At 69.4% G+C, this 203,514-nt stretch carries 201 protein-coding genes, 1 tRNA gene and 1 rRNA gene (1 of these 203 only partly in view); 100 read left to right on the top strand and 103 right to left on the bottom strand.

All coding sequences use genetic code 11. The features are described from left to right. Positions 1–287: ribosomal RNA gene (locus LI336_RS16580) — 16S ribosomal RNA — on the bottom strand; the annotation flags it as partial. 1,134 nt (positions 288–1,421) lie between these two features. Next, a complete protein-coding gene (locus LI336_RS16575; RefSeq protein WP_227134254.1) occupies positions 1,422–1,730 on the bottom strand; it encodes a non-histone chromosomal MC1 family protein in 309 nt (102 codons plus the stop codon). A gap of 228 nt (positions 1,731–1,958) precedes the next feature. Here LI336_RS16575 and LI336_RS16570 point away from each other — a divergent pair, with 228 nt between their 5' ends. The 4 genes from LI336_RS16570 to LI336_RS16555 all read left to right on the top strand — a co-directional run bounded on the left by LI336_RS16570 (position 1,959) and on the right by LI336_RS16555 (position 6,946). Next, a complete protein-coding gene (locus LI336_RS16570; protein ID WP_166042207.1) occupies positions 1,959–2,156 on the top strand; it encodes a hypothetical protein in 198 nt (65 codons plus the stop codon). Positions 2,157–2,409: 253 nt separating this feature from the next. Then, positions 2,410–3,465, top strand: coding sequence for a quinone-dependent dihydroorotate dehydrogenase (locus tag LI336_RS16565; protein ID WP_227134253.1), 1,056 nt, complete (start codon positions 2,410–2,412; stop codon positions 3,463–3,465). A 139-nt stretch (positions 3,466–3,604) separates the two neighbouring features. Beyond that, a complete protein-coding gene (locus LI336_RS16560) occupies positions 3,605–5,791 on the top strand; it encodes an ATP-dependent DNA helicase (protein ID WP_227134278.1) in 2,187 nt (728 codons plus the stop codon). Positions 5,792–5,923: 132 nt separating this feature from the next. Further along, positions 5,924–6,946: an alpha/beta hydrolase gene (locus LI336_RS16555; protein ID WP_227134252.1), complete on the top strand. Its 1,023-nt coding sequence runs from the start codon at positions 5,924–5,926 to the stop codon at positions 6,944–6,946. Between the two features lie 48 nt (positions 6,947–6,994). Here LI336_RS16555 and LI336_RS16550 read toward each other — a convergent pair whose 3' ends face one another. Both LI336_RS16550 and LI336_RS16545 read right to left on the bottom strand, forming a co-directional pair. Then, the gene (locus tag LI336_RS16550; RefSeq protein WP_227134251.1) at positions 6,995–7,501 is read right to left on the bottom strand and encodes a 2'-5' RNA ligase family protein; all 507 of its coding nucleotides are present in this window, start codon (positions 7,499–7,501) and stop codon (positions 6,995–6,997) included. A 38-nt stretch (positions 7,502–7,539) separates the two neighbouring features. Further along, entirely contained in the window at positions 7,540–7,734 is a 195-nt protein-coding gene (locus LI336_RS16545; protein ID WP_227134250.1) for a DUF7554 family protein, read from the bottom strand. Positions 7,735–8,047: 313 nt separating this feature from the next. Between LI336_RS16545 and argG the strand changes: the two genes are divergently transcribed. From argG to argF, 9 genes are all read left to right on the top strand, one after another. Continuing rightward, positions 8,048–9,463: an argininosuccinate synthase gene (gene argG, locus LI336_RS16540; protein ID WP_227134249.1), complete on the top strand. Its 1,416-nt coding sequence runs from the start codon at positions 8,048–8,050 to the stop codon at positions 9,461–9,463. Then, positions 9,463–11,010 (top strand): argininosuccinate lyase, encoded by a 1,548-nt coding sequence (argH, locus tag LI336_RS16535; protein ID WP_227134248.1) that lies wholly within the window; start codon positions 9,463–9,465, stop codon positions 11,008–11,010. The genes argG and argH overlap by 1 nt, the downstream gene beginning before the upstream one ends. 244 nt (positions 11,011–11,254) lie before the next feature. Further along, positions 11,255–11,419, top strand: coding sequence for a lysine biosynthesis protein LysW (lysW, locus tag LI336_RS16530; RefSeq protein WP_166042218.1), 165 nt, complete (start codon positions 11,255–11,257; stop codon positions 11,417–11,419). Between the two features lie 106 nt (positions 11,420–11,525). Next, a complete protein-coding gene (gene lysX, locus LI336_RS16525; RefSeq protein WP_227134277.1) occupies positions 11,526–12,443 on the top strand; it encodes a lysine biosynthesis protein LysX in 918 nt (305 codons plus the stop codon). Further along, positions 12,443–13,516: an N-acetyl-gamma-glutamyl-phosphate reductase gene (gene argC / locus LI336_RS16520; protein ID WP_227134247.1), complete on the top strand. Its 1,074-nt coding sequence runs from the start codon at positions 12,443–12,445 to the stop codon at positions 13,514–13,516. The genes lysX and argC overlap by 1 nt, the downstream gene beginning before the upstream one ends. A gap of 2 nt (positions 13,517–13,518) precedes the next feature. Continuing rightward, positions 13,519–14,388 (top strand): acetylglutamate/acetylaminoadipate kinase, encoded by an 870-nt coding sequence (locus LI336_RS16515; protein ID WP_227134246.1) that lies wholly within the window; start codon positions 13,519–13,521, stop codon positions 14,386–14,388. Continuing rightward, complete coding sequence (locus LI336_RS16510) at positions 14,385–15,515, top strand: aspartate aminotransferase family protein (RefSeq protein ID WP_227134245.1); 1,131 nt, start codon at positions 14,385–14,387, stop codon at positions 15,513–15,515. The genes LI336_RS16515 and LI336_RS16510 overlap by 4 nt, the downstream gene beginning before the upstream one ends. After that, entirely contained in the window at positions 15,515–16,717 is a 1,203-nt protein-coding gene (locus LI336_RS16505; protein WP_227134276.1) for a [LysW]-lysine hydrolase, read from the top strand. Before LI336_RS16510 ends, LI336_RS16505 begins: the two co-directional genes overlap by 1 nt. Before the next feature lie 24 nt (positions 16,718–16,741). Further along, a complete protein-coding gene (gene argF, locus LI336_RS16500; RefSeq protein ID WP_227134244.1) occupies positions 16,742–17,680 on the top strand; it encodes an ornithine carbamoyltransferase in 939 nt (312 codons plus the stop codon). A gap of 28 nt (positions 17,681–17,708) precedes the next feature. Here the strand turns inward: argF and LI336_RS16495 are convergent, their stop codons facing one another. Further along, positions 17,709–18,188, bottom strand: a complete 480-nt coding sequence (locus LI336_RS16495) for a hypothetical protein (protein WP_227134243.1) — start codon at positions 18,186–18,188, stop codon at positions 17,709–17,711. 223 nt (positions 18,189–18,411) lie between these two features. On the opposite strand from LI336_RS16495, the gene LI336_RS16490 reads away from it, so the two are divergent. Genes LI336_RS16490 through LI336_RS16480 form a run of 3 tightly spaced genes read left to right on the top strand, consistent with a single transcriptional unit; the run spans position 18,412 to position 21,680 of the window. Next, a complete protein-coding gene (locus tag LI336_RS16490) occupies positions 18,412–19,515 on the top strand; it encodes a Gfo/Idh/MocA family protein (protein WP_227134242.1) in 1,104 nt (367 codons plus the stop codon). A gap of 45 nt (positions 19,516–19,560) precedes the next feature. Next, positions 19,561–20,535 carry a sugar phosphate isomerase/epimerase family protein gene (locus tag LI336_RS16485; protein WP_227134241.1) on the top strand — a complete coding sequence of 325 codons (975 nt, stop codon included), beginning with the start codon at positions 19,561–19,563 and terminating at the stop codon, positions 20,533–20,535. A 2-nt stretch (positions 20,536–20,537) separates the two neighbouring features. Further along, a complete protein-coding gene (locus LI336_RS16480; protein ID WP_227134240.1) occupies positions 20,538–21,680 on the top strand; it encodes a Gfo/Idh/MocA family protein in 1,143 nt (380 codons plus the stop codon). A 273-nt stretch (positions 21,681–21,953) separates the two neighbouring features. Here the strand turns inward: LI336_RS16480 and LI336_RS16475 are convergent, their stop codons facing one another. Further along, on the bottom strand, positions 21,954–22,418 hold the full coding sequence (locus LI336_RS16475; protein ID WP_227134239.1) for a DUF1440 domain-containing protein: 465 nt from the start codon (positions 22,416–22,418) through the stop codon (positions 21,954–21,956). A 170-nt stretch (positions 22,419–22,588) separates the two neighbouring features. On the opposite strand from LI336_RS16475, the gene LI336_RS16470 reads away from it, so the two are divergent. Further along, the gene (locus LI336_RS16470) at positions 22,589–22,843 is read left to right on the top strand and encodes a DUF8001 family protein (RefSeq protein ID WP_227134238.1); all 255 of its coding nucleotides are present in this window, start codon (positions 22,589–22,591) and stop codon (positions 22,841–22,843) included. Between the two features lie 71 nt (positions 22,844–22,914). Next, positions 22,915–23,289, top strand: a complete 375-nt coding sequence (locus LI336_RS16465; RefSeq protein WP_227134237.1) for a helix-turn-helix domain-containing protein — start codon at positions 22,915–22,917, stop codon at positions 23,287–23,289. Positions 23,290–23,395: 106 nt separating this feature from the next. Here LI336_RS16465 and LI336_RS16460 read toward each other — a convergent pair whose 3' ends face one another. Continuing rightward, positions 23,396–24,706 carry an outer membrane protein assembly factor BamB family protein gene (locus LI336_RS16460; protein ID WP_227134236.1) on the bottom strand — a complete coding sequence of 437 codons (1,311 nt, stop codon included), beginning with the start codon at positions 24,704–24,706 and terminating at the stop codon, positions 23,396–23,398. Between the two features lie 135 nt (positions 24,707–24,841). Between LI336_RS16460 and thrC the strand changes: the two genes are divergently transcribed. Further along, positions 24,842–26,101 carry a threonine synthase gene (gene thrC, locus LI336_RS16455; protein WP_227134235.1) on the top strand — a complete coding sequence of 420 codons (1,260 nt, stop codon included), beginning with the start codon at positions 24,842–24,844 and terminating at the stop codon, positions 26,099–26,101. 225 nt (positions 26,102–26,326) lie between these two features. Next, positions 26,327–26,698 carry a hypothetical protein gene (locus tag LI336_RS16450; RefSeq protein WP_227134234.1) on the top strand — a complete coding sequence of 124 codons (372 nt, stop codon included), beginning with the start codon at positions 26,327–26,329 and terminating at the stop codon, positions 26,696–26,698. Positions 26,699–26,760: 62 nt separating this feature from the next. Here the strand turns inward: LI336_RS16450 and serA are convergent, their stop codons facing one another. After that, a complete protein-coding gene (gene serA, locus LI336_RS16445; protein ID WP_227134233.1) occupies positions 26,761–28,350 on the bottom strand; it encodes a phosphoglycerate dehydrogenase in 1,590 nt (529 codons plus the stop codon). A gap of 59 nt (positions 28,351–28,409) precedes the next feature. On the opposite strand from serA, the gene LI336_RS16440 reads away from it, so the two are divergent. Beyond that, positions 28,410–28,655 carry a hypothetical protein gene (locus tag LI336_RS16440; protein ID WP_227134232.1) on the top strand — a complete coding sequence of 82 codons (246 nt, stop codon included), beginning with the start codon at positions 28,410–28,412 and terminating at the stop codon, positions 28,653–28,655. 24 nt (positions 28,656–28,679) lie between these two features. Beyond that, a complete protein-coding gene (locus LI336_RS16435) occupies positions 28,680–29,333 on the top strand; it encodes a DUF7504 family protein (RefSeq protein WP_227134231.1) in 654 nt (217 codons plus the stop codon). A 69-nt stretch (positions 29,334–29,402) separates the two neighbouring features. Here LI336_RS16435 and LI336_RS16430 read toward each other — a convergent pair whose 3' ends face one another. Further along, positions 29,403–29,618 carry a YgaP family membrane protein gene (locus LI336_RS16430; RefSeq protein ID WP_227134230.1) on the bottom strand — a complete coding sequence of 72 codons (216 nt, stop codon included), beginning with the start codon at positions 29,616–29,618 and terminating at the stop codon, positions 29,403–29,405. A gap of 128 nt (positions 29,619–29,746) precedes the next feature. Beyond that, entirely contained in the window at positions 29,747–30,148 is a 402-nt protein-coding gene (locus LI336_RS16425) for a DUF7522 family protein (RefSeq protein WP_227134229.1), read from the bottom strand. A gap of 157 nt (positions 30,149–30,305) precedes the next feature. Between LI336_RS16425 and serB the strand changes: the two genes are divergently transcribed. Further along, positions 30,306–30,941 carry a phosphoserine phosphatase SerB gene (serB, locus tag LI336_RS16420; protein ID WP_227134228.1) on the top strand — a complete coding sequence of 212 codons (636 nt, stop codon included), beginning with the start codon at positions 30,306–30,308 and terminating at the stop codon, positions 30,939–30,941. A gap of 29 nt (positions 30,942–30,970) precedes the next feature. On the opposite strand, the gene LI336_RS16415 is transcribed toward serB, so the two are convergent. From LI336_RS16415 to LI336_RS16400, 4 genes are all read right to left on the bottom strand, one after another. Beyond that, positions 30,971–32,071: a beta propeller repeat protein gene (locus tag LI336_RS16415; protein WP_227134227.1), complete on the bottom strand. Its 1,101-nt coding sequence runs from the start codon at positions 32,069–32,071 to the stop codon at positions 30,971–30,973. A 90-nt stretch (positions 32,072–32,161) separates the two neighbouring features. Then, on the bottom strand, positions 32,162–32,569 hold the full coding sequence (locus LI336_RS16410) for a hypothetical protein (RefSeq protein ID WP_227134226.1): 408 nt from the start codon (positions 32,567–32,569) through the stop codon (positions 32,162–32,164). 42 nt (positions 32,570–32,611) lie between these two features. Further along, complete coding sequence (gene metX, locus LI336_RS16405) at positions 32,612–33,925, bottom strand: homoserine O-acetyltransferase MetX (protein ID WP_227134225.1); 1,314 nt, start codon at positions 33,923–33,925, stop codon at positions 32,612–32,614. Next, entirely contained in the window at positions 33,922–35,373 is a 1,452-nt protein-coding gene (locus LI336_RS16400; RefSeq protein WP_227134224.1) for an O-acetylhomoserine aminocarboxypropyltransferase/cysteine synthase family protein, read from the bottom strand. Before LI336_RS16400 ends, metX begins: the two co-directional genes overlap by 4 nt. A 139-nt stretch (positions 35,374–35,512) precedes the next feature. Here LI336_RS16400 and LI336_RS16395 point away from each other — a divergent pair, with 139 nt between their 5' ends. Beyond that, entirely contained in the window at positions 35,513–35,851 is a 339-nt protein-coding gene (locus LI336_RS16395; protein ID WP_227134223.1) for a hypothetical protein, read from the top strand. Beyond that, positions 35,848–35,994, top strand: coding sequence for a hypothetical protein (locus LI336_RS16390; protein WP_227134222.1), 147 nt, complete (start codon positions 35,848–35,850; stop codon positions 35,992–35,994). Before LI336_RS16395 ends, LI336_RS16390 begins: the two co-directional genes overlap by 4 nt. Before the next feature lie 219 nt (positions 35,995–36,213). Here LI336_RS16390 and LI336_RS16385 read toward each other — a convergent pair whose 3' ends face one another. Further along, positions 36,214–37,665 carry an aldehyde dehydrogenase family protein gene (locus LI336_RS16385; protein WP_227134221.1) on the bottom strand — a complete coding sequence of 484 codons (1,452 nt, stop codon included), beginning with the start codon at positions 37,663–37,665 and terminating at the stop codon, positions 36,214–36,216. Positions 37,666–37,875: 210 nt separating this feature from the next. Between LI336_RS16385 and LI336_RS16380 the strand changes: the two genes are divergently transcribed. Then, positions 37,876–38,574 carry a hypothetical protein gene (locus LI336_RS16380; RefSeq protein ID WP_227134220.1) on the top strand — a complete coding sequence of 233 codons (699 nt, stop codon included), beginning with the start codon at positions 37,876–37,878 and terminating at the stop codon, positions 38,572–38,574. Between the two features lie 112 nt (positions 38,575–38,686). Here LI336_RS16380 and LI336_RS16375 read toward each other — a convergent pair whose 3' ends face one another. Next, entirely contained in the window at positions 38,687–39,547 is an 861-nt protein-coding gene (locus LI336_RS16375) for a sulfurtransferase (RefSeq protein ID WP_227134219.1), read from the bottom strand. 292 nt (positions 39,548–39,839) lie between these two features. Here LI336_RS16375 and LI336_RS16370 point away from each other — a divergent pair, with 292 nt between their 5' ends. The 4 genes from LI336_RS16370 (at position 39,840) to LI336_RS16355 (ending at position 45,222) form a co-directional block, all read left to right on the top strand. Beyond that, positions 39,840–40,742 (top strand): sulfurtransferase, encoded by a 903-nt coding sequence (locus tag LI336_RS16370; RefSeq protein WP_227134218.1) that lies wholly within the window; start codon positions 39,840–39,842, stop codon positions 40,740–40,742. A gap of 171 nt (positions 40,743–40,913) precedes the next feature. Continuing rightward, the gene (locus LI336_RS16365) at positions 40,914–42,089 is read left to right on the top strand and encodes a thiamine ABC transporter substrate-binding protein (protein WP_227134217.1); all 1,176 of its coding nucleotides are present in this window, start codon (positions 40,914–40,916) and stop codon (positions 42,087–42,089) included. Between the two features lie 105 nt (positions 42,090–42,194). Beyond that, complete coding sequence (locus LI336_RS16360) at positions 42,195–44,072, top strand: ABC transporter permease (RefSeq protein ID WP_227134216.1); 1,878 nt, start codon at positions 42,195–42,197, stop codon at positions 44,070–44,072. A 67-nt stretch (positions 44,073–44,139) separates the two neighbouring features. Beyond that, entirely contained in the window at positions 44,140–45,222 is a 1,083-nt protein-coding gene (locus LI336_RS16355) for an ABC transporter ATP-binding protein (protein ID WP_227134215.1), read from the top strand. A 15-nt stretch (positions 45,223–45,237) separates the two neighbouring features. Here the strand turns inward: LI336_RS16355 and LI336_RS16350 are convergent, their stop codons facing one another. Then, entirely contained in the window at positions 45,238–45,897 is a 660-nt protein-coding gene (locus tag LI336_RS16350) for a hypothetical protein (RefSeq protein WP_227134214.1), read from the bottom strand. A 174-nt stretch (positions 45,898–46,071) separates the two neighbouring features. Here LI336_RS16350 and LI336_RS16345 point away from each other — a divergent pair, with 174 nt between their 5' ends. Next, positions 46,072–46,815, top strand: a complete 744-nt coding sequence (locus tag LI336_RS16345; RefSeq protein ID WP_227134213.1) for an SDR family NAD(P)-dependent oxidoreductase — start codon at positions 46,072–46,074, stop codon at positions 46,813–46,815. Positions 46,816–46,856: 41 nt separating this feature from the next. On the opposite strand, the gene LI336_RS16340 is transcribed toward LI336_RS16345, so the two are convergent. Further along, positions 46,857–49,178 (bottom strand): ATP-dependent DNA helicase, encoded by a 2,322-nt coding sequence (locus LI336_RS16340; protein WP_368408396.1) that lies wholly within the window; start codon positions 49,176–49,178, stop codon positions 46,857–46,859. Between the two features lie 329 nt (positions 49,179–49,507). Between LI336_RS16340 and LI336_RS16335 the strand changes: the two genes are divergently transcribed. The 5 genes from LI336_RS16335 to LI336_RS16315 all read left to right on the top strand — a co-directional run bounded on the left by LI336_RS16335 (position 49,508) and on the right by LI336_RS16315 (position 55,168). Continuing rightward, complete coding sequence (locus tag LI336_RS16335; protein WP_227134211.1) at positions 49,508–49,723, top strand: hypothetical protein; 216 nt, start codon at positions 49,508–49,510, stop codon at positions 49,721–49,723. A 71-nt stretch (positions 49,724–49,794) separates the two neighbouring features. Then, positions 49,795–52,242 (top strand): LamG-like jellyroll fold domain-containing protein, encoded by a 2,448-nt coding sequence (locus tag LI336_RS16330; protein ID WP_227134210.1) that lies wholly within the window; start codon positions 49,795–49,797, stop codon positions 52,240–52,242. After that, entirely contained in the window at positions 52,242–53,483 is a 1,242-nt protein-coding gene (locus LI336_RS16325) for a 60S ribosomal export protein NMD3 (RefSeq protein ID WP_227134209.1), read from the top strand. The genes LI336_RS16330 and LI336_RS16325 overlap by 1 nt, the downstream gene beginning before the upstream one ends. Further along, the gene (locus tag LI336_RS16320; RefSeq protein ID WP_227134208.1) at positions 53,480–54,706 is read left to right on the top strand and encodes a class I SAM-dependent methyltransferase; all 1,227 of its coding nucleotides are present in this window, start codon (positions 53,480–53,482) and stop codon (positions 54,704–54,706) included. The genes LI336_RS16325 and LI336_RS16320 overlap by 4 nt, the downstream gene beginning before the upstream one ends. A gap of 165 nt (positions 54,707–54,871) precedes the next feature. Further along, positions 54,872–55,168 (top strand): hypothetical protein, encoded by a 297-nt coding sequence (locus LI336_RS16315; RefSeq protein WP_227134207.1) that lies wholly within the window; start codon positions 54,872–54,874, stop codon positions 55,166–55,168. 243 nt (positions 55,169–55,411) lie between these two features. On the opposite strand, the gene LI336_RS16310 is transcribed toward LI336_RS16315, so the two are convergent. The 3 genes from LI336_RS16310 to LI336_RS16300 all read right to left on the bottom strand — a co-directional run bounded on the left by LI336_RS16310 (position 55,412) and on the right by LI336_RS16300 (position 57,899). Further along, positions 55,412–57,223, bottom strand: coding sequence for a helicase C-terminal domain-containing protein (locus LI336_RS16310; RefSeq protein ID WP_227134206.1), 1,812 nt, complete (start codon positions 57,221–57,223; stop codon positions 55,412–55,414). Positions 57,224–57,315: 92 nt separating this feature from the next. After that, a complete protein-coding gene (locus tag LI336_RS16305) occupies positions 57,316–57,621 on the bottom strand; it encodes a hypothetical protein (RefSeq protein WP_227134205.1) in 306 nt (101 codons plus the stop codon). 32 nt (positions 57,622–57,653) lie between these two features. Continuing rightward, the gene (locus tag LI336_RS16300; RefSeq protein WP_227134204.1) at positions 57,654–57,899 is read right to left on the bottom strand and encodes a DUF7561 family protein; all 246 of its coding nucleotides are present in this window, start codon (positions 57,897–57,899) and stop codon (positions 57,654–57,656) included. Positions 57,900–58,043: 144 nt separating this feature from the next. Here LI336_RS16300 and LI336_RS16295 point away from each other — a divergent pair, with 144 nt between their 5' ends. After that, positions 58,044–58,643, top strand: coding sequence for a DUF5789 family protein (locus LI336_RS16295; protein ID WP_227134203.1), 600 nt, complete (start codon positions 58,044–58,046; stop codon positions 58,641–58,643). 338 nt (positions 58,644–58,981) lie between these two features. On the opposite strand, the gene LI336_RS16290 is transcribed toward LI336_RS16295, so the two are convergent. Then, positions 58,982–59,911: an NAD-dependent epimerase/dehydratase family protein gene (locus tag LI336_RS16290; RefSeq protein WP_368408392.1), complete on the bottom strand. Its 930-nt coding sequence runs from the start codon at positions 59,909–59,911 to the stop codon at positions 58,982–58,984. A gap of 108 nt (positions 59,912–60,019) precedes the next feature. Here LI336_RS16290 and LI336_RS16285 point away from each other — a divergent pair, with 108 nt between their 5' ends. The 4 genes from LI336_RS16285 (at position 60,020) to LI336_RS16270 (ending at position 63,144) form a co-directional block, all read left to right on the top strand. Next, on the top strand, positions 60,020–60,295 hold the full coding sequence (locus LI336_RS16285) for a nuclear transport factor 2 family protein (protein ID WP_227134202.1): 276 nt from the start codon (positions 60,020–60,022) through the stop codon (positions 60,293–60,295). A 99-nt stretch (positions 60,296–60,394) separates the two neighbouring features. After that, positions 60,395–61,312: a YkgJ family cysteine cluster protein gene (locus LI336_RS16280; RefSeq protein ID WP_227134201.1), complete on the top strand. Its 918-nt coding sequence runs from the start codon at positions 60,395–60,397 to the stop codon at positions 61,310–61,312. A gap of 96 nt (positions 61,313–61,408) precedes the next feature. Further along, the gene (locus LI336_RS16275; RefSeq protein WP_227134200.1) at positions 61,409–62,341 is read left to right on the top strand and encodes an NAD(P)H-binding protein; all 933 of its coding nucleotides are present in this window, start codon (positions 61,409–61,411) and stop codon (positions 62,339–62,341) included. A gap of 38 nt (positions 62,342–62,379) precedes the next feature. Continuing rightward, entirely contained in the window at positions 62,380–63,144 is a 765-nt protein-coding gene (locus LI336_RS16270) for a DUF7530 family protein (protein WP_227134274.1), read from the top strand. An 84-nt stretch (positions 63,145–63,228) separates the two neighbouring features. Here the strand turns inward: LI336_RS16270 and LI336_RS16265 are convergent, their stop codons facing one another. Beyond that, the gene (locus LI336_RS16265) at positions 63,229–63,402 is read right to left on the bottom strand and encodes a DUF5786 family protein (protein WP_227134273.1); all 174 of its coding nucleotides are present in this window, start codon (positions 63,400–63,402) and stop codon (positions 63,229–63,231) included. Between the two features lie 219 nt (positions 63,403–63,621). Between LI336_RS16265 and LI336_RS16260 the strand changes: the two genes are divergently transcribed. From LI336_RS16260 to LI336_RS16250, 3 genes are all read left to right on the top strand, one after another. Beyond that, entirely contained in the window at positions 63,622–64,638 is a 1,017-nt protein-coding gene (locus LI336_RS16260) for a DUF5784 family protein (protein WP_227134199.1), read from the top strand. Positions 64,639–64,795: 157 nt separating this feature from the next. Continuing rightward, entirely contained in the window at positions 64,796–65,695 is a 900-nt protein-coding gene (locus LI336_RS16255; protein WP_368408391.1) for a tetratricopeptide repeat protein, read from the top strand. Beyond that, complete coding sequence (locus LI336_RS16250; protein WP_227134272.1) at positions 65,695–65,988, top strand: DUF424 domain-containing protein; 294 nt, start codon at positions 65,695–65,697, stop codon at positions 65,986–65,988. Before LI336_RS16255 ends, LI336_RS16250 begins: the two co-directional genes overlap by 1 nt. A gap of 10 nt (positions 65,989–65,998) precedes the next feature. On the opposite strand, the gene LI336_RS16245 is transcribed toward LI336_RS16250, so the two are convergent. After that, positions 65,999–66,841, bottom strand: coding sequence for a high-potential iron-sulfur protein (locus LI336_RS16245; RefSeq protein ID WP_227134198.1), 843 nt, complete (start codon positions 66,839–66,841; stop codon positions 65,999–66,001). An 83-nt stretch (positions 66,842–66,924) separates the two neighbouring features. On the opposite strand from LI336_RS16245, the gene LI336_RS16240 reads away from it, so the two are divergent. Next, entirely contained in the window at positions 66,925–67,284 is a 360-nt protein-coding gene (locus LI336_RS16240; RefSeq protein ID WP_227134197.1) for a hypothetical protein, read from the top strand. 79 nt (positions 67,285–67,363) lie between these two features. Continuing rightward, a complete protein-coding gene (locus tag LI336_RS16235; RefSeq protein ID WP_227134196.1) occupies positions 67,364–67,960 on the top strand; it encodes a DJ-1/PfpI family protein in 597 nt (198 codons plus the stop codon). Positions 67,961–68,090: 130 nt separating this feature from the next. Here LI336_RS16235 and LI336_RS16230 read toward each other — a convergent pair whose 3' ends face one another. The 4 genes from LI336_RS16230 to LI336_RS16215 form a co-directional block, all read right to left on the bottom strand. Then, positions 68,091–68,408, bottom strand: a complete 318-nt coding sequence (locus tag LI336_RS16230; RefSeq protein ID WP_227134195.1) for a hypothetical protein — start codon at positions 68,406–68,408, stop codon at positions 68,091–68,093. A 2-nt stretch (positions 68,409–68,410) separates the two neighbouring features. Next, positions 68,411–68,932 (bottom strand): ArsR/SmtB family transcription factor, encoded by a 522-nt coding sequence (locus LI336_RS16225; RefSeq protein WP_227134194.1) that lies wholly within the window; start codon positions 68,930–68,932, stop codon positions 68,411–68,413. Then, the gene (locus tag LI336_RS16220; protein ID WP_227134193.1) at positions 68,904–70,145 is read right to left on the bottom strand and encodes a hypothetical protein; all 1,242 of its coding nucleotides are present in this window, start codon (positions 70,143–70,145) and stop codon (positions 68,904–68,906) included. The genes LI336_RS16225 and LI336_RS16220 overlap by 29 nt, the downstream gene beginning before the upstream one ends. Before the next feature lie 157 nt (positions 70,146–70,302). Next, positions 70,303–73,518 (bottom strand): hypothetical protein, encoded by a 3,216-nt coding sequence (locus LI336_RS16215; RefSeq protein ID WP_227134192.1) that lies wholly within the window; start codon positions 73,516–73,518, stop codon positions 70,303–70,305. A gap of 379 nt (positions 73,519–73,897) precedes the next feature. Here LI336_RS16215 and LI336_RS16210 point away from each other — a divergent pair, with 379 nt between their 5' ends. Together LI336_RS16210 and LI336_RS16205 are read left to right on the top strand one after the other, a co-directional pair. Further along, complete coding sequence (locus LI336_RS16210) at positions 73,898–75,145, top strand: cysteine desulfurase (protein WP_227134191.1); 1,248 nt, start codon at positions 73,898–73,900, stop codon at positions 75,143–75,145. Between the two features lie 47 nt (positions 75,146–75,192). After that, on the top strand, positions 75,193–75,873 hold the full coding sequence (locus LI336_RS16205) for an HD domain-containing protein (RefSeq protein WP_227134190.1): 681 nt from the start codon (positions 75,193–75,195) through the stop codon (positions 75,871–75,873). A gap of 31 nt (positions 75,874–75,904) precedes the next feature. Here the strand turns inward: LI336_RS16205 and LI336_RS16200 are convergent, their stop codons facing one another. Together LI336_RS16200 and LI336_RS16195 are read right to left on the bottom strand one after the other, a co-directional pair. Further along, positions 75,905–77,539, bottom strand: coding sequence for an LVIVD repeat-containing protein (locus LI336_RS16200; protein ID WP_227134189.1), 1,635 nt, complete (start codon positions 77,537–77,539; stop codon positions 75,905–75,907). A gap of 134 nt (positions 77,540–77,673) precedes the next feature. After that, on the bottom strand, positions 77,674–79,068 hold the full coding sequence (locus tag LI336_RS16195; RefSeq protein WP_227134188.1) for an LVIVD repeat-containing protein: 1,395 nt from the start codon (positions 79,066–79,068) through the stop codon (positions 77,674–77,676). A gap of 176 nt (positions 79,069–79,244) precedes the next feature. Here LI336_RS16195 and sufU point away from each other — a divergent pair, with 176 nt between their 5' ends. Then, complete coding sequence (gene sufU / locus LI336_RS16190) at positions 79,245–79,694, top strand: Fe-S cluster assembly sulfur transfer protein SufU (protein WP_227134187.1); 450 nt, start codon at positions 79,245–79,247, stop codon at positions 79,692–79,694. A 24-nt stretch (positions 79,695–79,718) separates the two neighbouring features. On the opposite strand, the gene LI336_RS16185 is transcribed toward sufU, so the two are convergent. The 7 genes from LI336_RS16185 to pspAB form a co-directional block, all read right to left on the bottom strand. Further along, a complete protein-coding gene (locus LI336_RS16185; protein ID WP_227134186.1) occupies positions 79,719–80,051 on the bottom strand; it encodes an alpha/beta fold hydrolase in 333 nt (110 codons plus the stop codon). Positions 80,052–80,382: 331 nt separating this feature from the next. Further along, entirely contained in the window at positions 80,383–81,045 is a 663-nt protein-coding gene (locus tag LI336_RS16180) for a helical membrane plugin domain-containing protein (protein WP_227134185.1), read from the bottom strand. 10 nt (positions 81,046–81,055) lie between these two features. Next, positions 81,056–82,195, bottom strand: coding sequence for an NAD(P)/FAD-dependent oxidoreductase (locus LI336_RS16175; protein WP_227134184.1), 1,140 nt, complete (start codon positions 82,193–82,195; stop codon positions 81,056–81,058). Beyond that, positions 82,192–82,431 carry a sulfurtransferase TusA family protein gene (locus LI336_RS16170; protein ID WP_227134183.1) on the bottom strand — a complete coding sequence of 80 codons (240 nt, stop codon included), beginning with the start codon at positions 82,429–82,431 and terminating at the stop codon, positions 82,192–82,194. Before LI336_RS16170 ends, LI336_RS16175 begins: the two co-directional genes overlap by 4 nt. A gap of 55 nt (positions 82,432–82,486) precedes the next feature. After that, a complete protein-coding gene (locus tag LI336_RS16165; RefSeq protein WP_227134182.1) occupies positions 82,487–82,885 on the bottom strand; it encodes a DsrE family protein in 399 nt (132 codons plus the stop codon). Between the two features lie 265 nt (positions 82,886–83,150). Further along, positions 83,151–84,182, bottom strand: coding sequence for a DNA repair and recombination protein RadA (gene radA, locus LI336_RS16160; protein WP_227134181.1), 1,032 nt, complete (start codon positions 84,180–84,182; stop codon positions 83,151–83,153). Between the two features lie 171 nt (positions 84,183–84,353). Further along, the gene (gene pspAB, locus LI336_RS16155; protein WP_227134180.1) at positions 84,354–85,004 is read right to left on the bottom strand and encodes a PspA-associated protein PspAB; all 651 of its coding nucleotides are present in this window, start codon (positions 85,002–85,004) and stop codon (positions 84,354–84,356) included. A gap of 298 nt (positions 85,005–85,302) precedes the next feature. On the opposite strand from pspAB, the gene LI336_RS16150 reads away from it, so the two are divergent. Further along, positions 85,303–86,157 (top strand): DUF8054 domain-containing protein, encoded by an 855-nt coding sequence (locus LI336_RS16150; protein WP_227134179.1) that lies wholly within the window; start codon positions 85,303–85,305, stop codon positions 86,155–86,157. 123 nt (positions 86,158–86,280) lie between these two features. Here the strand turns inward: LI336_RS16150 and LI336_RS16145 are convergent, their stop codons facing one another. Beyond that, positions 86,281–86,778, bottom strand: coding sequence for a YybH family protein (locus LI336_RS16145; protein WP_227134178.1), 498 nt, complete (start codon positions 86,776–86,778; stop codon positions 86,281–86,283). Between the two features lie 265 nt (positions 86,779–87,043). Here LI336_RS16145 and LI336_RS16140 point away from each other — a divergent pair, with 265 nt between their 5' ends. Together LI336_RS16140 and LI336_RS16135 are read left to right on the top strand one after the other, a co-directional pair. Beyond that, entirely contained in the window at positions 87,044–88,207 is a 1,164-nt protein-coding gene (locus LI336_RS16140; RefSeq protein ID WP_227134177.1) for an acyl-CoA dehydrogenase family protein, read from the top strand. A gap of 335 nt (positions 88,208–88,542) precedes the next feature. Then, complete coding sequence (locus LI336_RS16135; RefSeq protein ID WP_227134176.1) at positions 88,543–89,529, top strand: phosphotransferase family protein; 987 nt, start codon at positions 88,543–88,545, stop codon at positions 89,527–89,529. 19 nt (positions 89,530–89,548) lie between these two features. Here the strand turns inward: LI336_RS16135 and LI336_RS16130 are convergent, their stop codons facing one another. Beyond that, positions 89,549–89,920, bottom strand: coding sequence for a thiol-disulfide oxidoreductase DCC family protein (locus LI336_RS16130; RefSeq protein ID WP_227134175.1), 372 nt, complete (start codon positions 89,918–89,920; stop codon positions 89,549–89,551). Between the two features lie 235 nt (positions 89,921–90,155). Between LI336_RS16130 and LI336_RS16125 the strand changes: the two genes are divergently transcribed. Further along, positions 90,156–90,899 carry a DNA polymerase sliding clamp gene (locus LI336_RS16125; RefSeq protein WP_227134174.1) on the top strand — a complete coding sequence of 248 codons (744 nt, stop codon included), beginning with the start codon at positions 90,156–90,158 and terminating at the stop codon, positions 90,897–90,899. A 61-nt stretch (positions 90,900–90,960) separates the two neighbouring features. On the opposite strand, the gene LI336_RS16120 is transcribed toward LI336_RS16125, so the two are convergent. Further along, positions 90,961–91,392, bottom strand: coding sequence for a hypothetical protein (locus tag LI336_RS16120; protein ID WP_227134173.1), 432 nt, complete (start codon positions 91,390–91,392; stop codon positions 90,961–90,963). Positions 91,393–91,486: 94 nt separating this feature from the next. On the opposite strand from LI336_RS16120, the gene LI336_RS16115 reads away from it, so the two are divergent. Beyond that, on the top strand, positions 91,487–91,693 hold the full coding sequence (locus LI336_RS16115; RefSeq protein ID WP_227134172.1) for a hypothetical protein: 207 nt from the start codon (positions 91,487–91,489) through the stop codon (positions 91,691–91,693). A gap of 59 nt (positions 91,694–91,752) precedes the next feature. Next, complete coding sequence (locus LI336_RS16110) at positions 91,753–91,914, top strand: hypothetical protein (protein ID WP_227134171.1); 162 nt, start codon at positions 91,753–91,755, stop codon at positions 91,912–91,914. A 10-nt stretch (positions 91,915–91,924) separates the two neighbouring features. On the opposite strand, the gene LI336_RS16105 is transcribed toward LI336_RS16110, so the two are convergent. From LI336_RS16105 to LI336_RS16065, 9 genes are all read right to left on the bottom strand, one after another. Continuing rightward, complete coding sequence (locus LI336_RS16105; protein WP_227134170.1) at positions 91,925–92,530, bottom strand: DUF7474 family protein; 606 nt, start codon at positions 92,528–92,530, stop codon at positions 91,925–91,927. 87 nt (positions 92,531–92,617) lie between these two features. Beyond that, positions 92,618–94,018 (bottom strand): MFS transporter, encoded by a 1,401-nt coding sequence (locus tag LI336_RS16100; protein ID WP_227134169.1) that lies wholly within the window; start codon positions 94,016–94,018, stop codon positions 92,618–92,620. An 84-nt stretch (positions 94,019–94,102) separates the two neighbouring features. After that, positions 94,103–95,242, bottom strand: a complete 1,140-nt coding sequence (locus LI336_RS16095; protein WP_227134168.1) for a 3-oxoacyl-[acyl-carrier-protein] synthase III C-terminal domain-containing protein — start codon at positions 95,240–95,242, stop codon at positions 94,103–94,105. Beyond that, positions 95,235–96,632 carry a branched-chain amino acid ABC transporter permease gene (locus tag LI336_RS16090; RefSeq protein ID WP_438267293.1) on the bottom strand — a complete coding sequence of 466 codons (1,398 nt, stop codon included), beginning with the start codon at positions 96,630–96,632 and terminating at the stop codon, positions 95,235–95,237. Before LI336_RS16090 ends, LI336_RS16095 begins: the two co-directional genes overlap by 8 nt. 151 nt (positions 96,633–96,783) lie before the next feature. After that, positions 96,784–97,788 (bottom strand): branched-chain amino acid ABC transporter permease, encoded by a 1,005-nt coding sequence (locus tag LI336_RS16085; RefSeq protein ID WP_227134270.1) that lies wholly within the window; start codon positions 97,786–97,788, stop codon positions 96,784–96,786. 62 nt (positions 97,789–97,850) lie between these two features. After that, positions 97,851–98,531: an ABC transporter ATP-binding protein gene (locus LI336_RS16080; protein ID WP_227134269.1), complete on the bottom strand. Its 681-nt coding sequence runs from the start codon at positions 98,529–98,531 to the stop codon at positions 97,851–97,853. Between the two features lie 86 nt (positions 98,532–98,617). Further along, the gene (locus tag LI336_RS16075; RefSeq protein WP_227134167.1) at positions 98,618–99,469 is read right to left on the bottom strand and encodes an ABC transporter ATP-binding protein; all 852 of its coding nucleotides are present in this window, start codon (positions 99,467–99,469) and stop codon (positions 98,618–98,620) included. 4 nt (positions 99,470–99,473) lie between these two features. Further along, positions 99,474–100,898 (bottom strand): ABC transporter substrate-binding protein, encoded by a 1,425-nt coding sequence (locus LI336_RS16070; protein ID WP_438267290.1) that lies wholly within the window; start codon positions 100,896–100,898, stop codon positions 99,474–99,476. A gap of 93 nt (positions 100,899–100,991) precedes the next feature. After that, positions 100,992–101,696 (bottom strand): helix-turn-helix domain-containing protein, encoded by a 705-nt coding sequence (locus LI336_RS16065; protein ID WP_227134165.1) that lies wholly within the window; start codon positions 101,694–101,696, stop codon positions 100,992–100,994. Between the two features lie 185 nt (positions 101,697–101,881). Between LI336_RS16065 and LI336_RS16060 the strand changes: the two genes are divergently transcribed. Then, positions 101,882–102,748 (top strand): DUF429 domain-containing protein, encoded by an 867-nt coding sequence (locus LI336_RS16060; protein ID WP_227134164.1) that lies wholly within the window; start codon positions 101,882–101,884, stop codon positions 102,746–102,748. Between the two features lie 4 nt (positions 102,749–102,752). On the opposite strand, the gene LI336_RS16055 is transcribed toward LI336_RS16060, so the two are convergent. Both LI336_RS16055 and LI336_RS16050 read right to left on the bottom strand, forming a co-directional pair. Next, positions 102,753–104,399, bottom strand: coding sequence for an AMP-binding protein (locus tag LI336_RS16055; RefSeq protein WP_227134163.1), 1,647 nt, complete (start codon positions 104,397–104,399; stop codon positions 102,753–102,755). Then, positions 104,396–105,244, bottom strand: a complete 849-nt coding sequence (locus tag LI336_RS16050) for an alpha/beta fold hydrolase (RefSeq protein WP_227134162.1) — start codon at positions 105,242–105,244, stop codon at positions 104,396–104,398. The genes LI336_RS16055 and LI336_RS16050 overlap by 4 nt, the downstream gene beginning before the upstream one ends. A gap of 88 nt (positions 105,245–105,332) precedes the next feature. Here LI336_RS16050 and LI336_RS16045 point away from each other — a divergent pair, with 88 nt between their 5' ends. Beyond that, on the top strand, positions 105,333–105,797 hold the full coding sequence (locus LI336_RS16045) for a MaoC family dehydratase (protein ID WP_227134161.1): 465 nt from the start codon (positions 105,333–105,335) through the stop codon (positions 105,795–105,797). Between the two features lie 484 nt (positions 105,798–106,281). Here the strand turns inward: LI336_RS16045 and LI336_RS16040 are convergent, their stop codons facing one another. Beyond that, complete coding sequence (locus tag LI336_RS16040) at positions 106,282–106,962, bottom strand: class I SAM-dependent methyltransferase (protein WP_227134160.1); 681 nt, start codon at positions 106,960–106,962, stop codon at positions 106,282–106,284. A gap of 153 nt (positions 106,963–107,115) precedes the next feature. Here LI336_RS16040 and LI336_RS16035 point away from each other — a divergent pair, with 153 nt between their 5' ends. The 3 genes from LI336_RS16035 (at position 107,116) to LI336_RS16025 (ending at position 108,773) form a co-directional block, all read left to right on the top strand. Beyond that, positions 107,116–107,568 carry a DUF2391 family protein gene (locus LI336_RS16035; RefSeq protein WP_227134159.1) on the top strand — a complete coding sequence of 151 codons (453 nt, stop codon included), beginning with the start codon at positions 107,116–107,118 and terminating at the stop codon, positions 107,566–107,568. A gap of 77 nt (positions 107,569–107,645) precedes the next feature. Next, the gene (locus LI336_RS16030) at positions 107,646–108,224 is read left to right on the top strand and encodes a DUF7090 family protein (RefSeq protein WP_227134158.1); all 579 of its coding nucleotides are present in this window, start codon (positions 107,646–107,648) and stop codon (positions 108,222–108,224) included. A 21-nt stretch (positions 108,225–108,245) separates the two neighbouring features. Further along, positions 108,246–108,773 carry a nucleoside triphosphate pyrophosphohydrolase gene (locus LI336_RS16025; RefSeq protein WP_227134157.1) on the top strand — a complete coding sequence of 176 codons (528 nt, stop codon included), beginning with the start codon at positions 108,246–108,248 and terminating at the stop codon, positions 108,771–108,773. Positions 108,774–108,985: 212 nt separating this feature from the next. Here LI336_RS16025 and LI336_RS16020 read toward each other — a convergent pair whose 3' ends face one another. The 6 genes from LI336_RS16020 to LI336_RS16000 form a co-directional block, all read right to left on the bottom strand. Continuing rightward, positions 108,986–109,816 (bottom strand): DUF7089 family protein, encoded by an 831-nt coding sequence (locus LI336_RS16020; RefSeq protein WP_227134156.1) that lies wholly within the window; start codon positions 109,814–109,816, stop codon positions 108,986–108,988. Positions 109,817–109,821: 5 nt separating this feature from the next. Continuing rightward, positions 109,822–109,911, bottom strand: a complete 90-nt coding sequence (locus LI336_RS20520; protein WP_438267289.1) for a hypothetical protein — start codon at positions 109,909–109,911, stop codon at positions 109,822–109,824. Between the two features lie 74 nt (positions 109,912–109,985). After that, complete coding sequence (locus LI336_RS16015) at positions 109,986–111,497, bottom strand: MATE family efflux transporter (RefSeq protein WP_227134155.1); 1,512 nt, start codon at positions 111,495–111,497, stop codon at positions 109,986–109,988. A 354-nt stretch (positions 111,498–111,851) separates the two neighbouring features. Further along, the gene (locus LI336_RS16010; RefSeq protein WP_227134154.1) at positions 111,852–113,033 is read right to left on the bottom strand and encodes an OapC/ArvC family zinc-ribbon domain-containing protein; all 1,182 of its coding nucleotides are present in this window, start codon (positions 113,031–113,033) and stop codon (positions 111,852–111,854) included. Beyond that, the gene (locus LI336_RS16005; protein ID WP_227134153.1) at positions 113,033–113,419 is read right to left on the bottom strand and encodes a DUF2073 domain-containing protein; all 387 of its coding nucleotides are present in this window, start codon (positions 113,417–113,419) and stop codon (positions 113,033–113,035) included. Before LI336_RS16005 ends, LI336_RS16010 begins: the two co-directional genes overlap by 1 nt. 6 nt (positions 113,420–113,425) lie before the next feature. After that, positions 113,426–114,067 (bottom strand): Era-like GTP-binding protein, encoded by a 642-nt coding sequence (locus tag LI336_RS16000; RefSeq protein ID WP_227134152.1) that lies wholly within the window; start codon positions 114,065–114,067, stop codon positions 113,426–113,428. Positions 114,068–116,209: 2,142 nt separating this feature from the next. Here LI336_RS16000 and LI336_RS15995 point away from each other — a divergent pair. After that, entirely contained in the window at positions 116,210–117,703 is a 1,494-nt protein-coding gene (locus tag LI336_RS15995) for a Cdc6/Cdc18 family protein (RefSeq protein WP_227134151.1), read from the top strand. A 395-nt stretch (positions 117,704–118,098) separates the two neighbouring features. Here LI336_RS15995 and LI336_RS15990 read toward each other — a convergent pair whose 3' ends face one another. Then, positions 118,099–119,358, bottom strand: coding sequence for a S26 family signal peptidase (locus LI336_RS15990; protein ID WP_227134150.1), 1,260 nt, complete (start codon positions 119,356–119,358; stop codon positions 118,099–118,101). 133 nt (positions 119,359–119,491) lie between these two features. Between LI336_RS15990 and LI336_RS15985 the strand changes: the two genes are divergently transcribed. Next, positions 119,492–121,069 (top strand): DNA-directed DNA polymerase II small subunit, encoded by a 1,578-nt coding sequence (locus LI336_RS15985; RefSeq protein ID WP_227134149.1) that lies wholly within the window; start codon positions 119,492–119,494, stop codon positions 121,067–121,069. Between the two features lie 93 nt (positions 121,070–121,162). Here LI336_RS15985 and LI336_RS15980 read toward each other — a convergent pair whose 3' ends face one another. After that, positions 121,163–121,594 carry a hypothetical protein gene (locus tag LI336_RS15980; RefSeq protein WP_227134268.1) on the bottom strand — a complete coding sequence of 144 codons (432 nt, stop codon included), beginning with the start codon at positions 121,592–121,594 and terminating at the stop codon, positions 121,163–121,165. 225 nt (positions 121,595–121,819) lie between these two features. Between LI336_RS15980 and LI336_RS15975 the strand changes: the two genes are divergently transcribed. Beyond that, on the top strand, positions 121,820–122,998 hold the full coding sequence (locus LI336_RS15975) for an aspartate kinase (protein ID WP_227134148.1): 1,179 nt from the start codon (positions 121,820–121,822) through the stop codon (positions 122,996–122,998). A 405-nt stretch (positions 122,999–123,403) separates the two neighbouring features. On the opposite strand, the gene LI336_RS15970 is transcribed toward LI336_RS15975, so the two are convergent. Then, on the bottom strand, positions 123,404–124,063 hold the full coding sequence (locus tag LI336_RS15970) for a metallophosphoesterase family protein (protein ID WP_227134147.1): 660 nt from the start codon (positions 124,061–124,063) through the stop codon (positions 123,404–123,406). A gap of 107 nt (positions 124,064–124,170) precedes the next feature. Between LI336_RS15970 and LI336_RS15965 the strand changes: the two genes are divergently transcribed. Further along, a complete protein-coding gene (locus LI336_RS15965; protein WP_227134146.1) occupies positions 124,171–125,055 on the top strand; it encodes an SDR family NAD(P)-dependent oxidoreductase in 885 nt (294 codons plus the stop codon). Next, positions 125,055–126,164: a patatin-like phospholipase family protein gene (locus LI336_RS15960; protein WP_227134145.1), complete on the top strand. Its 1,110-nt coding sequence runs from the start codon at positions 125,055–125,057 to the stop codon at positions 126,162–126,164. The genes LI336_RS15965 and LI336_RS15960 overlap by 1 nt, the downstream gene beginning before the upstream one ends. Before the next feature lie 25 nt (positions 126,165–126,189). Here the strand turns inward: LI336_RS15960 and LI336_RS15955 are convergent, their stop codons facing one another. Together LI336_RS15955 and LI336_RS15950 are read right to left on the bottom strand one after the other, a co-directional pair. Further along, positions 126,190–126,771, bottom strand: a complete 582-nt coding sequence (locus tag LI336_RS15955) for an IMP cyclohydrolase (RefSeq protein WP_227134144.1) — start codon at positions 126,769–126,771, stop codon at positions 126,190–126,192. A 188-nt stretch (positions 126,772–126,959) separates the two neighbouring features. Continuing rightward, the gene (locus LI336_RS15950) at positions 126,960–129,080 is read right to left on the bottom strand and encodes a 5'-nucleotidase C-terminal domain-containing protein (protein ID WP_227134143.1); all 2,121 of its coding nucleotides are present in this window, start codon (positions 129,078–129,080) and stop codon (positions 126,960–126,962) included. A gap of 426 nt (positions 129,081–129,506) precedes the next feature. On the opposite strand from LI336_RS15950, the gene LI336_RS15945 reads away from it, so the two are divergent. Continuing rightward, a tRNA-Gln gene (locus tag LI336_RS15945) sits at positions 129,507–129,579 on the top strand. 82 nt (positions 129,580–129,661) lie between these two features. Here LI336_RS15945 and LI336_RS15940 read toward each other — a convergent pair. From LI336_RS15940 to LI336_RS15920, 5 genes are all read right to left on the bottom strand, one after another. After that, the gene (locus tag LI336_RS15940; RefSeq protein ID WP_227134142.1) at positions 129,662–129,814 is read right to left on the bottom strand and encodes a hypothetical protein; all 153 of its coding nucleotides are present in this window, start codon (positions 129,812–129,814) and stop codon (positions 129,662–129,664) included. Between the two features lie 62 nt (positions 129,815–129,876). Further along, a complete protein-coding gene (locus LI336_RS15935) occupies positions 129,877–131,295 on the bottom strand; it encodes an oxidoreductase (protein ID WP_227134141.1) in 1,419 nt (472 codons plus the stop codon). Between the two features lie 73 nt (positions 131,296–131,368). Beyond that, a complete protein-coding gene (gene cgi121, locus LI336_RS15930) occupies positions 131,369–131,932 on the bottom strand; it encodes a KEOPS complex subunit Cgi121 (RefSeq protein WP_227134140.1) in 564 nt (187 codons plus the stop codon). Beyond that, positions 131,932–134,217 carry an ATP-dependent DNA helicase gene (locus LI336_RS15925; protein WP_227134267.1) on the bottom strand — a complete coding sequence of 762 codons (2,286 nt, stop codon included), beginning with the start codon at positions 134,215–134,217 and terminating at the stop codon, positions 131,932–131,934. The genes cgi121 and LI336_RS15925 overlap by 1 nt, the downstream gene beginning before the upstream one ends. 68 nt (positions 134,218–134,285) lie before the next feature. After that, the gene (locus tag LI336_RS15920) at positions 134,286–134,750 is read right to left on the bottom strand and encodes a hypothetical protein (protein WP_227134139.1); all 465 of its coding nucleotides are present in this window, start codon (positions 134,748–134,750) and stop codon (positions 134,286–134,288) included. A gap of 119 nt (positions 134,751–134,869) precedes the next feature. On the opposite strand from LI336_RS15920, the gene htpX reads away from it, so the two are divergent. Next, the gene (htpX, locus tag LI336_RS15915; protein WP_227134138.1) at positions 134,870–135,748 is read left to right on the top strand and encodes a zinc metalloprotease HtpX; all 879 of its coding nucleotides are present in this window, start codon (positions 134,870–134,872) and stop codon (positions 135,746–135,748) included. Between the two features lie 69 nt (positions 135,749–135,817). On the opposite strand, the gene LI336_RS15910 is transcribed toward htpX, so the two are convergent. From LI336_RS15910 to LI336_RS15900, 3 genes are all read right to left on the bottom strand, one after another. Then, positions 135,818–137,383 (bottom strand): aryl-sulfate sulfotransferase, encoded by a 1,566-nt coding sequence (locus LI336_RS15910; RefSeq protein ID WP_227134137.1) that lies wholly within the window; start codon positions 137,381–137,383, stop codon positions 135,818–135,820. A 105-nt stretch (positions 137,384–137,488) separates the two neighbouring features. Continuing rightward, positions 137,489–138,211, bottom strand: coding sequence for a type 1 glutamine amidotransferase (locus tag LI336_RS15905; RefSeq protein ID WP_227134136.1), 723 nt, complete (start codon positions 138,209–138,211; stop codon positions 137,489–137,491). A gap of 108 nt (positions 138,212–138,319) precedes the next feature. Beyond that, a complete protein-coding gene (locus tag LI336_RS15900) occupies positions 138,320–139,087 on the bottom strand; it encodes an alpha/beta fold hydrolase (RefSeq protein ID WP_227134135.1) in 768 nt (255 codons plus the stop codon). 116 nt (positions 139,088–139,203) lie between these two features. Here LI336_RS15900 and LI336_RS15895 point away from each other — a divergent pair, with 116 nt between their 5' ends. Beyond that, complete coding sequence (locus LI336_RS15895; RefSeq protein WP_227134134.1) at positions 139,204–139,731, top strand: hypothetical protein; 528 nt, start codon at positions 139,204–139,206, stop codon at positions 139,729–139,731. 67 nt (positions 139,732–139,798) lie between these two features. Beyond that, entirely contained in the window at positions 139,799–140,962 is a 1,164-nt protein-coding gene (locus LI336_RS15890) for an HD domain-containing protein (RefSeq protein WP_227134133.1), read from the top strand. A 303-nt stretch (positions 140,963–141,265) separates the two neighbouring features. Here the strand turns inward: LI336_RS15890 and alaS are convergent, their stop codons facing one another. The 3 genes from alaS to LI336_RS15875 form a co-directional block, all read right to left on the bottom strand. After that, positions 141,266–144,055, bottom strand: a complete 2,790-nt coding sequence (gene alaS / locus LI336_RS15885; protein ID WP_227134132.1) for an alanine--tRNA ligase — start codon at positions 144,053–144,055, stop codon at positions 141,266–141,268. A 95-nt stretch (positions 144,056–144,150) separates the two neighbouring features. After that, positions 144,151–144,732 (bottom strand): HalX domain-containing protein, encoded by a 582-nt coding sequence (locus tag LI336_RS15880; RefSeq protein ID WP_227134131.1) that lies wholly within the window; start codon positions 144,730–144,732, stop codon positions 144,151–144,153. A 175-nt stretch (positions 144,733–144,907) separates the two neighbouring features. Beyond that, positions 144,908–147,958, bottom strand: coding sequence for a replication factor C small subunit (locus LI336_RS15875; protein ID WP_368408390.1), 3,051 nt, complete (start codon positions 147,956–147,958; stop codon positions 144,908–144,910). Between the two features lie 165 nt (positions 147,959–148,123). Here LI336_RS15875 and LI336_RS15870 point away from each other — a divergent pair, with 165 nt between their 5' ends. The 4 genes from LI336_RS15870 to LI336_RS15855 all read left to right on the top strand — a co-directional run bounded on the left by LI336_RS15870 (position 148,124) and on the right by LI336_RS15855 (position 150,457). Then, entirely contained in the window at positions 148,124–149,194 is a 1,071-nt protein-coding gene (locus LI336_RS15870; protein WP_227134130.1) for a bactofilin family protein, read from the top strand. A gap of 81 nt (positions 149,195–149,275) precedes the next feature. Beyond that, entirely contained in the window at positions 149,276–149,476 is a 201-nt protein-coding gene (gene samp2, locus LI336_RS15865; RefSeq protein WP_227134129.1) for a ubiquitin-like small modifier protein SAMP2, read from the top strand. A gap of 4 nt (positions 149,477–149,480) precedes the next feature. Continuing rightward, positions 149,481–149,978, top strand: a complete 498-nt coding sequence (locus LI336_RS15860; protein WP_227134128.1) for a redoxin domain-containing protein — start codon at positions 149,481–149,483, stop codon at positions 149,976–149,978. A 2-nt stretch (positions 149,979–149,980) separates the two neighbouring features. Then, positions 149,981–150,457, top strand: a complete 477-nt coding sequence (locus LI336_RS15855) for a GNAT family N-acetyltransferase (protein WP_227134127.1) — start codon at positions 149,981–149,983, stop codon at positions 150,455–150,457. Between the two features lie 145 nt (positions 150,458–150,602). Here LI336_RS15855 and LI336_RS15850 read toward each other — a convergent pair whose 3' ends face one another. Both LI336_RS15850 and LI336_RS15845 read right to left on the bottom strand, forming a co-directional pair. Then, positions 150,603–151,136 carry a hypothetical protein gene (locus LI336_RS15850; protein ID WP_227134126.1) on the bottom strand — a complete coding sequence of 178 codons (534 nt, stop codon included), beginning with the start codon at positions 151,134–151,136 and terminating at the stop codon, positions 150,603–150,605. A gap of 63 nt (positions 151,137–151,199) precedes the next feature. Continuing rightward, positions 151,200–152,600, bottom strand: coding sequence for a phosphoglucomutase/phosphomannomutase family protein (locus tag LI336_RS15845; RefSeq protein WP_227134125.1), 1,401 nt, complete (start codon positions 152,598–152,600; stop codon positions 151,200–151,202). Between the two features lie 278 nt (positions 152,601–152,878). Between LI336_RS15845 and LI336_RS20235 the strand changes: the two genes are divergently transcribed. Next, the gene (locus tag LI336_RS20235; RefSeq protein WP_264475492.1) at positions 152,879–153,010 is read left to right on the top strand and encodes a hypothetical protein; all 132 of its coding nucleotides are present in this window, start codon (positions 152,879–152,881) and stop codon (positions 153,008–153,010) included. A gap of 140 nt (positions 153,011–153,150) precedes the next feature. On the opposite strand, the gene LI336_RS15840 is transcribed toward LI336_RS20235, so the two are convergent. After that, on the bottom strand, positions 153,151–153,645 hold the full coding sequence (locus LI336_RS15840; RefSeq protein ID WP_227134124.1) for an ester cyclase: 495 nt from the start codon (positions 153,643–153,645) through the stop codon (positions 153,151–153,153). 169 nt (positions 153,646–153,814) lie between these two features. Between LI336_RS15840 and LI336_RS15835 the strand changes: the two genes are divergently transcribed. Both LI336_RS15835 and LI336_RS15830 read left to right on the top strand, forming a co-directional pair. Further along, positions 153,815–154,405, top strand: coding sequence for an NADPH-dependent FMN reductase (locus LI336_RS15835; RefSeq protein ID WP_227134123.1), 591 nt, complete (start codon positions 153,815–153,817; stop codon positions 154,403–154,405). Positions 154,406–154,470: 65 nt separating this feature from the next. Next, the gene (locus LI336_RS15830) at positions 154,471–154,959 is read left to right on the top strand and encodes a hypothetical protein (protein WP_227134122.1); all 489 of its coding nucleotides are present in this window, start codon (positions 154,471–154,473) and stop codon (positions 154,957–154,959) included. A gap of 20 nt (positions 154,960–154,979) precedes the next feature. Here the strand turns inward: LI336_RS15830 and LI336_RS15825 are convergent, their stop codons facing one another. Both LI336_RS15825 and LI336_RS15820 read right to left on the bottom strand, forming a co-directional pair. Further along, positions 154,980–155,291 carry a DUF7344 domain-containing protein gene (locus LI336_RS15825; protein ID WP_227134121.1) on the bottom strand — a complete coding sequence of 104 codons (312 nt, stop codon included), beginning with the start codon at positions 155,289–155,291 and terminating at the stop codon, positions 154,980–154,982. A 99-nt stretch (positions 155,292–155,390) separates the two neighbouring features. Then, the gene (locus tag LI336_RS15820; protein ID WP_227134120.1) at positions 155,391–155,669 is read right to left on the bottom strand and encodes a hypothetical protein; all 279 of its coding nucleotides are present in this window, start codon (positions 155,667–155,669) and stop codon (positions 155,391–155,393) included. Positions 155,670–155,778: 109 nt separating this feature from the next. On the opposite strand from LI336_RS15820, the gene LI336_RS15815 reads away from it, so the two are divergent. Beyond that, on the top strand, positions 155,779–156,336 hold the full coding sequence (locus LI336_RS15815) for a hypothetical protein (protein WP_227134119.1): 558 nt from the start codon (positions 155,779–155,781) through the stop codon (positions 156,334–156,336). 75 nt (positions 156,337–156,411) lie between these two features. Here LI336_RS15815 and LI336_RS15810 read toward each other — a convergent pair whose 3' ends face one another. From LI336_RS15810 to LI336_RS15795, 4 genes are all read right to left on the bottom strand, one after another. Beyond that, positions 156,412–156,864 (bottom strand): hypothetical protein, encoded by a 453-nt coding sequence (locus LI336_RS15810; RefSeq protein ID WP_227134118.1) that lies wholly within the window; start codon positions 156,862–156,864, stop codon positions 156,412–156,414. A 2-nt stretch (positions 156,865–156,866) separates the two neighbouring features. Further along, positions 156,867–159,212 carry a DEAD/DEAH box helicase gene (locus LI336_RS15805; protein ID WP_227134117.1) on the bottom strand — a complete coding sequence of 782 codons (2,346 nt, stop codon included), beginning with the start codon at positions 159,210–159,212 and terminating at the stop codon, positions 156,867–156,869. 74 nt (positions 159,213–159,286) lie between these two features. After that, on the bottom strand, positions 159,287–159,724 hold the full coding sequence (locus LI336_RS15800; protein ID WP_227134116.1) for a hypothetical protein: 438 nt from the start codon (positions 159,722–159,724) through the stop codon (positions 159,287–159,289). 79 nt (positions 159,725–159,803) lie between these two features. After that, positions 159,804–161,222 carry an MATE family efflux transporter gene (locus LI336_RS15795; protein WP_227134115.1) on the bottom strand — a complete coding sequence of 473 codons (1,419 nt, stop codon included), beginning with the start codon at positions 161,220–161,222 and terminating at the stop codon, positions 159,804–159,806. 189 nt (positions 161,223–161,411) lie between these two features. Here LI336_RS15795 and LI336_RS15790 point away from each other — a divergent pair, with 189 nt between their 5' ends. Both LI336_RS15790 and lipA read left to right on the top strand, forming a co-directional pair. After that, positions 161,412–162,623 (top strand): alpha/beta fold hydrolase, encoded by a 1,212-nt coding sequence (locus tag LI336_RS15790; RefSeq protein WP_227134114.1) that lies wholly within the window; start codon positions 161,412–161,414, stop codon positions 162,621–162,623. Positions 162,624–162,648: 25 nt separating this feature from the next. Beyond that, positions 162,649–163,593, top strand: a complete 945-nt coding sequence (gene lipA / locus LI336_RS15785; RefSeq protein ID WP_227134113.1) for a lipoyl synthase — start codon at positions 162,649–162,651, stop codon at positions 163,591–163,593. Between the two features lie 72 nt (positions 163,594–163,665). On the opposite strand, the gene LI336_RS15780 is transcribed toward lipA, so the two are convergent. The 3 genes from LI336_RS15780 to LI336_RS15770 all read right to left on the bottom strand — a co-directional run bounded on the left by LI336_RS15780 (position 163,666) and on the right by LI336_RS15770 (position 165,251). Next, positions 163,666–163,998 (bottom strand): hypothetical protein, encoded by a 333-nt coding sequence (locus tag LI336_RS15780; RefSeq protein ID WP_227134112.1) that lies wholly within the window; start codon positions 163,996–163,998, stop codon positions 163,666–163,668. A gap of 106 nt (positions 163,999–164,104) precedes the next feature. Then, positions 164,105–164,971, bottom strand: a complete 867-nt coding sequence (locus LI336_RS15775) for a hypothetical protein (protein WP_227134111.1) — start codon at positions 164,969–164,971, stop codon at positions 164,105–164,107. Between the two features lie 13 nt (positions 164,972–164,984). Beyond that, positions 164,985–165,251, bottom strand: a complete 267-nt coding sequence (locus LI336_RS15770) for a hypothetical protein (RefSeq protein ID WP_227134110.1) — start codon at positions 165,249–165,251, stop codon at positions 164,985–164,987. Between the two features lie 572 nt (positions 165,252–165,823). Between LI336_RS15770 and pdhA the strand changes: the two genes are divergently transcribed. The 6 genes from pdhA to LI336_RS15740 all read left to right on the top strand — a co-directional run bounded on the left by pdhA (position 165,824) and on the right by LI336_RS15740 (position 173,040). Beyond that, a complete protein-coding gene (pdhA, locus tag LI336_RS15765) occupies positions 165,824–166,930 on the top strand; it encodes a pyruvate dehydrogenase (acetyl-transferring) E1 component subunit alpha (protein ID WP_227134109.1) in 1,107 nt (368 codons plus the stop codon). A gap of 5 nt (positions 166,931–166,935) precedes the next feature. Next, positions 166,936–167,949, top strand: a complete 1,014-nt coding sequence (locus LI336_RS15760) for an alpha-ketoacid dehydrogenase subunit beta (RefSeq protein WP_227134108.1) — start codon at positions 166,936–166,938, stop codon at positions 167,947–167,949. A 1-nt stretch (position 167,950) separates the two neighbouring features. Then, on the top strand, positions 167,951–169,558 hold the full coding sequence (locus LI336_RS15755; protein WP_227134107.1) for a dihydrolipoamide acetyltransferase family protein: 1,608 nt from the start codon (positions 167,951–167,953) through the stop codon (positions 169,556–169,558). A 160-nt stretch (positions 169,559–169,718) separates the two neighbouring features. Continuing rightward, positions 169,719–170,507 (top strand): DUF3179 domain-containing (seleno)protein, encoded by a 789-nt coding sequence (locus LI336_RS15750; RefSeq protein WP_227134106.1) that lies wholly within the window; start codon positions 169,719–169,721, stop codon positions 170,505–170,507. A gap of 121 nt (positions 170,508–170,628) precedes the next feature. After that, complete coding sequence (lpdA, locus tag LI336_RS15745) at positions 170,629–172,089, top strand: dihydrolipoyl dehydrogenase (protein ID WP_227134105.1); 1,461 nt, start codon at positions 170,629–170,631, stop codon at positions 172,087–172,089. Positions 172,090–172,293: 204 nt separating this feature from the next. Beyond that, on the top strand, positions 172,294–173,040 hold the full coding sequence (locus tag LI336_RS15740; protein WP_227134104.1) for an HU family DNA-binding protein: 747 nt from the start codon (positions 172,294–172,296) through the stop codon (positions 173,038–173,040). 307 nt (positions 173,041–173,347) lie between these two features. Here the strand turns inward: LI336_RS15740 and LI336_RS15735 are convergent, their stop codons facing one another. Then, positions 173,348–173,686: a cupin domain-containing protein gene (locus LI336_RS15735; RefSeq protein ID WP_227134103.1), complete on the bottom strand. Its 339-nt coding sequence runs from the start codon at positions 173,684–173,686 to the stop codon at positions 173,348–173,350. Between the two features lie 116 nt (positions 173,687–173,802). Here LI336_RS15735 and LI336_RS15730 point away from each other — a divergent pair, with 116 nt between their 5' ends. From LI336_RS15730 to LI336_RS15715, 4 genes are all read left to right on the top strand, one after another. Then, the gene (locus tag LI336_RS15730) at positions 173,803–174,003 is read left to right on the top strand and encodes a hypothetical protein (protein WP_227134102.1); all 201 of its coding nucleotides are present in this window, start codon (positions 173,803–173,805) and stop codon (positions 174,001–174,003) included. A gap of 185 nt (positions 174,004–174,188) precedes the next feature. After that, complete coding sequence (gene pheA, locus LI336_RS15725; protein WP_227134101.1) at positions 174,189–175,013, top strand: prephenate dehydratase; 825 nt, start codon at positions 174,189–174,191, stop codon at positions 175,011–175,013. 68 nt (positions 175,014–175,081) lie between these two features. Beyond that, positions 175,082–175,555 carry a redoxin domain-containing protein gene (locus LI336_RS15720; RefSeq protein WP_227134100.1) on the top strand — a complete coding sequence of 158 codons (474 nt, stop codon included), beginning with the start codon at positions 175,082–175,084 and terminating at the stop codon, positions 175,553–175,555. A gap of 92 nt (positions 175,556–175,647) precedes the next feature. Then, entirely contained in the window at positions 175,648–176,061 is a 414-nt protein-coding gene (locus tag LI336_RS15715; RefSeq protein ID WP_227134099.1) for an Hsp20/alpha crystallin family protein, read from the top strand. Here LI336_RS15715 and LI336_RS15710 read toward each other — a convergent pair. After that, positions 176,058–176,576: a hypothetical protein gene (locus LI336_RS15710; RefSeq protein ID WP_227134098.1), complete on the bottom strand. Its 519-nt coding sequence runs from the start codon at positions 176,574–176,576 to the stop codon at positions 176,058–176,060. The genes LI336_RS15715 and LI336_RS15710 overlap by 4 nt on opposite strands. 206 nt (positions 176,577–176,782) lie before the next feature. Between LI336_RS15710 and leuS the strand changes: the two genes are divergently transcribed. Then, a complete protein-coding gene (gene leuS, locus LI336_RS15705) occupies positions 176,783–179,644 on the top strand; it encodes a leucine--tRNA ligase (protein ID WP_227134097.1) in 2,862 nt (953 codons plus the stop codon). Positions 179,645–179,737: 93 nt separating this feature from the next. Here leuS and LI336_RS15700 read toward each other — a convergent pair whose 3' ends face one another. The 5 genes from LI336_RS15700 to LI336_RS15680 form a co-directional block, all read right to left on the bottom strand. After that, positions 179,738–180,724 (bottom strand): ornithine cyclodeaminase family protein, encoded by a 987-nt coding sequence (locus LI336_RS15700; RefSeq protein WP_227134096.1) that lies wholly within the window; start codon positions 180,722–180,724, stop codon positions 179,738–179,740. 196 nt (positions 180,725–180,920) lie between these two features. Next, the gene (locus tag LI336_RS15695; RefSeq protein ID WP_227134095.1) at positions 180,921–181,400 is read right to left on the bottom strand and encodes a CBS domain-containing protein; all 480 of its coding nucleotides are present in this window, start codon (positions 181,398–181,400) and stop codon (positions 180,921–180,923) included. A gap of 203 nt (positions 181,401–181,603) precedes the next feature. Next, on the bottom strand, positions 181,604–183,292 hold the full coding sequence (thsA, locus tag LI336_RS15690; protein WP_227134094.1) for a thermosome subunit alpha: 1,689 nt from the start codon (positions 183,290–183,292) through the stop codon (positions 181,604–181,606). Between the two features lie 287 nt (positions 183,293–183,579). Continuing rightward, entirely contained in the window at positions 183,580–184,134 is a 555-nt protein-coding gene (locus LI336_RS15685) for a KH domain-containing protein (RefSeq protein WP_227134093.1), read from the bottom strand. A gap of 205 nt (positions 184,135–184,339) precedes the next feature. Next, on the bottom strand, positions 184,340–185,569 hold the full coding sequence (locus LI336_RS15680; protein WP_227134092.1) for a tryptophan--tRNA ligase: 1,230 nt from the start codon (positions 185,567–185,569) through the stop codon (positions 184,340–184,342). A gap of 300 nt (positions 185,570–185,869) precedes the next feature. On the opposite strand from LI336_RS15680, the gene LI336_RS15675 reads away from it, so the two are divergent. Then, positions 185,870–187,966, top strand: coding sequence for a hypothetical protein (locus tag LI336_RS15675; protein WP_227134091.1), 2,097 nt, complete (start codon positions 185,870–185,872; stop codon positions 187,964–187,966). Between the two features lie 24 nt (positions 187,967–187,990). Here the strand turns inward: LI336_RS15675 and rio1 are convergent, their stop codons facing one another. From rio1 to LI336_RS15655, 4 genes are all read right to left on the bottom strand, one after another. Then, the gene (rio1, locus tag LI336_RS15670) at positions 187,991–188,908 is read right to left on the bottom strand and encodes a serine/threonine-protein kinase Rio1 (protein WP_227134090.1); all 918 of its coding nucleotides are present in this window, start codon (positions 188,906–188,908) and stop codon (positions 187,991–187,993) included. A 121-nt stretch (positions 188,909–189,029) separates the two neighbouring features. Beyond that, positions 189,030–189,539, bottom strand: a complete 510-nt coding sequence (locus LI336_RS15665) for a cupin domain-containing protein (RefSeq protein ID WP_227134089.1) — start codon at positions 189,537–189,539, stop codon at positions 189,030–189,032. Between the two features lie 191 nt (positions 189,540–189,730). Beyond that, positions 189,731–189,892 carry a DUF6757 family protein gene (locus LI336_RS15660; RefSeq protein WP_227134088.1) on the bottom strand — a complete coding sequence of 54 codons (162 nt, stop codon included), beginning with the start codon at positions 189,890–189,892 and terminating at the stop codon, positions 189,731–189,733. A 76-nt stretch (positions 189,893–189,968) separates the two neighbouring features. Beyond that, positions 189,969–190,769: a PHP domain-containing protein gene (locus LI336_RS15655; protein WP_227134087.1), complete on the bottom strand. Its 801-nt coding sequence runs from the start codon at positions 190,767–190,769 to the stop codon at positions 189,969–189,971. Between the two features lie 127 nt (positions 190,770–190,896). Between LI336_RS15655 and LI336_RS15650 the strand changes: the two genes are divergently transcribed. Together LI336_RS15650 and LI336_RS15645 are read left to right on the top strand one after the other, a co-directional pair. Further along, a complete protein-coding gene (locus LI336_RS15650) occupies positions 190,897–191,184 on the top strand; it encodes a DUF5789 family protein (RefSeq protein WP_227134086.1) in 288 nt (95 codons plus the stop codon). Between the two features lie 84 nt (positions 191,185–191,268). Then, positions 191,269–191,520: a hypothetical protein gene (locus LI336_RS15645; RefSeq protein ID WP_227134085.1), complete on the top strand. Its 252-nt coding sequence runs from the start codon at positions 191,269–191,271 to the stop codon at positions 191,518–191,520. Between the two features lie 4 nt (positions 191,521–191,524). On the opposite strand, the gene LI336_RS15640 is transcribed toward LI336_RS15645, so the two are convergent. The 4 genes from LI336_RS15640 to LI336_RS15625 form a co-directional block, all read right to left on the bottom strand. After that, a complete protein-coding gene (locus LI336_RS15640; RefSeq protein ID WP_227134084.1) occupies positions 191,525–192,094 on the bottom strand; it encodes a DUF1684 domain-containing protein in 570 nt (189 codons plus the stop codon). A gap of 82 nt (positions 192,095–192,176) precedes the next feature. Continuing rightward, complete coding sequence (locus LI336_RS15635) at positions 192,177–193,307, bottom strand: ORC1-type DNA replication protein (RefSeq protein ID WP_227134083.1); 1,131 nt, start codon at positions 193,305–193,307, stop codon at positions 192,177–192,179. Between the two features lie 124 nt (positions 193,308–193,431). Continuing rightward, the gene (locus LI336_RS15630) at positions 193,432–193,590 is read right to left on the bottom strand and encodes a DUF1059 domain-containing protein (protein WP_227134082.1); all 159 of its coding nucleotides are present in this window, start codon (positions 193,588–193,590) and stop codon (positions 193,432–193,434) included. A 168-nt stretch (positions 193,591–193,758) separates the two neighbouring features. Next, positions 193,759–195,762, bottom strand: coding sequence for a MutS-related protein (locus tag LI336_RS15625; protein WP_227134081.1), 2,004 nt, complete (start codon positions 195,760–195,762; stop codon positions 193,759–193,761). Positions 195,763–195,840: 78 nt separating this feature from the next. Here LI336_RS15625 and LI336_RS15620 point away from each other — a divergent pair, with 78 nt between their 5' ends. Both LI336_RS15620 and LI336_RS15615 read left to right on the top strand, forming a co-directional pair. Next, positions 195,841–196,056 carry a hypothetical protein gene (locus LI336_RS15620; RefSeq protein WP_227134080.1) on the top strand — a complete coding sequence of 72 codons (216 nt, stop codon included), beginning with the start codon at positions 195,841–195,843 and terminating at the stop codon, positions 196,054–196,056. A gap of 257 nt (positions 196,057–196,313) precedes the next feature. Further along, positions 196,314–196,562 (top strand): DUF8015 family protein, encoded by a 249-nt coding sequence (locus LI336_RS15615; protein ID WP_227134079.1) that lies wholly within the window; start codon positions 196,314–196,316, stop codon positions 196,560–196,562. Positions 196,563–196,605: 43 nt separating this feature from the next. On the opposite strand, the gene uvrB is transcribed toward LI336_RS15615, so the two are convergent. Then, positions 196,606–198,705: an excinuclease ABC subunit UvrB gene (gene uvrB, locus LI336_RS15610; RefSeq protein ID WP_227134078.1), complete on the bottom strand. Its 2,100-nt coding sequence runs from the start codon at positions 198,703–198,705 to the stop codon at positions 196,606–196,608. A gap of 16 nt (positions 198,706–198,721) precedes the next feature. Here uvrB and LI336_RS15605 point away from each other — a divergent pair, with 16 nt between their 5' ends. From LI336_RS15605 to LI336_RS15590, 4 genes are all read left to right on the top strand, one after another. Further along, complete coding sequence (locus LI336_RS15605) at positions 198,722–199,762, top strand: hypothetical protein (protein WP_227134077.1); 1,041 nt, start codon at positions 198,722–198,724, stop codon at positions 199,760–199,762. A 2-nt stretch (positions 199,763–199,764) separates the two neighbouring features. Further along, positions 199,765–201,225, top strand: a complete 1,461-nt coding sequence (locus LI336_RS15600; protein ID WP_227134076.1) for a hypothetical protein — start codon at positions 199,765–199,767, stop codon at positions 201,223–201,225. A 60-nt stretch (positions 201,226–201,285) separates the two neighbouring features. Beyond that, the gene (locus LI336_RS15595; RefSeq protein WP_227134075.1) at positions 201,286–201,558 is read left to right on the top strand and encodes a DUF7553 family protein; all 273 of its coding nucleotides are present in this window, start codon (positions 201,286–201,288) and stop codon (positions 201,556–201,558) included. 116 nt (positions 201,559–201,674) lie between these two features. Continuing rightward, positions 201,675–202,046 carry a hypothetical protein gene (locus LI336_RS15590; protein WP_227134074.1) on the top strand — a complete coding sequence of 124 codons (372 nt, stop codon included), beginning with the start codon at positions 201,675–201,677 and terminating at the stop codon, positions 202,044–202,046. A gap of 26 nt (positions 202,047–202,072) precedes the next feature. Here LI336_RS15590 and LI336_RS15585 read toward each other — a convergent pair whose 3' ends face one another. After that, positions 202,073–202,714, bottom strand: coding sequence for a rubrerythrin family protein (locus LI336_RS15585; RefSeq protein ID WP_227134073.1), 642 nt, complete (start codon positions 202,712–202,714; stop codon positions 202,073–202,075). Positions 202,715–202,893: 179 nt separating this feature from the next. Here LI336_RS15585 and LI336_RS15580 point away from each other — a divergent pair, with 179 nt between their 5' ends. After that, positions 202,894–203,514 carry the 5' portion of a 23S rRNA (uridine(2552)-2'-O)-methyltransferase gene (locus LI336_RS15580; RefSeq protein WP_227134072.1) on the top strand. Its footprint extends 156 nt past the window's final position, so the window shows 621 of its 777 coding nt (coding positions 1–621); its start codon is at positions 202,894–202,896; its stop codon lies beyond the right edge, outside the window.

The following is a 203,514-nucleotide window of genomic DNA, read 5'->3' as shown; positions in this document are numbered from 1 at the left end:
GCTCTTGCTCTCACAACCCGTACCGATTATGGGCACGGTGGGCCGTTACCCCACCGTCTACCTAATCGGCCGCAGCCACATCCTATGGCGCCGTAGCATTTCCGGCTCAAGCCATTCCAGGCATAGAGCGTTATTCAGAATTAGCCTCAGTTTCCCGAGGTTGTTCTGATCCATAGGGTAGTTTGGCCACGTGTCACTGAGCTATCTGCCACGAGTATGAACTCGTGCGACTAGCATGGCTAAATCGAACTCCGATAGCAATGGCCTCCGGCAGGATCAACCGGAATGGTCCCGAGCTCAAGGCTCGGGGGGTATGGCGGGACACACTCGATTGAGTGTGTTCCATCTATTGCATTGCGTGGTCCGAGTTCGGTGATCCAGATCGAGTCGGCCGATCGGGCGTCACCGAACTACCAGGGCTAACATCAGATTCCGTCTTGACGGCGGACCGCAGGGGCGGAATCCTCATTTCCTTCCGGACTTGAGCATATTCCGGGAAGGGACATAAGCCCTTCGGAGTTGCTCCGTTCGGCGAGTGGTATTCGCCGAACACGTCCGGGATTGGGGCACGAGTTGAACGTGCCCCGAATCTCGGTGTGTCGTGTGCGTCGTATCCGAATCCCCGTTTCCACTTAAGGGCGTCGGATTCGCCCAACGCCGAAGTTCATTCCGGCGGGGCGTTCACATCACAACGAAATCGCCTGTTTCACTTAAGGGCGTCGTTTCGTTGATGTCCCGTGTGTGGACCGGGGTGTTCCTGCCTCCGTGCCGGGTCGCGGCCGGAGGGGGTGGCGTCGTGCGCCACCTTGTTCGCATCCATACCGATGGGAGTGATACATTTAAGGCCGTCGTTCCGTTCGGCCATTGGCATCGTGTTCACGTGGGGTGGTTTCGCACGGATTTTCGGGGGACGCGCGTACGCGTAGTCTGTTATGTAAGTGGACGTCGGTGGTGTGGAGGAGGGCGCGTTGGGGTGGCCCAGGGAGGGGATCGTCTGGTGGGGCGTGTGTCTGTTGGGTGTTGGGGGTGGAGCGTGTCGTGTGCGTGATGGTGGGTCTGGGTCGGTGTTGGCCCTGGGATGGTTGAGCGTGGGGTGTCTGGGGTGGCGGCTGGGGCTGGGGTGGGGTTGGGCGCGGTACTGTGGTAGGCTGAGACTGGAGGTACTGTGGTGGTGCGGGACCGGAGAGCGTCCGCGTGCGCGAGAAGCGAGGGGTGTGTGACGGTGCGGTGGTCGAGCGGGTCGTTCTGGGTGTTCGTGGTGGGTGTACCGGGTGCTGTTGGTGTGTGTTGTGTTGCGCGGGTGGAGGCCGACGGGTCATTCCACGCGTGGTGCGGTCGGTCGGGTCGGGTGGTGCCCGCGCGATGGCGAGGTTCGCCCGCGAGGGTCGTATGCGTGTCGGTCGAGAAAGGTGGGGGGAGTGTTATTCTTCGAGGTGTTCGATGCGTTTCTTCGAGACGTTTGCTTCGGTGATTTCGTCGGGCATCCAGTCGGGTTTGTCGTCCGGGGCTTGTTCGTTCCAGGCCCAGCCGTCGTAGATGTGGACTTTGTCGGTGCCTTTCTCTCGAAGGCGGAGTTCGGTCTTCTCGGCGTTCTCTTCGCCTTGTGCTGGTTCGAGGCGCCGTGCTGCTTTCAGTGCTGCTTGTCGGGGCGTGTTGCCTGAGAACACGCTGGTTTCGTCGCCACTCTGGTCTCGAAGCGCGAAATTGCGCTTTCCATCTTCACGTACCATGATTTCGCTCCATGCCAATGGAACACACGGCTAACCATAAAGATATCCCCGGAATCGAGGGACGGCGACGGAACCATTGATAAATGGAGGGGGTAACGAGGGGGGCAGGTCGGCCGGATTCGGGGGTGATACGGGCCGTAGATTGCTCGCGCGCGGTCACCCCGACGCCTGCGGTGTAGAAAACACTTAAGTACGTGCTGTAGCGAACAGTCGAACTAGACCTCGGCGATGGTACGGAAAAAGAAGTTGAGCCCGAGTGGCGCGAAAGACGAGAACGGCGAGTACCACAACGTCCATATCAACCTCCACGAGGACGAACTGGCGGTTGCGGGGATGGACATCGGCGACGAGGTGTTCGTGCGCGTACGGGATGGGAAGATAATCATCCAGAAGGCCGATCAGGACGAAGTCGAACACGAGTTCTAACGTACCAGTCGCCGTCGTATCCTCGACACCGTAATCCGGCGAGCGACGCGTTCCTCGGTCTCCGCGGGTTCCGAGAACAGCGACGACGCCGATACCCGATCTCTTCTCGACTGGAGTCATCGACGTCGGGGTCGTCGGCTGCTCTCGTGGTCGGTTCTCGCTTCGTCGCGGGACTGGCGACCCCTGGGTCGCAGGGTGCTCGCACGGTCGGTTCCCGGGACGTTTATGCACGTTCGCCGCCGCGTGACGTGTGATGACGTTCTACGACGCCGTTCGGCCGTTGTTGTTCTCGTTGCCGGCGGAGACGGCGCATGGGGCCGGGAAGTCGGCGCTGCGTGCGGTCGACGGGACGCCTGTCGCGTCGGTCTTGCGGCGGCGGTTCGTGGTGGACGACGACCGGTTGCGGGTGGCGGCGTTCGGTGAGTCGTTCCCGAATCCGGTCGGTGTGGCGGCCGGGTTCGACAAGAACGCGGAGGTCGTCGGCGGGCTGGCTGCGCTGGGGTTCGGGTTCGTCGAGGTCGGTGGGGTGACTGCGGAGGCCCAGCCGGGGAATCCGCGTCCGCGGATGTTCCGCTTGCGGGAGGACGAGGCGATCGTGAATCGGATGGGCCTCAACAACCAGGGGGCGGACGCGGTGGGGCGGCGTCTCCGCGAGGACGTGGCGGCGTCGGTCCCCGTAGGCGTGAACCTCGCGAAGTCGGAGGTTGCGTCGATGGCTGACGCACCCGCGGATTACCGGTACACGTACGAGCGCGTGGCCGACGGCGGGGATTTCTTCGTCGTGAACGTCTCCTGCCCGAACTCGGAGGGGTTCCGCGACCTCCAGAACAAGGACGAGCTGGCGGCGATCTTCCGCGAACTCGTTGACGCGGGCGCGAGTCCACTCCTCGTGAAGCTCTCCCCGGACCTCCCCGAGCCCGCGCTCGAGGACGCGCTCGAACTCGTCGACGAGTTCGACCTCGACGGCGTGGTCGCGGTGAACACGACGACGGACCGCCCCGAGTCCCTCGCGAGCGCGCACGCGAGTGAGACTGGAGGTTTGTCCGGGAAACCGATCGAGGATGCGTCGACGCGACTCGTCCGGTTCGTCGCCGAGCGCACGGACGTCCCCGTGGTCGGCGTCGGCGGGGTCTCGGACGCCGAGGGCGCGTACGCGAAGATCCGCGCAGGCGCATCGCTCGTCCAACTGTACACGGCGCTCGTCTACGAGGGCCCCGGGCTTGCACGCGACATCAACCGCGGCCTCCTCGAGTTACTGGAACGCGACGGCTTCGACACCATCGAGGACGCCGTCGGCGCGGACCTGTAGCAGCCTTTCTGCGAGCGGTCACCACGTTAATGCGACCCGCCGGCCTGGGGGGCCCCGGATGCTCGTGCGGGCAGTCGGGCGAACCCTTTTGCCTGATTGCGCGCAACGCGTTGGTGTGACTGCGGATACGGACGCGTACATGCGGTTCTTCCCGTACGACGAGCCGTACGCGAACCAGCGGGAGGCGATGGACCGCATCTACAACGCGCTTTCGCGCGGCCAGGACGTCCTCTTCGAGGGCGCGTGTGGGACGGGGAAGACGCTGTCCGCGCTCGTGCCGGCGCTCGAGTACGCGCGTGAGGCGGGGAAGACGGTGGTCATCACGACGGACGTCCACCAGCAGATGCGCCAGTTCGTGACGGAGGCGAGCGAGATCACGCGCGAGGAGGCGATCCGCGCGGTCGTGTTCAAGGGGAAGGCGTCGATGTGCCACATCGACGTCGGGTACGAGGAGTGCCAGGCGTTACGGGATACGACGCGGGACCTCGTCGAGAAACGCGAGGACGTCGAGCAGTTGGAGGAACGCCAGGAGGAGCTCCTGGACGAGGTTCGCGAGGGCGACGATGGCTCGCAGAAAGCTCAGGAGGCCCAGGAGGCGCGGGCGGCGGTCGTGAACGAGATCCAGTCCCTCCAGGGCGCGATCGACGACGTGGACGACGCGAACGTCTGCGATCACTACCTGCAGAACCTCACCGCGGACACGGACGGGTTCTACGAGTGGTTGTTCGCGGACGTGCGGACGCCCGACGAGATCTTCGAGCACGCTGGCGCGCAGGGGTTCTGTGGCTACGAGCTCCTGAAGGAGGGCATCGAGGGCGTGGACCTCGTCGTCGCGAACTACCATCACCTCCTGGACCCGATGATCCGCGAGCAGTTCTTCCGGTGGCTCGGCCGCGACCCCGGGGAGGTCATCACGGTGTTCGACGAGGCGCACAACGTCGAGGACGCCGCGAGGGATCACGCGACGCGGACGCTCACGGAGCAGACGCTCGATAGCGCGCTGGAGGAGTGTGCGGACAGCGACGACCCGCGCGCTGACCGGGCAGCGAACGTCCTGGAGGCGTTCCGTGATGCGCTCGTGGAGACCTACGAGGACGCGATGGGGTTCGGGGAGCGCGAGCGCGTCGGCGAGGACTGGGAGGACGTCACGATCGCGAACGAGGACGGTCGGGACGACCTGACGATGGCGTTCCTCCAGGGGTACACGGGCCAGGGCTACCAGCAGGACCTGGAGGCGGCGGTGCAGTTCGGCCAGGAGTTGGACGACGAGTACGAGGAGGCGTACAAGCGCGGGGAGGCGACGACGCGCCAGGAGTGCCAGACCTTGCAGGCGGCGCGGTTCGTGGGGACGTGGATGCAGGAGTCGACGGAGCAGGGGAAGTATCCCGTGTCGGCGGTGCGGCGCGACCAGGGAACCGACGACGTGTACGGGCGCGTGGAGTTGTACACGTGCATCCCGCAGGACGTGACGAGCGAGTTGTTCGGGGAGACGCACGCGAACGTCCTGATGAGTGCGACCCTGCAGCCCTTCGGCGTCGCGGGCGAGGTCCTGGGACTCCAGTCGCCGGTGGAGATGGAGTACGGGTTGTCGTTCCCGCAGGAGCGCCGGCGGACGTTCGCGGTGGGGACGCCGGCGTTGTTCGCGAGCAAGCGCGACAAGGTACCGGTCCAGGAGCGCTACGGGGAGACGCTCGCGGACGTGGTGCGGTTCACGCCGGGGAACACGCTCGCGTTCTTCCCGAACTACGCGGAGGCCGAGCGGTACGCCCAGCGGTTGCGCGAGCACCCGAAGGTCGATTCGACGGTGTACCTCGACGAGGCGGGCGTGAGTGCGGAGGATGCGCGGACGGCGTTCACGAACGACGACGACGCGGTCCTGTTGACGTCGCTGTGGGGGACGCTCGCGGAGGGCGTGAGTTTCGACGGTGACGACGCACGGTCGGTCGTGGTCGTCGGCGTGCCGTACCCGCACCTGGACGACCGCGCGGAGGCGGTCCAGCGCGCGTACGGGGAGGCGTTCGGGAACCGTGACCCGGAGCAGGACGGCTGGCGGTACGCGGTGGAGATCCCGACGGTCCGGAAGACCCGGCAGGCGCTCGGGAGGGTCATCCGGTCGCCCGAGGACTTCGGCGTCCGCGTGCTGCTGGACGAGCGGTATACGGCGAAGAGCGAGCACGAGATGGGGAAGTACAGCGTCCACGACACGTTCCCGAGCCACGAGCGCGAGGAGATGGTCGACATCGGCCCGACGAAACTCAAGTTCGCGATGCTGAACTTCTATCAAGATATGGACGCGTACGGCCCCGACGGGCCGCCCACGCCCTGACCTTCCGCCTGCGACTTTTCGCCCACGTTTTGCGGCCCGTGAGCGAGGCGAGCGGGCGACGCCCGCGAGCCAGGGCGGACCCGGTGACGGGAACCCGAGGTCATTTGTTGCCGGCGTCGGTAGCGTGGAACCATGAGTTCGACGCGCCGTGGCTTGTTGCGTGCGCTCGGTATCGCTGGGGCTGGTGGTGTCGTCGTGCTGGCCGGGTGTACGGACGGCGAGTCGACGGAGCGTTCGTCGGCGTCGGCCGTGAAGTCGACGACGCGGACGACTGCGGTGACGGATTCCGAGACGGCGGCGACGACGACCGAGTCGACGACGTCTTCGGAGTCGGGCGTCCTCGGCGAGCCCGACGCGGAGACGGAGCTGGCGACGGTGTACCGGGACGTCCCCTTCCGCGACACGGAGGATGGTCGACTTCGGTTGGATTACTATCGGCCGCGGGACGCCGAGGGGCGGGTGCCGCTCGTGGTGCACGTTCACGGTGGGGCGTGGGCGTTCGGGTCGAAGGGCGGTGGGCGGTTCAGGCGCGTGCCGCTCTCGGCGGGCGCGGCGTTCGCGTCGGTCGGCTATCGGTTGAGCGGGACGGCGTCGTACCCGAAGCCGGTGCGGGACGTAGTCGCGGCGATGGCGTGGTGTCGCGAGCACGCGGCCGCGCTCGGGGTCGACCCCGAGCGCGTTGGGTTGACGGGCGAGTCGGCGGGCGGGCACCTGTCGACGCTCGTCGCGGCAGCGCCCGACGTCCCGAACCTGCGGCCCGCGGGCGTGAGTGCTCGCGCGGCGCGGGCGTCGTGCGTGGTGTCGGTGAGTGGCGTGTACGACTTCACCGTCGAGGGCGACGGCGGCGTCGGTGGGACGCTCGTCCGGCGGTTCCTCGGGTGCGAGGACCGCGAGTGCGAGCCCCAGCGCACGCAGGCGTCCCCGGTCACGCACCTCGATTCGGGCGACCCGCCGGCGCTCCTGTATCACGGGACGGCGGACCGCGTCGTCGCCTACGAGCAGGCCGAGCGGTACGTCGCGGCCGCCGAGGACGCGGGGATGGCGGTGTCGCTCGTCACGGGCGAGGGCGGCGGGCACGTGACGCCGTACGCGGGCGACTGGGGCGAGCGCTACGAGCGCCGGCAGCGCACGTTCCTCCGCGAGCACCTGTTCTGAGGGCGCTAGCCGGGAGGCGTGATCGCTCGGGTGGGCCGGCGCAGTCGCTCACGCGGGGAGGCGTATCTCGCCGGCTGGTTCTTCGAGGTGGGCGTCGTAGAACTGGAGGCGTTCGACGGACCACTCGATGGGGTCGACGTCGACGGTCGCGGCGCGTTCGGCGGCGTCCGTGGGGCCGTCGCGGGCGAGCGTGACGTGGGGGACGTAGTCGTCGCCGCCGAGGCCGTCGAGGCTCCCGAGTGCGTCGACGAGGCGGTCGTGGACCTCGTGGAGGCCGGGGGAGTCGACGGTGAGGTAGACGACGGGGCCGGTGCCCGACGTCGGGTTCGCGAAGTAGTCGATGCCGTCGACGCGGACGGCGAACGGCGGGAGGCCGCTGAGTGCGTCCCGTACTTGGCGTTGGACGCGGTGGCGGTCGCTGGGCGTCGTGGCGTCGAGGCGTTTCGCGAGGAGCGTGTGGTCGCTGGGGTGGTGTGCGAACGCGACGAGCTGGGGGTGGAGGTCGCTCGCGAGCCGGCGGACCCGTCCCGGGACGGGGACGTTCAGGCTGTACACGTGCGTGTGGTGGCCGTCGAGGCGTGTAAGCCCCTCGCTTAGAGCCGGTCGAGGAGCCAGAGGACGATGAGGATGAGGATGACGACGCCCAGTAGCGGCTGGAGCGGGCCGAGCAGCCAGCCGATGGTGCCGAGTATCATCCCGAGTATCTCGAGGACGATCCAGACGACGACGAGGATGAGGACGATCTTGAGGAGGTCCTCGACCTCGATTCCGGCGCGATTTCCGAGCATATGCGCTCTCACTGGGGCTATCGGCTTAAAGACCCGGCAAAATCGCGCTAGTGTGTGACGGGTTATCGTGCACGTGTGAGGGTCAAGCCTTGCCGACCCGCCAAGCTTTAGTAGTATGTACACGGTATGTATCTCCACGATGGTTCAGCACCGTACGTCTGCGTTCGCGGTCTCCGCGAGCGGTGCTGCCGTGTCCCTTCGAACGCCGCGACCGGCCCGTTAGGGCCACTTACACTACTTTCTCGACTCGCGGCGCATTCCACTTCGACCACTTCGACGACGGCGGTTCCGCCGTCACGCACATCGACACCACATGACACACGACGATACCACATCCGGCGACACGGCAGCCACTGGCGCACAGTACGCGGAAGACAACCTCGACACGACGCACGTCCAGAAGGTAGATGGCGGGAAGGTCGCGCTCGCGTTCTCGGGCGGCCTGGACACGACGGTCTGCGTCCCGCTCCTGGAGGACCTCTACGGGTACGACGAGGTCGTCGGCGTCACGGTCGACGTCGGCCAGCCCCAGGCGGAGTTCGTGGAGGCGGAGGAGACCGCCGAGGCGCTCGACCTCGAGCACTACGTGGTCGACGCGACCGAGGAGTTCGCGGACCTCTGCTTCGAGTCCGTGACGGCGAACGCGACCTACCAGGGGTACCCGCTCGGGACGGCGCTCGCGCGTCCGGTCATCGCGGAGGCCATCGCGGAGGTCGCGGCGGACGTCGGCGCGGACGGCATCGCGCACGGTTGCACGGGGAAGGGCAACGACCAGTTGCGTTTCGAGGCGGTGTGGCGCGACACGGACATGAACGTCGTCGCGCCCGTTCGCGAACTCGGGTTGACGCGCGAGTTCGAGCAGGCGTACGCCGCCGAGCTCGACCTCCCGGTGGAGGGCGGGAACGAGGGCGACTGGAGTATCGACACGAACCTCTGGAGCCGTAGCGTCGAGGGCAAGGACCTCGAGGACCCGGCGTACGTGCCGCCGGAGGACATCTACGACTGGACGACCGAGCCCGGGAAGGTGACGGAGCCGACGCTCGTCCAGATCGGGTTCGCGAACGGCCTCCCGACGGGTATCTCGGTGCTCGAGGGCCCCGAGTCCGTGCAGGAGACGGCCGCGAACGCGGTGACGGAGGCCGCTGACGCGGACGAGGCGACGACGGCGGTCGCGACCGGGGAACCGGTCGCAGTCATCGAGTACCTGAACGCGCTCGCCGGCGCGTACGGCGTCGGCCGCACGGACATGATGGAGGACCGCATGCTCGGCCTGAAGGTCCGCGAGAACTACGAGCACCCCGCCGCGACCGTGTTGCACGCGGCCCACGAGTCCCTCGAAGGGCTGGTGCTGACGAAGGACGAGCGCGACTTCAAGGCGACCGTGGACGACGAGTGGGGACAGAAGGCCTACGAGGGCCTCGTGCACTCGCCGCTCTCGCAGGCGCTCGGCGGGTTCCTCGACGTCGTGAGCGAGAAGACGGAGGGCACGGTGACGGTGAAGCTCGCCGCGGGCCAGGCGCGTGCGGTCGGTCGCGACAGCGAGCACGCGGTGTACTCCGAGTCGGCGGCGTCGTTCGACACGTCGACCGTGGACGGCATCGAGCAGGCGGACGCGACGGGCGTCGCGAAGTACCACGGGTTCCAGGACCGTCTCGCGAACTCGGCGAGCGCGAAGACGACCGAGTCCGAGGAGTCCACCGAGGAGACGACGCTCACAGCCGACGACTGATGACGGAGTTCCGCGACAACCGCACGGCGAAGACGACCGGTGACGCCAGCGACGGCGACGGCGAATTCGTCGAGGGCGACGATGCGAGCGCGACCGACGGCGGGACGGCGGTCCGCGGCGAGCGGTTCAGTGGCGGGCCGGCGCGCGGGTTCCTGTCGTCGATGGCGGCGGACGACCGCATCTTCGAAGCTGATCTGGCGGTCGACCGCGCGCACGTCGTGATGCTCGCGGAACGGGGCATCGTCGACGACGACGAGGCCGGCCAGATCCTCCAGGCGTTGAACGTCGTGGAGGTCGAGGAGCACAAGGGACTTCCCGACGGCGAGGACGTCCACGAGGCGATCGAGTCGAAGGTCATCGCCATCGCGGGCGACGTCGGCGGGAAGATGCACACGGCGCGGTCGCGGAACGACGAGGTCGCGACGTGCATCCGGTATCGGCTCCGCGAGGACGTGCTGGACGCGCTCGATGCGGTGAACGACGCGCGTGCGGCGCTCGTCGAGGTCGCGGACGCGGAGGCAGAGACGCTCATGCCGGGGTACACGCACCTGCAGTCGGCGCAGCCGACGACGGTCGGGCACTGGGCGCTCTCGTACGCTGGTGCGCTCGCCCGCGACGCCGACCGGTTGCTGGACGCGTACGACCGCGTGAACGAGTCCCCGTTGGGTGCGGCGGCGTTCGCGGGGACGCCGTTCGACGTGGACCGGAGTCGGACTGCCGAGTTGCTCGGGTTCTCGGGGGTCGTGGCGAACGCGACGGACGCGGTCGCGGCGCGCGACCACCTCGTCGAGGTGGCGTCGGCGCTCGCGAACGTCGCGACGCACCTGTCGGGGCTCGCCGAGGACCTCGTGATATTCTCGAACCGCGGGTTCGTCGAGCTCGACGACGCGTACTCGTCGACGTCCTCGATCATGCCCCAGAAGAAGAACCCGGACACGCTCGAGCTCGTTCGCGCGACCGCCGGGGACGCGAGCGCGGGATTGAACGGGTTGTTGTCGACGCTGAAGGGCCTGCCGCGGGCGTACAATCGCGACCTGCAGAACGCGACGCCGCACGTGTGGTCGACTATCGATGCAGTCACCGAGGCGACGTCGGTCGCGGCCGGCGCCGTCGCGACCGCGGAGTGGCCTGCGGAGGCGCTCGCAGAGGCTGCTGGCGAGGGCTTCTCGACGGCGACGGCGGTCGCGGACGTGCTCGCGATGGCTGACGTGCCGTTCCGGCAGGCCCACGAGGTCCTGGCGACGGCGAGCGAGGACGCCGAGGGGGACGCGCCGAGCGTGGAGACGATCGCGGCGGTCGTCGAGGACGTGCTCGGCGAGCCCATGACGGCGTACGCGGACGAGGCGACGGTCGCCGAGGCGTTGGACCCCGAGGCGAACGTCGCGATGCGCGATTCGGTCGGTGGCCCGGCGCCGGAGGCGGTGGCGTCGGGGGTCGCGTCGGCGGCGGAGGCGCTGTCGGGCGACGAGGCGGCGGTCGAGGGGAAGCGTGACGCGCTCGCGCTGGCGCACGAGACGCTCCAGGACGAGGTGTCGACGTATGTCTGAGGCGGCGAGTGCGGTCGCGGCGGCGGTTCGCGCGACCGCTGTGGACGCGGGTCGTGAGCGAGGCGTGCGAGGCCGACTGCCACCAGCCCCACCACGGGGCAGCTATTCAAAGTAACCTGATATATGGTTCGGGTTCGATGGCGAATTTTGCTTTCTCAGTACCGTTAGAGTGTTCTCTACGTAGTATAAGTTATTTGGTAAGTTCGGAAGGTTTATGTTCTTCCGGCCGGGAGTACCGGGTACGATGACGACATGCACCGAGTGCGGCGCCGACGTGGCGCTGCACGACGACGCGGAAGCCGGAGAGATCGTCGACTGCACCACCTGCGGCGCAGAGCTCGAAGTGATAGACGTCTCCCCGCCGGTCCTCGAGAAGGCCCCCGAGCTGGAAGAGGACTGGGGGGAGTGAACGTGCAGACGACAGCCACGACACACCCCGAGACCACCACCCAAGACTCGACGATGACCGACGACGAGCCCACGCAGGACGCGACCGCGAACGCGAGGTGGACGAGGTGAACGTCGGCGTCCTCTACTCGCGCATCCGGACGGACGAGAAGCTCCTGCTCTCGGAGCTGCGCGACCGCGGGCACGACGTCACGAAGATCGACGTCCGCAAGCAGACGTTCGACCTCACCGAGGCCCCCGAGGCGTTCGACGGCCTCGACCTCGTCGTCGACCGCTGCATGGCGACCTCGCGGAGCCTGTACGCGACGAAGTTCTGCGAGCAGTACGGCGTCCCCGTCGTGAACTCGGCGGCGACCGCCGAGACGTGCGCGGACAAGGTCGAGAACTCGCTCGCGCTCGCGGCCGCTGGCGTCCCGACGCCGACGACGAAGACCGCGTTCACGACGGACGCGGCGATGGAGATCATCGAGGAGTTCGGCTACCCCTGCGTCCTCAAGCCCGTGATGGGCTCGTGGGGGCGCCTGATGGCGAAGATCGACTCGAAGAGCGCCGCCGAAGCCATCCTCGAGCACAAGGCGACGCTCGGGCACTACGAGCACAAGGTCTTCTACGTCCAGGAGTTCGTCGAGAAGCCCGGCCGCGACGTGCGCGTGCTGGCGGTGGACGGCGAGCCCGTCGCGGCGATGGCGCGCTCGGGCGACCACTGGCTGACGAACGCCGCGAAGGGCGCGGACACCGAGCCGTTCGAGCTCGACGACGAAGCGAAGGAACTCGTCGAGATGGCGAGCGACGCGGTCGGCGGCGGCCTGCTGGGCGTCGACCTCATGGAGACCGACGGCGACCAGACCGACTGGAACTACACCGTCCACGAGGTCAACCACACCGTCGAGTTCAAGGCGCTGAACGAGGCCGTCGACGTCGACGTCCCCGCGAAGGTCGTCGACTGGCTCGAAGCGAAGGCCGACGCGTACGCGACCGAGGACGACGCGGACGCCGAGGAGGCGGTCGCGGAGGTGTCGGACTGATGGCTGCCACACCCACGGGGGACGTGGACGTCGACACCGAGGCGGTGTCGGCGAGCATCGTCGGCGCGAGCGGGTTCGCGGGCGGTGAACTCCTGCGCTTGCTCGCGGGGCACCCCGAGTTCGAGCTCTCGCAGGCCACCTCGCGCGAGTACGCCGGGAAGAGCGTCGGGAGCGTCCATCCGCCGCTGCGCGGCACGGACCTCCGGTTCTCGCAGCCCGGCGACCTCGAGTCCGTGGACGTGCTGTTCACGGCGACCCCGCACGGGGTCACGATGGAGCACATCGACGACTATCAGGACGCCGCGGAGCTCGTCGTCGACCTCTCCGCTGACTTCCGCCTCGATACGGAAGCGCAGTACGACGAGTGGTACGACGGCCACAGTTGCCCGGAGAAGCTCGACGTCGCGCAGTACGCGCTCCCGGAGGTGAACCGCGAGAACCTCGCGGGCGCGGACGTCATCGCGTCCGGTGGCTGTAACGCGACCGCGACCATCCTCGGGCTCTACCCGCTCGCGGAGGCCGGCATCCTCGACGGCGCGGACGTCGTCGTGGACGTGAAGGTCGGCTCCAGCGAGGGCGGCGCCGGCGGCGGCGCAGCGTCCTCGCACGCGGAGCGCTCCGGGGTCGTGCGTCCGTACGCACCCACCGGGCACCGCCACGAGGCCGAGATCGAGCAGTGGTTGGGGCAGTCAGTATCGTTCACGTGCCACGCCGTGGACATGGTCCGCGGCGCGAGCGCGACCTGTCACGTCTTCCCCGACGGCCCGGTGAGCAACGGCGACCTCTGGAAGGCGTACCGCGGCGAGTACGACGACGAACCGTTCGTCCGCATGCAGGCCGGCGGCTCCGGGACGTACCGCTACCCGGAACCGAAGGCGGTCGCGGGCACGAACCACGCCGAGGTCGGGTTCGAGCTCGACGCGTCGAACGAGCGCGTCGTGGTGTTCTCCGCCATCGACAACGTCGTGAAGGGCTCGGCCGGGCAGGCAGTCCACGCGGCGAACGTCGCGCTCGGGTTCGAGGAGACCGCGGGCCTCGAGTTCGCGGGCCTGCACCCCGTGGGGAGTCCCTGACCATGACCACGGTCGTCAAGATCGGTGGCGCTCGCGCGGTCGACCCGGACGGTGCGCTCGCGGACGTGGCCGACCTCGTCGAGTCCGGCGAGGACGTCGTGGTCGTCCACGGCGGGTCGACGGCGGTCGACGAGACGCTCGAGGCACTCGGGGAGGAGCCCGAGTACGTCGAGACCCCTGGTGGCGTCGTCGGGCGGTTCACGGACGAGCGCACGATGGAGGTCTTCGAGATGGTGCTGCCCGGGAAGCTGAACACGGACCTGACCGCGGGCCTCGTCAACGAGGGCGTGGACGCGGTCGGGCTCTCCGGCGTCGACGGCAAGCTCCTGGCGGGCCCGCGGAAGTCCGCGGTGCGCGTCCAGGAGGACGGCAAGAAGAAGATCCGGCGCGGCGACCACTCCGGGACCATCAAGCAGGTGAACGCGGACCTCCTCGAGACCTTGCTCGCGGGCGGGTACACGCCCGTCGCGACCGTCCCGATGGCCGGGAAGGACGGCGACGTCTGGCTGCCGGTGAACGCGGACGCTGACCGTGCGGCGGCCGCCATCGCGGGCGCGCTCGGCGCGGACCTCGTCGTCCTCACGGACGTCGCGGGCGTCTACGCTGACCCCGACGACGCGAGCACGCGCATCGACGCGGTCGCCACGGCCGACGACTGGGCCGCCCTCGAGGACGCTGCCGAGGGGTTCATGACGAAGAAGGTCATGGCCGCTCGCGAAGCGCTGGAGGGCGGTGCGGCGAGCGTCGCGGTCGCGACCGCGAACGCGGACGCGCCCGTGACGAGCGCGCTCGACGGCGACGCCACGACCATCCTGCCGTCGGCGCTCGAGCTCGAAGCCGACGACGCCGACGCGGAGGTGTCGGCGCAATGAGCGGGTTCGTGTTCTCGGAGAAACCAATCAGCATCGAGCGCGGCGAGGACGTCCACCTCTACGCCGATTCGGGCACCGAGTACCTGGACTTCGGCGCGAGCTACGCGTGCACGCCCGCCGGGCACTGTCATCCCGAGGTCGTGGACGCCGTGCAGTCCCAGGCCGGCGAGTTGCTGTACGCGCAGGCGAGCTACGGGAACGGGACGCGCGACGTGCTCTACGAGCGCCTCGCGTCGTTCGCGCCCGGTGGCCTGGACAACGTCTGGCTCTGTAACTCCGGGACGGAGGCGAACGAGGCGGCGTTGAAGTTCGCGCGTTCGGCGACCGGCCGGGAGAAGGTCGTCGCGGCCAAGCGCGCGTTCCACGGGCGGACGATGGGTGCGCTCGCGGCGACCTGGAAGGCGAAGTACAAGGCGCCGTACGAGCCCGTGATGCCCGGCGTCGAGTTCGTCGACTACGGCGATGCGGACGCCCTGGCGGAGGCGGTCGACGAGGAGACCGCGGCGGTCATCCTCGAACCCGTCCAGGGCGAGGGCGGCGTGCATCCCGCACCCGAGGGGTACCTACAGGCGGCCCAGGACGTCACGGACGACACCGGTGCCGCGCTGATACTCGACGAGATACAGACCGGCGTCGGCCGCACCGGCACGCACTGGGCGTGCCAGGCGCGCGACGTGACGCCCGACATCCTCACCGCGGCCAAGGGCCTGGCGAGCGGACTCCCGCTCGGCGCGACCGTCTGCGCGGACTGGATCGCCGAGGGCGCTGCCTCCCACGGGTCGACGTTCTCCGGGAATCCCCTGGTCGCCGCGGCGGCGACCGCGACGCTCGACGTCGTCGAAGGCGAGGCTCTCGCCGAGAACGCCACGACCGTGGGCGCGCACCTCCAGGAGTCGCTGGCCGAACTCCCCGTCCGCGACGTCCGCGGGGAGGGGCTCATGGTCGGCGTCGAGGTGAAACGCGGCGCGAACCGCCTCCTGAAGGGCCTGGCCATCGAGCACCAGGTGCTCGCGCTGCCCGCGGGCCGCACCGTCGTCCGCCTCCTCCCGCCGCTGACGGCGACGGAAGCGCACGCGGACGCGGTCGTCGGCGCGCTCGAAGCGGTGCTCGCGGAGGTGAGTGCATGATGACGAACGCGGACGCGACCGGTGCGACCGCGGACGGTTCGGCCGTGGCCACCAGCGAGGTCTCGACGGCCGAAGCGCGCGAGCTCGTCGCGGACCTCGTCGCCACGCCCTCGCCGTCGGGCGAGGAGGCGGCGGCCGCCGAGCGGCTCGCGGCGTTCTTCGAGTCCCACGACCGCGAGGTCTGGCTCGACGACGTCGGGAACGTTCGCGCACCCGCGGACGACGCCCTGCTCTTCACGAGCCACGTCGACACCGTCCCCGGGGACGTCCCGACGTGCATCACGGACGCGGACGCGAACCTCACGGACGCCGAGACGGTCGTGAACGACGCCGGCGGCGACGACGTGACGCTCCCGACCGACGGGACCGCGCTCGTCGACGACGACGCGACCCTCTGGGGTCGCGGGAGCGTCGACGCGACCGGGCCACTCGCCGCGATGGCCGTGGCGGCGGTCGAGACCGGCGTGTCCTTCGTCGGCGTCGTCAGCGAGGAGACGACGAGCGCGGGCGCCCATCACCTCGTCGCGGACCGCGACGCGCCCGACGTCGTCGTGAACGGCGAACCCTCCGGGTGGTCGGCGCTGACGCTCGGCTACCGCGGGTTCGTCGCCGCGACCTACGAGGTCGCGACCGAGGCCGCGCACTCGTCGCTCCCCGACCTGAACGCCGTCGAGCACGCGACCGCGTGGGTCGAGGACGTCAAGGACGCCTTCGAGAGCCCGCTCGGACCCGGTGCGAACGCGTGCGACGACCCGAGCGTGTTCGACACGGTGACCGTGAAGCCCGTGATGGTCGACGCCGGCACCGAACCCGGTGGGAACGCCGTGACGGCCGAGGTCGACTGCCAGTTCCGCATCCCCCCGGGGACCGACGCCGACGACATCGAGGCGACCGTCGACGCGGTCACGCAGCGTGGCGTCGTCGAGTTCGGGGACGCAATCCCCGCCCACATCGCGAGTCCCCGGACGGAACTCGGTCGCGCGTTCCGAACCGCGATCCGAGCGGCAGGCGGTTCGCCGAGTCTCCTCCGGAAGACCGGGACCGCCGACGCGAACCTCTACGACGCGGCGTGGGACTGCCCGGTGGCCACGTACGGCCCCGGCGACTCCACGCTCGACCATTCGCCCGACGAACACCTCGCGCTCGCCGACTACGACCGCGCCGTCGCGGTCCTCGAGTCGGTCGCCAGCGACCTCCAGTAACCACCAGCCGACGACCACATCACCATGAGCACGCCGACACCAGACGCCCCGACCGGATCGAGTCCAGAGCCACCACAGCACGTCCTCGACGTGGACGACCTCAGCGTGGAGACGTTCCACGACGTCCTCGACGCGGCCGCGAACTACGAGCACATGCTCGCCGCCGGGAACCCCCACCTGGACCTCCCCGAGCACACGCTCGGGATGCTGTTCGAGAAGCCGTCCACGAGAACGCGGATGAGCTTCGAGACGGGGATGACCCAGCTCGGGGGGCACGCGGTGTTCCTCGGGCCGGACGCGACGCACCTCGGGCACGGCGAACCCCTCAAGGATACCGCGCGAGCGCTCTCGGGGTACGCCGACGCGCTCGCCATCCGCACCTTCGACCACGCGGCCCTGGAGACCATCGCCGCGTACGCGGACGTCCCCGTGGTGAACGCGCTCACGGACGACGCGCACCCGTGTCAGGCGCTCGCCGACCTCCTCACCATCCGCCAGGCGTTCGACGGGTTCGACGACGTCAGCGTGGCGTGGGTCGGCGACGGGAACAACGTCGCCGCGTCGTTCACCGTGGCGTGCGCGATGGCGGGCGTCGACTGCACGATAGCCACGCCCGAAGCGCACGCGCTCGACGACGACGTGCTCGACCGCGCGGCCGCGCTCGGTCCCGCACCGACGGTGACGACCGACTTCGACGAAGCAGTCGCGGACGTGGACGTCGTCGAGACGGACGTCTGGGTGAGCATGGGCGAGGCCGACGAGAAGCGCGAGGCCTTCGACGGCTGGACCGTCACCGAGGACGTCCTCGAGGCCGCGGACGCGAAGTTCATGCACTGTCTCCCCGCGAACCGCGGCGAGGAGGTCACCGACGGAGCCATCGAGAGCGAGCGCTCGCTCGTCTGGCAGCAGGCCGAGAACCGCCTGCACGTCCAGAAGGCACTGCTCGTCGAACTCCTCTCCTGAGTCGCCGGACGAACTGACTGCCTGTTTCTCAGCGCGAGAGCGCGATTGCGGTGCCGGCACCCAGGAGAATCCCCCAGACGAGGTGGCCGACGAGCGGCATCACGGCGAGGTTCGGGAGTGGGATGTCGGTCCCGAAGCTGACGGCGTTCAGCCAGAGCGGCCAGACGAGTCCGATGTTGACGACCCAGAGCGCGGCCGCGAACGCGGCACCGAGCCCGATAGCGGGTGCGAGCCGCGTGGCGTGCTCGCGGAGGACGCCGGTGTCGACGACGACGCCGAAGAACGCGCCGAAGAGCGCGGCGTGGAAGACGTGCGCGATCCAGCCGACGGTGAGTGACGGCTCGCCGAGCGTGTACATCGCGCCGATGACGGTCATCCGACCGAGCTGGAACTGGATGAGGACGCCGAACGCGAGGCCGGCGAGCACCCCGACGAGAGCGGTTCGAGCGACGACGGCCGTCGGTCCGTACTCGAGCGTCGAAGCGTCCGTTGTCGTGTGCGTGGACATACCGGTAGGTTACCCTACACGTCAAAAGCGTTGCGTCGGCGATGCGTCGAGCGCGCACTGGCAGCCGCGACGCACGAGCGTCCGCACCGCCGGAGACGGAGTCGAACAACCGACGCGATCGGCGGAGCCGACGAATCGGTGGGACCGAGGGAGTCGAACAACCGACGCGACCGATAGATTGAACGAGCCGACGTTCGGTACACGACGGAGAGACCAACACACGATGCACGAACGAGACACGGTACGTATCGGAATCGTAGGGCTTGGTGGCATCGCGCGCCATCACGCCGACCAGTTCGCGGCGCTCGCCGACGAGGGCGTCCCGGTGACGCTCGCTGGTGGCATGGACATCGACGCTGACGCTCGCGAGGCGTTCGGCGACGACTACGACGTGCGGACGTTCGGGGACGCCGACGCGCTGTACGAGACGGTGGACGCGGTCGTGGTGACGACGCCGAACTGCTTCCACGAGGAGTACGTCGTGAGCGCGCTCGACGCGGGCCTGGACGTCCTCGTGGAGAAACCGCTCGCGCATACCGTCGAGAGCGCGGAGCGCATCGCGGCGAGCGCGCGCACCGCCGACGGGTTCTGCATGGTCGGGTTCCACAACCGGTTCGCGCCGGAGGTCCGCGCGCTGAAGGCGCGCGTCGACGACGGCCGCCTCGGCGACCTCTATCACGTGGACGCGAGCTACGTCCGGCGCCGTGGCGTCCCGGGTCGCGGGTCCTGGTTCACGGACGCGGACGCCGCCGGCGGCGGGGCGCTCATCGACATCGGCGCGCACGCCATCGACCTCGCGCTGCACCTCATGGACTTCCCGGAGGTCGTGGAGGTCGCGGGGACGACGCGGTCGACGTTCGGCGGCCGCGAGGAGTACACGTACCTCGAGATGTGGGGCGAAGACGGCAGCGGCGAGTTCACCGTCGACGACTCCGCGCACGCGCTCCTCCGGTGTGCGGACGGCCAGACGATCGCACTCGAGACGTCGTGGGCCGCGAACCGGCCGCCTGAGACGGCGTACGTCGTCGAGGGAACCGAGGCGGGCGCGGCGCTCGACCGAACCGAGGAGTCCCTCACCATCTACGGCGTCGACGACGTCGGCGGCCCGCAGTTCACGGACACGACGGTGACGACCGACGGCGACCCCGCGCACCGCACCGAAGGCCGGCGGTTCGTGGAGGCGGTCGCGGCGGGCGACCCGCCGGGGACGAACACGGTCGCGGAGGCGCTCGCTGTCCAGCGGGTCGTCGCCGCCATCTACGAGTCCGCGGCGACCGGCGGCGCGGTCGACCTCGCGGACGGCCTCGCGGCCGAGGCCGACGACTGAACGCATCGCAGCGCAGAAACCACGCGACGACGACCTTCAACCAGCATGGACATCGGCGTACTCACGGTTCCGCTCGGTGACGAATCGCTCGACGACGCACTCGACTACCTCGCGGGTATCGGGGTGGACGCGGTCGAACTCGGCTGCGGGGGGTTCCCCGGCGAGGACCACCTCGACCGCGAGGCCGTGCTCGACGACGAACGCGCGCACGCGGCGCTGCGGGAGACGCTGGACGCGCACGACCTCCGGGTGAGCGCGCTCGCGACGCACAACAACCCGCTGCATCCCGACGGCGAGCGCGCGGACCGCGCGGACCGCGAGCTCCGCGAGGCCGTCCGCCTCGCCGACCAGCTCGACGTCGGGACGGTGACGTGCTTCTCGGGGCTACCGGCGGGGAGTCCCGACGGCTCGGTGCCGAACTGGATAACTGCGCCGTGGCCGGAGGAGCACGCCGAGGCGCTCGAGTTCCAGTGGGAGCTCGCGGTCGACTACTGGCGGGACCTCGCGGCGCACGCCGACGACCACGGCGTCGACCTCGCCATCGAGATGCACCCGAACATGCTCGTGTACGAACCGGACGGGATGCTGCGACTGCGCGAGGCGACGAACGACCGCGTCGGCGCGAACTTCGACCCGAGCCACCTCTACTGGCAGGGCATCGACGTCACGCACGCCATCCGCGTCCTCGGTCGCGAGGACGCCATCCATCACGTCCACGCGAAGGACACGAAGGTGTACGACGAGCACGCGCGCCGGAAGGGCGTGCTCGACACGACGAGTTACGCGGACACGAGCGAGCGCTCGTGGCTGTTCCGCTCCATCGGGTACGGGCACGACGAGGCGCACTGGAAGGACGTCGTCTCCGCGCTCCGCATGACGGGGTACGAGGGCGCGCTCAGCATCGAGCACGAGGACGCGCTCACGAGCAGTCGCGAGGGCTTGGAGAAGGCCGTCGACGTGCTCGGCCGCGCCGTCTTCGAGACCACGCCCGGCGACGCCTACTGGGCGGGAGGCGAGTGACGATGGCCGAGGACCCACTCAGCGTCGGCTTCCTCGGCTACCGGTTCATGGGGAAGGCGCACGCGAACGCGCTCGCCAGGCTCCCGATGTTCTTCCCGGACGCCCCCGCGGTCGAACGGGACGTCCTCGTCGGCACCGACGAGGCCGCACTCGCCGACGCGACGGAGCGCCTCGGGTTCGCGCGGTACGCGACCGACTGGCGCGACGTCGTCGACGACGTCGACGTCTTCTACAACCTCGGCCCGAACTTCCTGCACGTCGACCCGACGATAGCGGCCCTCTCGGCGGACACGCACGTGCTCTGCGAGAAGCCGCTCGCGCCGACGCTCGACGGCGCAGGCGAACTACGCGACGCCGCCGCCGAGAGCGACGCCGTCGCGGCGTGCGCGTTCAACTACCGGTTCGTGCCCGCCATCCAGTACGCTCGCGACCTGATCGCCGACGGCGAACTCGGCGATATACGGCAGGTGCGCGGGTCGTACCTCCAGGACTGGCTCGTCGACGAGGACGCCCCCTGGAGCTGGCGGAACGACGCCGAACTCGCCGGGAGCGGCGCGCTCGGCGACCTCGGCGCGCACACCGTCGACCTCGCGGACTACCTGGTCGGCGACCGCGTCGGCGACGTCGAGCGCGTCAGCGGCCACCTGCGGACGTTCGTCGACGAGCGCCCCGTCGAGGGCGGCGACGAGACGAAGCCGGTGACCGTGGACGACGCCTACAGCGCGCAGGTCGAGTACGCGTCGGGCGCGATGGGGACGTTCGAGGCGTCGCGGATGACGGCCGGACACAAGAACGACCACTCCATCGCGGTCCACGGGACCGACGGGAGCCTCCGGTTCTCCCTCGAACGGTTGAACGAGCTCGAGGTCCACACCGGGGATTCCCGGGGGTACGAGACGGTGCTCGTCACCGACGAATCCGACCCGTACGGCGACGTCTGGTGGCCGCCCGGGCACGTCGTCGGCTGGGAGCACACGTTCGTCCACGAGAACGCCGCGTTCCTCTCGCAGGTCGCCGCCAGCGAGCGCGGCGACGCCGCCGAGACGGACGTGCCGTCGTTCGCCGACGCGTACGACGTCCAGCGCGTGCTGGACGCCGTCGTGGCGAGCGACGAGCGCGGCGAGTGGATTCACCTCGACGAGTAGCATCACCGAGCACCCCGGTGACGGGCCGTGATTCCCGATGCGGTGATGGGCCGTGATTCCCGATGACTGGTTCGCCCACGCGTGACCCGGGCGGCCACGAGGGATGCCTGTCACGCCACCTGCCACTTGCCCCGACTGTCACCCGGGGCGGTACGCACGCGGTCTCTGTGAACGCGGCCACCGGCGTCACCTCGGTGGCCGCACTTCTCTCTCCGCCGAGCGCGCTCAGCGAACGCGGCGCATCGGCCGGAAGCCGCCGCCGAGTCGTTCTCGTCAGTCCAGCACCGCGAACGCGCCGCCGAGCACGACGCCGTAGACGACGTGCCCGACGAGGCTCTTGGGGCTGACGTTCGGGACGGCGGGCGCGGGCCCGAACCCGACGGTCTGGAGCCACACCGGCATCACGAGGACCGCGAGCACGACCCAGAGCGCGACGCCGAACGCGAGCCCGACGCCGACGGTCTTCGCCGTCGACCACTCGCCCCCGCCGACCGCGCCGAGGACCGCGGCGAACGCGACGCCGAGGACGGCGCCGTGAGAGACGTGCACCACCCAGCCCGCGAGCCCGCCGGAGAGTCCGTACATCGCCGGGATCGCCGCCTCGATGACGGGCGTCAGCTGTGTCGTCAGCATGACGCCCATGACGACGCCGGCGAGGGTGCCAGCGAGCGTCCCTGCCTGCCAGTCCGCGAGGTCGAAGCCTGTACTCGTCTCCGTCGAGGAAACCGTCTCTGACATGTGCATCCAGAGCGACGGAGCCGGTTGGAAAGACGGTACGCCGGCGCTGTACGCGCGCCGCAGCGCCACGCAAGAGCTAAGTGGACGCCGAGGCCGGTCGTCGAATCCGGTCGCCGACGGCCAGTGCGTATCCGAAACGCCGATACGGGGGGCGCACGCACACGTAGACGATGGAACCCCTCCGCGCGAACGCCGGTGAACTCGACGTCGAAGAGATACTGAGTGCGCTCGCGGACGGGCGCCGCGTCGTCATCGTCACCGAGCTCCTCGGGAGCGAGCACGAGGTGACGCTCCGCCACGACGGGTCGACGTTCTACTGCGACACGCCGACGACGCTCCACAAGCACGGGACCGAAGCGGAGATGCGCGAATGCATCGACAACCAGGGGTACGCGCGCGACACCACCGCCGACGCCGAGGACTGACGGCGCTCTCTCGCCCGACGTCGGCGCACGCCGGAGGTACGTTTTTGACCGACGGCGACGGAATACGGGGTATGACAGACCAGTCACCGGACCTCGGCGACCTCCTGGAGCAACCGGACCCGTCGTTCCAGAACGTCCTGAGTTGCGTGTTCGGCATCCAGGACCACGAGGTCAGGACGTACGTCGCGCTCCTCGACAACCCCGGGAGTACCGTCGAGGAGCTCGCCGGACAGATGGAGCGCGACCGCTCGAACGTCAACCGGTCGCTGTCGACGCTCCTCGAGAACGGGCTCGCCGACCGGAACCGCCGCTTGCTCGACGCCGGCGGCTACGTCTACCAGTACACCGCCACCGAACTCCCCGAAGCGAAGGAACTCCTGCACGACGCGCTCGACGAATGGACCGAGACCGTCCACGGCGTCATCGACGAGTTCGACGGTAACTGACTCACCTAGCGTTCGGCCGCCGCCAGGCGGCCGTTTCTATTCGTTCTTGGTCAGCGTTCGAGTGTGTCCTGGCTACGTGTCGGTGGGGTGTTCGAGTGCGTCGTGGCTAGGTCTCGGTGTTGTGTTCGAACGCGTAGAGGCCGGCGGGGCCCACGGCGAACAGGTTGCCGGACGCGACGACTGGTGTGGCGTAGGTGCCGGTGTGTGGTTGGGTGTAGGTCCAGCGTTTGCGGTCGGGGGCGAGGAGGCCGTCAGCGTCGCGGCGGTAGGCGACGGGGTGGTCGGCGTCGACGACGACGGTGTCGTCGGTGACGACGGGGGCGGCGGTTCCGGTGTCGCCGCGCGAGAGAGGTATCGTCCAGTTGCTCTCGCCTGTCGTGCCGTCGAGTTCGTAGAGGTCGGTCGTGGCGACGTAGACGTCGGTGCCGTCGGTTGCTGGGGCGGCGAGCGACTGGAGGTCGCGTCGCCAGCGGACGTCGCCGAAGCGGTCGACGGCGACGACGCCCTGCCAGCCGGTCTGGACGACGCCGCCGTTGTCGAGGACGGGGGCGGCGTAGGGCGTGGCGGCGTGGACGCGCCAGCGTTCGTCGCCGGTTCCCGGTTCGAGTTTGACGAGCGCGTTCCGGTCGGGGACGTACACGCCGGCGTTCTCGACGGCGGGCGCGACCTGCGTCGCGAACGTGCCGGAGAGGTTGTACTCGTCGTACCTGAGCGGGTCGAGTGGCGTCCGCCAGCGTTCGCTCCCGTCGGGCCCGAGTCGGACGCACGCGCTCGCGCTCCGGACGTAGAGGTCGCCACCGTGGACGGTGACGCCGTACGCGCGGTCGTCGCCGACGCGAACGCGCCACTGCTCGAACCCGGTCTCGTAGTCGTACGCGGTGACGAACGCGGGCGCCGGGTCCGGGCCGTCGCTCCGCGGGACGACTCGCTTGGGGACGTAGAGCAGGCCCTCGTCGGGGTCGAGCGCGGGCGCACCCGAGGCGACGACGCGGTCCTCGCCGGGTCGCTGCCACGCTTCGACGCCGTTCGCCTGGACCGCGAGCACGCGCTCGCCGGTCGCGAGGTACGCGGTATCGTCGTGGACGACCGGCGGCGCGTACGGCCAGTTCGCGTCCGCGAGCACGTCGTGGTCGGTCGGCTCCGGAGCACCGCCAGCGACGCGGTTCTGGTTCCCGGGCGCGTTCCCGAACGAGTGCCAGTCGCCGTCGGCGAACGCCGACGGCGTGGTGCCGCCACCGAGCGCGCTGCAGCCGGCGAGCGCGCCAGCGACGGCGGTGCCGGCGGTCGCGAGGACCGCACGTCGGGAGCGGCCGCTGGCGTCGCGGCCACCGCAGCCACCGCAGCCGTCGCGGCTGTCGCGGCCATCGCGGCCGTCGCGGCCATCGCGGCCGTCGCTCGGCGTGGAGGGCGGGGTCACGGTCGCGTGTGCGACCAACGACGGCAAGTATCTTGTGTGGCCGTCCGCGCCGCGGTCGCTCCTCGGGCGTGTGGGTGCGGCAACGTCTGGGTGTACCCCGCGGACTTTTGCGTGCGCGGGGCTTTCGCCCCGACAATGGATTCGCTTTCACTTGACGCGCCAGCGCCGGACGCGCCGGACGTGGCGGACGACGGCGTGTGGCTCGCGTGCATCGAGTGCGGTGACGTGTACGCGCCGTTCGACGACGTCCGGTACACGTGCGATTGCGATGGACTGCTCGAAGCCAGGTACGCCGACCTGCCGACGTTCGACGACTTCGAGGGGCGTGGCGTGTGGCGGTACGCGGCTGCGTTGCCGTTCGACGTGGGCGTGACGCTCCCGGAGGGCGACACGCCCCTGCATCGCGTCCCGGACCTGGAGGACGAACTCGGCGTCGAGGCGCTCCGCGTCAAACACGAGGGGATGAACCCGACGGGGGCGTTCAAGGACCGCGGGATGACCGTCGGCGTTCGCGTCGCCCAGGAACTCGGCGTCGGGCGGCTGGCGTGCGCGAGCACGGGGAACACGAGCGCGGCGCTGTCGGCGTACGGCGCTCGTGCGAACATGGAGACGCTCGTCCTCCTGCCGGCGGGGAAGGTCGCGGCGGGGAAGGTCGCGCAGGCGAGCCTCCACGGCGCGCGCATCCTCGAAGTTGATGGGAACTTCGACACGTGCCTGGACATCGTCCAGGACCTCGCAATGGCGGGCGACGCCTACTTGCTGAACTCGCTGAATCCCTTCCGGCTCGAGGGCCAGAAGACGATCGGGCTGGAGATACTGGAGCGGTTCATGGAGGATTACGGCGCGTTCCCGGACCGCATCGTGCTCCCGGTGGGGAACGCGGGGAACACGGCGGCGTTGTACAAGTGCTTCCGCGAGCTCGTGCAGTCGGGGGCGCTCGAGAAGAGCGAGGTGCCGACGTTGACGGGCGTGCAAGCTGAGGGGGCGGCACCGATGGTGGAGGCGGTGCAGGAGGGGAACGACGAGGTGCGTCGCTGGGACGACGTGGAGACGCGCGCGACCGCGATCCGTATCGGGAATCCGGTGAACGCGCCGAAGGCGCTCCCCGGTATCCGCGAGACGGGCGGGACGGCGGTCGCCGTCTCGGACGACGAGATCACGCGAGCGCAACGCGACCTCGCCGGCGAGGGCGTGGGCGTCGAGCCCGCGAGCGCGGCGAGTCTCGCGGGGGCGCGAAAGCTCCGCGACGAGGGCGTCATCGAGGCCGGTGAGCGCGTCGCGCTCCTGACGACCGGGCACCTCCTGAAGGACCCCGACGCGGCCGCGGCCGCCGGCGGCGACACCGAGCAGGTCCCGGGGACGACCGAAGGTGTTCGAGAGCATCTCGCGGACTGACCGAGCATACGGCGCCCCCTCGGGCGCCGTTTCGGGTGCGGTTGCGGACTGACCGAGCGTACGGCGACCTCCAGGTCGCCGTTTCGAGTGTGGGTGTCGGTGTTTTGGGTTGGTTCTCGGTTCGTGAGTTGTTGGGGGTGGTGAGGGGTTGTGGGTGGCGTCTGACGCTCGTATTCCGTCGGTCTGACGGGGTTTGACGTGTCCTGCCGAGAAGTATGCTAGTCCATGTCAACCGACCCCGCGTTCACCGTCGAATGGACGGTGCCGACCGAGGACGACGGGTTGGGTGATGGTGCGCCGACTTCGCGCCCCCGACCCCCGAGTAGCGACTCCGATGCTGCCACCATCACTACCTCGACAGAGCCCGACAGCGAGCCGTTGAGTGGCCGGGACCCGGCGAACCTGCCGCCGGCGCCCGTGCTCGCCGCGCGCGTCGACCATCTGCGTTCGGACCGCGACGCCGCGGAGCGACAGGTCGAGGCCGTCCGCGAGCGCTACGAGACGATACTCGCTGACCGGAACGCGACCATCAGGGACCTGCGCGAACGGGAGTCGCTGCTCGAGTCGCTCGTTCGGCGCTTCCGGAACGCGTTCTGACTCGACCCGTCGGTCACACACGTCGCCACGTCGAGAGAAACAGGCCGTGAACGCGGGTGGCGTTACTCGTCGGCGCCGTTGAGTCTGATGACGGTGACGTCCGTGATGCGGTCGTCGGCGACGAGTTCCTCGCGGGCTTCGTCGGAGATCTCGCCGTCGACGTTGTACACGGTCAGCGCTTCCCCGCCGATGGTCTGGCGGGCGTTGAACATCCCGGCGATGTTCACGTCGTACTTCCCCATGACCGAGCCGATGAGGCCGATGACGCCCGGTTCGTCGGCGTTCCGTGCGACGACCATCTTCCCGTGGGGGATGGCGTCGACGCGGAACCCGTCGATGCGGACGATGCGCGGGTCGTCGCCGTGGAAGAGCGTTCCGCACACGGAGAGTTCCTCGTCGCCGTCGCCGACCGTGACGGTGACGAGGCTCTGGAAGTCCTCGCTACTGCGGCTCTTCGATTCGGTGACCTCGACGCCGCGTTCCTCAGCGATACGCGGCGCGTTCACCGAGTTCACCTGCCACTCCAGCGGTTCGAACACGCCCTTCAGGACGCTCGCGGTGACGAGGTCGACGTCCTCCTCGGCGATGTCGCCCTCGTAGCTGACCTCGACGGACTCGATGCGCTTCCCGAACAGTTGCGCGGCGACCTTCCCCGACGTCTCGCCGAGGTCGATGTACGGTTCGACGCGCGGGAACGCCGCCTCGTCCATCGACGGCGCGTTCAGCGCGTTCATCACGGGCTCGCCCGCGAACGCCGCGACTACTTGATTCGCGGTCGAGACCGCGACGTTCTCCTGGGCGGCCTCCGTGCTCGCCCCGAGGTGGGGCGTCACGACGACGTCGTCAACGTCGAGCAGTGGATTGTCGGGACTCACGGGCTCCTCCGCGAACACGTCCACCGCGGCGCCGGCGAGCACGCCGTCCTCGACGGCTTCGGCGAGCGCGTCCTCGTCGACGACGCCGCCGCGAGCGCAGTTCACGACGTACCCGCCTTCGAGCTGCGCGAGCTCCTCGTCGCTGATCATGTTCTCCGTCTCGTCCGTCAGCGGGACGTGGACGGTGAGGAAGTCCGCGCGGTCGAGGCAGTCGTCGAGGTCGACGAGTTCCGCGCCGAGTTGCTCGGCGCGCTCCTCGCTGATGTAGGGGTCGAACGCGACGAGGTTCATCCCGAGCGAGTGGCACTTCTTCGCGACCTCCTGGCCGACGCGACCGAGGCCGACGACGCCGAGGGTCTTCCCGTTGACCTCGGTGCCGAGGAAGTCGCCTTTCGCCCATTCGCCGTCCCGGAGTCGCGTGTGGGCTTGCGGGATGGAGCGTGCGGCGGCGAACGCCATCGCGACCGTGTGCTCGCTGGCGGCGCGAACGTTCCCTTCGGGGGCGTTCGCGACGACGACGCCGTGCTCGGTCGCCGCGTCGATATCGATGTTGTCCACGCCGATGCCGGCGCGGCCGACGATGACGAGTTCCGGCGCGGCCTCGAACACCGCCTCCGTCACCTCGGTTCCCGAGCGAACGATGAGTCCGTTCGCGTCGTCGACCGCGGAGAGGAGCGCGTCCCCTTCGACGTCGTAGGCGGTCTCGACTTCGTGGCCCGCCTCTCTGAGGCGTTCGATACCCGCGTCGGCGATGGGGTCCGTCACCAGGACCTTCATACGCGAGTCCATCAGCCCACGACCCATAACGCTTCCTTTACCATGGAGGGCGGCGAGAATTGCCGTCGGTCGGAACCGCCGGACTGCTGTCCGGCGCTCGCGGTTGCGACGTCGACGCCGCCGCGACCGCGGGACTCGCCGCGCTCGCGTATCGCTGGCCGCCACTGCACGAGCCCGGCGACGTCCGGCGACAGACCGCGACCATCGCGTGCACGTTCTGCGGAGCGGTCAGCGTCGCCACGGGGGCGCTCGCCGCCCGCGTCGAACGAGCGGTCCGCGAGCCCGCCGGACCCGCGCTTTCTTGACGGGCGCGCTCCAACCGGCGGGCAATGACGAACTTGGCGCCGGACCTCGACACGGGGGCGGTCCGGGACGGGTCGAACGTCCTCGTCGTCGGCCCGCCGATGACGGGCAAGCGCGAGTTGCTCTACGAGGTGCTGGCGGCCGACCGTGGGGGCGACCGGGCGACGGCGTTCGTGACGACGCGGAAGAACGCGGAGACCGTCGAGCGCGAGTACCGCGACGTCCACCCCGACGTCGCCACGCTCGCGATCGTCGACTGCGTCACGCGCCAGCGCGGCTTCGGGCGGAACGACGAGTCGCCGAACCGCCGGCTCGTGTCGAGCGCGGGCGACCTCACCGGTATCGGTATCGGCCTCACCGATTTCATGCGTCGGTTCCACGAGGCCGACGACTTGTCGGGGGCGAGCGTCGGGATGCACACGCTCTCGACGCTCCTGATGTACGCGGACATCCGCCGCGTCTACCAGTTCCTGCACGTCCTCACCGGTCGCGTCGAGAGTTCGGGGTTCCTCGGCGGGTTCGTCCTCGACACGCCCGTGCCACAGGACTCGCTGGGCATCATCAAGCAGCCGTTCGACGGCGTCGTCGAGGTGCGCGAGGTCGAGGAGACGGGCGCTCGCGAGTACCGCGTCCGCGGCCTCCCGGGCGACGCCGGGCCGCGAGCGTGGACCGCGTTCTGACCGCTACGGGGCCTGACCGCTGCGACGCCGGGCGCCTCGACCGCGTTCGTCTGCGAGTGCGGGCGGCCGCTACTGCGTGGTGTCGACGCCGAGCAGCGAGTAGAGCGCGCACGTGTTCGTCGCGCCCGTGATGAGGAGTATCAGCGAGAGCGCGCCGAGGACCGGCGAGAGTATCGCGGGTGCACCGGCGATGGCGTCGCCGAGGATGGCGAGCGAGACGATGCCGAGGATGCCTCCGAGTGCGACGCGACCGATGCCGTCCGACCGACCGACGTTCTGCTTCATACCCGACAGTATGGTATCAGGTCACAAGAGTGGTGGGGCGATTCCGAGCGCGTGAGAACGGCGGTCGCGACCGCACGCCGCTGCGGCGAGCACCTGCCGTGGTCGTCTGCCGCTGGGGCTGGGGCGGATCAGTCGTCGACGTCGAGGTAGTGCAGGGTCGTGTCGACGAGCGGCGACTCGTCGCGGTCGAAGACGATGACGATGCCGCTCCATTCCTCGTCGGGGAACACGGCGACGATGACCTCGTCGAAGAACCGCACCGTCGAGTTCAGTTCGCCGAAGTCGTAGAGCGCCTGCTCCTGGGGTGGGTCACCGAGCGCCTTCATCAGGAGCGTCTTCACGCGCTCCTCGAGTTCGGCGTCGGTGTACTGCGCGTCGACGTCGTCGCTGACGTGCACGATGTCGTGCGTCTCGCCCTCGTACCGGAACGCCAGCCGGAGGGAGGCGTCGACGTTCTCGTGGAGTTCCTCGACGAGCCCGCGCAGGTTCGTGTCCTCGACGGCCTCGATGGCCTCGTCCGCTTCGTCCATGCCCGCCGGTTCGAACCACGGCGGCTTAATGGTGTGTGCAGGTTCGGCCGTCGAGGGACGACCGCGGCGAGCGTCCCCCGCCCGCCGAGCGCTTCCGGCGCGGCGAGTTCGACCGGGACCCGGTGCCTACTTGACGCCGCCTCGCAGAGTCGTGGGTATGACGCTGGTCGCGTTCGACTTCGACGGCACCCTCTCTGACTCCGAGATGACCGTCCTGCTCGGCGAGGAGTACGGGGTAGCCGAGAAGATGGCCGACATCACGCATCGCGCGATGAACGACGAGCTCGGGTACGCGGAGAGTTTGCGGCAGCGCGCCGGGCTCCTCGACGGGTTGAGCGAGGAGGCGGCGGAGCGCGCGTGGGGGAACGTCCGCCTGCGCGAGGGCGCCGCCGACGTCATCCAGGCGCTCCGGGACGCTGACGTGACGGTCGCGATCTTCACGGGCGGGTTCGAGAAGGGCGTCGCCGCGGCGCTCGAACGCGAGGGCGTGGACGTGGACGCCATCGTCTCGAACCGCCTACCGGTCGAGGACGGGGCGCTCACGGGTGGCGTCGAGGGGAGCCTCATCGAGGGGACGAAGGACGACGCGCTCCGCGACTACGCGAGCGAGCACGAGGTCGACCTCGCGGACACCGTCGCGGTCGGCGACGGCGCGAACGACCTCCCGATGCTCGAGGTGGCGGGGCTCGCGGTCGGATTCGAGCCGAAACCGAACGTCGAACCGACCTGCGACGTCACGGTCTCCTCGATGGAAGAACTCCGCGACGTCCTCGAAGCCGAAGGCGTGCTCTGAATCGGGGCCGCTTCACCGTCGAACGACCTTCACTCTGCGAGCCACGCCAGCGGCGTGTACGTCCCGCTCCTGGCGTCGGTCGGGAAGGCCCCGACCGTGGTCCACTCGCCGGTGGCGGTCTCCCGGAGGAGCGACCCGCGGTGCGTCCCGGCGAAGCGCACGTCAGCGTCGTCGACATCAGCGGTCTCGTTGGCGTCGTCGGCGTCGTCGGCGTCGACGACGGTGATGCCAGTGACGACCTCGTCGGGAGTGTCGTACTCGAGTTCGCGGAGCCCGTCGTCGGGCGTGTACGCGAAGAACCCGGCGGTGACGTCGGGGTCGTCCCAGTTCCCGCTGCTCGAGGTCGCGGCGGCGGCGTACGTCACCCCGTCGTTGTGGCGGACGGTGCGGAAGTACCCCTGCTCGACGTCCTCGTCGAGTCGCGTCCACGACGCGCCGGCGTCGGTCGTCTCGAACAGCCCGAACCCGGTCGCGGCGACCCACTGGCTGTCGTCGAGCACGGCGAGCTCGTGGACGTCGTCGTGAACGTCTCCCGGTCGCTTGCTCCAGTCGACGGCGTCGCCGGGCGCGTCCTCCGGCCGCGGGTCGGTGATGGGGCCGCGGCGCTCGGTCCACGTCTCGCCGCGGTCGGCGCTCGCGTGCACGCCACCGACCTCGACGGCCGCGACGACGCCGTCGGGGTCGCCGGGGAGCCCTTTCGCGTCGCGGACGTGCGCCAGGTCCTCGTGACGAGGGAGCCGCCAGTGCTCGCGCGACGGGAGCGCCTGGAAGCCCTCGCGTTCGCGCCAGTCGAGCGCGCTCGCGTCGAGGACGCTCGAGTCAGGGACGGTCGCGGTGTAGACCGCAGCGGGGCGCGTGCCCGCGTACAGCCGCCGACCATCGGCGCTCGCGCCGACCGCGTACACCGCCTCGCGAGGTACGCCCAGGTCGACCCACTCGTCGCCGTCGGGCGAGTGATGGAGCCCGGACGCGGTCGCCGCGAACAGTCCGTCGGGTCGTTCCGGGTCGTCGAACGAGCGGAGACGCATCGCGCTCCCGGCGTCGAGAACGCGCGTCGCCGCCGGTCGATGCTCGCGTTCGAGCGCGTCGCCGAATCGGTACACGCCGTCGTCGCTCCCGACGTAGAGCATACGCGAACGCACGACCACCGGGTCCTTGAGCGTTCCCGAGAACGATTTTTTGTAGTCGACGCGGCAGGTGCCGGCGTCGACCGACGACGGTCAGGCGTCGTCGACGACGGCGTCCCGGTAGCGTTCCGCGCGCTCGCTCGGCAGCAACATTCCGTCGGATTCCTCGACGAAGTCGACGACGCGCTCGGCGAGCGCCCCGGGAGACGTGTCGGGTCGTGCAGCGACGAGGTCGGCGACGAGCGCGACCTGGTCGTTCACGCGGTCGACGAGGTACCCGACGTCCTCGACGGTCTCGACGACGTCGACGTACGCGTCCGGGTCGGCCTCGGGGTCGAGCGTCGCCGCGTCGTCCGCGGCGTGGTCGTGGACCGCTTCGACGGCTTCGACGCCGCGTTCGGTCGCCGCCTGGAGGGCCGCGAGCAGGTCGTCGACCGGGGGTGCGTCCGGGTCGCCGTCCGCGACGCGCTGGAAGTCCACGACGAGGTCGCTCTCTGGCATGTCTGGGGGTTCGCGGCCGAGCGACAAGAGGGCGGCGGGTCCCTACGAGAACAGGCTGGTGTGGACGGGCGCGTGCCGGTCGTCGCCGTTGTCGCCGTTCTCGGTGTCGGAGACCGCGCGGCCGTCGACGCCGTCGGCGAGGAAGTCCCGCAGTGGCGGGCCGACGTGCTCGGGTTCGACGAGGAACGCGTCGTGGCCGTGGTCCGAGTCGACGACGTGGTGCGCGACCGGGACGTCCGCGTCGCGCGCGCTCGCCGCGAGCCCCTCGGCCTGCTCGACGGTGAAGTGCCAGTCGCCCGTGAACGACATCGCGAGGAGTTCCCCCTGGAACGCGGCGAGCGCGGCGGTGTCGTGCTCGTAGCCCGCGGCGAGGTCGTAGTCGTCCATCGCCCTGGTGAGGTAGAGGTAGCTGTTCGCGTCGAAGCGCCCGGTGAACGAGTCCGCGTTGTAGTCGAGGTAGGACTCGACCTCGCGGTAGGGGAAGAAGTCGCCGGCGGGGTCGCTCGGGAACCGGTCGCGCGCGTCGTTCCGGCCGGCCGCTCTGCGCCCGAACCGGTCGTCCATCGAGTCCTTCGAGAGGTACTGGAGGTGCCCGAGCTGGCGCGCGAGCGCCAGGCCGTCGTCGGGTTTCTCGTCCGCGTGATAGTAGTCGCCGTCGTTCCACGCCGGGTCGGTCGTGATCGCGCGGCGGGCGACCGCCTCCACGGCGAGTCCCTGCGCGTCCAGTCGCGGGGCGGTGGCGACCGCGCCGACGCGGTCGACGTCGTCCGGGTACCGCTTCGCCCAGTCGAGCGCGTTCATGCCGCCGACGCTCCCGCCGACGACCGCGTGCAGGCGTCCGACGCCGAGTTCGTCCAGGACCGCCCGCTGCGTGCGCGTCCAGTCGCCGACGGTCACCGGCGGGAACTCCGTCCCCCAGCGAGCGTCCGCTCGGTCGTCCTCGTCCTTCGCGACCGCGGGCTTCTCGCTCGCCGGGCCGTCGCTCCCGTAACAGGACCCGGGGACGTTCACGCACACGACGAAGTACTGCTTCGTGTCGATGGCCTTCCCAGGCCCGACGACGTCCCCCCACCAGGCGCGCGCCTGCCCCGCCGTGTTCGGCGCGCTCGCGCTCTCGTCGGCGTTCGCGTCGTCGCCTGCCTCGTCGCCGTCGGCCGCGTCGCTCCCGCCGCGCTGCCAGCCGTCCCGACCGCTTCGTCGTCGAGCGACGTGCGCGCTCCCCGTGAGCGCGTGCGTCACGAGGACCGCGTTCCCGCCGGTGAACTCGCCGTACGTCTCGTACGCGAGCGTCAGCTCGGGGACGGTCTCGCCGCACTGGAACTCGAACTCGTCCAGGGTGACGGTCTCGGTCGTCACGCGTCGTCACCTCCGCGCGCCCCACCGTCGGTGGCAGGGGTCGCGGCCGTGACGTCGTCGCTCGTCGCAGCGGCGATGGCCGCGTCGAGGTCCGCGAGCAGGTCCACGGGGTCCTCGATACCCACCGACAGCCGGACGAGGTCGGGCGTCACGCCCGCGTCCGCTTGCTCGTCGGGCGACAGCTGGGCGTGGGTCGTGCTCGCGGGGTGGATGACGAGCGTCTTCGCGTCCCCGATGTTCGCGAGGAAGGAGGCGAGGTCCACGGCCTCGCAGAAGCGCTTCCCCGCGGCGTATCCCTCGGGGCCGTCGGCGTCGTCGCTGCCCGACAGCCCGAACGCGATCATGCCGCCGTACCCGCCGTCGAGGTACTCGCTGGCGTTGTCGTGCGTCGGGTGGGAGTCGAGGCCGGGGTGGGTGACCCACGCGACGTCGTCGTGTCCCTGGAGGTACTCGGCGACGATGCGCGCGTTCTCGCAGTGCTTGTCCATCCGCAGTTCGAGCGTCTGGAGGCCCTGGAGGGTCTGCCAGGCGTCGAACGGCGACTGCTGGTCGCCGAGCGACCGCACGGACCGGTAGCGGACGGCGGCGGCGAGCGGAGCGTCGGGCGCGTACTCGCTGAAGTCCGTGTCGGGGTACGCGGGGTTCGGGCCCGCGACCTCGGGATAGTCGTGTGCGGCCCAGTCGAACGTGCCGGTGTCGACGACGACGCCGCCGACGGTCGTTCCCGACCCGTGCAGCCACTTCGTCGTGGACTCCCAGACGACGTCGACCCCGTGCTCGCCGGGTTTGCAGAGCGCGGGCGTGGCGAACGTGTTGTCGGCGATGAGCGGGACGCCGTGCTCGTGGGCGACGTCCGCGATGGCGTCGAAGTCGGGCGTGACGAGGCTGGGGTTGCCGACGGTCTCGACGTGCACGAACGCGGTGTCGTCGTCGATGGCGTCGCGGTAGGCGTCGACGTCGAGGGTGTCGACGAACTCGACGTCGATGCCGCGGCGCGAGGCGGTGCTCGCGAAGTACGTGGTCGTGCCGCCGTACGTGTCGTTCGAGCAGACGATTGTGTCGCCGGCTTCGGCGAGGACGAGCGTGAGCGCGTCGAGTGCGGCCATCCCGGAGGCGGTCGCGACCGCGGCCGGGGCGTCGTGGAGCGCGGCGATGGCGTCCTCGAGGCGCTCGACGGTCGGGTTCGAGATGCGCGAGTAGATGTGGCCGCGGTCGGCGAGCGCGTAGCGGTCGGCGGCGACGTCGGCGTCGGGGAACTCGTAGCTCGTGGTCTGGTGGAGGGGTGGGGCGCGCGCGCCGGTGGTGGGGTCGGCGGCCCCGTCGGCGTGGACGGCGCGCGTCCCGAACCGGGTTCCGCGGCGCGGGTCGCCGCCTGGTGTGGGTTCGCGGGCGTCTCCGCCGGCTGTGCCGGTCGCGTCGGCGTCGGCGTCCGCAGCGTCCTCTGTCATGTTTGGAAGTAATATGCCTCTACGAATCTATAACCAGCAGTTACGGCAAGTGTCGCCACGGCGTGCTAGCGCGCCACGCACGACCTCCCGGCGGCGTCCACCCAGAACGTACACCACGCTCGCGGCCCTCCGACGAAGCGTGACGCGCCTCGTCGCCCGCGCCGTCCGCGACTTCGTCACCGGCACCCCCGGCAGCCCGACGTACGCCGCCCTCGTCGCCGGCGTCCTCGTCGAAGCCGCGGCCGTCCCCGGCCTCGCCGCACTCGGGAGCGCCCTCGCCACCGGCCTCGCCGAACCGCCCGCCGTCGGCGCGATGCTCGCCGCCGGCCTCGCACCCCTCCTCGGCGGCCTCACCGTCGGCTACGGCATCGGCGACGGCCGCGCCGTCGACGCCCTCGGTCACCCCGCCACGTACGCCTACGCCATCCTCCCGCTGCTCGCACGCTGGCTCGTCCTCCTCTCCTCCTCGACCGCATGACCCCCGCCGGCAGCGTCCTCCTCGGCGACACCACCTACCTCGCCGGCGTCGTCACCCCCACCGCCATCGTCGGCGCCATCTGCGGCGCCGCCCTCTCCCCCACGCCCTCGACCACCGACCCCGACCGACCCAACCGTCGCTGACCACACCGCCTCCCAGTCGATTCAGCCGTCGCTGACCACACCGCCTCCCAGTCGATTCAGCCGTCGCTGACCACACCGCCTCCCAGTCGATTCAGCCGTCGCTGACCACACCGCCTCCCAGTCGATTCAGCCGTCGCTGACCACACCGCCTCCCAGTCGATTCAGCCGTCGCTGACCGGCGCGAAAACGAGAGAATCGAGGCCGCGACGACCGCCGCCGTCAGTAGAGGTTGACGTTGACGTTCTTGACCTGCGTGTACTCCTCAATCGCCTGCTCGCCCTGCTCGCGGCCGTACCCGGACTCCTTGTACCCGCCGAACGGCGTCTGCGGGAACGTCACCGGGTACTCGTTGATGGAGACCATCCCGTACTCGAGGCCCTCCGCGACGCGGTGCCCGCGCTTGATGTCGTTCGTCCAGATACCCGACATCAGGCCGTACGGCGAATCGTTCGCGACCTCCAGGGCCTCCTCCTCGTCCTCGACCTCGATGACAGAGAGGACCGGCCCGAAGATCTCGTCGCGCGCGATCGTCATGTCGTTCGTGACGTCCGTGAAGATCGTCGGCTCGATGAAGTACCCCGACTCCTTGTCGTCGGGAGCGCCACCGCCGACCGCGACCGTCGCACCCTCGGCCTTCCCGGTCTCGATGTAGTCGAGGACGTCCTCCTGATGGGACTTCGAGACCGCGGGCCCCATGCGGCCGTCGTCGTCGATACCCGAACCCAGGGGGTAGTCCTCGACCATCCCGACGAGCGTGTCGACGAGTTCGTCGTGGACGTCCTCGTGGGCGACGAGACGCGAGCCCGCCCAGCACATCTGCCCGCAGTTCATGAAGATACCGTTCCGGACGCCCTTCGCCGTCGCTTCGAGGTCGGCGTCGGGGAACACGAGGTGCGGGCCCTTCCCGCCGAGTTCGAGCGTGACGCCCGTGACGGTGTCGCTGGCCTCCTCCATGACCTTCTTCCCGATCTCCGTCGAGCCCGTGAACGCGACGTGCTCGACGTCTCCGTGACTCGCGAGATGCCCGCCGGCGCTACTGCCCGGGCCGGGGATGACGTTCATCACGCCGTCGGGGAACCCTGCTGCTTCGGCGGCCTTCCCGTAGTACAGCGCGGACAGCGGCGTGACGCTACTTGGCTTCAGGACGACCGTGTTCCCCGCCGCCAGTGCGGGTGCGAGCGACCGCCCGGCGAGCTGGAACGGGTAGTTCCACGGACTGATGTGCGCGGTGACGCCGAGGGGTTCGCGGCGCGTGTAGTTCAGGCGCGGGCCGTCGACCGGGATGGTACTCCCGGTTATCTTGTCGGTCCACCCGGCGTAGTACCGGAACGTGTCGATGACCATCCCGACGTCGATGCCGGCCTCGAACGGCGTCTTCCCGTTGTCGTGGGATTCGACGAGCGTGATCTCGTCCTTCATCTCCTCGAGGGCGTCCGCGAACGCGCGGAGCTTCTGGCCGCGCTCTGCCGGCCCCATCCGGCGCCACTCGCTGTCGCGTGCCGCTGCCGCGTCGGCGGCCGCGACCGCCGCGTCGACGTCCGCGGGCCCCGCGGACTCGACGGTCGCGTACACGTCCTCGGTCGCCGGGTCGACGGTCTCGATGGTATCGCCGCTCTCGGCTTCGGTCCACTCGCCGTTGACGTACAGCTGCGTGGGGCCTTCGTAGCTCATGTCTGGACGTTGTCGCGGACGCGAGATATGCGTACTGGTCCCGGTCGTCGAGCCACTACTCGGGTTCGAGTACATATCTCCGCGAACGAAGGCGGGTCGTCGTCGCCGTCGACCCACCCAGGTTTACGTCTCACGTAAACCCTTGCGGCGGCGGTGCGTTCCGTCGCGCCGAGCGGCCCGCGCCGAAACGCCTTTGCTCGCCCCGGCCGCGTGCAGTGCCATGACCATCGCGGGGAGTCCACCGTGACCGACCCGGTGTGTCCCGAGTGCGGCGAACCAGTCGGGTTGACGAGCACGTACTGCATGCACTGCGACGCCGAGTTCGACTCGCCGGCGAACGTCGGGACCGACGACGCGTCGACGACGGACGACTCGGTCGGCGCGAGCGAGGACGCGTCGGTCCCCGAGGGGAGCGTCACGCCCGACAGCGTCGGCGACTACGGCACCACCGGCCGCGCCGACGGCGCCGGCGCGACCGAGACCGCGAGCACGGGCACCGCGACCGGGAGCGCGGCCGACGCCGACGACGAGTCGGGGCTCGTCGGCCTGCTCTCCCGCGTCGGCGCCGTCGCGTTGACCGTCGTCGTCGGTCTCGTCGCCACGTTCGTCCTCGTCGTCGCGTTCGGCGAGACGCCCACGCTCTGGCTGCCCGTCGCCCTCGTCGGCCTGTTCGGCGTCCTCGTCGGTATCGTCGTCGTCGTCCGCCAGGACTCCGGTATCGACGCGCTCGCCGACGCGCTCTACGTCACCGCCGCCAGCCTCCTCGTCGTCCCCATCGCGTTCTTCCTCCTCGTCGCCACCGACACCCCGCTACTCACGCGCCTCATCGTCGCCCTCGTCTTCGGCCTCGGCGGCGGCATCTTCGCCATCCCCGTCTTCCTCGTCGGCTGGTGGCTCCAGCCCGACTGAGCGCACCGAGCGGTACTCGGAGTCGACTGCGAGAGGAGAGAGCGGTCGCGTGCTCGCCGCGCGCCGATTCGGTCGTCGCGCTCGCTACGACGCCGACAGCTCGATAGGCAGGTTACTCGCCGCTGCCGGTCTCGACGGGGGCGCCGACGAGGTTCCCCCACTCGGTCCACGAGCCGTCGTAGTTGATGGCGTCGTCGTACCCGAGGAGTTCGTGGAGCGCGAACCACGCGACCGACGAGCGCTCGCCGATGCGGCAGTACGCGACGGTCGTCGAGTCGCCGTCGATGCCCTCCTCGGCGTAGAGGTCGCGGATCTCGTCGTAGCTCTTGAACGTGCCGTCGTCGTTCGTGACCGCGGCCCACGAGATGTTGCGTGCGCCGGGGATGTGGCCGCCGCGCTGCGCGGTCTCCTGGAGGCCCGGCGGGGCGAGGATCTCGCCGGAGAACTCCTCGGGCGAGCGCACGTCGACGAGCGGGATCTCGCGCTCGATGGCGTTCTCGACGTCCTCGCGGTACGCGCGGATGGATTCGCGCGGGCCGCTCGCGGTGTACGTCGTCTCGGAGAACGCGGGCGCCTCCTCGGTGAGCGGGTAGTCGTTCTCGAGCCAGTAGTCGCGGCCGCCGTCGAGGAGGCGGACGTCGTCGTGGCCGTAGTACTTGAACTGCCAGTACGCGTACGCCGCGAACCAGTTCGAGTTGTCGCCGTAGAGGACGACGGTGTCGTCCTCGCTGATGCCGTGACTTCCCAGGAGTTCCTCGAAGTCGTCCTTGCTGAGGATGTCGCGCGTGGTCTGGTCCTGGAGCTGTGTCTCCCAGTTGAACGCGATGGCGCCGGGGGCGTGGCCCTCGTCGTAGGCTTCGGTGTCGACGTCGACCTCCACGAGTCGGTGGTCGGAGTCGTCGGATTGGAACGCGTCGAGGTTGTCCTCGACCCAGTCGGCGGTGACGAGGACGTCGTTTGCGTAATCGGTCATGCAAGTTCTACATAGGTTGCCTTGCATATATCCAGTCGTCCCCCGGCAGTCGTATCCTGTCGTGGAGGGTAGCGGAACATATTGCCGGTTGCGGCGGGGGTCGTGGTGGGTCGTCGCCTCGACCAGGCGGGGCGATTCCGGGGACGACGACGGACCGGAGAGGCGGCGGGCGTCGTGACCGAGTACGTGAACTATAGAGACGAAGTCAGCGAGCGTTGCCGGTATCTGCGAGTGCCCCGCGAACCCGTCGGGACCAGAGGGGCTAACCCGACGCCGCGACAACGTCTCGAGCATGACCGACCACGCTCGCGACCGCGACAGCACCGACGCCACCGGTGACACCGCCACGAGCGACGACGCACCCGACGGCCGGCGCGTCCCCTGGACCGTCGACGCGGACTGGCTCGCCACGCACGCCGACGACGCGGACGTCAGCGTCGTCGACGTCCGCGACGCCTGGGAGTACGACGGCATCGGGCACGTCCCCGGCGCCGTGAACGTCCCCTTCGACTCGTTCCGGAGCGACGGCGACGCCGACGTCGGGATGCTCCCCGGCGCCAGCGCGTGGGCGCAGGTCATGCGCGACGCCGGCGTCGAGCGCGACGACGTCCTCGTCGCGTACGACGACACCCACGGCGTCTTCGCCGCGCGCTTCCTCGTCACCGCCCTCATGTACGGGCACCGCGACGTCGCGCTGCTCGACGGCGACTACGCCGCGTACAACCAGCGACACGAGACGACGACCGACGCCCCCGCCGTCGCGGCGAGCGACTACGAGGCGACGGTCCCCGACGACCGCCCGCTCATCGACGCCGACGCCGTCCAGGCGCTCCTCGACGCCACCGGCGCGGACGGCGCGGCGACCGACGACGACGGCCGCGAGGTCGTCTTCGTCGACACGCGCGACGACCACGAGTACGACGACGGTCACCTCCCCGGTGCGGTGAACCTCGACTGGAAGGCGCTCGTCGACGACGAGACCCGCGGCCTCCTCCCCGAACCCGAACGCCGCGAGGTCCTCGAAGCGCACGGTATCACGCCCGCGAAGCGCGTCGTCCTCTACTGCAACACCGCGCGCCGCATCAGTCACACGTACGTCGTCCTCCGCGCGCTCGGCTACGAGCACGTCGACTTCTTCGAAGGGTCGCTCACCGAGTGGCGCGAGCGCGACGGCGCGCTCGAGACCAGCGCCTGAGACCGGAACGGCACCCCGGGTCTCCGGACGGCCGTCGGTCTCGAGAACGCGACCGGCACACCCACGTCAGCCCGGTTATTCGTCGGTCGGGCGACCCTCGCGATCGTGATTCCGTCCCAGTTCCAACCACACATCACGCCGCTTAAGACCACAGGGTGCAACCACCCAGTTATGAGACGACGTCGTTTCCTGCAGGCCGCCGGGAGCGCGAGCGCGCTCGGGCTCGCCGGCTGCCTCGTCCAGGACGAGGGAAGTACGAGCACGGAGCCGACGACCGACGACGCCACCACGAGCGACGACGGCGCGACGAGCACGACGAGCGAGACGACGACCGAAGCGACCGCGGACCTCGCCGGGACCGTCCGCGTCGCGACCTACGAGTCGTTCCTGAACGCGCCCAGCGAGAGCTACGACGCGCCCGGGAAGTTCGTCAAGGAACGCTTCGAGGAGCAGTACCCCGAAGCGACCGTCGAGTACACCGTCCCGAGCAACGGCCTGAACGAGTACATCCAGCGACGCAAGCGGGGCGCGAGCGTCGACGCCGACGTCTACGTCGGCCTGAACGTCGACGACCTCGTCCGCATCGACGAGAACCTCGGGGACAAGCGCCTCTTCGAGGGCCTCGACCGCGGGCGGATGGAGCGCGCGAGTCACGTCCGCGACGAACTCGAGTTCGGCGACCCGAAGGGGCGAGCGCTCGCGTACGACACGGGCTACATCAGTCTCGTCTACGACGAACGCGACGTCGACGCCCCCGAGACGCTCGACGACCTCACCACGAGCCCGTACAAGAGCAAGCTCCTCGCGCAGACCGCGCAGGGCACGGACACCGGGCAGGCGTTCCTCCTCTGGACGATCGCGGAGAAGGGCGCGGACGGCTACCTCGACTACTGGCGGGACCTGCTCGACAACGACGTGAAGGTCCTCGGGTCGTGGTGGGACTCCTACAGCGCGTACCTCGACGACCAGCGACCGATGGTCGTCTCGTACTCCACGGACCAGGTGTACGCGAACCGCGACGGCCAGAACATGGCCAAGCACCAGGTCGGCTTCCCGAACGACCAGGGGTACGCGAACCCCGAGGGGATGGGCGTCATCCAGGGCAGCGACGAGGTGGACCTGGCGTACGCGTTCATGGACTTCGTCCTGCGGGGCGACGTCCAGCAGACGATCGCGCTCTCGAACGTCCAGTTCCCCGCGGTCACCGACGAGCACGTCGACCTGCCCGCGGCGTTCAGCGACTACGCGTACCGCCCCGAGGACCCCGTCTCCCTCGGGTACGACGAACTGAAGGGGAACCTCTCCGGGTGGGTCGAGGACTGGTCGCGGCTCGTCGCGAGCAACTGACGGCGAGCGCGCCCGCCGACCAGTCGGCGTGTGCGCTCGCGGCTACCTCGTCGTCGAGTTCGGCAGACCGCTGCAGCTAACATCGTCGCTCTCACATCACGACCCGTGTCACAGTCGTCCACTCGGTCGCCGTCTCGCGCGTTCGTCCAGCGGCTCGTGGACGAGCACGCGCTCGCGGTCGGCGTCGGTGGAACCGCGGTCGTCCTCCTCCTCGTCCTGTACGTGCCCGTGGGCGTGGTGTTCTCCGAAGCGTTCGGCGTCGACGGCGCGCCGTCGGTCGCGCGGTTCGCGGCGGTGTTCACGGACGACTTCTACGTCGGCGACCTCGCGGGCGTCCTCGCGTCACCGCTCGCGTTCGACGCGCACGCCGCCGCGATCGCCGGGTTCGTCGGCGGGTTCGGCGTGCGCGTCGCGACCCTCGGCCCGATCCCGTATCCCGCGCCCGTCCTCCCGTCGGTCGACACCGGCCTGTTCGGGTTCACCGCGTGGCAAGCGCTCCTCTCCACCGTCGCGAGCGTCCTCGTCGGCCTCCCGGCGGCGTACGTCCTCGCGACGTTCGAGTTCCGCGGCCGCAAGACCCTGCGCTCGATAACCATCCTGCCCTTCGTCCTCCCCGGCATCCTCGTCGCCGCCGGATTCTTCGCCGCGTTCGGCGAATCAGGCCTCCTGAACGACGTCCTCGGCGTCGTCGGCCTCCACCAGTCGCTGCTCGAGACGAACCCGCTGTTCGTCGTCGTCCTGGCGCACGCGTTCTACAACGCACCCCTCGTCGCTCGCGTCACCACGGGCGCGTGGGAGAGCGTCGACGCCCGCATGGTCGAGACCGCACGGAGCCTCGGGGCGCCGCGACGCCGCGCGTTCCGCGACGTCGTCGTCCCCCAGCTCCTGCCCGCCGTCATGGCGGGCGCGCTCCTCACGTACGTCTTCACGTTCATGACGTTCCCCATCGTGCTCGCGCTCGGCGGCCTCCAGCTCGCCACCGTCGAGGTCTGGGTGTACAACGCCGCCCAGAACCTCGACGTCCCGACGGCCGCGACGCTCGCCGTGATGGAGACCGCGATCTCGCTCGCGCTCACGTACGCGTACCTCCGGTACGAGGCCGGCCGGAGCGGGCTCGGGAGCGCGGGCGTCGACGTCGACCGCGAACGCTTCCTGCCCGACCTGAGCGCACTCGACGCGAAGCGCGTCGCCGTGCTCGCGTACGGCGCGTTCGCCGCCGTCCTCTTCCTCGCGCCGCTCGTCGCGCTCCTCGCCGAATCGGTCACCGACGGCACCGGGTTCACGCTCGACAACTACGCGTTCCTCGTCCAGCGCCAGGCGACGGGCGCGGCGTTCCAGACGAAACCACTGGACGCCATCGCGAACTCGCTCGTGTTCGCGACCGCGACGCTCCTCGTCGCCGTCCCGATGGGCGTCGTCGTCGCCGTCGTCTCCAGCGGCCGCGGCCGCACGCGGACCGTCGTCGACGCGCTCACGATGCTCCCCGTCGCCGTCTCCGGCATCGTGTTCGGCGTCGGCCTCCTCACCGGGCTCGTGTTCGGCATCGACCTCCCAGGCCCGTACACGCTCAAGGTGACGGGCGTCGTCGCGGTCGTCGCCGCACACGCCGTCGCCGCCTACCCCTTCGTCGTCCGGAACGTGAAACCGCAGCTCGCCGCCGTCGACCGCTCGCTCGTCGAATCCGCGCGAGCGCTCGGCGCGACCCGCGTCCGCGCGCTCCTGGACGTCCAGCTCCCGCTCGTCTGGCCGGGCGTCCTCGCCGGCGGCGCGTTCGCGTTCGCCATCAGCATGGGCGAGTTCGACTCCACCGTCATCCTCGCCACCCAGTCCAGCACCGCGACGATGCCGGTCGCGGTCGAACGCTACCTCGGCCGCACGCTCGGCCCAGCGATGGCGATGGGCTCCGTGCTCCTCGTCGTCACCGCGGCGAGCTTCGTCGCGGTCGACCGACTCGGCGGCTACCTCGGAGGGTTCGACCGATGACCGACTGCACTCACGCGACGCGACCGCGACCCACCGCACGCACCACGACGCCCGGAGGCATCCAACGATGACGGCCCTGACGCTCGACGACGTCTCGGTGACGTACGGTTCGACGACCGCGCTCGATTCCGTCTCGCTCTCCGTGCGCGACGGCGAGTTCTTCACGCTCGTCGGCCCCTCGGGCTGTGGGAAGACGACGACGCTCCGCACGATCGCGGGCTTCGAGCGACCGAGCGCCGGCCGCGTCCGCTTCGGCGACCGCGACGTCACCGGCCTCCCGCCGGAGGACCGGGACGTCGGCGTCGTCTTCCAGAACTACGCGCTGTTCCCGCACATGACCGTCGGCGAGAACGTCGCGTACGGGTTGAACTTCGCGGACCCACCTGGTGGCGTCGCCGACCGCGAGCGCGTCGCGGAACTCCTCGACCTCGTCGACCTCTCGGGGTTCGCCGACCGCGACCCCGAGTCGCTCTCGGGCGGCCAACAGCAGCGCGTCGCGCTCGCCAGAGCGCTCGCGCCAGGCCCCGAAGTCCTCCTGCTGGACGAACCGATGAGCGCGCTCGACGCCCGATTGCGCGAGCACCTCCGCCGCCAGGTCAAGCGCGTCCAGCGCGAACTCGACATCACCACCGTCTATGTCACGCACGACCAGGAGGAAGCGCTCGCCGTCAGCGACCGGCTCGCGGTCGTGAACGATGGCCGCATCGAGCAGGTCGGGACGCCCGAGCAGGTGTACCGCGAGCCCGCGACGCGGTTCGTCGCCGGGTTCGTCGGCGAGAACAACCTCCTGGACGGCACCTTCGCCGGCGTCGACGCCGACGGCACCGTCCGCGTCCGCGCGAACGACGTCGAGCTCGCGGTCGCCGGTGGCGTCGCCGGCAGGGAATCGGGGCACGGTGCGCCGACGTCGCTCGCGGTCGGCGACCACGTCACCGTCTCCGTCCGGCCGGCAGCACTCGACCCCGACGAGGGCGCGAACCGGCTCGAACTCGCCGTCACGGACACCGCGTTCCTCGGCGAGCGCGTCCGCGTCGACGGCGACTGGCGCGGGACGCGCGTCGTCGCGCACCTCGCCGACCGCCCGGCCAGCGACACCGTCGAACTCGGGTTCGCACCCGAGAACGCGCGAATCGTCGCCGTCGGCGACTGACCCCGGGCGCGGTCGCTACTGCTGTCGCAGAACGCTGTGCCTGACGTACACGGGCGCGTCCATGCTGTACGCCTCGTCGGCGATGACGTAGGTGGCGTCGACGGACGCGGGCGTCGCCGCGACCAGCCCGTCGAACCCGACCGCCGGCTCGCGGACGACCTCGCCGTCGCGGTCGAGCACGGTCTCGACGACGACGACCGCGGCGAGGTCCTCGCCCGCGACGCCGCTGCTGATCGCGGCCCCGACGTCGCTCGCGCCGAGTGCCGCCCCGGCGTGGTCGGCCGCGGCACGCCCGGCGGCCTCGACGCACTGGATCTCCGCCCAGTCCTCGAACGGCGTCGTCTCGTACTCGGGTTCCCGGGTGGGCTCGCCGTCCTCGCCCCGGCCCTCGTTGCGCCACCTGGCGACGTACCGGACGGCGTGCTCGTCCGCCAGGTACTCGACGTCGGCGTCCGATTCGACGACCCGCGTCTCGACGTCGGCGTCGCTCTCGCCGCGCGTCGGCCCGCGGGACGTCGGCGCAGTCGACTCGTCACCGGCCCCACCTGTCGACTGGACGGAACTGTCGGTGGCGACGGGGTCGGACTCGCGGGGCGCGCCCGGTGCGTCGGACAGACACCCGGCGAGCAGGGAGAGGGCGGTGGCCGTGGTGGTCAGGGCAGCACGACGCTTCATGAACGAGCGAACCGTCGAGACGGGCAAGTGTCTTCGGGTGGACCAGTCCCCCGGTCGACGCGTTCCGGCGAGGGGACGGCGTGGCGACGCCGTCGCGAACCAGCCGCCGGTTCGGTTCCGGGTCGCGTCGCCCCGACGCGTGGTACTAAGACGCCGACACGACTAGGCGGGCGCATGGACGTCGAGACCGCCATCGTCGTCGGCGTCGGCCCCGAACTCGGCGAGCGCGTCGTCCACCGGCTCGCGAGCGAGGGCGTCGCCGTCGCCGCCGTCGCCCGCTCCGCGGACCGCCTCGAATCGCTCGCCGCCGACGCCCCCGAGCCCGGGGTCGTCGACCCCTGCGCGGGGGACGCGACCGACCCCGAGCACGTCGCCACGACCGTCGACGCCGTCCGCGACGCCCACGGGCCCGTGGACGCGCTCGTCCTGAACCTCCCCGGGCCAGACGACGCCGGCCGGGGCGTCGCCGAGACCACGCCCGACGCCGTCGAGACGTGCTGGCGACTGCAGGTCGACGCCGCCGTCCGCTGGACGAACGCCGCGCTCGACGACCTCCGGACGCCCGCGGACGCCGCAGACGAGGACGCCGACGCGACCGGCGCCATCCTCGCGACGAACTCCATGGCCGCCACCACCGCCTCCAGCAGTCCCGCCCGCGGCGCCGCCCGCCACGGCCTCCGCGGTCTCCTGCGCGCGTACGCCGACGACCTCTCCCCGCAGGGCGTGCACGTCGCACACCTCCTCGTCGACGGCTGGCTCGACACGCCCGCGCTCCGCGAGCGCTACCCCGACCACGACACGTGGACCGACCCCGACGCCATCGCCGACACCGTCTGGCACGTCCTCACCCAGCCAGCGAGCGCGTGGACGTTCGAGTTCGACGTCCGCGCCAGCGGCGACGCGGTGCAATCGCTATAACCGCAACCGGTGACGCAGAACGGACGGGACCGACCACCGAGTCAGTCCAGCTTCGCCCGGAACCGGTCCATCGCGAGATTCAGCATGTCGGGACTCACGGGCTGGAACTCCTCGCGCTCGACCGCAGGGATGAAGTCACGCACCGAGTTCCAGGAGTCCCGCGCGTACCGTTCGTCGACGAGCACGCGCACGCCGACCTCGTCGACGCCACGGATGACCCGCCCGACCGCCTGTCTCGCTTTGCGGACCGCGGGCACCGTCAGCGCGTACTCGAAGCCGTTCCCGAACGCGTCGTCGTACGCGCGCTGGACCGCCTTGGTCCGGGGACTCGCCGTATTGACCAGGGGGACGCCGCAGACGACGGCGGCCTGCAGGCGGTCGCCCTCGTAGTCCACGCCTTCCGTGAGCGTCCCGCGCAGGGAGGTGACCAGCACCTTCCCTTCGCCAGCGAAGAAGTCGTCCTTCAGCGCCTCGGTCGCGTCGTCCGCACTGGATTCGTCCAGCAGCACGGGTTTGTCGAGCACCGATTCGAGTGCACTCGCCATCCACGCCGCCTCCGCGTAGTTCGGCATCCCCACGAGCGCGTTCCCCTCGATGCCCGCGACCTCGCTCACGGCGTCGACGTACACCCGTCGGGTCTCGTTACCCTCGGCGGGCTCTATCTGGCCTGGTTCGGGCGTCGGCCCGCGGTTCTGGTACGTGAACTTCGGCGCAGCCACCGCGAAGCTCTCGCGGTTCGCCTCCGGGAAGTGCAGGCCGTACGTCCGGGTCTCCACGGGCCGCCCCTCGCGCTCCAGGGCGTCGAGGCCCGTGACCTCCGCGAACACGTCGATCGGTTCGAGCGTCGCGCTCATGAGGACGCCACCGCCGAACTCGGCGAGGTGCTCGGCGAGGACGTCCGACGGCACGCAGTTCTGGATGCTCAGGTGGGCGTTGTACGCCCGACGCCACGTCTCGGGCGGTTCCGCGTCGTCCCACGTCCGCTCCAGGTCGATCTCGCGGAAGTACCGCGTGTGGTCGCGGGTCTGCCACGCCGACAGCACGCGGCCGGCGGTGGCGCACGCGCGCTGCTTCTCCTCGTCGGCCTGCTCGTTCAGGATGCGCTGGGCGGTCGCACCGACCGACTCCGCGGTCGTCCAGAAGTTCGGGCCGTACCCGGCGCGTTCGGCCCACTCCGTCAGTTCGTCCTCCTGGGGCGTCTCCGGGTCCCGGAGCGGAATCTCCGCATCTGGGAGGTCCGCGAGGTCCGCACGCCACCCCCTGTGCTCGCGGTCGAGGTGCGCCTCGACGCGTCGCGACAGCTCCTCGCGGAGGTCCCGCACGAAGTCGCGGACGGCGCGGACGTCCTCGATGTCGAGGTCCGTCTCGGCGAGCTCCCCGCGAACGAGCTCCGCGTCCGCCTTCGTGTGCTGGGTCGCGTCGCCCGCGCCGTCCTCGTCGAACGCGACCGGCTGAATCACTCTGGTCAGCTCGGCCTCCGCGTCGCGCAGCGTGCGGTCGGCCACGCCGTCGCTCACGAGACCTCTGACCCTGGGTTCGAGCATGTGCGCCTCGTCGCAGACGACGAACGTCGAGTCGTCCAGCAGCGCGCCCGTGAACGCCTCCACGGTCGTCGGGTCGAACGCGTGATAGTAGTTCCCGACGACGACCTCCACCTCGTTCAGGAGCACGCCCATCAGCGAGTGCGGGCACGTCCCGTACTCCATGCCCGCCGCGACGAGGTCGTCGGGACGCATCAGGCCCGCGTCGGTCACGTCGAAGGGGATGCCCTCGGCGGCGTCGCCGTCCTCGGGGAGGTCAGCGAGGTACTGCGCGTAGAACGGACAGTACTCGACGGTCGTCCGGTCGGTCCCGTGCTCGGGGATGTCGCGCGGATACGGCGACGGTTCGCCCGCGCTCTCGAGGTACGTCGCGCCCGCCGAGGCCGACGGCCCCGAGGCGAGGTCGACCTGCTGACTCCGGGCCTGCCCGGCGAGCGAGTCCGCGGACGTCTCCCCGCCCTCGCCGGTGAGGTCGCGGGTCTTCTCCCGCAGGGTCTCGCAGCGGTCGTACACCGACCCCTGCCCGAACCCCGCGGCGCCCTCGCGCTCGTACGGACAGACGCCGGCCTTCCCGACGAGCGTCATCGCGCTCACCGGGTCGTAGTCGCTCGGCAGGTTCGCGTTGATCGTCTCCAGGTCCGCCTCGAACTGCCGCAACTGCTGTTTCACGCTCGTCAACACCATCACGCGCTCGAAGTCGCTGTCGGGGTCGCGCACGAGGTGCAGACCCGCAGTCAGCGCGAGCATCGTCTTCCCCGTCCCACAGGCGCCCTCGAGGACGGTGAACCCGCCGTCGCGAGCGGTGTCGACGGCCGCGTCGATACCGTCCTCCTGCTCGGGATAGGGTTCTGGGTGGCCGAAGACGTCCGCCCACGCGGGCGCGTCCTCGGCCGCGGAACCGTCCGCGTCCTCGCTCGCGGCCGCGTCGCTGTCCGCGTCGTCCTCGGGTGGGTTCGCGTCGTCGCCGGCGTCCGCTGTCACTGGAAGAGGCATGAGGTTCGTGGCCGCAAAGGCCTGTCGAACGTCGCCCCGGCATCGCACTTGAACCCGCGGCTGGCCGGTGCGACGAACCACGGCCAGTGGGCGCGACGAACGCCGGGTCCGTACCGCGGGCGGCCAGAATTATGTGGTCGCGCGTCGTCGTGGCTGGCGTGACCGAGCGTCCCGCGACCGACGCCCTTGCCCGCGCACTCCGTCACCGCGAGCGGAACCTGCTCGCGGTCGCGGTCGTCGTCGGCGCGTTCGCCATCGCCGCGAGCGTCGGCACGCCGACCGCGTACTTCACGGCGAGCCTGGTCGCGTTCTGCGCGTGGATGGCGTGGTTCGTGCATGCCGTCATCGCGTGGATACGGCTCGCCGACTTCTGAACGAGTGGGTCGCGAGCGCCCGCAACCGGCCTGCCCAAAGGGTTTTCGTCGCCGCGTACGGATTCGAATCCATGCACTCCGGGGGGAGTGCCGGGGGTCCCGCGAGGACGGGGTGGGCCATCGGCACGAGCGACCGCAGCGCGGCCGGCAGCGACGCGACCGACCGCGGCGCGACGTCGCCGATCGCCATCCTGCTGCTCGTCGCGTTGAGCATCGTACTCGTCGGCGCCGTCGGCGTGTTCGTGCTCGACCTCGGCGGGAGCGTCACCGACCCGGCGCCGCAGGCGAAGCTCGACGCGTCCTACGACGAGTCCGTCGGCGAGGTCCGGTTCGCGCACGCCGGCGGGGACGGCCTCGACACCACCGGGAGCGGGACGCTCACCGTCCGCGCACGGGACGCGAGCAGCGGCACCGTCAGCGAGTACGCGTGGACGGGTGGCGCGGACGGCGTCGTGCGGAGCGACGGCCGGTTCGTGCTCGACGACGCGACCGGGGCGGCGACGGGGAACGAGACGGTGCCGTGGACGTACGCGCCCGGCGACCGCGTCCAGGTCGTGTTCGAGCGCGGCGACCGGTCGTTCGTCCTCGCGTCCTACACCGTCGGCGGGAGCGCCGCCGGCCTCACGTTCTCGCTCGACCCGACCCGCGAACGGACGCTCTGGTACGCGCTCGACGAGGACGAGGGGACCGGCGGCAGCGGCGACCCGGCGTACGCGAGAGGCGCGACGCTCGCCGACGGGGAACACGGCAACGCGTACGCGTTCGACGGGAACGACCACGCCGCGCTCCGCGCGTCGTACGCGAGCGCCGACGCCTTCCCCGAGCTGACGGCGTGCGCGTGGTTCCAGACGAGCGAGGACTCGACGGGCGAGTTCGACAACTGGGCGCTGCTCGACTTCGACCGCAGCGAGTACTTCAACCTCTACGTGCTCGGGAACGGCTCCGTCGGGTTCTCGACGAGCGCGACCGCGGGCACCGGCAGCGCCGTCCACGACCAGGCGACCGCGAGCACGTACGCCGACGGCGCGTGGCATCACGCCTGCGCGGTCTACGCGGACGACGGCACGAAACGCATCTACGTCGACGGCGCGCTCGAAGCCGAGGTCGCGAACGTTCACGGCGGCGACCCGCTCGGCTCGGGCACCACCCGGTACGGGTTCATCGGCGACGGCTCCGAGGCGTCGTCGTTCGACGGTTCGCGGAACGACCTCCACTACACGGGTCGCGTCGACGACGTCCGTCTGTACGCGACCGCGCTCTCGGCGAGCGAGGTCGGGGACGCGAGCGACCCCGCGACCGCCCCCTCGGCCGACCTCGAGCGCTACTATCCGCTCGACGACCAGCCCTCCGCCTCGGGCGGGTTCCCCGTCGTCGACAGCGAGCCAGCGAACGGCACGCCGTCCGGGACCGCGTACGCGTTCGGCGGGAGGTCCGGCGTCCACGGGACCGCGTTCGAGTTCGCGGACGCCGAGCACGTCGCACTGAACGCCTCCTACGACACCCAGGGCGCGCTCTCGGAGTTCACGGCGTGCGCGTGGTTCCGCACCACGCACAGCAGCGGCGGGCAGATGGACAACTGGGCGCTGCTGGACTTCGACCGCAGCGAGTACTTCAACCTCTACGTGCACGGCGACGGCCGCGTCGGGTTCTCCACGACCTCGCGCTCGGGCACCATCGACGACCTCTACACGACCGACTCGTACAACGACGGCGACTGGCACCTCGCCTGCGGCGTGTACGACGACGGCGAGAAACGCATCGTCGTCGACGGGCAAGAGGACGCGTCCCGGTCGAACGTCTACGGTGGCGCCCCGGTCGGGACGGGCGCGACGCGGTACGCGTTCATCGGCGACGGCTCCGAGGCGTCGTCGTTCGACGGCGACCGGAACGACGTCCACTACACGGGTCGCGTCGACGACGTCCGGGTGTACGAGCGCGCGCTCGACGCGTCGACGACCGCCGGGCTGTACGTCCGCGGCGTCGACCCGGTCAGTGACCGCGTCGTCACCACGGAACTGGAGCGGTTCGACGACCCCGTCGACCCGAGCACGCTCGAACTCGTCGACGTCGTCGCGACCACGCCCGGCGCGAGCGACGTCGAGATCGTCGTCGAGTCCGACCCCGACGGCGACGGCGACTTCGAGCACCGGAGCGCCCGCATCGACGCCGGGAGCGCGCCCGCGTCGCTGGCCGACTTCTCGCCCGACAGCGCGCGCTACCGGCTCGAGGTGATCCTCGACGTCGACGGGAGCGACGTTCCGACGTTCCAGAGCGCGCGACTCCGCCCCGAGAGCACGCCCGCATTCGGCGCGCTCGACGCACCCGCTGCGAGGGACGTCCACGACACCGTTGCAGGCACCTGGAACGCGACCGCGAGCGCTCGCACGCCCAGTTCGCCGGTGGTCGGCGGCGTCGAGTACGCTCCCGCCGACGCCAACCACGCTCCCGACCGCTCCCGGCACGCTCGCGACGCGCGTACCGCGAGCCTTTTCGGCGCGAACGCCGTACGAATCGGGTAATGACCGACGCGGACGCCGACGCCGACGACCCAAGCAGCCCACCCGACACCGACGACCACGCCGACCACGCTGACGATGCCGACAGTCACGTCGGCCCTGCCGACGAGCTCCTCGGGCACGGGGACGGGGACGCGGTGTCGAGCGAGTCGAGCGTGCTCTGTCCGCGCTGCGGGGAGCCGTTGAGCGAGCACGCGGCGCGGGACCCGCTCGGGAAGTCCGAGGTCGGCGTCTGCGACGACTGCTACTTCGACCAGTTCGAGCTCGTGGACGCGCCCGAGCGCCTCCGGGTCGAAGTCTGTGCGCGCTGCGGTGCCGTGCACCGCGGGAATCGCTGGGTGGACGTCGGCGCGAAGGACTACACGGACGTCGCCATCGACGAGGTCGCCGAATCCCTCGCCGTACACGTCGACGCGCACGACGTCACGTGGGAGGTCGACCCCGAGCAGGTCGACCAGAACAACGTGAAGATGCACTGCTCGTTCTCCGGGGTCGTCCGCGGCCAGTTCCGCGAAGCGCACGTGACGGTGCCCGTGAGCATCGCGCGACAGACGTGCCAGCGCTGCGGGCGCATCGCGGGCGACTACTACGCGAGCGTCGTCCAGGTGCGCGCCGTCGACCGTCTCCCCGACACGGACGAGGTCGAGCGCGCGAAGGCCATCGCGAACGAGCTCGTCGCGGACATGGAGGCGACGGGGTCGCGGGACGCGTTCGTCTCCGAGATGGCGGACGATGGCGACGGCTTGAACGTCAAGCTCTCGACGACGAACCTCGGGAAGAAGGTCGCGAGCAAGGTCACCGAGGAGTTCGGCGGCGACTGGGAGGACCACGAGACGCTCGTCACGGAGGACGAGGACGGGAACGAAGTGTATCGGGTCACGTACGCCGTGCGTCTCCCCGAGTTCCGGCCGGGTGACGTCATCGACCCGGAGGACGGCGACGGCCCCATCCTCGTGCGCTCGGTGCAGGGGAACCTCAAGGGCCTCCGGCTGGCGTCCGGCGAGCGCTTCGAGGCGAGCTACGAGGTCGGGGACGCCCCGGACGCCCGCAAACTCGGCACCATCGACGACGGCGTGCCGACGACGCTCGTCGCGTACGAGGACGAGCACGCCGTGCAGGTGCTGGACCCGGAGACGTACCAGTCGACGACCGTCGCCCGGCCGGACTACCTCGACGCCGACCCCGGGACCGAGGTGCCCGTGCTCCGCCATCGGAACGGCCTGCACGTCCTCCCCGACGAATGACCGACGACCCCGAAGACGGTCGGGCGCTCGACGCCGACGACGAGCCAGCGGACAGCCGCGCGCTCGACGCCGACGACGAGCCAGCGGACAGCCGCGCGCTCGACGCCGACGACGAGCCAGCGGACAGCCGCGCGCTCGACGCGGCGAGCGACGACCGGGACGCGCCGCTCGCGGCGGTCGTCGTGAAGCCGCGCGCGGAGGTCGCGACCGCCGGCTTGCGCGCCGAGGGTATCTACGACGACGACCGCGCTGTGCGAGCGTTCGACGCGGACACCGTCGCACTCCCGGTCACGAGCGCGCCCCAGGAGACCCAGGTCCGGCGCGTCGTCCGCCAGCCCGACCCCGAGTACCGGTCGCGGGACCTCGCGGACTACCTCAGAGAGCGCGGGTGGAGCGAGGACGCGATCGCGACCGCGCCGGGGTCGTGGGCGGTCGTCGGCTCCGTGGTGCTCGTCGACGACGGCGACTACCACGACGACGCCGAACTCGGCGACGCCCTCCTCGAACTCCACGGGGACGCGGACACCGTCTGCGTCCGCAGCGGCGTCTCGGGCGTCCACCGGACGCCGGACCTGCGCGTCGTCGCCGGGTCCGGCGACACCGAGACCGTGCACGTCGAGCACGGCACGCGGTACGCGCTCGACTGCGCGAAGGTCATGTTCTCGCCCGGGAATCAGGCCGAACGCGTCCACATGGGCGACGTCGTCGCCGAGGGCGAGCGCGTGCTCGACATGTTCGCCGGCATCGGGTACTTCGCGCTTCCGATGGCGAGAGCGGGCGCCGACGTCACCGCCGTCGAACTGAACCCCGAAGCGTACCGGTACCTCGTCGAGAACGCCCAGCTGAACGACGTCACCGACCGCCTCCACGCCGTCCTCGGCGACTGTCGTGACGTCGACGCGACCGCCGACCGCGTCGTCATGGGGTACTACGGCGTCAGCGAAGCCGACGCCGGCGAGTCGAACGAAGAGGACGAGGACGACGTGAATCGCGCGCTGGAGGCGTTCGAGTACCTCGATGCCGCGCTCGACGCGGTCGAACCCGGCGGCGTCCTCCACGTCCACGCCGCCGTCCACGAGTCCGAGCTCCCCGAGGGGCCCGCCGACCGCCTCCGCGACGCCGTCAGCGAGTACGGTCGCGACGCGACCGTCGACGCCGTCCGAACGGTCAAGTCCCACAGCGCCGGCGTCGCGCACGTCGTCGTCGACGCCACCGTCGACTGAGTTCGGGCACGTGTCGCGATACCGAGCCGCATTTCGGTCGTTCAAAACCACCCGAGAAGTTCCAAGAGCCTCGCTCGCGGCCGTTCGAATCTTCTCGTGAACCGTCGTGAACGGCGCGAACGACCACGACCCCCTTTTATTGGGTAGCGGGAAGCCAGGGGTACGATGCGTCCAGAACGAGACCGGTCCGCCGTCCTCGGCGAGGCCGCCACGGTCGTCGTATTGCTCTTCGGATTCCGGCTCGCTGGCGAGGTCGCGGCGGTCGTCCTCGGGTGGTTCGTCGACCCGCTCGGCGGGACTCCCAGCGAGGTCGCCGCGACGGTGACGAGCGCGTTCGCCGCGTCGCTGACGTGGGCGGGCGTCGTCGTCGCCGCCGCGTACATCTACCTCCGGGTCACGCGCTACCGGCGGACGACGCCCGACCCCGAGGAGCAGGCCGCGCCGTACGGCACCGACGCCTGACGCGGCCGCCCCACGCCGGACGAAAACGGCGAGACGCGGGCGGAGGCGTATCGAGCCCTGACCCGTCCGAACCCTTCAAATCCCTGCGGGCGGAACACGTCCGCATGGACCGACAACAGCTGTTCGCCGTCCTCATGGTCGGCATGATGGTGCTCTCCGGCGTCGCGTACGCCATCAGCTTCATCTGAGCAGTCGCCGCGACCACCGTACGCGCCGTCGTCGGCCGCCACGACCGGCCGACGGTCAGTCGTGGTTCCAGACGTCCGCCATCTCCGAGCCCTGTTTCCGCGAGCGACGGCGCCGCGACCCGTAGCGCTGGCCCTCGTCGTCGCCGTCGTCGCCGTCGTCGTCGTCGCTGCCGCTCGGATGCGACGAGAGCGACGACGACGGGTTCGCTCGCGCGCCGTTCATTCCGGCGAGCGCCTCGCGCGCTGAGATTTCTGGGAGCGTCGGCTCGCTCATGCGGTCGACCTGCGCGGCGAACCACTGGGGCATGTCGGTGCGAGCGCGCTCGAAGAGGTCGAGCAGGCTGGAGTCGGCGACGTACGTGTGCCCCTTGTCGTCGGGCGACCGCACGACGCGCCCGCAGGCCTGGATGACGGTCCTGAGCGCGGCGCGGTAGTACCACGCCCACTGGCCCTGTTCGAGGCGATGGGCGACCCGCGAGTCGCTCGTGTTCAGGTACGGTGCCTTGCACAAGACCTGCCAGCGACAGAGATCGCCTTCGAGGTCCAGGGCCTCCTCCATCTTCACGGAGAGGAAGAGCTCGGGGTCGCGCCGGGCTTTCCAGACGTCCAGTTCGGCGTCCCGGTCGTCCTTGCCGTGCGCGCGGAGGCGGTCGCCGACGCCGAGGTCGCGGAGGTGCTCGCGGAGTCGGTCCTGTATCGCGTAGCTGTGACAGTGCACGAGTCCCTTCTCGTCGGGGTGACGCTGCATGAGCTGGACGATGGTGCGCGCGAGCTTCGGGATGGTCTCGTCGCGGTGCTCGAACGTCATCTTCCCCTGCGTGACGTCGTACAGCGGCCGGTGCTCGACGGGGAACGTGTGCGGGACGTCGACGAGCGTCACCCTCGAGGGGTCGAGGCCGACGCCGCGACAGAACGCGTCCTTGTCGAGCATCGTCGCCGACAGGAGCGCGAACTTGTTCCCGCGCTCCCACACCGTGTGCGAGAGGTACTTCTCGGGGTTCATCGGCTTGACGTTGGCAGGCGAACCCTCGCCGTCGGGCTGGTCGACCACCCACTCCGTCGCCGAGTCGCGGTCCCGGTAGTCCTTCACGAACCACCCGAGCTCGGAGATGAGCTCCTGCAAGCGGTCGCGTTCGGCCGCCTGCTCGGGCGTCAACTCCGTCTCGACGAGGAGGTCGTCCTTCCGTCGGGTCGCGGTCCCCTGGAGGCTGTCCGCGAACCGCGCCGCGCGCTCGACGTCCCCGTCCATCTCGGGTATCTTGAGGTCGTCCCACATCGGCACGGTCTCCGGCGACAGCTCGACGGTCGCGTACATCTCCGCCCACTCCGCGAGCCCGTGGGCCTCGTCGACGACGACCACGTCGCGCTTGCGGAACACCTCCGAGCCCGCGGTCTGCATGAAGTACGCGAGCGTCATCGCGGCGATGGAGCGGTTCGACGCGATGGCGCGATCCGAGAAGTACGGACAGCGGTGCTGTATCGAGCAATCGTAGCCGGATTCGCGCACGCACGGCGCCTGGTCGACGGGCGTCTCCGTCTCCCCGGGGAGGATGCAGTTGTAGTTGTTCTTCCCGCGGATGATGGAGAGGTCCTGGAGGAGGTCGTCGCCCTCGACGTCGTCGAGCTGACTGACCTGCGGCGTCGTGTAGTACGCGCTCGCGGCCTCGCTCGGCGCGACCTCGTCCACCTCGTCCGCACAGCCCGCGATGGCCCTGGCGAGCAGGCTCTTCCCGCTCCCCGTGGGCGCGCGCACCAGCACGACGTCGTTCCCGTCGTCGAACGCCGCCTTGATGTCTCGGAGCGCCTGCTCCTGGGCGCCCCGATACGACGGCGCGGGGAACTCCTCGAAGATCCGGTCCGTATCCACTATCCTATCCCGAGGACGCCGCGCGCAAAAGCCCTTCTTCCCGCGACCGGCACCGCGCAGCAACCGTGGCGTCGCCGTTGGCGCGCGGCGACTCACTCCTCGTCGTCGACGTCGACGCCCGGCGGGTCGCGCCACTCGTTGGCCTCGCGTCGTTCGTCCGCGGGCGTCGGCCCGTCCGGACCACTCGGCCCGCCGGGGCCCGCGAGCGCGTTCGCGACCGCCGCGCCGAGGACGATACCCAGGAGCCCGACGACCGCTGCGAGCACGAGCGGGTCGCCGGCCGCACCGAGGCCGCCCGCCGACCGCTCCAGGACCGTCACGAGGACGCCGCCGAGGACGATCGAGCCGACGACTGCGAGCGCGAGCGCGAGCACGAGCCGGCGGCGAGAGGCGACCATGTTCGCCGGTACGGGTGCGAGCGCAAACTGCGTTACGGGTCCACGCCGTCCTCGGTCGTCTCCTCGCCGCCGTCGTTCGAGGAGTCGACGTCGGGGACGTCGTCCGGCGTCGGGTCGTCGGGGAGCGCCTCGATGCAGTCGAAGCAGAGGAACTCCTCGCTGCCGTCGTCGAACTCGAGGGTCATCCCGCCGGAGGGGCCGGTGGCGGTCCACATGTCGCCGATGCCGCCGGCGACGCGGACGCGCTTCCCGCAGCCGTCGCAGGGGTCGGTCGTCACGTCTCGACGTCGGTGCTGGCGCCGCAAGTGTCTTTCTCCGGGGTGGTTCGGGTGCGCGGTGCGCCGCCGCCGTCGTCGCTGGAAGTGCTCTCGCAGTGACCGCTCGTGCACAGCGTTATGCCCAAGGATGACGTATGGTATCGAATGGCAGACAACAAGAGTGGTCGAGAGAAACAGGCGGACGACGCCGACAGACGCCAGCGCGAGCGCGACATGAAGGCGGCCGTCGCGCGCGCCGACGAGCCCGAACCACCGGTCGATCCGGCCGAGCTCGTCGAACTGGACGCGAAACTCGAGCCCGTCGCGTTCCCGGCGACAGGGCACGAGGTCGTCGCCGCGGTCGGCGACCACGAAGTCGAGTCGGCCGACGGCACGTACGCCGTCAGCGAACTCGTCCCGGACGCGGAGGTGGAGACGTTCGACTCACCCGACGCCGTCCTCAAGCGCGTCCAGCGGCCGACCGTCGCCGGCGCGATGAAGCGCGTCGTGGAGGCAGCGGCGACCCTCTCGAACCCGGAGTTCCCCGAGTCACAGCGCGATGGCTACGAGCAGACGTTCGTCGCACTCGAGGACGTCGACGCCGACGACGACGACGAACCGATCCGCGTCATCGCCGACTGGATCGTCGAGCGAATCCACGAGAAGGAGGCGCTCCCCGGGAGCCGCGACGTGCGTCGGGAAGCGGCGAAGCACTGCCGGCGGAACGGCTACCCCGTCCGCGACGACGAGTGGCTCGGCGTGTAGACCCCGCCGCGCGCGAGCGAGTCGCGTCGCTCGCACGCCGCCAGCGGTGCGTCAGTCGAACGTTGGCCCGTCGACCGCTTCCTCTTCCGCTGTCAGTCGAACGTCGGCCCGTCGACCGCTTCCTCCTCCGCTGTCAGTCGAACGTCGGCCCGTCGACCGCTTCCTCCTCCGCTGTCAGTCGAACGTCGGCCCGTCGACCGCTTCCTCCTCCGCTGTCAGTCGAACGTCGGCCCGTCGACCGCTTCCTCCTCCGCTGTCAGTCGAACGTCGGCCCGTCGACCGCTTCCTCCTCCGCTGTCAGTCGAACGTCGGCCCGTCGACCGCTTCCTCCTCCGCTGTCAGTCGAACGTTGGCCCGTCGACCGATTCGTTCCTGGCCGTTCGCCACGTGTGCGACGGCGACCAGTCGAGTTCGGATTCGGCTTTCGCCATCGAGAACGCGGACTCGTCGTCGTCGAGGTCGCAGGGGTCGGGGACGTCGCCGAGGAGGGCGTCGAAGAGCGCTCGGGTCGGGACGTCCACGAAGTTATCTTTCGCGTGACAGTTGAACGCCTCGTGGCCGTCGCGGTCGGCCTCGAGGGTCCCGACTATCATGTCCGCGACGTCCCGGACGTCGACGTACGACCAGAAGTTCCCCGTGCCGCCGCCGACGGCGCCGACGGGGTCGGCCGCCAGCGCCTCGATGTCGAACTCGTTCTGTACGTCGCAGGCGACGTACGACCCCGGGTACTGGATCCACGACGGCCGGATGGAGGTCACCGAGATGCCGTCCCGTCGCACGACCATGTCCGCGACGGTCTCGCCGAGCACCTTCGACGTCCCGTAGGGGTCCTCGGGCCGCATCGGGTGTGACTCGTCGATAGGGAGGTATTCCGGCGGGCGTATCTCCGTGGCGAACGGGAACCCGTACGCGGACTCGCTCGACGTCCATGCGACGTCCGCGCCGACGCGTCCCGCGATGTCGAGGACGTTGTACGTACTGAGGACGTTGTTCCGGAAGACGCGACTCCCGGCGTGATTCAGGGGGTCGGGGATCGCGGCGAGGTGGACGACCGCGTCCGGTCTCGTCCGGTCGAGGAGGTCGAACGTCTCGCCGCAATCGGTGAGGTCGGCGGCCCTGAAGTCCACGCCCTCGGGCCCCGCTGCCTCGGGGAGTCCCTGGTCGATGGCGAGGATATCGGCGTCCGTGTCGGCGAGTCTGTCGACGACCCACCGACCCGCACCACCCAGTGCACCCGTCACGACGACTGATTCCGGCATCGCGCTCATAGACTCGACAACCGGGTGCCGAGCCATCAAGGTTCGAGTTGCGGCACGACCGCGTGCGGTATTTCCGAGTTAGATACCCGATGAGCGTATACTTAAGTGAGCGTCGTAATGGCTTCGACAGCCGTAACGGCGGAGCGTGACGTTCGAGCGGCTTTCGACCGGTTCTACGGCGCCCTGGAGGCGATGGCGAACGGGGACGCGAGTGCGATGGCGGACGTCTGGTCGCACGACGACGACGTGACGACCATGCACCCCATCGGTGGCCGCGAGGAGGGCTGGGAGGCCGTCGAGGGGTCCTGGGACGGCGTCGCGGCAGCGAGTACGGACGAAACGGGCACCGCGACGGGCACGGGCGACGTACCATGGCTGTACTTGTTCTCGTGAGTCTTCGCGGGTGTGAGCGCTGCTGCGGCGACGCACCGATCCGATCACCGGGGGTGCGTCCGGGTGCTTTTCGTAGGGCGACGCCGTAGTGTGTGAAGTATGCGCGTGAACTGCGAGGGCTGCGCGGGCTGTTGCGTGGACTGGCGAGCGCTCTCGGCGACGCCGGACGACCACGAGCGCGTCGGCCCGGAGCGCCCGCTCGACGACGTCTACAACCTCGTGCCGCTCACTCGCGACGAGGTCCGGGACTTCGTGAACGCCGGGTTCGGGGACGCGCTCACGCCGCGGCTCTGGGAGCGCGACCCGGCGAGCGAGAACGAGTCCGACGATGCCGCATCCGGGCGCACCGTCGACGTCGACGGGTTCGACGTCGCGGCCATCGCGGGCCGCCCCGCGTTCTTCGTCGGCCTCCGCAAGCCCCCCAAGCCCGTGGCACCTGTCGGCACCGACGAGTCGACGTGGCTGCCGACGTGCGCGTTCCTCGACCCCGAATCGCTCCAGTGCCGCATCCACGGCGACGACCTGTACCCCGACGAGTGCGCGACCTACCCGGGCCGGAACCTCCTCATGGACGTGGAGTCGGTCTGCGAGCGCGTCGAGCGCGAGTTCGGCGAACCAGGCGAACGCCTCGTCGAGAAATCGGTACCCGAGGACGCCGCGCCGCTGTTCGGGCCACAGGCGCTCGGCGGGAAGGTGTTCGCGCACCCCGAGCCGGACGCGCTCGACGGACGCGTCGACCGTCTCGCGGCAGGCGAGCCGACCGACGACGACCGCGCGGAGTTCGTCGGCACGGCGGCCGCCGCCAGCCCCGGGATGCTCGACCGGAACGACGACGCCTACGAGCGCTACCGCGCTCGCGCGCTCGACGCCGACTCGTGGGTCGGCGCCGCCATCGACGACTGGCAGGCTCGCGCCGACGGCGCCGACGCGACGAACGCCGAGGACGACGCCGAGCCCGCACTCGGCGAGCGCGTCGAGGAAGCCAGGGGTGCGCCGGAGACGCCCGGCTGGGACTGACCGTCCCCGAGCGCGATATCGGCTGGTGCGCGACCGCGAGTTCGTCTCGACTGCGTTGGAGGCACCCTTAAGACGGCGGCGGCCCGACCCCGTGGTATGCGCGTGCTGGTGACCGGTGCGACGGGGTTCGTCGGCGGCGAGTTGATCCCCGCGCTCATCGCGGGCGACCACGACGTCGTCGCGCTGGTCCGGAACCGCGAGGACTACCCCGGGAACGAGGTCGAGGTCCACGAGGGCGACCTCCTCGACCCCGAGAGCCTCGAGGACGCGTTCGACGACGTCGACGTCGCGTACTACCTCGTGCACTCGATGCGGAGCGGCGAGGACTTCGCCGAGCGCGACGAGCGCGCGGCGCGGAACTTCGTCGCGGCGGCCGACGCCGCGGGCGTCGAACGCGTCGTCTACCTCGGCGGCCTCGGCGAGGAAGGCGAGGACCTCAGCGAGCACCTCGCGTCCCGTCGGAGCGTCGAACGCGTGCTCCGCGAGGGCGAGTTCGAGCTGACGACGCTACGCGCCGCCATCATCGTCGGCGCGGGCTCCGTGAGCTTCGAGATGATAACGCAGCTCGTCGGGCGACTCCCCGTGATGATAACGCCCCGGTGGGTGAACACGCCCTGTCAACCCATCGCCGTGAGCGACGTCGTCGGGTACCTCACGGGCGTCCTCAGTCGCCCGCAGACCGCCGGCGAGACCTACGAGATAGGCGGCCCGGACGTCCTCACGTACCGCGAGATGCTCGAACGTACCGCCGAAGCGATGGGGAAGCGACTGTACGTCGTCCCCGTCCCAGTGTTGACGCCGCGGCTGTCGGCGTACTGGGTGGACCTCGTCTCGAACGTCCCGAAATCGGTCGCTCACCCCCTCATCGAGGGGTTGAAGAACCCGGTCGTGGTCGAAGACGACCGGCTCGCCGACGAGATCGACGTCGCGTTGACGCCGTTCGACTCGGCGGTCCGTCGTGCGCTCTCCCGGTCGGCGAACGGGAGCGGCGGGAGTCCACTCCAGGGCGGGAGCCCCGGCCTGCAGTGACCCGCCGCTCAGACGACGCCGATGACTCGCTTCAGCCGATGGGCGACGACGCCGCGGCCGACGGCTCGCCCCAGGAGGCGTACGCCGACGCGCAGTACGGGGACGCGTGGGTGTACGAGAGCATCGTCGGCGCGCTCCCGGGCGTCGACATCGACTCCTCGACCGCCATCGGCATCCAGGTGCTCGCGTTCGAGGCGGGCGTGCTCGTCGTCGCGGCGCTGTACGGCCTGTGGGCGGGCGCCGTCGTCGGCACGGCCGCGGTCGCGGTCGCCGCCATCGGGAGCGCACTCATGCTGGCGTACGCGAGACGCATCCGCGAGCTCGACGCGCCGGAGTCCTACCGCCGGCTCCTGTTCGGGTCGAACGTCGAGGTCGTCCTGGGCGTGCTCGCGTTCGTCGCGGTCGTCACGCACCTGTTCGTGTACGATCCACGCGTCGCGACCGACCCCCTGGTCGCGACGCTCCTCGGTGACGAACCGCCGGTGCTCGCGACGTACCTGACGCTGCTCGTCCTCTGGGACGTCGTCTACCGCATCGGGACGAGCTGGTGGGCGGCGGTCGCGGCGGTCTGGCGCGCGTACACGTTCGAGTTCGACCCGGCTCGGAGTCGCGCGTTCGCTCGCGCCGACGGGTTGAACCTCGCGTTCGCCGCGGTCCAGCTGGTGTTCGTACCGTTCGTCCTCGACCGGCCGGTGCTGCTCGTCGTGCTGCTCGGGCACGTGCTCGCGGTGGCGGCGGCGACGGCGCTCTCGGTCGGGCTGACGCTCGCCGGCGTCGACGACGGAAGCGCGCTCTCGACGTGAGCCAGTCGCTCGATGCGAGGAGAGTGCTGCGGCTGGCGACGGTGGCGTCGAATCGTCCTCCGCGACGTCCCCTGGGCGTCGCGGTTACTCGTCTTGGAGTTCCTTGAACTGGTCGAGGAGTTCCTCGGTGGATTCGCCCGAGTCGTACTCGACCTGGCCGTGGTATACCGTCCGCTCGTCGTCGAAGTCCGCGTCGACGTGCGTCGACTTCTCCTCGCGGCGTTCGTATTCGTCCTCGTCGTAAGCACCCATCGACATGGTAACCATCAGCATGCTAGGGGAGGTCTTCATTTGAACCTGTCGGCGGTATGGACTCACATGGCATGAAATGGAAAGGTGATGCCGCTCTCCTCGACCGTCTCCGTAGCCCCACTGGCTTCGCGACGCGCTCGAACCGTCGCGACCGTCGACAGGTCCGCGGTCGAAGAGCGCGCGCATGCCGTGGCTCTCATGTGGCAGGGGGGCGTACCGGGGGACGTGGCACGCCCCCTTCGCTTCCGGTACTCGCAGGGCCGCTGGACCGACCAGCAGGTCCACGAGCAGCTGTTCTCCGACCTCGACGACAACCTCGGTGCGACCGAGACCACGCCCCACTACCAGCCACCGAACGGCTGGACGGGCGTGCGGTTCGAGATGGACAACGGCGACGTCGCGCTGTTCTGTTACGACGACAGCCAGGCGTACTGGCTCGGGAACACCGAGACGCCGAGCGCGCTCTGGCGGACCGACAAACGCGACTGGGACGACGTCCCGTACCCGATCTACCGATGGGCGCAGCGCGAACTCCTCGCCGACCTCGAAGTCGAAGCCCCCTGGACGGCGGACTACCCGCACGTCGCGTGGTTCTTCCTCCCCGTCCTCATGAGCAAGGACGGTCGACACACGACCCGGGCGTTCCTCTCGGAGCACGCCTGCGGGTTCCCGGACACCGACCGCGAGGACGCGCTCGCGTTCCTCGAACGCGTGCTCAAGACGGGCGTCCTCGACGACGAACGACACGTGATGGCGGGGAAGCTCGGGACGAGCGAGTACCTCGACCTGACGCGGATGGCGTCGGCGATCGCGGAGTACGTCGCCGCGTGGATACTCACCGAAGCGGGCTACGACGTCGTCCCCGAGATCGACGTCGCGGGCGGGTACAGTCTCGACTACCGCGCGATCTCGCCGGACGGCACGAGCAACCTCGTCGAGGTGACGCGGCCGCTCCCGCCCCAGGAGCGCTCCGCGAACAGTCCCGTCGCGGCCATCCGCGAGACCGCGCAGACGAAGACCACCGGCCAGCTCGAAGCCCACGGCGGCGGCGTGACGCTGTTCGTCGACTGCTCGAGCTACCACGACGACCAGTGGGCGGCCGTCCGCGGCGAACGCCCGGACGTCCACCACAAGCCCGCGCTCGTCTACCGCGTCCGCCACGACGGCAGCGTCGAGGGCTACACCAAGGGCTCGGTACCGCTCGACCTCGACGGCGTCGTCGACGTCGTCGCACGCGACTGACTGGCCCGCTCGACCTCGACGGCGACCGGGAGCTCGTGGCGTGGTAACCGGTTCCGAACCCCCTTCGTTTCGACTGGAGATACGCACGAGGGCGTCGCGTCGACGGCTGACGCCCCGAGCGAAGGGCTTACCCGCGCTCGTCGCCAAACCCACTTCCATGACCGAGGAGAACCCCGACCGCAAGCACGAGTACTCCTCCGGCCAGGGGTTCGACGACCCCTACGCCGAGTTCGACATCGACCCGCCGGAGCTCGACGTCGACCCGAACAAGGTCGACCCCGTCGACAGCCGCGTCGTCACCGACCTCCTCGACCGGGCGAACACGAACGCGGACGCGGTCGACGCCGAGGAACTCCTGGACGTCGGCCTGAACTACGTCGCCATCAACCGCTACGAGCAAGCCGTCGACACGTTCCAGCGCGTCGCCCAGTTCACCGACGACGACGCGCTCGCCCAGGAGGGCTGGGTGAACAAGGGCGCGGCCCACGCCGAACTCGAGGAGTGGGACAAGGCCATCGGCGCGTACCAGGAGGCGCTGAGTATCGACGACGACTCCGAGCACGCGGCGAGCGCGGAGACGAACCTCGCGTACGCGCTCTGGGAGTCCGGGGACGTCTCGCGGGCGCTCGAGCACTCCGAGCGCGCCGTCGAGATCGACGACCGGTTCGGGCAGGCGTGGTACAACCGCGGGTTCTTCCTCGCGGAGCGCGGGCTCTCCGAGGACGCCGTGCAGTGCTTCGACAACGCCATCCGCCTCGGGATGCGGAACTCGCAGATACTCGAGGAGAAGGCGCGGGCGCTCGAGGACATGGGCGAGGACGAGCGCGCCGAGGAGGTCGCCGCGGAGGCCGAGGAGCTCCGCGAGGACATGGAGCAGCAGATGGTCGAGGAGCAGGTCGGACAGGCACCCGGCGGGGCGCCCGAGGGGCTGCGTGGCGAGGACCCGCGTCCCGACCCGAGCGAGGACCCACGGGTCGACGGCGACGACCCGCTCGGTGGTGGCCGGGACGGGCGAGACGACCGTCGGGGTGGTCCCGGCGGCGGTGGTCCGCTGTGATACTCCTCAGCGAACGCGAGACGACCGAGGGGTTGCTCGTCGCGGCGTGCGACGCGGACCTGCTCGGTGAGACGTTCGAGGACGGCGAGATATCGCTGACGGTCACCGAGGAGTTCTACGGCGGCGACGAGGTCGACCCGGCGGCGGCGGTCGCCGCCGTCCGGCGCGCGGACGTCGCGAACCTCGTCGGCATCGAGACCGTCGGGGCCGCGGTCGACGCCGGCGTCGTCGACGAGACGACGGTGCTCGAGGTCGAGGATACCCTGCACGCGCAGGTTCTGCGACTCGGGTAGGCGCGGCCGCTCATCCCTCGCTGACGTGCTCCCAGATGACGCACCAGTCCTCAGTGGCGACGAACCCTTCGACGGCGGCGCACGCCCCCCAGCCGTCGCCGTTCTGGTCGGGGACGAACTCCGCGCAGTTCCCGCAGGACTGCCCGGGTTCGGCGTCGCCGTCCGCTAACGCTTCGACGGACTCCTTGAGTTCGACGTCCGCCTGCGCGCTGAGCTGGTCGGGGTTGCGCGTCTCGTCGCCCTGCGACGTCGCCGTCCGGTACGCCTCGGGGACCTCGGCGGTCGCGAGGTCCGACTTGCTCATGCCCTCGGGGACCGACGGTTCGGGGAGTGACTCGTAGATCGAGCACCAGTCGCCGCCGTCGACGTACCCCTCGACCTCGGCGCACGCGCCGAACCGGTCGCCGTTCTTGTCGGGGATGTAGTCCGCGCAGTTCGCACAGCACCGGCCGGGTTGGTGCGTCGGCTGGTCGAGGGCGTCGTCGTACTCGGAGAACTTCACGTTCGCCTTCGGTTGCAGGTCGTTCGGGTCGCGCGTCTCACCGCCGATGGAGACCGCGGTCCGGTACGCCTCGGGGACGGGTCCGCGCTCGAACGCCTCCTCGGAGACCCCCTCGGGGCGTTCGTCGTCCCCGTCCTCCTCATCGTCATCGTCCTCGTCCGGTGGTTCGTCTGTCTCCGGTTCGGTCTCGGTGTCGGTGTCGCCGTTCCCGCTGAGACACCCAGTCAGTGAGACGAGACCGCCGGTCGTTCCGGCGGCCGCGGCGAGGTATCGCCTGCGAGCGAGGAGGGCGAACACGTCGCTTCGATCGTCACCGTCGCCCCCAGAATCGTGTGTGGTATTATCTTGCATGCGTTTGGATAGACGGTACTATACATCATTATTGTTCGGCATGTTTAGGCGACGGACGCCTTCCCGAGTCGAACGGTCTGGCGATGGACGGGCGGAAGGTCATCGCTGTCGGCGTCGTGGCGGTCTGTGTGAACGCCGTCCTCGGGTTCGTCTCCGAGACGGCGACGCTGCTCGCGGTCACGCCGGTCGGCATCCTGGTCTACCTCGTGGTCGGCGTCGCGCTCCCACAGCTCGCGGTCTACCGGCGAACCGCCTCGGCGGGCGCGCTCGGTGCGAGCGTCCTCGTCGGCGTTCTGAGTGGGGTCGTCCTCGTCGCCGCACTGCTCGATGGTGGCCTCTGGATCGACTGGGGCAGTGGGTTCGCGACCCTGCTGCTTCTCGCCCTGCTGGGCGCCCTCCTCGGTGCGTCCGGGCGCGAGTTCGTCGACGGCTACCGGAACTGAGGACTATCCCTGCCCGTCGAACCGACCGCGACACGCAGTTTTACCTCCCACGACGACGTAGTCTCGCGTGGTGTCACCAATGCCCAAGAAAATACTGATGATCGTCGGCGACTTCGGGGAGGACCTCGAGATCATGGTGCCGTTCCAGGCACTGGACATGCTCGGCCACGACGTCCACGCCGTCTGCCCGGAGAAGGAAGCGGGAGAGAAGATCAAGACAGCGGTCCACGACTTCCGTGGCGACCAGACGTACCTCGAGGAGCGCGGGCACGACTTCGAACTGAACGCCACGATGAGCGACGTCGACCCCGCGGACTACGACGCCCTCGTCGTCCCCGGCGGCCGCGCCCCCGAGTACCTCCGGTCGTACGAGTCGGTGCTCGATACCGTCCGGCACTTCTTCGACGCCGACAAGCCCGTCGCCGCCATCTGTCACGGCCCGCAGATACTCGCCGCCGCCGACGTCCTGGACGGCTACGAGATGACGAGCTACCCGGCCGTCCAGGCCGAGGTCGAGGGCGCAGGCTGCTCGTGGGTCGACGAGGTCACGACCGACAAGAACCTCGTCACCGCGCAAGCGTGGCCCGACCACGCCGAGTGGCTCCGCCAGTTCATGACGCTCCTGGGCGACGAGATCGCACACGACGACGCCGCGGTCGCCGCCGACGACGACTGAACCGCCAGCAATCAGCCATTTTTTACGGTGTCTCGCGCTCGTCGTCCCCGCCGCTGGCGAGTGGTCCGCCTATCACCGCAAGTGACGACGAAGCCGAGGACGGAGACGCAATCGTGACGGCCAGGCACCGTCACTCGTCGATGACGAGCGAGTACGCGATCGCGCACAGCCCCGTGAACTGGAGGGTGCGGACGGCGAGCAGCACGACGTTCTGCTGGAGGAGCGAGATGACGTGGAACCGGACGAGCGCCGACCCGAGGAGCGCGGTGAAGTACGCCGCCCCGAACAGGAGTATCATTCCGCCCGAGAGGAACAGCATCTGTCGGCTGCGGTCCCGGAGCACGCCGCGGAGCGCGAGCATCGCGATGAACAGCCCGACGACGGCGGACCCGGCGGCGAGCGCGAGCGTGGCGAGTTCGACGACCGCGTAGGGGAGAAGTGGTGCCATGGTCAGAACTTCCTCCAGAGACGCTGCAGTTCGTCGGTCATGTCGCGGTCCATCCGCGCGACCTCGTGTTCGAGCGCGCCGTCGCGGAGCCGGACCTCGAAGCTGTCGAGGGTCGCGACGTAGACGGCGTCGTGGTGCCCGTCGCGGCGCGCACGCGTCTCCTCGCGCACCAGGTCGGCGGCGACGAGTTCCTCGACGCGGCGCGATACCGTCTGCAGCGAGGCGTCGCAGCCCTCGGCGAGTTCGCTCTTGGACTTCGGGTCGACGCTCGTCGCCGCGAGGATGCGCTGGACGTGCTCGTCCGCGAGCAGGTCCGCGACGGTCGACAGGTCGGCGTCCTCCGTCGTGCTGCTTGGATCGGTCGACAGGTCAGCGTCCTCCGTCGTGCTGCTTGAATCGGTCGACAGGTCGGCGGGGTCGGTCATGCTACTGGGGAGGGTCGGCGTGGGCGGTTCGCGTCGGTCGGTCGTCCCGTCCCGACGCGTCGGTCGGCGGTCACGTATCGCTGTCGTTTGCTGGCTCATAGCTGAACAGGAGCGATCGGCTGTGTTCGTCCTGACTGTACGTGAACTCGAGGGCGTCGTCGGACAGGTCGGCCGTCGCGAACGCGAGTTCGTCGCCTGGTTCGAGCGTCGACCCCGACGCTGGTGGGTTCCGGAGCGCCTCGGTGGGGCGGAACTCGGCGCGGTCGACCGGGACGGGTTCGCCCGCGTCGTGGCTGACCGTTATCGTATCCGAGCCCTCGTCGACGCCCCACGTGACGAACGGCAACGAGCGGTAGTCGTCGGCGTCGTCGCCGTCCATGTACGCGCTCTCGTCGAGCTGGAGCGCGACGCGAACGAACGGGTCGTCGACGGTGACGTCGACGCGCGACGCCCGTTCGCCGCGCGCGATGCCGCTGATCTGGCGTTTGACCTCGCCGCGCGACGGCGTCTCGCCGTCGGCGAACACGTGGTCGTAGACGAAGTACGCCGAGGTTCCGTCGAACGTGAACCAGAGGCCGCTGGCGAGGTCGCCGTCGACGAGGCCGAACCCGTCGAGGACGGACGGCGGTGCCCCGACGCGGTCGGTGTACGCCGCGAACGTCTCGTCGACCTCGTGGCGGCGGTCGACGCGGCCAGCCCCGGCGTCCGCGAGTCGCTGCGCTTTCGCCCGCCGATGCTCGCCGCTCGCGTGAACGAGTGCGTCGTCGGACACGGCAACGAGCCGGTCGACGTCCGTGCGGTCGTACACGTCGTACTCGCGGTAGCCGTCCGCGCGCTCGTAGTTCGTCTCGGCAAGCGCCCGCTCGACGGTGCCGCGGTCGACGGCGCCCTCGGCGACGGTGCCGATTGGGCCGACGCTGACGACGTCGTCGTACGCCTCGAACGGATACCCGACGTAGTCCATCGACGCGTGTGCGACGTTCCGCCCGATGTCGAACGGCCGACCGAGTTCGGCGGCACCGAGTTCGCCGGGGGTCGCGTACGTCCAGTTCCCGTACGGGTCGTCCTCGTCCGCCGCCTCGAGCGATGGCAGTTCGGCTTCGGCGGGGAACCACCGCCGATAGTCGGGAGTGTCGTCATCGCGTCCGGGGAGGTCGACGTCCCCGTACCGTATCGCCCGGCTCGCCGGTGGCAGGAGGTTCGTGCAGCCGGCGCTCGCAGCGGCGGCGCCCGCGGCGAGGACCCCACCGGTTCGACGCAGCACCTGGCGGCGGGACCGACCACCCGCGCCGTCGTCCACTGTCTGTCGCATCGTGAACGTGGTTCTCGTCACGCGGTCATATAGACGGGGACCGACGCTGACGACCCTGGAACCCGGAGAAAGGATTAAACGATCGGCCCCGGTTGGGGCGGCGACTCGCGTGCGCGGACCCGTGGTCGCGGGCGATGCGACGAACCGGGTGGGTGATTCAGGGGAGGCGGTCGGTGAGCGTCGACAGGACGCCCTCGAGGACGCGCCGGGGGGAGGTGCGGGCGAACCGGGCGTCGTCGGCGTCGGTGTCGTCGCCCGCGTCGTCGGGAGCGTTCGCGGGGGCGTCGCGGACGGCAATCGCTGCGTCGCGGACGCGCTCGGGGCCGTGCGTTCGGCGTTCTTCGAGCGCGTCGGCGTACGCGTCCGCGTCGACGCGACCGACGACGCGCATCGCGGCGACCTGCACGCGCGGGTCGGCGTGCGTGAGGCGTTGCGCGACGGCGTCGAGGCCGCCGGGCGAGATGGCGCCGGGTGCGGCGGTCGCGACCGCGGCGAGTGCGCGACAGACGGGCGCGGTCACGGCCGGGTCGTCGTCGAGCGCGTCCACGAGACGGCCGACGAGCGAGGCGGCCGCGGTCGGGTCGCGTTCGGTGATCGCGGCGACCGCGCGGGCGCTGGCGGCGCGGACGACGACCGCGTCGTCCGCGAGCGCGTCCACGAGATGGCGCGGACACGTCGTCTCGAAGGTCCCGGTGGCGAGCGCGGCGACCGCGCGAACCGCGGGGCGGTCGTCGTCGTTGTTGGCGGCGAGCGTCCTGGCGATTCCCCCGGTGTCGGCGTCGCTGGCGCCGCGAGCGCGCACGTACGCTGCGAGGTCCGCGAACCACGCGTCCGCCTCGTCCACGTCACCGTCTGGCCCCGACAGGGCGACGTCCGCGACGGCCCCAGGGTGGGTTGTCGCGACCGACGCGAGCGCGACCGCGGCGTGAGGGCGCACGTCGTCGGCCGCAGCGTCCACGAGTGCGGCGACGTCACCGGCGACGGCGCGGGCGTCGTCCGGGCGGGCGAGCGCGTGCCGGCCGAGTTCCCGCGCGGCGCGCTCGCGGACGTCCGGGTTCGCCGCGTCGGCGTAGTCGAGCAGGACGCCCGTCGCCGTGGTCGCGTCCTCGCGGTCCCGTGCGACGACGGCGAGCGTGCGCGTCGCCCGACGACGCACCACCGGGTCTGGGCTGACGGTCGCGTCCGTGAGCGCCGACGGGTCCGCGACCAGCGGTTCGAACGACGCCATCGCCGCGACCGCGAGCGTCGCCCGCGGGTCGTCGTCCGCGACGCGCACGAGGAGCCGGTTCAGCGGGGTGCGGTCGGCGACCGCGAGCGACGCCAGCGTTCGCGCCGCCGCAGCGCGGACGATGTCGTCGGTCACGGCCGCGGTGAGTGCACGCGTCGCGACCGCGAGTTCGCCGTCGGAGAGCGTGACGTGCGAGAGCGCACTCGCGGCCCGACGACGCTCGTCGGGCGTCGCGTCCTCGACGCGGTCGAGGAGGAACGCGACGAACGGGCGGACGTCCCTGGGCGCGTCGACGTCGTTCGCGACTGCGACCGCGTCGAGCGCGCTCGCGGCGCAGTCGCTCGTGGCCGTGGTGTCGTCGAGCGCGTCCACGAGTCCCTCGACGACGCGCGGACGGTCGACGGCGCTCGGGGCGTCGGTCGCGATCGACGCGAGCGCGCACGCGGCCCCCTCGCGGACCGCGGCAGCGTCGTCGGCGAGCGCGTCCACGAGTGCGGGGACGGCCGGAACGAGGTCGTAGGGCGTCTCCTCGGCGAGCGCGACGACGTCCGCGGCGGCGGCGGTCCGGATCGCGGTCGCGTCGTCGTCGAGGCGCGCGACCAGTCGCTCCTGGGTCGGCGAGAGCGTCGGCGTCGCGCGCCCGGCGGCCGCGGCGAGTTCGCTCGCCGCGAACCCCGCCGTCCACGCGTCGTCGGCCGCGAGCGAATCCGCGAGCGCGTCCACGTCCACCGCGACGGGCGCGTCACGGGCGACCGACGCGACCGCGTCCGCGAGCGGTTCGCGGACGCCAGCGACGACGAGGTGCGCGGCGACGTCCTGGACGTGGGGCGCGACCGCCGACGGTGCCGCGGTCGCGACCGCGGCGACCGCCTCGGCGAGCGGTTCCCGGACCGCGGGGTCGTCGTCGAGGCCGGCGACGAGGACGTCAACGGCGTCGGCGACCGCGGTCGGTCTCTCGTTCGCGACCGCGGCGAGCGCGTCCGCGACCGCGTCCCGGACGGCAGCGTCCGCGTCCCCGAGTGCGTCCGCGAGGTCGGCGACGAACGGCGCGACCACGGTCGCGTCCTGTGCCGCCAGCACGGCGAGTGCGTTCGCGGTCGCACACCTGACGTCGACGCACTCGTCGCCGAGGTGCGCGGCGAGCGACGGTGGTGCCGCGGCGACGGCGTCGCGGTCGGTCGCCGCGACCGCGGCGAGCGCGTGAGCGGCGTCGACGCGAACCGCGGGGTCGGTCGCGTCGAGGTGCGAGACGAGCGCGTCCGTGCTCGCCGCGACTCGACCGGGTGCGACGTCGGCGACCGCGGCGAGTGCCGACGTGGCGTGCCCGCTGACCGCGCGGTCGTCGTCGTCGAGTGCGGCCTCGACGAGCGACGCGTGGTCGGTGATCGCGTCGGGCTGGGTCGGTGCGACGGTCGCGAGTGCCGCCGTCAGGTCCCGACGCACCACCGGCGGGCCGGCGGCGACGCCGTTGGCGACCGGGGTGGCGACCGCGGCGACCGCTGCCGGGTCGACCGCGGCGACGCTCGCGAGCGCTCGTGCCGCGTCCACGGGGGCGAACGCGAGCGCCCCGGCGAGCGCGTCCGTCGCCGGTGCGACCGCGTCCGGGTCCGCGGTCGCGACGTCGGCGAGCGCGCGCACCGCGACGACGCTCTCCGCCTCGTCGAGGTGTGCTGCGAGTGCGTCCGCGACGCGAGCCACGCTCGCCGGGTCGTGTGCTGCGACGGACGCGAGCGCGTCGACGGCAGCCGCCGAGACGTCCGCGCGGTCGTCGGCGAGTGCGGCCGCGAGCGCGTCCACGTCCTCGACGAACGCGCCGGGGTCGGCCACGGCGAGCGTCGCGACCGCCTCCGCGCACCGCACCCGCACCCGGCCGTGGTCGTCCTCGAACCGCGAGAGCAGGTCGTCGCGGGCGCGCTGCACGTCCCGCGGCGAGTCCGCCGCGAGCGCGCCGAGTTGTCGAGCGGCGTACGCGCGAACGTCCGCGTCGCCCGCCGCGAGGAACGACGTCAACCGGTCGGTGCTGACGACGACGCCGAACGCCTCCCCGGTCCCGACGGGGGCGGGTGACGGCCCGCCGTCCTCTGTCACTCGTTCCTCCCCGACGTCGCCTTCGGTGCCCGAGACCGAGTCCTCAGCGGAGAACACGCCCCCTCACCCTGGTTACCAGTCTGCACCCGGAACGCGTCGAATACTGCATGATTAGATCAGTAGAACACTACCACCCCGTGCACTTAATCATTCGTTCTTTTCAGCCGTTTCAACCCACTGAGATGCTAATATTGTTTACGGTAATTACGGTAGTTTGCTGGTCAGTTACTTACCAGTCTCCGAGGCGACACCGCCACCCGGACCGCCCCATGGACCACGTCACGCAGACCGCGCCCCACGGACCAGCCCCCGCGCCCCACGGACCAGCCCCCGCGCCCCACGGACCAGCCCCCGCGCCCCACGGACCCGTCTCCGAGTGTGGCACGGACTCCCGGGACCGAAGGACAATAGGCCCCTGAGCCGCTAGACGTTCCTAATGAGTACGCAGGACGCCGAAGCCCTCGACGTGGCCGCGATACGCGAGGACTTCCCCATCCTCGAACGCGAGTTCAACGGACACGACCTCGTCTACCTCGACAACGCCGCGACGTCGCACACGCCCGACCAGGTCGTCGACGAGATCGCGCGCTACTACCGCGAGTACAACGCGAACGTCCACCGCGGCCTCCACCAGCTCAGCCAGGAGGCCTCCATCGCGTACGAGGACGCGCACGACCGCGTCGCCGAGTTCATCGGCGCATCCGGTGGTCGAGAGGAAGTGATCTTCACGAAGAACACGACCGAGAGCATGAACGTCGTCGCGTACGCGTGGGGGCTCAGCGAACTCGGCCCCGGCGACGAGGTCGTCCTCACCGAGATGGAGCACCACGCCGCGCTCGTCACCTGGCAGCAGATCTGTAAGCGGACGGGCGCGGAGTGCAAGTACATCGGCCTGACCGATGACGGCCAACTCGACATGGACGACGCCCGAGACACCATCACGGACGACACGAAGATGGTGTCGGCGGTGCACGTCTCGAACACGCTCGGGTGCGTGAACCCCGTGAGCGAACTCGCCGACGTCGCGCACGACCACGACGCGCTGTTCTTCGTCGACGGTGCGCAGGCCGCCCCGAACAGGCCCGTGGACGTCGAAGCCATCGACGCGGACTTCTACGCGTTCAGCGGCCACAAGATGTGCGGCCCCACCGGTATCGGCGTCCTCTACGGGAAAGAGCACCTGCTGGAGTCGATGGACCCCTACCTCTACGGCGGGATGATGATCCGGAAGGTCACGTTCGAGGACTCGACGTGGAACGACCTGCCCTGGAAGTTCGAAGCGGGGACGCCCGTCATCGCACAGGGCATCGCGCTCGCCGCCGCCATCGACTACCTGGAGGACATCGGGATGGAGAGCGTGAAGCGCCACGAGGAGCGCCTCGCCGAGTACGCGTACGACCGCCTCACCGAGATGGACGACGTCGACGTCTACGGCCCGAGCCCAGAGCAGGGCCGCACCGGGCTCGTGTCGTTCAACCTCGGTGACGTCCACGCGCACGACCTCTCCAGCATCCTGAACGACTACGCGGTCGCCATCCGCGCCGGCGACCACTGCACGCAGCCGCTGCACGACCAGCTCGGCGTCGCCGCGAGCGCTCGCGCGAGCTTCTACATCTACAACACCGAGGAAGAGGTCGACAAGCTCGTCGAAGCCATCGAGGGCGCGCGCGACCTGTTCGCCTGACCACGGATTTCCGGTCGACTTTTCGTCGTCGCAGCACTCGACCGCGCATGGACGAGTCAGCCGTCCGCGACCGCGCTCGGTCGTACTTCGAGGGCGTGTCGCCGTGTCACGACTTCGAGCACGTCCGTCGCGTGGTCGCGACCGCGAAACGCCTCGCGGACGAGACCGAAAGCGGCGCGCACGGCCCCCAGCGGGACGTCGACCGCGACGTCCTCGTCGCGGCGGCGTGGCTGCACGACGTCGGTCGCGCGAAGGAGTCCCGCGGCGAGATAGCCTGTCACGCCGAGTGGGGCGCGAGCGAAGCGAGGCGCGTGCTCCGCGACCTCGCGCGCGGCGACGACGATGTGAGCGACGTCGACGACGCGTTCCTCGACGCGGTCGCGCACTGCGTGCACGCGCATCGGTTCTCGAACGACGTCGAGCCCGAGACGCTCGAAGCCGAACTGTTGAGCGACGCGGACAACCTCGACGCCACCGGTGCGGTCGGCGTCGCTCGCGTGTTCGCGTACGCCGGCGAACACGAACGAACACTGTACGACCCCGACCTGCCGCCGAGCGAGGACGACACCGACGCGGGCGCGACGTCGTTCAATCACTTCCACAAGAAGATACTCCGCCTCGACGACCGCATGTACACGGCCGCCGGCGGCGCGCTCGCCGAGGACCGCCACGCGTACGTCGAATCCTTCCTCGACCGGTTCGAGCGCGAGGCCCGCGGCGACGCGTAGTCGTCGACGCCCGACTCGCGACCGACGCCAGCTAGCGGTCGTCGTCGCGGTCAGCAGCGAGGAGCCGCCACGCCCCGAGTCCGCCGCCGGCGAGCGCGGTGAGGACGCCGAACCCGGGGGTCGAACCGGGGTCGTCGTGGACGGTGGTGCTCGCTGTCGTCGACTCCCCGTCGGTGTCGGGCGTGGCGGGTGCCGACGTCGTCTCGCCGTCGTCGTCGGTCGACCCACTTCCGTCGGTCGATGACTCGCCGTCGCCCGACCGTTCATCGTCCGACGACCCGTCGTCGTCCGACGGATCCGGGTCGGGGAACTCGCGGCGCGCCATCGTCGGCGCCGGTTCGGCGTTCGACGCGTCGGGTTCGGGGAACGCGAACACGCGCGCGCCCTCACCGTCGCGCTGGGCCTCGCGCGCGTTCCGCGGGTCGACGTAGCTCGCCGCGACGAACCCCGAACCGGTCGGTTTCGCCGTCCAGAACGCCGTGGTCTCCGGGTCGCGCCACGCGCCGAGCAGCGACGGCTCCGCGAGGTCCGCGACGTCGTAGGCGCGGACGCCACCGCCGTACCAGGACGCGTACAGGCGGTCGCCGTCGACGCCGAAGTTGTGCGACGTCCACTGCGCCGCCGGGTCCTCCCCGGCGTCCGGGTCCGGTTCAGGCGGCTGGAGCACCGACCGGAGTTCGGGTTCGCTCCCCGAGAGGTCCCAGCACTCGATACCGCCCGGGCCGCCGTCGTGCTCGGTCCCCTCGGCGTCCCACGCTTCCTTCCCGACGAACACCGCGGACGCGTCCGCGTTCGGCTGCACGTAGTGGCTGTTCCCCGGGAGCTCGCGGAACTCCGGCGTGATCTGGTCGAGGCTCGCGAGGTACGCGGGGTCGTGTCCGCCGAGGTGCGCGACCGCCGTCGGCTCCGTCGGGTCACTCACGTCGACGAGCCACGTCCCCGCGTCCCAGTACGCGACGTACAGGACGTCGTCCTGCACGTAGACGTCGTGGGCCGACCGGTAGTTCCGCCCGGCGTTCGTCCACGCGTCGTCGGCGTCCGCGGCCTTCCAGCGCGCGACCTCCTCGGGGTCGTCGTCGCTGACGTCGTAGACGACGACGGGCTGCCCGGGTTCGCCGCTCCCGGTGAGGTAGACGTAGTCGCCGTCGACGAACGAGTTGTGCGGCCCGAACGTCGTCTCGTGGACGGCGGCTCGCTCGGGGTTCGCCGGGTCGCTCACGTCGTAGAGGAAGAACCCGGAGAGGCCTTCGCCGAACCCGTTCGGGCCGGAGACGAGCAGTCGGTCGCCGGACACCTTCACGTCCATGATGGACTGCATCGGGTCGCTGCCGTCGTGGGTCAGGTCACGTTCTTCGGCCAGGAGCGTCGGGTTCGCGGGGTCGCTCAGGTCGACGACCGCGAAGCCGTCGACGACCGAACAGTACGCGGTCTCGCCGTCATCGTCGACGACGACCTCGGCGGCACCTCGGAGGTCGAGCGTGCCCGCGGGGTCGAGCGTGCGCTCTACGCCGCGGGGGTCGCGCTCGGCGGTCGCGTCGGCGCGCGCTCGACCGGACGGGGTTCGAGCGGTCGCGGTGGCGGGGGCGACCGCCGTGGTTCCGAGGCCGGCGAGGCCGGCGAGCAGTCGGCGACGGGGAACGCTGCCGTCGGAGGAGGGGAGCGGCATGCGTTCACGTTCGGCGTGCGCCCGCAAAAGGCCGGTCGTGGCTCAAACGCTCGCTTGTGCAACCGCGGCCGCCGCGTCGCCCGTGCCGTCCGAACTCGTCGGTCGAGTGGTCGACTCGCCGACCGGGCGACGGGTCAGTCGTCGCGCTCCTCGGGGACGGGGAACTCGCGGCGCGGCATCGTCGGCGCCGGAACCGCGTCCGCGGTCGACGGCTCCGGGAACACGTACAGGTGTGCGCCCTCGCCGCGGCGTTGTGCGCCCACCGAGTACGCCGGGTCGAGGTAGCTCGTCGCCACGAACCCCGATTCGAGCGGTTTCGCCGTCCAGAACCACGTGCGTTCGGGGTCGCGCCACTCGCCGAGGAGCGACGGTTCGGCGAGGGTCGCGACGTCGTAGGCGCGGACGCCACCGCCGTGCCAGGACGTGTACAGGCGGTCGCCGTCGACGCCGAAGTTGTGCGCCGTCCACCCCGACCCCGTTCGATTCCCCCGGGGCTCGGGCGGCCGGAGTACCGACCGGAGCGACGGCGCCGCGCCGTCGACGTCGAGCGCGCGGAGGTCCCAGCACTCGACGCCGCCCGGGCCGCCGTCCGCGAGCGTCCGCGGGACGTCGACGGCCTCCTTCCCGACGAACGCCGCCGCACCGTCCGCGCTCGGCTGGACGGAGTGACTGTTCCCCGGTAACTCCTCGAACTCAGCGCCCAGCGGGTCGACGGTCGCGAGGAACGCGGGGTCGTGCCCGCCGAGGTGCCCGAGCGCCGTCGGGTCCGCCGGGTCCGAGACGTCGACGACCCACGTCCCCGCGTCCCAGTACGCGGCGTACAGGACGTCGTCCTGGACGTACACGTCGTGGCAGTTCCGGAGGAGCGTCGGTACCTCCGACCAGTCGTCGTCGGCGTCCGTCGGACTCCAGCGCGCGACCCCCTCGGGGTCGTCGCCGGCGACGTCGTAGACGACGACCGGTTCGTCGAACTCGCCGCTCCCGGTGAGGTAGACGTGGTCGCCGTCGACGAACGAGTTGTGCGGGCCGAACTCGAGGTCCTGGAACGCGACGCGCTCCGGACTCGTGGGGTCGCTGACGTCGTACAGGAAGAACCCCGAGAGGAACTCGGGTGGCGCGCTCGGCCCCGGGACGAGCAGGCGGTCGCCGGACACCTTCACGTCCCTGATGGACACCATCCGCGAGTACGTGTCGCCCTCGTGCTCGAGGTCGCGCTCGACGTACCGGACCGTCGGGTCGAAGGGGTTGCTGGCGTCCACGACGGCGAACCCGTCGCCGAGCGCGCAGTACACCGTCTCGCCGTCGTCGTCGACGACCGCCTCCGTGACGCCGTCGAGGGCGAGTCGCCCCGCCGGTTCGACGGTCGGCAGCGTCTCGGGTGTGCCGCGGTCGCCCGTGCCCACGTCGTCGTTCGTCGACGCCCGAACCGTCCCCGTGGCGTCGCCGAGCACGTCGACGACGCCGACGCTCGCGATGCCCGCGAGGACGCGGCGCCGCGACCATCGACCGCCGACATCCAGGTCGCGCATACGCGCTCCTACGGACGCTCCCGACAAATCGCTCCCTGCCACGTGGCGACCGACTGGTTGCGCGCCGAACCGACCCTCCCCGCCGCCACCGCGACGATCCACCGCCAGCGCTCGCGATTCCGGTCTCGGCACCTGCGGAACGCTTTTGCGGCCGACGACCCAACCTCACGACAACGATGGGAATGGGCTCGGACATGTACCGACAGCAGATCCTCGATCACTACAAGAACCCGCGTAACTACGGGGAGATCGAGGAGGCGACGTTCACGCACGTCGGCGAGAACCCGATGTGTGGCGACGAGATAACGATCGATGTCGTCCTCGAGGACGACGACGAGACCATCGAGGCGGTGGCGTTCCGCGGCGACGGCTGCGCCATCTCGCAGGCGAGCGCGAGCATGCTCACGAGCGAGCTCCGCGGGAAGACCCTCGACGAACTCCACGCGATGGACCGCGACGACGTCGTCGACATGCTCGGCGTCGACATCTCGCCGATGCGCGTGAAGTGCGCGGTGCTCGCGGAGAAGGTCGCGCAGGACGGCGCGGACATCTACAAGGGCGACATCGAGGACGTCGACATCACGCGAACCGAGGAGGACGACGCCGACGTCCCCGACGACGCCTGAACGCGCGCTTTCCGAGTCTGGTTTTCAGCGGACGGTGTCGAGGAACGCGCGGATGCTGTCGCTGACGACGGCGGAGTTGTCGACGACGGAGCCGTGGCCGCGCGCGTCGTACGCGACGACGTCGAACGCGTCGCCGAACGCGTCGAGTTGGTGCGCCCACACGGTCGCACTCATGCCCATCGGGTGCACGAACACGACGGGCTGTCCGCTCCCGCGTCGATAGTACGCCGTGTCGAGGCCGTTCGTCCGCGCGGTCCCGCGTTCGAGGTCGTCGAGCGCGTCGAGCGTCTCGAGGAACGACGCCGCGGTCGGGTCGACCGTCGCCGGGTCGCTGGCGTACGTGCTCGCGTGCTGCATGCGAACAGTACGCTCGGCGAGAGCATAACGACGCCGCGCACGACGCGGCGCCCGTCGACGCCGCGTGCAGCGGCCGCGGTTACGACGCGCTCGACGTCGAAGGACTCGACAGGTACCGACAACAGAACGAGGACTGCGTTGCGACGGGAAGGGTCGTCGTGGTCTGGTGCAAGCCGTGGCGGCCGGTCGCCCGGTGGCCCCCCGAGCGACGCCGGGCGGCCGGTCGCCGCCACACGACCCCGGTTGGCTCGGCGTGGACGCCGCCGTCGTCCGATGTCCCCGGGCGACGGCGGTCGCGTCCGGACGCGTCATCGCCGGTCGCGTCGTGGACCTACTCGACCGGTGCTCGGTTCGCGTCGACGCCGGAACCGAGCGCCTTCGCGACCGCGAGCAGGAACCCGAGTCCGGAGCGGACCTCGGGGTCGCGGGTCGCGCGGAGCGCACCGACGACACCGACCGACTCGGGCGGCTCCTCGGTGGCGTCACCGACCGCGTCGAGCATCGCCCCCAGGCCACGGACCGTCTCGGGCTCCGCGGCGGTGTCAGCGAGCTCGCCGAGCGCGGTCCCGCGTGCGGCGAGCGTCTCCACCATCTCGTCGTCGAGCGCGCTCGACGCGAGCGCGACGGCGTCCGCGATGGCGGCGAGGTCGTCGAGCGTCCCCGACCGCTGGAGCGCGACGACCGTCTCCATCGCCTCGGCGAGCTCGCCGCCGTTCGCGCCGACGGCTTCCGCGAGCTGAACGGTCTCCCGCGTCGCGAGCCCGTCCGCGGACTCCGCGAGCGTCCCGCCCGTCTCCGCGAGCGACTCCACCATCTCGTCATCCATCGCCCCCATCCCGAGGTCGAGGACGTCCAGCAGGTCGTTCACGGCGTCGAGTCGCTCGAGGAAGCGCGCCACCTCCTCGGGGTTCTCCTCGATGGCGGCCGCGAGCGTCTCGCGCTCACCGCCAGCGAGGTCGACGGCCTCGAACGCCTGTTGCTCTTGGTCACTCATCGCGACCACCTCATAGCGTCCCCCTGGCGGTCAGCCAGTACGACTGGTTGTACGCGAGCTTCGCCCAGTGCACGGGCCGGGACTCGTCGCGGACGACCGGCGGGCGCTCGTAGTCGAAGTCGACGAACGTCGCCTCGTCCATCCCCGCTTCGAGGAAGCACATCGTCTTCCCGTCGTACGTCGCCGTCGGCACCGCATCGCGGACCGACCCGGCGAGGCGCTCTGCGACCACGCCCGCCTGATAGTGCGCGACGCTCCCGGCCTTCGACGTCGGGACGTCCGCCGCGTCGCCGATGGCGTACACGTCCGGCGCTCGCGCGGCCTCCAGGGTGTGCTTGTCGACCTCGACCCAGCCGTCGTCGCCGAGGCCCGCCTCGGCGATCAGCGGCTGGCCGTCGTGGGGCGGGATGGCGACGAGCAGGTCGTAGTCGAGCTCGGTGCCCTCCATCGATTCGATGACCTTCGCCTCGGGGTCGACCGACTCCGCGTTGAAGAACGTCTCCGCGCGGATGTCGCGTTCCGCGAAGCGCTCGCTCGCCCACTCCGCGATGGGTTCGAGCCCGTGCGTGCGGTTGATCGGGTACGTGTACGTGATGTCGACGTCGTCGCGGAGTCCGCGTTGACGGAACCACTCGTCGGCCATCAGGACGAACTCGACGGGCGCGGCCGGACACATGTGCGGCACGCCGACGACGCTCAGGACGAGGTGGCCGGAGTCGAACGCCGCGAGTTCGTCGCGGAGCGCTTCGGCGCCCTCGGGCCCGTAGAAGTGATGCCCGCCCTCGACGAGACCGGGAACCTCCTCGGGCGTGAGTCGCGCACCGGTCGCGACGGTCGCGTAGTCGTACGCGAGCGTCGACCCGTCCGCGAACCCGACGGTCTTCGCGTCGGTATCCATCTCGGTGACGCGCCCGATGCGGAGGTCGACCCGACGGTCGACGAGTTCGGTGAGCGGCCGCTTGGCGTCCGCGACGGTCTTCTTCCCGAACGGCACGTACAGGAACGTCGGCTTGTAGACGTGGTCGGGGCTCTCGTCGACGAGCGTCACCGCGACGTCGCCCGCGTCGATCTCCGCGTGGAGTTCGTCCGCGAGCTTGTTCGCGAGGACGACGCCGCCGGTGCCGGCCCCGACGATGACGATTCGAGTCATGCTTTCTCCACGTAGAGGCTCCAGTAGTCGTCGTGCTCGACGCTATCCAGGAGGTCGTGGCCGGCTTTCTCGACCCACTCGGGGACGTCCGTCGTGGAACTCGAGTCGCTCGTCTGGAGTTCCACGACGGTCCCGGGGTCGGCCTTCTTGATCTTCCCGATGAGGTCCATGAGGGGGCCGGGGCAGCCGGCGCCGCGTGCGTCGATCGTTACGTCGGGGGTGATGGTTTCGGACATTGTCTTGGGGTTCGTGGGTGGGTGGTCGTGTGGCGGTCCTGGTCGGGGCGACGTCTCAGACGAAGACGACCTGCTTGTCCTCGGCCTTCCCGAGGAAGCCAGAGACGCCGAGTTCGTCGTCGAAGACGTCGACGTAGTCGTCGAGTTCGCGGCCCCACATCTCCATGGCCATCGAGCAGGCATACACGGACAGGGGGCCGATCTCCTTGGCCTGCGCGAACTGTTCGGTGAACAGCGGGACGTCGGTGTCCTCGTGCGTGAGCATCGCTTCGCCGAGCGGGCCCATGTCGAAGTCGTGGATGTCGACGACCTCGCGCTCGAACGCGCGCAGGCCGTTCATCGTGACGAAGATGTCCACGGGAACGTCAGACGCCGCGGCGACGGAGCTGATGATGCTCGACGCGGTTATCTTCTCGAAGTCCTCGGTCGCGATGACGATTGCGTAGCCAGTCATGATTCGGTCACGACTGAACGTACACCACACGAGGATATAGTATTGTGAACTAATTCCAAGACCGTGAGAACCGTTCGATGCTCGTAGCACGCCAAAAACCCACATTCGACGCAAAATACGACCCACGACAGTCATCGAGGCGCATCGGAGACCCACAGGAATTCACCTAGCGTGCAAGAAAAGACTGTCACGGTCGCTGGACGTCCCTCGCAGCACGGGCGAAAACGAAGACGGTTCGCGCGTCAGACCGCGGTCGGCGCGACGCTCACTCGGGCTTCAGGCCGTCGTTCGTCACGCGCATCACGGACTCGCCGTCCGCGAGGTTCGGCGCGTCCACGAGCCGCACGATGCGCTTGTCGTTCTTGGACTTCCGGAGGTACATCCGGAACGTCGACTTGTGCCCGAGGATGTTCCCACCGATCGGCTGCGTCGGGTCGCCGAAGAACGAGTCCGGGTTCGACGCGACCTGATTCGTCACGAGCACCGCACAGTTGAACAGGTTCCCGACGCGGTCGAGGTCGTGCAGGTGCTTGTTCAGCTTCTGCTGGCGTTCCGCGAGCTCGCCACGACCGACGTACTCCGCGCGGAAGTGCGCCGTCAGCGAGTCGACGTTCAGGAGGCGAACCGGCCACTCCGAATCCTCGTGCTCGTCCGCGAGCTCCTGGGCCTTCTCCGCGAGGAGCATCTGGTGGTTCGAGTTGAACGCCTTCGCGACGTGGATCTTGTCGAGGACGTCCTCCATGAGCTCGTCCATCGCCTCCTCGTCGTCCGGACTGCCCTCGATACCGCGGTCGTCCATCGTCGCCTGGATGAGCTCGTCGTCCAGCCCACGCACCATGTCGTCGATGCGCTCCGGGCGGAACGTGTCCTCGCTGTCGATGAAGATGACGCTCCCGCGGAGCCCGCCGTGCTCCTTGGGGAGCTGGACGTTCACGGAGAGCTGGTGCGTGACCTGGGACTTCCCGGCACCGAACTCGCCGTAGACCTCCGTGATGGACTGGGTCTCGACACCGCCGCCGAGCATGTCGTCGACGTCGTCGATGAACCAGGAGAGCTTCCCGATCTCGTTCCGTCGCTCCAGAACCTGCGAGCCCGTCTCGAACCCGCCGATGTCCGCCATCTCGCGAGCGGCCTGCACGATGTCCGACGCCGTGGACTCGCCCACGTCCGCCTGATTCGAGAGTTCACCGCTCGCCGCGACCGCGATGCCCTGGAAGGACGTGTAACCGGCGTCGCGGAGCTTGTCTGCTGTTGCGGGACCCACACCGGGGAGTTCCTCGAGGTTGACGTCTGCCATACACGCTACTGGCGCGGCAAGGGGTATAAAGCCTCGTTAACAGGAGAGTGAAAGTGAAACCGGGGGCGGCGGACCGGACGATAGACGGGTCGACGCGAGGGTTCAAACGGGAAGAACACGTTCGCCGCCGGTCGGCGGATGCGGGGGCGTCGGCCGCGGTGGACGAGCGACCTACTCCCAGGGATGCTGGCCGGCGCGGCGCGGCCAGTAGGGGTACCAGTACTCCTTCTCGGGTTCGAGGTCCAGTTCGGTGCCGAACTTGCTCTCGAGCTTGAACTCGACGCCGTTGTCGCGCTCGCTCGTCCCCTTCGGGACGAACGGATAGTACGCGCCGCGCCGGAACGAGTACACCCAGTACGCGTGCGTGGGCTCGGTCCCGTCGCCGCCACCGCCTCCCGCTCGAGAGTCAGTAACGTCCTCGAACGCGAACAGTGCGGCGAGCAGCCGCGAACCGTAGTCGCGCTCGACGAGGGTGTCCGCGGCGAAGTGCACGCTCGTCACGAGGTCCTCGGGGTCGGAGTCGTCGTGGAGGGCGACCCAGTTGTAGCCGTGGGAGTCCTCGTGGAAGTCCGCGGTCGTTCCGGTCTCCTCGCCGCCCGCGTCGAGGATGGCCTTCACCTCGTCGACGGTGTCCGCGAAGTCGGTGCTGTCGACGTCCGCGAAGCAGAGCGCGGCGTCGCCCGTCGACTCCCACCCGAGTTCCGCACCCATCGTGATGTACGCCGTGCTCATCCCGAAGAGGTCCTCCGGGTCGGCGTCCCGCGACGCGTCCGCCTCCGCGCGCGACCCCAGTACCGCCCGAATCGAATCCAGCAAGCCCATTGCGTACACGTGCGTCGCGCTGGGTCTTTGTCCTGACGGACCACCACCGCGGGCTGTCCGCACCAGCCGCCGCACCATCGGTGCGACGACACCTCTCACAGTTCTTTAAGTCGTTCTGGTCGCAATGGGCCATAGTGAGGCGGTTGGCGCCGGGCGGCGGCGTCGTAGATTCTCAGGTGTCTCGCCCCGACGAGCGATGTGGCCGTCGGCGAAGGGACACTTCCACCGTCGAGACCGGGCGACGTCTCGTGTTCTCGAAACGTTGTCTTTTCATACTCGAATCGCGTTACCGATAGTAATGGCAACGAGTGCGTTAGAGTCGCTCAGGCAGCCCGAGTACACGGGCGAGAACCGATGCATGGCGTGCACAGTCGTCAACAGCGTGCTCGCGGTCGCGTTCGCCGGCGCCGTCGCCGCAGGCACGACCGCCGTCGGCGCGACACCGACCGTCACCGCCGGCGCCGCCGTCGGCTTCCTGGCGCTCGCCGCCGCGAGCATCTGGCTCCGCGGGTACCTCGTCCCCGGCACGCCCGAGTTGACGAAACAGTACATGCCCGAATGGATGCTCGCGTGGTTCGGGAAGGCTCCCGAGGACGCCACCGGCCTCGACGCCGGCGCCGAGAGCGTCGACCCGAGTGAGGTCGACGTCGACCCCGAGCGCGTCCTCCTCGACGCCGGCGCCGTCGAACCCTGCGAGGACGTCGACGACCTCTGCCTCGCCGAGGACTTCGCCGAATCCTGGCAAGCCGAGATGGACGCCATCGACGACATCGCCGTCGACGACGCGCTCGCGACGTTCGGGTTCGACGACGAGGACTACGAACTCAGCCGGCACGACGACGCCGTCCTCCTCAACCGCGGTCCACACCGCATCGGCCAGTGGCCGAGCGAAGCCGCGCTCGTCGCCGACGTCGCCGGCGCACGCGCACTCGCCGACCGTCACCCCGAATGGACCGACCTCCCCGCCGTCGCCAAAGGCCGCGTCCTCAACGGCCTCCGCGTCTTCCTCGAGACGTGCCCCGACGGCTCGCGCGCCGAGTTCCGCGAGGACACCGTCGAATCCTGCTGCTCGAGCTACGACGTCGTCACCGTCGAATGCTCGGAGAGCGGCGAACGCCTCTTCGAGCAGCGCGTCGACGACATCCCCGCCTGACTCTCCAGCGAGTCGCCGCGCACGGAAACGCCCTGGCTCCGAGGAATCGTTCAGCACCCGGAACTGTGCCCCGCTGATTGCGGAGCGGACACGGAATCGCGAGAAAGGGTGATCGTCGGTCGTTCAGGCGCCCATGTTCGCGACCTTCTCGGCGAACTCGGCGTCCAGGTCGGCGTGGTGGTGGATTATCTTCCACTCGCCGTTCTCCTTCCGGTAGACGTTGGTCGCCCGGTTCTCCAGACGCAACGGCTCACCCGCGAAGGTCATCGACGCCGATTCGCCGCAGAGTTCGTACGCACCGTCGCCGACGACGCGGACGACCTGATCCGTTCGAGTGACCGTCCCGTCCGTACTCGCCGACGCAACTCCCGTCCAAGACGCGTTGACGGCGTCCCAACCCACCTCCCGTCCACCGATCGGGTGCATGGTCGTCACGTCGTCCGCATGTGACCAGATGTCCGCCATGGAACTCGCATCCCCGTTCGCCATCGCTTCCAGTGCACTGTAGAACTGGTCGGATGCAGCTCTGACGTCGTCTTCAGCCGCTACGCGTTTTGTGGACATTACATACCTCACGTCTAGAACGACCGCCGAGCATATATACAAACCCTCAACGAACATACATAGTCAGAGTCAGAGAGGTGTCGCCACTTCGTGACACGGCTGTCAGAGACAGATACTATCCAAATCGTCTGGTATGGAGACAGCCCACGAAATACCCGTACGGCCAAGCAACCTGAAACGCCGCCCTCCCGCCCACGGGATGCTCCTACGGCGGACCAACCTGAAACGGCGACCTGGCGGTCGCCGTATGCCAGTGAACCAGTTCCGGCAATCATTGCGCGAAATTAGGAGCGTTTTTCACGCGGTAGGCCGCAGGTTTCGTATGCTCGATTACGTCGGACTGGAGGCCGACCTCGGCGAGGAGGAACGCCTCATCCGCGACACGGCACGGGACTTCGTCGAGGACAAGGTGCGCCCCGACATCGCCGACCACTGGCAGGACGCGACGTTCCCGACGGAGATCATCGAGGAGATGGGCGCGCTCGGGTTCTACGCGCCGAACCTCGACGGGTACGACCTCCCGAACGTCAGCGAGAAAGCGTACGGCCTGCTCATGCAGGAGCTCGAGGCGTGCGACTCCGGCGTCCGGTCGATGGCGAGCGTGCAGGGCGCACTCGTCATGTACCCGATCCACGCGTTCGGGAGCGACGCCCAGAAGGACGAGTGGCTCCCGAAGCTCGGGCACGGCGAAGCCGTCGGTTGCTTCGGGCTCACCGAACCGAACCACGGCTCGAACCCGAGCGCGATGGAGACCCACGCCGAGGCCGACGGCGACGGCTACGTCCTGAACGGCTCGAAGACGTGGATCACGAACTCGCCCATCGCGGACGTCGCCGTCGTGTGGGCGAAGGACCGCAGCGACGACGAGAATCCCGTCCGTGGGTTCCTCGTGGAGACGGACAAGGCTGGAGTGACGACGAACAAGATCGACGACAAGCTCTCGCTCAGAGCGTCGATCACGGGCGAGATCGCGCTCGACGACGTGCACGTCGACGCGGACGACGTCCTCCCGCACGTCCGCGGCATGAAGGGCCCGCTGTCGTGTCTCACGCAGGCGCGCTTCGGTATCGCGTGGGGTGCGGTCGGCGCGGCACAGGATTGCTTCGAGACCGCGCTCGAGTACGCGACGGACCGCGAGCAGTTCGGGCAGCCCATCGGGGGGTTCCAGCTCCAGCAGCGCAAGCTCGCGGAGATGGCGACCCAGATCACGAACGCGCAACTGCTCGCGCACCGCCTTGCGGACCTGAAGGAGCGCGGCGACCTCCGCCCGCAGCACGTGTCGATGGCGAAGCGCAACAACGTCCGGATGGCGCGAGAGACCGCGAAGACGGCGCGCGAGATGCTCGGCGGGAACGGCATCACGGGCGACTACTCGCCGATGCGGCACATGGCGAACATCGAGACCGTGTACACGTACGAAGGCACGCACGACATTCATACGTTGATCCTCGGTGAGGATCTCACCGGAATCGCGGCGTTCGAGTGACGCCGGAGGCGGCAGGAGAACACCGCGATTCCGGTGAGAGAAGACCGGGAATCCCCGCGTTCGAGTAGCACCGCAGGTGCTGCGAGAACAACGGGGATTCAGGTCAGGAACTGGGATCCCCGCGTTCGAGTGACGCCGGAGGCGGCGCGGGAACGGGTCTCCGGTGACAGAACGTTTATTCGCGTCCGGGTGAAAGGGTGAGAAGTCGCGTCGACTTGCCATCTTTCGCGACTTTCTGCGTGCGTGGTTCGTGGTGAGCGACGGCGTCGGCTACCGTGGTGTGTGGTGTGGTGGCCCGGAACGCACTTGGTTCGTGGTGACGTCGGTTGCTAGCGATGAAGGGGGACGTCGAACGGGTGCTCGCGGCGGCGTTCCCGGAGCGCGAGGTCGCGTCGACGACGGCGGCGTCGGGGTCGGACAGCGTGGGGAACGAGACGGTTCGCGTCCGGTTCGCGGACGGTGCCGTGGCGTTCCTGAAGGTCGCGGTCGACGACGGGGCGTGGGTGCGCGAGCGCCTGGCGCGCGACGCGGCGGCGCTCCGGTACGCCCGCCGGCACGCGGACGTTCGCGTCCCGGACGTGCTGGCGGTGGAGACGACTGGCACGCCCGCGTACGTCGCGACGGCGGCGCTGTCGGGGACGGCGATCGCGACGGACTGGCCGGTCGATTCGACGGTCGCGCGAGCGACCGTGCTGCGGGCCGTTGGTCGAGCGCTCGCCGGCGTCCACGCCGCGGACGACTTCGAGCGGCACGCACGCATCCGCGGGTGGAGCGACGAGCGCGACGGGTTCGCGCTCGCGAGCGGGTCGTGGTCGAGCGTCCTCGAGGAGACGCTCGACGCGCGCGTCGACGAAGAGGTCCCGGACCGGTTCCGGGACTGCGTCGCGGACGTCCTCGCAGCCGTCGACGCGGCGAGCGGCGAGCTCGACGTGGCACCGGTGACGCTCGTCCACGACGACCCGCGTCCCGAGAACTGCCTCGTCGACTCCGGCGGCCCGGGCCTCGTCGACTGGGAGACGGCGATGGTCGGTGACCCGGCGCTCGACGTCGCGCGCGCCGAAGCGCAGTACGTCGAGCGCGCCGACCTCGAGGACGCGGACAACGACCGGTTACGGCGCGCGCTCCGCGCCGGCTACCGCGACCACGCCGGCTTGCTCCCCGACGGGTTCTCCGAGCGCTACCCGCTGTATCGCGCCGTGACGTTCATGGAGACGGTGCGGACGTTCGACCGCTGGGCGCCGGACGCACCCGAGCCCGTCGACGACCTCGCGTCGTGGGTGCGTGGCGAGCTCGCCGTGCGACTCGACGCCGTCGGCGACTGACGGGATCCGCGGGCGGCGGTCAGTCGCGCGCCGGTGGTCGCTTCGAGCGGACCTTCCCGAACCAGTCGCGGTGATCCGCGATGAACCGGTACGTCGGGTCGCGGACGTGCCGTCGCGCGCCCTCGGGGAGCGACTGGAAGACGCGCGCAGCGGTGCCTTCGGCGGTGCTGAGTCGCGACGCGACGAACTCCGCCGCTTCGCCACACGAGTACGTGTCGTCGCCGTCGAACACGTGCATGCAGTCCTCGTAGTCGTCCGGGAGTCGTGCGCGTTCCTCGGGCGTGAGCTTCGAGAACCCGAGCAGGTGGAAGTTGCCGTGCGCGTCCGCGTACTCCGCGCTCCACGTACAGAACCCGCAGTCGTCGTCGTACACGATAGTGGGCCGAGTCATACGTGATCGTACGCGTGGTAGCCTCAAGAGCGCCACGACCCGCTCGGTGCGTTCGGACGCCGCGCGGACTATCAACGTGCTGCCGGTGGACGCGCCGACCGTGGCCGTGCTGTTGGTGGACGCGCCCGCCACCTCGCAGGTCCGCGCCAGCCGGGGCGTCGTAAGCGCGTGGAAGGGCCGCACGGAGGCCGGAAAGGGTGTCTTTTTAGGGCCCGCTTTCGTACCACGAGATAATATGTTCAAGGCCATCGTGAGCGCGGATACGCTCAAGACGACGCTCGATTCCGTGAGCGTCCTGGTGGACGAGTGCAAGATCCACCTCGAGGAGGACGGCCTCGAGATCCGCGCTGTCGACCCCGCGAACGTAGGCATGGTCGACCTGTCGCTGTCCGCGGACGCGTTCGAGTCGTACGAGGCCGACGGCGGCCTCATCGGCGTGAACCTCTCGCGGCTCGAAGACATCGCCGGCATGGCGGACGCCGGCCAGCTCGTCAGTCTCGAACTCGACGAGGAGACGCGCAAGCTCCACATCCAGATCGACGGGCTCGAGTACACGCTCACGCTGATCGACCCCGACAGCATCCGACAGGAGCCGGACATCCCGGACCTCGACCTCGCTGCCGAGGTCGTCGTCGAAGGGAAGGACATCAACCGCGCGGTGAAGGCCGCGGACATGGTGAGCGACCACATCGCGCTCGGCGTCGACGGGTCGAACGAGACGTTCTACATCGACGCGGAGGGCGATGCGGACGACGTCCACCTGGAACTCGACCGCGACGACCTCATCGACCTCTCCGCCGCCGACGCCCACTCGCTGTTCTCGCTCGACTACCTGAAGGACATGGACAAGGCCATCCCGAAGGACGCGGAGGTCACGATGGAACTCGGTGAGGAGTTCCCCGTGAAGATGCACTTCGACATCGCCGAGGGCATGGGGCACGTGACGTTCATGCTCGCGCCGCGCATCCAGTCGAACTGACGACGGTCGATTCGGTTCTCGCGGTTCTTCTCTCGACGACGCTGACGTCGGTAGCGTCGGCTCAATCCTCGGCCGCCCAGGTCGCGCGTTCGGCGGCGGTGTAGCCGCCGACGCCGGAGGCGAGCGAGCCGATTGCGCCGAAGGTGACGAGCGCGACGACGAGGTCGTCGATGGGGGCGAGTGCACCCATCGCGGCGCCGGTGGCGAGGAGGATGGCCGCGCTCGCAGCGGCGGCGAGTGCGGCACGGCCGTAGTCCTGGAACATGACGGCGACGCCGGCGAAGTAGCCGACGGCGGCCGCGACGAGGGCGCCGACGACGAACACGACGACCGCGTACTCACCCGTCGAGAGCAGTATGGCGAGTTGGCAGCCGAGGCCGAGCACGACCCACAGCCCGCCCCGCCGGACGGCGAAGCGGGCGACTGCGGCGTACGTCGGCGTGGACGGCCACTCCGGGTTCGACCACGCGCGCAGCGACTGGAGCGCGGACATGGTGCTCGCTATTCGTGGTAGCGACAAGAAACATGTACTTCGTCGCGGTGGCGCGTTCCCAACTACTAAATCACTCGTGCATGTTCGTCGACATATGGACGACGCACTGGGCAGAGCGGGCCTCCTCGCCGCGGTGGTCGGGAACACGCTCGTGCTGCACGACCCGATAGTCGCCGTCCTGGGCGAAGCAGAGCTCTCCCTCGCGAGCGGCCTGCTCGTGCTCGCCGGGACCGCCGCTTTCGCGCTCGCGTGGGTACGGGACGCGAAGTCGGCTGACTCGACCGGAGGCTCGAACGCGTAACCGAGGACGACGTCCCCGGGCCCTACCTGCCGCTCTGGCAGATCTCCGTGCTCATCGTCGTGACGTCGCTACTCACCCTGCTCGCCGTTCTCGCACTCGTCCAGTCCCCGGGGTACGCACTCGGGCTGTTCGGGAACCCGGCGTTCTACCTGTTCTTCGGGTTTTGCATGAGTTTCGCACTGGGTGGGTTCCTCTACGCGAACCGCGCGAACCTTCCCTGACCCCCGGACGTCACACGCGTCGGTCGATGACCGCCTTCGCCGCTTTCGCCTTCTCCTTCCACCCGTAGCCCTGCTCGTGGACGTGCCGCTTCGAGTCCACCAACTCTTCGGGCGACCCTTCCTCGAACCCGCCGCGCTGCCACGTCCCCGACTCGACGAGCCAGTCGACGACCTTCTCCCTCGTCTCCTCCCACGTGAGCCCGATCATCTCGTAGTACGCGACCATCGCGAACACGCTGTTGTCGTGCGCGCCCGGCACCGACCCTTCCTCGTAGATGGTCTTCACGGGGTCGTGGGGCGGGTGCGCGAGGCGCTCGCGGTACTCGTCGGGCGTGACGAGTTCGAGGACCTCGCGACCGCTCTCGTCGGTCGTCTCGTCGACGCGTCGCGTCGCCCGGAGCTCCTGGAACGCCGCCTGATGGAGCGAATCCCAGTCGCCGTGGGCCGCCGCGCGCAGTTCGTCCTCGGCCTTCGCGCCGTCCGCGAGCGCGCCGACGATGTCCGTGTACGCCTTCTCGACGTCGAACCACGGCGTGCCCGTGAACTTGCAGTCGAAGTCGTGGAGGTCGTTCGTGCTCCGACAGCCCGGACACGGGTACTTGAAGTAGCGCGCCACGCCGAACGAGTAGCGGCCGCTCGCTCATGAGCGTACCGCTCCACGACCGGCGTCGCGGGCGCCACGAGCGCGACCGCGGTCGCCCGGCTACGACGACGCGTCCGGCGCGGTGACGCGCCGGCGGGCGACGACGACGAGCGCCGGCACGAGGAGGATGGCGCCGGCGACGAACGGCGACCAGCGCGCGCCGAACTCGTACAGGCCCGCCATCACGGGCGGCCCGACGGTGCGGCCGAGGCTGCCCGCGCCCTGCGTGACTCCGAACGCCGACCCCTGGCGGTCGGCGCTCGCGCTCGTCGACACGAGCGCGCCCAGCGCCGCCGACAGCAGGCCGTTCCCGAGCGGTATCAGTGGCAGAAGGACGACGAGCGCGACGACCGCGGGCGCGAACCCGCCGACGGCGACGCCCGCGAGCCGGCCGACGTCCGGCGTGAACGGCAGGATGGCCGCGCCGACGGTGAGGATGCCGAGGCCGACGACCGCCATCTTCGCGTCGCCGATGCGACGCGAGACGCGCGGCACGAGCCCGCCCTGCACGACGACGCCGAGGACGCCGATGTACGTCAGGAACGCCGCCGCCTGCGGTTCCGCGAACCCGAACACGTCCGCGAGCCACGGGACGAACGCGACCGTCACGCCCGCGAACGCGACGTTCACGAGGAAGAACGCGACGACGAGCCCGCGGAGCGCGTCGTCCGCGAGCGCCTCGCGGAACTGCGAGACGAGCGTCGACGGCGCCGCCGGCGTCGTCGGCGCCGGCGCGTCCGGCGGGCTCGCTTCCGATGCGTCCTCGGCGTCCGGTTCGTCGCCGCCCTCGGGTGCGTCGGGGTCCTCGTAGATGCTCGCCGGGTCGGGGAGGTACCGCCACGCGACCGCGGCGCCCGCGAGGGAGAGGACGGCGGCGGCGAAGCTCGGCATCGAGAACCGCGTCACGGGCACGACCGCGGGGAGGACGTCCCTCGCTATCGCGAGGACCTCGGGGCTGGCGAGGACGCCGCCGAGCGCGGGCCCGATGATGAACCCGACGCTGAACGCCGCACCGAGCACGCCGAGCGCGCCCGCGCGGTCCGCAGGTGGCGTGATGTCCGCGACGTACGCCTGCGCGGTCGCGATGTTCCCGCCGGCCGCACCGGCGACGATGCGCGCGAGGAACACCAGCCAGAGCGCGCCCGCGACGCCGAACACCGTCCACGCGACCGACCCCCCGATCAGGGAGATGACGATGACGGGCCGCCGCCCGTACTGGTCGCTGAGGCGGCCGAGGTACGGCGCGCTCGCGAACTGCGCGAGCGAGTACGACGCCGCCAGCAGCCCGATGAAGAGGTCGTTCGCGACGAACGACCGCACGTAGAACGGCAGGATGGGGATGACGATACCGAACCCCAGGAGGTCGAGGACGACGACGAACACCACGACCGCGAACGCGCGGCGCCGGCGCTTCGGGACCTCGGCGTCCGGCGTGCTCGCCGCCGCCGCAGGCGCGGACATGACCCGAATCGACTCACGGCGACGGCAAGAAGGTACCGCCACCGGCACGCGACGCGTGCGGTGTCCGCGACCCCGACGCGGCCCCTACCCGACCCACTCGAGCACGGTCGCCGCCCACGTGTAGCCGGTGCCAGCGGCGAGGAAGAGCACGACGTCGCCGCCGTCGAGCCGCGGCGGGTCCGCATGCAGGGCTTCCTCGACGGCGAGCGCCTGGTCGACGCTCTGGACGTGCCCGTACTCGTCGAGGTAGTAACTGGCAGTCGAGACGTCGACGCCGAGTTCGGACAGCAGGAGGTCGTGGAACGACCGCTTCATGTGCGTCACCGCGACGAAGTCCAGGTCCTCGCGGTCGTACCCGCTCTTCGCGAGCGCGTCGTCGGCGACGTCGAGGTAGTTCCGGAGGCTCACGTCGCCGAGCCGTTGTTTCATGCCGTCCGGGTCGGGGACGTCGAGCGTGTGCATCGGCTCCTCGGCCGAGACGGTCTCCGCGCTCGGCGGGTGCTTCGAGCCGCCAGCGGGCATCACGACGTCCATCGAGAACGACCCGTCGGTGACGGCGGCCGATTCGCGGACGACCGCGCGAGCGCGCTCGCTCGCCGGCAGTTCCGCACTCGCGGCCGCGGCGTCGCCGCCGTCGGTCGCGGTCCCGTCGCCGGCGTCTCGCGGGCGTTGCCCGCTCGACCGTTCCGCGTCGCTGCGCGACGCGTGTTCCACGACGTACGCGCTCGCGCCGCTCCCGAAGTTGAACATGAAGCTCGACCGCTCGTTCTCGTAGTCCACGAGGTCCTCCTCACGGCTCGCCGCGACCAGGAGCGCGCGGTCGACGTCGCCGGCGCGGATCTGGGCGGCGACCTGCCGGAGCGCGATGGGCGCGCCCGCGCAGAGCGTGTAGCTCTCGGTCGCGTACGCCCCGTCGGCACCGATGCGCTCGGCGATGTTCGCGGCCGCGGACCACACGACGTGGTCCTTGTACTCGCTCCCGTGGTAGAGCACGAGGTCGAGACTGGCGGGGTCGAGGTCGGCGTCGTCGAGCGCGTCGCGAGCGGCCTTCGCGCTCATGTCGGTCGCGTGGTCGTCGTCGCTCGGACACACGCGCTTCTCGCGCACGCCCATCTTCTCCACGACGACGTCCTCCGGGACGCCCGACGCGGTCGCGATCTCCTCGCCCGTGACGACGATGCTCGGCACGTACGTCCCGAAGCCGGTGAGGCAGACCTCAGTCATCGTCACCCTCGGCGTCAGCGCTCCCGGTGGACTTCGACCCGGTCGGGGCAGCGCCGTTCGCCCAGCGCTTGATGCGCGCCGCGGTCTGCCCGGCGACGGTCCCACCCATCCGGACGCGGATGGTGCCGAGCAGGCCGTTCGGGACGTACAGCACGAACAGGACGAACACGAGCCCGACGTAGAGCTCCGCGTGCCCGTTCAGGAACGTGTCGACGCCCTCGCCGACGGTGACGCCGCCGACCGTCTCCGTCGTCATCGTGCCCTCGCCGAGCGTGCGTTCGAGCCACGGCAGCAGGCCGCCGCCGCTCCCGGACTTCGACAGGAACTCCTCGATACTGATGTGGAACAGCCGCCCGAATATCGGGCCCGCCAGGGTGCCGAACCCGCCGATGACGGCGGCGAGCAGGGCGTCCCCGGCGACGAGGAAGTACAGCGAGTTCTCCGGGCTCACCGACCGCCGGAAGCCCGCGAACAGGCCGCCGGCGATGGCGCCGAAGAACGCGCTCATCGCGAACGCCGCGAGCTTCACCTTGTACACGTCGTACCCGATGGCGCGAGCGCGCTCCTCGTTCTCCCGGATCGCGATCATCACGCGACCGAACGGCGAGTGGATGATGCGCTGCATCGCCGCGTACCCGAGGACGGCGACGAGGCCGACCATGTAGTACGACACCTCGGTGCCGCCGAGGTCGACGGTGACGTCGATGAACCCGAGGAAGTCGAACCCGAGCTTCGCCATGTCCAGGCCGTACAGCACCGAGTCGCCCTGGAGCTGGCCGATCTGGAGGTTCAGCGCGTCGACGAACGGCACGCCGATCTCGAACCCTTCCGGATGCGAGAGGACGGCGACGCCGTCCCGTGGGTTCTCGCCGACGAAGTCCCAGGACGCGAACAGCACGTACAGGATCTGACTGAACCCGAGCGTGATCATCGCGAAGTACACGCCGGACAGCCGGAACGAGACGAGCCCCAGGAGGACCGCGAGCACGGCCGCGGCGATCGCCATGACGAGTATCGTCACCATGAACGGGGTCTGACTCCCCAGGAGCGGTATCTTCCCGTTCGCGACGAGGATGACGCCGTACGCGCCGACGCCGTAGAACGCCGCGTGCCCGAACGACAGGTACCCGGTGTACCCGGAGATGAAGTCGAAGCTCGCGGCGAACAGCCCGAAGTAGAAGATGGCGACCATCGTCTCCACCCTGGGAAGGACGGCGACGAACGTCTCCGCCCAGTACTCGGGTGCGCCCGAGAGCACGGGGACGACGTTGAACGTCGCGGGGTTCGTGAAGAACGCGTGCACGAACGGGTAGACCGCGAGGACGGCGAGGACGACCGCGTGCGCGGTCGACGAGCGCGCGTAGCGCGCGAACGCCGAGTCGCCACCCAGCAGGTTCGCGAGCGTCCCACCGAGGAGGCCGTGGCTCGTCGTCGACGGCGCACGCTCCGCGGGCGGTGTCTCGCCGCCGTCGGTCGCCACGGCCTCACTCGACGAGCCGGATTCCGTCGGCTTCGCATCGTCGTCGTCGGGCACAGAGGGGCTAATGGCCGCCCACCTCCTGGACGCCGTAGAGCCCGCGTGGTTTCACGATGAGGACGCCGACGAGGATGGCGAACACGACGACTTCGGGGAGCCAGGACATCGTGACGAGGACGTTCTGGAACCACCACGTCATCGTCGCGTCAGCGAGCCCGACGACGAGCGCCGCGACCACCGTGCCCTTGAACGTCCCGAGACCGCCGACGATGACGACGACGAACGCCGGCAGGAGCGCTTCCGCGCCGACCGTGACGCTCGCCCCCCAGCCGGGGTCCCACATGAGGAGCGCGCCCGCGACGCCGGTGAGGCCGGCGCCGATACCGAACACGACCGTGAACACCCGGCGGACGTCGACGCCGAGCGCTTCAGCCATCTCCGCGTCCTCGCTGCCCGCGCGGATGAACAGCCCGTACCGCGTCCGCGTGAGGAACAGCCAGACCGCGCCGATGACGACCACGCCGAGGAAGATCTCGAAGAGGTCCATCCCCTCGAACGTGAGCCCGAGGAACTCGTGGTTCTCGCGGAACCAGTCCGGTCGCGTGCCGAGGGCCTCCTGCCACGCGCTCCGGGGCTGGAGGCCGTAGAAGTCCACGACCATCCGGACGACCTCGTCGATGACGAGCGTCAACCCGAACGTGAGCAGGATCTGGTAGAGCGGCGGCCGGTCGTACAGCGGCCGGATGAGCTTCGTCTCGATGGCGCCACCAAGGGCGGCGACCGCCGCGAACGCCACGACGACCGCGACGAAGAACAGCGCGATGCGCGTGACGATGCCGTCGCCGCTGCTCGCGACGAGCACCATCGCCAGCCCCGCGACGTACGCGCCGACGATCGTGAACGACCCGTGCGCGAAGTTCAGCACGCCCATCAACCCGAAGATGAGCGTGAGGCCGACCGCGATGAGCGCGAACACCGCCGCCTTCGCGAGGCCGTCGACGAGCACGCCCGCGAGGTTCGACGGCGACAGGAACTCGACGAAGTCCCCGACGACGCTCGCGACCGGCACCGTACCGGCGGCGTCGACCGCCGCGGCGACGAACGCCTGCACGACGAGCGCGAACTCGAGAGTCACGCCAGGTACCTCCGGATGCGTTCGTCGTCGGCAGTCACGCCCTCCGTACTCCCGGACTCGACGACGCGGCCGTTGTCGACGAGGTAGAAGCGGTCCGCGAGGTCCATCGCGAGCGGGAAGTTCTGCTCGACGAGCAACAGGGACGCCTCGTCGCTGACGCGCTCCAGGGCGTCCGCGACCGTCTGCACGATCTGCGGTGCGAGGCCCTCGCTCGGTTCGTCCACGAGCAGGAGGTCGTTCTCGCCGACGAGACCGCGCGCGATGGCGACCATCTGCTGTTGGCCGCCAGAGAGGTCGCCCGCCTTCCGGTTCCGGTGCTCGCGGAGTTCCGGGAACGTCTTGAGCGCGCTCTCGAGCTTCTCGTCCACTCGGTTCGCGTCCTTCACCGCGACGCCGATGTTCTCCGCGACCGTCAGCTCCTCGAACATCCGGCGGTCCTCGGGGATCCACCCGACGCCGCGATGCGCGAGCTCGTGGGTCGGCTCGCCCGTGACGTCCTCGCCGCGGAGCCGCACCGCGCCCTCGCGCGGCGGCGTCAACTGGAGGGCGGCGCGGAGCGTCGTCGTCTTCCCGACGCCGTTCCGTCCGATGAGCGCGACCGTCTCCCCGCGGTCGACCCGCAGCGAGACGCCCTCGAGGACGTGGCTCTCGCCGTAGTACGCGTGCACGTCCTCCATCTCGAGCAGCGGCGCGTCGACGCTCTCCGCCACGTCGGACGCGGTCGCGTCGCCGCCGCTGGTCGCCTCCCCAGCGTCGTCCGCGCTCATGCGACACCTCCGTCCGTCGCCGCTGCGTCCCCGTCGCCGTCGCCGGCGTCCTCGGTCGGCGAGTCGGCCGTCGCGGGGTCGTCGTCGCTCCCGTACCCGCCGAGGTACGCCTCGCGAACGCGCTCGTCCGCCCTGACCGCCTCGGGCTCGCCGTCCGCGATGAGCGCGCCGCGATGCAGGACCGTGATGCGGTCCGCGAGATCCATCACGACGTCCATGTTGTGCTCGACGAGCAGGACCGCGTGGTCCTGCGCGACGTCCCGGATGAGGTCGACGACCTCGTCGACGCTCTCGCTCGACACCCCAGCGGCGGGTTCGTCCAGCAAGAGGAGGTCCGGGTCGCCCGCGAGCGCGATGGCGAGTTCGAGGTGGCGTTTCTCGCCGTGACTCAGCGCCTGCGCGGGCCGGTCCGCGAGGTCGCCGAGCCCGACGCGGTCGAGGATGCGCGTCGTCTCCTCGTGGTATTCCTCGAAGCCGTCCGCGTGCCGCCAGAACCGATGCGTGTCCGACCCGTGCGCTTGCGCCGCGACACGCACGTTCTCCCGGACGGTGCTCGTCGGGAAGATATTCGTCACCTGGTACGACCGGTGGATGCCGGCCTGCGCGGTCTCGTGCGTGTCGAAGCCCGTGACGTCCACCCACTCGCCGTCGTCGCGGAACTCGACCGTCCCCGCGGACGGCGACAGCGACCCCGTCAGGAGGTTGAAGAACGTCGTCTTCCCCGCGCCGTTCGGGCCGATGAGCGCGACCGTCTCGCCAGTCGACAGCGAGTAGTCGACGTCGTCGACCGCCGTCACGCCACCGAAGTGCTTCTCGAGTCCCTGCGTCCGCAGTAATTCCTCGCCCATCGGCCTACAGCGAGCAATCCATGCCGCCACGCGGGATCGTCGTCAGGTCCTTGTCGACGCGGGCGACCGGGTCGCTCGGCTGGATGCTCGCCCCCCAGTACTCCGACCACTCGTCGGTGGTCGGCTCCGGGTACGCGACCGTCATCTCCGAGCGCGCCTGGTTGTTGTACTCCTGGAAGACGTACCCGTCCTCGCCCTTCGGCGTGTCCGTCACCGTCATCCCCGTCATCGCGTCGACGAGGTCCACGCCCTCCGTCGACCCCGACGCGTGCACCGCCTGGTGGAACGACGACGCCGCCGTGAACGTCCCCGACGTGAACAGGTCCGGGACCTTCCCGTACGCCGACGTGTACATGTCGACGAACGACGAGTTGATGTCGTTGTCGTACTGGTTCCAGTGATACCGCGTCGTGAACGGCCCGATCTCGGCGTCACGCATCCCCTGCGCGGAGAAGTCGTCGCCGAGCAGGTTCTCCAGCAGTCCGCCCAGGACCGAGTTCGTGATCTCGGTCGCGAACCCACCGAACACGCGCACGTCGTAGTTCGCCGCCGCCGTCAGGAAGTTCGGGAGCGTCGCGACCGTGAACCCGCCGACGACGCCCTGCGCGCCGGCGTCCACGGCCTGCTGGAACAACCCGTCGAACTCGTCGTAGCCCTGCGGGACGAACCGCTCGCCGACGATCTCGACGCCGTTGGTCTCCAGGACCTCCTTGTAGTTCTGGACGACCGCCCGCCCGAACGAGTAGTCCGCGCCCATCAGGAACACCTTCTCGACGTCCGTCTCCTCCGCGACGTACTTCCCACCGGAACGCGCATCCATCGCGGTGTTCTCGTTCGCGCGGAACACCTGCGGCGAGCACGTCTTCGAACTGGACGTGATGCTCGCGGACGCCGCCGGCCCAGCCATGTAGGGGATGTCGACCTCGTTCGTGTTGATGACCGTGTCGATGACGCGACCCGCCGCCGCCGAGCTCGCACAGCCGAACAGCGCGTCGACCTCGTCGTCCTGCGCGAGGTTCGTCGCGATCGTCTGGGCCTTGTCCGCGGAGAACTCCGTGTCGCGGAACACGAGCTCCCACGTCACGTCGCCGTCCTCGATGGTCTCCGTTCCCTCCGACACCCCGGTCAGCGGGTCGGTGTCGGTCTTGTACGCGAGCCCGGAGAGGAACCCCCAGATCCCCTGCATCCCGTAGTACTGGAGGTCGCCACTCATCGGCTGCATCACGCCGACCTTCACGGTGCCGCTCGCGGAGACGTCCGCCTGCGTCGTCGTCTGACTCGTCGTCGACCCGCCACCGCCGCCGTCGCCACCGTCGCCGTCGGTCTCCGTCTCGGTTCCGTTCCCCGTGGTACACCCGGCGGCGCCCCCGATGCCCGCCGCGGCGATGGCTCCCAGCATCTTCCTTCGTGACACGTGTACGCGACTCATGACACTACTGGCAGATGCTCGCATCCCGCAAGAACTGCCACGTTAATGTGTTAACGTTGACCGCGGAACCCCGCGCTGACGGCAGTCGACCGCTCAGTCGTCGAGCTCGGAGAGCGCGTCGACGACGCGCTCGACCATCTTCCGTTCGCCGCGCCGGAGGTTCTTCGAGACCGCGGGCTTGGAGACGTCGAACTCGTCGGCGAGGTCCCCGAGGTTCGTCTGCCGTGGACTCTCGAAGTACCCGCCGCTGGCTGCGGACTCCAGCGTCTGGCGTTCGACGTCGGAGAGCTCGCGGCAGCCGTCGACGAGCGTCATCGCCGCCGCCGCGTTCTGCACGACGTCGTTCATCTGCGGTAAGGTCACCTCGTCGCGTTCGACGACGTCGAACTCGTTGTCGCGCTCGAGTTCGCTGAGCGTGCCGTCGGCCTTCGACGCCTGATCGAACCCGACGTGCCACGTCTCCGAGCCGTCGGCGATGTAGAACGGGCCCGTGATGTAGCCGTCGTTGTCGCGGATGGTGCCCATCGCGTCGGTCTCCCCCATCACGGTCTTGAGGTGCGCGACGCCCTCCTGTTTCGCGAGGAGGTCGACGTCGTGCATGTTGTCGTGCGACTGGAGCGCCGACAGCCCGTTGTCGAGCGCGCCACGGTCGGGGCTCTCGACGACCATCCGACACTCGAGTTCCTCCGCGACCGGATGGAACTCCCAGTGGGCGGCCGCGAACTCGACGTCGTGGTCGGCGGTCGTGTCGATGAACGGGCAGTCGTACTGCTCCATGTCCATCGCGAGGTCGATCATAGTTCGTGTGGTACCGTTACACAAACATCCACGTGTTCGTTCATAAGCGTTTTCTTCCACCAGGCCGGGAAAACCGGCAACCGACGCGCTCTTGCTTTCGTTTCCATGGTTCGTCGGCCGCGTCCATCTGGTCGCACCCCGACGAGGTCCCCAACCTTATCGCATCACTCTCCCAACCCCCGACCATGTCAGCCGAACACGTCGCCGTCGGCGTCGACGCCACCCCCGACGGCTGGGTCGCCGTCCGCTACCACGACCGCGACTACCACAGCGTCCACCGCTACCCCGACCACCCGGGCGACGAGAACGCCGGCCGCGCGAACGACGAGGAGACCGACGACGCGAACGACGAGGAGACCGACGACCCCGCCGCGTTCGCGCGCCTCTGGCGCGACCACGACGACGCCGACTACCTCCTCGTCGACGTCCCCATCGGCCTCCCCGCCGACGACCCCGCGAGAGCGCCGGAGCGCGAGGCCCGCGACATCCTCGGACAGCGGTCCTCGAGCGTGTTCAACGTCCCCATCCGCGACGTCCTCTACGTCGACGACTACGGGACGGCGAACGACCGACAGCGCGGGGCGACCGGGAAGGGACTGATGCGCCAGACGTTCAACATCACGCCCCGCATCCGCGAGGTCGACCGCGTCCTCGGCGCCGACCACGGCGTCACCGTCGACGCCACCCAGGACGTGATACGCGAAGCGCACCCCGAGGTCTGCTTCTGGGCGCTCGGCGACGGCAACACCCCGATGCTGTACTCCAAGACCGGCCAGCCCGCGGCCGCCCACTGGGAGCGCGTCGGCGTCCTCGCCACCGCCCACGACGACCCCGACGCCTTCCACGACGCGCTCGCCGACGCCGGCCGCGAACTCGTCGACTGGAACGACCCCCAGCTCTCGAACGACGACCTGCTGGACGCGTTCGCGCTCGCCGTCACCGCCAGCCCCCTCACGGGCGACCTGCGGACGCTCCCCGAAGCCCCCGACGTCGACGAGATGGGCTTGCGGATGGAGATGGTGTACGCGCCGCCGACGCGGAACACGGCGTGAGTTCTCACTCGCCGTCGCCGAACCGTGCCTCGACGGCGCCCCGGTCGATCTTCGACGGCCCGCTCGTCGGCATCTCGTCGACGAACGCGAGGTGCTTGGGTATCTTGAAGCGTGCGAGCTTCCCGTCGCAGAACGCCTCGAGGTCCGCGAGCGACAGGGACTCGTCGCCGACGACGACCGCCTTCCCGACCTCGCCCCACGTGTCGTCGCTGACCGGCACGACGACGACGTCGTCGACCTTCGCGTGCTGGCTGAGGACGTCCTCGACCTCGGCAGGGTAGACGTTCTCGCCGCCGGACACGAACATCTCCTTCTTCCGGCCCTCGATGTGGACGTAGCCGGCCTCGTCGACGCGCGCCAGGTCGCCCGTCGACACCCACGCGCGAGCGTCGTCGTCGCCCGCGTCACCGTCGCCGTCGCGTGCACCGAACGTCTCCCGGGACTCCTCGGGTGCGTGCCAGTAGCGGTCGGCGGCGTGCGGGCTCGCGAGTTCGAGCTCGCCGACCTCGCCCTGCTCGCGTTCCTCGCCGTCGTCGTCGACGACGCGGGCGTCGACGTGCATCCCGGGAACGCCGACGCTATCGGCCTTCTCGTGGGACCAGCCGTCGGGCATCGCGAAGTTGTTCGGCCCGCACTCCGTGAGCCCGTAGCCCTGCGAGAGATCGACGCCACGCGACCACCATTCCTCCATCACCGACTGGCGGCACGGGCCGCCGCCGGACTTCGCGAACCGCAGGGTCGAGAGATCCGCCGACGCCCAGCCCTCGGCCTCGGTCATCATCCGCAGCACCGCCGGGACCGCCACGAGGACGGTCGCGTCGTCCTCGTCCACGAGCTCCAGGACCTGCTCGGCGTCGAACTCGCGAGCGATGACGATCTCCGCCCCCAGGTGGAAGAGGGGGAGCGTGAGGACGTTCCACCCGCCCGTGTGGAACATCGGGAACACCATCGGCGTCACGTCCTCCGGGCGGAGCCCCCACGCCGTGATGGTGTTGAACGAGTTCCACGCGATACCGCCGTGGGTGAGGACGGTTTCCTTCGGCGTCCCCGTCGACCCGCCAGTGTGGAGGAACATGTGCGCGTCCCGCATCGACAGGTCGGGGCCGTCGAACGCCGCGGCGTCGTCGGGGACCGCCTCCGCGAACGCGTCGTACCGCGAATCCCCGAGCCCCAGCACCGGGCCGTCGTAGCCACAGGCGTCGTGCGCGAGCGCCCCTGCAATCGCGTCGTCGAACGCCTCCTCCACCACGAGGAGGCTCGGCGCGACGTCGTCGAGCAGCTCCGCGAGCTCGCGCTCCGCGAGCCGATGGCTGAGCGGCGCGAGCACCCCGCCCGTCTTCCCCGTCGCGAAGAACAGGTCCACGAGTTCCGGGCGGTTCCGCGACACGACCGCGACGCGCCCGCCGACCGCGGCCTCGCCCACGTCCCCCCCGGCCGGTGCCGGTTCCGCCGAAGGCGAGTCCTTCGAGACGCCGTGGTCGTCGAGGAGGCGTGCCGTCGCGTTCGCGCGCTCGTCCAGCTCCCGGTACGTGTACGCCTCGCCCGTCGTCGCGTCCTGCAACCCGACCGCGTCCGGCGACAGCTGCCGTCGGCGCGCACTCCAGTCGCCGACCCACTGGTACGGTCGCGACCCGTGCCCGTGCACCGTCATGCGTCCGCGTCCGGTGCTTCGGTCGTCCCGTCGTCCCCTTCGACCGCCGCGACGTGCTCGCGGACGTCCGCCGTCACCGCCTCCGGGTCCTCCACGAAGAACAGGTGCGCGCCGTCCTCGTACAGCTCCAGGCGGCTGTCGGGCAGTCGCTCGTGCAAGCGCTCGGCGTTCGCCACCGGCAGCACGCGGTCGCCGGTCCCATGCAGGACGAGGACCGGCACGTCGACGTCCGCGAGCCACGGCGTCGCGTCGAACGCCGCGACCGCCGCCGCCTGCTGGTTCCGCGCGAACTCGCTCGCGTCCGAATCGAGCCGCCAGTCGACGATGTCCGCGATCACGTCCTGGTTCGCCGCCCAGAAGGACTCGCTCATCGCCGGCTCCATCTTGAACCGGATGGCTTCGCGCTCGTCCGCGTCCTCGGGCACGTCGAACATCCGCTCCTGGGTCGCCTCGGGCGTCGGTACCGCCACCTCGCCGCCCGGACTCGTGCACAGCAGCGAGAGCGATTCCGCACGGTCGTACTCGTGCACGTACCGCTGCGCGGTCATCCCACCCATGCTCGCACCGACGACGTGCACCGACTCGACGCCCTCCGCGTCGAGCACCGCCTCCAGGTCGCTCGCGAACGCCGCGATCGAGTACGCATCGGGTTCCTCGGGCGCCTCGCTCTCGCCCGTCCCACGGTTGTCGAACGCGATCGTCCGATACCCATCGAGGCGCTCGCGCTGGAACCGCCACATCCACCGCCCGTACCCGAGGCCCTCGCAGAACGCCACCACCGGCGCGCCAGGCGGCCCCGCGACGTCGTACGCGATCTCGAACCCGTCGTTCCGTACCCGTGGCATACCTCAGCAATCACCCACGACCACCCTGAATCTCCTGATTCACATGTTAACCCGACACGCTAATGACGCGTCAACGAAAGCGTCGTCCATGCCAGTCGCGTCCGTCGGCGACACCGCCGACGCCACCGAGACCATCACGAGAACCGACATCGAAGCGTACGCCGACCTCGTCGGCGACACCAACCCCATCCACGTCGACGACGACTACGCCCAGGACACGATGTTCGACGGCCGCGTCGCCCACGGCATGCTCTCCGCCGGCGTCCTCTCCGCCGCCCTCGCCGCCCTCGACGGCGACGTCGTCTACCTCTCCCAGGACCTCCAGTTCGAAGCGCCCGTCCGCCCCGACGAGACCGTCACCGCCCACGTCGAAGTCGTCGAAGACCTCGGGAACGACCAGCTCCGCGTCGACACCACCGTCACCACCCACACCGACACCCCCGACGAGACCACCGTCCTCTCCGGCGACGCCATCGTCATGAGCATCCCCCACGAGACGCCCGAATCCGGAGACGCCGACACAGAAGCCGGAACCGCCGCCTGCGACGACTAGTCCCCTTCTTGCTGTCCCCCGGAGAGCGGCGCGCTCGCGGTGAGTGCACTGGTCCGCTACCGCATCGCTATCCCACCACCACCGGTTCGGCGCGCGAGCCGCCTGCCGCGTCGAGCCAGCGGGCGAGACGCGGTGGGGCGACGCGTGCGAGGGACGCCGACCGAACGCAGTGAGGTCGGCGTCGGCTGGGGAGGACGAGGCGCGGTGCGGCGTGGCGCGGTGCGGGAGACATATGCACCGTGCGAGACTCGACCCACCCTGTCACCCACAGCACTCGATTCGAGCGGCGTCGTTCTCCGCACTCGATTCGAGCGGCGTCGTTCTCCGCACTCGATCCGCACGACGTCCTCGCTTGCTGTCGACGAGTTCGAGGAAGGAGTGCCAGTACGAAGCGGCGTCGACGACCTGAACGAGCGCGACCGCTACCGATTCGGGGCGCGGTACCGATTCAGGGCGCGGTACCGATTCAGGGCACGATACCGATTCAGGGCGCGATACCGACGGTCAGGAGCGTTCCGTACTCGCGGTAGCGTTCGACCATGTCCTCGCGCGTCTCCCAGTCGTCGGTCGGGAACGCGTCGGCGTCCGGAATCTCGATGTCGCGGTCCGGGATCGTGTCCTGTTCAGCGACGTACAGGCCCGCGTCGCGGAACGCCGCGCGGTACTCGTCGCGACTCCACCGCGTCATCTCGACGCTGATGTTGTCCTGCCAGCCGTGACTGTGCACGTTCTCCTCGTAGTAGTTCACCGCACAGTAGAACGACCCGCCCGGCTTCAGGACGCGCCGCACCTCCTCGAGGGTCTCGTGGGGGTTGCTCGCGTAGTAGAACGCCTCCATCGACCACACGTGGTCCACCGAGTCGTCCGCGAACGGGAGACTCCCGAAGTCACCGACGACGAACCCGACGTCGTCGTCCTCGGTGTACTCGCGCGCGTTCCGCGTCATCTCCGGCGACCCGTCAAGGCCGTACACGCGCCCCGCGTCGTCGGCTTCCTTCAACGCACGACCCGCGTACCCGCTCCCACAGCCGAGGTCGAGCACGACGTCCCCCGGCTCCACGGGCATCCGTGCCAGCGCGTGCTTCGCCGTATGCCAGTGTCGGTCTTCCATGCCCTTGTCGCGGCCATCCGCCGCCCACGCGTCGAACTCCTCGCGAACACTCATACCAGACGCCACACGACCCCGCATCAAAACCCGTTCGCTCCACGCTCCCCGGCCGGGCCGCGACCACGCGCCACCCACGGCCACGACCACGCGCCAGCGCCCGCGACGACCGAGCCCGCGGGTTTTTTCCCCACGCGAAGCGTCCGCTCGGGCATGGTCGGCCGACGGAAGCGGTACGCGCTCGCCGACACCGCCCAGCAGCTCGTCGGCGGCTTCCTGCTCGCCGGCCCGTTCGTCGTCACCGAAGAGGTCTGGGTGCTCGCCGCGAACATGACTATCTGGCACGCGCTCGTCACGGTCGCCATCGTATTCGGGATCGGCTACGGCGCCCTCTACAAGGCCGACGACGACCGCGACCCCGACCGCGAAGCCGAAGTCGGCGGCATCCCGCTACGCTTCCTCTCGCTCATGCTCGTCGCGTTCGGGTCCGTGAGCATCCTCGCGCTCGCGTTCGACGCCCCCACGACGTTCCTCGTCGGCGCCGACGCCATCCTCGGCGACCCCGACCCGCCGATGGCCGTCGTCGCCGAAGCCACGGGGAAGGCCGTCACCGTCGGCGCGATCTTCAGCGTCGTCGGCGCCGCCACCGCCGACAGCGTCTTCTAACCCCCCGAAATCGCTTGCTAGCGAACCGCAAGCAGGCACCCGAACGCCTAAGTCTGTCCCGCCGGTCCCAAACACCTATGGACTACACGCTCGCCGTAGACGGCACCGAGGACACCATTCCGGGTGGAACAGGCGTCCTCCTCGTCCATCCCTCTACGGGCGAAACCGACCGCATCGACACCGACTTCCTCCGCGACGACACCGACGCGTTCCTCGTCATCTCCACGCGCACCACCGCTCGCGAAGTCCGCCAGAAGCTCGACTACTACGACGTCGACGAGGACAAAGCCGTCATCCTCGACACTCTCAGCGTCGAACGCGGCTACAGTCGACGCTCCAGCGACAACGTCCACTACGTCTCCGCGCCCGACGACCTCGACGGCATCATCGAGCAGACCGAACGCTTCCTCGACAACCACGACGGGAAACTCCGCGTGAGCGTCGACTCCATCACCGAACTCGCGTACTACGCCGGCGAGGAACCCACCGAGGACGCAGTCGGTCGCCTGCTCGACCTGCTCGCCGAGTACGACGCCGTCGGCCTCTTCCATCTCTCCGACGAGGTCCACGACGACGCCATCGTCCAATCCTACCGCGACCGCTTCGACGTCGTCGTCGACCTCGACGTCGACGGGAACGTCGAGCTCACCGACTGACCTCCTACGCCTGCTTCCTCGATGCCCAACGACCCCCAGACCGATGGAACCGACGCCCGCGACGTTCAGACCGATGGAACCGACGCCCGCGACGTTCAGACCGATGGAACCGACGCCCGCAACGTTCAGACCGACGGAACCGACGCCCGCGAGCCCCAGAGCGAGGCGTACGTCGGTGCGTACGACAAGCTCGTCCGCGACGACATCCCCGCGGTCGTCCGCGCGGACGGGAACCACCCCGTGACGCGGCAGGTCGACGGCCGCGAGTACGAGCGCTACCTGGCCGGGAAGCTCCGCGAGGAAGCCGACGAACTCGCCGACGCCGTCACGAGCGAGATGACCGGTGTCGACGGCGACGAGCACGCAGCCATCGACCGCGACGAGCACACGCTCGACGAGCTCGCGGACGTCCACGCCGTCCTCGACGCACTCGTCTCGACCACCGACCACTCGATGCAGGACGTCGTTTCCCGCGCCCGCGAGAAAGCCACCGACCGCGGTGCGTTCGACGACGGCGTCGTCCTCGAACGCATCGACGCCGACGAGTGAGGAACGCGACGCCGGGCGCGGAGCCACGCCGGTCGATCCGCCAGCGCGTCACGCCCCTAGCGATCGCCAGCGCGTCACGCCCCTAGCGATCGCCAGCGCGTCACGCCTCTAGCGGTTCAGTCCGCCAGCGCGTCACGCCTCTAGCGGTTCAGTCCGCCAGCGCGTCACGCCTCTAGCGGTTCAGTCCGCCAGCGCGTCACGCCTCTAGCGGTTCAGTCCGCCAGCGCGTCGAACGTCTTCTCCGCCCACCGTACCGCGAACGGCGCGGCGCGCTCGCGGTACGCGTCCGTCGCGAGTGCTGCGAACGGCGACGGCACGTCGACGTCGTGCTTGAAGCCACTACACGCCAGTTCTGCCGCGTCCGCGAACTCCGTCTCGCCGCGCGCCACCTCCCGCGACAGCCCGTCGAGCCGGGATTCCAGACGCTCGCCCGCGTCCACCCACGCCTCGCCGAGCGTCGCACGCTCGTCCTCGGCGTCCACCCACGACGCGAACACGTCGCGCGTATGCAACCCCAGCCAGCCCTCGTAGAGCGCGTTCGCGAGCTGGTACGTCGCGTTCGGCCCGAGCGTCGTCGCCGCCGCCAGCTCGCGGTACGTCGACCCGAAGAACGGCAGGAAGTGCTCGGGTGCCGGCGTCGCAACGTCGTCGTCCGCACGCGCCCCCGGCGCCGTGACGCTCAGTTCGACGAGCGCCTCCGCGACGAGGAAGTCGACGAACGACGCCGGCGACCCCTCCACGCGCGGCTTCACGATCACGACCGGCGGCGACGTCTGCCGCGACCACACCACGCTCCCATCCCCCGGCATCCCGACCGTGAAATCCCCGCCCGCGAACCGACGGAGGAGCGCCGGCGCGTCGTCCGGCAGCCACTCTCCCGGGCACGATATCGGGTCGAGCGCGTCGACGAGCAATCCGAGGTCCTCCGCCTGCGCCGGCGGCAGCGTCTCGAAGTCACTCCCCGCGGCCACCACGACCGCCTCGGGCGCCCGCTCCTCGCGAACCAGCTCGACGGCCGGTGAGAGCTCGCGCGCAGAGAACATTCCAGTTACGTCGACAGCGTCATCGCCATCAACGAGAGCGCGAGCACGGCCGACACACCGACAGTCACGAGCACGATCTTCGTAGCGTCGCTCATGCACTGACCGTCCGACCGCTCGGGCTTACCGTTTTCGAAGCGCGCCGGTCGCGAAGCACCCGCTCGCGCACCACTCACCCCGGTGCGTCAGCGCCGACGTCCGACTGGCGCGCGACGACGCGCCACGTCCCGGACTTGAAACGAACGGCGTTCACCGCCGCCCGGAAGTACATGTCCAGCAGGATAGCGGCGTACACCGCGACGACGCCAAGCCCGAAACCGGGCGTGAACGTGACGCCGAGGACGCCCACCGACGTCGTCGCCGGAAGCGCCAGGAACGCCACCGGGAGCTTCAGGAGGTACGTGCCCGCGAGCGTCCCGTAGAACGGCCACGTCGTATCGCCAGCGCCACGGAGCCCACCACGCATCGTCCGCGACACCGCGAACGCGCCGACGCCGAGCCCGAACACGCGCACGAACCGCACCGTGTCCGCGACGGTCTCGGACCCGAACGCCAGCGAGATCGGGCGTGCAAGCACCACCAGCACGAGCGCGATACAGAGCTGGGTCGCGAGCGCCACGCGCAACGTCGCCCACCCCGCTTCGGCCGCCCCGTCCTCGTCGCCCTCGCCGACGCGCTGCCCGACGAGCGTGCTCGCCGCCGTCGAGTACCCCCACGCGGGCATCATCGCGAGCAGCATCACGCGCCGCCCGATGGCGTACGCCGCGAGCGTCCCCGTCCCGAACGCCCCCAGGACGAACAGGAACGGGAACCGTCCGAGCGTCCGCGACAACCGCGTCCCCGCCAGTGGGAGGCCGACGCGGACCACCTCCCGCGCGATACCGCCGTCCCAGAGCCGCCCCGTTGCCGAATCATCTCCCGCGGTCGAACGCGCTCGCAGGACCGGGAGCGGGAGTCGAACCGGGAATCGCGTCGTCGACAACAACGCCAAGAAGACCCCGGCGGCGAGCACGTTCGCCGCGACCGTCCCCCACGCCGCACCCGCCACGCCCATCGGCGCTATCGGCCCGAGCCCGAAGATGAGGACCGCGTTCAACCCGATGTTCGTCGGGAGCGTCAGGAGTCGAACGTACATCGGCGTCCGCGTGTCACCGGCACCAGCGAGCGCACGCGCCGCCGTCATGCTCCAGAACCGGAACGCGACCGACAGCATCACGATACGCAGATACGTCGCGCCCATCTCCGTGACCGTCGCGTTCGGCGCGAGCACCGCGACCAGCGGGTCCGCGTACACCCACGCCAGCACCGTCATCGGGATGGAGAACGCGAGCGACAGCCACAGCGACACCGCGAGCGTCGTGTTCGCCCGCCCGGTCTCGTCCGCCCCGACGAACCGCGACACGACACTGATAGTGCCACTCGTCAACGCCAGCGACAACCCGAACGGGATGAAGTAGTACTGGAACCCGAGCTCGAGCGCCGCGACCGCTGACGCACCGATCGCCTGCCCGACCATCAGGAAGTCCGCCGTCCGCAGGAACGTCCGGAGCGCGCCCGTCACCATCACCGGCAACGCCAGGTCGAACGCCTCGTCGCCCCGCTCCCGGTCGACGACGCCGAGTCGCGCGAGCAACGCCGGGAACGCGAACGCGAGCCGACGCGCACCGTCGCGGAGACGACCCATCTGGATTCACGCCCCACTACCGACCACACTCTCTTACCCATTACGTCCGGGGAACTCGCGCGACACGACCGGGCTCGAGGGGTCCCGGTCGACCGACGCTCCAGTGCTGATATAAGAATCTCCAGACGAAATGGAGGGGTCTCGGGTCGTCGGGTGGAAGGACGCGATTCGACGAGAACGAGGCCCACACCGCGCCCAGAGCGCGATTCACGGTCGTAAACGAGTCCGCACGGTCGACAGTCGAGACCGGACCCGCGTACTCGACGGAACGAAACCAACTCGGCCAGAACGAACTGACCGGAACGAACTGACCAGAGCGAACTGACCGGAACGAACTCGACTGGATCGACCCGATCAGTCCGGGCCAGCGTCGCCGCGCCAGGACTCCGGGACCTCGATGACGTACCGGCCGTCCTCCTGGAGCGAGATGATGTACTCCTCCCGGTCGTACAGCTCCATCAGGTTCAACTCGTACTTCCCCGGGTCGAGCACCTTGATGCTCTCGAACTGGCTGTTGAGCTCCTCGCGGAGCTCGTCCAGGTTCGGCGAGTCGTCATCCGGTTCGCTCGCGACGTCACCGGCACTCGGCCGGTCCTTCACGTCCGCCGCCTCGCTCGACGGCGGCCGGTCCGCACGCTCAGACGGCTCACCGGTCGCATCGTCGCGCATCCCGCCAGGAGCGGCCGACTCGCGACTCGGTAACTCGTCGGGCGACACCACGTCAGAGCGAGCCGACCGCTGCGCATCGTCCTCCGTCTCACCCATCTGCGCAGTGATCGACTCGTCATCACTCGCCGACTCGGACGCCTCAGCAGACACGTCCTGCTCCGTCGACTCAGTTGCGGCACCCGCAGTCGACTCGAGATCCGCTGGCGACTCGGACGCACCAGACGCAGACTCCGATGCGCCGACCGACCGCTCGGACGTCGTGGACTCGGTCGTCCCAACCGACTCCTCGTGAGACTCCCGCCGACGGGCCTTCTCCGCCGGCGTATCGTACTCCTCCGTCGCCGACTTCGGCCACTCACCACTCTCCGACGGCGTCACACGGTCGCGGTCCGTATCGGCCCCACCGGAGCGCGACGACCCGCCGGCAGGCGACCCCGAGGACTGCGACTCCGACGCCGCCGCGCTCGACGCGCTCTCCGCACTCGACGCGCTCTCCGCACTCGACGCGCTCTCCGCACTCGCCGATGCACTCTCCGCACTCGACGTCTCGCCAGCGTTCGCCGACCGTCCACGAGCCGGTGACTCGGACGCGGTCGACCCCGTCCCGTCGTCGCCATCACCACGACCCATCAGATCACGGACCGTCGCCTTCGCGCGACTCATCGCACCGCCATCCCCACCGGCGGACGACCCTTCGGCGACGCTACCACCGGCACTACCGCTACCAGCACCACTGCCAGCGCCAACGTCCACCGCATCAGCCGGCTTGAACTGGAACTTGTTCCCACCGCAATCCGGACACCCGGACAGCATCTCCTTCGACCCGTCCGGGAACGTCCGCGCGCACTCAGTGCACTGATGCGGCATTATTTCCGTGAAACCAGCGCACTGATTACCGTCTCGTCCTTGTGCAACGTCTCGATCTGGTTCGCCGGCCCGATGACCGTCAACTTCGACGTCTCCTCCCGACCCATGATGCGACCGAGGATCCCCGAATCGCTCGTCGACGACCGCGGATACGTCTCGATCTCGATCCCGTTGAACTCGTCGGGACTGATCTCCGTCATCGTCACCTCGATGAGCTTCGACTCCTCGTCCGGCGACAACCCATCCTCGAGGATGACGATCTTCCCATCACGAACGCCGTCCAGGATCATCCGGATCTTCTCCATGCTCGCCAGGCCATCCATCCGCTCGGCACTGATGAGGTCGATCTGAACGCCGTCGTTGTCTGATGCTTTGGCTTCAGGCATCCACGATCACCCGAAGTACTCCGCTATCTTGTCGTACACTTCGTCCATGTTGTTACCCTCCAATGCCGACAGCGGCACCGTCTCGTGCTGCGGGAACGCGTTCCGTATCCGCTGCGTGCTCGCATCGTCCAGGTCGATCTTGTTCGCGAAGATGAGCACGGGCAAGTCCCGACTCTCGATGATTCCGATGAGCATCGTGTTCACTTGCGTGAACGGATCCTCGGTCGAATCCAGCACGTAGATGACGCCGTCGACGTCCTCGCGCAACCAGTGCATCGCTTCCGCGACGCCCTCCGTGGCCTCGCGGCTGCGTCGGACGGCATCGTCCTTCTCCATCTCGTAGTCGAGGAACTCCTCGTAGTTCACCTTCGTCGTCACGCCCGGCGTGTCGACGATGTCGATACTCACGGACTTCCCGTTCCGCTCGATCTCCACGTTCTCCTTCCGACGCGCCCGCCGCGTCTCGTGAGGGATGTGGCTCTCCGGACCGATCGCGTCCCCGGTCCAGTCTCGAGCGATTCGGTTCGCCAGTGTCGTCTTGCCTGCGTTCGGCGGTCCGTAGATGCCGATACGTTTCTGTTCGTCCTCCGAGAAGAGGCTGTCCGTAACCCGTTGGAGGCTGTCTTTGAGTCCTGATAGCAGTCCCATCCTGGTCTATCCTCCCGTCCGCGTTCGGTTATGTGTGTGGCACACGGCTCTCGCCTTGCGGTTCGACGGGCGCCGAGCCCGCGTCGACGGGGTGCGTCGGAGACCCTCGTGGGAGCCGAATCGGGGTCGTGTCGACGCCGTCGAAACGCGCGGCATCTCCCCGGTCGTCGGGGAGGACGGCGCGTGCTTGCGCGACGATTTGCGTGCGTCTGGACGTACTACCGCACTGGATTCACTTAAGCCTGTGTCAGACGTGTTAGATTAACGATAATAATGACGGGTGATTCGAGTCGAACTAGGGGTGAGTCGGTAGGAACACATTTGAGGACTGATCGGCAGTCAACGGGCTCTCGAAACCGAGTCTTACCAGACACACCATCGCTTCAAGTGCACCAGTACGGCCCGTTTACTTCACAGCGTCTTCTCCGACATTATCATCGACCGTCGAAGCATGTCAGTGCCACTGGACGAACCGAGACGCCAGTTAGTCGCTCGGCACGTCGAAGAGGTCGAGGGTCGTCGTGGATTTCAGCCGGATTCGTTCCGCCGTTGCGAACGGAGCCGCGCGATCGAGTGCCACCGACCAGGGGACGGACCGGCGTGCAAGAGAGACTCAGGCGAAGTCCCAGCCCCCCCACCCCTTCGTTTCGGGTGGAACGTCGGGTTGTGGTGGGGTGGGTCGTGGGGGACGAGAGGCTCGAGGCCGGCTCGCGACGGGGAGTGGACGAGAAAGCCCGAGACGTGTCGGACGGAATTCTAGTGAAATCTAGATTAATCGGACAACTGTCTAGACAACTAGACTAGAAACAAACAAGTACAGCGTTATTTCTGGTTTACGGATATGGTTGTAGTAGTAGTTACTTAGTCCTTCCCCTGTTAGATGCCTCCCTCCCCCCACCCACCCTCCGACGCGTTCCACCCGAAACGAAGGGGTGGGGGGGTCTCCACCCCTCGCCAGAAACCGACCCTCCTTTCGCGTGGAACCACCACGCGAGAGATCGATCGCCCACTCAGCGTCCCGACGACGGCAGCCTTCACACGGGAGTTCGAGCGCTTCTCGACGCTATTCGACTCGAAATGTCCCTCGTCCAGTTGAGGGACGCCGCTTTACGAGCATCCACTGATTCGAGTCGAACGCTTCACTCACCTCGCGGTTTCACTCGCATCCGTTCGTCGATTGCGTTCCACCACCGATCTCGCCAGTCCACCATCTCGACAGCTCGTGCATCGACGTTCGGAACGACCGCCATCCATCTGCAGAGCGTCGTCCTTCTGGACCAGTCACCGTCCAACCGTTCGACTCGAACCCAGGGGACTCGACCGGGACTCCGAGCGTCCGGCGGTCCGCTCTCCACTCGAAGCGAGCGCCTGGACGCACGAGAACGTCCGTGTCCAGGCACTCATCACCGTGATGCACCCACACCGTCTCGCGAGGGGGTCCCTCCCCTTCGAGTCCACGACGACCTCCCCGCGCCCACCGGTTCAACTCCAGCCAGCATATCACCTACCGATCTCGAGTTCCGACAGCAGCACCGACAGCGGCAGCGACAGCTGTACCGACAGCGGTAGCGACGGGTTCCCGACAGCAATCGCGACGAATTCAGCGACAGCAATCGCGACGAATTCCCCGCAACGTCGAGCGTGACGCACGTCGGCGACCAGAACCTGATGGCCCGACTGCGGCAGGGTCCGGAGGAAGGTCGGTAGCGTAGACCCGCGTTCTACCGAGTTCGACGTGAAACGGTCGCGGCCTGGCCCCTCGTCGTTCCGTTCCGTTGCGTACCGAGGTCACTCGTGGGTCGCGCGTACGCGACGCGAGCGAGTGAACTAGATTACATGAATAGAGGTGCAGTTCGCTCGAACCGACTGACGGGAGAGTCTTCTAGGTGCTGGTCGCTGCAGCCTGGTGGGCACTCGTCGTCCAGCTGTACGGTCGGACGTTCGTCGTGTGGGCCGCGGCGCAGCACCGGAACGTGACGCCCAAGGAGCAACTATTAAGTACCTACCCTTCATCTGGTTCGTGTGCATCAACTGGACGTTCCGCGTACGCCCCACGCTCGTAATCGGTCCGTTCGGGGTTCTCTACCGGCACGCTCTCCCCTCTGGCGGCGGGAACTCCAGTAGAAACGAAGGGGTAAAGAAATGTCCGACGACGACACAGATCCGACGGCCGAGCCGCGACGAGAGGACCGCGACTTCGACGTCGACCTCGACGAGGTCGTCCTCGACGAGGGCGACGACGAGGAGTCGACGGGCCTGTTCGACGACCTCCTGAGCGGCGAACCCATCTTCGAGAACAAGGAAGTCCTTCGCCCGTCGTACACGCCACACGAACTCCCGCATCGGAAGGAACAGATCAACAAGATGGCGACCATCCTGGTCGCCGCACTCCGTGGGGAGACGCCGTCGAACATCCTCATCTACGGGAAGACCGGGACGGGGAAGACGGCGAGCGCGAAGTTCGTCAGTCAGGAACTCGAGTCGACGAGTCAACGCTACGACGTTCCCTGTGAGGTCGAGTACATCAACTGCGAGGTCACGGACACCCAGTATCGGGTGCTCGCACAGCTCGCGAACAAGTTCATCGACGAGAACGAGGCGTACATCGACGGCCGCATCGAGGAACTCGAAGCGCTCCTCGAGGACGTCGAAGAGCAGCGGCCGTCCGAGGTCCTTCCGGAGACGGAGTTCGACTCCACGGACGCGGTCGAGGAGCGTATCGCGCAACTGGAAGCGGACCGCGAGGAGTTCGAGGAGGTCCCGATGACGGGGTGGCCGACCGACCGCGTGTACAGCGTGTTCTTCGACGCGGTGGATTACCACGAGCGCGTGGTCGTCATCATGCTCGACGAGATCGACAAGCTCGTCGAGAAGTCCGGTGACGACACGCTCTACAATCTCTCCCGGATGAACTCCGAACTCCAGAACTCGCGGGTGTCCATCATCGGGATATCGAACGACCTGAAGTTCACGGACTTCCTCGACCCACGGGTGAAGTCGAGTCTCGGCGAGGAGGAGATCGTGTTCCCGCCGTACGACGCGAACCAGCTCCGTGATATCCTCCAGCATCGTGCGGACGTCGCGTTCAAGTCGGAGGCGCTCACGGACGACGTCATCCCGTTGTGTGCGGCGTTCGCTGCGCAAGAGCACGGGGACGCGCGGCGTGCACTCGACCTCCTGCGGACGGCGGGCGAGCTCGCGGAACGCGATCAGGCGGAGAGCGTGGACGAGGCGCACGTCCGGAAGGCTCAGGACAAGATCGAACTCGATCGCGTGGTGGAGGTGGTGCGGACGCTGCCGACGCAGTCGAAGCTCGTGCTGTTCGCGATCATCAGCCTGGAGAAGAACGGCGTGCACAACATCAACACTGGTGAGGTGTACAACATCTACAAGCGGCTCTGCGAGGAGATCGATGCGGACGTCCTCACACAGCGGCGCGTGACGGACCTCATCAGCGAGCTCGACATGCTCGGTATCGTGAACGCCGTCGTCGTCTCGAAGGGACGGTACGGGCGGACGAAGGAGATCTCGTTGTCGGTGCCTATCGACGAGACGGAGGCGGTCCTGCTATCGGATTCGCGACTGGGTGACATCGACGACGTCCAGCCGTTCGTGCAGGCGCGGTTCGATAACTGACGGATAGGGTTCGGTCTGACGGATAGGGTTCGGTCTGACGGATAGGGTTCGGTCTGACGGATAGGGTTCGGTCTGACGGATAGGGTTCGGTCTGACGGATAGGGTTCGGTCTGACGGATAGGGTTCGGACTGGACGGTGCGGTCGGTCGAGCCCGCGTTCGAGTGCGTGACCGCTGGAGGCTCGGCGCGGTCTCGGACTCGTGGACGGGCGTCTTTCGGAACTGTTCTCGGCGTTCGACTCGGGTCTCTAGTCGAAACGAAGGGGGTTGGGTTTCGACCGATGGGCGTCGAATTACGTCTGTTTCGAATGGAGGTAGTATCGGTGTTTGAGAGGTTCGTTCAGCGTCCGGGCTAGGACTCCGTGGTTTGCTCAGGTTGGGGCTCGCGTGGTTTACTCAGGTTCGGGTTGCGACGACGGCGGCGCCTGCTGCGGCACCGAGTGCGCCGAGGCGAGCGAACAACGCTGGCCCGTTCGCTGGGACCGTCGGCGTGACGGAGGTGGCGGTGACGGCGGTGAGTTTCGCGAACTGGAGGCGGATCCACCCGAGGAGGGGAACGCGGACCTGTGCCTTGCCGCGGACCCATTCGGGCTTGACGATGTCGCTCTGCGATTGGACCTGGTCGTAGTTGCTGTTCGCGTCGCCTTTCGTGATGAAGCCGTCGTAGGGAGCGGGGCACTGGTTCCGCGGGACTTCGGTGCAGGTGTCGACGCTACCCAGGTGGTCGGAGTCGGCGTCTTTCACCCAGTTCTCGCCTTCTTCGACGTAGAAGCGGGCACGGTGGATGATGGGCGTGGCTCCGCGGTCGCCGTACGGGCGGTAGACGACGACGTCGCCGTAGTTCCCGAACTTCGAGTAGCCGTTCGCTGCTTGCGCGCTCGTGTGCGTGGAGACGCCGGTGTCCTGGACGGCGCTCTGTGGCGCGTATCGTTGTTCGTCGACGATGAACACGAGGTCGCCTTTGCTCATGTGGGGTTCCATGCTGCCGGATTCGACGGCAACGAGCGGCGGCCAGATGCCGGAGATGGCGAAGAGGACGAGCCCGATGGCGGCGACCGCAGCGATGCTCGAGACGACGTCGCGGACGAACACGACGCTCCCGTTCGGCGAGTTCAGGAACCACGTGAGGAGGCCGTCGTCGGCGATCGTCGGCGGGGCGTCGTCGACGTCGTGCGCCGGCGGTTTCTCCGGGGTCGAGCGCTCGCCGAGCGTCGACTCGCGGTCGCCGGTCGGCACGGGTTCGTCGCCACGTGCCCTGGCGTCGTCGGTGGTCTCAGCGGTGGCGTCGTCGATGGGGTCGGCGGCGTCGATGGCGTCAGTGGTGTCGTGGTCGTCTGCGGTCACGTCCACCGTCGGGTCGGCGTTCTCGTCGCGGTCAGCTGCGCCGTCGTCCGTCGGCGCGTCGTCGCTAGCGGATTCATCGTGCGGTGGTTGCGCGTCGTCGCTAGCGGATTCATCGTGCGGTGGTTGCGCGTCGTCGCTAGCGGATTCATCGTGCGGTGGTTGCGCGTCGTCGCTGGTGGACTCGTCGTGCGGTGGTTGCGGGTCGTCGCTGGCGGTGGTCCAGTCGTCGGGCCAGCCGTCGGGACGCTCCGCTGTGTCGTCGGCCGTCCCGTCGGCGTCGTCGCCCCTGTCGTCGGGGTCGTGCCCGTTCATCTTGGTCGAGGTTGCGGCGGCCTCGAAATGAACCTTCTGTCTCGTGGCGTCGGGGAGCGGCGTGCGTCTCGCGGGCTCGTGGCGCGTCGGTGGTTCCGCTATCCTTTTTGCTGCCCGTCCGCTTTCGAGTGGTGTGCCACAGGAGGCGCCGGCGCGGGTGGTTCGCGAGCTCGCGAGCCGCGGCTACAACGCGGAGCGGGAAGCGGTGACCCTCCTTTCGAGTGCGGACGATTCTGCGGCGGCGATCGCGCGCGTGGTGGACGAGCTCCCGGCGGACGCGTTCAAGGTGACGCGCGCGGACGTCGAGGCGGCCCTTGACGGAGGCCGTGGAACCAGCCGTCCCGGTGGTGGAAGCGACGCGAACACCCCGCCAGCAGACCCCTCTGTTTCGAGTGGAACGAACGCCGCGAACGAGGTCGATGCGACTTCGAACGACGGAAACACCGGTCGGTCTCCAGTCGAAGCGAAGGGGTCTGGTTCGTTCGAGCGGACGGTCGACGAGGCGCTGCGGTCCGTCGAGATAGTCGGGGACGTCACCGGACACTCGACGGGGACCGGCGCGTACGACGACTTCGTGAAGGTGTTCCGCGACCGCTACGACCGCCTCGGGAGCAAGCTCCGCGGGCGCGTCAACCACCGCCCCACGGACAGCATCGAGGACATGGTCGGCGGGAGCGACGTCGGGCTCGTCGGGATGGTGAACGACGTCCGGTCGACGAAGAACGGCCACTGGATCGTGGAACTCGAGGACACGAACGGTGTCTTCCCGTGTCTCGTCACGAAGGACCGCGACCTCGCGGACAGCGTCGACGAACTGCTGTTCGACGAGGTGATCGCGATCGAGGGGACGCTCAGCGACGACGCCGGTATCGTGTTCGTCGACGAACTCTACTTCCCGGACGTTCCCCGCACGTACAAGCCCAGTACGGCGGACCGACACGTGCAGGCGGCGCTCGTCAGCGACGTCCACGTCGGCAGCCAGGAGTTCATGGCCGAGGCGTGGACGCAGTTCACCGAATGGTTGCATACGAAGCAGGCCGAGCACGTCGAGTACCTCCTCATCGCGGGCGACATGGTCGAGGGCGTCGGCGTCTACCCGAACCAGGACGAGGAACTGGACGTCATCGACCTCTACGAGCAGTACGAGCGGTTCAGCGAGTACCTCAAGCAGGTTCCGGGAGACATGGAGATAATCATGATCCCGGGGAACCACGACGCGGTGCGGCTCGCGGAACCACAGCCCGGGTTCGACGAGGAGCTCCGCGACATCATGTCGGCGCACGACGCGCGCATCGTCGGGAACCCGTCGACGGTGACCGTCGAGGGCGTGTCGGTGCTGATGTACCACGGCGTGAGTCTCGACGAGGTCATCGCGGAGTTCCCCGAGGAGAAGGCGAGCTACGACGAACCGCACAAGGCGATGTACCACCTGCTCAAGAAACGTCACGTCGCCCCCCAGTACGGCGGGCACACGCGACTGGCGCCCGAGGAGCAGGACTACCTCGTCATCGACGACGTCCCCGACGTCTTCCACACGGGCCACGTCCACAAGCTCGGGTACGGGAAGTACCACAACGTCCTCGCCATCAACTCCGGGTGCTGGCAGGAACAGACGGACTTCCAGAAGTCCGTGAACATCGACCCCGACTCGGGGTACGCGCCCATCGTCGACCTCGACACGCTCGACGTCACCATCCGGAAGTTCAGCTAACCGCGCGCGACGCCGAGTCGAGCGACTCGACCGAGAGCGAGGTTCGGGCCGCTACGTCGACCGAGAGCGAGGTTCGGGCCGGTGCGGGAGGATTCAGGCGGGTGAGAGCCGGTAGCGGACGGTCCGTTCGCCGTCGAAGCGCGGGCCGGAGCCGTCGTTCCGGAAGCCGACGCGTTCGGCGGCTGCGGCGACGTCGCCGTCCGCGTCGGTGACGAGGAGTTCCACGCGCATGCTCTCGTGTTCGGCGAACCGGATGGGTTCGGCGAGCAGTAACTCGCACGCGTCGGGCGTCCCGTCTATCTGTGTGACGTGGACGACGTCGCCGCGCACGTCGAAGCTCACGAACCCGACGACGTCGTCGGGGTCCGCGTCGTTCGCGTCGGCGTTCTCGTCCCTGGCGTTGGCCTCCCGTTCGACGACGCGGACCGTCCGGTCGTGGACGATGTTCCGCATCACGTCCGCCGGCGCGTCGGCGATGGCCGCCATCGCCTCCGCATCCGCTTCCACCGCGTCACGTACACGCATCATCGATTGCTAACGAACCGCACGACCATAACTCCCCGCGACGACGCGGCGGTCGGCCGGGCGTCTCACCCGACGGAGTGACCGTGATACCGGAGCGGTTCTCGGGGATACGCGCGTGGGTGACCGGCAGTTCTTTCCCCGGAGGACAGGAGTTATCTCGCGGCGCGGGTTAGGTGGGGCCATGACTCTCCGAAGTGCGGACGTCGACGGTCACGAGGTGGCGGGATGCGCGTAGTCGCGAAGTTCGGTGGGACGAGCCTCGGCAGTGGGGACCGCATCAATCGTGCAGCGGACTCGATCGCGGCGGCGGTCCGCGAGGGCCACGAGATCGCGGTGGTCGCGAGCGCGATGGGGAACACGACCGACGAGCTCCTGGACGAGATCCAGTTCGAGGTCGACGAACTCGACCGCGCGGAGATCGTGTCGATGGGCGAGCGGACGTCGGTCCGGATGCTGAAGGCGGCGCTCGCCGCGCGCGGTATCGACGCGAAGTTCTACGAACCGGGCGTCGACGACTGGCCGGTCGTGACGAACGAGGCGGGCGAGGTGGACGTCGAGACGACGACCGAGCGCGCGGCGGCGGTCGCGAGCGACCTCACGGAGACGGTCCCGGTCATCACGGGGTTCCTCGCGGAGGGGCCGGACGGGACCGTGACGACGCTCGGTCGCGGTGGGAGTGACACGACTGCGGTGATGCTCGGGAAGTACATGGACGCGGACGAGGTCGTCATCATCACCGACGTCGAGGGCGTGATGACGGGCGACCCGCACGTCGTCGAGGGTGCGCGGAACGTCGGCCAGATATCGGTGGACGAACTCCGGAACCTCTCGTTCCGCGGCGCCGAGGTCGTCGCGCCGTCCGCGCTCAGTTACAAGGACGACGACCTGAACGTTCGCGTCGTCCACTACCAGCACGGCGACCTGCTCTCGGGCGGGACGCGCGTGACGGGGAAGTTCGAGAACCTCGTGGACATGCGCGAGAGTCCGCTGGCGTGCCTCACGGTCGCGGGCCGCGCCATCCGGAACCAGACGGGCGTGTTCCACACCCTCTCGAAGTCCCTCTCGGAGTCCGGCATCAACGTCGACGCCGTCTCCTCGGGCATGGACTCGGTGACGTTCTACGTGGACGAGACCGAGGCCGAGCGCGCGGAGAACATCCTGCATCGCGAGGTCATCGACGAGGAGCACCTCTCCTCGGTCACGGTCGACGACGACGTCGCCGTCGTCCGCGTCACCGGCGGGGAACTCCCGAACCGACCGGGCGTCATCCGCGACATCGTCGACCCCATCGCGGACGCGAACATCAACATCCACGACGTCATGACGTCGGCGACGAGCGTCGCCATCTTCGTCGACTGGGACGACCGCGAGGAGACGCTCGAACTCGTCCAGGACCGGTACTGACCAGCTTTTCCCGCCTCGGGTTCACTCGCTCACTCCGCTCACTCCGTTCGCTCCGGGAACCACTCGGCGCAAAAACATGGGTGAAAGAGGGCCGGACGGCTCGCGCCCGATGGTCGCTCGCGTCCGGTGACTCGTTCTCCGTGCCCGCCGCGACCGCACCGCAGCCACGGCCTCCCCAGCCGACTCGCTCGCCGACTCCCTCCGGTCGTCGTCTCGCTCCTCCCTCGCACGGTATCGACGCAGCCGCGCTCCTCCGGTCGCGCGACTGCGACAGCGCGCGCCAGCCGGCGGTCTCACGTTCGATTCGACCCGCCGGCCGGGCCGCGAGCAGCGCACGCGGGACCGCGCGCGCTGCGAGCAGGGGGAGGGGAGGCGTGGTGCGGTCGGCGGTGACGGGAGCGTCGACTACTCGCCGCGAGCGAGGCGCGTCCCGATGCGTTTCGGTAACCCGGCTTCCTCGACCGCCTCCTGGACGGCGTCGACGTCGTACTCGACGCGGCGTTCCTCGACGGTCATCCGGTCGAGGTCGAGGAGCGCGTACGCGGCGTCGGGGTCGCCGTCGCGGGGCTGGCCGACGCTCCCGGGGTTCATCACGATACCCTCGCCGTACTTCTCGTGGGCCTGGACGTGCGTGTGGCCCATGACGAGGACGTCCTCGTCGTCCAGGAGGCGCGGCGAGAACTCGTGCGGTCGCGTGTAGTGGTCGGGGTCGTCCGGGTGACCGTGCACGATCTTCACTCGGCCGTCGGCGGCGAGGCGTTCCTCGGGAAGCGAGGCGAGGTACTCGAAGTGGTCGTCGTCGAGGTGCTCGCGAGCGTACGCGACGCCGGCCTGAGCCATGTCGTTGAACCGGAACCCCGAGTCCTGGACGACCGCGCGGTCGTGGTTCCCCATCACGGCGGTCGCGCCCTCGCGACGCACCCGGTCGACGCACTCGGCCGGCCACGGCCCGTAGCCGACGACGTCGCCAGCGCAGAGCACGCCGGCGACGCGAGGCATGTCGTCGAGAACGGCATCGAGCGCCACGCGATTCCCGTGGACGTCGGAGATGACGGCGACACGCATACGCTCGGAATATGCCACTCGACCCTTTCAGTCTCCCGGTGAATATACATGCCCGACGAGATGCCCCGGAGGTAGATTCTTCCCGTCGGCGGGCGCGCATCTAGGCGATGACCGCCGATTCCGATTCCGAGGACTTCGCGCCCGAGCCCGTCACGCACGAGAACGTCATGACCGTCGACGACCCCGCGTTCGAGGCGGGGAACGTCGCCATCGTCACCGGCGCGGCGTCCGGTATCGGTCGTGCGACAGCGGTCGCGCTCGCCGCGAACGGCCTCACCGTCCTCGCCACGGACCTCGACGAGGCCGGGCTCGCGGACGCCGTCGACCGCGCCGACGAGCTCGACGTCGACGGCGCAGTCGAGACGCACGAGGCCGACCTCACCGTCGACGACGACATCGCGAGCATCGTCGACGCCGCCGCCGACCACGGCGACGTGAAGTACGTCGCGAACATCGCGGGTCTCCAGCACATCGCTCCCATCGAGGACTTCCCCGTCGAGAAGTTCGACCTCATGCATCGCGTCATGCTGCGCGCGCCGTTCGTGCTCGCGAAGCACGCGATGCCGCACATCCGCGAGAGCGGTGGCGAGGACGACGAGACGGCGGGGACGGGCGCCATCGGGAACATGGCGAGCATCCACGGGCATACCGCGACCGAGGACAAGGCCGCGTACATCTCCGCGAAGTTCGGCCTGCGGGGGCTCACGCAGTCCATCGCCGCCGAGGGCGACGGGACGCTCCGCGCGTTCTCGGTGTCGACGGGCTACGTGAAGACGCCGCTGGTCACCGAACAGATACCCGACACCGCCGCGGAACGCGGCATCAGCGAGCAGGCGGTGGTCGAGGACGTGATGCTCGGCGACGCGAAGGTCAAGGAGATGATGGAGCCCGTCGAGGTGGCGAACCTCTTCGTCCTCGGGTTCAGCAAGCACGGCCGGCACCTCGACGGCGGCGACCTCACGTGGGACGGCGGCCACCTCTTCACGTACTGATGGTCGACGACCCCGACACCGCGACCGAATCCAGCGCGAGCGACGACGCGGCGACGGATCCCAGCGCGAGCGACGACGCGGCGACCGAGTCCGACGATAGCACGCGCGTCGCCATCGCGTGCCAGGGCGGCGGCAGCCACACCGCGTTCACCGCCGGCGCGCTCGAGGTCCTGCTCGACGACCCGGACTGCGAGATCGTCGGGCTCTCCGGCACGAGCGGCGGTGCGGTGTGCGCGAGCGCCGCGTGGTACGGCCTGCTCGCGGACGACGAGACGCCCGCGAGCGTCCTCGAGGCGGTGTGGCACGACGTCGCGGCGACCACGCCGATGGACCGCGCGCTCAACGGCGTCACCGTCTGGGGGTCGAGCGTCGAAGCGAGCGGGTACCCGACGCCCGGCATCAGTCCCTACCAGAACCCGGGTGCAGCGCTCGGCCAGCGCCGCCTCCGACGCGCACTCACCGCGAACATCGACTTCGACGCCTTCCCCGACCTCGCGACGCCCGAGTGCCCGCGGCTCGCCGTCGGCACCGTGAACGTCGACGCGGGCGCGTTCGAGACGTTCGTCGACGCCGAGGTGACCGCCGACGCCATCCTCGCCTCCAGCGCCATCCCCGACCTCTTCCCCGGCGTCGAGATCGACGGGCACCTCCACTGGGACGGCATGTTCTCGAACAACCCACCGATCCGCGACCTCATGGACGTCGACCGCCACCGGAAACCCGAGGAGCTCTGGGTGGTCCAGATCAACCCGCAGGACACCGACGACCGACCGACGACGCTCCGCGAGATCCGCGACCGCCGGAACGAACTCTCCGGGAACATCTCCCTCAACCAACAACTGCACTTCCTCGAGCGCGTCAACGACTGGATCGACGCCGGCCACCTCCCCGAGAGCGACTTCCAGCAGGTGAAACTCCGCCGCATCGAACTCGACCGCGACCTCTCGTACGCGACGAAACTCGACCGCGACGCCGACTTCATCGGGGACCTCGTCGACCTCGGGCGGGACGCCGCCAGCGAGTTCTGCGAGCGCCGCCGCGCCGGCGACGTCGACGAGCACTTCCACGTCGACGCCACCCGCGCCCACGAGGCCCACGGCGACGATTAACGGCCGGAAACCCGGCTCAGAGCAATTACCCGTTGTGAATCGCGGTCTCGAATCCGTCGCCGTCGCGGGCGACGCCCGCGGCACAGACCGCGTGCTCGAACGCGTGCTCGTAGACCTCGACGGCCGCACCCGCGGCGTCCGTCGCGTCGAGCGCGAACGGCTCGGGTGCGTCCGTCTCGTAGGTCGCGACGATGGTCGGTTCGTCGACCTCGCGGACGAGCAGCGCGTCGCGGTGGACGATACCGACGTACGCGTCGCCGTCGTCGTCGAGGACGCCCGCGACGCGGGGCGTGTCGTAGTCGTCCTTCTCGAAGTCGAGCGCGAGCAGGACGCTCGCGAGGGCGTCCCGCGCCGGATACCCGAGGTCGAGCTTCTCCACGACCGGGTCGACGTGCGAGCCGTTCCCCAGGACCGCCTGCGCGCCGTCGGTCGTCTCCCGCACGCAGTTGTACTCCACGTACGGATTGTCCGTCTCGGGGGCGTCCGGCGTCGGCCCGACCGTCAGCGCGTCCTCGCGCTCGCGGATCTCCCGGTTCGGGAACGACCGCGAGCTCACTCGATACGCTGCCACGTCCGGCCCGACGACCACGAATCGTCCGACGTACATACACGACCGTGCGCAACTCGGCACCTAATAGGCGTCGATGTATGCACGAACGGTGGTCCCCGCGGCGTGCTCGGTCAGCGTCGACCGGTCGCGCGCGACCCAGCACGCCGCGGGCAGGTCACACGCCGCGAGCAGGTCACACGGTCCGGTCAGGTCAGCGAAGAATCGAGGGTGTCCGCGTCGCCCCGTCAGTGGAGGGCGACGGCGCGACCGGCGCCCGCGACGAGGGCGTCGTTCTCGTCATCGTCGTCCTCGTCGTCATCCTTCTTGGCCGAGGGACCGGCGTGTGCCGGCGGCCCGGCGTGTTCGGGCGGGCCAGCGTGCGACGGCGGGCCGCGCTCGCCCTCGGAGGCGTTCCCCGGGCCGCCCGCCTGGTGACCGGGCGGGACGTCGAGGTCGACGTTCAGGATCGCCGCGCGGAAGTAGTTGTCAGCGCCGTACAGGCTGCCGTCGTAGTGCGCGTACAGGTCGAGGTCGTCGCTCGACGCGACCAGGGTCCCGAAGGCGTCGCGGTCGAACGTCGCGACGAGCACGCCGTCGCGAACCGTCGCGCTCGTCGCCGACACCGACCCCGTCGTCGCGTTCTGCACGTCGACCGTCGACCCGTTCACCGACGACACGCCCGCCGGCACGTCGACGCGAACCGTCAGCTCGTCCGACCGCCCCGGCGGAACCGGGACCGTCGCGTCACCGACGTGCAGGTCGACGCGGCGGATGCGGTTCGTGTCAGCCGGCGACACCGGCGTCGTCTCGTTGACGTACTCCGCGACCACGGACCCGTACAGCGACTGGTCGACGCCCGTCGTCGGCAGGTCGCCGAACGACCAGCCGTAGCGCTCCTCGAAGCTCCACCCGGCCATGTACGAGTTGATCGTCACGTTGTACGTCGCGTCCTCGCGGAGCGCCTCGCCGTTCACGCGCACGTCCTGGACGGGCTGGGTCGCGTTCTCGTCCGGGACGAACTCGTAGGCGACGCCGCTCACCTGGAGCTTCGCCTCCGCGCCGTAGTTCGACGTCCGCGGCACGACCTGGCTCGCCAGGAGCTCGCGGAGCTGCTCGCCCGTCATCTCCTTCGTCACCAGGTAGTTCCCGAACGGCAGCGACGTGTACACGTCGCCGTACGTCACCGTCCCGGGCTCCATCACGAAGTTCCCGCGGATGCCGCCCGCGTTCGTCACCGCGACCGCGGCCCCGGTCTCCGCGCGGAACGCGTCCGTCACGAGGTTCCCCCACGCGGTCTCGTCGTGGTAGTTCGACGCGAACGTCGAATCCAGCGCGACCGTCGTCCGGCCGGCGACCCGCTCGAGTTGCTCGCCGCGCGCGTCCTCGACAATGGCCTTCGCCGTCTCGTTCACCGGCGAGTTCTCGTCGACCGCGACGAGGCGCCCGCTCGCCAGCGACACGCCGTCGTCGCTCACGGTCAGGTTCACCTCGCCGACGTACGCGCCGCGGGCCTCGGCCTCGACGATGGTCGTCCCGCTCGTCGTCCGCGGCGCGTACGCGACCTCGTCGTCGCCGGTCACGATGACGTCGATGGCGTCGCTCGCACGCGCGAGCTCCTTCGACTCGGGCACGCCGATGTGGGCCGCGGCGACGACCACGTCGACGTCCTTCTCGGTCTTCAGCGTCATCGCGATGCGGTCGCCGACGCGCGCGAAGTCCGCGACGCGATACCCGCGCTCGTCGAAGTCGACCGCCGTCTTCGACTTGATCGCGTCGTCGACGAGGCCGACGACGCCGACGCGCACGCCGTCGCGCTCCACGATCGTGTAGTTCTTCGTCCCGGGAATCGAGCTGCCGTCCTCGTGGACGACGTTCGCCGCGAGCCACGGGAACGCCGACTCGTCGCTGTAGTTCTCGACCGCGTCGAACCCGTAGTCGAGGTCGTGGTTCCCGACGACCTCCGCGTCCGGCTCCAGGACGTTCAGCACGTCCACCGGGACGCGCCACTGGCTGATCGGCGACAGCGAACTCGGACTCACCTCGTCGCCGCCACCGACCACGACGGTCGGGTTGTCGTGCGCCGCCCGTCGCTCGTTCACGACGCCGACGAGCCGACCCATCCGGCCGGGGTCCGACGCCGCCGTCTGGACGTCGTTGTACGCGAGCACCGTCAGCGTCGTCGCGTTCGTCTCGTTCCCGTCGGGCGCGACGGTCGCCGAGTCCGCCGCGGCGACCGCGTCGCCGGCACCGGGTGCGTCACTCGTCGTGGCTCCGCCCGCCGCAGCCGCCGCTGCCGGCGACGCGGTGACCACGAGAAGCAGTACTGTCAGCGTTCCAGCCACGCGCAGTGCGTTGTCGGATACCACAGCATCTGGCCGTTCAAATCCCTGCCCCAAAAATCGTTATATCATCAGTAACTACCGATACGAATTACTAATGATGTCAACACAGTCTCGGGAGTTCAAGCGACCACGAACCGGGGACTCGCGGAGGTTTCGTCGTCACCCCATGAAGCGTACTGCATTGCCCGCGGGCATCCGGTACGCTCGACGACCCGTTCACTCTCGATGGCGTCGACATCGAGCGAGCCTGAACGACCGAGATGCGGGCGTCGTTCATGCGGACACCGATCGATAGCATCGGAGTCTGGCGTGGTTGGGACGCTCGCGGAGGACGCGCCGGTGACCCGGTACCGGATGGCGTACCTCGTTCGATTCGCAACACTCAAATATCCAAGGCCGGTACTATCTGCTGGATTCCGGCGAGCCGACACCCGGGAGACGTGTCAGATAAGTTCCATGGGGTAGCGGCCAATCCTGTTGCCTTCTGGGGGCAACGACCCAGGTTCGAATCCTGGTGGAACTACTTCTCCGATTTCGCCATCGACCGTTACGCCTTCGTGTGATTCTCCAGTGGAAACGAAGGGGTCTGCGCGTGGTCGGCGCGGTCAGTCCTGGGCGTGTTCCATGAGGCAGGCGACCGAGCAGTAGTAGTGGCGTATCTGCTGGGTCTCGCCCTTGTACTCCATCGGTTTGACGACCTCGATGTGGGTGTCTTCTTTCTCGTCGACGTCGGCCATGCAGACGTTACATTGCGGCATATGTGTGTCACGCCACCCCCTGTTGGACGGTGACAAGTACCTTGGAATTTTGGGGTGGAGGGTTATTGGTCTGTCGGCCCGTCGGCGTCTCGCTTGCCGGTTTCGGGTGGTTTCGGGCTTTCGTCGTCAGGGTCGTACGCGCCGCGTTGCTCAAGGCGGCCGCGTTCGCGGAGGACGCTCGGCGTTCGACAGATGCCGGGTGCGCCGGTGGCCTGGGGGACGGTGCAGTTGTTGCAGGACTCGCAGACGACGCGGGTCGCCGGGGTGACGTGGTCGCGGCCGTGGTCGTCGAGGAGGCGTGCGCCGAGGCGGGGTTCGGCGTAGAACGGGCGTGCGAGGCCGACGGCGTCGGCGGCCGGCGCGCGGTCGCCGCGGGCGGAGGCTGCGTCGTCGACGGCCGCCCCGAGCAGGCGGTCCATCTCAGCGCGTTCGCGGACGCCGCCTTCGCAGAGGACGGGGACGTCCACGCGGTCGCGGACGCGCCGGCAGAACGCGGCGTTCCAGGGCGCGTCGAAGTCCATGCGGCGAGCCTGCAGGCGGTTGAGTGCGCGGACCCCCAGGGCACGCCACCGGCTCCCGAACGCCTCGGCGTACGCGTCCTGGAGCGACTCGTCGGTCCACGCGCGCTTCGGGTACGCGCCACGGACGATGCTCATGTCCCAGAAGACGTTCGTCTGGACGGGGACGACGGCGTCGTAGCCGTACTCCGCGAGGCGGACGGCGAGGTCGACGCCGTCCTCGAGGTCGAGGTGCCGGCGGACGATCCTCGGGGCGGGCGTCTCCGCGGGCACCTTCGTCACGACGGGGACCGACCCGGCGCGGTCGCGTATCTCGTCGAGCACCCGCTCGAAGAACGCGGAGCGGTCGCCGTAGCGGTCGTCCCGGCGGTTGTAGAACGGCGTCGCGAACTGGTGGAGCAGGCCCATGTTCGCGCCGGCGAGGTGGATGCCGTCGTAGCCCGCGCCCACACAGCGCCGGGCGGCCCGCCCGAAGTCCGCGGCGAGCTCGTCGACCTCCGCGGTCGTCATCACGTGCGGGTCGTAGTCGAGGAACCCGACGCGGTCGAGCGCGCGCAACTGCCAAGGCGGCCGCGAGACCGCGAGCTGGGTCTGGTCGGGGTGGTCGCGGCGGTAGCCGGCGTGCCAGGTCTCCATCGACCGGAGGCCGCCGTGCTCCAGTTGCACGAAGATCTTCCCGCCGTGGTCGTGGATGGCGTCGGTGAGCCGCGAGAGCCGGGAGACGAAGTCGTCGTCGTGGACGCGGGTCATCCCGGGCGCGGCACACCCGCCGGATTCGCGGACGATGGTCGCACCCTGGAAGACGAGGCCGACGCCGCTCGCGGCGGCCGGTTCCAGGTCCGCGACGAGCGTGTCGACGGCGTCCGGGCCGTTCCCGGCGCACTCGAGCAGCGGCGCGCGATACAGGCGGTTCGGGACCGTCACCGACCCGATGTCCAGGGAGTCCTCGAGGTGCGCGCCCATACGGGTTCGTTCGGGCGCGAGGGATTGAGCGTTACGCCGGTTCGCACGGACGACCAGTGGGTCGGCCGCGCGGTCAGTGGTCGATGGAGAGCAGGACGACGCGTTCGCGCACCAGGGCCGCGAGCGTGGCGTCGGTCGCCGCCAGTTCGGCGTCGCCGACGTCGAAGAACTCGCGGACGCGACCGGGGTCGGTCGCCGCGAACCCGACGCCGTCGGTCGCGTCGTCGTCCCCGTTCCCGGCGTTGCGGTCGACGACGACGTCGAGCAGGTCGGTCACCGCGCTCGCGCAGTAGCGTTCGGCGTCGCTCTCGGTCGTCGGGTCCTCGGGGAAGTCGCTCGCGACGACGACCGCGACGTCGTGCACGCCCTCGTCGACGCCCATCTCGAGCGCGCGGTCGATCTGGCGGCGGCCGGCGGCGTACAGGAGCGTCTCGACCGCCGGGTCGCGCGCGATGGCGTCCCCGCGTCGGTGCGCGCGGGCGGCGTACCGGAGTGCGGTCGCGAGGTGCTCGCGGTCGGCGACGTACCGCGCGTCGAACGCCTGGACCACGCAGTCGTGCGCGTCGCCGACGTCGCCGAGCGCCGCGACGAACGCGTCGAGGTCGTCGACTGCCGCAGTCCCTTCGAGTACCCGCATCAGAAGTCACCCAGGCTCGCCTGTTGGTCGTCGTCACCGTCGTCCCCGTCGCCGCTCGCGCTCCCACCGCTCCCGCCACTGCTGGCCGCGGCGGCAGCGACCTCCTCGGGCGCGTCGTCGACGCTGACGTCTGCCATCGACGCGTCCTGCCGGCCCGCGTTCTCCAGGATCGTCTCGGCGGTCTTCTCCTTCCCGCCGAGCGCAGCGAGCACCGTCGCCTTCGGCGCCTCCCGCAGGTCCGCGCGCGTCTCGATACCGGCGTCGAACAGCCGGCGAGCGCGCTTCCGACCGACCTCGCGGACGCCCACGAGGTCCAGTAGTTCCTCCTTGACGCCGTCCTGCACGCGCTTCCTGGCCTCGCGGACGCCGACGACGACGTCCCCGCCGAGGTCCAGTTCGGTCGCGAGCGACTCCGCCGCACCCAAGAGCCACTCCGCGGTCTCGGTCTTCCCGCGGACGTCCCCCGGGCCGACGCCGTACCGCGTCGTGATGGTGTCCTCGTCGAGCTCGCTCGCCCAGTCCTCCATGAGGCGCGCGGTCTTCAACGCACTCAGCCAGTCCTCGAAGCGCGCGTCCTCGAACTCGCTGGGCGCCGCGCCGAGGAACTCCTGCTCGCGCTCGTAGAACTCCTCCGTGTACTGCTCGCGGTCCCCCGACTTCAGGTAGAGCTGGTACATGTCCGGGGTGCGAGAGACCAGCTGGTAGAGGCCGAGCGCGGACGGCTTCCCGTCGGCAGCCTTCAGGCCGTCGACGATTGCCGCGGCACTCATCGGGTCGAGGTAGAGCCGACTGACCGTGTGCCCGAGCCCGGTCGCCGCGAGCTCGTCGCCGTCCCGGGTCACGAAGTCGTTCTGCTCTAAGTACCGGATGACGTCGTCGAGCAGCGACTCGAGGCGCTGGGGGTCCTCCTCCTGGACCGCGTACAGGGTCTCCCGGAGGAACTCGACGAGCGCGGTCCGCGAGCGCGCGAACCCGCTCGCGACCGTCGACAGCACGTGCATCCGAAGCGCCGGTTCGGCGACGAGCTTCGAGCGCAACTTCTCGGGGTCGGCGCGGACGTAGTCCTCGAACAGGACGTCGAGGTCCTCGTGGCTCTTCGCGAGCAGCACCGCCTCGCCGTAGGGGTCCAGGCCGGGGCGTCCCGCGCGCCCCATCATCTGGTGGACCTCCAGCACGGGCAAGGGCTCCATCCCGCTGCCCGTGTAGCGCTGCCAGTCGCGGACGACGACGCGGCGCGCCGGCGTGTTCACGCCCGCCGCGAGCGTCGGCGTCGCGCTCACGGCCTTCAGCGTGCGGTCGCGGAACGCGTCCTCGACGATGCTCCGGTGCTCGCTCGCCAATCCAGCGTGGTGGAACGCGGCCCCGTTCGCGACCGCGTCCGCGAGGTCGTCGCTCGTCTCCGTGTCGCTCACGTCCCGTATCTCCGCCGCCAGTTCCTCGCAGCGCGCCGCCTCGTCGTCCGTGAGGAACGGCCTGACGGTCTCGCCGAGCCTGCGCGCGGCGGCCTCGGCGTTCCGCCGCGAGTTCACGAACACGAGCGACGACCCACCGTCCTCGAGGGCGTCCCGGACGAGCGCCGCCTCGGGTTTCTCGCCGCTCCTCGGGCGGACCTCGACCTGCGAGTCGTCCTCGAAGTGCAGCGCCGACCCGTAGTGCACGCCCTTCTTCAACTCGATGGGGCGCCAGTCCGAGTCGACGAGTTCGGCGTCCAGCCACTCCGCGACGACCTCGGCGTTCCCGACCGTCGCCGACAGCGCGACGACCTGGAGGTCGCTCGTCAACTGCCGGAGCTTCGCGAGCGTCACCTCCAGCGTCGGCCCGCGCTCGCGGTCGTCGACCAGGTGCACCTCGTCCGCGACCACGCAGGAGACGTTCCCGAGCCACGACGCGTTGTTCCGCACGAGCGAGTCCACCTTCTCGCTCGTCGCCACCACGACGTCCTTCTCCGCGAGCCACTCGCTCGTCCCCTCGTAGTTCCCCGTCGACACCCCGACGTCGACGCCGAAGGCCTCGAACGCACGGAACTCCTCGGCCTTCTCGCTCGCGAGCGCCCGCAGCGGCACGATGTACAGCGCCGTCCCGCCCTCGGCGACTTTGGATAGCATCGCGAGCTGCGCGACGAGCGTCTTCCCGCTCGCCGTCGGCACGCTCGCCACCACGTTCTCGCCGCGCGTGACGCCCGCCTCCACCGCCGCGGCCTGAGGCGGGTACAGCTCCTCGATGCCGTCGTCGTGCAGTTGCTCGCGGAAGGCATCGGGAACGTTCTCCACGTCGGCGACCTTCATCACACTCCGGTTGGCGCCTCCCCCGGTTTAAATTGTCGTCACGTGCTCGCGGGAGTCTGCGAGTCCGCTCAGAGCCCGCCGAACAGCCGTGCGCTCGCGAGCGCACCCACCACGCCACCGGCGAGCGGGCCGTACACGACGGGCGTGACGACCGCGACGACGAGCGCCACGACGACGCCGACGAGGTACATGTCGAACCACGGCGGGTCGCTCGCGCCCGAGTACGTCACCTCGGGTGCGGCCGTGGGCGCGAACCCGGGCCCGATGTCGCTGGCGACCTCGCCGGTCGTCACCTGCTGGAGTCGGTAGACGCGATACGTGAGGAACGCGGTGAAGCCCGCGAGGAAGAGCCCGAGCATCGTCCCGAGGAGGACGCCCGCGTAGAACGTCCCCGCGAGGTCGCTCGCCAGCACCACGAGTTCGGTGAGCGCGGGCGGTGCCGCGACGACCGTGATGCCGCTGACGGCGCCGACGACGACCGCGGTGACGAGCGTGATGCCCGACTCGAGGAGTCCAGCCTCGCGGGTGGACATTCGTTACGTCAACGCACGAGCACGACGTAAACCTTGTTGCTTCGCCACCCGGCGCGCATCGATCCGTGCCCAAGCGAGCCATACCCGGATTTATCCCCGTTCGACGCCTACGTGAACGCATGCAGTGGAAGACGGACTGGGGACTCCGGACGCGCATGGGCATCACCATGTTCCTCCTGTTCGCAGTCTACCTCGTGTTCGCCGCCGGTCTCACCGTCGCACTCGGCACCCGCTGGTGGATCATCGCCATCGGCCTGGGCGCGTTCATGATCGCACAGTACTACTTCAGCGACCGCATCGCGCTCTACGGGATGGGCGCAAAGAAGGTCTCCCGCGAGGAGTACCCGGAACTCCACGCGGCCGTGCAGCGCCTCAGCCAGCAAGCCGACCTCCCGATGCCGACCGTCGCGGTCGCGGACACGCAGGTCCCGAACGCGTTCGCGACCGGCCGGAACCGGAAGAACGCGACCGTCTGCGTCACGCGCGGCCTCATGGACACCCTCGACCAGGACGAGCTCGACGGCGTCATCGCGCACGAACTCGCGCACATCAAGAACCGCGACGTCCTCGTCATCACCGTCGCCTCCTTCCTCTCCAGCCTCGCGTTCCTCATCGTCCGCTGGGGCGCGTTCTTCGGCGGCGGCCGGAACCGGAACGGAGGCGGTGGCGTCGTCGTCGCCATCCTCGTCTCCCTCGTCGTCTGGATCGTGAGCTTCCTCCTCATCAGGTTGCTCTCGCGGTACCGCGAGTACGCCGCCGACCGCGGCGGCGCCGCCATCACGGGGAAACCGAGCGCGCTCGCGTCCGCACTCATGAAGATCAGCGGTCGCATGGACAAGATTCCGACCGAGGACGCCCGCGAACAATCGGAGATGAACGCGTTCTTCATCATCCCCATCAAGAAGGGGTTCGTCGGGAGCCTCTTCCGCACGCACCCCAGTACGGAGAACCGCATCGAGCGCCTCCGCGCGCTCGAACGCGACCTCGAATCGCGCTAACGACGCCAGCGACCACGTCACGGCGTCGCGCGAGCGCGAGCGCGAACGCGACGCCGTCGACCCGTCTCCTCACGCGACCGCGTCACGGAGTCGTCCGAGCGCGAACGCGACGCCGTCGACCGCGGCGACGACACCGACGACGACGACGCCACCGATGAGCACGAGCTCGCCCGGCCCAACCCAGAACGGGAGGTAGAGGTACGCGTACCCGGCGAGTCGCTCCACGACGCCACCACCGCCACCGCCGTCACCTGCGGCGCTTTCGCCGGTATCACTTCCGTCGCCCGAACCGCCGCCGGTCGCCTCCGGCGGGGCGGTCTCGGACGGCGCCGCGGTCGCTTCGGGGGTCGCCGTCCCCGTCGACGACGCCCCGGACGCCGTCGCCGCGTCGCTCGCGGAATCGCCGAGCGTCGGCATCCCGTCCGGTTCCTCGGGGAGCTGCACGCGGTCGGCCTCGTAGGGGATGCCGCGCTTCCCGTTCCACGCGACCTGGTACCGCCAGACGACCTCGCCGTCGGGCGTCACCTCCTCGACCTCGTACCGGAGCGAGTTCGTCACGAGCGTGTTCCCGTTCGGGAGGCGGTCCGCGTCCCGCGGCCACAGCAGGCCGTCGTCGTACGACCACACGACCTCCTGGGTCGACGCGTTCACCTCCACGATGCGGTCTGCCTCCGAGTCCGCGACGAGCACGTGCTCGCCGGACACCCACATCGGGTTGTGCTGGTCGTCGAGGATGGGCTCGCGGCCCTCGACGTCCGTCCCGCTCTCGCGGACCTCGCCGACGACGCGCTCTATCTCCTTCGTCGACCGGTCCACCTCCAGGACGACGTCGAAGTTCCGTATCGAGAGCGAGAAGTCGCCGTCAGCGAGCTGGTCGATGTCGTTCATGTGCGTCCAGTCGCTCTCCGGTCGTGGCTCCGACGGGCCGCCGTACGTCTCCCAGAAGTCGCTCCCCGGCCCGATGTGCTCGCGCGCCGACCAGTTCCACACGACGTCCTTGCGCTCGTTCACGACGAACGCGCGGTCGTTCCCCATGTCGATTATCGCGGTCTCGCCGTTCGGCAGGCGGTCGGCGTCGTGGACCTCGTGATGCCCGATGAACGCGTCGTACCAGCGGTACGACCACACGACGTCCTTCGTGTCGTAGTCGAGTTCGACGACGTTGTTCCGCACGCACCGGTCGGGCTTGTGTTCGAGCGTCCTGTCCGGGCATTCGCTCGCCGGGAGGTGCGTCGCGTACGACACCAGCACGGCCCCGTTCTCGAGCATCTCCGCGTCGAACACCCGCGAGTCCTCGGGCGCGAACGACCACACGACGTCGCCGTCCTCGACGACGACCGCACGCCCGTTGTTCTCGCCGAACCCGCCGTAGCTCTGCACGGTCACGAGCACGCCCGACCGGTCGCGCGCCGCCATCGACTCGCCGCCGTCGCCACTCCCGCCCGTCGTCGCCGTCCCGGCATCGGTCGGTGCCGTCGCCGTCCAGCGACCGTCGTCGCTCGTCGCCGTGGTCGTCCCGCCGGCGGTCACCGCCTGGAATCCCAGTGCGACCGCCAGCACCACCACGACCGCGACGTACACCGCGACGCGCGTCCGTAGCTCCCCGAGCGCCACGACCATCGAACCCACGTTCACACGAGCAGCGTCGTGGCACGCGACAAAGAACCTTGCAGTTCCCGCCCGGCACGCCCCGGCCGCTTCCGCTCGCATCGAGCGAGCGACAGCGAGCGTACACCTCGCTCAGTCCGCGGCGACGCCGTCGGCGGCGTGCGCGCGAACGTACGCCGTGAAGTTCTCGAACAACGCCTTCGTCTCGCACGCCGCCGCGTAGTTCTCCGCGGTGATGCCGTCGTACACCGCTTGCTTGCGGTCGTCGCTCAACTCGTCTTTCCCCTCGGTGACCGACCGCGCCATCTCGCGGTCGTACTCGGGGTGGAACTGGACGCCGAACGCGTCGCCGACGCGGAACCCGTGATTCCCGTAGTCGTTGGTCGCGATCTCCGTCGCACCCGGTGGGAGCTCCACGACCGAGTCCGAGTGCGTCGTGAACGCGGTGAACGACGACGGCAGCCCCGAGAGCAGCGGGTCCGCGTCGTCGTCGCCGTCGTCGAACGCACGCTCGACCTCGCGGTACCCGATCTCGTACTCGCCCATGTCCGCGACGGTCCCGCCGAGCGCGTCCGCGAGCAACTGGTGCCCCCAGCAGACCCCCAGCGCCGGCAAGCCCTCGTCCTCTATCGCCGCCCGCACCCACTCGCGCGTCTGGGCGATCCACGCCTCATCCTCGTACACGGACGACCGCGACCCCGTCACCACGACCGCGTCGTACTCGAAGTCGCAGGGGAGCTCGCACTCGGTCGCGTCGAACTCGACGAGGTCCGCGTCGAGTTCGCGCCGGAAGTTCCGGCGCGTTCCAGGGTCGCCGTGCGAAGCATCCACGAACGCGATACGGGGTCGTCGCATCACCAGAACGGAACGGCTGCGACGGAAAAACCCTTGCGCCACGTCGAACCCTTGCCGCTGTCACGGACGCCGGAACCGGCGGGCTGGGGGCTGACGCGTACGCGTCGACTACTCGCCGTCGAGGAACCCGAGGACCGCGTCGTTGACGGCGCGGGAGCGTTCGGCGTGCACGAAGTGGCCGGCGTCGGGGAACGACTGCCGTTCGCCGCGCGGGAGGTCGTCGGCGAGGCGTTCGCTCGCGCTCGCGTCGAGGAGCTCGTCGGCGCCGCCGTCGACGACGAGCGCCGGGTTGTCCAGCTCGTAGAGCGCGCCGGCGTCCCACTCGTCGAGTGCGGCGCGCTGGCGGTCCCAGGACTCGCGGTCGGCGTCCTCGCTGGCCCGCCAGGCCGCGATGTCGTCCAGTGCGTCGGGCTGCTGGGCGCGGAAGTCGTCGCTGAACGCGTACTCGAGGGTCTCGCGGCACGCGACCTCGTCGCTCGGCTCCGCGAACAGCGGCTCCGGGTCGTACGCGTCGCCGCTCGCAGCGCCCGAGACGAGCACGAGCTTGCGCGCTCGCCCCTTCCGGCGCGCGTACTCGAGGGCGACCATCGCGCCGAGCCCGCACCCGACGACGTGCGTCGCGCTCGCGCCGATATCGGCGAGGACCGCGTCCAGGTCGTTCGCGAACGTCCGCATCGACAGGTCTCCCCGCGGCCGCGACGACTCGCCGGTCCCGCGCGGGTTCCACACCACCGCCTCGTAGGGACCCGCGAGCGCCGCGTGCTGCCAGCCCCACAGCCACGCGCCCGTCCCGATATCCGGGACGAACGCGACCGTCTCGCCGCTCCCCGCGGACTCGTAGTACAACTCGGTCCCGTCGCGCTCGACCGTCGGCATACCGCGCACTTCGACGCCGACAGTCTTGAAACCCGGAGCGTCGGCCCCGCAAGCCCGCTGCTGTCATCCCCACAAGCGACACGAGACTTATGCCGAATCCGTCGGAATCCGGCCGCGTGAACCGTCGCGCCCTCCTCGCCAGCGCCGCGAGCGCTGGCATCGGACTCACCTCGGCCGGCTGCCTCTCGTCGCCCTCCGGCCCGCCGCCCGTCCGGAGCTACGACGACCCGGACCGATACCCCGGCCCGGGCTTGCTGCCGCAACTCCCAGAGGACGCCCGCCGCTGGGCGGCCGTCGCCGTCGGTCGCGTCGACAACGACGACGGCCCCGCGCCCGTCGCCGTCGTCGTCCGGAACGCCGCGAGCGGCGAGCGAGACGTCGCGTGCTCGCTCCGCGCCGACGACGACCCCGTCTTCGACCGGACGTGGACGCTCCCGGCGGACGCGTACGCCGTCGTCGGCCTGCACGCTCGCGCCGACTACGCGTTCGCCATCGGACACCCCGGCGACGTCGACGCGTTCGCCGTGGACCGCGACCGGTTCGACTGCAACGAGAAGACGTTCGCCGCGACCGTCGCCGCCGACGGTACCCTCACCGCGGAGCTCGTCGGGACGACCGACATGGCCTGTGGCGGGGTCCTCTGAGACCGCTCGCGGCGACCCGCCCGCCGATTCGCGGTCTTTTTGCACGCACCCCGTAATCGATAGCTCAATGCGAGCGATCAAGGACAGCGTCCACGACTACATCGAGGTCGAGGGCGTCGCCGCGGACCTGCTGGACACGGAGGCGTTCCAGCGGTTGCGGCACGTCAAGCAGCTCTCGACCGTCCGTCTCGTCTACCCGAGCGCGAACCACACGCGCTTCGAGCACTCCCTCGGCGTCTACCACCTCGCGCGGCGCGCGTGCCGGCACCTCGACATCGACGGCTCTCGTGCGGAAGCGGTCGAGGCCGCCGCGCTCCTGCACGACGTCGGCCACGGCCCGTACGGCCACCAGACCGAGGGCGTCATCGAGCGCCGGCTCGGCCGCCACCACGACGACGTCCACGACATCATCGCGACCGGCGAGGTCGGGCGCGTCCTCGAAAGCCACGGCCTCGACACCGACGCGGTCGCGGACCGCATCGACGGCCAGGGTCGCCTCGGCCAGCTCGTCTCCGGCGAACTCGACGTCGACCGCATGGACTACCTCGTCCGGGACGCCCACCACTCCGGCGTCCCCTACGGCACCATCGACCAGGGCCGCCTCCTGCGCGCCCTGCGGTACGTCGACGGCGACCTCGTCCTCGCCGAAGGCAACGTCCAGAGCGCCGAGTCGCTCCTCGTCGCTCGCGCGCTGATGAACGCGACCGTCTACCGGCACCACGTCTCCCGCATCGCTGGCACGATGCTCGAACGCGCCTGCGAACGCCTGCTCGACGAGACGAGCCTGCACGCCGAGGACTTCGCTCGCATGACCGACGACGAACTGCTCGCCGCGCTCCGCGACTGCGAGGCGACCGCCGACGCCGCCGCGCGCCTCGGCACCCGCGACCTCTACAAGCGCGCGTGCTGGCTCGAACTCGACGAGACCCCCGACCACGTCGTCGACGCCACCCACGCCGAACTCCGCGACCTCGAACGCGACGTCGCCGCCGCCGCCGACTGCGACCCCGCACTCGTCCACCTCGACGTCCCCGGCCGCCCCAGCATGCCCGAATCCTCCACGCGCGTCGTCGTCGACGGCGACGTCCGCCGCCTCCACGAGGAATCCCCGCTCGTCCAGGGCCTCCAGGCCGCCCAGGACGTCCAGTGGCGCGCGGGCGTCTACGCACCCGAACCCCGCCTCGACGCCGTCGCAGACGCCGCCACATCGACGCTCGGCCTCGACGCCTGACGGCGCCAGGCCCCACCCCATAGCCGTTCATTTAGCCAATAGGTTTTAGAAGGAGGCCATCGACTAACAACCTAGGGTGAGAGCCCTGCGCGTAATCGGATCAGTCGTTGCCTCCTGACCGACACTCGGCACGCACCGAGTGACCGACTGGGATACGCCACTATCATTCCTCATCGCGCCCCCCTTTCGGGGGGTGCGACCTTCCAGCGCTCGACAGCGACCGCTCTCCGCGATACCGACCATCGTCGTACCCCAGGCCGAGACGACTGACTCACTGACAGAACCGAACGACGCGAACCGCGTTCAGGCGTTCTTGACGGCACGCAGGACGTCCGCGGCGTCGTCGAGCGCGTCGTCGAGCGCGTCGACGTCGGGCCCACCACCTTGCGCGAAGTCCGGCGGGCCGCCACCGCCGCCACCGACCTTGCTCGCGAGCTCGCCGACGACCTCGCCAGCGTTCACGCCCGCGTCCTCGGGCACCGCGACCACGAACTGCGCGCTCCCGCCAGCACCGGAGCCGAACACGGCTATCTTCCCCTCCTCGACGAGCGCGTTCGCCGTCGCACGCAACTCGTCGGTGTCCGCGTCCAGGCGCTGGACGACCGCCGGCGTCCCGCCGACGTCGACCTCCTCCGCATCGCCCGCACCGCTCGCGCGGACCTCGGCGAGTTCCTCCTTGAGGTCCTCGATCTCCTTCCCTCGGGCCTTCCACTCCTCGAAGAACCGCTCCGCGGTCTCGGGCACCTCGCCGGGGTTCACGTCCAGGACGTCCGCCGCCGCGTAGAGCGCGTCCTCGGCCTCCTGCGTGTACGAGATCGCCGCCTCGCCAGCGGCGAACGTCAACCGTCCGACGCCGTCCTGCACGCGCTCCGCGTTCCGGATCTTGATCGTCCCGATGTCACCAGTGCGAGCGACGTGCGTGCCACCACACGCCTGCACGTCGTCCGCGACGTGGATGAGGCGGATGTTCTCGCCCGGCGGGATGCCGCCCTGGTAGAGGTCGAACCCGTGCTCGGCCTCCGCGTCGTGGCGGTCCGGCCACTCCTGCGTGACCGGCGTGTTCTCCATCACGATCTCGTTCGCGACGTGCTCGATGCGCTTGACGTCCTCTCGGTCGATGCGCTCGTAGTGATGGACGTCGATACGGCTCGACTCCACGCCCTTCTGCGCCCCCGCCTGCCGGATGTGGTCGCCGAGCACCTGCCGGGCCGCGTGGATGACGACGTGCGTCGCCGTGTGATTCCGCATCAACTGCCGGCGTCGACGCGTGTCGAGCTGCCCGCGGACGATGTCGCCCTTCTCCGGGCGCTCGTCCGTGCGATGCAGGATGACGCCATCGCGGATCTGGACGTCCTCGACCTCGACCGTGTACGACCCGTCGTCGTCCGACAACGTCCCCGTGTCCGCGGGCTGCCCACCGCCCTCGGGGTAGAACATCGTCTGGTCGAGCACCACGTCGAACCCGGACTCGCGCTCGAACACGTCGAGCACCACCGCCTCGAACTCCGTGCGCTGCTGGTCGTCGTAGTACAACCGCTCCGTCTTCGGGAGGTCGTCGATGCGGTCGTCACCGTCGCTCCCCGCCTCCTCGAACGCCTCCTCGCTGTCGTGGCGCTGCGCGACCAGCGAGTAGAAGTCGTCCGGGACGTTCACGTCCGCACCCGACTCGGCCGCGATCTCCTCGACCATGTCCGGCTGGATGCCATGGGAGTCGTAGAGCTCGATGAGCTCGCTCGTCGGAATCGGCTCGGACTTCCTGGCGTACTCCTCCGCGAGCTGCTCGACCTTCCGACCGCCGCGCTCCAGGGTCTCCCGGTACTTCTCGACCTCCGTCCGCACGATGTCACGGATCGTATCGCGGTTCTCGTACTCCAGGCGCTTGGCCTGCATGTCCACGAGCTCGTCGAGCGGCGCGTCCACGCCGACGCCGTCGACGAGCCGCTTCGTCCGCCGGAGCACCATCCGCGCCAGGTAGCCCGTCGAGACGTTGCTCGGCACGATACCGTCACCGAACATGTACGCGAGCGTCCGACAGTGGTCCGCGATGGCGTAGATGTCCTCCAGGGGCTCCATGAGGGCCTCGAGCTCGCTCACGGACACGTCGAGCTTCCGCGCGATGTTGTCCCGCGCCGTCTCCATGTCCTCGGCCTCGTCGATGTCCATGTGCCCGGCGAGCTTCGCCGCGCGATGCACGAGCTCGGCCTCGTCCTCGGAGAGCTCGATGCCCGCGTTCTCCTTCAGGAACGCGATCATGTCCGGATAGACGGCCTCGTACACCGTCGGCGTCCCCTGACTCATCCACGTCCACCGCTCCAGGCCGTACCCGGTGTCGACGATGTACGTGTCCATCGGCGAGTACGTGTTCCCGTCCTTCATCTCGTACTCGCCGTCGGGGTCCTGCTCCATCGACATGAAGACGAGCGTCGCCAGCTCCGCGCCCTTGTAGATGACCTCGATCGCGGGCCCGGCGTTCCCGCCACCGACCCACGGGTCCTCGATGTACACGATTTCGTCGAGGTTCGCACCCATCGACGCGAAGAACTCGTCGCAGTACTCGACGCACTCGTCCTTCCAGTACACTTCGCCCTGGTACGCGTACTGATCGGGGTCCTCGAGGTCCTCGCGAGCGTTGAACGCGTGATGCGCCATCATCTCGAACGCCATCGTGTGTCGCCCGGTCTTCCCGACGTTGTCGATGTCCTGCATCCGGATACAGGGCTGCGAGATCGTCAGCGGGTTCGCTGGAGGCGGCGTCTGGCCGCTCGTGACGAGCGGCTGGAAGTCGTAGATCGACGCCTGCGTCAGCAGGACGTCGTCGCGCCACCGGTTCGCCGCGACCGGGTACGGCTCGATGCGCTCGTGGTCGTTGTCCTCGAAGAACGACAGGAACGCCTCCCGCATCTCCTCCAGGCTGTACGGCTCGTCGAACCCCGGGTCGTCGATGAACGCGTAATCCTCGCACGGCGGTTCGCCGCACGTCTCGCGGTCGTGGTCTCGCGTCCAGAAGTTCGCCCCACAGTCCGTGCAGGACTTGCGCACGAACCCGTTCTCCTCGAAATAATCGAGGCGATATTCGTCCTCAAGCTCACTCATTCTTGGCTCACTGTCGCCTCGCGGCGCGTAAAACAGTTCCGGGAACCCCCGACGAAAGCGGTCTCAACCCGTCGAAGCCACCGGTACCGAACGCGTCACTGCGTCGCGGATTCGAGGAGGCCGCGGAACACCTGCGAGTTCGCGACCGAATCAGCGAGCAAGTCGTCGAGCAGGTCGTCCGCACGACCACCCCGGCGTCGCGCACGCTCGCGGAGGTCGTCGTACTCCGTCGACGCCGCCAGGTCGTCGCTCGTCTTGTGCGTCTCCAGGACCGCGAGCTTCGACACCGCCGCGTAGTACGCACGCAACTCCTCGTCGTACGCGGACCGCGTCAACAACCGCTCGAGCGTCCGCTCGAACGTCTCCCGGTCGACGGGCTTGACGAGGTAATCGTCGAACCCCATCCCGACGATGTCGAAGTCCGGGTCGACCGCCGTCACGATGACGACCTGACAGTCGTACCCGGCCTCGCGAACCCGTTCGAGCACCTCGTCGCCCGAACACCCCGGGAGGCGTCGGTCGAGCACCACGACGTCGGTCGACTCGTCGACCGCAGGCACCGCATCCTCACCGTTCGTCACGGTCTCCACCGACCACTCCGCGGGCGTCCAGGACGCGTACAGCCCAGCGAGTTCGACGTTGTCCTCGACGACGAGGACCGACGTGTCATCCGTCATGGTGCTCACTGCTCAGCACAACCGTTGCTAGTACGATGGATAAAAGCCTCGGCCGAAACTCGTGGCCCGACGTAAAATCATCGCGAGAACGCCCCGAACGAACGACCAGCCGGAAATACCACCGAGCGAATGCCAGACGCACGCCAGCCGACCGGCGCTCGACGGCGGCGAATACCTACCGCGCGAGCGACGCGAGCAACGCCTCCAACTGGATGCGCTCGTTCGCCCCCTCGGTGATACGGTAGTCAGCCTCCCCGAGCCGATCCATGAGTCGAACCGTCGCCGCGTCGTCCAGATCGAACTCCCACGCCGACCGATGCAACTGGTCGATGATGTCGCCACCCGCGAGCCCGCGCTCGGTCAGGAGCTCGTCGAGCCGCGACCGCGACGCGACGAAGTCCCCGTCGATGGCGAGCCGCACCATCTCCTCGACCTCCTCCGGGCGCGCCGTCGACGTGATCGCGTACACGGTCGCCTCGTCCACGACCTCGTCCGTCACCGACGCCGCCTGCAGCGCGTTGATCGCCCGCCGCATGTCACCGTCCGCAGCGTACACGAGCGCGTCCACGCCGTCGTCGGTCACCTCCAGGCCCTCCATCTCGGCGATCTTCCGCACCTGCGCCGCCACCGCCTCGTCGCCCAGCGGGGAGAACCGGAACACCGCACACCGCGACTGGATCGGGTCGATGATCTGCGACGAGTAGTTACACGACAGGATGAACCGCGTGTTGTTCGAGAACTGCTCCATCGTCCGCCGCAACGCGGACTGCGCGTCCGACGTCAACGCGTCCGCCTCGTCCAGGAAGATGATGCGGTACTCGTACCCCCCGAACGACGACCGCGCGAAGTTCTTGATGCGGTCGCGGACGACGTCGATACCACGCTGATCGGACGCGTTCAGTTCCAGGAAGTTCTCCCGCCAATCGTCGCCGTACACTTCTTTGGCAATACTGACCGACGTGGCCGTGTTGTGCATCACCGTCGGAACGGCCCCAGCCACGTAGTTGTGCGACTGCGGAACGGTCACGTCGTACACGCGCTCGTCGGCGTCGTCGACCGACACCGAGACGACCTCGTCGAAGTACAGCGACTCGCTCGCGAGCGAGTCGAGCATCGAGAGCGATTCGAGCACCTCACCGGAGAGCATCTCGTCGGCAACCGCGCGAACCCGGTCTGCGACGGTGGCGAACCGCGGGAGCGACCCGAGGTCGTGGTCGTCGTTCTCCAGGAGGTTCTTCACGTCGGTTCCACGAAGGTCAGTGCTCTCGGCGACGCGATTGTACGACACCCCGAGGTCGTCGATGCACGACGACAGCGTCCGCTGGACGGCCGTGACATCTCCACCTGGCGACCGATCGAGTTCGGCGAGTAACCGCTGTGCTCGCTCGGCGGTCGGCGACCGTCGTCCGTCCGCGTACTCCAGGAGCCTGTCCGACCGAACGCCGGTTTCGGCCGCGACGGTCTTCCGCGTCTCGAGCGGCTCGAGTCGCTGCCGTTGCTCGACCCACGCTGCAGGGGTAGCGACGACCGCGTCGAGGCCCGCCGGAACTCGCTCCTTGACATGCTGCGCCGTCTCGACCTTCGAAACGGCTGCCGACAGAACCGACTCCACGGATTCGAGATAGCGCTCCCGCCCCGGCGAATCCGGGTTCGTGGTCGTCGGCACGTGTTCGGTCTTGTTCAGCGCGAGCACGTCGCAGAGCTCGTCGACAGCGCTCTGGCTGGGTATCGTATCGTGGTTCGGGTTCGAATCACGAGCCGTCGCCCTCGCCAGCCGTTCGGCCTTCTCGTCGATGGAAAACCCGACGCGCTCCTCGAACCGGGACAGTGCGCTCGCACCAGAGACGTATAACGTGTGATACGTCCGTTCGATACCGCTGCCGTTCGTCGCCGCCTTCTGCTCGGTCTTCCGTCGGCTCGGAATCCCCAGCGACGCGAGGAGATACGAGACGAGCGAGACCACGTCCCCGTCTTTCTGCGTCAACTCCACGATACCGTTCTTCGAAACGTATCCCTCCGCGTCGAACATCGCACGGAGGAAGGCCTCCCTGGCGTCCGACGACGCCGTCACGAGCGTCGACCCGATGCCGTCAGACGACATCACGTCGAAACACGCCTCGAGGAAGCCTGTGAGCGTCCGCGACCGGATTCGAACGAACGGGACGCCCTTCCGCTTCATCCGTTCGGTCTCGACACCGAACAGGTCCTCGGCGAGCGTCTCGAATCGCTCGATGATGGACTCGTCCGTGTTGTAGAACCGAATTCGCCCACTATCGACGCGCGCCTCGCTCACGACCCACGCCACGAACTCAGCCAGCTCCGGGGACGCGCTCCAGGGCGGGGTTATTGGTTGTGTTTCCTGCCCATTCCTCGGAACGTATTGGAGGGACTCGACGTTCGACTCGAGTTCTACGGCGTCGACGTCGAGCGACCGAAGGAAGTCGACCGAGACGACCGTCGAGTACGAGTCAAAGTCGACGTCGGACAGGCGTTTCGGGTACGAATCGATGGTTTCGACGGTCATCGAATCGCTTGTTTCGGCGGTGTCGACGGGGTCGTCTTGACGGTTGCGGACGACGCGCTTTTTCGCCCCGACAAACTGCTCTTCGGCCGGGATTTCGTGTTCGGTTGCGAAGGACTCCGTCACCATCGCGACGTACCGCTTTCCGTTGAGCGCTGTGAGCCATTCCAGCTCACCGTCACTCTCCGGAGTGGGTGCCTCGAGCGGTCGAGCCACCCTGTCGCCAGCTTCCAAGTTCTCGGCTTCCTGCCACGTCAGTCCGTCATCGTCGGCGACGAGGAGGCGGTGCTCTGGAGTCACGCGCAACTGCCCGCCATCTCGCGTCTCCACGCTCGCGAGTGCGTCGGTCGACTTGCTGAACACTTCGCTCGGTTCGACGAACGCGAAATCGCCGCCCTCGGTGAACGTCGCCACCTCGAGACCCTCTCGCGGCGACGCGAACCCGTCTACGTCACCGACGACGTCCTCCATTCGCTCCACGCCTTCGTTCGTCAGAATCGGCGTCTCTCCCGTGGCGCACTTCCCGACGCCGGCTGGCCCCGCGAACATGAGGTGGGGCAGGTCGTTCTTCCGGACGTAGCTCTCTATGCGGTCGATGATGTCCTCGTGCCCGACGACGTCGGCGAGGGACTCCGGCCGGTACTTCTCGATCCAGACCTCGGTCTTCCCGGCGGGTCGGTCCCCCCCGTCCGCGGACTCGCTCATACTCTCGGCCACGGCCCTGGCGCTGATAAAGCCCCCGAGACGACGGAACGACCGCGGTGGATGGTTCGCAGTTCTCGACCGAGTGATTGTGTATCCATGCGCGCGGTTCTCTGCGCGCGAGAACCAGCGACTTCGGCTATACTCGTTTCGCGCGTCTCTCTATGCATGAGCACTCTAATCGCTCGACGAGTCCTCGCGCTCGTCATGGTCCTGACGCTCGTGCTCGCGGCCGGTCCGGGACTGGCCGCTGCAGAAACACGCGCCGGGTCGACGGTCACCGTCGGCCCCGGTGAGACGGTCGACAGCCTCCAGGTCGCCGCCGCGTCCGTCGTCGTTCACGGGACGGTGAACGGGAACCTCGATGGCGTCGCCGCGGAGGTCCGCATCAGCGAGACCGGCGTCGTCAACGGCGACGTGAACGTCGCCGCAGCCACCCTCCACATCGACGGTGAGGTTCGTGGTGACGTCAGCACTGGCGTCGCGACGTTCGTCCTCGGCGAGGCCGGGGCCGTCGCTGGGAGCGTGAACGTCGGGGCGGCCGATGCGACGCTCGCCGGCCAGGTCGACGGTGACGTCGCCGTCGGTGCGGATCGCATCCTCGTCGCCGACACCGCCGTCCTCGGCGGTGAACTCCGGTACGACGGCGACCTCACGCAACGTAGCGGCGCCGCCATCGCGGGCGACGTCGTCCGCGACGACTCCATCGGCGGGGCCGAGTTCCAGTTCTCCCCCATCCCTGACGGCGTCGGCGCCGTCTACGGGCTCCTCGCCAACCTCGTGCTCGGAGCGGTCCTCCTCGTCGCGTTCCCCGGAACCACGCGGAAGATCTCCAACACCATCGTCGGCCAGCCCGTCCGCGCTGGCGCGTTCGGGTTCCTGGCGCTCTTCGCCGTCCCGCTCGCCCTTCTCGTGCTCGCACTCACGATCGTCGGCCTCCCGTTGACGGTCCTGGGCGCGATGCTGTTCGCGCTCGTCGCGTGGACCGCGGTCGTCTACGGTTGGTTCGCGGCCGCGTCGTGGACGCTCGGGCGGCTCGACGTCGAGAACGACTGGGCGGCGCTCGCCGTCGGCCTGCTCGTCGCCGCGGTCGTCGGCCTCGTCCCCATCCTCGGGGGCATCCTGACGTTCCTGGTGTTCCTCGTCGGCCTCGGCGCCATCGCGCTCGTGCTCGACGGGTACCGCCGCGACCGCCGGAACGCCCGCCGTGGTGCGACGACCGACGCCCCCGCGGCCTGACGGCGTCCGACCCCCGTACAACCCGATTTTTCGGCATCGACTCCCGACACGCTGAAGCACGCTCGCCCGATACTGTGCGGTATGCAGGTGACGGTGGACGTGAAAGGCGAGGACGATGTCGAGGTGGACGCCGGCGCGGACGCGACGTACGCGGACCTCCTGTCGGCGGTCGACCTGAGCCCGCACGAGGTCACGGTCCTCGTCGACGGCCGTCCAGTCCCCGAAGACCAACCGGTGAACGTCGACCACGTGACCGTCCTGCGGCTCGTGAAGGGTGGATAGCGCGATGTCGAGTGCACCCGAGTTCGAGCTCGCGAACGTCGGCCCTGGCGCGGACCCGCTCTCGCTGTCGGCGCTCGCGGCCGACCACGACTCCGTCCTCGTCTTGCTCCAGCGCGACCACTACTGTACGAACTGCCGCGAGCAAGTACGGACCGTGGCCGGACGCTACGACGAGTTCCGCGAGCGCGAGACCGAGGTCGTGTCGGTGGTGCCCGAACCCCGCGAGAACGTCCAGGAGTGGCAGGACGCGTACGACCTTCCGTTCCCGTTGCTCGCGGACCCCGACGTCGCGGTCGGTGACGCGTACGATCAACCGGTCCGGTTCGGGTTCCTCGGCAAGTGGAGCGACTTCCTCGGGCGGATGCCCGAGGCCATCCTGGTGGACTGTCGCGACGCCGACGCTGGCCCGGCGGTGGTGTGGTCGTACGCGGGTCGGTCGACGTTCGACCGGCCGAGCGTCGACGACCTCCTGGCTGCCATCGACGAGCACCGCGAGGGGTGACCGTGTCGGCGGCGACCGACTCGGCGGTCGTGGTTCGCGAGGCGCGCGTCGACGAGGAACTGGACGTGCGCCGCGTGCTCGACGGTGCGATGCTGGAGACCGATGCCGTGAGCGACGCAGTCGTTCGCGGGAACGTTCTCGTTGCGGTGGACGACGACCGCGTCGTCGGTGCGCTCGTGCTCGTCCCGTTCGACGACGTCGGACTTCCCGACGCGGTCGCTGGCGATGAGCGAGTGGACGGCGACGTGGTCGCTGGCGACGGCGGGATGCACGTCGATGCGGTCGCGGTCAGGCGGCGGCGACGCGGCCGGGGCGTCGGGCGGGCGCTCGTCGTGGCGGCGCTCGAACGGGAGCGGCGACTCACGGTGGCGTTCGACCCTGGGGTTCGCGCGTTCTACGACGCGCTCGGTTTCGAGGTCGTGGACGACGCTGCGGACGTGGACGGTCGGCTGTGGGCCGAGCGGTCGCTGGCTGGGTAGTGGCGAGCAGGGTGGACGACGGCGGCGTGCGAGGGCGTCCACCGCTCCCGCCTCGACTCCTCGCACGCCCGGTGAGTGGGCACGCGGGGTCTGGCCGCGGTCTCGTACTTGAACCGTCGGGTGGTGGATGGACGTCCGGGGGTGGTCAGAGGGCGGTGACGAGGCTCCAGGTGGCGAAGTAGATGGTTGGGGCGTAGATGAATGCGAGGTTCCGGATGCGGGGGTAGACGTCGCGTGGCCAGCGGAGACCGTCGAGGACGCCGGAACGCCAGGTGAGGTGTGCGACGGCGAGGACGACGACTGCAGCGGGGGCGAGCACGGAGAGCGTGGGGTCGGCGTCGACAGTCTGGCGGACGACGTGGTCGTCGAGCGCCATCGCGTAGAACCACGCGAACGTCACGGCGCCGGCGAGCAGTCGTTCGAGGACGTGGACTGGGCCGCCGGCGACCGCGAACACGTACAGGAGGGCCGCGAGGGCGGCGTAGGGGACGGCGACGTTGACGTTGTGGCCGGCGGGGAGGCCGGGGCCGTAGTAGCCGACGATGCACCCGAGAGTGCCGGCGACGACGAGGCCGAGGAAGACGAGTGGGAGGCTGTCCGGGGCGCCTCGTCCGGTCTCCGTATCCGGTTTCCCCGACAGCAGTCGCTGCATCTCGCCGAGGCCATCTCCGGCGGTCATGTCGGAATGGAGAACGGTCGGGAATAAAACAGTTCCGCCAACTGTGGGGTTCGGGGCGAGCGCTCAGACGAGCGGTTCGACGAGGTCGCGGCCCGCGTCGAGCAGTTCGTCGACGCGCGCTTCGCTCCCGGCTTCGGCGTACACGCGGAGCTTCGGTTCGGTGCCGCTCGGTCGCATGAGCGTCCACGAGCCGTCCTCGAGGAGGAGCTTGAAGCCGTCGACGGTGACGACGTCCGCGACCGGTTCGCCCGCGACGGTCTCGGGGATGTGGTCCTCGAGGTCGGCGAGGACGCCCTGCTTGCGGTCGTCCGGGCAGTCGACGCTCACCTTCCCCTGGTGGATCTCGCCGTGTTCGGCGAGGAGGTCGTCGACGCGCGCTTCGAGCGGGCGTTCGCTGGCTGCCGCGGCGGCGAGCAGTGCCATGAAGACGCCGTCCTTCTGGCGGAGGTGCCCGCGGACGGCGAACCCGCCGGACTCCTCGCCGGCCATCAGGGGGTCGTAGTCGCGCATCGCGTCGGCGACGTACTTGAACCCGACGGGGGTCTCGTGGACGGATTCGCCGTAGGCGTCCGCGACCCGGTCGACGAGGAACGTCGTCGAGACGGTCCTGACGGCGGCTCCATTGCTGGTTTCGAGGAGGTACTCGTAGATGGCGGCGAAGAACAGGTTCTCGTCGAGGAAGCCGTCGGGGGTGACGACGGCGATGCGGTCGGCGTCGCCGTCGTTCGCGATACCGATGTCGGCGTCGCGCTCGCGGACGGCGTCGACGAGCCCCTGGAGGTTCGATTCGCTGGGTTCGGGGTGCGCGCCACCGAACGTCGGGTCCTCACTGCAGCGCAGTCGGTCGACGGCCGCGCCGGCGTCCGCGAGTAGGCGGTCGGTGACGTCGCGGCCGGAGCCGTGGATGGCGTCGTAGACGACGTGGAGCCCGTCGAGGAACTCGCTCTCGGGGTCGGCGTCGGCGACCTCGGCGACGCGGCGCTTGCATTGCTCGAAGTGCGGGCCGACCATGTCGACGCGTTCGACGTCGCCCCATTCGTCCTCGGGGAGCGGGTCGGGTTCGGCGAGGTGGGAGACGATGGAGTCGGTGACGTCCTGGAGCGCCGGCGAGCCGTCGTCCGTGATGAACTTCACGCCGTTGTACTCGGGTGGGTTGTGGCTCGCGGTTATCATGCAGCCGCCGGCGAGTTCGCGGTCCTTGATCGCCCACGCGAGCTGGGGTGTCGGGCGGTCGCGTTCGGGCATGCGGACGTCGAAGCCGTTCGCGCAGAGGACGCGAGCGAGCTCCTCGGCGAAGCCCTCGCTGGTCTCGCGGGCGTCGTAGCCGACGCCGACGGTCTCGCCCTCGCGGCCGGTCTCGCGGAGGTGACTGGCGACGGCCTGTGCGACGATGCGGACGCGTCGGTCGGTGAACTCGTCGAGCGTCGCACGCCAGCCGTCGGTCCCGAAGGAGATGACGTCCATGTGCGACCGAAGGCCGGCCGACGCGAAAAAACCCCACCACGGGATACGACCGCTGGGCTGCGGCCAGCGGCGCACTGCAGCCGGTTCGCGGCTCCACTTTCACTTTCACCGCGCTACGCTCGCCCTTTTCCGATACCCGGTCGTAATCACCGATAGCGCCGGTCGGCGCGAGCTCGCGTCGCCGGCGGCGACGACCGGCCGCGCGAGCGCGACGCACGCCGCTCTGCGTCGAAAACAGCTCCCGGCGGAGGTGTCTCTCGATACGAACGAAGGTACGCATGACGCTGGCGACCGGCGCCGTGTCCCTGCTCGCGCAGGGCAACGAGGCGGGGTACGTCCTGCTCGCGGTCGCCGTGTTCGCGTCCCGCGACGGTGACGCATCGAGCGCGAACGACCGCGACGGCCGGTAGGGCGGCCGTCGCGGCACGCCGTGGGTTCCCGGACCAGAACCTACGCGTGTGTGTTCTTCCCACGTTCATAGTCGTGTCGCCCCAGTCACAGCTCCACGAGGCGAGCAGGTGCACCGGTCGCACTCGCGGAATCCCGCCAGTTACCGCTTCACGGCGCGCTTGATCGCGGAGAGGCCGACGCGGGCGAGGCCACCGAGGCTCGTCGGCTGGACGCCGAGCTGTTCGGCGACCGCACGCCGGTCGGTGAGCGTCCACCACTCGACGACGTGCCCGTCGCTCACGCGGAACCGATGCACGCGTGGTACCTCGACGGCGTGACCCGTCGACGGGATGCCGTCGAGTTCGCCGACGTGCGTACCGCGACACGTGGTGAAGACGACGACGGTGTCGCCGTCGCAGACCACCTGTTCGACGTCCTCGCGGTAGTCGGGGAGGCCGGCGTGCCAGTGCGTCCAGCAGTCGACGGCCGCCGCGCGGCCGCGCTCGTCGACACCCCGGCCTGGGTGGACGATACGAACGTCGTCGGCGAGCAGGTCGAGTGCGGCCGTCGGGTCGCTCCCGTTGTCTATTGCGTCCACGACACGTGTCGCGACGTGCCGGTTCTCGGCGTCCGCGTATGGACCGGCTGACTCCATACCCCAAGCATGCGCCTCGGTACCATACAACTTTCTCGACGCGTCGTCGCCCCAACACGACCGCGCCGCGACCCCGACGACTGCGCCGTAATCCCAACGACTGTCGCGTGACGCACGCGATTCTCCCGATGACGCGGGGCTTAACCACGCGGGTCTCCAAGTCGAGGCAATGACAGCCGTCTCCGTCGTCGCCGTCTGCGGGAGTCTCCGCGAGACGTCCTACACGCGAACCGCACTCACGTACGCGCTCGACGCCGCCGAGCGCGCCGGCGCGACCACCGAACTCCTCGACGTCGGCCGCGAGAACGTCCCCATGTACGACCCCGACGTCGACGACCAGGGCGTCGCGGACCTCCTCCAGACCGTCGAGGACGCCGACGCCGTCCTCCTGGGTTCACCCGTCTACCACGGCTCGCTCACGGGCGCGCTCAAGAACTTCCACGACCACTGCGGCTGGGACGAGTACGAGGACACCGTCGTCGGCCTCGTCGCCACCGCCGGCGGCGGCAGCTACGCCTCCACGCTCGACCACATGCGAGCGACCGTCCGCGGCGTCCACGGCCACGTCGTCCCCGAACAGGTCGGCATCCGGAACGCCGCCAGCAAGTTCGACCCCGACCCCACCGCGCTCGACGACCGCGCCATCACCGACCCCGACATCGAATCCCGCCTCCGCGACCTCGGCGACGCGGTCGTCCGCGACGCCCGCCGGTTCGCGACCGACCCCTGCGAAGAGGCCCCCACCACCGCCGACGACTGAGAGCCCGCGAAACGCGCGTTTCAGCTAGAGCCACCTTTTCCTGCGTCGCCACCGACGAGTGGCACGTGCCCGACCGCACTCGTCGTCGACTCCTCCAGACCGCGGTCGGCGTCGCCGCAGCGACCGCGACCGCCGCACTCGGCGGCTGCCTCTCCACGCCCGCCGGCGGCGGCGGGACCGAGAGCGAACACACCGCGCCCGGGAACCTGACCGCGTGGGACCACACGCCCGACTGCGAGACCAGCGCGGAGCGCGACGCGATGGACGAACACTACGACAGCACCATCGCCGTCGACCACACCACCACGAGCCTCGACGGCGGGTACGCACCGATACGGTTCGCGGACCTGCGCGACGACGAACGCGACCTGCTCGACGCCGTCACGACCGACGGTGGCCACTCGACGTGCGACCCCAGCAACGCGTTCGACCGGTTCGTCGGTCGCGTCCGCGAGCACCTGGACCGGCAGGACGACACCATGGCGTACCTCGACCGCGGCGGCGTCTACTACGGACTCCGCGTCGAGGTCACCGACCAGGGCATCTCGTACTGACGGCGGTCCGGTGCGTCGTCTCAGTCGTTCGTCAGCTCCTGCTCGACGAACCGCGACGTCGCCGACTCCGGGTGGAACCGGACGGCGCCGCTCCGGTAGTCGAACTCGACGGCGTCGAGCGCACAGAGCTTCGGCAGGTGCACGTGATGGAGTTCGATCCGGAGTTGGTCCTCGCCGCCCGCCATCGTCTCGTCGAGCGTGTCGACGAGCGCGTCGAGCGTCGTCACCTCCTCGGTCTGCTCCGCCAGCGCGCACAGGACGGCGCGACGAACCGGGTGCTCGAGACACCGGTGCAGCGCGTCGACCATCTGCGGATCAGTGTCCGAACACATACGTATACTGTTATCAGTGTCCCTCGGCAAAGACCCCCGGCGTGGATTCTCAGGGCCTGCTAAACGATGCCGCGGGCCTCGCGAGCGCTCGACTCGGGACTAGTCCTCGCGGACCGCGTCCGCGATGGCTTCGAGGTCCGCCTTCCGGAACGCGCCCCCCTCGGACTCGGGGTCCGCGTCGTCCACGAGCCCGACGCGCGAGCGGATCTCCGCCCGCATCAGTTCCTTCGCCGGCAACCCGCCGTCGCCGACGTCGTACCCGAGTTCGGTACAGACGGCGGCGAGCGCCTCCTTCGTGAACCCCGTGGAGACGAGGCGTTCGTGACGGCCAGTCGCGACGCGGATCTCGTTCCGGAGGTCGTCGACGGTCGGAGACATACACGGGGCGAGACGCCCCCGCGGCGTGTAGGTTGCGGTCCTCGCAGCGCGAACGGTCGACGTCACGCCACCCCAAAACACTTGGTCGGCGCGGCCACATCCGTCGCGCATGCCCTCCCGCCGTCGCGCCCTCGCCCTCCTCAGCGGTGCGCTCGCCGCGACCAGCGGATGCGTCTCCAGCGTGTTCGACGACGACCCGCCGCTCGAACACGGTGAACGGATGCGCGCCACCGGCGACCCCGTCAGTCGAACGCTCGACGGCTGGCCGCTGGACCACGAATACGTCGCCGGGAACGATACCGTTCGATATCAGGACGCCACCGACACGTACCACTACGACCCGGTCGTGTGGGCGGCCTGGGAGGGCGAGCGAACGGTGGAGGTGGTTCTCGGCAACCGGTTCGAGCCGTCACTGTTCGACCGTCCCGGCGTCCGCGTCGGAACCGAGGGCGAGGGTCGAGACACCCGTGCGTTCGCCCGTCACCAGACCCACCGGAAGGACTTCGAGACGGGGACCATCGAGCCCGGGCTCTCGACCACCGAACTCGTCGAGACGCTCCCGACGACCGTGACCGTGACAGTGCCACTCCAGGAGCAGGAGTGGACCATCGACTACCCGGTGTTCGTCGAGCGGTACGACTACGTCGAGCACACCGCCGAGGAGTGACGAGAGCCGCTTGCGAGTCGAGTCAATCCACCCAAGAAACGGCGACCTGGCGGTCGCCGTATGCCGGCCAGTCGGTCAGTCCTCGAAGTCGAACTCGTCTCTCGCGCTGTCGACGGGTTCGTCGCGCGCGACGACCTCGGGCGCTGGCTCGGGGTCGTACCGCCAGTAGACGTACGCGGTCGCAGCGAGCGCGCCAGCGCCGAAGACGATGCCCGAGGTCGGCCACGCGAGGCTCGTGTTCGACGTGACGAACCCGTGGAAGATGACGACGCCAAGCGTCGCGAAGAGCGCGCCGATGCCCGCGACGATCAACCGGCCGTACCGGTGGAAGTTCACGGCGCGGTCGCCGTCGCCCGCGGCGACCACGACGTAGTCGTCGTCCGCGGGGAACCAGACGACGTCGACGCGCTCCTCGGCGTCGGTTGCGGGCGCATCGTCGTCGGCATCGGCTGCACCGTCGGAACCGGGTGGGTCGGCGCCGGTGATGCGGTCGGTCGCGGACTCCTCGCTCGGGTCGGCCGCCCCCACGGCTACTCCACCTCCACCGTCCGCGTCTCCGCGACCGGGACGAGCGGGTGGTCGGGCAACGCGATAGAGACCTCGTACGTGAGTTCGTCGTCGTTCGCGCCGAACACCGCGACCGGAAGGGTCGCGTCGTCGCCGAGGTACGTCTCCGTCTCGGTCATCTCCACGCCGTTGACGGTCACGCGGAGGTGCGCGTTCGCGCCGCCGCCGTCGTTCACCACGCGCACCTCCCGGTGGTCGTTCTCGCCGCGCGCGATACGATCCGGGAACGCGCCCCACTCGACGCGGGGCGCCGGGAGGTCGCTCGCGGACTCGTGGACGCGTTCGGCGACGCCCTCCGAGAGCCCCGCGTTCACGAGGTCCTCGACGCCGCCGATGGTCAGGTCGCCCGGCGTCGAATAGCCCTCCTTCGCGAGCTTGCTCGCCCGGCCCGACCCGACGCCGTCAACGGCGGTGAGCCCGACCGCGTCCCCCGAGACGCCGTTCTCGACTCTCGCGGCGACGCGCTCCGCGACGTTCGCCGCGTGCCCGTCCGCGAACCGTTCGAGGAACGCCCGGCACGCCCCCAGCAAGCGGAGCGCGTTCTGCTTGATGACCCACGCGTCCGAGCGCAACTCGGCGGGCGTCGACCCCGTCATCGTCGACTGCACGATGGCGAGCACCTTCCGCTGCCCCGGGTCCATCTCGCCCGTGTCCCGACCGACGAGCACCGCGTCCACCGCCTCCTTCTCGCTCTGGCGTGCACTCACCGAATCGAACTCCGTCGCCGTCGCCACCGCACCCAGGACCGCGTCCTCGTCGATCCTCGCGTCCCGCGTCGCCAGCTCGCGGAACCGCGCCGCCGTATCGAGCCGCAGGTAGAACTTCGACGCGAGCATCCCCAGGCTCGTCGCGGACAGCGACAGGTCCTCGCTCGCGGCCACGAACCCGCCGTCGACGAGCGCCTCCAGTTTCTCGCGGACGTACTCGCGGAGCCCCTCGAAGTCGTACCGGTCGGGCGCCGACGACGCCCGCACGTAGTAGAACGTCGTCTCCAGCCACGACATCACGTCCTCGAGGTCCCTGATCGTGCCCATCGCGATCTCCGCGTTCAGGTGCGCGTCCAGATTGTCCGCGAGCCGCGACTCGATGTCCTTGCCCTCCCGCAGCAGGCGCCGGTACTTGTCGGCGTCCGCGCGGTCGCACACCACCCAGCCGTACCCGACGTCGTCGTACCCCGGACGGCCCGCACGCCCGAGCATCTGGAGGACGTCGAGCGGACTCATGTCGACCTCGCCCTCGAGCGGGTCGTGGAGCTTCGTGTCCCGGATGACGACGCACCTGGCGGGGAGGTTCACGCCCCACGCGAGCGTCGACGTCGAGAACAGTATCTGAATCTTGCCCTCCTTGAACCACTGCTCGACGCGGTCCTTGTCGCCCTTCGACAGGCCCGCGTGATGGAACGCCACCCCATCGAGCACGCTGTTCTTCAGCGTCTCGTTCTGCAGCTCCTTCGCGTCCGTGTGGAAGTCGTAGTCCCCTCTGGTGCCCATCGGGATGTCGCGTTCGGCGACCTCGTCCCTGGCTTTCTTCGCGGCCTGCACGGTGTCCTGGCGCGAGGAGACGAACACGAGCGCCTGCCCGTCCTCGCGCACGTGCGGTTCCGCGAGGTCGAGCGCCCGGTACAGCCGCCGGTACTTGTCCGCGAACGAGTTGTCGCCGTGCGTGTACGTCTTCACGCCCGCGTTCAACTCCACGGGCCGATACGATTCGTTGAACTCGAACGTGCACTCCGGCGGGGCGTCCAGCCACGCCGCGACGTCCTCGACGTTCGGCATCGTCGCCGACAGCGCCACGACGCGCGGGTCGCAGAGCCGCCGCAGCCGCGACACCGTCACCTCCAGCACCGGCCCGCGCTTGTCCGAATCCAGGAGGTGGACCTCGTCGATGACGACGACGTCCACGTCCGTCACGAAGTCGTACCGCGCCGAATCGTGCTTGCGGGTCGCCGAATCGAGCTTCTCGGGCGTCATCACGAGCACGTCCGCGTGCCGCGCCCGACGCGGGTTCAGGTCGCGTTCGCCCGTGACGACGTACACCGAGTACCCGAGGTCCTCGAAGCGCTCCCACTCGCTCTCCTTCTCGTTCGTGAGCGCGCGCATCGGCGCGACGAACAGCGCGGTGCCGCCGTCGGCGAGCGCGTCACAAATCGCGAGCTCGGCGAGCGCGGTCTTCCCGCTCGCGGTCGGCGCGCTCGCGACGACGTTGTCGTCGCGTTCGAGCAACGCGGGCAAGGCCTCGCGCTGCATCGGATTGAACTCCTCGAACGCGAACGCGTCGGCGAACTCCGGGACGACCTCGGCGACCTCCATCCTGATAGGTACCGAGTGAGCGCGCCTCAAAGTCGTTTCCGTCCCGGGTCGCACCGCCGCGTCGTCGACGACCCCTACCGCTCGTGCTCGTCGTCGACCGACCCGAAGACGGCGTCCGCGTCGTCCGCGTCGATGGTCGCGTCATCGCCGCTCGCCTCCTCGTCGTCAGGGTCGTCGAGCACGTCGTCAGGGTCGTCGAGCACGTCGTCAGGGTCGTCGAAGTCGTCGGTCGCCGCGTCGAACCCGGCAGCGGACGCGTCACGCTCGTCCGCGGTCGCGTCAGCGTCCTCGTCGTCCTCGTCGTCGACGTCGAGGATGAGTTCCACGTCCCCGCCCTCGGGCTCGGTCTCGGGATAGTACCCCGCGACCTCGGCGTCGCAGTCCGGACACGTCGCGAACTCGTCGACCTCACCGAGGTCGTGCAGGCGGTATCGCGGGGTCACCTCGACCACCGGCGACTCGAACCGGACCGTCGCCGAGCACTCCTCGATGGGACACTCCCTGTCTCGCATTCACTAAGGGGCGAACGGCGACGAGTATAGTCGTGTCGGCCGTCCAACTACCGAGTCCGCGTCGCGGTCGACCGTCCGGCTACGCGCTGCTCGCTTCGGTCGCGGTCTCGGCGGCGCGGTCGAGCATCCCGTTACTCGTCTTGTACCGGTAGTACGCGGCGAGGCCGAGTGCGACCGCGACGTTCGAGAGCGTCACCGCCCAGAACGCCGCGATGGCGCCACCGCCGAGGAGGCCGATGCCGACGACCGCGATCGGGAGGCGCACCCCCCAGTTCTGTGCGAGGCTCGCGACGAGACTCGTTCGCGTGCGTCGGGCCGCGTTGAAGCCGCCCTGGAGGAGGTAGCTCGCGCCGATCGCCCAGTAGCCGACCGCGAGGATCTGGAGGTACGCGACCGTGTACCGGAGCGCGTCACCGGACACGTCGGGGATGAACAGCGTCGCGAGCGCCTCCGGGACGAACCACTGGACGACGCCGATGCCGCCGAGGCCGACCGCCGCGATGGCGACGCCCGTCCACGTCGTCTCCTTCGCGCGCGACGGATTCCCCGCACCGAGGTTCTGGCCGACGACGCTCTGGGCGGCCTGCTGGAGGCCGCTCGCGGGGATCCACGCGATAGCGGAGACGCGGACGCCGATGGTGTACGCCGCCATCGCCGCCCCGCCGCCGGCGTAGAAGACGAGTGCGACCATCGCGACCTTCACGCCGTCCTTCGACACGCGCTGGATCGAGTTCGGGTACCCGACGTCGACGAGCTCTCGCCACGCGCCGGCGTCGAACGCGAGGTCGTCGCGCGAGAGCGTGAACGTGTCCCGGAGGCCGACGGTGAACCCGACGACGAGCGCCATCCCGGCGGCGTACCCGATGGCGGTCGCGAGCGCCGCACCTTGCACGCCGTACGCGGGCATCCCGATGGCGTCCCACCCGAAGATGAGGACGGGGTCGAGTGCGAGGTTCACGGCGACCGCGACGACGTTCACGTACAGCGCCGCTCGCGAGTCACCCCACCCGACGAACGCGCCCTCGAGCGTGTCCGACACCGCGATGAACGGGACGGCGAGCGCGTACGTGACGAGGTAGATGCTCGCGGGGTCGGCGATGCCGTCGGTCGGGTTCAGGAACGCGACGGCAGCGTCGACGAGTGGCGGCCCGACGAAGAGGACGGCGGCGAGCACGGGGAGGGCGACGACGAGCGCGAGCGCGACGCCGTTGACGGCGACGCGACGGGCACCGGACCGGTCTCCGCCCCCGACGCGTTGACTGACGACGACCTGCGTGCCGACGTACGGCATGACGATGACCGCGAGCATCACGCTCGTGAGCGGGAAGACGAACCCGACGGCGGCGACGGCGGTCTCGCCGACGCGACCGAGGAAGATGGCGTCGACGATCAGCTGGGCGAATTGAACGACGTTCTGGAGGACCAATGGGGTGGCGAGGAGGAGGAGGGAGCGGAGGATGGACCCGTCGGTGATGTCCTCCGTGGAGACATCTAGCATTTCCTTTGGCAATATGGTGCACACCACTCACTAAACTCTATCGGAAATGGCGATTGGATTTACCGAGGGCCTATTCGACCTGACATAGCAGGCCCGAACCGAGGACGAACCGGCGGTCGCTGTTCCCGTGCGGCGGGAATCACGCGAACGACATACACGCTCTCGCGCCGAACACATACGCGAACGACGATGTCCGCCGACCGCCCTACCCCCGACCGCGTCACCGCCGGCGGCGCGATGCTCGACCGCGTCACCCCCAGCGGCGCGATGCTCGACCGCGTCACCGCCGGCGGCGCGATGCTCGACCGAATCATCCCCGAGCGCTTCCGTTCCGACGAACCCCCTGCCGACGCCGCCGGCGACGACACCGTCGACCTGGTGCCGAGCGAACCGACCCGGACCGGCGCCCTGGTCGCGATAGCCGTCGCCGGAGGCGCCACCGCGTTCACCGTGCTCGCCCGCGAGTACGCCACCTACCGGCGCGAGCGCGACGCCGCGTACGCTCGCGTCGCCCCGACCGAGCACCACGTCGCGCACACGCCCGTCGGCGACGTCGAATACCGCGACCGCGGCACCGGCGTGCCCGTCCTCGTCTCGCACGGCATCGTCGGCGGCTCCGACCAGGCGATGCAGATCGGGAACAGCCTCGTCGACGACGCTCGCATCGTCGCCCCGTCGCGCTTCGGGTACCTCGGCTCCGACGTCCCGACGTACCCGTCGCCGGCGACGCAAGCGCGCGCGTTCGCCGAACTCCTCGACGACCTCGACGTCGACGACGCTGTCGTCGTCGGCACCTCGGCGGGCGCCGCCGCCGCCATCCGGTTCGCGCTCGACCACCCCGAGCGAACGCGCGCGCTCGTCCTCCTCGCCGCCGGGACGCCGCCCGCCGACGCGACCGACGACCACGACGGCCCCACGGGTCCACCCGCGCCACTCCTGCGCGACCCCACCTTCTGGCTGCTGCGCTCCCGCGCCCCCTGGCTCCTCCGCCGCACGTTCGGCGTCTCGAGCGACGACTGGGCGGCCGCCGCCGACGCGGACCGCGACCGCGTCGACGCCCTCTTCGAGACGCTGTTCCCCGTCGCCCCACGCCGCGAGGGCATCGCCATCGACACCTCGTTCACGAACCCGCACGTCGTCGAGCACGCCGACGACTACGACCCCGCCCACCTCGACGTCCCGACGCTCGTCGTCCACGCAGAGGACGACCCGCTCGCGGACTACGAGGCCGCCGCCCGGTTCGCCGACCGCGCCCCGAACGCCGCACTCCGTGCGTACGAGACCGGCGGTCACCTCGTCTTCGGGCACGGCGACGACGTCCGCGACGCCGTCACCGCGTTCGCGAACGCCCCCGCGGACTGGCTCGCGGCGACCGCGGACGCGAGGAACCCCACGCTTTAACCCATCCCATCCCGCAGTTTCTGTCATGAGTCGCTCGCGGAAGCCCGACTGGCTGAAGATGCGGCCGCCGTCGGGCCGTGAGTTCACGGACATCAAGCGCACCCTCCGAGAGCACGACCTGAACACGGTCTGCGAGGAGGCGAACTGCCCGAACCTCGGGGAGTGCTGGAGCGGGCGGAACGGGTCGGGCGACGGCGGCACGGCGACGTTCATGCTGATGGGCCACCGATGCTCGCGCACGTGTAACTTCTGCGACGTCGAGACGGGCGGGATGGAGCCGCTCGACCCGGACGAACCCGCGAACGTCGCGGACGCCATCGCCGAGATCGGCCTGGACTACGTCGTCCTCACGAGCGTCGACCGGGACGACCTCCCCGACCAGGGCGCCGAGCACTTCGCGGAGACCGTCCGCGAGATCAAGCGCCGCCACCCCGGCATCCTCGTCGAGGTGCTCACGCCGGACTTCCAGGGCGACCCCGAACTCGTCCGGAAGATAATCGACGCCGGCCCGGACGTGTTCGCGCACAACGTCGAGACCGTCTCGCGCCTCCAGCACCCCGTCCGCGACCGTCGCGCGGGCTACGAGCAGTCGCTGTCGGTCCTCGAGCAGGTGAGCCGCGAGTCCGACATCTACACGAAGACGAGCCTGATGCTCGGCGTCGGCGAGTACCACCACGAGATCTACCAGACGCTCAGCGACCTCCGCGAGATCGACCTGGACGTCGTCACGCTCGGCCAGTACCTCCAGCCCTCCCGCACCCACCTCGACGTCGAGCGGTACGTGACGCCCGACGAGTTCGACACCTGGCGCGCGGTCGCGGAGGACGAGATGGACTTCCTCTACTGCGCGTCCGGCCCGATGGTGCGGTCGTCGTACAAGGCCGGCGAGCTGTTCGTCGACGCCGTGCTGCGGGACGGGAAGAGCGTCGAGGAGGCCAGGGAGGCCGCCCGGAGGGTGGCCTCCGACTGAGCGAACGGCCGTAGCCGCGAGCCGCGAGGCGGCTCGAAGAGTCGCGTCGGACTGAGCGGTGGAGTCGGGGCTTCAGTTCGCTTCTGTCCACTCGGACTCGGCTGCAGTCACCCAGTCCTGGCCGGGAACCCGCCCGTACACGTCGTAGGCGTCGAGGTCGTCATTGGCTCCTCCATCCAGGGCGAACGTGAACGTCGCGGCACTCTGGCTCGACGGATTCACACCGACCTCGGCCTCGCGGGGGCCGTACGTCGTCCCATCGTACTCGACTTTCGCGTTCGTGGTCGTGGTTCCGCCGGCGCCGCCGTCGTTCCGAACGACTACGCGCACCGCTATCGACCCATCGCCCGTCGCTTCCTTCGTGACGTTCAGGACGGAGAAGTCGGTCGTTTCCTCGGGTTGCATGCAGCCGGCGAGGATTCCCGTCCCGACAAACGCCACCGTCGACGATAGCACCTCGCGTCTACCCAAACCGTCGTTGGCTGTGGATGGGGTCATGATCGAACAGGTATCAGGTCGCTGTACTCGTGTACTCGGCGACGTTGCTGACGATGGCCGTCTCCTTCGTTTTGAAGACGGATGCAGCGATGTCGAACGGACACTTGCCGTCGTAGTAGTCGAGGTCGCCGAACTGGAAGCGGGACCGTGCTTCCAGCCGGGGCGTCCAGCCTTCGGCCGAACCGTTCTCGACCTTGATACTCGCTCCTGCAACGTTGTCGGTGCTGTCCGGGAAGTGCGGGTTCGCGTCGTCTTCGTCTTGGTACGATCCGTCGAGCGGAATGTCCCAGTAGTACTCCTCCTGATTGCCGCCGTTCGTGTAGTCCGGCCGGTGGTCGACAGTCACGCCCGAACCCGAGTCACTGCTGAGCGCGTAGTCGATGAGTGTCGTCGCAACGGACCCATACACGCCCGAGACGCTGTTCACGATGTCGAGTGACAGCCCCAGGACGTTGCTCCCGGGGTCCGACGTGTCCTCACTGTCTTGCGGTTCGGGCTTGGAGAGCGACGCCTCCGACTGTTCCGTGCCATCGGTCTGGTGGACCCAGAACTCGACGTTCGTCTGATAGGGCACGCCATCGTCCTGGTCGCACTCCTGCACGTAAGGGTCGGGTGGGTCGCTGAAGCGTGCTTGCATCTGGAAGCGCTTGTAGCCGCCGAGCTCGGCAATCTCGTCGTAATCGGTGGCGACGTTGCAGTCGGCGTCGTACCGGACCTTCGCGGACGTTCCGAGCTCGTAGGCCCATCCCGACCTGGCGGTTTCGCCGCTACAGCGGTCCGGGAACTCCTCTTCCATGAACCCGTTCAGGGTATCTTCGTCGAGGAACCCGACATCGTCGTCGCTGCATCCGCCACCGCCGCCGTCGTCGATGTAGTCCATCGTGCCCACGTCGTCACTCTCGGCGGTATCGTCGACCAGCGTGACGTTCCCGATGCTGTTCGACGTCGGGGAGGCGGTTATCGTCGCCGAAGGCGAGCCGGAACCCTGCGACGTCGAGGCGGCCTTCGAGGCCGTCGGAGTGGCGGCTGAGGACGGCGTCGGCGTCCTGCTGTTCGACGTCGGTGACCGGATCGTCGGACTTGCCGACGTACCGTCGCGACCCGCGTTCGTTCGCGACGACGGTCCCGGTCGGGACGGCTGCTGTCCCGATACCGGCCAAGAACTTGCGTCGGTCGATACGCAAATTAACTCCTCAGGCGGCAATGGACTTCCGATGGGTCGGTACGGGGAGGACTCCAGGGACGGTCGTCCACACTCGCACCGACCCTCCCGTTTTGTCACTTGGTTTCGAAACTGGGGCGATGACCGAGTCCCGTTCCCGCTCCGAGGTCCCCGAGGCGGACCGCAGGACGCTGGCTGTCCCCGACCGCATCGGCGCGCCCACTCGCCGGCGACTGACGCGTCACGGACCGCGGCACTCCGGCGCAGCCACGCCACCGCTTCGCACTATTCTCCGGCCTCAACCGGCCGAGTCGGGGTCGACCGCCGCCGCTTTCGGTCCGTACCCGTTCACTACTCTCGCCCGTTCGTCCAGAATGTCGGTGGAAAAACCGTGAGGAACGTTCGATGCGTTCGATACAGCGGTGGAAAACTGAAAGGTTACAGTTCTCGCCGGTATTCCCGGACGTTCAATGCGAAGGTGTGGCAAGAATCCGCTTGATAGTAACGTTTTTACGAAAATCATATAACGCGAGCAAGAGACGTATCGCGTATGCGAAGGTGCGTCTTCCCGTGAGCACGCTAGAACGAAGCCCCCGAGACCGCGTACAGGTACTCGACGACGACGGTCGAGTGCTCGACGACGCGGAGGTGCCGGACCTCTCCGACGACGAGTTCCTCGAGATCTACGAGCAGATGAAGCTCGCACGGCACTTCGACCAGCGTGCCGTGTCCCTGCAACGCCAGGGCCGCATGGGGACGTACCCGCCCCTGTCCGGCCAGGAAGCCGCGCAGGTCGCGAGCGCCCACGCACTCGACACCGACGACTGGATGTTCCCGAGCTACCGCGAGCACGGCGCCGCGCTCGTCCGCGGGTTCGGGTTGAAACGAACGCTCCTGTACTGGATGGGGCACGAACAGGGGAATGCCATCCCCGAGGACGTGAACCTGTTCACGGTCGCGGTCCCCATCGCGACCCAGATCCCTCACGCCACCGGTGCGGCGTGGGCGTCCCGCCTGAAGGGCGAGGAGAACGCGTTCCTCTGCTACTTCGGCGACGGCGCGACGAGCGAGGGCGACTTCCACGAGGGCCTGAACTTCGCGGGCGTGTTCGACGCCCCCGCGGTGTTCTTCTGTAACAACAACCAGTGGGCGATCTCGGTGCCCCGCGAGAAGCAGACCGCGAGCGAGACCATCGCCCAGAAGGCCGACGCGTACGGCTTCGAGGGCGTGCAGGTCGACGGCATGGATCCCCTCGCCGTGTACAAGGTCACGAAGGAAGCCGTCGAGAAGGCGAAAGACCCCGACGAGGACGAGTTACGGCCGACGCTCATCGAAGCGGTCCAGTACCGGTTCGGCGCGCACACGACCGCCGACGACCCCTCGGTCTACCGGGACGACGACGAGGTCGAGCGCTGGAAGCAGAAGGACCCCATCCCGCGGATGGAGACGTTCCTCCGCGAGCAGGGCATCCTCGACGACGAGCTCGACGACGAGATCACCCAGCGCATCGAGGACGACGTCGCCGAAGCGATCTCGGCGGCGGAGGAGGTGGAGCGCCCGGACCCCGTAGAGATGTTCAACCACGTGTACGCCGACATGCCCCAGCGCCTCCAGTCGCAACTCGACTGGTTCAACGAGGTGCGCGAGGAGTTCGGCGACGACGCCCTCTTGGAGTGACTAACATGAGTCAGCAAGCACCAGACATCGACGGAGCAACGGAGAACCTGACGCTCGTACAGGCCGTCCGCGACGGCCTGCAGAGCGAGATGCGCGACGACGAGGACGTCCTCGTGATGGGCGAGGACGTCGGGAAGAACGGCGGCGTGTTCCGCGCGACGGACGGCCTCTACGAGGAGTTCGGCGAGGACCGCGTCATCGACACGCCGCTGGCCGAGGCCGGCATCGTCGGCACCGCGATCGGGATGGCCGCGTACGGCCTGAAGCCGGTGCCCGAGATCCAGTTCCTCGGGTTCATCTACCCGGCGTTCGACCAGATTGTGAGTCACGCCGCGCGCCTCCGCACGCGGAGTCGCGGCCGGTTCACGGCGCAGATGGTCATCCGTGCACCGTACGGTGGCGGTATCCGTGCGCCCGAGCATCACTCCGAGTCGACGGAGGCGATGTTCGCGCACCAGCCCGGACTCAAGGTCCAGATCCCGAGCACGCCCTACGACGCGAAGGGGATGCTCATCGCGGCGATCCGCGACCCGGACCCGGTCGTGTTCCTCGAACCGAAGCTCATCTATCGGGCGTTCCGCGAGGAGGTCCCCGACGAGTCCTACGAGGTCCCCCTCGGCGAGGCGGCGGTGCGTCGCGAAGGGAGCGACATCTCGGTGTTCACGTGGGGCGCCATGACGCGCCCGACGATGGAGGCCGCGGAGGAGCTCGCCGAGGAGGACGGCATCGACGCGGAGGTCGTCGACCTGCGTTCGATGTCGCCGCTCGACAAGGACACGATCGTCGAGTCCTTCAAGAAGACGGGTCGTGCGGCGGTCGTCCACGAGGCTCCGAAGTCCGGTGGCCTCGGGGGCGAGATCGCGACCATCATCCAGGAGGAGGCGCTCATGTACCAGGAGGCGCCCGTGGAGCGCATCACCGGGTTCGATACGCCGTTCCCGCTGTACGCGCTCGAGGACTACTACCTCCCGGAGCCGGCTCGCATCAAGAAGGGCATCCGCGACGCGGTGAGTTTCTAAGATGCCCCAGGAATTCAAGCTCCCCGACGTCGGTGAGGGCGTCGCCGAGGGCGAGCTCGTCGAGTGGCTCGTCGAACCCGGTGACACCGTCGAGGAGGACCAGGCGGTCGCGAAGGTGGAGACGGACAAGGCGCTCGTGGACGTGCCGTCGCCGTACAACGGCACCGTGAAAGAGCTGCTCGCCGAGGAAGGCGAGATGGTGCCGGTCGGGAACGTCATCATGGTGTACAACGTCGAGGGCGAGGACGACCTCGACGACACGAGTTCGAGCGCGGACGCCGCCGCGGACGCCGGTACCGAATCGGCGGACGCGGACGCTGGCGCGGACGACGCCGCGGCCAGCGCGGACGCTGGCGAACCCGAGGAGGTCGAGACCCCCGAGGGTCGCGTGTTCGCGCCACCGAGTGCGCGGAAGCTCGCTCGCGAGCTCGGCGTCGACATCTCGCAGGTCGACGGGACGGGCCCGAGCGGTCGCGTGACGGACGCGGACGTGCAGGCGCACGCTGACGCGGGAGCGGAGGACGACGCGGGAGCGGAGGAGTCCGCGGAGCCCGCGACGGCCGACGCGGACGCCGGCGAGGCGTCCTCGGGCGGCAGCGCGGCGAGCGCGCAGACGGCGAGCGCGCAGACGGCGAGCGCGCAGAGGACGCAGCAGGCGCCGTCGCCGCAGGGGGTCGAGGCTGCTGGTCGCGAGAAGACGCTCGCGGCGCCGGCGACGCGGAAGCTCGCCGACGAGAAGGGCGTCGACATCGACGACGTCCCGACGGACGAGACCCGGGACGGCGAGGCGTTCGTCACGCCCGAGGCGGTCACGGAGTACGCCGAAGCGATGCAGGAGGCGCAGGCGGCCGACGCCGGCGCGATGGCCGCGGGCGAGACGATGGGTGCCGACGGGCAGCGCGAGACCCGGGAGCCGTACAAGGGCGTCCGGAAGACCATCGGGGACGCGATGGCGAACTCGAAGTACACCGCGCCCCACGTCACGCACCACGACGAGGTCGACGTCACCGAGCTCGTCGAGACCCGCAAGCGCCTGAAGGGCGAGGCCGAGGAGCGCGGCATCCGCCTGACGTACATGCCGTTCGTGATGAAGGCGGTCGTCGCGGCGCTCAAGGAGTACCCGCAGGTGAACGTCTCCCTCGACGAGGACAACGAGGAGGTCGTCACGAAGCACTACTACAACATCGGTGTCGCCACCGCGACCGAGGCCGGTCTCATGGTGCCCGTCGTCGACGCGGCCGACCGGAAGGGCCTCCTCCAGTTGTCCTCGGAGATGAACGAGAAGGTCCAGAAGGCTCGCGACCGCACCATCAGCATCGACGAGATGCGCGGTGGGACGTTCACCATCACGAACATCGGTGGTATCGGCGGCGAGTACGCGACGCCGATTATCAACCACCCCGAGAGCGCGATCCTCGCGCTCGGCGAGATCAAGAAGAAGCCGCGCGTGATGACCGACGAGAACGGCGAGGACGCCATCGAGATCCGCCACGTCCTCACGCTCTCGCTCAGCTTCGACCACCGCATCATCGACGGTGCGGACGGCGCACGGTTCACGAACGAGGTCAAGAAGTACCTCGAGAACCCCGAACTCCTCCTGCTGGAGTGACGCGGGTTCGAGGCGACTCCACCTTCGCGGTTCGTTCTGGCGATTCGACGCGTGCTAGCGTTCGCTGGCGATTCGATGCGCGCCGAGCGCGTTCGCTGGCCGTGTTCGTTGGTCGCACAGCCGCGGTCGGGTTATGCGCGCTCGCGTCCTCTCCTCGGGTATGACTCGCCGCCGGCAGCTCCTCGCCGCGCTCGGGACGGGCGTCGTCGCGACCGCCGGGTGTCGCGGCGCGCTCACGCGCTCCGGCGACCTGGCGGACGCGGCGGGCGGCGGGAACGCGACCGGGAGCGGCGACGCGACTGCGACCGACGGCGAGGTCGTCGACTACTCGCTGGCGGCGACGGGTCGCCCCGCGGACGTCTGCGAGCGCCCCATCGGTGACAGCGACATCGTCGCCATCGAGCGCCCGGCGTTCGGAGCCGAGTGGCCCGAGGACGTCGGCCCGCCGTATCGCCCCGTCACGGACGACTCGGCCGTCGTCGGCGTCGCGCTCCCCGACGGCCGAGCGCGAGCGTACCCGCTGTCGATACTCGCGGTGAACGAGATCGCGAACGACGACTTCGGCGGGCCGCTCCTGGTGTCGTACTGCCCGCTGTGTCGGAGCGGGTTCGTCGCCGACCGGACGGTCGCGGGCGAACCGACCGTGTTCGACGTGACGGGAGTGCTCTGGCAGCCACCGCGGATCTGGGCGGCCGCGAGCGAGGAGGACGGGCGCGTGAAGAGCGACCGCGAGGAGGGCGTGAGTCCGACCGCGAACCTCGTGATGTACGACCGCGCGACCGGATCCTACTGGTCGCAGCTCCTCGGGCAGGCCATCTGCGGGCCGCGGCGCGGCGACCGCCTGCGGGTGCGGGCGTTCGAGACGTCGACGTGGGGCGCGTGGCGGGGCGAGCACCCCGACAGCGACCTGCTGTTGCCACCACCGTACTCGACGCTGACGCGTCCCTGACGTCTCCGACCGGCTTCGCCATCGCTGCGAACCCACCAACGCGTGGGGGTCGCTCCCAGTCGCCGAACGGCGGCGCTGGCAATACTTGGGGTTTCTTATGCCTGCTGGCGGTGGTTCCTGTATGGTCGTTGGAGACGTCACAACTGGCACGGACCTCCTCGTAATCGGCGCGGGCCCCGGCGGCTACGTCGCCGCGATCCGCGCGGGACAGCTCGGGCTCGACGTCACGCTCGTCGAGAAGGACGAATACGGTGGCGCGTGCCTGAACCGTGGGTGCATCCCCTCGAAGGCACTCATCACCGCGACGGGCCTCAAGCACGACGCGGCGAACGCCGAGGAGATGGGTATCCACGCGAACCCCGCGGTCGACATGACCCAGATGATGTCCTGGAAGGACGGGGTCGTCGACCAGCTCACCGGCGGCGTCGAGAAGCTCTGCAAGGCCAACGGCGTGAACCTCATCGAGGGCACCGCGGAGTTCGACGGCGAGAACTCGGTGCGCATCGTCCACGGCGGCGAAGGCCAGGGCTCGGAATCGCTGGACTTCGAGCACTGCATCGTCGCCACCGGTTCGCGTCCCATCCAGATCCCGGGGTTCGAGTTCGACGGCGAGCACGTCCTCTCGAGCGAGCACGCGCTCTCGCTGGAGTCGGTCCCGGACGAGCTCGTCGTCGTCGGCGCGGGCTACATCGGGATGGAGCTCGCGAGCGTGTACGCGAAGCTCGGCACGGACGTCACGGTGGTCGAGATGCTCGACGACGTCCTCCCGCCGTACGAGGACGACGTCAGTCGGGTCGTGAAGAAGCACGCGAAGGACCTCGGCGTGGAGTTCCACTTCGGGTACTCCGCGAGCGACTGGGCGGAGACCGACGACGGCATCGTCGTCACCGCGAGTCCCGCGGCCGCGGACGGCGGGCAGGCCGCGGAGGCCGAGGGCGAGATCGAGGAACTGGAACTGCAGGCGGACAAGGTCCTCGTCGCCGTCGGCCGTCAGCCCGTGACGGACACGCTGAACCTCGAGGCCGCGGGCCTGGAGCCGAACGAGCAGGGGTTCCTGGAGACGGACGACCGCTGCCGTACCGACGTCGAGCACATCATGGCGGTCGGCGACGTCGCTGGCGAACCGATGCTCGCGCACAAGGGGAGCAAGGAGGGCCAGATTGCTGCCGAAGTGGTCGCGGGCGAACCGTCGGCGGTCGACTATCAGGCGATGCCGGCCGCGGTGTTCACCGAACCCGAGATCGGGACCGTCGGTCTCACCGAGGCCGAGGCCGAGGAGCAGGGCTTCGAGCCCGCGGTCGGGAAGTTCCCGTTCCAGGCGAGCGGTCGTGCACTCACGACGGGTGAGACGGACGGGTTCGTCCGCATCGTCGCCGACGAACCCAGCGGCTTCGTCCTCGGCGCGCAGATCGTCGGCCCGGAGGCGAGCGAACTCGTCGCCGAACTCGGTCTCGCCATCGAGATGGGTGCGACCCTCGAGGACGTCGCGTCGACGGTGCACACGCACCCGACGCTCGCCGAGGCCGTGATGGAGGCCGCCGAGAACGCGCTCGGGCACGCCATCCACACCCTGAACCGGTAACGCACCGCCGACTCCTTCACCGACCGTTCCGCTCCCGGTTCGACGCACGCCAGCCGAACGTCGCGGGTCCCGGCTCCGGTTCGACGCTGGTCTCGGCTTCGGTTTCGACGCAGGTTTCGGTGCTGGGGGTTCGCAGCCACGAACGACTCATACCGAGACGGATATTTACGGCATAGTTATGCTTCTGTGGCGCGTGAACACGTCGTGAACAACGATACCACACACCAGACGGGCGTCTCGCGGCGCGCCGTGCTACGGCGAGGCGCCGCGGCGTCGGCGGTGCTGGCGTTCGGGCTACCGGCCGCGACCGGGCAGGTCGCGGCGGGAGAGCGGCCGGAACTCGTCGAAGCGATCGCCTCGAAGAGCGGTCTCTCGAAGGCGGACTCGAAGAAGGCCCTGGACGGGTTCCTCGACGCGACCACGAAGGCCCTGGCGGCCGGTGACCGCGTCGCCTGGTCCGGATTCGGGTCGTTCAGCATCTCGAAGCGCTCGGCGCGAACCGGCCGCAACCCCCAGACGGGCAAGGAGATCGAGAGCGCCGCGAAGAACGTCGTCCGGTTCCGCTGCGGCGACGAACTCGCTGCCGCGCTCGACCTCGTTCCTGGCGAGGGCGACCGGCGCCGGCATCGCGCACGCCGCAAGCGCCGCCGCGGTCGTGGCCGCGCGTGCGACCCCGTGGACGGCTGCCCGATCGACGCGGACCGACTCGCTCGCGAGACCCGACTCGCGCCGAAGGCCGTCCGAGCGTTCCTCGACGCGTTCGTCGTCGTCGCAACGACTGCACTCCAGCGCGACGACGACCTCTCGCTGCCCGGGTTCGGGTCGTTCAGCATCTCGAAGCGCTCGGCGCGAACCGGCCGGAACCCCCAGACTGGCAAGGAGATCAAGATCGCCGCGAAGAACGTCGTGAAGTTCAAGGCCGGCGCGGAACTGTCGGGACAGGTCAACTGACGCCCCGCCCTCGAACGCGGGCCGCCGCGTCCATCCCGGACGCGCCGTGTGCGCTTTCGTCTCGCGTCCGCCACCCGCGTCCCCGACCCCGTCGCTGACGGGACGATTTCGCCCGAAGAACGCGATAGCTGTCGCTCCGTGGCGTGTAGAGTAGACGGGGTAGGCCGGTCAGCGGTCGCGCCACGTGCAGAGCACGCGGGCTGAAAGGTGCTGCCGTCCGTGCCGTCTACCTGACGGTCGCTGGCGTCGACGCATAACCCTGCCGGTCCACCGTTCGACCGACTCGGGCCGCTCGCGCGGGGACCGGTCAGCTCCGCCAGTCGGGGTCCTCGCGCGGTGGACTGAACACCTCGATGCCGACGGCCGGGTCGTCGCCGGGGTTCTCGGCGCCGTGGGGTTCGTCGCCGGGGATGGCGTAGGAGTCGCCCGATTCGAGCGCGATGGTCTCGCCGTCGACGTGGAACTCGAGGGTGCCCGAGACGAGGTAGCCGACCTGTTCGTTGGGGTGGCTGTGCTCGGGGACGACCGCGCCCGGGTCGATGCGGAAGTGCTGGACGTTCGCCTCCGTCCCGCCGGCGAGGAGTTTCAGGTGTACGTCGTCGACCGCTTCGGTGCTCTCGACCGCGGCTTCTGGAACGACCTCCATGCGCTCGGGTTCGGCCGCCAGCGCGAAAAACGCTCGCGCACCGGTGCCCGTGGTGGGCGTCTGCCGGTCGCGACGGTCGACGCAACGGCTATGCGGTCGTCGCCCCAAGACGACGCATGAACAAGGCGTTCCTCGCGGTCGGTATCACGTTCCTCGCCATCGGCGTCGCGTCGTCGACCGTCGCGGGCGGTATCGTGTGGTCGACGTTCGTCACGCTCGGCGTCGTGTTCCTCGCGTTCGCGTTCGCGTTCGGTCGTGACGAGGGCAGCGAGGACGACGAGACCGGCGAGGCCGACGGGTCAGTCGAGCGCGTCTGACTCCCGCCGTCTCGACTCCCGCCGCCTCGGGGGGTTCACGCTCGGTCGACGGTGACGGCCGCGACGACGACCGCCACGGGGTCGCTCCGGGCGGTGTCGACGAGGGTGACTGTCGCGAGCGAGCGGCGACAGCAACGTCTGTCGGCCCCGACGGTCTTTTCTCGCCCGGCCGGGTAGCGGGGCGTATGTCGACTGTGACGCTCGGTCCGTCGGGGACGTACTCGCATCGCGCCGCACGTGCCGTCAGCGACGGCGAGGTGTCGTTCCGCGAGTCCGTGACGAGCATCGTCGAGGCGGTCGCGTCCGGGGACGCCGACCGGGGCGTGGTCCCTATCGAGAACTCCATCGAGGGGTCGGTGACGGAGACGCTGGACGCGCTCGCTGACTACGACGTCGCCGTCACGCAGGAGGTCGTGACGCCGATCAAGCACGCGTTGCTCGCGCAACGCGAGGACTTCGACGTGGTGGCGAGTCACCCGCAGGCGCTCGCGCAGTGCCGCGGGTTCCTCGACGACGCGTACCCGGACGTCCACCAGGAGGCGGTGGCGTCGACCGCGACCGGCGTGGAGCGCGCTCGCGAGGACGCCGCCGTCGCGGCCATCGCGCATCCGGACAACGCCGACGACGAACCGGGAGAGGGTGCGCTCCGCGTGCTCGCCGAGGACGTCCAGGACCGCACCTCGAACGCGACGCGGTTCTTCGCCATCGCGGGCCCCGACGAGAGGTCCGAGGCCGGCGGGAAGTCGACGTTCGTCGTCTACCCGAACGCGAACTACCCCGGGCTGCTCCTGGAACTCCTGGAACCGTTCGCGGAGCGGGACGTGAACCTCACGCGCGTCGAGTCCCGGCCGAGCGGCGAGCGCCTCGGCGACTACTGCTTCCACCTCGACGTCGAGGGGGGCCTCTACGAGGACCGAACCCAGGAGGCGCTCGCGGTCGTCCGCGACCTCTGCGAGAACGGGTGGGTGCGCGAACTCGGGTCGTACGACGTGAAGACCGTCGTCTCGTGACGGCCACGGCCGGCACCCGAACCACTTCGGGGCGCTCGTTAGGCCGATGGCGCCCGTCGACGTAGGTGATGGTAACAACAGGTGATTCCGCGCCGACGTTCACCGCAACGGTCGGCGACAGCGACCACGAGCAGTTCGACCTCTCCGAGCACCTCGGCGACGGCCCCGTCGTCCTCGCGTTCTTCCCGGGGGCGTTCACGCCGCCGTGCTCGAACGAGATGGTGGCGCTCGACGAGCACGCCGAGGACTTCGCGGCGGCGGGCGCGACCGTGTTCGGCATCAGCGCCGACTCGCCGTTCTCGCTGGGCGCGTTCGCCGACGAGTACGACCTCGGCTTCGGCCTCGTGAGCGACACGAGTCGCGAGGTCATCCGCGCGTACGACCTCGATATCGACATCGAGCCCCTCGGCCTGCACGGCGTCGCGAACCGCGCGGTGTTCGTCCTCGACGACGACGGGACGGTCACGTTCGCGTGGGAGGCCGACGACCCGGCGACCGAACCGCCGTACGAAGAACTCCTGGACGCGGTCGCGGCCGCCTGACCGCGACGCGGCCCATCGCCGGTTCCGGGACCGGGCGTCGGCCCGGCCGCGGGACGAGATTTATTACGCGCGCCGCTGAACTGTCCTCTGTCATGCGACGGAATCCCTTCGACGAGCTAGAGGACATGTTCGACCGGATGAGCCGACAACTCGAGACCGGGGACCTCGGCGAGTTCAACGCCGTCCCCGTGGACATGCAGGACCACGGCGACGAGTACACCGTCGTCGCGGACCTCCCCGGGTACGCCGTCGACGACATCGACCTGACGTTCGCCGACGGCGACCTCCGCATCGACGCCTCGCGCGAGGAGGAATCCGAGGAGACGGACGAGGACGCCGGGACGTACGTCCACCGGGAACGCAGCGAGTCCGCGAGCCGAACCGTCCGCGTCCCCGACCCGGTCGTCGAGGACGAGATCGCAGCGAGTTACAACAACGGCACGCTCACCGTGACGCTCCCGAAGGCGACCGACGAGGTCGACGGGCACAGCATCGACATCAACTAACCGCTCGCGTCGTCGACGGCGCGTTCGACCGCCCGGACGGCGTCCGCGACGCTCGCCTCCCATCCATCCGGCGGGTCGGCCCCACGCTTCGGTGGGTCGACGGGCAGGTCGACGGCGTGATAGCTCACGTGCTCGTGTGCGTCGGCGGCGAGGCGCCCGACGAACGTCGCGTTCTCGCGTTTCGTACTCACGCCGCCGTTCACGAGGTCGTAGTACGCGGTGAAGACCTGGCAGACGACGACGCGGTCGAAGCGGTCGAGCGCGCCGGTCTCGAGGTTCCGGAGGAGTTTCACGGTGTTGTTCGCGGGGTCCGCGCGCCGCACTTCGAGTTCCACCGCGACGAGGACGCTCGGGGCGTCGTCGTGCGGTGGACCGCGGTCGCTCTCGGCGGTGACGCCGGCGACGTCCACGGGCGTGCCGCCGACGCCGTACTCCTCGCTCCACTCGAACGCGGTCGCTCGCGCGGCGAGGCCGTCGCGGAGTGCGGTCTGGAGCGTTCGTGCGAACTCCCCCACGAGCTGGAGCTGGACCGCGGGGGCCTTAACCTTCGGCGTCGCACGTCGGGCAGACAGCCGGACCTGTCATCCCAGACGCCTTTCGGGGGTGGAGGCCGTCGCGTCGAGCGTGCACCAGAACGGACCTGCGAGCGGTCGACGAGCGTCGGTACAGTCCCGCGATAGAGTTGAGAGTGCTTATACATCGGCCGCGTGAATTCGAGTCCATGAGCGAGTACGACCCCCAGGAGTTGGAGTCGAAGTGGCGGTCGCGATGGCGCGAGCAGGGCCGGTACGAGGCCGACCCCGCGGGCGACGAGGAGACGACGTTCGTCACCGTCCCCTATCCCTACCCGAGCGGCGGGATGCACATCGGGCACGCCCGAACGTACACGGTCCCGGACGTCTACGCGCGCTATCGACGTCTGCAGGGCGACAACGTCCTGTTCCCGATCGCGTGGCACGTCACGGGGACGCCCATCATCGGTGCCGTCGAGCGATTGAAGAAGGGTGAGGAGGAGCAGTTGGACGTCCTCAAGAACACGTACAACGTCGACGAGGACACCCTCCAGGACCTGGAGACGCCGATGGGGTTCGCGCGGCACTTCATCGAGGAGCACTACAAGAAGGGGATGCAGGACCTCGGCCTCAGCATCGACTGGCGCCGGGAGTTCACGACGAACGACGACCGGTACTCGCAGTTCATCTCCTGGCAGTACCGCACCCTCAAAGAGCGCGGGCTGCTCGAGAAGGGCCTGCATCCGGTGAAGTACTGCACGAACGAGGACCAGCCGGTCACCACGCACGACATCCTCGAGGGCGAGGAGGCGGAGTTCCAGGAGTACACGCTCGTCGAGTTCGGCGCGACCATCGACGACGCCGACGTGACGGTGCCGATGGCGACGCTGCGGCCGGAGACGGTGCGTGGCGTGACGAACGCGTACATCGACCCAGGTGCAGAGTACGTCGTCGCCGAAGTGGACGGCGAGTTCTGGTTCGTCTCGGCGCAGGCGGCGCGCAAGCTCGACCTGCAGGGTCGGGACGTCGAGGTGCGCTACGAGTACAGCGGCGAGGCGCTCGTCGGCGAGACGGTGACGAACCCCGTCACGGGCGACGAGGTGCTCGTCCTCCCCGCCGGGTTCGTGGACGCGGACAACGCGACGGGCGTCGTGATGAGCGTCCCCGCGCACTCGCCCGACGACTACCTCGCGCTGCAGGAGGCGAAGGCCGACGACGCACGCATGGAGCAGTACGGCATCGACCCCGCGGCCGTCGACGCCATCGAACCCATCCCCATCCTCGACATCGAAGGGTACGGCGACATCCCCGCGAAGTCCGCGGTCGAGGACGCCGGCATCACGTCGAGCGAGGACCCCGAACTGGAGTCGGTCACGCAGGACCTCTACAACGCCGAGTTCCACTCCGGTGAACTCCACGACGACTACGGCGAGTTCGCCGGTGGCGTCGTCGAGGACGTCCGCGACGAGTTCAAGGAGGCGTACCTCGGCGAGGCGTTCGACACGATGCAGGAGTTCTCGGAGGAGGTCGTCTGCCGGTGCGGCGGCGACGTCGAGGTCGCGAAGCAGGACACGTGGTTCCTCCGGTACAACGACGCCGACTGGAAGCGGAAGGCCCACGACGCGGTCGCCCAGCTCGACGCCATCCCGGACAACACCAGAGAGCAGTACGACCACACCGTCGACTGGCTGAACGAGTGGCCGTGCATCCGGAACTACGGCCTCGGCACGCGACTGCCGTGGGACGAGGACTTCGTCATCGAGCCGCTGTCGGACTCGACGATCTACATGGCGTACTACACGATCGCGCACCGCATCTCGGACGTGCCCGTCGAGGACCTCACGCAGGAGTTCTTCGACGCGCTGTTCTACGGCGCGGACGCGGTCGAGGGCGAGGCACCCGAGCAGGCGCTGGAACTGCGCGAGGAGTGGGATTACTGGTATCCCGTCGACTACCGGTGTTCGGCGAACGACCTCGTGAACAACCACCTGACGTTCTTCCTGTTCCATCACGCCGAGCTGTTCGACCCGGACAACTGGCCGGAGGGCATCACCGTGATGGGCATGGGGCTGCTGGAGGGCGAGAAGATGAGTTCGTCGAAGGGCCACGTCGTCCTCCCCGGGGAGGCCATCTCGAACTACGGCGCGGACACCGTCCGGTTCTTCCTGATGAACTCCGCGGAGCCCTGGCAGGACTACGACTGGCGCGACGACCAGGTCGAGACGACCCAGGACCAGCTCGAGCGGTTCTGGCGGCGCGCCCGGGAGGTCGTGGACGCTCCCGAGGGCGACCGCGACGCGCTCGTGCAGGCCGACCGGTGGCTGCTCGCGCGCCTCCAGGAGACCGTCGCGACTGTCACGGAGGCGATGGAGAACTTCGAGACGCGCACCGCGAGCCAGGCGGCGTTCTACAACCTGGAGGAGGACCTGCGCTGGTACCGTCGGCGCCGCGACCTCGACGCACCGGGTGCGCGGTGGACGCAGCGTCGCGTCCTCGAGACGCGCCTGAAGCTGCTCGCGCCGTTCACGCCGTTCATGGCGAACGAACTCCACGAGGACATCACGGGCGAACCCGCGGAGGACGCCGCGTGGCCCGCGGTCGACGACGCGTTCGTCGACGAGAGCGTGCTCGTCGAGGAACGCCTCGTCGAGGACCTGACCGCGGACGTGAACGACATCGTCGACGTCACCGACACCGACCCCGACGTCGTCCGCGTCTACGCCGCAGCCGACTGGAAGTACGACGTCCTCGACACCGTCCGCGACGTCGGGAGCGACGTCGGCCAGGTGATGAGCGAAGTGATGAGCGACCCCGAGTTGCGCGAGAAAGGCAACGCGGTGAACGACCTCGCCCAGGACCTCGTCGAGTTCGTCCGCGAACGCGACGACGACGAACTGGACGCGCTCGCTGGCGTCGACGAACGCGACGTCTACGAGGCGGCCGCGGACTTCCTCGGCCGCGAGTTCGACGCCACCGTCGAGGTCTACACCGAAGGCGGCGACGACGTCGTCGACCCCGCCGACAAGGCCGACCGCGCGCAGCCGTACCGGCCCGCCGTCCACATCGAGTAATCCGCGCGCGGCGCGAACGCTCGTCGCGTCCACCGCCACCTCGAAAAACCCCTTCTCGACGTCGAAGACCGGCCGTCCGTCGACGCTCGGGACTTACGTCTGGATGAGTTCGAACGGCGTGCCGTTGTCGTTCTCGAACGCGTGCTCGTAGACGACGTGCGCGGCGGCGACGTCCTGGATCGCCAGTCCCGTGGAGTCGAAGACGGTGACGCCGTCCTCTGCGGTGCGGCCGTCGCGGACGCCCGTGACGATCTCGCCGATCTCGCCGTAGATGTCGTCGGCGTCCATCACGCCCGTGCCGAAGGGGACGTTCACCTCGCCGGAGTGCGTGCACTGCTCGAAGTCGTCGATGACGACCTTCGCGTCGAGGAGGACGTCGTCTGCGAGCTCGTGCTTGCCTTCGGCGTCCGCGCCCATCGCGTTGACGTGCGTGTGTTCGCCGACGTCCTCGGGCTGGACGATGGGGTCCTCGACGGGCGTCACCGTCGATACGATATCGCAGTGCGCGGCGTCACTGATCTCGCCGCGTTCGACGTCGAACTCGTCGCCGTAGACCTCCTTGAAGCGCTCGACGGCCTCGTCGCGGACGTCGCTCACGACCACCGTCTGGATGTCCCGGACCTGCGCGATGGCGTCCAGTTGCGTGTACGACTGCACGCCAGCGCCGACGATACCGAGCGACGTGGCGTCCTCGACTGCGAGGTGGTCCGTCGCGACCGCCGCCGCCGCACCCGTGCGCTTCATCGTCAACTCGGTCCCGTCCATGATCGCGAGCGGCACCGCCGTCTCGGGGTCCGAGTAGATCATCGTCCCCATCACCGTCGGGAGGTCGAACTTCTCTGGATTATCGGGGTGGACGTTCACCCACTTGATGCCCGCCGCGTCCCAGTCGTCGGCCGCCATGTACGCCGGCATCGACCGGAAGTCGCCGTTGTACTTCGGGAGGTCCACGTAGGACTTCGCCGGCATCTTCGTCCGCCCTTCCTCGTAGGCCGCGAACGCCGCCTCGACCGCAGCCACCACGTCACCCATCCGGGCGTTCTCGTCGACGTCAGAACTGTCCAGCAGCAGTGTGTCCATGCGCCGAAGGTACCCCGGCACTCCACTTAGTTAAACCGGTAGGGATGCGGTTCAAGTTGTGATGCGAGACCACGCCCCGTCCCCGGGATGCCCCGGGTTCGCGTCGCTCCTCAGCGCTCCCAGTGCGGACGTCGCGTTCTCGACTCTCGGCAGTTAGCGCTCCCAGTGCGGACGTCGCGTTCTCGACTCTCGGCAGTTAGCGCTCCCAGTGCGGACGTCGCGTCTCCGACCGTCGTGCCTCGCTCACGATGTCGTCGTGCACGCGAGCGACGTCCGACGCCGTCAGGATACCCTCCAGTCGCATGTGTTTCGTGACGACGAGGTGCTTTATCTCGTGGTCGTTCATCGTCGCGACCGCCTCCGAGAGCGTCGCGTCCGGCTCGACCGTCACCAGCGGCGAACTCATGTACTCTCGGATCGGCGCCCCCGTCACCGGGCGATGCAGGAGGAACAGGAACCGGTCGAGTACGGACGCGTCCTCCAGCGGGTGCTCGGCGTCGTGTAACGCGGCCTTGACGTCCGCGTCCGTGACGATTCCAGCCTTCCGCGGCGGTGTTCCGGTCGTCACCACGAGACTCCCGACCTCCCGGTCGAGCATCTCGTGGAGCGCGTCCGCCATCGTCGCGTCCGCGTCGATGGTCTCGACCGGCGTCGTCATCACCGTGTCGACGAACATTGCCTGTTCTCTCTCACCAGTGGTTAGGTGTGTTTCGGCCATCGTGACTCGCCGACGACAGCACCGTCCTCGAACCGGTCTCGGCCGCGAGAACCAGCAGACGGCGGTGTCACTACGCGCGTCGCGTCGAAAGAAGAATCGCAGACGTGGTCGCGGAGCGGTACTGGGTCAGCGGTGAGGGTGGGGTTGGTGCGTGCCCGACTTCACATCGCGCCGCCCATGCCACCCATGCCGCCCATGCCGCCCATGCCGCCGGGGCCGCCAGCGGGCGGGCCGCCCGCGTCGCCGCCGTCGTCGGGGTCGACCTGACCGCCGGAGAGGTCGCCCGCCGCGATGACGTCGTCGATGCGGAGCAGCATCACGGCCGCCTCGGTGGCGGACTCGATGGCCTGCGTCTTGACGCGGAGCGGCTCGACGACGCCCTCGTCGCTCATGTTGATGACGTCGCCCGTGTACGCGTCGAGGCCAGCGTCAGCGTCGCCGGCGTCGTGCTTCGAGCGGAGTTCGACGAGGCTGTCGATGGAGTCGAGGCCGGCGTTCTCCGCGAGCGTGCGCGGGATGACCTCGACGGCGTCGGCGAACGCCTCGATGGCGAGCTGCTCGCGGCCGCCGACGGAGTCCGCGAAGTCGCGGAGGGCGAGCGAGAGCTCGGTCTCGGGCGCACCGCCGCCGGGGAGGACGTGACCGTCCTCGAGCGTCGTGCGGACGACGCCGAGACTGTCGTCGATGGCGCGCTCGACCTCGTCGACGACGTGCTCCGTGCCGCCGCGGAGGAGCATCGTGACGGACTTCGCGTCCTCGACGTCCTCGATGAGAATCTTCGTGGAACCGGCGACGTCCTGCTCGACGACGTTCCCGGCGAACCCGAGGTCGTCGGCTTCGATGTCGCTGAGGTTCGAGACGATGCGGGCGCCCGTGGAGCGCGCGATGCGCTTCGCGTCGTCGCTGGACGTCCGGCGGACCGCGAGGATGCCTTCCTTCGCGAGGTAGTGCTGGGCCATGTCGTCGATGCCGTCCTGCGCGAAGACGACGTCAGCGCCGGCGTCGACGAGGTGGTCGACCATCTCCTTGAGCTGTGCCTCTTCCTGGTCGAGGAACTGCTGGAGCTGGTCGGGGTCGGTGACGTTGACCTCGGTGTCGATGTCGGCCTCCTTCACTTCGAGCGCGTCGTCGAGCACGGCGATGTTCGCGTCCTCGACGAAGTACGGCATGTTGTCGTGGACGCGCGTCTTGTCGACGAGCACGCCCTCGATGAGCTCGGAGTTCTCCGTGGAGCCACCGACGACCTTCTCGATCTTGATGTTGTCCGTGTCGATGCCTTCCTCGTCCTTGACGGCGAGGACGGCGTCGACGACGAGTTCGCTGAGGGTGTCCTTCGCGGACTCCGCGCCCTTGCCCGTCATCGCGGTCGCGGCGATCTCGGTGAGGGTCTCGCGGTCGTCCTCGGACACGTCGATGGCGGCGTCGGCGAGGATCTCCTTGGCCTTCTCTGCGGCCTGTCGGTACCCCTGTGCGAGCGTGGTCGCGTGGATGTCCTGCTCGAGGAGGTCCTCGGCCTTCTTGAGGAGTTCACCGGAGATGACGACGGCGCTCGTGGTGCCGTCGCCGACCTCGTCCTCCTGCGTCTCGGAGACTTCGACGACCATGTTGGCCGCCGGGTGCTCGATGTCCATCTGCTTGAGGATGGTGACGCCGTCGTTCGTGACGACGACCTCGCCGCTGGAGTCGACGAGCATCTTGTCCATGCCTTTCGGGCCGAGGGTCGTGCGGACGGACTCCGCGACGGCTTTCCCGGCCGTGATGTTCATGGATTGCGCGTCCTTTCCGGATGTGCGCTGCGAGTCTTCGCTGAGTACGAGGAGGGGCTGACCGCCGCCCATCTGCTGTGACATAGGTATCTGAAAGATTGATTGTGATTCTATAAAAAAGTACTGGTCTTGACTCGAACGAACGCCCAACGGGGGACCCGAACCACCGTGCGAAACGTTCGCAAACGAAGGGGTTTATATACCATCCGGTCGGCGTCGAATCCATCCGGACGACGACCCACTCACGGCATCGAGAACACGGCACGGCCAGCCGCAGTCGGCGGTCGAGGCCGTTCAGAACGAACCGCGACCGGCCGCAGTCGACGGCCGACGACGTTCGGGCAATCTGCGGCGTTCGGGTGGTCGGCGACTCAGGTACCGCCGGGGTAGCGGTGGTAGTCCAGGCCCTCGCGCTTGAGCTCGTTGTGCTTGCGTTCGAGGAACGAGTACACCGAGCCGTGGGGTGCGCCGTCGAGCAGTCGCTCGGCGGCCTCGCGGACGATCTTCGTCTGCTTGGGCGACCCGATGATGCCGAGCGTCGACCCGTAGATGACGACCATCGCACCCGTCAACTCCTCCATGAGCTCGCGGGTGCGGCCGTTCTCGCCGATGAGTCGACCCTTCTTTCGCTTCATGTCCTTGCTGTTCCGGGCGACGGCGCCGATGTCGACGAGGTCGAACATCCGCATGTCGTCGTCAAGGAGCGTCAGTGCGTCCTCGGGCGCGAACCCGCGACCGATGGCTTCGACGATATCGGGGCCTTTCAGGGCGTCGACGGGGTCGCCGACCTGCTCGATGGCGACCTTCCCGTTCTCGGAGTCGATGTCGAGACGAACGCCCGCGCGAGACTCGATGCGTCGCATCGTCTCCCCACCCTCGCCGATGAGCACGCCGATGCGGTCCTGCGGAATCTTCACGTGCTGCATACGCCACAAATGGGCTCTCGCGACGCTTAAGACTTCGGCACCCCTCGCGTCCGCGTCACGTGCTCCCGCGGCGCTCACACCCGGATGCGGCCGAACGGACCGCTCCCAGGACGCGTCCAGCACGACCCGTTCGACGGACCGACGTCGACACATCGCTCCCCGGGACACGCGAGACGCTGGTTCTCGCGCGCTCGAGGCTGGCCCCTCAGAGCCGCGGGACGCCCGCCGCCGAGAGCGCTCGCTCGCGCTCCTCGCTCGTCAACCGATACGGCTCGAGTTCCTCGCGGACGTCACCGAGCGCCTCGCGCCGGCGTTGGTGGGCGTCGAGGAAGTCGGTGATGGCGTCGACCGCTTCGAGCTTCAGCTCGCCCGACAGCAGGCCTCCGCTACGGTAGCGTTCCGCGAGGTCAGCGAGGTGGTCGTCGTCGCGTTCGAAGAAATAGCGGAGGTACTGGAAGGCGACGTCGACGCTCGGGTCGCCGCCGTGCTCGCGGTGCTCGTCCACGCTCTCGCGACCGCCCGAGTACGCGTGCGCGAGCACCTTCTCTCGCACCGTCTCCGCGTCGTCTGTCAGATAGATGGCTTCGCCCTCGCTCGAACTCATCTTCCCCGGCCCCGAGAGGTCCGGGAGGAACTTCCCCAGGAGCGCGCCGGGCTTCTCGACCGGGTACCGCGCCTTCGCCGCGACGTCCCGACTCACCCGCACGTGGGGGTCCTGGTCAACCGCCACCGGGACGAGCGTCGGATGCGAGCCCTCGACGAGCTGGGGGAGCAGGAGGTGCGTCGTCTGCACCGCCGGATAGAACCCCATCCCGACGTTGTCCGGCCGGCCGTACACCGCTTCGAGCTGGTTCGTCGTTATCTCCTTCGCGAACGTCGCCGCGAGCGGGTACACGACGTCCGCGTCCGCCGAATCGAGCACGATACGCGTGCGCTCCGGGTCGAACCCCACGGCCAGGAGGTCCTTCAGGTTCTGACGGGTCGCCGCCCCCACCTCCTCGAACGTCAGCCCCTTCGAGAGGTACTTCTCGTCGTCCGAGAGCGGGACGTAGACCGTCGCGCCCGTCGCGTCCTGCAGTTCCTTCGCGAGGTAGAACACGAGCGCGTGCCCGAGGTGCATCGGCCCCGACGGCCCCACCCCGGTCACGATGGAGTGCGTGCCGCCCGCGCCGTCCTCGGGCGCGGCCGCGTCGAGGTACGCGTCGACGTCCCGGCCCGCGTAGTAGATGCCTCGGCCGAGCAATGGGTGGTCGGGGAACCGCTCGACGTTCTCGCGAGTCAGTCGGTCCGCGCCGAAGTCCTCGAGGAGCGCGTCGTAGTCCAGGTCGCCCGAGACCTCGTACGGCGTCACCGTGAACTCGCCCCCGTCAGCGGGTGCGTTCTTGTTGCTGGTCGATTCGTCTGTCGCTGTCGCGTCGTCGTCGTGCGCTGGCATGTGTGTCGTAGCTGTGTCGCGTGCGGTCGGCTGGTGGTTCGGCGTCGCGAGAACGAGTGAGCGCGACCGCCCGCGGCGCCGGGTTACGCCCGACGACGCGCGCTCGCCGCACTGTCCGCTCCCCAGGTCTGCGTGCGCCAGCGCCAGCAGGGAGCGGATGCCATCACCAGCACGTCCACGACGCGCCCTCAAGAGCGTTACGACGCCGTGCCGATCGGTCGCGTACCCTGGACGCCCACGCCGTCGCGACGCTGGCTGTCCAGGGGAAAGCACTTGCCCGATTCCCGACAACACGCCCCCATGCCTCGCCCTCCACGAACAGCCCCCGCCCTCGCCGTCGCCGCGCTGGTGGTCCTCGCCGGCGTCGCGCCGGCGGTCGCCGCCACGGACGCTGCCGCGGCCGGACACGAACTCGACAGCGGCTCGGTCGGCGCCGCGACGCCGCCGGCCGAGAACGCGACCGTCGACGCCTGGCGCGTCCCCGGCTACGTCGACGCCGCGAACGCGAGCGCGAGCACCCTCGCGAGCTACCACGAACCGGGCGTTCGAACGAACGTGACCCGCGACGACTATCTCGCCGTCGCGGTCGATGGTCCCGACCTCGATGCCGCCGTCGCGAATCAGAGCGGGAACACGACCGAGCGCGTGCTCGCGGCGCTAACCGACAGCGGGCGGTTGACTATCCGCCAGACAACCGAAACGACTCCCACTGGACTCTCTCTTGGCTTCCTCTGGCTGAACTCGTCGAACGCCCGAGCAGTCGACGCATCTGCCGTCGACCGATACGTCCTCGTCGTCGACGTCGACGAGACGATCGGTATCCGCGACGGCGACCTGTTCGACGGCGACCGGTCGTTCGCGGCTGCCTACGACGAGCACGTCGGTACCTCGAACGTCCTCGGGTTCTTCGAGGAGAGCTGGAGAGAGGAAACTCGGACGTTCGCAGCGAACTATCGCGAGCGTTCGGACGGCCCCGTCGTCGCCGAGAGCCGACCGGTCGCGTTCGTCTACCCGTCCAACGAGAGTGCAACCGTCGACGCCTGGCGCGTCCCTGCCTCGGTCGAGGCCGCGAACGCGAGCGCGAGCGAACTCGCGAGCTACGAGAACGCGACCACCGGCTCGGTCAACGTCACGCCGCGCGACCACCTCGTCGTCGACGTCACCGTGCCGGGGCTCGACGCTCGCGTCGCGAACGTCTCCGGGAACGCGTCGGCGAACCTGACGACGCGCGTCCTCGCCGCGCTGAACGCGAGCGGGCACTTCGCGGTCCGCCAGACCGACGACACCACCACGCCCGAGCGCCAGTCCAAGACCCTCTGGCTGAACGCCACGAACGTCGACGCGCGCGACGCCGCGGGCGAGGACCGCTACCTCCTCGTGGTCGACCCCGGGCGCGTCCTCGCCGTCGCCACGGGTCCGTTCGACGACCCGAGCGTGGTCGCCGCCGAGTACCGCGACGAGGACGAGGGCTACCGCTTCGAGAGCGTCTTCGAGGACGGGCCCGTCTCGTACGAGCGCTACACCGCGCGGTACTACGTCAACGAGAGCGTCCGCGGCCTCGCCGCGACCAGCCGCCGCACCTACTTCCGTACGGCGGCCGCGTCCGTCGCCACGACCGGCCCGCTCGAACCGGTCGCGAACGCGACCGTCGCCGGCATCACGACGCTCGCACCCGGGACCGAACTCGCCGTCACCGCCAGGACCGACGCGGGCGCCGTCACCACCGCCGTCGCGACCGTCGACGACCAAGGCCGCTACGACGCGACCCTCGACCTCGCGCTCATCGACGCACCAGCGAGCGTGAACGTCTCGGTCGCGCTCGCCGCGAACCGCTCGCACGTGCTCACCGACGCGCCCGCGACAATCGCGGTCCGCGACGCGCGCGCTGCCGTCGCGTTCGACGACCAGAGCACGTCCACGCGGTACGTCTCGGCGCGTGCGAACCTCAGCCACGGCGGGTTCCTCGCACTCGAGCACGACGGCGACGTCGTCGACGCGACGACCGTCCTCGACGCCGGAATCGAGCAGACCGTCACGTTCCGCCTCCCCGAGAACGCGACCGCTGGCACGTACACTGTCGTCGCGTACCGAGGCAGCGCCAGTGACCCCGGCGAGCGCTACGCGAACGCCACGGCCGACGCGACCATCGCGTTCGCGAACGACACCACGACGACGCCGCCGACGACGATGCCGACCACGACGTACGACGAGACGCCGATACTCGGGAACGACACGACGACCACGGGCACGACCGGGATAACCACCGGCCCGTGGACAACGCCCGGTGGAACCTCGATCGCCGACGACCCCATCCCCGGCTTCGGCGTGCCGGTGGCGCTCGCGGCGCTCGCGGCACTCCTCGGCGTCGTCGCGTCGAGACGGTACCGCGAGAACTGACCGCTCGCTCGCACGAACTAGCCCTTAGCGTGCGTTCCGGTTGTCGTCGCCGTCCTCGCGCGGGTTCGCGTTGTCGAGGACGAACTCGTAGCATTCCTCGCCGGTGACCTCGAGTCCCTGTCGGGAGAAGAAGTTCGCGACGTTCCGGCAGTCGCGTTCGAGGAAGTCCTTGCTGTTCGGGTGGTGGACGGTGACGGCCTGGCCGAGGTCGATGACGACCAGTTCGCCGTCCTCGACGACGATGTTGTACTCCGAGAGGTCGCCGTGGACGAGCCCCGCCGTGTAGAGTCGTCGGATGTACTCGCGGACGACGTGGTACGCGGTCTCGGGGTTCTCGACGTTCACCTCCGCGAGCCGACGCGCGCGCCCGCCCTCGTCGGTCCCGATGTACTCCATCACGAGGACGTTCCGCTCGACCGCGAGCGGGTTCGGGACCCTGACGCCGGCCTTCTCGGCGCGCTTGAGGTTCGCGTACTCCTTGCGGACCCACGCGAGCACGACCTGGCTCTTCTTCCCGCCGATGCCGTCGAACCGCGGGTCGCCCGCGAGGTAATCCCGCATGTCACGGAAGTCGCTCGCGTTGATCCGGTAGACCTTCACGGCGACCTCTGGGTCGACCTCGTCGAGCGCGTCCGCGGCCTCCGAGCCGCCGAGTGCGGTGTAGACGTTCGCCTCCTTCCCCGTCGAGACCGGACCGCCGAACGCGGACAGCCAGCCGTCCTGGACGAGCTTGTAGAGCGCCGCGTACGTCGCGTCGTCGAACACCGACGCTTCGACCTTGAACTGGTCTGCGTCCTTGATGCGCTCGCGGAACTCGTTGAACTTGCGGTCGCGTTTGCGCGCGATGCGGTCCGCGTCGGTGTCGGAGACGTCTATCTCCTCCCACTCGTCACCCGGTGTGTCGGCCTCGCTCGGGTCCACGAGACCGTACTCGCCTGTCATCTAGGGGTAGTCACGAGCGGGAGGCGTAAAGGCGTGGCGTACGCGGCCGCGTCAGCGGCCGCGATACCTCGACTGTCGTGGGAGTCGTGCGGTGGCGTACGCGGTCGTTGGCGTCGGTCGTCTACGTGTAGCGTGCGGTTTCGCCGTCGCAGGCCTCGCAGACGGCGAGGATGGCGTCGCGGTCGTCGGTGAGTTCGATGCGGTGGGCGGTGCGGGTGCCGCAGGAGTCGCAGTCGCGGAGGAGGTCGAGGTCGCCGGGGTCCTGTGGGGCGCCGACGGCGAACACGACGGCGTGGTCGTCGCCGTCGTTCTGGCCGCGCTGGTACTCGCCGGGCGCGGCGCGCACGACCTCGCCGGCGTGGGCGACGACCGTCTCGGCGTCTTCGCCGTCGGGGCCGGCGACGGCGGCGTCGCGGTCCGGGTACGTCTCGAACGTCACCGCGCCCTCTTGCACGACGAACACCTCCTCCTGGTGTTCGTGGGCGTGTACGCCGAACGCGAGGCTCTCGCCGGGCGCGAGCTCGTAGTGGTTCGCGCCCAGGTTCGCGAGCCCGAGCGCTTTCGTGAGCGACGCCCGCACCGACCCCGGCCCCATCCGCGACTCCAGTTCGTCGACGGCAACCTTCTCCATACCCGCGAGGACGACCCGTCACGTACTAAATCCGGCGTCGAACGCGGTCGCTCGTCGAGACGGAACTAACGAGTCGCGAGAACCAGCGCGTCGAACGCGTCGGAATCGGCTGTCGGCGGGTTTCGGCGTTCGAGGCTACGTCACGTTCGCCCGCTGACGTAGCGGTCGCGGTCGGGTGCGGTCAGGCGCGGTCAGGCGCGGTCGACGTCGACGTGTTCCTTGAGCGCCTGGAGCTCGTCCGCGTCGGAGAGCTCCTCCAGGCGTTCGCGGAAGTGAACCTCGCAGAGACCGACTTTGACGCCTTCCGTCGACGCGGCGAAGGCGGCTTCGTCGTCGCAGTAGTGACACTTCATGCGCAGTTGTTGGGGCTGCGAGGCATTGAAGGCTGCGTTCCAGGCGACGCCGTCATGCGACTGAGTCGGTGCGCCCTCAGTCGCCGGCGTGGGCTGCGAGACGGTCGCGGAGGGGCGCGTAGTCGGTTTCGCTGAGGCCGCAGACGCCGAGTTCGCGCTCGTGGGCGTCCGTGCCGGCGGTGACGAGGAGGTCGTGCTCGCTCGCGGCCGCGTCGACCGCGGCGAGGTCCGCGTCGACGCCGTCGCCGTAGGGGTAGTCGCGTTCGACCGCGTCCAGGGTCTCGGTGAGCGCGAGCGCGCGCTCCGGGTCGTCGTACCGGAACGGGTGCGCGAGGCCGACGACCGCGCAGGCCCCGGCGAGGACCTCGCGGCCCGCCTCGAACGTCGGGACGTCGCGGGCGACGTAGCACGGGCCGTCGTTCCCGATGAGGTCGTCGAACACGCCCTGCACGTCGTAGTCGGTGTCGGGGTGGTCCGCGACGGCGCGCGCGACGTTCGGGCGGCCGAGTCCGGGGCGGCCCTCGATGCCGAGGTCGATGCCGAGGGCGTCCTCGACGTTGTCGATGATGGCCTGGCCGCGTTCCGCGCGGTCGGTCTGCACGCGGTCGACGAGCGCGGCGAGCGCGTCGGTCTCGACGACGCCGTACCCGAGGAGGTCCACGCGCTCGAACCCGGCGTCGACGCGGAGTTCGATGGCGTGGACGAGCGTCACGCCGTCGCGCTCGACGACGGGCGCGTCGAGGTCGGGATGCGTGCGGTCGTGGTCGGTGACGGCGACGACGGACACGTCGGCGTCGCGCGCGGCCGCCGGCACCTCGTCGAGTTCGAGCGTGCCGTCGGAGTTCGTGGTGTGTGCGTGGAGGTCCGCGTAAGGCATGCTCGCGCTTGCGCGGCGACCACCAAGGACCTGTCCACTCGCGGTCCTTAAGGAATATAACCACTACCCAGGTCACCAAGGACGTTAGTGGACAATGTTTATAATTATCTTTCACCCGTTACTGGGTATGCGCCTGAACGGCACCGACGACGCCATCGAGGACCAGACCTACCCGCTCACCACAGACGACCTCACCGACGCCATCGGCGACGACGAACTCGACCTCGCCGAGGGCACCGAGACCATCGCCGACATCCTCGCGCGCTTCGGCGACCAGACGTTCCACACGCCCGAGGAGGTCGAGCACACCCTCCAGGCTGGCGTCTGCGAGCGCGCCATCGGCCGCAAGGGCTACTCCGACCGCGACCCCACCACGCCCGGCAGCGTCTACGGCCACGACTGCGTCTCCTTCTGACCACCGCACCGCTCTCGACGCGGGCCACACGGACCGCTCCGACCAGACACAAGACTTTCACGACGCGCAGCGGACGCCACGCGCATGCCCAGCAAGCGCGACCGCCCCGGCGCTCCAGCCTCGCAGGTCGACCAGCGACCGCGCACGAGCACGAAACACGACGTCCTCCTCGAACTCGCCGTCTGCTGTCTCGCGCTCGTCGCCGCCGGCACCATCACCACCACCGACGCCCTCCCCGGCCTGCTCGTCTTCTTCGCGTTCCTCGGCACCGTCGCCATCGCCGCCGGCACCGCCGCCCTCGCGTGCTACGAACTCGTCACCAGCGACGCTGACTGACCGGTCACTCCCAGTCCTTCTCGCCGGCTTCGATCGTCGTCTCCAGCCAGTTCTCCTCGGGCGGCAGCGGGCACGCGTACGCGTCCGAGAACGCACAGAACGGGTTGTACGCGAGGTTGAAGTCCACGGGAACCTCCTGGCCGTCCTCGAGTTCGCCCTCGGCCTCCAGTTCCATGTAGCGGCCCGCGCCGTACGTCTGCTGGCCGGTCGTCTTGTCCCGGAACGGGACGAACAGCGACTCGCGGTCCTCGCCCTCCTGACGGTATCCCGCCAGCGAGTGCGTCTCCCCGTCGAGTTCGAACGTCAACTCGGCGACCTTCAGGTACCGCTGCTCGCCGCCCGTCGACGTCTCCATCCGGTACACGTCCTCGTCGTCCCCGCTGGTCAGATGCACCGTCGCCGTCACCCGATACGCCGGGTCCGGCGCGAAGTACTCGAGGCCCTCGAACTCGTCGCGCTCTTCCTTCGGGATCGGCGAATGCGGGTGGCTCCCGAAGAACTCGTCCTTCTCCTCGCGGTTCGTCTCCAGCTCGCGCTCCCACGCGTCGACGTCGAACTCCGCAGTCTCACTCATACGGCAGGATTCGCCGTCCGGCCGGAAGGCCGTTGCGCTCGACCGCACCCAGCCCGCACGAGCGCCAGCAGAAACGCAGCTCCTACTCGAGTCGCGACAGCACGGCCTCGGGCTCGTACTCCAGGTGGAGCTCGCGAGAGCGCCCGCGGCCGTCGACCTCGGCGTAGTTCGTCGCGACGATACCGAGGTCCTCGAGCTTGTTCACGATCTCCGAGTACCGCGTATAGCCCAGGCCGGAGACCGCCTGGAACTCGTCGTACACCTCGCCCGCTTGCTTGCCCTCGTGCTCCGCGATGACCTCCAGGAGCTCGGCTTCGCTCTCGCTCAGGCTCTCCAGCGAGCGCGACAGGTGCACGAACTTCGACGTCTCGTAGGCCTCGTCGACGTCGCGCTTCTCCACGACCTTCGACGCCCGCATCTCCGCGGTCAACCCGGCGCGCCGCAGGAGGTCGATGCCGACGCGGAGGTCGCCGCTCTCGGCGGTCTTCTCCGCGACGTAGTCCAGGACCGTCGTCGACACCACGTCGTCGTGGAACCCGCGCTCCACGCGGTTCCGGAGGATGCCCGCGATCTCCTCGCGGTCGTACACGTTGAAGTACACGTCCTCCGGGCGGAACACCGACTGCACGCGCGAGTCGAGCTCGTCGATGACCTCCAGGCTCGGATCGGAACTCACGACGATGACGCCGATCCTGGCGCCCGAGTACTCCTCGTGCGCTCGCAGCAGCGAGTAGAGGGTATCGCTCGCCTCGTTCTCGTAGAACAGGTAGTTCACGTCGTCGAGCGCGACGACGAGCACGTCGTCCTCCTCGACGAGCTTCTCGGTCACCTGCCCGAACAGCTTCTTGAACGAGATACCGCTCGCGGGCGGTTCGTAGTCGAAGATCCCCTCGAAGAGGCGCGCGAACACCGAGTACCGCGTCGCGTTCATCTGGCAGTTCACGCGGACCGTGTGCACGTCGCTCGTCTCCGCGCGGAGCTCCCCGAAGAGCTTCTGGATCGCGGTCGTCTTCCCGGTCCCCGGCGGGCCCCGAACCATCGCGTTCAGCGGGCGACTCCCGCGGGTCGCCGGGCGGAGCGCGTACTGGAGGGTCCGCATCTGGCTCTCGCGATGCTGGAAGGTCTCGGGGACGTAATCGATCTCGAACACGCGCTCGTCCCGGAACACGGACTCGTCCCACGACAGCATCCCCTCCTCGGGGTCCTCGGACATCACTTTCACCCTGCTTCCCAGGACACTTAGCTGTTCGGCAGCCACGCGTCGGACGCCGCTCGAGTCAGGTGTCGCGGTCGGGACGCTTCCAGTGGACCGCGTCACGACGCCGTCGGTCGTCGCGTCAGGAGACCTCGAGTCGATCCTCGAACCGCGCGCGGTCGAACTTCCGGCCGTGTTCGCGGGCATCGTGGCGTGCGACGCGGCGTTCCAGCGCGCTGTCGTCGTTCGCTTCGAGCGTGAAGCCACAGCCGTGGTGCGGGCACTGGTACGCGTACTTCACGTCGTGCCACCTCGTCGAGCCGAACGTGCGAGGGTTCCCATACCACGACGTTCGCTATGTGCCTGCATAACGATTACCACAACATGGTCGGGTACCGACATGTACCCGACGAACCGGACGGTTCGACGCACCGAACGGCGTCGACGCCGTCGACCGGCGACCGCACGCTCAGAACTTCGCGAGCAACCGGTCGTAGAACCCGTCCCCGGACTCACCGGCGAGCTTCTCGACGATGAGCTCCGGCGTCGACCGCGCCAGATGGTCCTTCACCGGCGACCGGTTCACGACGAGTTCGCCGTCGGCCAGGCCCTCCGCCTCGATGCCGTCGACGGTCACGTCGAAGTCCGCCATCTCGCGTATCTCGCCGGCGAGGTGACTGACGAACACCGCCGTCGCGCCGTTCCCGTGCAGCGCCTCGAGGATGCCGGCGATGATCTTCGCGGACGCCCCCGGTTCCGTGATGGACTCCAGTTCGTCGACGAGCACGAGCGACCCCGCACCACCCGTCGCGAGGTCCGCGAACTCGCGGACCGTCGACTCGAACGCGCCCGCGTCCAGCGTCCCCTGGGTCTTCGCGTGGTAGTGCAGGTCCTCGAACCACCCGAGCTGCACCGATTTCGCGGGTACCGGCAACCCCATGTGTGCGAGGACGACGACGGTCGCGACGAGGTCGAGCGTGCTCGTCTTCCCACCCGAATTCACGCCGGACAGCAGCGCGACGCCGTCGACCGCGTAGTCAACGGGGTCGACCGCGTCGTGAGGGACGTCGAGCAGCGGCGACCGTCCACCCTCGATGGCGAACCCGGTCGCGTCACCGTCGCTGGCGTCGCTATCGGTATCGTCCACGAACTCGGGCATCGTGCACGCGTAGTCCTCCGCGAACCGCGCGACTGCGTACTCGACGTCGAGCTCCAGCGCCGCGTGCACGAGGTTGCGAGCACCGTCCCGGTGGTCGGCGAGGTCCGTCGCGAGCTCGCGCTTCAGGCGCGCGCTCCGCCGGTCGCGCGCGGTCGTGAGCGACTCGCGGAGCCGGGAGACGACCTCGTCGTCCCGCGCGACGGGGTACGTCGGTTCGTCGCCGAACGCACGGCGAGCCATCTCCGCCTCGTCCCCGCGGAGCGCGAGGGTGTCGACGAGGTGGTCTCGGGCCGCGTCCACCGCCTGTGCGTACTCGTCGGCGAGCTCCCGCGAGAGCAGCGAGTCGACGCCCGCGCCGCGTTCGACGAGACTCAGGAGGTCCGCGCCCTCGATGGTGACGTCGCGCTCCTGTATCGCCTCCTTCAGGTGGTCGTTCGCGACGTTCTCCGCCATCCCGACGGCCGCGTCGAGGTCGTCGACGGCGTCCTGGAGGCGGTCGAGTTCGTCGTCGTCCGCGACCGTCCCGTCCTCGCGGAGCCGGTCGAGCGACGCGAGCAGGTCCTCGACGTCCGTCGGGGCGTCCAGGCCGGCTTCGCGATGCACCTCCGCCGCCGCTCGCAGCCGGTCGCGGTTCACCGCGAAGAACGCGAGCTGGCGCTCGGGGACGACCTCCGCGGGTCGCTCCAGCGCGTCCGGTTCCACGCGGACGTCGCCCTCGACGTCGATGCCCGCGAACGCCTCGTCGAGCGCGACCACGGTCGCGTACCCGCGAGCGAGCTCCGCGAGCCCCCTGGCGTCCTCGACGACCTCCACCGAGACCTCCGGGATCGCTTCGCGCGCCTCGGCGTACACCTCCGCGTCCGTCGTCGCCAGACAGCGGTCGCGGACGACGACGTCGTTCGGTGCGGCGAGCGGTTCCACGTCCGACAGCGCCGCTCGCGCCGCCGGGTCGACGTCCCGCGAGAGCGCCTCCCGGACGAACTCGCGAACCTCCTCGACGCGAGAGCGCGCCGCGCTCGGGTAGAACGTCTCCACGCGCTTCCCGCCGTACTCGGTGACCGTCCGATCCTCGAGGAGCGAGAGGACGTCCCGGTACACCTCGCGAGCGCGGTCGGTCGCGAGGAACCCACCGGAGTCGTCGTGCTCGTACCGTATCGCGCCGCGGACGATGCGTGCGGCGCGGCCCTCGGAGATACCGGGGGCGGTCGCGACCGTCGCCACGTCCCCACGGCGGAGCGCGCCCTCGGGGTCGTCGAGGTCCGCGAGCGCCGCGGCGGTCTTCTCGCCCACGCCCGGAATCGCCGACAGTTCCATCCTGCGCCCCCCTACCCATTCGGCGAGCAAAAAACCCCCGCTGGGAACGCTTACGTTCTCACGACGCGTAGTAGACGTATGCGTACCCGTCGACGACGCGGCAGCGTGGGAACCAGGGGCTACGAGCCGTACGTCCGCCTCGTCGGCCTCCTCCTCGTCCTCCTCGCGTTCGTGCTCGTGTTCGGGCTCGTCGTCGCGGACCTCCTCTTCGTCGTCTCCGGCACACTCGGCGTCCTCGGCGCGGTCCTCGCGGCGTTCCCCGGTATCGTCCTCTCGACGCTCGCAGCGCTCTAGGGGCGGTCGCGTCGCCGCTGTGGTCGATCGTTGGCGAGCAGGTGGCGCACGCCGTCGTCGCGTCGATGCGCCACGCTCCCGCCGTGGTCGACGCGACCCCCGCTGTCGGGCACACCGCCGTTCGCCGCGGCACGATACGTGAACCCTCGGTAGTTCACCCTGGCACTGCGTTGCGGTTCACGCCCCTCTCTACCCGGTGAACCGGCGCTTCATTCCCTGTGCGAACGCTTTAGTCGAACGCTCGCCTGTGTGGACGCATGGACTACCAGTGGCAGTACTACGACCTCGTGCTGCTCGGTATCGTCGTCGCGATGGGCGTCGGTGCCGTCGTCGGGTTCGCCACGCCGGTCGCGCCGACGACGAGCGTCACCGCGACGAGTCTCGTCGCCGTCGGCCTCATCGGCCACGGCCTGTTCGTGAACGGCCCCGTCGACGACGTCGACGACCTCACCGACGAGGTCGAACCCGAGGAGGTCCCGGTCGCGCCGCAGGCGCTCGCGGACTGACGGCGAACCAGGGCGGACGTTCAGCGAACCGGGGAGTGCGTTCCTAGAACTCGGGGTCCGACTCGACGGGGACGCCTTCCTCGTCCGGACCGACGAGTTCGTCGTACTCCTCGCGGAGTCCGCGGATGCGGTCGCGGATGTCCGCGGCGAGCTCGAACTCGAGGTTGTTCGCGGCCTCCTGCATCTTGTCCTCGAGGCGCTCGATCCTGGCTTGCGCTTCCTCGGCGTCCGCGGGTGCGTCGCCGGCGACGCCGCTCGTGTCCGTCTCGCTCCCCGGGAGGTTCGTCTCGCCGACCGGTTTGTCGATCGTCGTGGGCGTGTAGCCGTGTTCCTCGTTGTACTCGCGCTGGATGCGGCGGCGGCGCGCGGTCTCCTCGACCGCGGCCTTCATCGCGTCGCTCTGATCGTCGGCGTAGAGGACGACGTTCCCGTTCACGTTCCGCGCCGCGCGCCCCATCGTCTGCACGAGCATCGTCTCGCTCCGCAAGAACCCCTCCTGGTCGGCGTCGAGGATAGCCACGAGGCTCACTTCGGGGATGTCGAGGCCCTCGCGGAGCAGGTTGATGCCGACGAGCACCTGGATGTCGCCGAGGCGCAGCGAGCGCACGAGCTCGTGGCGTTCGAGCGTGTCCGTCTCGTCGTGCATGTACGCGACGTCGACGCCGTTCTCCTCCAGGAACTCCGTGAGGTCCTCCGCCATGCGTTTCGTGAGCGTCGTCACGAGCACGCGCTCGTCGTCCGGCATCGCCTCGATGCGGTCCATGAGGTCGTCGACCTGCCCCGTCGCCGGCGCCGTCTCGATCTCCGGGTCGACCAGATGGGTCGGGCGAACGATCTGCTCGACGATCTGCTCGGAGTGCTCGCGCTCGTAGTCGCCGGGCGTCGCGGAGACGTACAGGCGCTTGTCGGTCTTCTCCATGAACTCCTCGTAGGTCAACGGCCGGTTGTCGTACGCCGTGGGTAGCCGGAACCCGTTCTCGACGAGCGAGTCCTTCCGGGACTTGTCGCCCGCGAACTGCCCGCGGACCTGCGGGAGCGTCTGGTGGGACTCGTCGATGACGCAGAGGAAGTCGTCCGGGAAGTAATCCAGGAGCGTGTACGGCGCGTCCCCGATATCGCGCTCGCTGAGGTACACCGAGTAGTTCTCGATGCCCGAACAGTACCCGGTCTCGGCCATCATCTCGAGGTCGAACGTCGTGCGTTCCTCGATGCGCTGGGCGGCGACCGCGTCCCCCTGGCGTTCGAAGTACCGGACGCGCTGGTCGAGGTCCTCGCGGATCTCGTCCATCGCACGCTCCAGACGCTCTTCGGGGATCGAGTAGTGCTCGGCGGGGTGCAGCAATACGGCGGGTTCCTCGCTGACGACGGTGCCCTGCATCGGGTCCATCTTCACGATGCGGTCTATCTCGTCGCCCCAGAGGTCGACGCGGACCGCGTACCGGCCGTACATCGGGTATATCTCGACGGTGTCGCCCCGCACCCGGAACGTCCCTTGCGTGAAGTCGACGTCGTTGCGCTCGTAGTTCAGGTCCACGAGCCGTGCGAGCAACTCGTCGCGCCCCACTTGCTCGCCGGCTTCGACGCGCAGACTCATGTCCTCGTAGTTCCGCGGGTCACCGAGCCCGTAGATCGCCGACACGGACGCGACGACGATGACGTCGTCCCGCGTCAGGAGCGACCGCGTGGCGGAGTGCCGGAGGCGGTCGATCTCGTCGTTGATGCTCGCGTCCTTGTCGATGTACGTGTCCGTCTGCTCGACGTACGCTTCGGGCTGGTAGTAGTCGTAGTAGGAGACAAAGTACTCGACGGCGTTGTCCGGGAACAGCTCGCGGAACTCCTCGTAGAGCTGTGCGGCCAGCGTCTTGTTGTGCGCGATGACGAGCGTCGGCGTCTGCAACTCCTCGACGGCCCACGAGACGGTGTTCGTCTTCCCGGAGCCGGTCACGCCGAGTAGTGTCTGCTCGGTCATCCCCGAGTCGTAGCCGTCGACGAGCGCCTCGATGGCCTCGGGCTGGTCGCCGGCGGGCTCGAACGGCGCGTCCACGCGGAACGGTCGCTCGGCCTCGGGCCGGTCGGGCGACAGCGGGCCGTCGGGCTCGACGCGCTCGCGCTCGCCGTCGCCGTCCTCGGCGGTGTCGGTCATTGCGAGTCGGTTGGGCGTGGAGGCACTTGACGCGCACGCCTCCAGCAGCGTCACTCGCGACGGCCTCTCCCTGCACGTTCGCGTCGTCGCCTCGCGGCCGCACGTCGCGTTCTCCGGACGAGAAAACGCTGACGGGCGGCTATGTGTCGACGACCGGTACGTCGCGGTACCGATGACGCGACACGCGCTCGTCGCCGTCGCACTCGCCTGCACGCTCCTCGCGGCCGGGTGCGTCGGCACGACCGGCGAACCGACGACCGCACCGAACGCCACCGCGACCACCGGCGTCGCGAACGCCACGACGACCGCGGGGACGCCTGCGACCACGGCGACGCCAGCCGAGGACGACGCTGGGGCCGAGTTCGAGGACGTCGACGCGGACGCGCTCGCGTCTGCCGGCGCGTCCTCGCTCGCCAGCGCCGAGGGCGTCGTCGTCGAGGGGAACCTCACGCGGACGGTCCGCACGCCGAGCGGCGCGTCCAGGGCCCGGGTCGCGTTCGTGGAGCGCGACGACGTCGCGGCGCGCGAACTCGCTATCGAGCGGACGGTGCGCGCGAACGGCCGGACCGTCGAGACCGCGACGTACCTCGTGAACGGGACGTTCTACGAGCGCTCGCCGGCGTACGAGCGCCAGTACGGCACCGAGTGGGTGTCGCTCCCGGCCGACGGCGCGTGGACGAACGCGTCCTCGACCGCGGTCGTGGCGCGGCTCGTGAACGCCTCCGACGCCGCGGTCGCCGGCGAGACGACGGTGAACGGCGACGCGGCGGTGGTGCTCGCGCTCGACGTGAACGAGAGCGCGCTCGCGACCCTGAGCGGCTACCAGCTCGACGCCGAGGCGCTGAACGCGCTCTCGGGGACGGTCACGGTCGACGCCGACACCGGTCGCGTGCACGCCGCGACCGTCCACGTGAACCGGACCGTCGAGAACGCGTACGGCCAGCAGGTCACGGTCGTCACCGACGTCACTCGCGAGTTCATCGCGTACGAGCCGGTGACGGTGTCGCTCCCCGACGCGGCGAGCGAGGCGACGCCGATCAACGGCACCCAGGGGTGACGATGCGACGCGCGCTCGCCGCGGTCGCCGTCGCCACCTTGCTCGCGCTCGCGGGCTGTACCGCGCCGTTCGCGACCGACGAACCCTCGTCGACGTCTGGGGCGCCAGCGACCGACCGCGCGGCGACGCCGTCCGAGCCGGCACCGACCACGACGGGTTCGGGTGCGAGCACGACCGCGTCGGCGTCTGCCGTCGGGGAGACGCGCTCGCCGGTCGCGGTCCGCGGTGGCGCGCTCCCGGTGAACGCGACCCGGGTCTTCGAGCGCGTGGAGCGCATCATGGGCGCGAACGTCACTGCGCCGGCGTCGGTGCGCGTGACGAACGCGAGCGCGTTCTACGGGAACGGATCCGGGTCGACGACCGCGTCCGCGAGCGGGCACGGTCGCCTGGAGCGCGCACTCGGCCTCGCCCAGGCGGTGAACCGCTCGCGCGTCGCGGGGCCGAACGGCGCGACCGTCTCGTACGGCACGGTCGCGATATACCCCGGCGAGAACGCGACCGCCGCGCGGGCGTCGACGCTGCTCGCGCACGAGTTCGCGCACTACGTCCAGTTCCGCCAGGGCCGTGCGACCGCGCTCGCCGGGAACCTCTCGCGGCCGCGGACGACCGACGCGTGGTTCGTGCGCCGCGCCGTCGTCGAGGGCGTCGCCGTCGCCGTCGAGACCGCGTACGCCCGCCGGTACGCGCCGACCGCCGAGACCGGCATCGAGCGCAGCGAGCGCGCACTCGACCGCCTCCCCGCCGGGAGCGCGTTCCGCTACCGGCAGCTGCCGTACGTCGCCGGCTACCGGTACGTCACCGCGCGCTACGGGACGCCCGCGAACGCGACCGGCATCTACGGCGACCCGCCGCAGACGAGCGAGCAGGTCCTCCACGCGACCCGCGACGCGCCAGTCGCGCTCGACGTCACCGTCGACGACGACGAGAGCGCGTACCGCGGCGGCGTCGCCGACCGCCTCGGCGAGGCGTACCTCCGCGTCGCCCTCGCGAACGCCCCACGGAACGCCACCGACGGTCCGGAGGCCGCACCCACCGCTGGGACCGCCGCCGCTGGCTGGGGCGAGGACGCGCTCGTCGTCCTCCGGAAGGACGGCACCGCGAACCACGCGTGGATCCTCCGGTTCGACACCGTCCGCGACGTCACCGAGGCCGAGCGCGCGCTCGCCGCCGTCCTCGACGCCCGCGGCGACCGTGCCCGTGGCGAACGACCACCCGCTGACCCAATCCCCTCCACGTCGACGCCCACTCCCCGCTGGCGCCTCCCGAACTCGCACGCGACTCTCCACCGTCCCGCGAACCGGACGCTCGTCCTCGCGGTCGGCTCGCTCGCGTTCCTCGCGGATCTCGCCGTCACCGGCACGCCAGGCGCCGTCATGGTCGCCGTCGACGGCGCGAACGGGACCACGACCGCCGACGCGAACGCGACCGTGGTTCCTGGGCCGACCCTACCGCGAGCGTCGTAGACACCGGCCGAACCTGCGAGAGGACCGAGACTTAAGCCCGGTCGCGTCGTCAATCCAACCATGACACACGAGAACCTCCAGCGAGCGAGCGAACTGCTCGAAGCCGCCGCCGACGCAGCGACCCACGAGGACGCCGCCGAGCGCCTCCGCAAGCAGGCCGACGAGTTCGCGAGTCACGCCGAGAGCGAGCGCGGCCCCGACCACGGCCGGCTCGCGCGCCACGAACGCATCCTCACCGAGGTCGCGGAAGCCGAGGGCGGGACCGTCGAGTCGAAGATCGACGACGCCATCGACGCCGTCCGCGCGTACCGCGCCACCGTCGACGGCGTCTGACCGGCCGATGGCCGAATCGTCGTCGACGACCGTCCGACCGGCCGCATCGTCGTCGTCGACCGTCTGACGCGAGTCACACGAGTCTTTTTACTCGCCGCCGGTCGAACTTGGTGGATATGTCCTCGGAGCGATACCGTGCCGCGGTCGTCGCCGGCGGCGCCGTCGGCGTCCTCGGCGCGGTCCTGCCGTGGGTCGCCGCCGGCGGATTCGAACTCGACGTCCACAGCGTGTACGCGCTCGTCGCGTGCGCTGCGGTGGTCACGGTCGCGGTCGGCGAGTGGTCGCGCCGCAGCCAGTTCGCCGTCGGCGTCCTCGCGGCGGTGACGACGGGGCTCGCGCTCGAAGCGATCACGGACTTCGCGAGCGACGGCCCGCCACCGGGTGCGCCCGTCGCGACGAGCAGTCCCGGCGCCGGCGCGTACCTCGCGCTCGCCGGCGGCGTGCTCGCACTCGCCGGCGTCGCACTCGCGCGCTACACCGCCCGCTGACGCTGCAGTACCTGACCGTCGCCGGGCTAGCAGACGGGCTTCGGGTTCACGCCCATCGCCTCCAGTCGCGCGGTGTACTCCTCGTAGGCACCCTGCACGACCGCCGTCGCCGCCGCGAGCGCCGCCTCGCGGTCCGCGTCGCCGTCGACGACCACCGCGAGCGCGTCGAGCGCGTCGTCGCGGTGCGCCTCCACGTCGCTCCCGTACGAGCGGAACGTGCTCGCCGTCCGCGGGTCCGCCTCGCCCGTGAAGAACCCCGTCGACTGCTCGGCGAGCTTCTTCGCGACGAGCGCGTACCCGACGAGCGCACCCAGTCGCTCCGCGTCGCTCGCGTCCGAGCCGTCGCCGTAGTCGCCGAGCGCCGCGACCGCGTCGTGCGACTCCAGCGCCGGGACGTCGTCGCTGATGCTCTCCGCAGTCCCGGCGTGCTCGGCAGCCAGGTCGCCGAACGCCGTGAACGCCGCCGCAGCCGCATCGGACGACGCGCCCGCCGCGTACGCCTCCAGCGCCGCCGCTGCCGCGTGCGCGACGTTCGCCGCGACCGACGCGACCGCCGCCGCCTCCAGCTCCCCGTCGGTGAACGCGTACAGCGACTTCGACGACCCGAGCCGCGACAGCGCCGTCTCGTTCGCCTCCCGGACCTCGGCGAGGAACGCATCCGTATCCATGCCCGAGAGTGCGGTCCCGCGCCGCTTGTAGGTACCGCCAGCGCCCGCGCTTGCCGTCACCCACGACGCCCGCCACGCCCGCCCGGCCGCGACCGCGGTACGCTCTGCGACGCAACGCCGCCTCGCCGAACCGAGACGAAGGCCCTAACCGCTCCCACGTCGTACGCGTTCCCAATCGAATGACGCGGAAAGACCGATTCTACAACCGAGCGAAACAGGAGGGCTACCGGACGCGCTCCGCGTACAAACTCCAGCAACTCGATCGCGAGTGCGGGCTGTTCGGCCCCGGGAACACCGTCGTTGACCTCGGCGCCGCCCCCGGCGGGTGGCTCCAGGTCGCCGCCGAGGAGGTCGGCGAGCAAGGGACCGTCATCGGCGTGGACTTCCAGCGTATCAAGGAGCTCGACGACGTCGACGCGACCGTCGAACTCGTCCGCGGCGACATGACCGAGGACGACACGAAAGCCGAGGTCCGCGAGGTCGCCGGCGGCGACGTCGACGTCGTGCTCTCGGACATGGCACCGAACATGACCGGCGAGTACGGTCTCGACCACGCGCGCTCGGTGCACCTCGCGCGGCAAGCGCTCGAGGTCGCCACGGACGTCCTCGACACCGGCGGCGACTTCGCGGTGAAGGTCTTCCAAGGCCAGGACCTGGAGGACTTCAAAACGGACGTCGACAAGGAGTTCCAGTACGCGCGCACCGTCGTCCCCGAAGCGTCGCGCGACACCTCCTCCGAGGTGTACATCGTCGGCAAACACCGCCTGACGGCGCCCGTCCGCGAGGGCGACGTCGTCACC

The organism is Halorubellus salinus, from assembly GCF_020567525.1.
GTDB lineage: Archaea > Halobacteriota > Halobacteria > Halobacteriales > Natrialbaceae > Halorubellus > Halorubellus salinus.
The sequence above is the reverse complement of the archived record's forward strand: the minus strand, read 5'-3'. Positions and strand labels throughout refer to the sequence as shown.

What these genes read in the sequence shown, in the direction of transcription:
- LI336_RS16575 (WP_227134254.1), bottom strand. Translation starts at nt 1,730, where the DNA reads ATGGTACGTGAAGATGGAAAGCGCAATTTCGCGCTTCGAGACCAGAGT.
- LI336_RS16570 (WP_166042207.1), top strand. Translation starts at nt 1,959, where the DNA reads ATGGTACGGAAAAAGAAGTTGAGCCCGAGTGGCGCGAAAGACGAGAAC.
- LI336_RS16565 (WP_227134253.1), top strand. Translation starts at nt 2,410, where the DNA reads ATGACGTTCTACGACGCCGTTCGGCCGTTGTTGTTCTCGTTGCCGGCG.
- LI336_RS16560 (WP_227134278.1), top strand. Translation starts at nt 3,605, where the DNA reads ATGCGGTTCTTCCCGTACGACGAGCCGTACGCGAACCAGCGGGAGGCG.
- LI336_RS16555 (WP_227134252.1), top strand. Translation starts at nt 5,924, where the DNA reads ATGAGTTCGACGCGCCGTGGCTTGTTGCGTGCGCTCGGTATCGCTGGG.
- LI336_RS16545 (WP_227134250.1), bottom strand. Translation starts at nt 7,734, where the DNA reads ATGCTCGGAAATCGCGCCGGAATCGAGGTCGAGGACCTCCTCAAGATC.
- argG (WP_227134249.1), top strand. Translation starts at nt 8,048, where the DNA reads ATGACACACGACGATACCACATCCGGCGACACGGCAGCCACTGGCGCA.
- argH (WP_227134248.1), top strand. Translation starts at nt 9,463, where the DNA reads ATGACGGAGTTCCGCGACAACCGCACGGCGAAGACGACCGGTGACGCC.
- lysW (WP_166042218.1), top strand. Translation starts at nt 11,255, where the DNA reads ATGACGACATGCACCGAGTGCGGCGCCGACGTGGCGCTGCACGACGAC.
- argC (WP_227134247.1), top strand. Translation starts at nt 12,443, where the DNA reads ATGGCTGCCACACCCACGGGGGACGTGGACGTCGACACCGAGGCGGTG.
- LI336_RS16515 (WP_227134246.1), top strand. Translation starts at nt 13,519, where the DNA reads ATGACCACGGTCGTCAAGATCGGTGGCGCTCGCGCGGTCGACCCGGAC.
- LI336_RS16510 (WP_227134245.1), top strand. Translation starts at nt 14,385, where the DNA reads ATGAGCGGGTTCGTGTTCTCGGAGAAACCAATCAGCATCGAGCGCGGC.
- LI336_RS16505 (WP_227134276.1), top strand. Translation starts at nt 15,515, where the DNA reads ATGACGAACGCGGACGCGACCGGTGCGACCGCGGACGGTTCGGCCGTG.
- argF (WP_227134244.1), top strand. Translation starts at nt 16,742, where the DNA reads ATGAGCACGCCGACACCAGACGCCCCGACCGGATCGAGTCCAGAGCCA.
- LI336_RS16495 (WP_227134243.1), bottom strand. Translation starts at nt 18,188, where the DNA reads ATGTCCACGCACACGACAACGGACGCTTCGACGCTCGAGTACGGACCG.
- LI336_RS16490 (WP_227134242.1), top strand. Translation starts at nt 18,412, where the DNA reads ATGCACGAACGAGACACGGTACGTATCGGAATCGTAGGGCTTGGTGGC.
- LI336_RS16485 (WP_227134241.1), top strand. Translation starts at nt 19,561, where the DNA reads ATGGACATCGGCGTACTCACGGTTCCGCTCGGTGACGAATCGCTCGAC.
- LI336_RS16480 (WP_227134240.1), top strand. Translation starts at nt 20,538, where the DNA reads ATGGCCGAGGACCCACTCAGCGTCGGCTTCCTCGGCTACCGGTTCATG.
- LI336_RS16475 (WP_227134239.1), bottom strand. Translation starts at nt 22,418, where the DNA reads ATGTCAGAGACGGTTTCCTCGACGGAGACGAGTACAGGCTTCGACCTC.
- LI336_RS16470 (WP_227134238.1), top strand. Translation starts at nt 22,589, where the DNA reads ATGGAACCCCTCCGCGCGAACGCCGGTGAACTCGACGTCGAAGAGATA.
- LI336_RS16465 (WP_227134237.1), top strand. Translation starts at nt 22,915, where the DNA reads ATGACAGACCAGTCACCGGACCTCGGCGACCTCCTGGAGCAACCGGAC.
- thrC (WP_227134235.1), top strand. Translation starts at nt 24,842, where the DNA reads ATGGATTCGCTTTCACTTGACGCGCCAGCGCCGGACGCGCCGGACGTG.
- LI336_RS16450 (WP_227134234.1), top strand. Translation starts at nt 26,327, where the DNA reads ATGTCAACCGACCCCGCGTTCACCGTCGAATGGACGGTGCCGACCGAG.
- serA (WP_227134233.1), bottom strand. Translation starts at nt 28,350, where the DNA reads ATGAAGGTCCTGGTGACGGACCCCATCGCCGACGCGGGTATCGAACGC.
- LI336_RS16435 (WP_227134231.1), top strand. Translation starts at nt 28,680, where the DNA reads ATGACGAACTTGGCGCCGGACCTCGACACGGGGGCGGTCCGGGACGGG.
- LI336_RS16430 (WP_227134230.1), bottom strand. Translation starts at nt 29,618, where the DNA reads ATGAAGCAGAACGTCGGTCGGTCGGACGGCATCGGTCGCGTCGCACTC.
- LI336_RS16425 (WP_227134229.1), bottom strand. Translation starts at nt 30,148, where the DNA reads ATGGACGAAGCGGACGAGGCCATCGAGGCCGTCGAGGACACGAACCTG.
- serB (WP_227134228.1), top strand. Translation starts at nt 30,306, where the DNA reads ATGACGCTGGTCGCGTTCGACTTCGACGGCACCCTCTCTGACTCCGAG.
- LI336_RS16415 (WP_227134227.1), bottom strand. Translation starts at nt 32,071, where the DNA reads ATGCTCTACGTCGGGAGCGACGACGGCGTGTACCGATTCGGCGACGCG.
- LI336_RS16410 (WP_227134226.1), bottom strand. Translation starts at nt 32,569, where the DNA reads ATGCCAGAGAGCGACCTCGTCGTGGACTTCCAGCGCGTCGCGGACGGC.
- LI336_RS16400 (WP_227134224.1), bottom strand. Translation starts at nt 35,373, where the DNA reads ATGACAGAGGACGCTGCGGACGCCGACGCCGACGCGACCGGCACAGCC.
- LI336_RS16390 (WP_227134222.1), top strand. Translation starts at nt 35,848, where the DNA reads ATGACCCCCGCCGGCAGCGTCCTCCTCGGCGACACCACCTACCTCGCC.
- LI336_RS16385 (WP_227134221.1), bottom strand. Translation starts at nt 37,665, where the DNA reads ATGAGCTACGAAGGCCCCACGCAGCTGTACGTCAACGGCGAGTGGACC.
- LI336_RS16375 (WP_227134219.1), bottom strand. Translation starts at nt 39,547, where the DNA reads ATGACCGATTACGCAAACGACGTCCTCGTCACCGCCGACTGGGTCGAG.
- LI336_RS16370 (WP_227134218.1), top strand. Translation starts at nt 39,840, where the DNA reads ATGACCGACCACGCTCGCGACCGCGACAGCACCGACGCCACCGGTGAC.
- LI336_RS16365 (WP_227134217.1), top strand. Translation starts at nt 40,914, where the DNA reads ATGAGACGACGTCGTTTCCTGCAGGCCGCCGGGAGCGCGAGCGCGCTC.
- LI336_RS16355 (WP_227134215.1), top strand. Translation starts at nt 44,140, where the DNA reads ATGACGGCCCTGACGCTCGACGACGTCTCGGTGACGTACGGTTCGACG.
- LI336_RS16350 (WP_227134214.1), bottom strand. Translation starts at nt 45,897, where the DNA reads ATGAAGCGTCGTGCTGCCCTGACCACCACGGCCACCGCCCTCTCCCTG.
- LI336_RS16345 (WP_227134213.1), top strand. Translation starts at nt 46,072, where the DNA reads ATGGACGTCGAGACCGCCATCGTCGTCGGCGTCGGCCCCGAACTCGGC.
- LI336_RS16330 (WP_227134210.1), top strand. Translation starts at nt 49,795, where the DNA reads ATGCACTCCGGGGGGAGTGCCGGGGGTCCCGCGAGGACGGGGTGGGCC.
- LI336_RS16325 (WP_227134209.1), top strand. Translation starts at nt 52,242, where the DNA reads ATGACCGACGCGGACGCCGACGCCGACGACCCAAGCAGCCCACCCGAC.
- LI336_RS16320 (WP_227134208.1), top strand. Translation starts at nt 53,480, where the DNA reads ATGACCGACGACCCCGAAGACGGTCGGGCGCTCGACGCCGACGACGAG.
- LI336_RS16315 (WP_227134207.1), top strand. Translation starts at nt 54,872, where the DNA reads ATGCGTCCAGAACGAGACCGGTCCGCCGTCCTCGGCGAGGCCGCCACG.
- LI336_RS16305 (WP_227134205.1), bottom strand. Translation starts at nt 57,621, where the DNA reads ATGGTCGCCTCTCGCCGCCGGCTCGTGCTCGCGCTCGCGCTCGCAGTC.
- LI336_RS16295 (WP_227134203.1), top strand. Translation starts at nt 58,044, where the DNA reads ATGGCAGACAACAAGAGTGGTCGAGAGAAACAGGCGGACGACGCCGAC.
- LI336_RS16290 (WP_368408392.1), bottom strand. Translation starts at nt 59,911, where the DNA reads ATGAGCGCGATGCCGGAATCAGTCGTCGTGACGGGTGCACTGGGTGGT.
- LI336_RS16285 (WP_227134202.1), top strand. Translation starts at nt 60,020, where the DNA reads ATGGCTTCGACAGCCGTAACGGCGGAGCGTGACGTTCGAGCGGCTTTC.
- LI336_RS16280 (WP_227134201.1), top strand. Translation starts at nt 60,395, where the DNA reads ATGCGCGTGAACTGCGAGGGCTGCGCGGGCTGTTGCGTGGACTGGCGA.
- LI336_RS16275 (WP_227134200.1), top strand. Translation starts at nt 61,409, where the DNA reads ATGCGCGTGCTGGTGACCGGTGCGACGGGGTTCGTCGGCGGCGAGTTG.
- LI336_RS16270 (WP_227134274.1), top strand. Translation starts at nt 62,380, where the DNA reads ATGGGCGACGACGCCGCGGCCGACGGCTCGCCCCAGGAGGCGTACGCC.
- LI336_RS16265 (WP_227134273.1), bottom strand. Translation starts at nt 63,402, where the DNA reads ATGTCGATGGGTGCTTACGACGAGGACGAATACGAACGCCGCGAGGAG.
- LI336_RS16255 (WP_368408391.1), top strand. Translation starts at nt 64,796, where the DNA reads ATGACCGAGGAGAACCCCGACCGCAAGCACGAGTACTCCTCCGGCCAG.
- LI336_RS16245 (WP_227134198.1), bottom strand. Translation starts at nt 66,841, where the DNA reads ATGCAAGATAATACCACACACGATTCTGGGGGCGACGGTGACGATCGA.
- LI336_RS16240 (WP_227134197.1), top strand. Translation starts at nt 66,925, where the DNA reads ATGGACGGGCGGAAGGTCATCGCTGTCGGCGTCGTGGCGGTCTGTGTG.
- LI336_RS16235 (WP_227134196.1), top strand. Translation starts at nt 67,364, where the DNA reads ATGCCCAAGAAAATACTGATGATCGTCGGCGACTTCGGGGAGGACCTC.
- LI336_RS16230 (WP_227134195.1), bottom strand. Translation starts at nt 68,408, where the DNA reads ATGGCACCACTTCTCCCCTACGCGGTCGTCGAACTCGCCACGCTCGCG.
- LI336_RS16225 (WP_227134194.1), bottom strand. Translation starts at nt 68,932, where the DNA reads ATGAGCCAGCAAACGACAGCGATACGTGACCGCCGACCGACGCGTCGG.
- LI336_RS16220 (WP_227134193.1), bottom strand. Translation starts at nt 70,145, where the DNA reads ATGCGACAGACAGTGGACGACGGCGCGGGTGGTCGGTCCCGCCGCCAG.
- LI336_RS16210 (WP_227134191.1), top strand. Translation starts at nt 73,898, where the DNA reads ATGAGTACGCAGGACGCCGAAGCCCTCGACGTGGCCGCGATACGCGAG.
- LI336_RS16205 (WP_227134190.1), top strand. Translation starts at nt 75,193, where the DNA reads ATGGACGAGTCAGCCGTCCGCGACCGCGCTCGGTCGTACTTCGAGGGC.
- LI336_RS16200 (WP_227134189.1), bottom strand. Translation starts at nt 77,539, where the DNA reads ATGCCGCTCCCCTCCTCCGACGGCAGCGTTCCCCGTCGCCGACTGCTC.
- LI336_RS16195 (WP_227134188.1), bottom strand. Translation starts at nt 79,068, where the DNA reads ATGCGCGACCTGGATGTCGGCGGTCGATGGTCGCGGCGCCGCGTCCTC.
- sufU (WP_227134187.1), top strand. Translation starts at nt 79,245, where the DNA reads ATGGGAATGGGCTCGGACATGTACCGACAGCAGATCCTCGATCACTAC.
- LI336_RS16185 (WP_227134186.1), bottom strand. Translation starts at nt 80,051, where the DNA reads ATGCAGCACGCGAGCACGTACGCCAGCGACCCGGCGACGGTCGACCCG.
- LI336_RS16180 (WP_227134185.1), bottom strand. Translation starts at nt 81,045, where the DNA reads ATGAGTGACCAAGAGCAACAGGCGTTCGAGGCCGTCGACCTCGCTGGC.
- LI336_RS16175 (WP_227134184.1), bottom strand. Translation starts at nt 82,195, where the DNA reads ATGACTCGAATCGTCATCGTCGGGGCCGGCACCGGCGGCGTCGTCCTC.
- LI336_RS16170 (WP_227134183.1), bottom strand. Translation starts at nt 82,431, where the DNA reads ATGTCCGAAACCATCACCCCCGACGTAACGATCGACGCACGCGGCGCC.
- LI336_RS16165 (WP_227134182.1), bottom strand. Translation starts at nt 82,885, where the DNA reads ATGACTGGCTACGCAATCGTCATCGCGACCGAGGACTTCGAGAAGATA.
- radA (WP_227134181.1), bottom strand. Translation starts at nt 84,182, where the DNA reads ATGGCAGACGTCAACCTCGAGGAACTCCCCGGTGTGGGTCCCGCAACA.
- pspAB (WP_227134180.1), bottom strand. Translation starts at nt 85,004, where the DNA reads ATGGGCTTGCTGGATTCGATTCGGGCGGTACTGGGGTCGCGCGCGGAG.
- LI336_RS16150 (WP_227134179.1), top strand. Translation starts at nt 85,303, where the DNA reads ATGGCAACGAGTGCGTTAGAGTCGCTCAGGCAGCCCGAGTACACGGGC.
- LI336_RS16145 (WP_227134178.1), bottom strand. Translation starts at nt 86,778, where the DNA reads ATGTTCGTTGAGGGTTTGTATATATGCTCGGCGGTCGTTCTAGACGTG.
- LI336_RS16140 (WP_227134177.1), top strand. Translation starts at nt 87,044, where the DNA reads ATGCTCGATTACGTCGGACTGGAGGCCGACCTCGGCGAGGAGGAACGC.
- LI336_RS16135 (WP_227134176.1), top strand. Translation starts at nt 88,543, where the DNA reads ATGAAGGGGGACGTCGAACGGGTGCTCGCGGCGGCGTTCCCGGAGCGC.
- LI336_RS16130 (WP_227134175.1), bottom strand. Translation starts at nt 89,920, where the DNA reads ATGACTCGGCCCACTATCGTGTACGACGACGACTGCGGGTTCTGTACG.
- LI336_RS16125 (WP_227134174.1), top strand. Translation starts at nt 90,156, where the DNA reads ATGTTCAAGGCCATCGTGAGCGCGGATACGCTCAAGACGACGCTCGAT.
- LI336_RS16120 (WP_227134173.1), bottom strand. Translation starts at nt 91,392, where the DNA reads ATGTCCGCGCTCCAGTCGCTGCGCGCGTGGTCGAACCCGGAGTGGCCG.
- LI336_RS16115 (WP_227134172.1), top strand. Translation starts at nt 91,487, where the DNA reads ATGGACGACGCACTGGGCAGAGCGGGCCTCCTCGCCGCGGTGGTCGGG.
- LI336_RS16100 (WP_227134169.1), bottom strand. Translation starts at nt 94,018, where the DNA reads ATGTCCGCGCCTGCGGCGGCGGCGAGCACGCCGGACGCCGAGGTCCCG.
- LI336_RS16095 (WP_227134168.1), bottom strand. Translation starts at nt 95,242, where the DNA reads ATGACTGAGGTCTGCCTCACCGGCTTCGGGACGTACGTGCCGAGCATC.
- LI336_RS16080 (WP_227134269.1), bottom strand. Translation starts at nt 98,531, where the DNA reads ATGGAGGACGTGCACGCGTACTACGGCGAGAGCCACGTCCTCGAGGGC.
- LI336_RS16075 (WP_227134167.1), bottom strand. Translation starts at nt 99,469, where the DNA reads ATGGGCGAGGAATTACTGCGGACGCAGGGACTCGAGAAGCACTTCGGT.
- LI336_RS16070 (WP_438267290.1), bottom strand. Translation starts at nt 100,898, where the DNA reads ATGAGTCGCGTACACGTGTCACGAAGGAAGATGCTGGGAGCCATCGCC.
- LI336_RS16065 (WP_227134165.1), bottom strand. Translation starts at nt 101,696, where the DNA reads ATGATCGACCTCGCGATGGACATGGAGCAGTACGACTGCCCGTTCATC.
- LI336_RS16060 (WP_227134164.1), top strand. Translation starts at nt 101,882, where the DNA reads ATGTCAGCCGAACACGTCGCCGTCGGCGTCGACGCCACCCCCGACGGC.
- LI336_RS16055 (WP_227134163.1), bottom strand. Translation starts at nt 104,399, where the DNA reads ATGACGGTGCACGGGCACGGGTCGCGACCGTACCAGTGGGTCGGCGAC.
- LI336_RS16050 (WP_227134162.1), bottom strand. Translation starts at nt 105,244, where the DNA reads ATGCCACGGGTACGGAACGACGGGTTCGAGATCGCGTACGACGTCGCG.
- LI336_RS16045 (WP_227134161.1), top strand. Translation starts at nt 105,333, where the DNA reads ATGCCAGTCGCGTCCGTCGGCGACACCGCCGACGCCACCGAGACCATC.
- LI336_RS16040 (WP_227134160.1), bottom strand. Translation starts at nt 106,962, where the DNA reads ATGAGTGTTCGCGAGGAGTTCGACGCGTGGGCGGCGGATGGCCGCGAC.
- LI336_RS16035 (WP_227134159.1), top strand. Translation starts at nt 107,116, where the DNA reads ATGGTCGGCCGACGGAAGCGGTACGCGCTCGCCGACACCGCCCAGCAG.
- LI336_RS16030 (WP_227134158.1), top strand. Translation starts at nt 107,646, where the DNA reads ATGGACTACACGCTCGCCGTAGACGGCACCGAGGACACCATTCCGGGT.
- LI336_RS16025 (WP_227134157.1), top strand. Translation starts at nt 108,246, where the DNA reads ATGCCCAACGACCCCCAGACCGATGGAACCGACGCCCGCGACGTTCAG.
- LI336_RS16020 (WP_227134156.1), bottom strand. Translation starts at nt 109,816, where the DNA reads ATGTTCTCTGCGCGCGAGCTCTCACCGGCCGTCGAGCTGGTTCGCGAG.
- LI336_RS20520 (WP_438267289.1), bottom strand. Translation starts at nt 109,911, where the DNA reads ATGAGCGACGCTACGAAGATCGTGCTCGTGACTGTCGGTGTGTCGGCC.
- LI336_RS16015 (WP_227134155.1), bottom strand. Translation starts at nt 111,497, where the DNA reads ATGGGTCGTCTCCGCGACGGTGCGCGTCGGCTCGCGTTCGCGTTCCCG.
- LI336_RS16010 (WP_227134154.1), bottom strand. Translation starts at nt 113,033, where the DNA reads ATGCCGCATCAGTGCACTGAGTGCGCGCGGACGTTCCCGGACGGGTCG.
- LI336_RS16005 (WP_227134153.1), bottom strand. Translation starts at nt 113,419, where the DNA reads ATGCCTGAAGCCAAAGCATCAGACAACGACGGCGTTCAGATCGACCTC.
- LI336_RS16000 (WP_227134152.1), bottom strand. Translation starts at nt 114,067, where the DNA reads ATGGGACTGCTATCAGGACTCAAAGACAGCCTCCAACGGGTTACGGAC.
- LI336_RS15995 (WP_227134151.1), top strand. Translation starts at nt 116,210, where the DNA reads ATGTCCGACGACGACACAGATCCGACGGCCGAGCCGCGACGAGAGGAC.
- LI336_RS15990 (WP_227134150.1), bottom strand. Translation starts at nt 119,358, where the DNA reads ATGAACGGGCACGACCCCGACGACAGGGGCGACGACGCCGACGGGACG.
- LI336_RS15980 (WP_227134268.1), bottom strand. Translation starts at nt 121,594, where the DNA reads ATGCGTGTACGTGACGCGGTGGAAGCGGATGCGGAGGCGATGGCGGCC.
- LI336_RS15975 (WP_227134148.1), top strand. Translation starts at nt 121,820, where the DNA reads ATGCGCGTAGTCGCGAAGTTCGGTGGGACGAGCCTCGGCAGTGGGGAC.
- LI336_RS15970 (WP_227134147.1), bottom strand. Translation starts at nt 124,063, where the DNA reads ATGCGTGTCGCCGTCATCTCCGACGTCCACGGGAATCGCGTGGCGCTC.
- LI336_RS15965 (WP_227134146.1), top strand. Translation starts at nt 124,171, where the DNA reads ATGACCGCCGATTCCGATTCCGAGGACTTCGCGCCCGAGCCCGTCACG.
- LI336_RS15960 (WP_227134145.1), top strand. Translation starts at nt 125,055, where the DNA reads ATGGTCGACGACCCCGACACCGCGACCGAATCCAGCGCGAGCGACGAC.
- LI336_RS15955 (WP_227134144.1), bottom strand. Translation starts at nt 126,771, where the DNA reads ATGTACGTCGGACGATTCGTGGTCGTCGGGCCGGACGTGGCAGCGTAT.
- LI336_RS15940 (WP_227134142.1), bottom strand. Translation starts at nt 129,814, where the DNA reads ATGCCGCAATGTAACGTCTGCATGGCCGACGTCGACGAGAAAGAAGAC.
- LI336_RS15935 (WP_227134141.1), bottom strand. Translation starts at nt 131,295, where the DNA reads ATGGGCGCGCACCTCGAGGACTCCCTGGACATCGGGTCGGTGACGGTC.
- cgi121 (WP_227134140.1), bottom strand. Translation starts at nt 131,932, where the DNA reads ATGCGGGTACTCGAAGGGACTGCGGCAGTCGACGACCTCGACGCGTTC.
- LI336_RS15925 (WP_227134267.1), bottom strand. Translation starts at nt 134,217, where the DNA reads ATGAAGGTCGCCGACGTGGAGAACGTTCCCGATGCCTTCCGCGAGCAA.
- LI336_RS15920 (WP_227134139.1), bottom strand. Translation starts at nt 134,750, where the DNA reads ATGTCCACCCGCGAGGCTGGACTCCTCGAGTCGGGCATCACGCTCGTC.
- htpX (WP_227134138.1), top strand. Translation starts at nt 134,870, where the DNA reads ATGCAGTGGAAGACGGACTGGGGACTCCGGACGCGCATGGGCATCACC.
- LI336_RS15905 (WP_227134136.1), bottom strand. Translation starts at nt 138,211, where the DNA reads ATGCGACGACCCCGTATCGCGTTCGTGGATGCTTCGCACGGCGACCCT.
- LI336_RS15900 (WP_227134135.1), bottom strand. Translation starts at nt 139,087, where the DNA reads ATGCCGACGGTCGAGCGCGACGGGACCGAGTTGTACTACGAGTCCGCG.
- LI336_RS15890 (WP_227134133.1), top strand. Translation starts at nt 139,799, where the DNA reads ATGCGAGCGATCAAGGACAGCGTCCACGACTACATCGAGGTCGAGGGC.
- alaS (WP_227134132.1), bottom strand. Translation starts at nt 144,055, where the DNA reads ATGAGTGAGCTTGAGGACGAATATCGCCTCGATTATTTCGAGGAGAAC.
- LI336_RS15880 (WP_227134131.1), bottom strand. Translation starts at nt 144,732, where the DNA reads ATGACGGATGACACGTCGGTCCTCGTCGTCGAGGACAACGTCGAACTC.
- LI336_RS15875 (WP_368408390.1), bottom strand. Translation starts at nt 147,958, where the DNA reads ATGAGCGAGTCCGCGGACGGGGGGGACCGACCCGCCGGGAAGACCGAG.
- LI336_RS15870 (WP_227134130.1), top strand. Translation starts at nt 148,124, where the DNA reads ATGAGCACTCTAATCGCTCGACGAGTCCTCGCGCTCGTCATGGTCCTG.
- samp2 (WP_227134129.1), top strand. Translation starts at nt 149,276, where the DNA reads ATGCAGGTGACGGTGGACGTGAAAGGCGAGGACGATGTCGAGGTGGAC.
- LI336_RS15860 (WP_227134128.1), top strand. Translation starts at nt 149,481, where the DNA reads ATGTCGAGTGCACCCGAGTTCGAGCTCGCGAACGTCGGCCCTGGCGCG.
- LI336_RS15850 (WP_227134126.1), bottom strand. Translation starts at nt 151,136, where the DNA reads ATGACCGCCGGAGATGGCCTCGGCGAGATGCAGCGACTGCTGTCGGGG.
- LI336_RS15845 (WP_227134125.1), bottom strand. Translation starts at nt 152,600, where the DNA reads ATGGACGTCATCTCCTTCGGGACCGACGGCTGGCGTGCGACGCTCGAC.
- LI336_RS20235 (WP_264475492.1), top strand. Translation starts at nt 152,879, where the DNA reads ATGACGCTGGCGACCGGCGCCGTGTCCCTGCTCGCGCAGGGCAACGAG.
- LI336_RS15840 (WP_227134124.1), bottom strand. Translation starts at nt 153,645, where the DNA reads ATGGAGTCAGCCGGTCCATACGCGGACGCCGAGAACCGGCACGTCGCG.
- LI336_RS15835 (WP_227134123.1), top strand. Translation starts at nt 153,815, where the DNA reads ATGACAGCCGTCTCCGTCGTCGCCGTCTGCGGGAGTCTCCGCGAGACG.
- LI336_RS15825 (WP_227134121.1), bottom strand. Translation starts at nt 155,291, where the DNA reads ATGTGTTCGGACACTGATCCGCAGATGGTCGACGCGCTGCACCGGTGT.
- LI336_RS15820 (WP_227134120.1), bottom strand. Translation starts at nt 155,669, where the DNA reads ATGTCTCCGACCGTCGACGACCTCCGGAACGAGATCCGCGTCGCGACT.
- LI336_RS15815 (WP_227134119.1), top strand. Translation starts at nt 155,779, where the DNA reads ATGCCCTCCCGCCGTCGCGCCCTCGCCCTCCTCAGCGGTGCGCTCGCC.
- LI336_RS15805 (WP_227134117.1), bottom strand. Translation starts at nt 159,212, where the DNA reads ATGGAGGTCGCCGAGGTCGTCCCGGAGTTCGCCGACGCGTTCGCGTTC.
- LI336_RS15800 (WP_227134116.1), bottom strand. Translation starts at nt 159,724, where the DNA reads ATGCGAGACAGGGAGTGTCCCATCGAGGAGTGCTCGGCGACGGTCCGG.
- LI336_RS15795 (WP_227134115.1), bottom strand. Translation starts at nt 161,222, where the DNA reads ATGCTAGATGTCTCCACGGAGGACATCACCGACGGGTCCATCCTCCGC.
- LI336_RS15790 (WP_227134114.1), top strand. Translation starts at nt 161,412, where the DNA reads ATGTCCGCCGACCGCCCTACCCCCGACCGCGTCACCGCCGGCGGCGCG.
- lipA (WP_227134113.1), top strand. Translation starts at nt 162,649, where the DNA reads ATGAGTCGCTCGCGGAAGCCCGACTGGCTGAAGATGCGGCCGCCGTCG.
- LI336_RS15780 (WP_227134112.1), bottom strand. Translation starts at nt 163,998, where the DNA reads ATGCAACCCGAGGAAACGACCGACTTCTCCGTCCTGAACGTCACGAAG.
- LI336_RS15775 (WP_227134111.1), bottom strand. Translation starts at nt 164,971, where the DNA reads ATGGACTACATCGACGACGGCGGCGGTGGCGGATGCAGCGACGACGAT.
- LI336_RS15760 (WP_227134108.1), top strand. Translation starts at nt 166,936, where the DNA reads ATGAGTCAGCAAGCACCAGACATCGACGGAGCAACGGAGAACCTGACG.
- LI336_RS15755 (WP_227134107.1), top strand. Translation starts at nt 167,951, where the DNA reads ATGCCCCAGGAATTCAAGCTCCCCGACGTCGGTGAGGGCGTCGCCGAG.
- LI336_RS15750 (WP_227134106.1), top strand. Translation starts at nt 169,719, where the DNA reads ATGACTCGCCGCCGGCAGCTCCTCGCCGCGCTCGGGACGGGCGTCGTC.
- lpdA (WP_227134105.1), top strand. Translation starts at nt 170,629, where the DNA reads ATGGTCGTTGGAGACGTCACAACTGGCACGGACCTCCTCGTAATCGGC.
- LI336_RS15735 (WP_227134103.1), bottom strand. Translation starts at nt 173,686, where the DNA reads ATGGAGGTCGTTCCAGAAGCCGCGGTCGAGAGCACCGAAGCGGTCGAC.
- LI336_RS15730 (WP_227134102.1), top strand. Translation starts at nt 173,803, where the DNA reads ATGAACAAGGCGTTCCTCGCGGTCGGTATCACGTTCCTCGCCATCGGC.
- pheA (WP_227134101.1), top strand. Translation starts at nt 174,189, where the DNA reads ATGTCGACTGTGACGCTCGGTCCGTCGGGGACGTACTCGCATCGCGCC.
- LI336_RS15720 (WP_227134100.1), top strand. Translation starts at nt 175,082, where the DNA reads ATGGTAACAACAGGTGATTCCGCGCCGACGTTCACCGCAACGGTCGGC.
- LI336_RS15715 (WP_227134099.1), top strand. Translation starts at nt 175,648, where the DNA reads ATGCGACGGAATCCCTTCGACGAGCTAGAGGACATGTTCGACCGGATG.
- leuS (WP_227134097.1), top strand. Translation starts at nt 176,783, where the DNA reads ATGAGCGAGTACGACCCCCAGGAGTTGGAGTCGAAGTGGCGGTCGCGA.
- LI336_RS15700 (WP_227134096.1), bottom strand. Translation starts at nt 180,724, where the DNA reads ATGGACACACTGCTGCTGGACAGTTCTGACGTCGACGAGAACGCCCGG.
- LI336_RS15695 (WP_227134095.1), bottom strand. Translation starts at nt 181,400, where the DNA reads ATGTTCGTCGACACGGTGATGACGACGCCGGTCGAGACCATCGACGCG.
- thsA (WP_227134094.1), bottom strand. Translation starts at nt 183,292, where the DNA reads ATGTCACAGCAGATGGGCGGCGGTCAGCCCCTCCTCGTACTCAGCGAA.
- LI336_RS15685 (WP_227134093.1), bottom strand. Translation starts at nt 184,134, where the DNA reads ATGCAGCACGTGAAGATTCCGCAGGACCGCATCGGCGTGCTCATCGGC.
- LI336_RS15680 (WP_227134092.1), bottom strand. Translation starts at nt 185,569, where the DNA reads ATGCCAGCGCACGACGACGACGCGACAGCGACAGACGAATCGACCAGC.
- LI336_RS15675 (WP_227134091.1), top strand. Translation starts at nt 185,870, where the DNA reads ATGCCTCGCCCTCCACGAACAGCCCCCGCCCTCGCCGTCGCCGCGCTG.
- rio1 (WP_227134090.1), bottom strand. Translation starts at nt 188,908, where the DNA reads ATGACAGGCGAGTACGGTCTCGTGGACCCGAGCGAGGCCGACACACCG.
- LI336_RS15665 (WP_227134089.1), bottom strand. Translation starts at nt 189,539, where the DNA reads ATGGAGAAGGTTGCCGTCGACGAACTGGAGTCGCGGATGGGGCCGGGG.
- LI336_RS15660 (WP_227134088.1), bottom strand. Translation starts at nt 189,892, where the DNA reads ATGAAGTGTCACTACTGCGACGACGAAGCCGCCTTCGCCGCGTCGACG.
- LI336_RS15655 (WP_227134087.1), bottom strand. Translation starts at nt 190,769, where the DNA reads ATGCCTTACGCGGACCTCCACGCACACACCACGAACTCCGACGGCACG.
- LI336_RS15650 (WP_227134086.1), top strand. Translation starts at nt 190,897, where the DNA reads ATGCGCCTGAACGGCACCGACGACGCCATCGAGGACCAGACCTACCCG.
- LI336_RS15645 (WP_227134085.1), top strand. Translation starts at nt 191,269, where the DNA reads ATGCCCAGCAAGCGCGACCGCCCCGGCGCTCCAGCCTCGCAGGTCGAC.
- LI336_RS15640 (WP_227134084.1), bottom strand. Translation starts at nt 192,094, where the DNA reads ATGAGTGAGACTGCGGAGTTCGACGTCGACGCGTGGGAGCGCGAGCTG.
- LI336_RS15635 (WP_227134083.1), bottom strand. Translation starts at nt 193,307, where the DNA reads ATGTCCGAGGACCCCGAGGAGGGGATGCTGTCGTGGGACGAGTCCGTG.
- LI336_RS15625 (WP_227134081.1), bottom strand. Translation starts at nt 195,762, where the DNA reads ATGGAACTGTCGGCGATTCCGGGCGTGGGCGAGAAGACCGCCGCGGCG.
- LI336_RS15620 (WP_227134080.1), top strand. Translation starts at nt 195,841, where the DNA reads ATGCGTACCCGTCGACGACGCGGCAGCGTGGGAACCAGGGGCTACGAG.
- LI336_RS15615 (WP_227134079.1), top strand. Translation starts at nt 196,314, where the DNA reads ATGGACTACCAGTGGCAGTACTACGACCTCGTGCTGCTCGGTATCGTC.
- uvrB (WP_227134078.1), bottom strand. Translation starts at nt 198,705, where the DNA reads ATGACCGACACCGCCGAGGACGGCGACGGCGAGCGCGAGCGCGTCGAG.
- LI336_RS15600 (WP_227134076.1), top strand. Translation starts at nt 199,765, where the DNA reads ATGCGACGCGCGCTCGCCGCGGTCGCCGTCGCCACCTTGCTCGCGCTC.
- LI336_RS15595 (WP_227134075.1), top strand. Translation starts at nt 201,286, where the DNA reads ATGACACACGAGAACCTCCAGCGAGCGAGCGAACTGCTCGAAGCCGCC.
- LI336_RS15590 (WP_227134074.1), top strand. Translation starts at nt 201,675, where the DNA reads ATGTCCTCGGAGCGATACCGTGCCGCGGTCGTCGCCGGCGGCGCCGTC.
- LI336_RS15585 (WP_227134073.1), bottom strand. Translation starts at nt 202,714, where the DNA reads ATGGATACGGATGCGTTCCTCGCCGAGGTCCGGGAGGCGAACGAGACG.